Genomic DNA, 202,726 nt, shown 5'->3' on the forward strand with positions numbered 1-202,726 from the left:
TGCTGCGACTTCGCCGCCTTTAAATAACAGCAGGGTAGGAATACCACGAATGCCGTATTTAGGTGCAGTACCTGGGTTTTCATCGATATTCAGTTTCGCGATGGTCAGCTTGCCTTCGAACTCAGTGGCAATTTCATCCAGAATTGGAGCGATCATCTTACATGGTCCGCACCACTCTGCCCAAAAATCGACCAGCACCAGCCCTTCGGCTTTCAATACGTCGTTGTCGAAACTGTCATCGGTCAGGTGAATAATTTTATCGCTCATGTTTACTCCAAAGGATTATCTTTACCTTGTTGATGTAGCATTAACCAACATCAGGTTGACTTTATTTCACCGGATACGCTTTCGTAAAGCAATAGTTAGCTGATATTCTACCACACTATGAGCAAAACACACTTGACCGAACAGAAGTTTTCCGACTTCGCCCTGCACCCGCTGGCAGTAGAAGCCCTTGAAAAGAAAGGCTTCCATTACTGTACTCCTATTCAGGCATTGGCACTGCCAATCACGCTCGCTGGGCGTGATGTTGCAGGTCAGGCGCAAACCGGTACCGGCAAGACGCTGGCTTTTTTAGCGTCTACTTTCCATTATCTGCTTTCTCACCCCGCTGCGGAAGGTCGTCAGACTAACCAGCCGCGTGCCTTGATCATGGCACCTACGCGTGAACTCGCGGTGCAGATCCACTCCGACGCCGAAGCATTATCTGAATCTACCGGGCTGAAATTAGGTCTGGCGTATGGCGGCGACGGTTACGACAAACAGTTAAAAGTACTGGAAAGCGGCGTGGATATCCTGATCGGAACCACTGGCCGTTTAATCGATTACACTAAACAGAACTACATCGACCTGGGCGCGATCCAGGTGGTGGTACTGGATGAAGCAGACCGTATGTTCGATCTGGGCTTCATCAAAGATATCCGCTGGTTGTTCCGCCGGATGCCTCCTGCGAATCAACGCCTGAACATGCTGTTCTCAGCAACGCTTTCCTATCGTGTGAAAGAACTGGCGTTCGAAAACATGAATAATGCCGAGTCGATTGAAATCGAACCGGAACAAAAAACCGGCCACCGCATTAAAGAAGAGCTGTTCTATCCTTCAAATGAAGAAAAAATGCGCCTGTTACAGACGCTGATTGAAGAAGAATGGCCGGATCGCTGCATTATTTTTGCAAACACCAAACACCGTTGTGAAGATGTCTGGGGCCATCTGGCTGCCGACGGACACCGTGTCGGTTTGCTGACCGGTGACGTTCCGCAGAAAAAACGCCTTCGCGTTCTGGAAGACTTCACGAAAGGCACGCTGGATATTCTGGTTGCGACCGACGTTGCTGCCCGTGGTTTGCACATTCCTGCCGTGACGCACGTCTTCAACTATGACCTGCCTGACGACTGTGAAGACTACGTACACCGTATTGGCCGTACCGGCCGCGCGGGTCTGAGTGGTCATTCCATCAGCCTGGCGTGTGAAGAATATGCCCTGAATCTGCCGGCAATTGAAACCTATACCGGCCACAGCATTCCGGTCAGTAAATACAACAGCGATGCGCTGTTAACTGATTTGCCTCCTGCAAAACGTCTTGCCCGCACGCGCACCGGTAACGGCCCGCGTCGCAACAGCAATTCGTCTTCACGTCGCAGCAGTGCACCACGTAGCAACCGTAAACGTCCGGGCTGATAACCTATGTTAAGTTCCACCTCACTGTATGCAGCGATTGATCTGGGCTCTAACAGCTTTCACATGCTGGTTGTTCGTGAGGTGGCAGGCAGTATCCAGACCCTCGCCAGAATTAAGCGCAAAGTGCGACTGGCTGCCGGTCTGGATAAACAAAACCTGCTTTCTCAGGAAGCGATGCAGCGTGGCTGGCAATGCCTGAAGCTGTTTTCTGAAAGATTGCAGGATATCCCGCGTGATCAGATCCGCGTCGTTGCCACCGCAACGTTGCGACTGGCCAGCAATGCCGACGAGTTTCTGGGCAAAGCGCAGGAAATCCTCGGCTGTCCGATTCAGGTCATTACCGGTGAAGAAGAAGCGCGTCTGATTTATCACGGCGTTGCCCACACCACGGGCGGGCCGGATAAACGGCTGGTCGTCGATATAGGCGGCGGCAGCACAGAACTGGTGACCGGCATTGGGGCTCAGGCCACCACGCTTTACAGCCTTTCTATGGGCTGCGTCACCTGGCTGGAGCGCTATTTTGCGGATCGAAATCTGGCAAAAGAAAACTTCGATCAGGCTGAACAGGCTGCGACCGACATGATCCTGCCTGTGGCACCGGAGCTGATTGCCAATGGCTGGCAGATTTGTGTCGGCGCATCGGGTACCGTGCAGGCCTTGCAGGAAATCATGGTTGCTCAGGGCATGGATGAACGCATCACGCTGCCTAAACTTCAGCAGCTCAAACAGCGTGCTATTCAGTGCGGCAAGCTGGAAGAGCTGGAGATTGAAGGACTTACCCTCGAACGTGCGCTGGTTTTCCCGAGCGGACTGTCAATTCTGATCGCCATTTTCAAAACGCTGAACATCGAAATGATGACACTGGCGGGTGGCGCGCTGCGTGAGGGGCTGGTTTACGGCATGCTGCATTTGCCAATTGAGCAGGATATCCGCCAGCGTACGCTGCGAAATCTGCAACGCCGTTACCTGCTGGATAACGAGCAGGCCGAACGTGTGGCGCAACTGGCCGAGAACTTTTCGCTGCAGGTAGCTCAGGAATGGAAGCTGGATGCCCGTGCCCGTGAACTGCTTAACAGTGCCTGCCTGATCCACGAAATTGGTCTGAGTGTCGATTTCAAGAAAGCACCACATCACGCAGCCTATCTGATCCGTCATCTGGATTTACCGGGTTTCACGCCGGCACAGAAAAAACTGCTGGCGACGTTACTGCAAAACCAGAACAACACGCTTGATTTACCCTTGCTCAATGAGCAAAACGCCGTGCCGCCGCGTCAGGCGCAACGTCTTTGTCGTATTCTGCGTCTGGCAATCATATTTGCCAGCCGTCGACGCGACGACACATTGCCTGCAGTGCGTTTACGTGCCAACGATGATGAACTGAGTGTGATTGTGCCGCAGGGCTGGCTGGAACAGCATCCTCTGCGCGCTGAAGAGTTAGAACAGGAAAGCCACTGGCAAAGTTATGTCCACTGGCCACTGTTTGTCGAAGAACAGTGATAAGCAACTGTAAACCGTTATCACGAAAAAATGAAAAGCAGAGACCTGATTAATCAGCCTCTGCTTTTTTAATGGCTCATGTTTAATAGCTAATTGCCGCCTTTCGCTTTCGCCAGTTGCTCGCGGATTTTCTCCAGATGGCTTTGCCCTTTTACCATGCGTTCCTGTGCGCTCACCACTTTACGTTCGCTTTCCCAGGCCAGATCATCCTGCGGTAATTCCAGCAGGAAGCGGCTCGGTTCAGGACGGATCAGTTCGCCGTACTGACGCCGCTCGCGGCAGAGTGTAAACGTCAGCTCTTTCTGTGCCCGGGTGATACCCACATACGCCAGACGCCGTTCTTCATCCACGTTGTCTTCATCGATGCTGCTCTGATGCGGCAACAGACCTTCTTCCATGCCAACCAGATACACATACGGGAACTCCAGCCCCTTCGAGGCATGCAGCGTCATCAGTTGAACCTGGTCCAGTTCTTCGTCGTTTTCGCCGCGTTCCATCATGTCACGCAGCGTGAAGCGGGTGACCACCTGAGTGAGCGTCATGGGTTCATCCAGATCGGTACCTTCCAGCATTTCCGTCATCCAGCTGAACAGCTGATTGACGTTTTTCATGCGCATTTCAGCAGCTTTCGGGCTCGGAGAGGTTTCAAACAACCAGCTTTCGTAATCGACGCCGTGAATCAAATCCCGCACCGCTGCAACCGGTTCACGTTCAGCCAGCGCTGAAATATTACCCATCCAGTGCGTGAAACGTTGCAGGGATTCCAGTCCGCGCCCGGTCAGATACTGGCTCAGTCCCATATCAAAACTGGCTTTGAACAGCCCTTTATTGCGCTGATTCGCCCACTCGCCCAGTTTCTGCAAGGTGGCGGCACCGATTTCACGACGCGGCGTGTTAACGATGCGCAGGAAAGCGCTGTCGTCATCCGGGTTAGTCAGCACACGCAGATAGGCCAGCAGGTCTTTAATTTCGGGGCGGGAAAAGAATGATGTTCCGCCGGAAATCCGGTACGGAATGCGGTTCTGCATCAGCATTTTTTCGAACAAACGTGACTGGTGGTTACCGCGGTAAAGAATTGCGTAATCGCCGTAAGCGGTTTTATTGATGAAGTGATGGGCAATCAGTTCACCGACCACCCGCTCGGATTCATGATCTTCATTGTTCGCCGTCACGACCTTCAGCGATTCCCCGTAAGCCAGTTCAGAGAACAAACGCTTCTCGAACACATGCGGGTTATTGGCAATCAGGATGTTGGCGGCTTTCAGAATACGCTGGGTGGATCGGTAGTTCTGCTCCAGCTTGATGACCTGTAACTGCGGGAAGTCTTCTTTCAGCAGCACCAGATTTTGTGGCCGTGCGCCACGCCAGGAGTAAATCGACTGGTCATCGTCGCCCACCACGGTGAAACGCGCGCGGTTACCGACCAGAAGTTTCACCATCATGTACTGGCTGGTGTTAGTGTCCTGATATTCATCAACCAGCAGATAACGCAATTTGTTCTGCCAGCGTTCACGCACTTCTTCATTACTTTGCAGCAGCAACGTCGGCAACAGGATCAGGTCATCGAAATCGAGAATATTACACGCGCGCATATGGTCATGATAAAGGCTGTAGCAGTGCGCGAAGATTTGATCGCGTTCTGATCGCGCCAGACCGGCGGCATGGGCAGGATCAACCAGATCGTTTTTCCAGTTTGAGATCGTCGATATCAACTGCTGCAATAATGTCTTGTCGTTCTCCAGCCATTTTTCGCTCAGCTCTTTAAGCAGCGCCAGCTGATCCTGATCGTCAAATAAAGAGAAGTTGGATTTCATGCCCAGCGCGGCAAATTCACGTTTGATGATTTCCAGCCCGAGCGTATGAAATGTGGCGATCAGCAAGCCCCGCGCCTCTTTTCGCCCGAGAGTTTGCCCGACACGCTCTTTCATTTCGCGCGCCGCTTTATTGGTAAAGGTTACCGCCGCAATGTGGCGCGCCTGATAGCCACATTCACGGATCAGGTGTGCGATTTTATTGGTAATCACCCTGGTTTTGCCGGAACCGGCCCCCGCCAGAACCAGGCAGGGTCCGGTGACGAATTCGACGGCATGTTGTTGGCTGGGGTTTAATCGCATGGCGTATTTTTTGCTCACCTGATGGACAAGGACGGCGATTGTAGCAGAAACGTCGGCTGAGATTGACTGGCTTTACCGTGCAATTTGTTATCCCGGAACACAGGCCGGATTCCACTCAGGTGGTTGCAGATGTTACATTACCCGCCTGGAAACACTCTCGCAAAAAAGGTCTTATCATGGCAAAAACTGCCGCAGCAATGCACATCCTGGTAAAGGAAGAAGCACAGGCGCTTGATCTTCTGGAACAACTGAAGAACGGTGGCGATTTTGAGAAGCTGGCTAAAAAGCACTCTACCTGCCCGTCAGGGAAGAAAGGTGGCCATTTAGGTGAATTCAAGCAAGGTGCCATGGTGCCGGCTTTCGATAAAGTGGTTTTCTCTGCACCCCTGATCGAGCCACAGGGCCCGTTGCACACTCAGTTCGGTTACCACATCATTAAGATTTTGTACCGCAACTAAGTTCTGCTTCAGCCAGAACCAAAAGAAAGGGCACCGCATTTTCATGCAGTGCCCTTTTGTGTATTTCCTGGAGCCCCGAATAATTCGAGTTACAGGAAGGCGGCAAGCGAGAGAATCCCGATGAGCTTACTCAAGTAAGTGATTCGGGTGACCGAACGCAGCCAACGCATCTGTAACTTGAAGTATGAAGGGGATCAGCTTGCGACGGCGATGCGCTTCATATCGGTCATATAGCCACGCAGAGTGCGGCCGATTGACTCGATTGGATGGTTACGGATCGCTTCGTTAACGTCGCGCAGTTGCGCATTATCAACCTGGGTTTCAGCCACTGATTTGCCCAGATCGCCTGCCTGCAGGGTCGTCATGAACTCTTTCAGCAACGGTACCGCAGCGTTAGCGAACAGGTAATTACCGTATTCAGCCGTATCAGAGATAACCACGTTCATTTCGTACAGACGCTTACGCGCAACGGTGTTGGCGATCAGCGGCAGTTCGTGCAGTGATTCGTAGTAGGCAGATTCTTCGATGATGCCGGAAGCCACCATGGTTTCGAAGGCCAGCTCAACGCCTGCTTTCACCATCGCAATCATCACAACGCCGTGGTCGAAGTATTCCTGCTCGGAGATTTTACCCTCGAACTGTGGTGCGTTCTCGAACGCAGTTGCGCCCGTTTCTTCACGCCAGGTCAGCAGTTTCTTGTCGTCATTCGCCCAGTCAGCCATCATGCCGCTGGAGAATTCACCGGAGATAATATCGTCCATGTGTTTCTGGAACAGTGGCGCCATGATCTCTTTCAGTTGTTCGGACAACGCATAAGCACGCAGTTTCGCCGGGTTGGACAGTCTGTCCATCATCAGCGTGATACCGCCTTGCTTCAGCGCTTCGGTGATGGTTTCCCAGCCGAACTGCAGCAATTTTTCTGCGTAGGCTTCATCAACACCGTCAGCAACCAGTTTGTCGAAGCACAGCAGTGAACCCGCCTGCAACATACCACACAGGATAGTCTGCTCGCCCATCAGGTCAGATTTCACTTCAGCCACGAAGGAAGACTGCAGAACGCCCGCACGGTGACCGCCGGTCGCTGCTGCCCAGGCTTTGGCAATCGCCATGCCTTCACCTTTCGGGTCGTTTTCCGGGTGAACCGCGATCAGTGTAGGTACACCGAAACCACGTTTGTATTCTTCACGCACTTCGGTACCCGGACATTTCGGGGCAACCATCACCACGGTGATGTCTTTACGGATTTGCTCGCCCACTTCAACGATGTTGAAGCCGTGGGAATAACCCAGGGTTGCGCCATCTTTCATCAGAGGCTGAACCGCTTTCACTACAGCGCTGTGCTGTTTATCTGGCGTCAGGTTGATAACCAGATCCGCCTGGGGGATCAGTTCTTCATATGTGCCAACTTTAAAGCCGTTTTCGGTCGCTTTTCGCCAAGAAGCACGCTTTTCAGCAATGGCTTCTGCACGCAGGGTGTAGGACACATCCAGACCGGAATCACGCATGTTCAGACCCTGGTTCAGGCCCTGTGCACCACAGCCTACAATCACCACTTTTTTACCTTTGAGGTAGCTGGCTTCGTCCGCGAATTCATCGCGACCCATGAAGCGGCATTTGCCCAGTTGTGCCAGCTGCTGACGCAGGTTCAGTGTGTTGAAATAGTTAGCCATGTCTTGCTCCGTTCTATCGAGGTAAGTGCTGTTATTTTTTGTTTCACCGGTGAACCGGTGAACGCCGTGAATTCACTATATGTCATGCGACACATTGCTTAAATTGATATATTACGAAGATGATGTTGCAGATTCTGCAATATACTTCGTTTGATTCCTGTGAAACTAAAAAGCCGGGTATTCGATATGGACTTACGTGATCTGAAACTGTTTTTACATCTGGCGGAAAGCCGCCATTTTGGCCGTTCGTCAAAGGCGATGCATGTCAGCCCGTCCACATTGTCACGCCAGATCCAGCGGCTGGAAGAAGAACTCGGCCAGCCGTTATTTCAGCGTGATAACCGCACCGTGCAACTGACCAGTGCAGGTGAACAACTCAAAAACTTTGCTCAGCAAACGCTGCTGCATTATCAGCAACTGCGCAGCGGGCTGGATCAGCATGGCCCGACACTGAGCGGCGAATTGCGACTTTTTTGCTCGGTAACCGCTGCCTACAGCCATTTGCCGCCGATCCTTGACCGTTTCCGTGCACAGCATCCGCTGGTAGAAATCAAACTCACCACCGGTGATGCCGCAGATGCGGTTGAAAAAGTCCAGTCCACCGAAGCGGATCTGGGGATCGCTGGTCGTCCGGAAAGTTTGCCGGGCAGTGTCGATTTCACACAGATCGGCGAAATTCCGATGATCCTGATTTCCCCTTCCCTGCCTTGCGCCGTTCGCACGCAAGTCAGCGAACCGCATCCGGACTGGTCACAAATTCCGTTCATCCTGCCGGAGCATGGCCCGGCGCGAAAACGCATCGACGTCTGGTTTAAACGCAACCGACTGAGCAATCCGCTGATTTATGCCACGGTGTCCGGCCATGAAGCCATTGTGTCGATGGTCGCGCTTGGTTGCGGCATCGCGCTGATCCCGTCCGTGGTGGTCGATAACAGCCCGGAACCGGTGCGCAACCGTATTTCTGTTCTGGATAACGTCACGCTCGGCGCGCCGCTGGAGCTGGGCGTCTGCGTGCAGAAAAAACGCCTGAACGAACCCCTGATCGACGCGTTCTGGCAGTTGCTCTGAACATTTACAGAATAAAAAAGGGGCACTTTTCAGATGCCCCGTTGAGTTTTTAGCCCGCCAGGAAGAAGCGGAACGCCGGATTATCACTTTCGTTGTGACAGTCATAACCCAGCGCCGACAGGTTCTTCTCGAACTCCGGCTCTTCTTCGTTCAGCTCAAAGGCCGCCAGCACACGGCCAAAATCGGTGCCGTGGCTACGGTAATGGAACAACGATATATTCCAGTGCGTACCCAGCGTGTGCAGGAATTTCAGCAACGCGCCCGGCGATTCCGGGAATTCAAAGCTGTAAAGCCGCTCGCGCAGAGGCTTGGTCGGACGCCCGCCCACCATGTAACGCACGTGAAGTTTTGCCATTTCATCGTCGGACAAATCCACGACCTGATAACCGTCATGATTGAGTTCCGCGATAATCTCCTGACGTTCCGCATGGCCGCGTGTCAGACGTACGCCGACAAATATGCAGGCGTTGTCCGCATCGGCATAACGGTAGTTAAACTCCGTCACCGAACGGCCACCCAGCAACTGACAGAATTTCAGGAAGCTGCCTTTACGCTCAGGTATGGTCACCGCCAGCAGTGCTTCGCGTTGCTCGCCCAGCTCGCAGCGTTCTGACACATAACGCAGGCCGTGGAAATTGACGTTCGCGCCGGAAAGCACATGCGCCAGACGTTCACCCTGAATGTTGTGCTGCTGCACGTATTTTTTCAGCCCCGCCAGCGCCAGCGCACCGGAAGGTTCCGCAATCGCGCGCACATCTTCGAACAAATCTTTCACTGCCGCACAAATGGAATCGCTGTCAACGGTGATGACGTCATCAAGATATTCGCGACACAAACGGAACGTTTCGTTGCCGATACGTTTCACTGCCACGCCTTCCGCAAACAAACCCACACGCGCCAGATCCACCGGTTCACCGGCATCCATTGCCGCGCGCAGGCAGGCAGAATCTTCAGCTTCGACGCCGATGACCTGAATCTGTGGCATCAATTGTTTGATCAGTACGGCGACACCGGCGGCCAGACCACCTCCGCCGACAGGCACGAATACGCGGTCGAGATGCGCATCCTGTTGCAGCAGTTCCATCGCCAGCGTGCCCTGTCCGGCGATCACCGCCGGATGGTCGAACGGGGGCACAAACGTCATGCCCTGTTCCTGCGACAGCGTGATCGCTTTGGCTTTCGCCTCATCGAAATTGGCACCATGCAGCAAAATTTCGCCGCCAAAGTTACGCACGGCATCCACTTTGATATCCGCGGTGGCAACCGGCATCACAATCAGCGATTTGATGCCTTTTTTGGTCGCCGACAATGCAACACCCTGCGCGTGATTTCCCGCAGACGCGGTGATGACACCACGCGCAGCCTGTTCTTCCGTCAGGCTGGCGATCATCGAATAGGCGCCGCGCAGTTTAAAACTGTGAACGGCCTGGCGATCCTCCCTCTTCACCAGAATGGTGTTACCCAACCGGGAAGAGATCTTTTCCATGACCTGCAAAGGCGTCACCTGAGCGACTTCATAAACCGGCGCACGCAGCACGGCACGCAGATATTCTGCGCCGCACGGCTGGTCGGGTAGAGGTTGTGATACCGCCATGACTGTCAGCCTCCCAGCTTAGACTTGTCGCGTACTGCGCCTTTGTCCGCGCTGGTTGCCAGCAATGCGTAAGCACGCAGCGCAAGGGAGACCACTCGTTCACGGTTTTTCGGCGTCCAGGCTTTGTCGCCGCGGGCCAGTTCAGCTTCGTGACGCGCCGCCAGTTCTGCCGCGGGCACATCCAGCACCATTTTGCGGTTTGGAATATCGATGTCGATGATGTCGCCATCTTCCACCAGCGCAATCAAACCGCCGCTGCCCGCTTCCGGAGAAACGTGGCCGATGGACAGACCGGAAGTCCCGCCGGAGAAGCGGCCGTCAGTGATCAGCGCACACTCTTTGCCGAGACCCATGGATTTCAGATAGGTGGTCGGATACAGCATTTCCTGCATGCCCGGCCCGCCTTTTGGCCCTTCGTAACGGATAACCACAACGTCGCCGGAAACCACTTTGCCGCCGAGGATCGCGGAAACGGCATCATCCTGGCTTTCGTACACTTTGGCCGGACCCCGGAAGGTCAGGTTGGATTCATCCACGCCTGCGGTTTTCACGATGCTGCCCGCTTGCGCGATGTTGCCGTAAAGCACGGCCAGACCGCCGTCTTTGCTAAACGCATGTTCCAGTGAACGGATACAGCCGTCGGCACGGTCATCATCGAGCGTGTCCCAGCGGCAATCTTGTGAAAATGCCTGGGTGGTACGGATACCCGCCGGACCGGCGCGGAACATTTTTTTCACCGCTTCGTCTTTGGTCAGCATGATGTCGTACTGATCCAGCGTCTGGTTCAGGGTCAGGCCGAGAATGTTTTTCACGTCGCGGTTCAGGAGGTTCGCGCGGTCCAGTTCGCCCAAAATGGCCAGAACGCCACCGGCACGGTGCACGTCTTCCATGTGATATTTCTGGGTACTTGGCGCGACTTTACACAGGTGCGGCACTTTGCGTGACAGACGGTCGATATCGGTCATGTCGAATTCGATTTCGCCTTCCTGCGCCGCAGCCAGCAGGTGCAGAACGGTGTTGGTCGAGCCGCCCATGGCGATATCCAGCGTCATGGCATTTTCGAATGCGGCTTTGCTGGCGATGCTGCGCGGTAAGGCGCTGGCGTCGTCCTGCTCGTAATAACGTTTGGTCAGCTCAACGATGCGACGACCGGCGTTCAGGAACAGGTCTTTACGGTCAGCGTGAGTCGCCAGCAATGAACCGTTACCCGGCTGAGAAAGCCCCAACGCTTCAGTCAGACAGTTCATCGAGTTGGCGGTGAACATCCCGGAACAGGAACCGCAGGTCGGACAGGCAGAACGTTCGATTTGTTCGCTGTCGGCATCGCTGACGTTCGGGTTTGCGCCCTGAATCATCGCATCGACCAGGTCGAGTTTGATGATTTTGTCAGACAGTTTAGTTTTACCGGCTTCCATCGGGCCGCCGGAAACGAAGATCACCGGAATGTTCAGGCGCAGTGACGCCATCAGCATGCCCGGGGTGATTTTGTCGCAGTTGGAGATACACACCATGGCATCGGCGCAGTGTGCGTTCACCATGTATTCCACGGAGTCTGCGATCAGCTCGCGTGAAGGCAGTGAATACAACATGCCGCCATGACCCATGGCGATCCCGTCATCCACGGCGATGGTGTTGAATTCTTTCGCCACGCCGCCGGACGCTTCGATTTGTTCGGCAACCAGCTTACCCAGATCGCGCAGGTGCACGTGACCCGGCACGAACTGGGTAAATGAGTTAACGACAGCAATAATAGGCTTACCGAAATCGTTATCGGTCATGCCGGTGGCGCGCCATAATGCGCGGGCGCCAGCCATGTTACGGCCGTGCGTCGTGGTGTGGGAACGGTACTTAGGCATGCTCTGTTCACTCCAAATCATTTCTGTTTAGCAGGCAGCGATATCGCTACCTGCGCAATTCTTATTCTTTTGATTATTGAGGATTAATGGGATCCAGCCAACCCCATTTATCTTCGGTTTTGCCGGTGAACAGGCCGAAGAACGCATCCTGAATTTGTTTGGTCACCGGACCTCGTTTGCCGATGCCGACCTGAATGCCGTCAACGCTGCGCACCGGGGTGATTTCTGCGGCAGTACCAGACATGAAGACTTCGTCTGCCAGATACAGGGATTCACGGGACAGAACTTGTTCGCGCACTTCCAGACCCATGTCTTTCGCCAGTTTAATAATAGCGTCACGGGTGATACCTGGCAGGGCTGAAGAGGTAAATGGCGGCGTGAACAGAATGCCCTCTTTCACTTCAAACAGGTTTTCGCCTGCGCCTTCAGATACATAACCATGAACGTCCAGCGCGATACCTTCCTGATAACCGTGACGGCGCGCTTCGCTGCCAACCAGTAATGAGGACAGGTAGTTACCCCCGGCTTTCGCGGCCGTTGGAATGGTGTTGGCGGCAACGCGGTTCCAGGAAGACACCATCGCGTCGATACCCTGCTCCAGCGCTTCTTCACCCAGATATGCGCCCCACGGGAAGGCGGCGATGATGACGTCAGTTTCATAGCCCTCCGGCGGGTTAACGCCCATTCCCACATCGCCAACAAATACCAGCGGACGGATATACGCGCTGACCAGATTGTTTTTACGCAGGGTTTCTCGGCAAGCTTCCATCAGCTCATCCACGCTCTGGGAAACAGGCATACGGTAAATTTTTGCGGAATCGCGCAGACGCTGCATGTGTTCACGGTGACGGAATACGACCGGGCCTTTATGGGAGTCGTAGCAACGCACGCCTTCGAAAACGGAAGTGCCGTAATGCAGTGCGTGTGACATGACATGGACTTTCGCTTCTGCCCACGGAACCATCTCGCCGTTGAACCAAATGTAATCAGCTTTCTTCGTCATTCTTCTCGTCCCTTTACTCACGCATTCGCGCGTATTTGTTGTGATGTGTGTTGCTGGATCTCGACACAAGCGACATCCATAAGTTTGCGTAACTGTGAAGACAGTAAATCTACCGGCCGCTGACTGGCAACGGTCAATTCGATATTTATGTTTTCCGCATTGACCATCGGCGTCATGTTCATTGCGCACACCTGAAAACCACGGTGACGGACAACGCGTAATACGCGCTCTAACATTTCGGGGCGGAAGCGAGCCTGAATTGAGACGTTATGTTGCATCATGACATTTTCTCCAGCATGGTTTCGTTGCCTGCGCCCGGTGGAACCAGCGGCCAGACATTCTCATTTTCATCGATGGAAACCTGGAGCAAATACGGACCTTCGCTGTTGAAGAAAGCGTCCAGAGCGGCATCGACTTGATCTTTACGGTGGATACGTTGGCCGGGGATGTTAAATGCGCTGGCCAGCGTGACAAAATCGGGGTTATCGGAGAGGTTGGTTTCACTGAAGCGTCCGTCGAAGAACAGTTCCTGCCACTGTCGGACCATCCCTAACCGCTGGTTATCCAGCAACAGGATTTTGACGGGCAACTGTTTTCGCTTGATGGTGCCCAGTTCCTGAACGTTCATCATGAACGAACCGTCGCCGGAAACGCAGATCACCATATCGTCCGGGCGGGCAACCTGTGCGCCGACGGCGGCAGGAACGCCGAAACCCATGGTGCCCAGGCCGCTGGAAGTGATGAAGTTTTCCGGACGGGTGAACTGCATGTGTTGCGCGGTCCACATCTGATGCTGACCGACGTCGGTGGTCACCACCGTGCTGGCAGATTTACGGTCAGAGATTTGTTTCAGTAACAGCGGCGCATAAATCGCTTCGCCCGGATGATCGTAGCGCCATTCACCCTGCGCTTTCAGCGTCATGACTTCATCACGCCAAGCGTTGATGTTCAGGGGTTGTTGCAGCGCCGGTAACAGCGTATTCAAATCACCCTGTAATGCCACGTGCGCCTGACGTAATTTGTTCAGTTCAGCCGGGTCGATATCCATATGGATAACGGCGGCCTCCGGCGCGAAGGTATTCAGCTTGCCGGTCACGCGGTCATCGAAGCGCGCACCGACGGCAATCAGTAAATCACAAGACTGAACGGCCAGATTCGCCGCTTTGGTACCATGCATGCCCAACATACCCAGATAACACGAGTCGCTGGCATCCGGCGCGCCCAGACCTTTCAGCGTGGCTACCGCTGGCATACCTGTCGCAGAAATAAACTCACGTAACGCAGGAACCGCCTGCGCGATACCGACACCGCCACCGACGTAAACCATCGGCTTTTGCGCGGCGGCAATCATCGCGCGGGCTTGTTGCAATTCAGCGACCGGATGCGGGAAAGTTTCTTCTACCGCGACCAGATGCGGCGGTAATTCGCCGACGGCCAGCTGGATATCTTTCGGGATGTCGATCAGAACCGGGCCCGGACGACCGGAGCTGGCAATGGCAAAGGCTTCAGCCATGATTTCCGGCAACGCTTCCAGCGATTCAACCAGGAAGCTGTGTTTGGTGCAGGCCAGAGACAACCCTAAAACGTCGATTTCCTGGAAAGCATCGGTGCCGATGAAAGCAGAACCGACCTGACCGGTGATGGCAACCAGCGGAACGGAATCTAACAACGCGTCAGCCAGACCGGTGATCAGGTTGGTCGCACCGGGGCCGGAGGTGGCGATACAAACACCGACTTTTCCGGTAGAACGGGCATAGCCGATGGCAGCCATTGCAGCGCCCTGCTCATGCCGGCACAACAGGTGTTCCACGCCGCCGTCATACAATGCATCGTATACCGGCATGATTGCCCCGCCAGGATAACCAAATACTGTATTTACACCCTGCGCACGCAACGCTTGTACTACCCATTGTGCTCCGTTCATCTTTATTCTCCTGCCTTTTTGCGACAAGTGCAGAATATTATGCTGTTGCTCATTTTCCGACCCCGCTTCTCTGTTCTCTGAAATTCCTGACCAAAAAAAAACCCCGGACCTTTCGGTGCGGGGTTTCTTTTCAGGTTCAGGCTTGTTTAATAAGCCTTTCTTCGTCCAAGTGCAGCCCCGCACGGTGGGATAATAATCACCACCACGCTAATCACGACTAGGCTAACTACGAGGAGAAGGGCTTTCATTTTTCGGTTTCTAAAATTCATATTGCGAACGATTGCCTACAGAGTTATCACAGTCAGACGTTTAATGACAACACTTTTCTTACGTTATTATTTGCAGCACGTTGCAGAATTATCGAAAAATCGTCTGCAAAATCAAACCTTAGCGCGATGATCTGCAGTTTGATTATTTATTGCGCCGGTAATCGCTTTTCCGCGGGTATCCCGGCCAAACGCCACCAGAACAGAAATCAGGATGGCGACGGTACCGGCTACTATCGCCATCGCCAGTCCGTAATTGTGTCCATGGCTTTCGGCTATGTAGGCCTGAAGCGTCGCATTCACTGAAGCAATGAGGTTGCCGAGCTGGTAAACGAATCCCGGCAGAACCGCGCGGGTGTTGGCGGGCACCAGCTCTGTCAGATAAGTCGGCACCACGCCCCACGCGCCCTGCACCATAAACTGCATCAGAAACGCCCCGAGCCCCAGCATCCACGAACCGCCGGAAAATGCCCATAAGGGAATGACCGGGAGTGAAAGCAGTGCGGCGATAATAATCGCCTTCTTGCGACCAATCTTTTCAGAAAGTGAACCGAAGAAAATCCCGCCGATAATGGACGCGATATTGTAGCTGATGGCAATCAAACTGACGGTATGTGCATCGAAACCATGCTGAACTTTCAGGAACGTCGGATAGAGATCTTGCGTGCCGTGGCTGAAGAAATTAAAACCTGCCATCAGCACAACCAGATAAACACACAGCTTCCAGTTTTTCTTCAGCACTGGCATCAGCGCAGTACTTTCGTTGCGTTCCCGAGCTGCCAGCCAGACAGGTGACTCCTGCACTTTGAACCAGATAAACGGCAACAGAAAAATGGGTACCGCCCCAATCACAAACATTCCCCGCCAGCCGACCACATCAAACAGCAGGCCATATACCACCGCCGCCAGCAGATAACCAAACGGATAACCCGCCTGGAAAATCCCCGACATCACGCCACGGGAACGGTCAGGTATGGTTTCCATTGCCAGAGAAGAAGCCACGCCCCAGACACCCCCCATCGCAATGCCGTAAATCACGCGAAGGATGAGGAAAACCGTCAGTGAAGGCGCTGCCGCCGTACACAGCTCGAAAAAAGAAAACAGCGCGATATTAACCATCAGCACTGGCTTGCGTCCGTACTTTTCCGCCGCGCGTCCGAACAGCAACGCACCAATCGGTCGCACGGCCAGCGTCAGCAGAATAGCCAGCGTGACTTGTTTGATATCCACCTGAAAAGCCGAAGCGATATCGCTGAGCAGGAAGACCAAAATGAAGAAATCGAAAGCGTCGAGAGTCCAGCTCAGAAAGCTGGCGATGGCAACGTTACGCTGCCGGGAAGTCCAACCAAACATGGGCGAGTCCCTATTCCGGAATAGCTGCAGGCAGTGCACTTATCAGGGCATTCCGAAAAACCCCTGGTCAGGCAGAGAGATGTTAATCAGTGTTTGTATTTGTTTATTTATTGTTAAATACAGCAAGATTAAACACCTCTGCCCGTATTAGCGGCAACTTAATTAGTCCGCTAATTTGTTTCCAGACTCCTTAAACTGTTAAGGAGTGTTGCGGGGATTGCGGCGTGTCTCGCATCTGGCCGGGCTAACCGGCTGACTTACAAAATATTTCTCCGTGATATTACGCATCCTGCCGATCTTCTTTCCGCAAGCGTTTCAGGCTCTGGCATGCTGCCGTCAGGAATTATCACTGCCAAGGAAAAAGCATGTCATTAGCTGTGGTGTTTACCCGCGCATCTCTGGGAGTTCAGGCACCAGGTGTCTCAGTTGAGGTGCATATCAGCAACGGGTTACCGGCCCTGACGCTGGTCGGCTTACCCGAAACCACCGTCAAGGAAGCCAGAGACCGTGTTCGCAGCGCCATTATCAACTGCGGGTTCACTTTTCCGGCAAAACGCATCACCGTCAATCTGGCCCCTGCGGATTTACCCAAAGAGGGTGGCCGGTATGATTTGTCCATCGCACTGGCGATTCTGGTGGCCTCAGAACAACTTCAGGGCGATAAGCTTGAAGAGTACGAGTTTCTGGGTGAGCTTGGACTTTCTGGTGCGTTACGCAGTGTTAATGGTGCGATTCCGGCGGCACTTGAGGCACAAAAAGAAAGCCGGGTGTTAATCCTGCCGCAAAATAATCAAACTGAAATGACGCTGCTGGATCCCGGTGTGGCGATGGTTGCCGGGCACTTGTTGCAGGTCTGCGCGTTCCTGCAGGGAGAGAATAGCCTGCCGCCGATTGAATTTCCGGCGATACCGCCTCCGCTCACGCATCAGCCTGATATCGCCGATATCATCGGACAGGAACAATCAAAGCGCGCGCTCGAAGTGGCCGCAGCGGGAGGGCATAATTTATTGCTGATTGGGCCGCCCGGTACCGGAAAAACCATGCTGGCAAGCCGGTTGCCCGGATTACTGCCGCCAATGAGTAACGAGGAAAAGCTGGAAACCGCCGCCATTGCCAGCCTGGTGTATAATCCGGAAGAAGACGGTGAATTCTCCCGCATTCGCCCTTTCCGCGCGCCGCATCACAGCACGTCAATGAGCGCGCTGGTAGGCGGCGGCTCGTTACCCAGACCGGGAGAAATATCGCTGGCACATAACGGCGTCTTGTTTCTCGACGAACTGCCCGAGTTTCAGCGGCAGGTTCTCGACGCTTTGCGCCAGCCAATGGAATCCGGCGAAATCACCATTTCCCGCGCGAGGGCGAAAGTCCGCTATCCGGCAAGAGCGCAGTTGATTGCAGCAATGAATCCCAGTCCGACAGGACATTATCAGGGTATTCATAACCGCACACCGCCACAGCAGGTTTTACGTTATCTGAGCCGGCTTTCCGGCCCGTTCCTCGACAGATTCGATCTGTCGATTGAAGTCCCGCTCCTGCCGCCCGGCATTTTGAGCCAGCAAAACCATACGCCTGCGCTCAGGGAAAATAGTGTACAAGTGCGGGAACGGGTACTGATCGCCAGAGAAATTCAGTTAAAACGTGCGGGAAAAATCAACGCGCATCTGAGCAGTAGCGAAGTGGAGACATATTGTGTGTTAACCAAAGCAGATGCTGAATTTCTGGAAGAAGTCCTGCATAAACTGGGATTGTCGGTCAGAGCCTGGCACCGCATTCTGAAAGTTGCGAGAACACTGGCAGATCTTGGAGGGATAGAATCGATTGAAAGACGGCATATTGCGGAGGCGCTGAGCTATCGCAGCATGGATAGGCTATTGTTAACTTTGCATAAGAGTCTGGCATAAAAAAACGGGGCATCGCCCCGTTTCATTAGTCATCGCTTTCCGTGTAGTCTTCTACAGCGTCAGCCTGCGGTTTACCGCCAGACAGCGTGTGGAATTTCTTCGGACGACGCGTGCGGACAATGTATTTGTTCCACACTTTTTCTGCATCCGTTACAGGTTCGCGTGTACCACGGCAAACCTCCAGGAACAGTTTTTCTTCGTCGGTAACGGGTTCACGTTTTCCCAGATCCAGCTCGTTAAAAGCAAAGCCGTAACGTTCTAGCATTTGCGCTTCTTTAATGGTGAAATCGCCATGCCGGGAGAACCCGCGAGGGTAATGTTTATTATCAAAAAAACGACTTGTCGTGGTGAAGCTTTCCGCCATCTGACACGCTCCTAATTCTCTCATGGTCGTGCTGTTATGGCGCGGAGTATTAGTTAGGCTTGACATTGTGTAAAACAAAACATTTAAATCTTAACGACAAAAAATATTGGAGATAGTTTTGGACACGGAATTACTGAAAACCTTTTTGGAGGTCAGTAGAACTCGCCACTTTGGTCGGGCGGCGGAATCCCTTTACCTGACGCAATCCGCTGTCAGCTTTCGTATCCGACAACTGGAAACCCAACTTGGCGCCAATTTATTCACACGGCATCGCAATAACATCCGCTTAACGCCCGCAGGAGAACGTCTGCTGCCTTATGCAGAGAATCTGATGTCAACGTGGCAGATGGCAAAAAAAGAGGTTGTACGCTCGTTACAGCACACAGAATTATCGATTGGTGCGACGGCGTCGCTCTGGGAAGCCTATCTGACTCCGTGGCTGCAATCTCTTTACACTCAGCGCGGCGCGCTGAGACTGGAGGCGCGCATTGCCCTGCGTCAGTCGCTGGTGAAGCAATTGCATGAAAGACAACTGGATTTGCTGATTACCACCGAGCCACCGAAGATGGACGAGCTTTCAAGTCAGTTGCTGGGTAATTTCTCGTTACGACTTTTCTCATCGCAGAAAACGACCAGGGGCGAACAATCGCCGTATGTGAAGCTGGAATGGGGCGCTGATTTTCCTCAGCAGGAAAAACTGCAAAACAGCGATCAGGAACCGGTGCTGACCACAACCTCTGCGCATCTGACACGTCAGTTGCTGGAAAATACCGGCGGTTGTGCGTTTCTGCCTGCGCACTGGGCCAAGGAATATCCGCAACTGGCCGCACATGAAGATGTTCCGCCAGTGATCCGCCCGCTTTACGCCGTCTGGCTGCAAACCAGCGATCAGCAGGTCCTGATCCGTCAGTTACTCAAAACGCCGCTGATCACTAATTTATGACACCGTTCTGTTTCAGGACGGTTCTGGCCGCGGATGACGCGCTCTTCTGGCTGTCCAGAAGCTGCCCATCCCTTTTTGCAATCCGATGAAGATAAACAACAAAACACCCATTACGATTTTGGTCCACCACGAACTAAGCGTACCATCGAAGGTGATGTAAGTTTGGATCAACCCCTGAATGAGCACGCCAAACAAGCTGCCTAAAACCGTGCCTACGCCGCCACTCAGTAATGTTCCGCCAATCACGACTGAGGCGATGGCATCCAGTTCTACACCACTCGCAGCGAGTGCATAACCCGCAGAGGTATAGAGCGAGAAAATGATGCCAGATAACACCGCCAGCGTACTGGAGAGCATATAGATGTAAATCGTGGTACGCCGCACAGGCACTCCCATCAGCGCAGCCGACACATTGCTGCCGCCGACAGCATAGACGTTGTTACCGAATCGCGTACGATGCGCCAAAATAATCCCGCCAAGCACCACCAGCAGCATGACCAGAGCCAGTAATGTAAAACGACCACCACCGGGCATTTTCCAGGCATAACTGGCGAGGAAGTCATAAACCGGATGGTTAATCGGCAACGATTCTTCCGAAACAATAAAACTCATACCGCGCACAAAAAACATGCCTGCCAGCGTGATGATGAAAGCAGGCAGTTTCAGCGTATCAATGATCCACCCCATCAGCGCACCAAACGTGGCGCCCATCAACAGGACGATGACAAAAGCATAACCGGGTGCGATACCATAAGCGCCGATGAGTTTCGCCAGCAAAACCCCGGTGAAAGCGATAACAGAGCCCACTGACAGGTCGATACCGCCGGACAAGATGACAAATGTCATCCCCACGGCCACGATGCCAAGGAATGCGTTATCCGTCAGCAAATCAAAAAACACGCGTGTAGATGCAAAACCGGGGAACTGTGTGAAGCAATAGGCGTATCCGGCCAGGAAAACCACGATAGTAATCAGCAGGGGCAGATTTCTTTTGAGCATTATCCTTTCCTCCGGAACAGATTACTGAGAGAGACGCGGGGCGATTGCACCACCAGCACGGCGAGCACCACCAGGGCCTTCAGCACCAGATTGAATTCCGGTTTGAAGCCGGAGAGCAGAATGCCGGTATTCATGCCCTGAATGATCAGTGCACCGACAACAGAGAGGAGCAGGTTAAAACGTCCGCCCAGCAACGAGGCGCCGCCGATGACAACAGCAAGGATGGCATCAAGTTCCAGCCATAATCCGGCATTATTGGCGTCGGCACCGCGAATATCGGCCGTCACGATAACGCCTGCGACGGCAGCGCAAATTCCACAAATGACGTAAGTGGAGATCAGCACTAAACGGGCATTTACGCCGGCGTTATAAGCAGAACGGATGTTGATGCCCACTGATTCGATGAACAGGCCAAGTGCCGTTTTCCGCGTCAGCGCCCAGACAAGAACCAGCATGACGACGGCAATGATTACCGGCATTGGCAGATAGAACAAAGAACCGCTACCAAACTGCGATAGGCCATTATGTTCAAAAGTGACGATTTGCCCTTCCGTAATCAGCTGTGCGATGCCGCGTCCGGCGACCATTAGCATCAGCGTGGCAACAATCGGCTGAATTTGCAGAACAGCGACCAGAAAGCCATTCCACAAACCGCATATTGCCCCCACCCCGACCGAGGCCAGCAGCACGATCATCAGCGGATATCCTTGCACCGTCATGGTCGCCGCTGTCGCACCAGCAATCGCCATGACCGCACCGACGGAAAGGTCGATGCCGCCGGTTGCGATAACCAGCGTCATTCCGAGAGCCAGCAAAGCGACAGGCGCACCACGGTTGAAAATATCAACCAGGCTGCCAAACAAGCGGCCATCCTGAATATGGATAGAGAAAAAGCCCGGAGCAACCAGGCTGTCGATCACTAATATTGCGACGAAAGCGCCGATTTGCGTGGCACCTTTAGGAAATACCCATCTTACTTTTCGCGGTTTTCCCGTCATTGGCAGACTCCTGTTGTTCATCACTATCTCCTCATTGCGCCGCAATGGCTTTCATAATGGCTGGCACGGAGATATCAGCCTGCTCAATTTCGGCAACATGGCGACGGTCACGTAAGACGACAATACGATCGGCATAGCCCGCCAGCTCTTCCAGCTCAGAGGAAATAACCAGCAACGCCAGACCTTCGTCGCAAAGCTTTTCAATCAGACGAATAATTTCTGCATGGGCACCGACGTCAATCCCGCGGGTAGGCTCATCGAGAATGAGGAAACGGGGATGAGTCGCAAGCCAACGGGACAGCAACACTTTTTGCTGATTACCGCCGGAAAGATACTGAATTTCCTGTTCAGTGCCGGGCGTACGGATGCCCAATAGTTTGATAAATTTCTCGGCTATCTGATGCTGTTCCTTCATCGGCAAAGGGCGCAACCAGCCGCGCTGAGCCTGTAAGGCAAGGATGATATTTTCACGCACCGTGGCCGCGCCGATAATGCCATCGGTTTTGCGATCTTCAGGGCAGTAACCAAATCCCAGTTTCGCCGCCTTTCTGGGTGTGCTGATGGTTTCTTCTTTGCCATCGACGTACGCATTGCCGCTGTCATGCCCTTTAATGCCGAAAATCAGCTGAGCGGTTTCTGTTCGTCCGGATCCCAGTAAGCCCGCCAGTCCGACGATTTCACCCCGACGCACTTTCAGATCAAAATTGTCGACCACGCCTCTACGCCCGTAGTCTTTGAAATCCACTAACGGTTCACCTTTCACATTTCTATGTTCAGTACGTTTGAGCAGATTTTCATCAAAACTGTGCCCCAGCATCATCGGCACGAGATCGATGCGCGGTAAATCTACCGTTCGTTCAGACCCGACACGCTTACCATTTCGCAAAACGGTGATCCGGTCACTGATGCGATAAACCTGATCGAGGAAATGGGTGACGAAAATCATCCCTACCCCTTTATCACGCAATTGAACCAGAATATCGAGCAGCATGCTGACTTCTTTGGCATCAAGGCTGGCGGTGGGTTCATCAAGAATTAAAACCTGCGCAGACAGGTCAACAGCGCGGGCAATGGCCACAATTTGCTGAATCGCTATGGAGTAGGTTGAGAGCGGCTGGCTGACATCCAGATGCAGGCCATAACCTTCCAGAAGGACTTCAGCCTGTTGTTCCATCTTGCGCTGATTGACCAGCCCGAAACGAGTTGGCTCGCGCCCGATGAACAGGTTGGCAGCGACGGAGATATTCGGCAGAAGATTGACTTCCTGATATACCGTACCAATTCCCAGCGACTGGGCATCGGCAGTATTGATTGGCTCGATCGGTTTTCCGTTAAGAAAGACCTGGCCCGCAGAACGTTTATAGACACCAGTAAGGGCTTTAATCATCGTTGACTTGCCAGCCCCGTTCTCTCCTAAAAGTGCAACAATTTCACCGCGTTCGAGGGTAAAGTCGACATTTTCCAGCGCTTTTACGCCGGGGAATTCTACTGACAAGCCGCGCACTTCGAGCAGCGTTACTGAACCAGGATTATCCGTCACGTCACTACTCCTGCTGCATTCGCCATAAGCGAAAAGGGAATAATTGCTACCGGCTTGCTCATGAGACAAGCCGGTAAACCGGCTTAATAACCCATGTTTTTCTTCATGTCATATTCTTTCTGAGCCATGTCCGGCAGGATCAACGCGGACTGTGTCTGAATGAATTTCTTAGGTTGTGTGCCATCCTTTTTCATTGCGATCAGCGCATCAAATGCCGGGCCAGCCATGTTCGGTGTCAGTTCAACAGATGCGTTTGCTTCGCCGGCTAACATCGCTTTGTAGATGTCAGGAACACCATCAATTGAAACGATCTTGATCTGCGAACCCGGTTTCAGACCAGCTTCTTTGATAGCCTGAATCGCACCGATCGCCATATCGTCGTTATGGGCGTAAACGGCACAAATATTCTTACCGTTTTGCTCAGCCTTGATAAAGCTTTCCATCACTTCTTTGCCTTTACTGCGAGTAAAGTCGCCGGACTGTGAACGGATAATTTTGACGTTTGGTGCAGCTTTCAGGGCATCGGCAAAACCTTGTTTACGGTTTAACGCGACGCTGGCACCGACGGTTCCTTGTAATTCGACAACATTACATGGTTTTCCAGCAGACTCTTTGACCAGCCAGTCACCTGCCACTTTACCTTCATAAACGCTGTCGGAAGCGACTGCTGCGGTATACAGGGACGGATCACTGACCTCAATGGTGCGGTCTAACAGAAATACCGGGATCTTGGCTTCTTTCGCTTCCGTCAGTACAGGTGCCCAGCCGGTTGCCACAACAGGCGCGATGAAAATGGCATCAACACCTTGCGCGATGAATGAACGTATCGCTTTGATTTGGTTCTCTTGTTTTTGCTGAGCATCAGCGATTTTCAGTGTAATACCGCGTTTTTCCGCTTCTGATTTTGATACTTTTGTTTCCGCAGAACGCCACCCAGACTCAGAGCCGATCTGCGAAAAACCAACAACTAGCGGAGCCGCCTGAGCTGCGCCACAAAGTACTGTTGCTACTGCTGCTGCCACAAATAAGCGTTTGTACATGTTTCTTTCCTCGCGTGTAGTCTGAGCTACTTTTTGTTATGACTCGTAGGGTACGGCCAGGACATTCACCCGACATATGCCCTCATCCGCTACGACCTGGGCCGTAAAAAGGACAAAAACAAGAGTGCCGGGAACTGGTAGTCGTCATAAGACGATGATTAGGTTTAGTACATTGGGAAAAAGCGAGCATGAGCGAGGTCACATACGGGGAGAACAATCAATTCGTGCATGTATTCAGCCAAAACATGACAAAAGACAAGCGACAAAAGCGAAGGATTTGAGCCCAGTGGGTGAAAATACGGTACAGAGTTAGCGAGTTTAAGAGAAGAAGGGTAAAAATGGAGGAATATTTCAGGAAATTAAGACGAAAAAAAACCCCTCGCTTTCGCGAAGGGTTTAAATATGGCAGGGGCGGAGAGACTCGAACTCGCGACACCCGGTTTTGGAGACCGGTGCTCTACCAACTGAGCTACGCCCCTAAATTACGCTTATTATTATGCCTGCTAATTTAGCAGGCATAATTTTTAATAATTGGCGGAACGGACGGGGCTCGAACCCGCGACCCCCTGCGTGACAGGCAGGTATTCTAACCAACTGAACTACCGCTCCACCGGTTCTTTCACATACATCAGAAAGCGTCTGATACATGTTTGTTCCTGTTATTTTCCTTGTCAGGGGAAAAGGAACACGTTCTTTATTATAAAAAATTGATGCCTGGCAGTTCCCTACTCTCGCATGGGGAGACCCCACACTACCATCGGCGCTACGGCGTTTCACTTCTGAGTTCGGCATGGGGTCAGGTGGGACCACCGCGCTACTGCCGCCAGGCAAATTCTGTTTCATTCATACCGCGTCGTGTCATAATTTCTCATCACACGCCGCCATACGAACCAATACCGGAACAATTCGCTGAAAATCTACTCTCTCGAGTCTGTCTCTCAAATCAAAACACCTTCGGTGTTGTAAGGTTAAGCCTCTCGGGTCATTAGTACTGGTTAGCTCAATGCATCGCTGCACTTACACACCCAGCCTATCAACGTCTTAGTCTTAAACGTCCCTTCAGGTGGCTTAAAGCCACAGGGAAGACTCATCTCGAGGCAAGTTTCGCGCTTAGATGCTTTCAGCGCTTATCTTTTCCGCATTTAGCTACCGGGCAATGCCATTGGCATGACAACCCGAACACCAGTGATGCGTCCACTCCGGTCCTCTCGTACTAGGAGCAGCCCCTCTCAATCTTCCAACGCCCACGGCAGATAGGGACCGAACTGTCTCACGACGTTCTAAACCCAGCTCGCGTACCACTTTAAATGGCGAACAGCCATACCCTTGGGACCTACTTCAGCCCCAGGATGTGATGAGCCGACATCGAGGTGCCAAACACCGCCGTCGATATGAACTCTTGGGCGGTATCAGCCTGTTATCCCCGGAGTACCTTTTATCCGTTGAGCGATGGCCCTTCCATTCAGAACCACCGGATCACTATGACCTACTTTCGTACCTGCTCGAGCCGTCACTCTCGCAGTCAAGCTAGCTTATGCCATTGCACTAACCTCACGATGTCCGACCGTGATTAGCTAACCTTCGTGCTCCTCCGTTACTCTTTAGGAGGAGACCGCCCCAGTCAAACTACCCACCAGACACTGTCCTCACCCCGGATTACGGGGCCGAGTTAGAACATCAAACATTAAAGGGTGGTATTTCAAGGTTGGCTCCACGCAGACTGGCGTCCACGCTTCAAAGCCTCCCACCTATCCTACACATCAAGGCTCAATGTTCAGTGTCAAGCTATAGTAAAGGTTCACGGGGTCTTTCCGTCTTGCCGCGGGTACACTGCATCTTCACAGCGAGTTCAATTTCACTGAGTCTCGGGTGGAGACAGCCTGGCCATCATTACGCCATTCGTGCAGGTCGGAACTTACCCGACAAGGAATTTCGCTACCTTAGGACCGTTATAGTTACGGCCGCCGTTTACCGGGGCTTCGATCAAGAGCTTCGCCTTGCGGCTGACCCCATCAATTAACCTTCCGGCACCGGGCAGGCGTCACACCGTATACGTCCACTTTCGTGTTTGCACAGTGCTGTGTTTTTATTAAACAGTTGCAGCCAGCTGGTATCTTCGACTGGCTTCAGCTCCGGGAGCAAGTCCCTTCACCTACGCGCCAGCGTGCCTTCTCCCGAAGTTACGGCACCATTTTGCCTAGTTCCTTCACCCGAGTTCTCTCAAGCGCCTGAGTATTCTCTACCTGACCACCTGTGTCGGTTTGGGGTACGATTTCGTGTTACCTGGAGCTTAGAGGCTTTTCCTGGAAGCATGGCATCAGCTACTTCACCACCGTAGTGGCTCGTTATCACGCCTCAGGGTTGATATGCAACCGGATTTACCAGGTCACACCCCCTACACGCTTGAACCGGGACAACCGTCGCCCGGCCAGCCTAGCCTTCTCCGTCCCCCCTTCGCAGTAACACCAAGTGCAGGAATATTAACCTGCTTCCCATCGACTACGCTTTTCAGCCTCGCCTTAGGGGTCGACTCACCCTGCCCCGATTAACGTTGGACAGGAACCCTTGGTCTTCCGGCGTGCGGGTTTTTCACCCGCATTATCGTTACTTATGTCAGCATTCGCACTTCTGATACCTCCAGCAGACCTCACAGTCCACCTTCGACGGCTTACAGAACGCTCCCCTACCCAACAACGCCTAAGCGTCGCTGCCGCAGCTTCGGTGCATGGTTTAGCCCCGTTACATCTTCCGCGCAGGCCGACTCGACCAGTGAGCTATTACGCTTTCTTTAAATGATGGCTGCTTCTAAGCCAACATCCTGGCTGTCTATGCCTTCCCACATCGTTTCCCACTTAACCATGACTTTGGGACCTTAGCTGGCGGTCTGGGTTGTTTCCCTCTTCACGACGGACGTTAGCACCCGCCGTGTGTCTCCCGTGATAACATTCTTCGGTATTCGTAGTTTGCATCGAGTTGGTAAGCCGGGATGGCCCCCTAGTCGAAACAGTGCTCTACCCCCGAAGATGAGTTCACGAGGCGCTACCTAAATAGCTTTCGGGGAGAACCAGCTATCTCCCGGTTTGATTGGCCTTTCACCCCCAGCCACAAGTCATCCGCTAATTTTTCAACATTAGTCGGTTCGGTCCTCCAGTTAGTGTTACCCAACCTTCAACCTGCCCATGGCTAGATCACCGGGTTTCGGGTCTATACCTTGCAACTTGACGCCCAGTTAAGACTCGGTTTCCCTACGGCTCCCCTATTCGGTTAACCTTGCTACAAAATATAAGTCGCTGACCCATTATACAAAAGGTACGCAGTCACCCAACAAAGTAGGCTCCCACTGCTTGTACGTACACGGTTTCAGGTTCTATTTCACTCCCCTCGCCGGGGTTCTTTTCGCCTTTCCCTCACGGTACTGGTTCACTATCGGTCAGTCAGGAGTATTTAGCCTTGGAGGATGGTCCCCCCATATTCAGACAGGATGTCACGTGTCCCGCCCTACTCATCGAACTCACAGCCTGTGCATTTTTGTGTACGGGACTATCACCCTGTACCGTGCGACTTTCCAGACGCTTCCACTAACACACAAACTGATTCAGGTTCTGGGCTCTTCCCCGTTCGCTCGCCGCTACTGGGGGAATCTCGGTTGATTTCTTTTCCTCGGGGTACTTAGATGTTTCAGTTCCCCCGGTTCGCCTCATTACACTATGTATTCATGTAATGATAATGTGCCGGAGCACACTGGGTTTCCCCATTCGGGTATCGTCGGGTATAACGGTTCATATCACCTTACCGACGCTTTTCGCAGATTAGCACGCCCTTCATCGCCTCTGACTGCCTAGGCATCCACCGTGTACGCTTAGTCGCTTAACCTCACAACCCGAAGGTGTTTCCACCGTCGCATTGCGATTATTTGAGAGACTCTGTTACAGACTAATCCACCACTCAGTACTGCTACGGAGAGTGATGTTCAGCTGTAAACTTTCAATTTTCAGCTTGTTCCGGATTGTTAAAGAGCAAAATACTTCGCAGCATACTGTTTCCAATACGCTCTGAAGTATTATTTAGGGGCTGTACGGTAATGGTGGAGCTAAGCGGGATCGAACCGCTGACCTCCTGCGTGCAAGGCAGGCGCTCTCCCAGCTGAGCTATAGCCCCATACAGTCACTTACAGATACCTTAATCACTCATCAGCAAGATGAGTCAGCCAATTTGTTCTCAGGCAAGGCGGAGTTCATACGACGTTTGCAACCGCAAACGAGTGTGACGACAACGCAGCATGGGGACGAATTGGTAGGCCTGAGTGGACTTGAACCACCGACCTCACCCTTATCAGGGGTGCGCTCTAACCACCTGAGCTACAAGCCTATTAAGGTATTTCTGCTCGTTACTTTCTATCAGACAATCTGTGTGGACACTGCACAATGCGTATCTTGAGGTAAGGAGGTGATCCAACCGCAGGTTCCCCTACGGTTACCTTGTTACGACTTCACCCCAGTCATGAATCACAAAGTGGTAAGCGCCCTCCCGAAGGTTAAGCTACCTACTTCTTTTGCAACCCACTCCCATGGTGTGACGGGCGGTGTGTACAAGGCCCGGGAACGTATTCACCGTAGCATTCTGATCTACGATTACTAGCGATTCCGACTTCATGGAGTCGAGTTGCAGACTCCAATCCGGACTACGACATACTTTATGAGGTCCGCTTGCTCTCGCGAGTTCGCTTCTCTTTGTATATGCCATTGTAGCACGTGTGTAGCCCTACTCGTAAGGGCCATGATGACTTGACGTCATCCCCACCTTCCTCCGGTTTATCACCGGCAGTCTCCTTTGAGTTCCCGACATTACTCGCTGGCAACAAAGGATAAGGGTTGCGCTCGTTGCGGGACTTAACCCAACATTTCACAACACGAGCTGACGACAGCCATGCAGCACCTGTCTCACGGTTCCCGAAGGCACTAAGCCATCTCTGGCGAATTCCGTGGATGTCAAGAGTAGGTAAGGTTCTTCGCGTTGCATCGAATTAAACCACATGCTCCACCGCTTGTGCGGGCCCCCGTCAATTCATTTGAGTTTTAACCTTGCGGCCGTACTCCCCAGGCGGTCGACTTAACGCGTTAGCTCCGGAAGCCACGCCTCAAGGGCACAACCTCCAAGTCGACATCGTTTACAGCGTGGACTACCAGGGTATCTAATCCTGTTTGCTCCCCACGCTTTCGCACCTGAGCGTCAGTCTTTGTCCAGGGGGCCGCCTTCGCCACCGGTATTCCTCCAGATCTCTACGCATTTCACCGCTACACCTGGAATTCTACCCCCCTCTACAAGACTCTAGCTTGCCAGTTTCAAATGCAGTTCCCACGTTAAGCGCGGGGATTTCACATCTGACTTAACAAACCGCCTGCGTGCGCTTTACGCCCAGTAATTCCGATTAACGCTTGCACCCTCCGTATTACCGCGGCTGCTGGCACGGAGTTAGCCGGTGCTTCTTCTGCGAGTAACGTCAATCACCACACGTATTAAGTGTGATGCCTTCCTCCTCGCTGAAAGTGCTTTACAACCCTAAGGCCTTCTTCACACACGCGGCATGGCTGCATCAGGCTTGCGCCCATTGTGCAATATTCCCCACTGCTGCCTCCCGTAGGAGTCTGGACCGTGTCTCAGTTCCAGTGTGGCTGGTCATCCTCTCAGACCAGCTAGGGATCGTCGCCTAGGTGAGCCATTACCTCACCTACTAGCTAATCCCATCTGGGCACATCCGATGGCGTGAGGTCCGAAGATCCCCCACTTTGCTCTTGCGAGGTCATGCGGTATTAGCTACCGTTTCCAGTAGTTATCCCCCTCCATCAGGCAGTTTCCCAGACATTACTCACCCGTCCGCCGCTCGCCGGCAAAGTAGCAAGCTACTTCCCGCTGCCGCTCGACTTGCATGTGTTAGGCCTGCCGCCAGCGTTCAATCTGAGCCATGATCAAACTCTTCAATTAAAAGTTCGATTTGCTTCAACAAGTGAAGCGATGCTCAGAGATTACTTCGTAATAATTCAACTAAATGAATTACTGCTTGGTCACTCTAAGACTTGATATTTTTTGCCACCGAAGTGGCTGATATCGTCTTGTGAGTGCCCACACAGATTGTCTGATAAATTGTTAAAGAGCATGCCGCGGTTCGCAAGGAATCTTATGCGGCGCGGGAGGCGTATATTACGTTTTCCCGCTGAAGAGTCAAGAGATTATTCATTCGAACATTTTTCTTTTCCTCTTCCCGTCCGGGCGACGTATCAGTCGTTGTTCCCGGTCAGTGGAGGCGCATTATAGGGAGTTCTCAGAAGGCCGCAACCCCTAAAATACAAATAATTTACCGACCGCTGAATCTTTCATCAAATGATGTTTAAAGCGGCAATTCCTGGATGCTTCTGAAGCCATATGCTTGTAAAACAGGCAGCAAGCTTTGCGCTTCTGCAGTCATTGCCATGCAGTAGGCGACACACTCTATTTCCATATCGGCCTTTTTTTCAGGGATTGGCACATGGGAAGTTTCAATTAGCCAGTGCGCGCGCCTCGCAATCGCAGAACCCGAGTCGATCATACGCGTGCCATCGGGCAAAACCTGTGAAAGCTCTTGCGAAAGCAACGGGAAATGCGTGCAACCTAATACCACAGTGTCTGGCGGTTCACGTAAACGCAGCCACGGATGTAAGATTTTCTTCAACGCGGCTAACGAAACCACTTCGCCATGCAGCTTCGCTTCTGCCAGTTCCACCAGCTCTGCGGAACCCAGCATCAGAATCTGACAATCCGTCGCAAAGCGTGCAACCAGATCATGAGTATAAGGCCGCTGAACTGTCGCACGGGTCGCCAGCAATCCAACCACGCCATTACGCGTTAATTTGGCCGCGGGTTTAATTGCCGGAACGACCCCGACAACAGGGCAACTGAACTTGGCACGTAATGCAGGGAGAGAAACGGTACTCGCCGTGTTGCAGGCGATGACAATAATAGAAATGGGATGGCGTTTCGCGACTGCGCTGACAATCTCAACCACGCGCTCAACAATAAATTCTTCGGATTTCTCACCGTAGGGGAAAGCCACATTGTCGAAGGCATATATATAGTGCAGGTCCGGCAACATCTGCCGGACCTCATCATAAACCGACAACCCGCCGACGCCGGAATCGAAAACCAGCACCGTCGGACGGTCAGGCACTTGTGTTGTATCAGAAGGTATAGCTTCCAGTAAGGTTGTACTCACGTCCTGGTGTTTCGTAGCCATAAACCGTCTCGTAATCTTTATCAAAGAGGTTGGCAATTCTACCACGAACCGTCAGATGTGACGTTACCGGATATGACACCGCAAGATCCCAAAGACTCACGCCTCCCAGACGTACATTGTCATTGGTGTTGTAATTCTTATCGTATCGTTCACCTAAATACTGATAATTGAGCGACCAGTCAAAATCAGCGACTGTCCAGTCGAGCTGATATTTCGCCTGCTGTTTAGCGCGGCGTAATAAAATCTCGTTGGTTTCAGCATTACGGGGATCTAAATATTCCAGTGTGACCTGATGTCGTAACGGGCCAGTATCGAAAGACCCGGTCCATTCAACCCCCTTGATTGTTGCCTTATCGACATTGTAATAACCGGATTGCTGATTGTCGTAGCTGATCATCTGATCGATGTCATTACGATAAGCGGACAAACGCCAGTTTAATGGCCCGGTCAGGCCTTCCAGCCCACCTTCCCATTCTTTACTTTCTTCAGGCTTAAGATCGGCATTCCCACCAAAACTGCCATATAGCTGCCCCAGATTAGGCGCTTTAAACGCTGTCCCGTAAGACGCAATCAAACGATAGCCGTCAATAAACTCCCATGCAGCACTACTTTGCCAGGTGCCATGTGAACCAAACTGTGAGTTATCGTCATTACGCACTGCGCCTTCAAAAGTGAAATCGCTCACTTTTTGCTGAGCTGTCGCGTACACACCCGTGTTTCGTTGGGTATAGCCATCGGTAATATAGTTGGTGCCTGGCTGAGTGCTGAGTTTCTGCCAGTCAGCGCCAGCGCTGAGGGTTCCCTGCCCTACCTGGAAAGTATTCCCCCATTGCAGGTTGTATTGATCCGAATCATCCAGCGTTGCAGAAGCGGAATAAGGGCCGTATTTCGGATCATAATTATAGTCTTTAGTATTACTGTAGCTTCCGCTGATTTGCGTCGAATAGATCCCTTGCTGGAAACGCAACCCGGTATCGTAAGTCCGGCTGTACAACTGACGCGTGTCTGGCAATGCATCACTGTGTGCCGGGTCTGCGTAACTGTACGTTCCGTCATAGGCCGTGCGGTTATCAAAACCGTATGCGCGGGCAAAACCGCTGAACTGATCATTGAACTGATGCTCAAGACCTGCCCAGAGTGTCTTACTCATAAAACCATCACGATCGGGCTGACGCGGATCACCGTAAGTATCCGGCAGATTCGCCACCACATCGGTCCCTTTTGTATAGGTATAGTTCCCGGCCACCGTCAGAACAGTATTCTCACCGAGTTTCTGCTGCGTTGAGCCGTCATAAGTCTGATAGCCATCTGAGCCGATACCGGCTGTCAAAGTCGTGCCTAATTTATCGCGTGTGGTAATGATGTTAACCACGCCACCAATGGCATCAGAACCATAAACTGCAGAGCGTGGGCCACGAATAAACTCAATCCGCTGAACAAGAGAAATAGGGATCTGACTGATATCCACCGCGCCGGAAATACCCGCCTGGTTAAGACGCACGCCATCCATTAGCACTAATGTGTGGCTGGCATTCGTTCCGCGAACGAATAATGAAGTCTGCTGGCCCATTCCGCCGTTCTGAGCAATATCCACGCCCGGTAAACGACGTAAAACATCAGCCACAGATTTTGACTGCCATCTGTCGATATCTTCACGCGTAACGATGTCCGTCGGCGCTAATACAGAAGAAACGGGTTGTGGAAAACGATTCGCGGTAACGACCAGGTCATCGCGGCTGTTTGTGGAAGTACTGTCTTGCGCCCACCCTGAAAAAGCCGTGACGGATAATGCCGTCAGCAGCACATGCTTTTTAATTGTCATGAATCGAGCATCCAAACTTAATTGGCGGATGCCGCAGAGGATCACCGACGGTATTTCGCGACGACGGTGATTAATGCGACGTAACATCGGCAGGTCTTCGGACTTAGGATTTGCAGACTAATTAATTACGACATAATTAATTGAAAAGTACCTGCACCGGGCGATGACTTCCCATCTCCTCTTTCTCCTTTCCTGTATAAGGAGAGAAGGAAGAAACAGTGTCTGCATAATAAAGAATGCTATCGCCGTGATTTCCCCATACCGCTGCGCGCCAGTTCCGGATTCACACCGGATTCCCTTTTAACTCAGTCAATGAGGCCGAAGCGCAATCCTACGATCAACCTATTTGGAAATCCAGACATCCGTAACGCCAGGTATGTTTTACCGGAAGAAATGCAACAAAGGTGGACATAAGAGTGGCTTTCCCTACAATCCCCCGCAAAGTTTGCCCATTCATCCCCTGTTAGACGAGATAACCGATGACGCCTGAAAAACTGCCCATTGAACACTATGACGACCAGCTGGCGGAAAAGACCGCACGTCTCACGGCGATGATGTCGCCTTTTAATGCGCCGCAGCCTGACGTTTACCGTTCTCCTGTCAGCCATTACCGTATGCGCGCTGAATTCCGCGTCTGGCACGATGAAGGCGATTTGTACCACATCATGTTTGATCAGCAGACCAAAGCCCGCGTGCGTGTGGACCAGTTCCCCATTGCCAGCGAGCTGATTAACCGCCTGATGCCGGTGCTGATCGCCGCCGTGAAGCAAGATCCGGCATTGCGCCGTAAGATCTTCCAGATCGACTATTTATCGACCCGCAGCGGCAAAATCATCGCTTCCCTGCTGTATCACCGTAAGCTTGATGACGAATGGCAGCAGGCCGCCACTGCCCTGCGCGACCAGTTGCGCGCCGACGGTTTTGATATCCAGCTGATTGGTCGTGCGGCGAAAACCAAAATCATGCTCGATCAGGATTATGTCGATGAAGTGCTGCCGGTAGCGGGCCGCGATATGATTTATCGTCAGGTGGAAAACAGTTTCACCCAGCCCAATGCCGAGATGAATATTCAGATGCTGGAATGGGCGCTGAAGGCCACGGAAAACGCGACCGGCGATTTACTGGAACTTTACTGCGGTAACGGCAACTTCTCGCTGGCGCTGGCGCGTAACTTCCGCCGCGTACTGGCCACAGAAATCGCCAAGCCGTCGGTGGCTGCCGCGCAATTTAACATTGCAGCTAACCAGATTGATAATGTGCAGATTATCCGCATGGCGGCAGAAGATTTTACCCAGGCACTGAACGGCGTGCGTGAATTCCGCCGTTTGCAGGATGTCGATTTGAGCGGATACGAATGCAACACCATTTTTGTCGATCCGCCACGCAGCGGGCTGGATGACGAAACCGTAAAAATGGTGGCAGGCTACGACCGTATTTTGTACATCTCCTGCAATCCGGAAACGCTGTGTGCGAATCTGGAAACACTGAGCAAAACACACCGCGTGACACGTCTGGCGTTGTTTGATCAGTTCCCGTACACCCACCATATGGAATCCGGCGTTCTGCTGGAAAAAATCTGACGGGCAAACGCGGAAACAAAAACGGGCACCTTTTAAGTGCCCGTTTTTATTTCAATCTCTTCTCAGCAAAAATACTGCCCGCCTTACAAGTAGACCCGCATATATTCTGACAGACACAGGATTGCCATCGCCTGCCCGTATGGCATTGAGGTCAGCGCGATTTCACGATAGAAATCGAGATCATTGCCCATCGCCGTACCGAATGAGGTTTGCGTCAGTTCTCCTGCCGGATTGATGTGTTTGATCACGCCCTGGATGGCTTTTTCCGCTACCGGTGCATACGATGCGTCAATGTAGCGTTTACGCACGGCTTTCAGAATGCCGTACGCAAAACCGGCTGTCGCTGAGCTTTCAAGATAAGACTGCGGGTCATCAAGCAGCGTATGCCATAAACCGCTGTCGTCCTGACATTTCGCCAGCGCACTGACCTGACTTTCCAGCACCTGCAATAAATAGCGGCGGGTTGCGTTGTTTTCCGGCAAATCCACCAGTTCGAGGAATTCCGGAATAGCAATCGTCAGCCAGCTGTTACCGCGTGCCCAGCGGGCCTGGGCAAAGTTATGATGACCGTCAAATGTCCAGCCGTGGAACCACAGACCGGTCTGGCGATCCATCAGATATTGCACGTGCATCAGGAACTGATACGTCGCTTCTTCGACAAACTCCGGACGATCCAGCAATTTGCCGATTTTCGCCAGCGGCAGCACGCTCATCATCAGCGTATCGTCCCACATTTGCTGATGGTTTTCGTTGTTATAAACAATGTGCTGCATTGCACCTTTGTCAGTGCGCGGCATTTCGTACATTACCCATTCAGCCCAGCGCTCCAGATAAGGACGCCACGCCGCATTGCCGGTTTCTTCGTAGCGATACGCCAGCGTCAGGAACGGGCTCATGGTATTGACGTTTTTGGTCGGCGTGCCTTCGGCCAGACGCGCGGTAAACCAGTCGTCGATCACCGCACGCATTTTTTCGTCGCCGGTCTGCTGATAATACTGATAAATGCCGTAAAGCCCAATGCCGTGTGTCCATTCCCAGCCAGCCCAACCTTTGGTGTCAATCACGCGACCATCATCCAACCGCAGCAGGAATTCACCGGTTTTATCTTCGATATTCACCAGATTGTTGGTCACGTTGTGGATCAGCGATTTCAGTTCCCCGCGAGAAATGAAATGTTCCGGTTGTCGCAGCAAGGCACTGTGTTTAACTTCAAAAACTTTCATGGCGTTCTCCTGTGAATTCAAAATTTATAAACGTCCCTGGACCGGCATGTCGGCGGTATTTTCACGGGTAAGCTTTTCGGGAGGCGGATTATTGCGATGCAGATAACCGATGTTGTTGTTGCCCCACAGAGATTCGTATTTCATTCCTGTCAGCATTTCGACCGTCGCGCGGTCTTCCGGCGTGATTTGCTCTGGCACGATACGGTTAGCATCACGCATTTTCTGCGTTTCGCGGGTCAGCACGCCGTGTGTTTTCTGATTAAGACGGAAGAACAGGGAAATGGTGAAACCGATACTGAGCATCAGCAAGGAACCAATTACCAGCACGCCCAAAATGGTATGGCCGACTGCCGGAACCTGCTGACTTTGCCCGGAAACGAACCCGGCAAGCTGCAAAATAATCCCGACCAGCATTACCGCACCAGCCTGTGAGGCTTTGCGGGTCAGCGTCATCACGCCAGCGAATATCCCTTCCCGGCGCTGACCGGTAATGGTTTCATCAACGTCAGCGATATAGGTGTAAATATTCCACGGCACGTAGTTGATCCCGCCACGGCCCAGACCAGCCAGCGCGGAAATCAGCAGCAGTAATGACATCGAATCATTCATACCGGTGTAATACAGCACGCCGTACGAGATAGCAGCCAGCCCGAACAGAGAAACAGCCAGACGATAAGATGGCGCAGGGCCAAAGCGGATACACAACGGGATCATGCCAATCACCGCCACGAATTGCAGGATGGCCATCATGCCCATCAGGTTGGAGGCAATGGCAGCACTTTGCATCAGCACGAACACCACGTAATAGGTGAACACGGCGTTAAACACATCCTGCGCGATATACCCGCCGAGGTATAACCCCAGATGCTGACGGAAAATCTTGATGCGCAGCGTCGAGGATAATTCCACCTTCAGGCGTTTCAGGCTTTGCGCCAGTGTCAGTTGCTGACGTTCGCGCTCAATTTTCCTGGTGGCTTCAGATTTCAGCTCTTCCGGTCTTTCCCAGGTAAAGAAATACACCAGCGTCAGAACGAATGCGCAAATTACCGCAAAGACCAGGCTCGAATAGAAGAAGGAAATGGCGTTATCTTTGCCGAAATGCTGCAACAAAATACCCGGCAGGAAGGCCGCCAGAATCGCGGACAACTGTGCCAGAGCGATACGGGCGCCGGAGAATTTCGTTTTCTGTTTGAAATCATCGGTCATTTCCGGCACCAGCGTTTCATACGGCACCAGAATCATGGTGTAGACGATATCGAACAGCAGATAGGTCAGCAGATAATAGACATATCCCATGTCGCCCACCCACATGAAGCTGTAGCTGAACACACAAGGAATGCCGAGCAGGATGAAGAACTTACGGCGGCCAAACCGCTTGCCAAGCCAGGTATTACCGAAATTATCGGTGAGATACCCCATCAGCGGGCTCAGCACGGCATCAGCGACACGCGCGGTGGCAAAAATAAATGTCGCTTCAATGGGTGAGAGCCCGCAGAACGTGGTGTAAAAATAGAGCAGCCACGCCGCAGTCAGGGCCGTCGTACCCGCCCCCAGAAAATCGCCTGCCCCGTAGGCGATGTAATTAAAGAATCCGATTTTACGTGTTTTCATTGCCGTGTTGCCTCTGTTAAATCACCTATAGGCGTAGGCTGAATGCGAACGAAAATACTTCGTCCGGCCATGATTCAAATTAACGAGGAGCAGGAATGAAAACCTTTTGGTTTTTGCCACTCAAACGAACTTTATGGCAAAGAAATAAAGAAGTGGGCGATCAATCTCTAAATATTGAACATGGGTTTGATATTAATGAAATGACAGTTCATTAAATGAGGGGGGATAAAAAAGGCAATCCACAGATTGCCTCGTTTGATCATCAGAAGGGGTTACTGAAGGGAAGACTTACGTTTTTTCAGCTTCAGTCCTATCCAGAAGATCAGGGCCACACAAATCAGCGACGGCAGGAAGTTCGAGCCCAGTTCAGGGTATTCGACGCGCATAATGGTGCTGTACAGCAACAGCCCCAGCAGAAAACACGCCGCAGCCAGACCCGGTAACCCTTTCGGCATTTCACCGCGGTGATAACGAACGTGCAGGCAATACACCGCTAACACCAGAGAAATGATCGGGAAGATCGAAAACGTTACGACAGAACTGAATAACGCATCGAAAGTGCCATTAATCGACAGCCCGGCAATCAAAGCCAAAACCAGAGTGCCATTATCCTGGTTCGGTTGTTCGGTCATCTTCTTTACCTCTGGTCTTATTATTAAGGGGAATCACAGCCGTCCGTTCCTGCTGACGGCGATACCAGTAATATGCGCCTTTGGAAATCATCCGCAGCTGCAACACCAGACGTTCCTCCAGCTGGCGGCGCTGTGCAATATCCACATCCAGCGCTTCCGCACCGGCGTTGAAAACGATGATCACCATGGCTTCAGCCTGCGCTTCAGTAAAACTGCGCGGCATATGATTTTCGAGTTGCAGATAGTCGGCAAGTTCCGCAATAAAATGCTGAATTTCGCGGGCCACTGCGGCACGAAACGCCGACGATGTACCGGAGCGTTCACGCAGCAACAGGCGGAATGCGTTGGGATTGTTACCGATGAATTCCATAAACGTGGAGACTGACGTACGGATCACACTGCCACCTTTCGCAATGCGCTGGCGTGCCTGGCGCATCAGCTGACGCAGCATCAGACCACTTTCATCAACCATTGTCAGACCCAGTTCATCCACATCGCGAAAATGCCGGTAAAAGGAGGTTGGTGCAATGCCTGCCTCGCGGGAAACCTCACGCAGACTCAGACTGGCAAAGCTGCGCTCGGCACTGAGCTGGCTGAAAGCCGCCTCAATCAGTGAACGACGCGTACGCTCTTTTTGTTGTGCTCTTACGCCCATAACCTTCATCCGGATAGTTTTCTTCTTTTTGATTATTCGCCCGATATCGCTTCACTATACCAAAATTTTTAACGGTCGGAGCCAAAGATACAACAGCATAAAGTGGGTCAGAATGTTGCTGCATTACCATTAAATGACAACTGCATGTGGGGTAAATAGGTGTAATATGTTACTTTCTCGTTGTGATTTTGTATAAAAATAGGTTTCGAACATGCCACAGCACTCACATTTTGATGCCATCATCATTGGCTCAGGCCCTGGCGGAGAAGGCGCCGCGATGGGACTGGTTAAACAAGGCGCCCGGGTTGCTGTCATCGAACGCTATAACAACGTCGGTGGCGGCTGTACTCACTGGGGAACTATCCCTTCCAAAGCATTGCGCCACGCCGTCAGCAGAATCATCGAATTTAACCAAAACCCGCTCTACAGCGATAACTCCCGGACAATGAGTTCCACTTTTCCGGACATTCTGCGTCATGCCGATTCGGTTATTAATCAGCAAACCCGTATGCGCCAGGGTTTCTACGAAAGAAACCAGTGCCAGCTGTTCTCCGGTGATGCCAGTTTTGTGGATGCCAACACCATCAGCATCCGCTACGCCGATAACACACACGAAGTCATTACCGCTGATAATATCGTCATTGCCTGTGGCTCGCGCCCTTACCGGCCAGCCAATGTAGATTTTGGTCATCCGCGCATTTACGACAGTGATCTGATCCTTGAACTGAGCCACGAGCCACGCCATGTGATTATCTATGGCGCGGGGGTGATCGGCTGCGAATATGCATCCATCTTCCGTGGCCTGAACGTCAAAGTGGACTTAATCAACACCCGTGACCGCCTGCTGTCTTTCCTCGATCAGGAAATGTCAGACGCCCTGTCCTATCACTTCTGGAATAACGGTGTGGTCATCCGCCACAACGAAGAGTTTGAGATGATCGAAGGCGTGGAAGACGGCGTGATCATGCACCTCAAATCCGGCAAAAAAGTGAAAGCTGATGCGCTGTTGTATGCCAACGGACGCACAGGTAACACCGATAAACTGGGCCTGGAGAACATTGGCCTGGAAGCCGACAGCCGCGGGCTGCTGAAAGTGAACAGCATGTATCAGACTGCGCTGTCGCATATTTATGCGGTCGGTGATGTCATTGGCTATCCAAGTCTGGCATCAGCAGCTTACGATCAGGGACGCATTGCCGCGCAGGCCATGATTCAGGGCGAAGCGAAAGTCCACCTTATCGAAAACATTCCGACGGGTATTTACACCATTCCTGAAATCAGTTCCGTGGGTAAAACCGAACAGGAACTGACGGCGATGAAAGTGCCCTATGAAGTGGGCCGCGCACAGTTTAAACATCTGGCGCGCGCACAAATTGCGGGCATGAATGTGGGCAGTCTGAAACTTCTGTTCCACCGGGATACCAAAGAAATTCTGGGAATTCATTGCTTTGGTGAACGCGCCGCCGAGATTATTCACATCGGTCAGGCCATCATGGAACAGAAAGGTGAAGGTAATACTATCGAGTATTTCGTTAATACCACCTTCAACTATCCGACCATGGCAGAAGCCTATCGTGTTGCGGCACTGAACGGATTAAACCGCCTGTTTTAAGACGGCGGTTCGGTCCATGTAAGGCTGCATGTGCTCTTTGATGGCTTCTGCAAGCTGCTCGTAACGCCCGCGCAGTGGCGAACCGGGACGATATACCAGCGCGATTGTGCGTCGCGGTTCCGGTTTGTCACAGGTCAGATACGTCACTCCGTCACGGCTGCGCTCATGGGGCACAGCCAGGGATGGCAGCAAGGTAATTCCGCTGCCTGCCGCCACCATATTCCGCAGTGTTTCAAGGCTGGTTGCCCGGAAATGGGTATCTTCATCGGCACCTGCCTGGAAGCAGAAACCGAGCGCCTGATCCCGCAGGCAATGCCCGTCTTCCAGCATCAGTAACTTTTCACCGGCCAGATCTGCCATCGCCACACGATCGCGCGATGCCCACGGATGATCGTCGTAGATCGCCAGCCTCATCGGCTCATCAAACAGTGGCACTTCAATAAATGCTTCGCTTTCTTTCACCAGCGCCAGAATCGCACAGTCGAGTTTTCCGCTGTCAAGCTGAGACAGTAACTGATGGGTTTGCGCTTCGTGCAGATACATTTCCAGTTTCGGGAAGGTTTTATGCAGCGAAGGAATAATCTGAGGCAACAAATAAGGCCCGACAGTCGGGATCAGCCCGATATGCATCGGCCCGGACATGGCTTCACCTTGTTGGCTCGCCATCTCTTTCAGAACTTTCACTTCACGTAACACCGTGCGCGCCTGATCCACCAGCAGCAAACCGGCTTGTGTAAACAACACCTTGCGACTGGTTCTTTCAAGCAACATAACGCCAAGTTCATCTTCCAGTTTGCGGATCTGACCGCTTAACGTCGGCTGACTGACATGGCATGAATCTGCTGCGCGTCGAAAATGGCGAAACTCTGCCAGTGCCACCAGATACTCTAGATCACGAATGTTCATTTTTCCTCCAGTCCCTAAAAGGCAATGCGATAGTCGTTAACGATAGATAAGATAGCAATCAACGATTATATCTATCAACTATTATCGTGAATAATGCCTCCCAACGAAACGGCAGTGCCGAAAAAACTTTCTATTTTACTGATTAATTAAGGGGTTATTCATGTTTGCAAGCCAGGAAGGTAAACACGTACCGCACGTTACTTTTCACACCCGACAGGGCGATCAGTGGGTAGATCTCTCCAGCGAAAAACTGTTTAAAAATAAAACAGTAATTGTGTTTTCACTGCCGGGCGCATTCACCCCGACCTGCTCTTCAAGCCATCTGCCACGTTACAACGAACTGGCTCCGGTCTTTAAAAATCACGGCGTCGACAGCATTCTGTGCGTTTCAGTTAATGACACCTTTGTGATGAATGCGTGGAAAGCTGAACAAAACGCGTCCAACATTACGTTCATCCCGGACGGTAACGGTGAATTCACCAAAGGCATGGACATGCTGGTTGAGAAAGCGGATTTAGGCTTCGGCCCGCGCTCATGGCGTTATTCCATGCTGGTACGCAACGGTATCGTCGAGAAAATGTTCGTTGAGCCAAATAAGCCGGGCGACCCGTTTGAAGTGTCTGATGCAGACACCATGCTCAAATATCTGGCACCCGAATTTAAAGTGCAGGAATCCGTGTCCGTGTTCACTAAACCGGGCTGTCCGTTCTGTGCGAAAGCCAAACAAATGTTGCAGGAACGCGGTATTCAGTATGAAGAAATTGTATTAGGTAAAGACGCGACCACCGTCAGTCTGCGCGCCGTGACGGGCCGGGCGACAGTGCCGCAAGTCTTTATCGGTGGACGCCACATCGGGGGAAGTGACGACCTGGAGGTTTACCTCCATTCAGAAACCGAAGCGTTGTGTGAAGTCCCACAATAAGTACTGGAAAACACAAACAGTAAAATACGGCGGACTTCGGTCCGCCTTTTTTCTTTTACGCTAAACGCGCTTTCGCATCAGCAATGGCCTGCGCCACCTGCTGCGGAGAAACACCACCTTTAGCGGCTCGTTTATCGAGACAGGATTGCAGTTCGAGAATGGCGTAAACATCGTCGCCAATCACGCTGCTGAATTTCTGCAAATCTGCCAGCGATAATGCCTCCAGCGCTTTGCCCTGATTAATCGCTTCCACTACCGCCTCACCGACAATATGGTGCGCTTCGCGGAACGGAACGCCTTTGGCAACCAGATAATCTGCCAGTTCGGTGGAGTTGGCATAACCCTGCTGCGCGGCTTCTTTTGCACGCGGACGTTTCACCTGAATGCCATCCAGCACCAGTGATGCCATGTTCAGGCAATCCATCCAGGTATCGAGCGCGTCGAACAACCCTTCTTTATCTTCCTGCATGTCTTTGTTGTACGCCAGCGGTAAGCCCTTCATGGTCATCATCATGCCGGTCAGTGCGCCTTGTACGCGGCCACATTTGCCACGGATAAGCTCCAGCGCATCCGGGTTTTTCTTCTGCGGCATCAGGGAAGAACCTGACGTCACGCGGTCAGACAAATCAATAAACGCCGCTTCACCGGTATTGAAGAAAATCAGATCTTCTGCAAAGCGTGAAAGGTGAACCATGCTGATGGCTGCGTTGGAAAGCAGCTCCAGAACATGGTCACGGTCAGAAACGCTGTCGAGGCTGTTACGTGTCGCCGAAGCAAAACCTAACCAGCCTGCCAGTTGTTCGCGATCCATCGGATATGCGGTACCAGCCAGTGCGCCACAGCCCAGCGGACTGACGTCCAGACGGGTCAGGGTATCTTTCAGACGGCTTTCGTCACGCGCCAGCATTTCGACATACGCCATGCACCAGTGCGCAAACGTCACCGGCTGGGCGCGTTGCAGGTGGGTATAACCCGGCATCACAGCGTCCTGATTGGCTTCGGCTGTGGCGACCAGCGCCTGCTGCAAATGATGCAGCGCCTCACCCAGTTCAACCACCTGTGCTTTACACCACAGTTTGATGTCAGTCGCGACCTGATCGTTACGGCTGCGACCGGTGTGCAGTTTCTTACCGAGATTGCCGACTTTGTCGATAAGCTTGCCTTCAACCCAGCTGTGAATATCTTCGGCATCGCTGGCTAAAATAGCGCGCGGATTGGCACGGACTTCTTCCAGCAGCACGGTCAGCGCGTCTTCCAGCTGAAGCTGTTCGTCAACGGTTAATACGTTCACCGTCACCAGCGCTTTGGACCAGGCTACCGAGCCCACAATATCCTGCTCTGCCAGCCGGTAATCAAAACGCAGTGAGTCATTCAGTTCCTTAAACCGCTGATCCGCTGCCTGAGTAAAACGCCCGCCCCAAAGTGCCATTTTCCTGCTCCTGAAATTTTTTATGCAAAAGGGCGCACTGTGCTGCGCCCTGACAAAAGTGTGTACTGAATACGCCGGACGATGCGTTACGCCAGAATGCGTGTGCCGATCGCGACGCCGTTAAACAGTGCCGGTAATTGCTCGGCGTGACGCCAGCTGGCGATATCCACCGGGCGGCCAAGAGAACGTGCGGCATCCAGCGCAGCGTGAACTTTGACAATCATGCCGTCGGTGATGATGCCCTGATCGATAAGCTGTTCGGCTTTCTCCGCACTCATTTCAGGAATGCGCTGGCCTTTGCCATCAAGAATACCGCTGACATCAGACAGCAGGATCAGATCCGCGCCCAGCGTAGCCGCCAGTGCGGTCGCGGCCTGATCGGCGTTAACGTTCATCAGCTCGCCGGTTGCAGTGATACCGATAGAACTGACAATCGGCAGGTAGCCTGCGCCGTGCAGGGTGTTGATCAGTGCCGGATCACCCGCTGCGGCTTTACCGACGAAGCCCAGTGATTCATCCAACTGCGTAACGCTGACCGTGCCGCCGTCGGCAAGAGACAACCCAACGGCATTGATATGATTTTTAACCGCCCACGCCAGCAAGGTTTTGTTTGCGCTGCCGGCGAGTGCGCCGGTAATGATGTCAATCTGATCAGCAGGAGTCACACGCAGACCGGCTTTTTTCACCACAGGCAAATTCAGCTTTTTCATCAGCTCGTCAACCAGGCAGCCGCCACCATGAACAATAACCAGCGGGCGTTGATATTCCTGACGATAAGCCACTACCGCCATGAACAGGCGCTCAAGCGCTTCTTCATTGTCCAGCAACACACCACCTAACTTGATGACTAACGGATTCATAGCTGTTCGCGCCCCGACCGGTTGAGAATGTTAATTAATAACAATACGTTTAATTTAATCTAACACCCCTGCGCGTCTGAATAAACGCTCAGGGACGGTTGTTTTTTGTTTGCTGACAATCTGAGGGATTGTTAAAGCAGTGATTGTGTTTCCGGGAAGCCGAAACGGATATTCATGCACTGAACCGCCTGGGCAGATGCGCCTTTCAGCACGTTATCCTCCGTCGCCACCACAATCAGATGTTCACCTTTCACCGCAAAGCCGATATCGCAAAACGGCAGACCAACCACATCTTTCAGTGCCGGAACGCCTTTGGTGTACAAACGCACCAGCGGTTTATCGTGATAGGCATTATGGAAGGCTTCCGCCACGTCCTGCTCCGTCACACCCGCGCTCAGGCGGCAGGTGATGGTCGCCAGAATACCGCGCGGGAAGTTGCCCAGATGCGGCGTGAAAATCACCGGCACACCAAGATGTTCGGCAATTTCCGGCTGATGACGGTGGCTGAAGAGTTTGTATGGCTGAAGGCTGACTTCGCAGAAACTGTTGCCGAGCGTGGCTTTACGGCCTGCGCCGCTGACACCGCTGGTGGCATTGATGACCGGCCACTGGCTGTCATTGAGCAAACCATTTTCGATAAGCGGTTTAAGCGCCAGCTGTGAAGCGGTCGGGTAACAGCCCGGTACGGCGATCAGCTGGGCATCTTTTAATTTGTCAGCCTGCCATTCGGCCAGGCCGTACACGGCTTTGTCGAGCAGATCGAGATGCTGATGCTCAAAGCCGTAGAATTCGGTATAAAACTCAGGTTTGCTGACGCGGAAGGCACCGGACAGGTCAAACACCACGCAGCCCGCCGCCAGAAACTGCGGGGCTAAATCGTGGCTGACTTCATGCGCGGTCGCCAGAAAAACGACATCGACACCTTTCGCGGCTTCTGCCACGTCGGTCAGTGGCAAAACAGGCAAGTCGACGATGCCTTTTAATTGAGGATGCAAATCAGAAAGCAATTTTCCTGCATCTGCACTTTGCGCTGAAACCGTTAAACCGGTTATGTTCATATGTGGGTGGCGATTCAGGTAAGCAGCGAGCTCGGCTCCGGCATAACCTGTGGCACCAACAATCAGCGTATTCAACATAGGGCTTGTTCACCTTCTCAATTTTTGGGTAGGGGCCGGATGCATTTTTTTCCGGTTTCCTTACGCGCTGGCTTATTGTATTTTTATTCACAATTATTGCATGAATATGAATACTACCCTAACTAAAGGCTGTCAACAGTGAAGATGAAATTACCTCCTTTTATTGAGCTCTACCGGGCGTTAATAGCAACCCCTTCCATCAGCGCAACAGACGCTGCACTGGACCAGAGCAATGAGACGTTAATCAATTTACTGGCAGGCTGGTTCGGTGATTTAGGCTTCAACGTCGAAGTGCAACCCGTGCCGGGCACACGTCATAAATTCAATATGTTAGCCAGTTCTGGTGAAGGTGCTGGCGGTTTACTGCTGGCAGGCCATACGGATACCGTTCCGTTCGATGATGGCCGCTGGACACGCGATCCTTTCACCCTGACCGAGCATGAAAATAAGCTCTATGGTTTAGGGACTGCCGACATGAAAGGTTTCTTCGCCTTTATCCTCGATTCACTGCGTGATGTCGATCTGACCAAACTGACTAAACCACTGTATATTTTGGCGACCGCTGATGAAGAAACCACCATGGCCGGTGCCAGCTATTTCTCCAAAAACGCAAAAATTCGTCCTGACTGCGCGATCATCGGCGAACCTACTTCGCTCAAACCGGTTCGTGCACATAAGGGCCATCTGTCGAATGCTATTCGCATCACCGGTCAGTCCGGCCATTCCAGTGATCCGTCTCGCGGCGTGAACGCTATTGAACTGATGCACGAGTCGATTACCCATTTAATGACGCTGCGCAATACGCTGAAAAGCCGCTACAACCACAGTGGTTTCGTGATCCCGTACCCGACCATGAACTTTGGTTACATCAACGGCGGCGACGCGCCAAACCGTATTTGTGCGTGCTGTGAAATGCATATGGATATCCGCCCGCTGCCGGGTCTGACGCTGACTGACATTGACGGTCTGCTGAATGAAGCGCTGGCCCCGGTCAGTGAACGCTGGCCGGGACGTATTGTGATTGAAGAGCTGCATCCGCCGATCCCGGGTTATGAATGTCCGCCGGATCATCCGCTGGTGCAGGTGGTCGAGAAACTGCTGGGCGTGGAAACGGAAATCGTTAACTACTGCACCGAAGCGCCGTTTATTCAGGAGCTGTGTCCGACGCTGGTTCTCGGACCGGGCTCTATCGATCAGGCGCATCAGCCAGATGAATATATTGATACTGCGTTCATTAAACCGACTCGTGAGCTGATTTCTCAGGTCGTTCATCATTTCTGTTATCACTGATACTGAATGAGGGAGTGATGAAGAAACAATCAGGGCGCTCACGGGCGCCCTTTGGTACTGTACAACTTTGCTATTGTACAAAAACAGGATTAGCCAAACTGATATCGTCGCGGTTGTAATTAAATTTCAGCGACATGGCCAAAAAGACCATTTTTCACGTGAGTGATCCGGGGTTTTTAGGTTAAAACAGGTGCTGCATTTAAAAAGTATGGCCAGGTTGGCAGGGTGAACGGGGCAAGAATGCCTGACGGGTGAAAGTTATTTACAGAATATAAAAATTAAACGAGAGAACGGGTCAGAGGTAATATGAACGAACAATATTCCGCAATGCGAAGTAATGTCAGTACCTTAGGTAAATTGCTGGGCGACACGATCAAAGATACGTTGGGAGAGCATATCCTGGATCGTGTTGAGAAAATCCGTAAGCTGTCGAAATCCTCCCGTGCCGGAAACGACGCGGATCGGCAGGAGTTGCTGTCAACATTGCAAAATCTCTCAAATGATGAGCTGTTGCCTGTTGCCCGTGCTTTTAGTCAGTTTCTGAATTTAGCCAACGTGGCTGAACAATATCACAGCATTTCGCCACACGGCGAAGCGGCCAGTAATCCTGAAGCGCTGGCGCAATTGTTCGATCGACTGAAATCCAAAAATCTCTCAGAACAACAGTTACGCGATGCCGTTGACCAGCTTTCTATTGAACTGGTGCTGACTGCACACCCGACAGAAATCGCCCGCCGCACACTGATCCACAAACTGGTCGAAGTGAATAACTGCCTCAAGCAGCTCGACCATAACGATCTGGCCGATTACGAACGTAAACAAATCATGCGTCGTCTGCGTCAGTTGATCGCACAGTCATGGCATACCGATGAAATCCGTAAGAACCGCCCTTCGCCGGTGGATGAAGCTAAATGGGGCTTTGCGGTGGTCGAAAACAGCCTGTGGGAAGGCGTGCCTGCGTTCCTGCGTGAACTGAACGAACAACTGGAAACCTCACTGGATTACAAAATGCCAGTGGAAGCCGTGCCGGTTCGTTTCACTTCCTGGATGGGTGGCGACCGCGACGGTAACCCGAACGTGACCGCCGATATCACCCGCCACGTACTGTTGCTGAGCCGCTGGAAAGCGACTGACCTGTTCCTGCGCGATATCGCGGTGCTGGTGTCAGAACTGTCGATGACTGAATGTACCCCGGAACTGCGTGAGCTGGCGGGCGGTGCGGACATCATCGAACCTTACCGTGAAATCATGAAACAGCTGCGTTCACAGCTGACCAATACCCAGGTGTATCTGGAAGCCCGTCTGAAAGGCGAACGCGTTGCGCGTCCTCACGATTTGCTGGTGAAAAATGACCAGCTGTGGGCACCGCTTTACGCCTGTTACCAGTCATTGCAGGCCTGCAACATGGGCATTATCGCCAACGGTCAGTTGCTGGATACCCTGCGCCGCGTGCGTTGCTTCGGCGTGCCGCTGGTGCGTATCGATGTGCGTCAGGAAAGCACCCGCCACACCGATGCTATTGCCGAAATCACCCGCTATCTGGGGCTGGGTGATTACGAAAGCTGGTCAGAATCCGACAAACAGGCTTTCCTGATCCGCGAACTCAATTCAAAACGTCCGCTGGTGCCACGCCACTGGGAACCGAGCGCCGACACCAAAGAAGTGCTCGATACCTGTCAGGTGATCGCCGAAGCACCGGAAGGCTCGATTGCGGCGTATGTTATTTCGATGGCGCGCACGCCGTCTGATGTGCTGGCCGTACACCTGCTGCTCAAAGAAGCCGGTTGTCCGTTCCCGATGCCGGTCGCGCCGCTGTTCGAAACCCTCGACGACCTGAACAATGCTGACGATGTGATGAAGCAATTGCTGAGCATCGACTGGTATCGCGGTTTCATTCAGGGCAAACAGATGGTGATGATTGGCTATTCCGACTCCGCAAAAGACGCGGGCGTGATGGCGGCATCCTGGGCGCAATATCGCGCGCAAGATGCCCTGATCAAAACCTGCGAGAAAGCCGGGATTGCCCTCACACTGTTCCACGGACGCGGCGGTTCTATCGGCCGTGGCGGCGCACCGGCGCAAGCTGCGTTGCTGTCTCAGCCTCCGGGCAGCCTGAAAGGCGGCCTGCGCGTTACCGAACAGGGCGAGATGATCCGCTTCAAATTCGGTTTGCCGGAGGTCACCATCAGCAGCCTGGCGCTGTACACCTCTGCGATTCTGGAAGCCAACCTGTTACCACCGCCTGAGCCGAAACAAGCCTGGGTGGATATCATGGAACAGCTGTCTGACGTGTCCTGCAAAATGTACCGGGGTTATATCCGCGAGAATAAAGACTTCGTGCCTTATTTCCGCGCCGCAACACCGGAACAGGAACTGGCGAAACTGCCTCTGGGTTCACGCCCGGCGAAACGTAAAGCCAGCGGCGGCGTTGAAAGCCTGCGAGCTATTCCGTGGATTTTCGCCTGGACGCAAAACCGTCTGATGCTGCCAGCCTGGCTGGGTGCCGGTGCCGGTTTGCAGGCTGTGGTCGATGGCGGGAAACGTGACGAGCTGGAAACCATGTGTCGCGACTGGCCGTTCTTCTCCACCCGAATCGGCATGCTGGAAATGGTGTTTGCGAAAGCGGACCTGTGGCTGGCGGAATACTACGATCATCGTCTGGTAGAGAAAGAGCTGTGGCCGCTCGGTCAGCAGTTGCGCGATCAGCTGGCAAGCGACATCAAAGTGATTCTGGCGATTTCTAACGACGATCACCTGATGGAAGATTTGCCATGGATTGCGGAATCTATCGCCCTGCGTAACGTCTACACTGACCCGCTGAATGTATTGCAGGCTGAACTGCTGCACCGTTCCCGCGAGCTGGAAAAAGACGGCAAGCAGGATGCTAACGTCGAACAGGCGTTGATGGTAACGATTGCTGGCGTGGCAGCAGGTATGCGTAATACCGGCTAGTTTTCGCTGACATCAGCCAAAGAAAAACCCGCGAATTCGCGGGTTTTTTGTATTCAGTGTCGGGCAAAAAGATTAAGCGCGAACCGGCACGGCGATGTCCGGACGCACACCCAGCGTGTGGCAAATCGCGTAACTCATTTCTGCACGGTTCAGGGTGTAGAAATGGAAGTCCTTCACACCTTCGCGGCTGAGGATTTTCACCATGTCCATCGCGATATTGGCACCGACCATTTTGCGGGTTTCAGCGTCGTCATCCAGCCCTTCAAACAGGCTGTTCATCCAGTGCGGCACTCGCACATTCGTCATCGTCGCAAAACGGGTCAGCTGTTTGAAGTTAGACACAGGCAGAATGCCCGGCACGATTTCCACATCAATCCCCTGACCGGCGCAGCGGTCACGAAAACGCAGATAACTTTCCACGTCGAAGAAGAACTGCGTAATAGCGCGGTTCGCACCGGCATCGATTTTGCGTTTCAGGTTAATCAGATCTGATTGCGCGCTTTTGGCTTCAGGGTGCACTTCCGGATAGGCTGCGACGGAAATATCAAAGTCGCCTACCTCTTTCAGCAGATGCACCAGATCAGTGGCATACATTTCCGGCTTACCGCCACCTGCCGGTAAATCGCCACGCAGCGCCACAATGTGACGGATGCCGCTTTCCCAGTAATCCCGTGCAATCTGACGCAGTTCATCGCGGGTGGCATCGATACAGGTCAGGTGCGGTGCCGCTTCCAGACCGGTACGTTCTTTAATGCCTTTGATGATGCTGTGCGTACGGTCGCGCTCGCCGGAGTTCGCGCCGTACGTCACAGAGACGAACTTAGGCTTAAGGCTGCTGAGGCGATCAATAGAGCTCCACAACGTATCTTCCATCTCGCTGGTACGCGGCGGGAAAAATTCAAAAGAAACGTTAATCTGACCCTGTAACTCTGCCAGATTCTGGTTCAGCGCTTCGCGCTGGTTTGCGTGGAAAAAGCTCATAAACACTACCTCATGGATCACTGCGTTTTGATTATGGTTCGTTATGATGGACGTTTGGACGTCTAAACGTATAGATAGAAAATGACGGAAAGCAGCCAAAGTGTCAACGTTAAAATGAGGACAGAGAATGATTAATCTTCACGCAAACTGAAAGAATTTCACGTTGGGGACATTTTGCTGTGGGAATTAAGCTCCTCCCCCTGCGAAGGGGGAGGCTGGGAGGGGGTTTAGCAGACCACTCCGCCCCCCATTCCCATGAGAAGGACAGGAGCAGGGAATTACAGAAGTTGAGTCAGACGGTTAAGGTCAGACTGTAGCGCACCTGCGGTCACGTCACGCCCTGCTCCCGGCCCGCGGATCACCAGCGGGTTATCGCGATACCAGCGGCTTTCGATAGCGAATACGTTATCGCAAGGCAACAACGCCGCCAGAGGGTGGTCGTCACGCACGGCTTCAACACCCACGCGGGCTTTGCCATTCGCATCGAAGCGCGCCACGTAGCGAAGCACCAGACCCATTTCGCGGGCGGCTTCCAGACGTTGCAGCATTTGCTGATTCAGCGCCTCACCGTCTTCAAAGAACTGATCGACAGATCCGGTCGCGCAGCTCTCCGGTACCAGCGATTCCACGCGGACCTGCGTCGGTTCGATGTCATAACCGGCTTCACGCGCCAGGATCACCAGCTTGCGCATGACGTCCTGACCGGATAAATCATCGCGCGGATCCGGCTCAGTCAGCCCCTGCTGCCAGGCTAAATCCACCAGCTCGGTGAACGGCAGCGTGCCGTCAAATTGCAGGAACAGCCACGACAACGTGCCGGAGAAAATCCCGCTGATGGCCAGAATGCTGTCACCGCTTTCGCGTAAATCACGCACCGTATGGTTGACCGGCAAACCGGCGCCCACCGTGGCGTTATACAACCAGTGGCTGCCAGTTTTGGAAAATGCGTCGCGGATCTGACGGTATTTGTTCGTATCCGATGCGCCAGCCTGTTTGTTGGCGCTGATGACATGAAAACCGTAGCTGGCAAAATCCAGATACTGATCCGCCAGTTCGGCGCTGGCGGTGACATCCAGAACCACTAAATCGTCATAAGGGTGCGCGCGCATCCACAGAAACAGCGATTCTTCATCGTGCGCCTGCGATTCATCATCAAAGAAGGCCAGAGCACGGCTGGCGTCCAGTCCTTCGTAATTGAGCAAACTGCGTTTGCTGTCAACCACACCCGCCAGCACAAACTCAAAACCGCTGCGGGCAGAAATATTTTTTTGTTCACGGGCGAACAGTTCCAGCCAGCGTGAACCGATATTGCCTTTACCAAACAGCATCAGACCGATTTGCTTTTCAGCGCGGAACAGCGTTTTGTGCAGTCCCTGGATCAGATGCGCGGTCGGGCCGACACGCAGCACCGCCACCAGACTGATGCCGTCTTCGGCCTGCCAGATAAACTCCACCGGCTGATCTTTCATTTCCTGATAGAAACGGTGACTGTGCAGCGGATTCTTGCACACGCCCGCACCGACCAGGGCTACCAGCGCCAGCCCTTCACGCAGCGTCAGACGCGCCGGAAGTGCCGCCTCTTCGAGAACCTGCAACGCACTGCCCGCCACCTCGGAGGTGTAGCACAGTTGCAGTAAATTACGATCAGGATGAATGCCGGTACACAGCGGCTTGATCTGCGCACGTTTGAGCAGCAGCTCGACATCTTTTTGCGCCAGACCAAAATCGTGGCCGGAAGGGATGACCATTTCGATCAGACAAATATCATCGTGACTGGTGACAATTTTCGCGCCCGTACCGGACGCCAGCACACGTTCAATACGCGTTGAGCCCTGCTCCGGCTGGTAACTGCAACGCAGCTGTAAATCGATATCGCTGCCGGAAACCGGCTGAAGGGTGCGGGTGTGCAGAACCGGTGCGGCCAGACGCGCCAGCTCGCTGGCCTCATCGAGACGCAGCAACGGCAGCAAACAGGCATCTTTCACTTTGCGCGGATCGGCGCTGTAGACACCGGCCACGTCACTCCAGATGGTCACACGGCTGGCATTCGCCAGTGCGCCAATCTGGGTGGCGGAATAGTCACTGCCGTTACGGCCAAGCAGCACGGTTTCACCCGCATCGCTGCGGGCGATAAAGCCGGTCACCACCAGATATTGCTGCGGATGCTGCGCGAGAAGTTGTTGCAGCAGCGGATACGAACGGCCCTCATCAACCTGAGGTTGCGCAGCGCGTTCGGCACGCAGGAATTCACGGGCATCCAACCAGGCGGCCGGTAATTCCAGCTTGCACAGCACCGCAGACATCAGGCGTGCAGACCAGACTTCGCCATGCCCGACCACTTCGGCATAAATGGCATCGGTCACTTTGCCGTCAAGCAAAACTGCCAGACGCTCGAGATCATGAATAAAAGAAGCAATAAGCGGTTCGGCCATTTCCGGCGGCAACAGGCCGGTTATCAAATCACTCTGATAACGGCGCAAAGCCTGCTGAACCTGATGCGCCGAAATTCTGTCTGTCTGGCTGAGCTTCAGCCAGCTGATCAGCTGGTTGGTTGTACTGCCTGCCGCCGACACCACCATCATGTCACCCGGCTTCGCATACTCGGCCATAATGCCGGCGACGCGCAGATAACATTTCACGTCGGCCAGACTGCTACCACCAAATTTGTGCAACTGCCGGCTTCCCGCCGGCGCTGCAACCGCTATTGCATTCATACTTACCTCGTTGCCGCTGACTGGAATGCGTGTTCCAGATCAGCAATCAAATCTTCGCTGTCTTCAAGACCTACAGAAATACGGAGCAAGCTGTCAGAAATCCCGGCGGCTTTGCGCGCTTCCGGCGCCATGCCAGCGTGCGTCATGGTCGCGGTATGAGAAATCAGGCTTTCGACGCCCCCCAGTGATTCTGCGAGGGTAAATAACTTCAATTCTTTCAGGAAATGGCGCAACTGAGCTTCATCTCCGTTAAATTCAAAACTGATCATGGCACCGAAGCCACGTTGCTGACGGCGGGCAATTTCATGTCCCTGGTTTTCCGGCAGCGACGGATGATACAGCTTTTTGACCTGCGATTGTTTCTGTAAATAAGCCACAATCGCCAGAGCATTTTCCTGTTGCTGTTTCACACGGACCGTTAATGTGCGTAAACCGCGCAATAACAGATAGCTGTCAAAGGCTGCAGCGGTCACGCCAATGTTGTTTGCCCACCATGCCAGCTCTGTCGCATGTTCTGCGGTCTTAGATATTACCGTACCGGCGACCACATCAGAATGCCCGTTCAGATATTTAGTACATGAATGGACAACTAAATCCGCACCAAGCTGCAACGGGTTCTGCAGCGCCGGGCTGAGGAAGGTGTTGTCCACCACGGTCAGGGCACCGGCGGCGCGGGACGCATCGCAAATCGCCTGTATATCCACCACACGCAGCAAAGGATTGCTCGGGGTTTCAATCAGCACCAGCTTCGGTTTCTCTTTCAGCGCATCGGCCAGCGCCTGCGGATCACCCTGATCCACAAACAGCACTCGATACGCGCCACGCTTGCTCAGGCTGTCGAACAAACGGTAGCTGCCGCCGTAGCAGTCGTGCGGCGCAACCAGTAAATCGCCAGGTTTCAGAAAGACCGTACACACCAGATGAATGGCTGACATACCGCTGCTGGTCAGAACCGCACCGGCACCACCTTCCAGATCAGCCAGCGCACGCTGGACAACATCACGTGACGGATTGCCGCGACGTGAATAGTCATGGGCTCTTGGCTGGTTGAAATCTTCAAAGTTGTAGGTGCTGGAAAGGTAGATTGGCGGAACTACACAACCATATTGCTGATCATTGTTCAGGCCACTGCCCACGGCAATGGTGGCTTGCTTGTGCGTCATAATCGTTTCTTCCTGACGAATTGCGAAGGATGAGGGTGTAAAGAGTAACGCCCGGAGTTATAGACGTCAATACATCTGGACATCTAAACTTCTTTGCGTATAGATTGAGCAACAGCGCAATACCCGCTAAAATTATGGCGTTAATGAAGATGTCAGGCAGATCTGTCGCGCCGGGAGACTTAAGCGCAAGGTAACAAAATGAACAGTGCCGCAGGGAAAACGTGAGATAACCCTGTTAAATTCCGACATTTACTTAGTGAGAACAGTGAAAATCGGGCATAATCACGCGGTTTTCAGAATTTTATTTTTTGATAAATTTAAGGTGTCCCATGGCTGAGTGGAACGGCGAATATGTCAGCCCTTACGCTGAACACGGTAAGAAAAGCGAACAAGTTAAGAAAATCACGGTATCCATTCCGCTGAAAGTCCTCAAAATTCTCACCGATGAACGCACACGTCGCCAGGTAAACAACCTGCGTCACGCGACCAACAGTGAATTATTGTGTGAGGCTTTTCTGCACGCCTTCACCGGTCAGCCTTTGCCGAATGACGAAGACCTGCGTAAAGAACGCAGTGACGAAATACCGGAAGCGGCGAAGATCCTGATGCGTGAACTGGGTGTGGATCCTGATACCTGGGAATACTGATCGCCGCAACGCGCAGATGTGCTGAAAGACCGTGCGACCCGTCGCGCGTTTTTTCAGTGTCCCTGTGAGAAAGAAGGTTTGTCTGGCAGGCAGTGAAACGGCAGGCAACAAAAAAGGCGCCTAAGGCGCCTTTTTTTGCTCTCAAGCGAAGCTTATTTGCTGCCTGGAACGCTGAAACGCTTGTTGAAGCGGTCAACGCGGCCACCGGTAGCCACTTCACGTTGCTTACCAGTGTAGAACGGGTGGCATTCGCCACAAACGTCCAGGTTCAGATCGTGACCCACAGTTGAGTGAGTTTTGATAACATTACCGCATGAGCAAGTTGCAGTAATTTCTACATATTTAGGGTGAATACCTTGTTTCATGGAAAACCTCTTCTTAAGGCCGCGTCGCTATCCAACCCTGTTCTGTCAGACACCACGCGTAGTGGATGATAGGCTTTGAGTACGAAATGCACCAAAGGCGGCGAATCATACAGAATCTCTGACAACCGCGCAATGATGTTCATGCATTTCGAAGGACACAGTGTACACTATCTCGTCATTTTTTTATAGTCTGGACCCCCAATGCCTGTTGCCCACATTGCTTTACCCGTCCCGCTCGCCCGTACTTTTGACTATCTGTTGCCGCCTGAAATTCAGGTTTCACCGGGTTGCCGGGTCAGTGTGCCTTTCGGAAAACGCGACGCCATTGGCATTGTCACCAGGGTCAGCGACTTCAGCGAATTTGGCCTGGAGAAACTGAAACCAGTGCGGGAAGTCCTCGACGACAACGGCCTCTTTACACCCGATTTATGGCGCATCCTGTTCTGGGCGGCCGACTATTATCATTATCCGATCGGCGAAGTGCTATTTCATGCGCTGCCGGTGTTGTTACGTCAGGGGAAAGCCGCTGAACTTACGCCGCTGTGGCAATGGTTTGCCACCGAGCAGGGTCGCGCCACGCCACTCGACAGCCTGAAACGGGCACCAAAACAACAGCAGGCAATGGCCGCACTGATGCAAAAACCGTTATATCGCCATCAGGTTGCCGATCTTGATCTGACGGACACCGCCCTGCAGGCATTACGTGCCAAAGGGCTGACGGACTTACGCAGTATCGCGCCCGCCACACATGACTGGCGTCAGGATTTTTCGGTGATCGGCGAGCGTTTACGCCTCAATACCGAGCAGGCCACCGCTGTCGGTGCAATACGCAGTGAAGATCAGCAATTCTCCGCCTGGTTGCTGGCGGGTGTCACCAGCTCGGGTAAAACCGAAGTGTATCTGAGCGTGCTGGAAAACATTCTGGCACAGGGCCGGCAGGCGCTGGTGATGGTGCCGGAAATCGGCCTGACGCCGCAAACCATCGCGCGTTTTCGCGAACGTTTCAGTGCGCCGGTGGATGTCCTGCACTCCGGCCTGAACGACAGCGAACGCCTCGCCGTCTGGCTGCGGGCGCGCAATGGCGAAGCAGGCATTGTCATTGGCACCCGTTCGTCACTGTTTACGCCGTTTGCGCGCCTCGGCGTGATCATCATTGATGAAGAACACGACAGTTCTTATAAGCAGCAGGAAGGCTGGCGCTATCACGCCCGTGATCTGGCGGTGTACCGCGCCCACGCTGAAAATATTCCGATTATTATGGGCTCGGCAACCCCGGCTCTGGAAACGCTGCACAATGTTGAGCTGGGGAAATATCGCCAGCTCAAACTGACCAAGCGCGCCGGCAATGCCAGGCTCGCCCGCCAGAATTTGCTGGATTTAAAAGGGTTGCAGCTGAAAGTCGGGCTGTCTCAACCGCTGATCCAGAAGATGCAGGAACATCTGAAAGCCGATAATCAGGTGATGCTGTTCCTGAACCGCCGCGGCTATGCGCCCGCCCTGCTTTGCCATGAGTGCGGCTGGATAGCCGAATGTCAGCGCTGCGATCACTATTACACCCTGCACCAGAATCAGCGCCAGCTACGCTGCCACCATTGTGACAGCCAGCGCGCCGTGCCGCATCAGTGTCCGCATTGCGGCTCAACCCAACTGGTCTCGGTCGGCGTCGGGACGGAACAGCTGGAAAACGAACTGGCTCCGCTGTTCCCGGATACGCCGATCACGCGCATTGACCGCGATACCACCAGCCGGAAAGGTTCGCTGGAACAGCATCTGAATGAAGTCCATCGCGGCGGCGCACGTATTCTTATCGGCACGCAAATGCTGGCAAAAGGGCATCACTTCCCGGACGTCACGCTGGTGTCATTATTAGACGTCGACGGTGCGCTGTTCTCGGCGGATTTCCGTTCTGCCGAACGCTTTGCCCAGCTTTATACGCAGGTTTCAGGCCGTGCCGGACGCGCGGGCAAACAGGGTGAAGTGGTATTGCAGACTCACCATCCCGAACATCCGCTGTTACAGGTGCTGTTGCAGCAGGGCTACGACGAGTTCGCCAGACAGACGCTGGCGGAGCGCAAAAGCGTCTTTCTTCCTCCTTATACCAGTCACATTATGATCCGTTCGGAAGACCACGATAATCAGCAATCTTCGCTGTTCCTTCAGCAGTTACGTAATCTGCTGGAATCCAGTCCGCTGAAAGATGATTCGCTGTGGATCCTGGGGCCGGTTCCTGCCTTACAAGCCAAACGCAGCGGACGCTTCCGCTGGCAGCTTTTATTACAGCATCCTTCACGGCGCGTTTTGCAGCATCTGATCAAAAGCTCTCAGCCGCTGATTTCAAGTCTGCCGCAAGCTAAAAAAGTGAAATGGACGCTGGATGTCGATCCGATTGACAGCTGATCCCCAAAGCGAATCCGCACGAAGAGTCAGGTTTTTTGCGTGATGGATCGAAAAAAGCATCTGCGTCACACTTTTAATGCAAATTAGGTAACAAATCCTACTCACATTCTGTTTAGAATGTGATGAGCTACACATCATGCGTAGCCAGGTGAGGAATGTTGATGTTGTTGTCTCAGTTTGATGCTGTTGCAAGGAGAGAGACGTTGGAGCACAAGAAAGAATTACCCGCCGCAACAATGAAAGATGTGGCTGAACAGGCAGGCGTTTCAACAGCAACCGTATCCCGTGCATTAATGAATCCGGAGAAAGTCTCCGCCGCGACCCGTCAGAAAGTGGATCAGGCCGTCATGGCCGTCGGTTATTCTCCTCATGCCCTGGCCCGCAACCTGAAGCGTAATGAGTCACGCACTATTCTGGTGATCGTCCCCGACATCTGCGATCCGTTTTTCGCCGATCTGATCCAGGGGATCGAGCGCACGGCCGCCGAAAGCGGTTATCTGGTATTGATCGGTGATTGTGCTCAGCAAAATCAGCAAGAGAAAACCTTTATCAATCTGATTATTACCAAGCAAATCGACGGTATGCTCCTGCTCGGCTCTGATTTACCTTTCGATGCCAGCAAAGAAGAACAGCGCAACTTGCCGCCGATGGTGATGGCTAATGAATTTGCGCCGGAACTTGAACTGCCGACAGTCCACATTGATAACCTGACGGCCGCGTTCGAAGCCGTACATTATCTTCTTAAGCTGGGGCATCAGCGTATTGCCTGCATCGCCGGTCCGAAGCATATGCCGTTGTGCCAGTACCGTTCTCAAGGTTATGTTCAGGCGCTGCGCCGCAACGGGCTGAGCGTCGAGAGCAAGCTGACCATTCATGGCGATTTCAGCTATGAATCGGGGGCGCAAGCCGTCACCGAGCTGATGGCGCTGCCCGTGCCGCCGACGGCGATTTTCTGCCACAACGATGTGATGGCAATTGGTGCCATGTTCCAGGCAAAAAAAATGGGTTTGCGCATTCCTCAGGATCTGTCGGTTGTCGGCTTCGATGACATCAAGGCCAGCCAGTATACCGATCCTCCGCTGACGACCGTGGCGCAGCCGAGATTCCAGCTTGGCAGACAGGCCATGTTATTATTACTTGAGCAGTTACAGGGAAACCCGGTACAAAACGGTTCGCTGTTGCTTGATAGTGAGCTGGTGGTGCGTGAAAGCACGGCCGCCCCCAAAGCGTGAGTCAGTTTTTAGTCTGTTATGAAGTTTTAATTTCAGTATATGTTCAGGGTTAAGTAACATGATGCACTTCTTCATTCATTACGACACAGCGAAACGATAGTGGCACAAAGAGACTATGTAAGCCGTGGGCGCTCAGGAGCGCGGCGGAAAAGTACCAGCCGGAGTAAAAAACGCAGTTCCACAACGATCTCCAAAACCATGGTGGTGTTAGCCGTTGCGGTACTGGTGGTGTTTGTCGGTGGCCTCTATTTTATTGCGCACAATAAACATGAAGAAGCGACGGTGTTGCCGACGCATGCTGTCCGTCCGGGTAATGGATTGCCACCTAAGCCAGAAGAACGCTGGCGCTACATTAAAGAACTGGAAAACCGTCAGATGGGCGTCACCACGCCAACAGAACCGACAGCGGGCGGACAGGTCGAATCCAAAACCCAACTGACGCCGGAACAACGCCAGCTTCTCGAACAAATGCAGGCCGATATGCGCCAGACGCCGACACAATTGTCTGAAGTGCCCTATAACGACCCGAATCAGGTGACGCAGGCACCGGCACATACTCAGCGTCAGGTTCAGCAACAGCAGCCGACGTATGCCCAGCAACAACCGGTGCAAACTCAGCCGCGCCAGGTTCAGCCACAGCCAACGTATACGCCGCAAACGCAGCCGGTACGCGCGCCGCAGGCTCAGGTACAAACGCAGCCCGTTCAGCCAAAACCGAAGCCGCAAGTGAAAGAACCGGTGAAAGAAGCACCGAAACCGCAACAGCCCGCCGCCATTACACAGGCTGAGCCGGAAAAACCGAAAGCACAGGAAAAAACCCAGCACTTTGTGGTTCAGTGCGGTTCGTTCAAAGGATCTGAGCAAGCGGAATCCCAGCGCGCCAAGCTGGCATTCGAAGGTTTTGAAGGCCGGATCACCACCGGCGGTGGCTGGAGTCGCGTCGTCATCGGCCCGTACAACAGCCGTTCTGGTGCTGACAGCACACTATCGCGCCTCAAAGGCGCTGGCATCTCCGGTTGCATTCCCGTCGCAACCGGGGGTTGAAAACCCGTAATCCTTCCCCAATCTATACTTTCAATATGCCCCGTAAGTTTGTGAGACACGTTCAGTGTCCCGCAAACTTACGGGGATCTTTTCCGTCTGCAACGAGGAACCGCTCGTGACAACAATTGTAAGTGTACGCCGCAACGGCAAGGTCGTTATTGGTGGTGATGGCCAGGCCACATTGGGAAATACCGTCATGAAGGGCAACGTCAAAAAAGTACGTCGCCTGTATAACGACAAAGTGATTGCGGGCTTTGCTGGCGGCACGGCTGATGCCTTCACGCTGTTTGAGCTGTTCGAACGCAAACTGGAAATGCACCAGGGTCATCTGGTGAAAGCCGCCGTTGAACTGGCAAAAGACTGGCGTACCGACCGCATGCTGCGCCGTCTGGAAGCGCTGCTGGCCGTGGCGGATGAAAACGCCTCGCTTATCATCAGCGGTAACGGTGATGTTATCCAGCCGGAAAACGACCTGATCGCCATCGGTTCCGGTGGCCCGTATGCCCAGGCCGCTGCACGCGCATTACTGGAAAACTCCGAGCTTGAAGCACGCGACATCGTCGAAAAATCGCTGAGCATCGCCGGTGACATCTGCATCTACACCAACCATTTCCACACTATTGAAGAATTATCTTCTAAAGCGTAAGGATCGAAAATTATGTCTGAGATGACCCCGCGCGAGATCGTCAGCGAGTTAGACAGTTACATCATTGGCCAGGATAAAGCGAAACGCGCCGTGGCCATTGCTTTGCGTAACCGCTGGCGCCGCATGCAGCTTGATGAAGCGCTGCGCCACGAAGTCACCCCAAAAAATATTCTGATGATCGGCCCGACCGGTGTCGGTAAAACCGAAATTGCCCGCCGTCTGGCGAAGCTGGCTAACGCGCCGTTCATCAAAGTAGAAGCGACCAAATTCACTGAAGTCGGTTACGTGGGTAAAGAAGTGGATTCCATTATCCGCGACCTGACCGACTCCGCCGTAAAAATGGTGCGCCTGCAATCTATTGAGAAAAACCGTTATCGTGCTGAAGAACTGGCCGAAGAACGTATTCTGGATGTGCTGATCCCACCTGCAAAAAACAACTGGGGACAGGCCGACGAAGCGCACGAACCTTCTGCCGCGCGTCAGAACTTCCGCAAAAAACTGCGTGAAGGCCAGCTCGACGACAAAGAGATTGAAATCAGTCTGGCATCCGGCCCGGTTGGCGTTGAAATCATGTCCCCTCCGGGTATGGAAGAAATGACCAATCAGTTGCAGTCAATGTTCCAGAGCATGGGTGCTCAGAAACAGAAACCGCGCAAACTGAAAATCAAAGAAGCGCTAAAGCTGCTGGTTGAAGAAGAAGCCGCGAAGCTGGTGAATCCGGAAGATCTGAAAGAACAGGCGATCGAAGCCGTTGAACAACACGGCATCGTGTTTATCGATGAGATCGACAAAATCTGTAAACGTGGTGGCCAGAGCTCCGGCCCGGACGTCTCCCGCGAAGGTGTCCAGCGTGACCTGCTGCCGCTGGTGGAAGGCTGTACGGTGTCCACCAAGCACGGCATGGTAAAAACCGATCACATTCTGTTCATCGCGTCAGGCGCATTCCAGACGGCCAGCCCGTCAGACCTCATTCCTGAATTGCAAGGTCGTCTGCCAATTCGTGTGGAACTGCAGGCGCTGTCGACTGAAGACTTCGAACGCATACTGACCGAGCCAAGTGCTTCGCTGACTCATCAGTACAAAGCATTAATGGCCACCGAAGGCGTCACCATTGATTTCACCGCTGACGGTATCCGCCGCATTGCAGAAGCCGCATGGCAGGTGAACGAAACCACCGAGAACATAGGTGCGCGTCGTCTGCACACCGTTCTGGAGCGTCTGATGGAAGATATCTCTTACGACGCCAGCGAAAGCAACGGTATCTCCATAAACATTGATGCAGATTATGTTAGAAGCCACCTTGACCAGCTGGTAGCTGATGAAGATCTGAGCCGTTTTATCTTATAATTTGCTCATACGTTCCGAAAGTGATCTTCAGGGAGGCGTTTGCCTCCCTGATTTTTTTAGATTTCGGACTGATTCTTCACCTGAGAAATCACCTATGAGCATAATCACTCCCTGCACACCGACGACGCCCGCCCGCGCCTGGCTGGAAAGCTTGCGCCCGAAAACCTTGCCACTGGCGTTTGCCTCTATCGTCATGGGTTCTGCCATTGCCAGCCTGCAAGGCGTTTTCCATCCGCTTATCGCGTTGCTGGCACTGCTGACCGCTGGCTGTCTGCAAATCCTGTCGAATCTGGCGAATGACTATGGCGATGCAGAGAAAGGCAGCGACACGCCGGATCGCGTCGGTCCCCTGCGCGGCATGCAAAAGGGGCTGATTACCGCTACACAGATGAAGCGCGCGATTCTCCTGACCATCGTGCTGACCATTATCTGCGGTATCGCGCTTATCGCCGTGGCCTGCCATAAACCCAGTGATGTGGCCGGATTTGTGATCCTCGGCTTGCTGTCAATTGGCGCAGCCATCACGTATACCGTCGGCACACGGCCTTATGGCTACATGGGGCTTGGCGATATTTCCGTGCTGATTTTCTTCGGCTGGATCAGTGTCGCGGGGACGTTTTATCTACAGGCAGGCTATTTCGACTGGATCGTCATGCTTCCGGCGACGGCGACAGGTTTGCTGGCCACCGCCGTACTGAATATCAATAATTTGCGCGATATCGAAACCGACAGCGCCAACGGCAAGAACACGCTGGCGGTTCGCCTCGGGCCGGTTAACGCACGCCGTTATCACGTCATCATTCTGACTGCGGCCGTGCTCTGTCTGGCGATTTTCTCCGCCGTACACCTGCATCACTGGACCGGCTGGCTGTTTATTCTGGCGCTCCCAATGCTGGCAAAACATCTGATACGGGTGATGAAAACAACAACTTCCACTGAAGTCCGCCCGTTGCTGGAGCACATGGTAAAAACCGCGTTGCTGACTAACGTCTTGTTTGCAGTGGGTCTGTTGCTCAATTGAGTAAAGTTGGCCTGATGTGCGTTTATCAGGTCACTTTTCACATTTAACAATTGATGATTTTGCCAACATCCGCCGGAAAGGGATATACTGAACACTCATGCAGCAACCAGATGAAATCCTATGAAATACGATACTTCCGAACTTTGCGACATCTACCATGAAGAAGTGAATGTCGTCGAACCCTTGTTCTCCAACTTTGGCGGCCGTACTTCATTTGGCGGGCAAATCACCACCGTGAAATGCTTCGAAGATAATGGCTTGCTTTATGACCTGCTCGAAGAAAATGGCCGTGGCCGTGTATTAGTGATCGATGGCGGCGGTTCTGTGCGTCGCGCACTACTGGATGCCGGACTGGCACGCCTCGCGTTGCAAAACGAATGGGAAGGCATCGTGATTTATGGTGCGGTTCGTCAGGTGGACGATCTCGAAGAGTTGGATCTGGGCATCCAGGCGATGGCCGCGATCCCGGCTGGCGCAGGCAGTGAAGGGATTGGCGAAAGCGACATTCGTGTCAATTTCGGCGGCGTCACCTTCTTCTCCGGCGACCATCTTTATGCCGACAATACCGGTATCGTACTGTCAGAAGACCCGCTTGATATTGAGTAATGACCTTCTGAGCACAACAAAAAAGGACGCCAAGGCGTCCTTTTTTATGTGGAATATGAAGTAATTAAACTTCTTCCATTTTTCCCAACAGTGCACGCAGACGATCCTGCCATACGTGTTGTTCTTCTTTCAGCTGCGCATTTTCACGCACCAGAGACTCATGGTTGCCGCTGGCTTGCTGAACTTCCTGAGACAGGGTGTTGTTCTGTTCTTTCAGTTCTTCGATTTCCATCTGCAACAAAGTAATGGTATCGATCGCTTGCTGAACTTTAGCTTCTAATTTCTCAAATACTTCAAATGACATTTTTCGGTCCCCTTATGTTCGCAAGGCGCACATCTTATGTTCTGCCGCATCGTCCGGACACGGCTCAAAAATTCCTGCACTCCGTCGATTTTTATAACAAATTCATCAGAAGAATTGCATAAAACCGGCAGGTGTCTTAACGGGTGATTGTATGTAGCCAGCTTTGATCTGTCTACCCGCAACCCCTTTATCCACGCAGTCTGTTGCAATTTAACAGCGCCGGGTATCAGGAAATGCTTAAAAAGCAGCGTCACACACCAGAAATACCGGTTAATGCCGAATAACCTTAGCCACCATGCTGAAAGCGATATCGATGCTCGTTTGTCAGAAACGCGCGCTAAAAATGTTAAATCATGGACTTCTTGCGCTACATCAAGTTCCACCAACACGCGAAATCGCTCATTTTTATGACGCGACACACAAAATTTGATTTCGCTATTTCTCGTTTATGCTCGTTAACGATAAATTCACATTACGTTCTCATTTAATGATGAACGCCAAAATCCGATTACGTTCACAAACGACATAACAGAAAAACTATAACTAACCATTAACATCATCCTTAGCAGGATCAAACTATGAGCCAAACCATGAGTTCCACATTAAAAGGTCAGTGCATCGCTGAGTTTCTGGGTACCGGGCTTATCATTTTCTTTGGTGCGGGCTGTGTCGCAGCAATGAAACTTGCCGGGGCAACCTTTGGCCAGTGGGAAATCAGTATTATCTGGGGGCTGGGTGTGGCAATGGCCATCTACCTGACCGCCGCCATTTCAGGTGCACATCTGAACCCGGCGGTGACCGTCGCACTTTGTCTGTTTGCAAACTTTGAAGGACGCAAAGTTCTGCCTTACGTCATCGCGCAGGTCGCCGGTGCTTTTTGCGCCGCTGCACTGGTCTACGGCCTTTACTACAACCTGTTCTTCGATTTTGAACAAAGCCACAACATGGTGCGCGGCAGCGTCGAAAGTCTGGATCTGGCCGGTATTTTCTCGACCTATCCAAACCCGCACATCAGTGTATTGCAGGCGTTCCTGGTAGAAACGGTGATTACGGCCATTCTGATGGCACTGATCCTCGGCCTGACTGATGATGGCAACGGTATTCCACGTGGCCCGCTGGCACCGCTGCTGATCGGTATCCTGATCGCCGTTATCGGTGCATCGATGGGGCCGCTGACCGGATTCGCCCTTAACCCGGCACGTGACTTCGGTCCGAAAGTGTTCGCCTTCTTCGCTGGCTGGGGCAAAGTTGCCTTCACCGGCGCGCGCGATATCCCTTATTTCCTGGTGCCGATTTTTGGCCCGCTGCTTGGAGCTTCTCTGGGTGCCATCGCATATAAAGCGCTGATCGGTCGCCATTTGCCACATCAGATTAATGAGCCGGCAGAAGAAAAAGCATCTCAGCCATCCAAACAGCGTAAGGCCTGATCGGCTAAACTGTTCCACAGATTACTCATTTGCAGGATGAATATTATGTCAGCAGATACGACTCACGAAAAAAAATACATTGTTGCACTCGACCAGGGTACAACCAGTTCACGCGCCGTAGTTCTGGATCACGATGCCAATATCGTCAGCGTGTCACAACGCGAATTCACCCAGATTTACCCTAAGTCAGGCTGGGTTGAGCACGACCCGATGGAAATCTGGTCATCGCAAAGCTCGGTGCTGGTTGAAGTGCTGGCGAAAGCCGACATTAACTCCGATCAGATTGCCGGTATCGGTATCACCAACCAGCGTGAAACCACTATCGTGTGGGAAAAAGAAACCGGCAAGCCAATCTATAACGCGATTGTCTGGCAATGTCGCCGTACTGCTGACATCTGCGAAAAGCTGAAAAAAGACGGCATGGAAGAATACATCCGTCACAACACCGGCCTGGTGATTGACCCGTACTTCTCCGGCACCAAACTGAAGTGGATCCTTGACCACGTTGAAGGCTCCCGCGAACGGGCTAAACGCGGCGAACTGCTGTTCGGCACCGTCGACACCTGGTTGGTCTGGAAAATGACGCAGGGACGTGTTCACGTGACGGATTACACCAACGCCTCACGTACCATGCTGTTCAACATCCATGATCTGCAATGGGATGACCGCATGCTGGAAGTGCTGGATATTCCGCGTGAAATGCTGCCGGAAGTTCGCCCTTCTTCTGAGATTTACGGCCAGACCAACATTGGTGGTAAAGGCGGTACGCGTATCCCTATCGCCGGTATCGCGGGTGACCAGCAGGCGGCGCTGTATGGCCAGCTGTGTGTGCAACCGGGTATGGCGAAGAATACCTACGGCACTGGCTGCTTCCTGCTGATGAATACCGGTACTGAAGCCGTTGCCTCTAAAAATGGCCTGCTGACCACCATCGCCTGTGGCCCGCGCGGCGAAGTAAACTATGCGCTGGAAGGTGCCGTGTTTGTCGGCGGTGCGTCCATTCAGTGGTTGCGTGATGAACTGAAGCTTATCAGCGACGCAACCGACTCCGAATATTTCGCTATGAAAGTGAAAGACACCAACGGCGTTTACGTGGTGCCCGCCTTCACCGGCCTCGGTGCGCCTTACTGGGACCCGTATGCCCGCGGCGCTATCTTCGGTCTGAGCCGTGGTGCGAACAGCAACCACATTATCCGTGCAACGCTGGAATCTATCGCTTACCAGACCCGCGACGTACTGGATGCGATGCAGGCTGACTCAGGCGCTCGTCTGCAGTCACTGCGCGTTGATGGCGGTGCGGTTGCCAACAACTTCCTGATGCAATTCCAGTCAGACATTCTCGGCACCCGCGTTGAGCGCCCCGAAGTGCTGGAAGTCACCGCACTGGGCTCTGCTTTCCTCGCCGGGCTGGCTGTCGGTTTCTGGAACGATCTGGAAGAAGTGCGCAGCAAAGCCATCATCGAGCGTGAATTCCGCCCAGGTATCGAAACGACGGAACGCAATGTCCGCTATAAAGGCTGGCAAAAAGCAGTGGCACGCGTTCGTTCGTGGGAAGATCACGACGAGTAATCGCCGGATATTATCGCCAACACCACTTTCTGAAACTCCCCGTCCGGGGAGTTTTTTTATACGCCTTTTCCCGTTGTGCTAAAATCTGCGCCACAGATGAGCCTCGCCTCACCGACCTCTTTTTTCTTTCTACAGGCTTTCCAATGAAACGTGAATTAGCAATCGAGTTCTCCCGCGTGACCGAAGCTGCCGCACTGGCCGGTTACAAATGGCTGGGTCGTGGTGACAAAAATCTTGCCGATAATGCTGCCGTTCAGTCCATGCGCATCATGCTCAATAAAGTCGATATCAATGGCACCATCGTCATTGGCGAAGGTGAAATTGATGAAGCGCCGATGCTGTATATCGGTGAAAAAGTCGGTACCGGCAATGGCGATGCGGTGGATATCGCCGTTGATCCGATTGAAGGCACACGCATGACCGCCATGGGGCAATCCAACGCGCTGGCCGTGCTGGCTGTGGGTGACAAAGGTTCTTTCCTCAATGCGCCGGACATGTACATGGAAAAAATTGCCGTCGGGCCGGGCGCGAAAGGGGCAATTGATCTGCAACTCACGCTGGCAGAAAACCTCGCAAATATTGCGAAGGCATTGAATAAGCCGCTGACCGAGCTGACCGTGGCGGTTTTAGCGAAACCCCGTCACGACGATGCGATCCGTGAAATGCTGGCGTCAGGCGTGCGTGTGTTCGCATTCCCGGACGGTGATGTGGCGGCGACGATCCTGACCTGTATGCCGGAAAGCGAAGTGGATGTGCTGTATGGCATCGGCGGCGCACCGGAAGGCGTGATTTCCGCGGCGGTGATCCGTGCGCTGGATGGCGATATGCAGGGCCGTTTGCTGGCGCGTCATGACGTGAAAGGCGATACACCGGAAAACCGTCGTATCGGTGAAGAAGAACTGGCGCGCTGTAAAGTGATGGGTATTGAAGCCGGTAAAGTGCTGCTGCTCGATGATATGGCGCGTAACGATAACGTAATTTTCTCCGCGACCGGTATTACCAAAGGCGACCTGCTGGAAGGCATCAGCCGTCAGGGGAACATGGCGACCACCGAAACGCTGCTGATCCGCGGGAAATCCCGCACTATTCGCCGTATCCGCTCGACCCATTATCTCGACCGCAAGGACGCGGCGCTGCACGAATTTATTATCTGAGCAGCCCCTTCCGGTCATCAAAAATCAGGGCCAACAGCGCCCTGCTTTTTTGCATCCTCAGGCCGTATGCCCTTCATGCTGACTGCGGTTCGACATCGGTAACCAGCACAACAGAATCAGCACCGCCATTGCAAACATCAGTAACCCGAGGCTGAACTGACCGGTTTGCGGCAGCATTGCCGACATCCATGCGACCAGCCCTGACCCCATATTCTGCAATCCACCGACCAGTGCACCGGCCGCACCCGCCAGATACGGGAACGGCTCCATTGCGCCGGTGGTCGCCAGCGGGAACAACATGCCAGCGCCGAAGAAGAACAACGAAGCCGGCACCACCAGCGTCCAGATATTCATGATGCCCAGCCAGCCAGGGATCCACATCGCCAGACCGGCCAGCAGACAACTGATGACCGAATGCCACATCAGTTGCTGGAAACTTTTCTCCGTGCGCCCGGCATACCAGGCACCAAAAAAGGCAGCAGGGATCGGCAGGATAAACAGTACGCTGACCATTACCCCGCTCAGCCCGAGAACGCCACCCATCAGCACTCCGCAACTGGCTTCAAACACCGCCACACCGGCCAGTGCGCCAACCAGCATCACCAGATAACGGCTGAAGTTGGCGTCGGCCAGCAATAAACGCAGGCTGCCAAGCATTTTGCGCGGCGGATGATCGACAGTGAATTCAGGACGTGTTTCCGGCAACCAGCGGTACATCGAAAACGCCACACCCGCGCACAGGATCAGCAGGAAACCAAAACTGGCCCGCCAGCCTAACCAAGCCGACAGTGCGCCACCGATCACTGGCGCCAGCAGCGGACTGACCAGAATGCCCATGTTCAGCAGGCTGTTGGCATGGCGTAACGCACCGCCGCTGTAGAGATCACGCGGCATGGTTCGCGCCATCACACCTGCTACACCGGTGCCCAGCCCCTGAATGGCTGCAAAGGCAATCAGCATGTTCAGGCTCGTTGACATCATCGCGCCCGCCGCACCAATCAGGAAAATTATCAGGCCGGTCAGGATCACCGGCTTACGGCCAATATTATCGGAAAGGGGGCCGTAAACCAGTTGCGAGCCGCCGTATGTCAGCAGATAGGATGCCATGACCCGTTGCACCGCGCCCGGTTTCACCGCCAGGCTGTCAGCCATGTCCGCGATATTAGGCACATAAATGGTTTGTGCCATTTGTCCGACAGCCACCAGCAAAATGAGCATGATAAGCAGGTGAATATTTTCCAGATTTTTCATTTTTCAGTTCATTATCAGATAAGTTTGGAAAGGTGCAGAACAAATAACCAGTAAATTCGGCCAGACTCCAGCGGCGCATAAGTTAACAAATTAAGATGAATAAGCGAGTGTTGCGGAAAACTCTTCTGAACCTTTGCTGGCAGCAGAGGAAGCCACCTCTGTAACGCTGGGTGTACGAAAATCGATACTGGCTAACGGATGATGAACAGGCTGATAACATTTAACCGATACGGGATCCGAAAAATTTGAAATAAAATCAGGCCATAATTTCGTAATTCATATTTCGCACTACATGAAGAAATCAGAAACCACGGGAGTTTTTTATGGCTGATTGGGTGACAGGAAAAGTCAAAAAAGTTGAGCACTGGACCGACAGTTTGTTCAGCATCACGGTCAATGCCCCCGTTGATCCTTTTACTGCCGGCCAGTTCGCCAAACTTTCACTGGATATTGACGGTGAGCGGGTACAGCGCGCTTATTCCTATGTAAATCCGCCATCGAGCGGCGAACTTGAGTTTTATCTGGTGAATGTGCCGGAGGGAAAACTCAGCCCGCATCTGCACGTGATGCAGCCCGGTGACGAAATCAACATCACCAAAGAAGCCGCCGGGTTTTTCGTGATTGAAGAAGTGCCTGAATGCGAGACCCTGTGGATGCTGGCAACCGGTACCGCTATCGGGCCGTATCTGTCTATTTTGCAGGAAGGTATCGGACTGGAGCGGTTCAAGAACATTGTTCTGGTTCACGCCGCACGCTTCGCGGCTGACCTGAGTTATCTGCCACTCATGCAACAGCTTCAGCGTCGCTATGAAGGCAAATTACATATTCAGACCGTGGTCAGCCGCGAGGAAATTTCCGGCTCACTGACCGGTCGTGTTCCGGCTCTGATTGAAAGCGGCGCGCTGGAAGCGGCTGTCGGCCTGAAGATGCTGGCTGAAGACAGCCACATCATGCTGTGCGGCAACCCGCAAATGGTTCGCGATACCCAGCAGGTACTGAAAGACACACGGGGTATGCGCAAACACCTGAAACGTAAACCGGGCCATATGACCAGCGAGCATTACTGGTAAGCCTGTACATAAAAATCAGCGGAATTTCACCTCGTCCGGCTCCGGGCCAAAGCGATTTGTGCCCGGCGTGCCGGTAAAAGCGCCGCAGTCGATCAGCAACATGATAAAAATCACTGAGGGTGACAGCCGCCCCAGAACCCAGCTCCACATCGGCGGCATCGCCGCTGCCCAGTTCCCCGCCACCAGCATCCACGCCAGCACAAACAGCAGCGCCCACCAGGCAGATTTATTGCGGTCATGTAATCTTTTTACCAGCACTGCGGCAGTCGGCCACAGCAAAACCACCAGCGCGAATCCGGCGGTCTGATAGGTAATCCATTCCTGTGCGGCAAAAAAGAAATCAGCCACCATCAGGATCAGCCAGCTGACCATCCAAATCCAGAAATCGCGGCGACCCAGACGGCCGTTAAAAGAAAACAGTGCATGCTGTAGCGTCATTGACAGTCCGTTCCGTAAAATACAATGGGAGTAAATTGTTAAATCAGGCGGAGTGTAACCTGCCGGCAGCGGCGACGAGAATCTTTACGCACTCCTTTTGACATTACCCCCCGTTCCCCGCTTTAATCGGTTTTGTTGAAACAAAATAAGAAACGCCTATGACCGTTGCTCAATCCTTATTACGACTGGCGCTGCCCGCGCTGCTGATGTTCGCTGGTCAGAATATTGCGCTGGCCGATCCGCCAGCCGACCACTCTGGCGTCACAGAAGAGATGCCAAAAGCACCTTATCTGCTTGCAGGCGCGCCAACTTTTGAAACAACGCTGATCAATTTCCGCGCCAAATACAATGAAGCCAATCCGACCCAGCAGATTGGCGAGTTCCGGTCGATCAGTGATAAATCTCCAAACAGTTCCCTGACCCGCGCCGCCAGCAAGATTAATGAAAATCTGTATGCCTCGACCGCACTGGAAAAAGGCACCGGTAAAATCAAAACGCTGCAAATCACCTATTTGCCGATTCAGGGGGCTGAAGAAAAGGCCGCACGCACGCTGGCGATAAGCTATATGGCCAATCTGATGCGTCAGTTCGACGCCACATTATCCACCGAGCAAAGCGTGGCGAGAGTCGCTTCTCTGATCGAAAAAGGAAAAGGTCAGCAGTTTTATAAGCAGGAGATAGGCGCGGTGCGTTTTGTCATTTCAGACAATGGCGAAAAAGGACTGACATTCGCCGTTGAGCCGGTCAAGCTGGCGCTTGCTGAGCCGTGAGATGACGGTTTTTAATGACAAAAAGCAAAGCCTTTATGACCAATGATCTCTATACTGTTGCACAGGTAATCTGCTTATTTGGCAGAAATTTTAATCGACGCTCGCGTCCCCTTTTGGAGGAAAAAACATGCGACATCCATTAGTGATGGGTAACTGGAAGCTTAACGGCAGCACCCACATGGTTAACGAACTGATTGCTGCTCTGCGTACTGAACTGAGCACAGTGGTAGGTTGTGGCGTTGCAATTGCTCCACCAGAAGTTTACCTGTCACAGGCTAAACACGCTCTGGCGGGCAGCCGTATTGCGCTGGGTGCTCAGAACGTTGATGCTAACCTGTCCGGCGCATTCACCGGTGAGATCTCTGCCGACATGCTGAAAGACATCGGTGCGAAATACATCATCATCGGTCACTCAGAACGCCGCACTTACCACAAAGAAAGCGACGAGTTCATCGCGAAAAAATTCGGTGTGCTGAAAGACGCTGGCCTGACTCCTGTTCTGTGCATCGGTGAAACCGAAGCAGAAAACGAAGCAGGCAAAACTGAAGCCGTTTGCGCTAAACAACTGGACGCGGTGCTGAGCACTCTGGGTGCGAAAGCATTCGAAGGCGCAGTCATCGCTTACGAACCTGTTTGGGCGATCGGTACCGGCAAATCAGCCACCCCGGCTCAGGCTCAGGCGGTTCACAAATTCATCCGTGACCACATCGCAAAACAAGATGCTGCGGTTGCTGAACAAGTGATCATCCAGTACGGCGGTTCCGTTAACGCGGCTAACGCTGCTGAGCTGTTCACACAGCCAGATATCGATGGCGCACTGGTTGGCGGCGCATCACTGAAAGCTGATGCTTTCGCAGTGATCGTGAAAGCGGCTGCGGAAGCCAAACAAGCGTAAGCCTGTTTCTTCTGCGCATAAAAAACCCCGGCACGCCGGGGTTTTCTTTTTTGGTTGCAAAGAGAGGTGTTTGCGGAAGACCTTTCTGTAAAACGTTATTAACGTTTAGAGATCTGGTCAAAAATACCGTCTGTTGCGAAATGGTCTTTCTGTGCCTGAGCCCAGGTACCTGCAACCTGATCAATAGTGAACAGTTTCAGTTTCGGGAATTCAGCCGCGAATTTCTTCTCGACTTGCGGATCACGCGGACGGTAATAATTTTCTGCCGCGATAGTCTGGCCTTCCGGCGAGTACAGGTATTTCAGGTAAGCATCCGCCACTGTACGGGTGTCACGCTTATCCACCACTTTATCGACCACAGAAACCGTTGGCTCCGCCAGAATCGATTCGCTTGGCGTGACGATTTCGAACTTGTCTTTGCCGACTTCTTTTGTTGCCAGCAATGCCTCGTTTTCCCAGGCAATCAGCACATCACCGATACCGCGTTCAACGAAGGTGTTGGTTGCGCCACGCGCACCGGAATCCAGTACTTCCACGTTTTTATATAATGCTTTCACGAAATCCTGAGCCTTCGCTTTGTCATTGTTGTTGTGATGCAACGCGTAACCCCAGGCAGCCAGATAGTTCCAGCGTGCACCGCCAGACGTTTTAGGGTTCGGCGTAATCACTGACACGCCCGGTTTGATCAAATCATTCCAGTCATGAATTTGTTTCGGGTTGCCTTTGCGCACCAGAAATACAATGGTGGATGTGTAAGGCGCAGAGTTGTCCGGCAGGCGGGTGATCCAGTTTTTATCGATACGGCCACGTTCTGCAATGGCATCAACGTCATAAGCCAGCGCCAGTGTCACCACATCCGCTTCAATGCCATTAATCACTGACGTAGCCTGTTTGCCTGAGCCGCCATGCGACTGGCGCACAGTAACCGTATCACCGGTTTTGCCCTGCCAGTATTTGCTAAACGCCTTATTGTATTGTTCATAGAACTCACGGGTTGGATCGTATGACACGTTCAGAATCTGAATATCTTTGGCAATGGCTCCCGTTGCTACCAACAGTAATCCCAAACCTGCAGCCCATTTACGCATCGTACTCTCCCGAAATAGTTTCTATGGATTTCATTTATTTGTTCGTTAAACAGAGCGTGCCAGATAAAAATGAAACACATAAAGAATAAAAGGTTTTTTTCTATTACTTTATGGAATAACCAAAAGACTGACGGAAAAAAACCTCCCGCTAAGGAGGTTCTTTTAAACACGCAAAAAATTGAATCAGAAAAGTTTTTTCGCCGTATCGTACCAGTCTTCTTTGAATTTACTTTTCTTGTTCTCTGGCGCGATACAAATCGAGATTAATTCGTGAACCATTTTCTCGTTTTCAACGCCGACACAGAAACCGCCCTGAGAATAGTCGCGGTCTTCTTCCAGCAGCAGATCAACAGCATAAGCGCCCATGCGGGAAGCCAGGATACGATCATAAGCGACCGGTGCTCCGCCACGCTGAATATGGCCTAAGACAGTGCCACGCGTTTCACGACAGGTTTCTTTCTCGATGTATTTAGCCAGTTCTTCGATGTTATCTAACTTCTCGGTGATGGCGACAATCGCGTGTTTTTTACCTTTCGCGATACCGGCTTTGATTTCAGCAACCAGATCATCACGTTTAAATTCTACTTCAGGGATAGCGATAAATTCGCAACCCCCGGCAATCGCTGCCGCTAAAGTTAAATCACCGCAATAGCGGCCCATCACTTCAACAATAGAGATACGCTGGTGTGAGGATGAGGTATCACGTAAACGGTCAATCGCCTCAACCACAGTGCCCAATGCTGTGAAAAAACCGATAGTGTAGTCAGTCCCGGCAACATCGTTATCGATGGTACCTGGCAGGCCGATACAACGGATGCCACCTTCTTTCGTCAGCAGGTCTGCACCCGCATATGAACCGTCACCGCCGATAACCACCAGGCCATCAATACCGCGGTCTTTCATATTCTGCAGGGCAACTTTACGCATTTCTGGATCACGGAATTCCGGAAAACGTGCTGACCCCAGGAAAGTACCACCACGGTTGATCATATCGGAGACGCTGTAACGATCCAGTTTGCGCATGCGGTTTTCATACATGCCGAGGTAGCCATCTTCAATACCGTAGACTTCCAAATCTGCAGACAAAGCGGCGCGGACAACGCCACGGATCGCAGCATTCATGCCTGGGGCATCGCCACCACTTGTCAGTACACCAATTTTTTTGATCATGACTACCTCTGAACTTGTAGATGCAATTTCTTAAGAATCTTGAGCCAGCCTGTTGGGCGAATTTTTCTTGTGCAGCCAAAAGGGCTTATTAGCGTTTGAGCCTATAGTATAACAAAACACCGGTGCTGAATTGATTCAAGTCAGCAAGAATACGCATACACCGCTCGGTACATCGCAATTTACTGATTCATACGGCTTTTACAAGATATTTCCCGTTCGTTACGCGCAGATTTCCACCTTGTTAATTTCCTATTTGCAGATCCCACCCAAATTGAGGGCAAAAAAAACCCCACCTTTCGGTGGGGGAAGACAGGGATGGTGTCTATGGCAAGGAAAAACAGGGATCTTACTCGGTCGTGCTGGTACTACTCGTCTTCTGGGCAGAAGAGGACTGTAATCCAGATAACTGCATTTGCATCTGTTTCATGCGCTGCTCGTGTTTCTGGTTCAATACATCTTTTTGCTCAGGGGTCAGCAGATTAAACATCTGGTTGCGGATACGGGCCATTTCGACCTGCCGATCCACCTGCTCCTGAGCCATTAATTCAGCTTGTGCACGAACGGCGCCCTGATCAAACTTTTGGGCAGTAACCAACCTGTGCATCGTTTCTATCTGTTCTACATTTACATGAGGCAAATCTTTACGAGCCTGGTGCATCAGGTCACGCATTTGCTGGCGCTGTTGCTCAGTAAGATTTACACCATCAAACATGGTGTTGCGTTCCTGAGGCTTATCCAACATCGTGCTATCATGTTCTGCTGGCATCGCCGACACTGGTTTTGCGCCATCTGCTAAAACGACACCTGAACTCAGCGTCAGAAGCGTGGCCAAACCGAATGAAGCTGCCTTAAACATCACATACTCCTAAAGTCTTTATCGCTTCATCGCGAATCATTGAAAAGCAGTCTAAACCTGCTGCTGCAAACAAGCGTCAGTGCTTGTAAAAGTACGTAAAGTCATGGAATAGCGGCAATTGATGACGTATTTTGCGTCTAGAGGTAAATACAATGAATAAAATTTTGTTAGTTGATGACGACCGTGAACTGACTTCACTTTTGAAAGAATTGCTCGAAATGGAAGGCTTTAATGTTGTAGTGGCTTACGACGGTGAGCAGGCATTAGAGAAAATCGATAATACTATCGATCTTCTGTTACTTGACGTAATGATGCCGAAGAAAAACGGCATTGAAACCCTTAAAGAATTACGCCAGCGCCATCAGACGCCAGTGATTATGTTAACCGCTCGTGGCAGTGAATTAGACCGCGTTCTCGGCCTCGAACTGGGTGCCGATGACTATCTGCCAAAACCGTTTAATGACCGGGAGCTGGTGGCACGGATCCGCGCCATGTTGCGTCGTTCTAACTGGAGCGAACAACAGCAAACCAATGAAAACAGCGGCTCACCGACGCTCGAAGTAGACGGTCTGCAACTGAACCCCGGCCGCCAGGAAGCCAGTTTTAACGGTGAGGCGCTGGATTTAACCGGCACTGAATTTACCTTGTTGTACTTACTGGCAAAACATCTTGGACAAGTCGTTTCCCGCGAACATCTGAGTCAGGAAGTGCTGGGTAAACGTCTTACGCCGTTTGACCGTGCTATTGATATGCATATTTCTAATTTGCGCCGCAAATTACCCGATCGTCAGGACGGCCATCCATGGTTTAAAACCCTGCGTGGACGCGGTTATCTGATGGTTTCTGCTTCATGATAAACAGCCTTACGGCACGTATTTTTGCCATTTTCTGGTTCACATTAGCCTTAGTGCTGATGCTGGTATTAATGGTGCCGAAACTCGATTCACGCCAGATTACGCCGTTGCTCGATAACGAACAACGGCAAGGCCTGATGATTGAACAACACGTTGAAGCTGAGCTGGCGACCGACCCTGCCAATGACCTGATGTGGTGGCGCCGGTTGTTCCGTGCCATCGACAAATGGGCACCGCCGGGTCAGCGCCTGTTGTTGGTAACCAGCGAGGGGCGCGTGATTGGCGCTCAGCGCAATGAAATGCAGATCGTGCGTAACTTTATCGGCCAGTCTGATAACTCAGATCGTCCGAAGAAGAAAAAATATGGCCGTGTCGAAATGGTGGGGCCTTTCTCCGTTCGTGACGGCGAAGATAATTACCAGCTTTACCTGATGCGCCCTGCCAGCAGTTCTCAGTCTGATTTTATCAACCTCATGTTCGACCGTCCGTTGCTGCTGTTAATCGTTACCATGCTGATCAGCGCCCCGCTGTTACTCTGGCTGGCGTGGAGCCTGGCGAAACCTGCACGTAAGTTGAAAAACGCCGCAGATGACGTTGCGCGTGGCAATCTCAAGCAGCATCCGGAGCTCGAAGCGGGTCCGCAGGAATTCCTCGCCACCGGTGCCAGTTTCAACCAGATGGTCAGTGCACTCGAACGGATGGTAACGGCACAACAACGGCTGATTTCGGATATCTCACACGAACTGCGTACCCCGCTGACGCGCCTGCAACTGGCCACCGCATTGATGAGACGTCGTCATGGTGAAGGGAAAGAGCTGCAACGCATCGAAAATGAGGCTCAGCGCCTTGACGGCATGATCAATGACCTGCTGGTGTTATCACGTAGTCAGCATAAAAATGAATTATCGCGCGAAACCCTGAAGGCCAACGAATTGTGGGCTGGTGTGATTGACGACGCACAGTTTGAAGCCGAACAGATGGGTAAAACCCTTGAGGTTACGTCGCCGCCTGGCCCGTGGAAACTGATCGGTAATGCTGCGGCGCTCGACAGTGCGCTGGAAAACATCGTGCGTAACGCCCTGCGTTATTCGCATCATCATATTGTGCTTAACTTCGCCCACGACAATGAAGGGATCACCATCACCGTTGATGATGACGGCCCCGGTGTGAGTGAGGAAGATCGTGAACAGATTTTCCGTCCGTTCTACCGCACTGATGAAGCGCGTGACCGGGAATCCGGCGGTACCGGCCTTGGACTGGCTATCGTGGATACCGCGGTTCAGCAACACAGAGGCAAAGTAAAAGCCGAAGACAGCCCGCTGGGCGGCCTTCGTTTGATTATCTGGCTGCCGCTGCACCAGCGTTAAGTTTCTGCTATTCTGCGTCCCTCTATCAGGGGGACGCATGCTTAACATTGTTTTATTTGAACCAGAAATCCCGCCCAACACCGGCAACATTATCCGCCTGTGTGCCAATACCGGATGCCAGCTTCACCTCATCGAACCTCTGGGTTTCGGCTGGGACGATAAACGTCTGCGCCGCGCCGGGCTTGATTACCACGAATTCGCCAATATAAAACATCACGCGAATTATGAGGCCTTTCTCAGCAGTGAAAACCCGCAACGTCTGTTTGCACTGACGACCAAAGGTACGCCTGCCCACAGCGCCGTCAGCTATCAGGATAATGATTTCCTGCTATTCGGCCCTGAAACTCGTGGCCTGCCAGCATCCATTCTGGGTAGCCTGCCTGCACAACAGAAAATCCGCATTCCTATGCGCGCAGAAAGCCGCAGCATGAATTTGTCGAATGCTGTGTCCGTTGTGGTTTATGAAGCCTGGCGTCAGCTGGGATATCCGGGTGCATTGCTGAAAGAATAGTGTATTGGAAGTGAAGAAGATGGCATGCAGATTCATGCCATCAGAAAGCCTGTCAGATACCGTCGCCGAATTCAAAACCCTGCGCAATACCGTTGAAATGCTGATCCATATCCATGGAAGGCCGCTCGCTTTCCGGTCGCCCGACAATTCGCGCCGGCACGCCTGCAGCCGTGGTATGCGGAGGAACTGATTGCAACACGACTGAGCCCGCACCAATTTTCGCGCCAGCGCCCACTTCAATGTTGCCGAGGATTTTCGCACCGGCACCAATCATGACGCCCTCACGAATTTTAGGGTGACGGTCACCGCAGGTTTTGCCGGTACCGCCGAGAGTGACAGATTGCAGAATCGACACATCATTCTCAACCACGGCCGTTTCACCGATGACAATCCCGGTGGCGTGGTCAAACATGATGCCGCAGCCAATACGCGCCGCCGGGTGAATATCGACGCCGAATGACACTGAAATCTGATTCTGGAAATAAATCGCCAGCGCTTTGCGATCCTGCTTCCACAGCCAGTTACCGATACGGTATGCCTGCAGCGCGTGGAACCCTTTCAGATAAAGCAACGGAGTGGAATATTTGTCGACCGCGGCATCACGCTGATGCACAGCCAGAATGTCACGGGCAGCGGACAGGATCATTTGTTCGTCGTTACGATAGGCTTCTTCGACAACTTCACGGATCGCCATCGCAGGCATAATCGGATTGCCCAGTTTGTTGGCCAGAATGTAGCTCAACGCGCCGCCCAGCGTTTCATGTTTTAGCAACGTCGCATGGAAAAAACTGGCCAGCATCGGTTCACACTCAGCCAGCGCTCTCGCCTCTGATTTAATGTTATTCCAGACCAGTTCTAATTCTTCTAACGACATCACTTTTCCTTACGACTTTGCAAGTTCGGGTAATAAAAAGCCGCCCTGTGGGAAATACCAACAAGGTGGCTATTCTGCAAATGCCTTTCAGTGGCTGTGTTTTTCGTCCTTGCTCGCACGGGCAAGCAAACTGATTGCTGCTTCACGCGCATCTTTACCGCAATACAACACCTGGTAAATCTGTTCCGTGATCGGCATTTCAACATTATTTCGCTGTGCCAGAGCCCGTACTTCTTTGGTATTGCGATAGCCTTCAACAACCTGGCCGATGGTGTCCTGAGCGGTCTGAACATCCTTGCCTTGCCCCAGCATAATGCCGAAGCGACGGTTGCGGGACTGGTTATCTGTGCAGGTTAACACTAAATCACCCAAGCCTGCCATGCCCATAAAGGTGGCAGGATCTGCACCTAAAGCGGAACCCAGGCGGGTCATTTCCGCCAGACCACGGGTAATCAGCGCGGTTCTTGCATTAGCCCCAAAGCCGATACCATCAGACATTCCGGCACCAATCGCGATAACGTTCTTAATCGCACCGCCCAGCTGAACACCGATAAAATCCGGGTTGCTGTAAACACGGAAGCTTTTGCCACAGTGCAGCAATTGCTGCAAATCTTCGGCAAAACTGGCATCCGTGGCAGCCAGCGAGATTGCCGTTGGCATGCCTGCCGCCAGTTCTTTGGCGAACGTCGGCCCGGAAACGACGGCTAACGGAATGGCATCGCCGAGTTCTTCGCGCGCGACATCCTGCAACAAACGTCCGGTTTCGGCTTCCAGGCCTTTCGTCGCCCACACCACGCGAGCATCTGGCCGCAAATGCGGTTTCAGCTGGCGCAATACGTCACCAAAAACGTGGCTGGGTACCACAACCAGCACATTACGGCTGGCTGCTAACGCGATAGAAAGGTTGGTCTCAAGCAACAGGTTATCAGGGAAATGGACATCAGGAAGGAACTCCTGATTACAACGGGCGCGTTGTAAGGCATTGATGTGGTCGGGATTGTGTCCCCACAGCACAACGGGATGGCCATTTCTGGCAAGGGTAATCGCTAAAGCGGTGCCGTACGAGCCGGCACCGATCACTGTCATTGACGCATTGACGGTTTTCATCAGGCATCCTGATGCGGTTCAGCACCTTCGCCTTCAGCTTGCTGTTGCAGATAGTTCATGAACAGAGCGTCAAAGTTAACAGGTGCAAGGTTCAGTTGCGGGAAGGTACCGCGGGAAACCAGGCTGGTGATGCACTCACGGGCATACGGGAACAAAATGTTCGGGCAATACGCACCCAGGCAATGTGCCATCTGGTTGCCATCAATACCGGAGATAGTGAAGATACCACCTTGCTGAACTTCGCACAGGAACGCCGTTTCGTCGCCCAGTGAAGAAGTTACAGTCACACGCAAGACAACTTCATATACGCCTTCAGCCAACTGGCTGGAAGCGGTATCAAGATCCAGTTTAACTTCTGGCTGCCAGTCTTGCTGGAAAACCTGAGGCGCATTTGGCGCTTCAAAAGAAATGTCTTTGGTGTAGATACGTTGGATCTGGAAAGCCATCTCGGTGTTATTTTGTTCTGACATGTGAGTAGTACCCTCGGGTTAATAGTCCTTTTAAACACTTAACGAAAAACAGCCGCCGCCTTTATTAACCCAGCATTGGGTCAAGGCCACCGCGTGCATCAAGTGCATGTAAATCATCACAACCGCCTACGTGCTGCCCATCGATAAAAATCTGAGGAACGGTTGAACGACCGCTGCGGGCGATCATTTTTTCACGTTTATCTGCGTCGCCATCGATAGCGATTTCAACAAATGAAGCCCCTTTGCTATTAAGCAGAGCTTTTGCTCGATGGCAGTAAGGGCAGGTTGCCTTGGTGTAGATTTCAATTTTTGCCATGGGTTCCACCTCAGGGTCGTAAAATTTAGTGCCGTAGCAGTTGGCTTAATGTCTTATTTACCGCGCACTAAAGGCAGGTTTTCACCGCTCCAGCCGCTGATACCTTCTTTGAGTGTAAAGACGCGCTCAAAACCGGCGGCAATAAGGCCTTCAGCCGCAGTGCGGGAAGTTTGTCCAGTGGCACAAACCACGATAACAGGCTGTGCTTTATGTTTGGTCAGTTCACCCAGATTGTTGTTCTTGATGTCAGCAGACAACACATTCTGTGATTCAGCGATGTGGCCTTTGCGGAACTCTTCACGCGCGCGAACATCGACAACAATGGCATCTTCTTTGTTAATCAGGCGGGTTGCTTCGCCACGGGTGATCTCTTTCACTTTAGAAAAACGTGTTTTAAAGGTGGTCACAATTACTGCAATCAGTAACGCAACCCACGCCAGGCTGAGAACCGGATGCGCACTGATGAATGGCATAATATCTTGCATGGGGTGTAGCAACTCCCGTCAGTTGGGGGAAAATTCAAGGTTTCAGAGTATACCTGCGCGTCGGAGCAAATACAGCCAGTAAGCGCGGGCGAATGCCACAAACTGCGGCACATCCTGGAAAATTAACACGCCTTTATGCCGAAAGTTAACCCTCACCCCGCCTCATCTTTGATCTCCTCCGGCTATTCACACACGGCGCTGGGGTAAAATCAGCCCGCCTGAGTGCATTTAGCCGCGCCTGTTCATGTCCTTTCAGCTGGCGAGCCTATTGAGCATTTCATCTTTTAAACTGAGGTCAATTGACATGTCGAGCAACAAAAAACCGATGGTTCTGGTGATTCTGGATGGCTACGGGCATCGCGAAGAACAACAAGATAACGCCATTCTGAATGCCAAAACCCCCGTCATGGATAATCTGTGGGCCACTAATCCGCATACCCTCATCGCCGCGTCCGGGCTGGACGTCGGTCTGCCCGATGGTCAGATGGGTAACTCCGAAGTAGGCCATGTCAATTTAGGTGCCGGCCGCATCGTGTATCAGGATCTCACCCGTCTGGACAAAGAAATTAAAGAAGGTGACTTCTTTAATAATAGCGTACTGACTGGCGCTGTTGATCGCGCAGTCGCCGCCGGTAAAGCAGTTCACATTATGGGTCTGCTGTCTGCGGGTGGCGTTCACAGCCACGAAGACCACATCATGGCGATGGTCGAACTTGCGCAACGCCGTGGCGCGAAAGCCATTTATCTGCATGCCTTCCTGGACGGTCGCGACACCCCGCCGCGCAGCGCTGAAGCCGCACTGAAACACTTCTCAGAGAAATTCGCACAAATCGGTACAGGTCGTCTTGCGTCAATCGTGGGCCGTTATTACGCCATGGATCGCGATAACCGCTGGGATCGCGTGCAGCTGGCCTATGATTTGATGTCACAGGCAAAAGGCGCATTCACTGCCGATAACGCCCTCGCAGGTTTGCAGGCCGCTTATGCCCGCGATGAAAATGATGAATTCGTCAAGCCAACCGTATTGCAGGCAGCAGGCGAAGAATCCGCAGCCATCAATGACGGCGATGCACTGATCTTCATGAACTTCCGCGCAGACCGGGCCCGCGAAATCACCCGCGCGTTCATCAGCCCGGACTTTGATGGCTTTGCCCGCGAAAAAGTGGTTAATTTCGGCGATTTCATCATGCTGACCGAATATGCTGCAGACATCAACGCAGCCTGCGCCTATCCGCCGGCATCACTGAAAAATACGTTGGGCGAATGGCTGATGACGCACGGCAAAACACAACTGCGTATCTCTGAAACCGAGAAATATGCCCACGTGACCTTCTTCTTTAACGGCGGCATGGAAGACTCATTTGAAGGCGAAGATCGTATTCTGGTGAAATCACCCAACGTGGCGACCTATGATTTGCAACCAGAAATGAGCTCTGCTGAACTGACGGAAAAACTGCTCGGCGCAATCCGCAGCGGTAAATACGACGCCATCATTTGTAACTATCCGAATGGCGACATGGTAGGCCATACCGGTGTTTACGACGCGGCAGTCAGCGCCGTTGAAGCGCTCGATAAATGTGTTGCTCAGGTCGTGGACGCCGTGAAGGCCGTCGGTGGCCAGTTGCTGATCACAGCCGACCACGGTAACGCGGAACAAATGCGTGATCCGGCGACCGGTCAGGCGCACACCGCGCATACCAGTCTGCCGGTTCCGCTGATTTATATCGGCGGAAATGCACAAGCCGTTGAAGGCGGTAAATTATCTGATATCGCGCCAACCATGCTTTCACTGATGGGTATGGAAATTCCGGCAGAAATGAGCGGCAAACCGCTGTTTATCGCACGCTAATTGCTGTTAAAACTCGTTAAAAAAGGCGTGCTGACACCCGTTGGTACGCCTTTTTTGTTTGTGCATCAGCCGGTTGATTAGTGTTACGATACGATAAGGGACAGCCATATTGTCTATCATCCACGGTCGACAAGCGGAAAAAAGTTTGAGCAAATTCAATCATTTCAGCCTGATGAGAACCCGCCTTTCCGCTCAGGACAAGGCCGTATCTGCCTTCCCATCTCCAGCCTTACTCCTTTGCGTTTCTCTGCTGTCTCTTTCTGTGAGTGTGCATGCTGACGACAACAAAGATCAGCTCAAAACCATTCAGCAAAACATTGCGGAAAAAGAGAAAAGCGTAAAACAGCAGAAACAGCAACGCGGCACGTTATTGCAGCAATTACAGGCGCAGGAAAAAACCATCGCCTCAGCCAGCAGTCAGTTACGCAGCACTCAGTCAACCCTCGCCACGTTGGGAAAAGACATTTCCGGGCTGAATGCATCCATCGAAAAATTACAAAAACAACAAAAGACGCAGGAAGTTATCCTGGCAAAGCAACTCGATGCCGCATTCCGTATCGGGCAGCATAAAGGTCTGCAATTGCTGCTGAGCAGTGAAGAGAGCGAACGCAGCGAGAGGATCCTGGCTTATTTTGGTTATCTGAATGAAGCGCGACAGAAAACCATCGAAGACCTGAAACAGACCCGAACCACGCTGGCTGAACAGCGCCAGTCTTTGCAATCTAAACAAACCCAACAAAAAAGCGTGTTGGATGAACAGCAAACCCAGCAGCAGAAACTCGAACAGGCCCGCGCTGCGCGCAAACAAACGCTGACCGCGCTGGAATCTTCATTGCAAAAAGATGAGCAGAGCCTGACCGAACTGCGTGCCAACGAATCCAGCCTGCAAAACAAAATTGCAGCCGCTGAACGTGCCGCCAAAGCACGCGCAGAAAAAGAAGCACGTGAAGCCGCAGCAGTCAGAGCAAAAGAGCAGCAGGCGAAGAAATCCGGTTCCACCTACAAACCGACCCAAAGCGAGCAATCTCTGATGGCCCGCACCGGCGGCCTGGGCAGACCATCAGGTCAAAATATGTGGCCTGTTAACGGTTCGTTGATACATCGCTTCGGCGAACAGTTGCAGGGTGAACTACGCTGGAAAGGGATTGTTATCTCAGCAAGAGAAGGCAGTGATGTCCGGGCAATTGCTGACGGACGCGTCATTCTGGCGGACTGGTTACAGGGATACGGGCTGGTTGTGGTTATCGATCACGGCAAAGGGGATATGAGTCTGTACGGTTATAACCAGGATGCGCTGGTCAGCGTGGGCGATCAGGTCAGAACCGGTCAGGCCATTGCTAAAGTTGGGAACAGCGGCGGACAAGGCCAGCCATCGCTGTATTTTGAAATTCGTCGTCAGGGCCAGGCCGTTAATCCACAGCCGTGGTTGGGAAGATAGCATTGCGATATAACAAGTCCGTTTTAGCTGCCCTTTGTGGTACTGCGTTTTTTGCTTGTCAGGTTCAGGCAGCGAAATTATCCATCCTGATTGATGACTTTGGTTATCGCCAGCATGAGGAAAACCAGGTACTTCAGATGCCAAAAGCGGTATCCGTCGCGATTTTCCCCAATGCTCCCGATTCAAAGATGATGATGAATAAGGCTCATCAGCAGGGGCGTGAAATTCTGATCCATCTGCCGATGGCACCGCTCAGCAAGCAGCCGCTGGAAAAAGATACGCTGACACCCTCCATGAGCGCCGCAGAAGTGAAACGCATTGTCGATCAGGCGATCAGCAATATCCCTTACGCGATTGGCATCAATAATCATATGGGCAGCGCCATGACCTCCAGCCTGACCGGGATGGAAAATGTCATGCAGGCGATGAATGCCCATAACCTGTTCTTCCTCGACAGCATGACCATCGGTAACACCCAGTCAGTCAACGCGGCGCAGGGCACGCGGGTGAAAGTCATTAAACGCAATGTCTTTTTAGATGATGTACAAAATGAAGCGGAAATCCGTCGTCAGTTTGAACGCGCAATACAGCTCGCGCGCAAGAATGGATATGCTATCGCGATAGGACACCCGCATCCGACGACGGTGAAAGTGCTGCAGCAAATGTTGCCGAATCTCCCTTCCGATATCGTTTTGGTCAGGCCCAGTGATCTGCTGAACGAACCCCAACGCAGCGCGTCAGCCGGTAAGGCCACGGTTACGCCAGTAAAATCATCACGTAAAGGCATCAGCGTCTGCCGCATCAGGCAACCTCTCCCGCAAATTTATGCCGACAGCATGTTCAAAATTCTGGGAGAAAGCCTGAAATCTTTACCCGCTGTGGCATTCGTGAAACGGCAGTATTACGTGATAGTAACATTTACGCAAAATCAGGAACCTCACACATTGACGGCCCCCTGATTATATTGATGGTAAGCATATATTTATTACCATCAACTAACTTATTGATATGAATGGATTTGATAGCCAAACTAAAAAGTAGAGCTTCTGGGTTTTGCCTCATATAATGGGCGCTGTATATTTTTTTGACCGGACTGAGCAAGGGCGCTAACCGATGGGACAAGATCGATCTAAAATTCTGCTGCTCGATAGTGGCAAGGAATGGGGAGGCGGGACTAACAGCATGTTAGAACTGCTGAAAAGAATCGATCGTGAAAAATTTGAAATCAGTTGCTGCTTTTACAACGACTATGCCCGGGACAACGGCGAAACTATCAGTCAGATTTTAAACTCACTGAATATACCGGTATTTTTTATTCCGCAGGTTAAGCAACCTGCCTGGGCGAAAATCGCTAAAGAAGTATTAAGAACACTGTTTTTCTTTAACAGTAATTTACGTCAGAAAGCCATTTACTCTATCGACAAAATCTGGCGTATTGATCCTAATATCCGCAAAATTCACTCCCTGCTTGAACTCGGTCAGTTTGATATTCTCTATATGAATAATCAGCCCAGCTCTAACGTCGAAGGCTATTATTCTACTGCCGGTTTACCCACAGAAATCGTACAGCATTGTCGCATTGAACCCGTGCTCAACCGGGAAGTTGTGCGCATCGTTAACCGCTTCTGCCACAGCATTATCTCTGTATCTCAGGGCGTTCAGGAACAGTTGCTCAAGCGTGGTGTACGCAAAGAGTTATGTTTTACCGTTTTTAATGGCATTGATATTCATCAGCCATTGCCTGAAGGCACAAAAATCCGGGAAGAATTAGCGGCCGATAACGATACATTTATCTTTGGCAGTATCGGTTCTCTGATTAACCGCAAAGCCCATCACTTCACATTACTGGCGCTGGACAAATTTAACCGCGCATTTCCGGAAGCGAAATGGAAAATGGTGTTTGTGGGTGAAGGCCCGAATTTACGCCGTCTCATTCAGCAAACTTCGGCTCTGAATATGATGGATAAAGTGGTATTTACAGGCTTCCAAAGCAATGCGCTGGAATATCTCTCCGCGTTTGATGCCTTTATATTAGGCTCAAAAAGTGAAGGCCTTCCGCGGGTCGTGCTGGAATCAATGCTGCTGAAAACGCCGGTGATTGGCTCGAATGTTACCGGTACAGCCGAACTGATTAAAAATGCAGAAACCGGCATGTTATTTGAGTATGGCGATGTTGAAATGCTCTTTAATCATATGAAAACACTGTATCTTAATGCCCATCTGAGGAATGAAATTGCAGAGCAGGCAAACCTCATTGTTCGCGAAAAGTTTGCAATTGAAAAATATGTATCAGGCGTTGAAACCGTTTTAAGCAGTGTGAAAAAGAAACAAGGCTGAATATGTTCAAATTTCTAAATCCCCAATATCGTCACATTCTTTCGCGCCATAATTTGCCATATGCCGATACCGTCATGTCAGGGAAACCAAAGAACAGCGTTACGTCTGTTGTGATCCCTTCTGCGGGGGCTGACTATATTGAAGAAGCTTGTCTGTGTGCAGAATTTGCCGATAAATTCGCAACCGCATTACAGGAAATCGTGATTGTTACGGATCAGGATGCCAGCCAGTTCCGCCCGTTGCCTGAGAAAGTCCGTATCGTCACGCTTAAGCCTGAAACCAAATCCGGTGATTATCGTTATAAACAAATTTATCTCAGCCGCCTGATCAAACTGATGGCACCTTTGCAGGCCAGAACTGACGGTATTTTGATGATCGATTCCGATCTTAATTTGCTTAAAATGCCGGAAATTCAGCTACATGAAAATCACATTTACTCAAGTTTCCGTCAGGGCAAGATGATTGCCAAACTGGACGGTTGTGATCCAGAAATAATCCCGGCGTATTACAAAAACAGCGTGCGCCCTTATATTGTCGATCACGTGAACGGCGCTTTCTTAGCCGCCACGCGTAAAACCTGGGAGCGTTTGTGTCCGCTGTGGATTATGTTTTTCAGAGATACCTGGAACATTCTGCCCGACAACCAGCCACCGACAGATCAGCTGCCTCTGGCGGCCATGCTGGATACGCTGGACATCAAAAGCGTCAATCTGGGGGACTGGATGAACTGGCCGGTATCGAAAAAAATTGGCGGCACACCGTCGGTTATCCCGAAAGAAGTGATCGGCGCTCATGGCGGTTTCCCGCTGACAGAATGGCAAAAGTATCTGGCTTCACCGGAGAATGAACTGTTGTTCAAAGGACAGGATTACACCCGTAAAGTGCGCTACCTGACGGATGCCGAGAAACAAACGGCCGATCCTGCGGCGTAAAAACCGCGCCCGTTAGCAGTAAAAAGCCCGCTTTTTTCAGCGGGCTTTTACATTTTCAGAGCGCCAGCTTACCAGTTAAGTATCACTTTGCCGGAATGCCCTGAGCGCATCGCATCAAACCCTTTCTGGAATTCATCAATCGGGAAATGGTGCGTAATCAGTGGCGTCAGGTCGAGACCAGACTGAATCAGGGCGGCCATTTTGTACCAGGTTTCGAACATTTCACGTCCGTAAATCCCTTTGATAAACAGCCCTTTGAAAATCACCTGATTCCAGTCGATCGCCATCTCAGTCGAGGGAATGCCCAGCATCGCAATCCGGCCACCGTGGTTCATGGCATTGAGCATGCTGCGAAATGCCGCGGGCGCACCTGACATTTCCAGCCCGACGTCAAACCCCTCAGTCATGCCCAGCTCATCCATCACATTCTGCAAGCTTTGCTGGCTGACATTCACCGCCCGCGTCACGCCCATTTTGCGCGCCAGTTCCAGACGGTATTCGTTCATATCCGTGATCACCACATGGCGGGCGCCGACGTGTTTGCAGATCGCTGCCGCCATGATGCCAATCGGCCCGGCACCGCTGATCAGAACGTCCTCGCCGACCAGGTCAAACGACAAAGCGGTATGCACAGCATTACCAAAGGGATCAAAAATGGCAGCCAGATCATCAGAAATATTGTCCGGGATTTTGAACGCATTAAAAGCTGGCAATACCAGATACTCCGCAAAAGCACCCGGACGGTTTACCCCGACGCCCTGTGCGTTGCGGCACAAATGCGTGCGTCCTCCGCGGCAATTACGACAGTGTCCGCAGGTAATATGTCCTTCGCCCGATACCCGGTCACCGATACTGAAACCTTTAACCTCTTGCCCGATACCCACCACTTCGCCGACATATTCGTGTCCGACCACCATCGGCACGGGAATGGTTTTTTGTGACCATTCGTCCCAGTTGTAGATGTGCACATCGGTTCCGCAAATGGCCGTTTTACGGATTTTGATCAGCAAATCGTTGTGCCCTAATTCGGGTACCGGCGCATCCGTCATCCAGATGCCTTCTTCTCGTTTGAGTTTTGCTAAGGCTTTCATCGACATTCCTCAGGCGATCACGCCAAGTTTTTTGCCAATACGGGTGAAGGCGTCAACGGCCTTTTCGATTTGTTCCGCGCTGTGCGCCGCCGACATTTGAGTACGGATGCGCGCCTGCCCCTGAGGCACTACCGGGTAAAAGAAACCGGTGACGTAAATCCCTTCCTGCTGCAAAAGCGACGCAAATTCCTGAGCCAGACGGGCCTCGCCGAGCATCACCGGGATAATGGCGTGATCGGCACCCGCCAGGGTGAAACCCGCGGCAGTCATTTTTTCACGGAACAATCTGGCGTTATTGAACAAACGCTCACGCAGTTCGCTGCCTTCTTCGAGCATGGAAAGCACTTTAAGAGAGGCAGAGACAATCGACGGGGCCAGGGAATTAGAGAAGAGATAAGGCCGCGAACGCTGACGCAACCAGTCGATCACTTCCTGGCGCGCAGCGGTATAACCGCCGGAAGCCCCGCCCAGCGCTTTGCCAAGCGTGCCAGTGATGATGTCCACGCGGCCCATCACATCGCAATATTCGTGCGTTCCCCGCCCTTCTGCACCGACAAAACCAACTGCATGGGAATCATCGACCATCACCAGCGCATCGAACCGTTCGGCCAGATCGCACACGCCCTTCAGGTTGGCGATCACGCCATCCATTGAAAATACGCCGTCGGTTGCCACCAGAATATGACGGGCACCGTCTTCTTTTGCCTGCTGCAAACGGGTTTCCAGCTCAGACATATCATTGTTGGCATACCGATAGCGTTTCGCTTTGCATAAGCGAACGCCGTCGATTATTGAGGCATGATTCAGCGCATCCGAAATGATGGCGTCTTCTTCACCCAGCAATGTTTCAAATAACCCACCATTGGCATCAAAACAGGAGGAATAGAGGATCGCATCGTCCATGCCGAGAAAATCAGCCAGACGGTGTTCAAGTTCTTTGTGCGTATCTTGTGTACCGCAGATAAAGCGGACCGAAGCCATGCCGAAACCGTGGCTGTCGAGACCGGCTTTCGCGGCCTGGATCAGTTCGGGGTGATTGGCCAGTCCAAGGTAGTTGTTGGCGCAAAAATTGATGACCGGATGGCCGCCAGCGACGGAAACTTCAGCCTGCTGGGGCGAGGTGAGAATGCGTTCTTCTTTAAACAGCCCTTCAACCCGGGCCTGATCCAGCTGATCTTCCAACTGGCGATAAAACGAAACAGACATACAGTATTCTCCTGAAATGACTCATTCACGGAATACCTTACTAATCTGCATATAAAATAACGATGGAAGTGCTCACAATATCTTTGTTTTGCAGCATAGTTCACGCCTTACGCTCTGAAACATAAGAATCCCTGTAATAGGACACCTTCCCAATGTGAGCTTCATAATGAAGTGTTATGATATTACCCAATATACAGGCTGTGCATGGTGCGCAGTTCTTCAAATGATTAAAGGTGAATCCCATGATAATCGTCACTGGCGGCGCTGGTTTTATCGGCAGCAATATTATTAAATCGCTCAATGATATGGGATACCGCGATATTCTGGTGGTGGATAATCTGAAAGATGGCACCAAGTTCGTCAATCTGGTGGATCTGGATATTGCGGATTATTGCGACAAAGAAGACTTTATCGCCAGCATCGTGGCCGGCGACGATCTGGGTGATATCGACGCCATTTTCCACGAAGGCGCATGCTCTTCCACCACCGAGTGGGACGGCAAGTACATGATGGACAACAACTATCAATACTCTAAAGATGTTCTGCATTATTGTTTGGATCGCAGCATTCCCTTCCTTTATGCGTCTTCCGCAGCCACCTATGGTAGCCAGAGCACCAGCTTTGTAGAAGATCGTAAATATGAGCAGCCGCTGAACGTCTATGGTTACTCTAAATTTCTGTTTGACCAGTATGTTCGCGAAATTCTACCGCACGCTGAATCTCAAATTTGTGGTTTCCGCTATTTCAACGTTTACGGACCACGTGAAGGTCATAAAGGCAGCATGGCGAGCGTAGCGTTCCATCTGAATAATCAGATCAACGCCGGGGAGAATCCAAAACTGTTCTCAGGCAGCGAAGGTTTCAAACGCGATTTTATCTATGTGGGTGATGTGGCAGCCGTGAACCTGTGGTTCTGGCAAAACGGTGTATCGGGCATTTTCAACTGCGGTACTGGCCGTTCAGAATCCTTCCAGGCGGTGGCCGATGCTGTCGTGGCGTACCACAAGTCTGGCGATATCGAATACATTCCTTTCCCGGAAAAACTCAAAGGCCGTTACCAGTCCTTCACGCAGGCCGATATGACTGCCCTGCGTAACGCGGGTTACGACAAACCGTTCAAAACGGTTGCCGAAGGTGTTACGGAATACATGAGCTGGCTTAACCGCACAGTTTAAGCCCTGCACATTGAGGAATGGATTAACGGTATGAAAATACTGGTAATTGGGCCGTCATGGGTCGGTGACATGATGATGTCACAAAGTCTTTACCGCACTCTGAAAGCTGCTCACCCCGACGCTCAGATTGACGTGATGGCGCCTGCATGGTGCCGTCCTTTACTTGATCGCATGCCGGAAGTGCATCAGGCGCTGGCAATGCCGCTGGGTCACGGTGCGCTGGAATTGGGCGAACGTCGTCGTCTGGGTATTTCATTACGCAATGAGAAATATCAGCGCGCATACGTTCTGCCTAACTCGTTTAAATCCGCGCTGGTACCTTTCTTTGCCCGTATTCCTCAGCGCACCGGCTGGCGTGGCGAAATGCGCTATGGTCTGCTCAATGATGTGCGGGTACTGGATAAACCCGCATTTCCACTGATGGTCCAGCGTTATGCCGCTCTGGGCTACGATGCCCGACAAATCAAAACTGCTGCTGATCTTCCGCAACCTATTCTGTGGCCGAAATTAGAGGTCAGCAACGCGGAAGTCACTGCGGTTAAAACCGCCTTCTCTGTGGATAATACCCGCCCGCTGATAGGTTTCTGCCCTGGCGCGGAATTTGGTCCGGCAAAACGCTGGCCTCATTATCACTACGCGGTGTTGGCTGAAAAGCTGATCAGTGAAGGCTATCAGGTGGTGCTCTTTGGCTCTGCAAAAGATAACGCTGCAGGTGAACAAATCCGCCTGGCGCTGACAGAAAACGCACAGCCTTTCTGTCTCAATCTGGCAGGCAAAACCTCCCTGGATCAGGCGGTCGTGATGATTGCCGCCTGTCATGCGGTCGTCAGTAATGATTCCGGCCTGATGCATGTTGCCGCCGCGCTGGATAAACCCCTGGTGGCACTTTACGGGCCAAGCAGCCCGGACTTCACGCCGCCACTCAGCCATCAGGCAAAAGTTATACGTCTTATCACCGGCTACCATAAAGTCCGTAAAGGCGATGCGGAAGAAGGCTATCACCAAAGTTTAATTGATATTCAACCCGGGCAGGTTTATCAGGAACTCACCCAGTTGCTGAGCGCAAGGAAGGAGCTTTAATGCGGGTTCTCATCGTCAAAACCTCGTCCATGGGCGACGTTCTGCATACCCTTCCGGCGTTAACGGATGCTATGCAGGCCATTCCCGGGATCCGCTTTGACTGGGTTGTGGAAGAAGGGTTTGCCCAGATCCCCGGCTGGCATCCTGCCGTTGATCGCGTGATACCCGTCGCCATTCGCCGCTGGCGTAAAAACTGGTTCGGTTCGGAAACCCGCCAACAACGCTGCGATTTCAAACGTGAAGTTCAGTCTCACACCTACGATGTAATCATTGATGCTCAGGGTCTGATGAAAAGCGCGGCGCTGATCACCCGCGTCGCCAAAGGCGAAAAACACGGCCAGGATTGTAAAAGTGCCCGCGAGCCCTTCGCCAGCTGGTTCTACAATCAACGCCATGAAATCGATAAAAAACAGCATGCTGTAGAACGCACCCGCGAATTATTCGCCAAGAGTCTGGGGTATCAGAAACCTGAAACTCAGGGGGATTATGCCATCGCGGCACGGTTCCTTTCGCACCTTCCGGCGGATGCGGGACAGTATCTGGTGTTTCTCCATGCCACCACCCGCGCAGATAAACACTGGCCGGAAGAACACTGGCGCGAGCTGATCAGCATGTTCGGCGGGCAAAATATCCGCATTAAACTTCCGTGGGGGGCAGACCATGAATATCAGCGTGCATTACGGCTGGCGGAAGCTTTCCCGTATGTGGAGGTATTGCCTAAGCTGAGCCTGGAAAAAGTTGCGGAGGTTTTAGCGGGTGCGAAAGCGGTCATTTCTGTTGATACCGGGCTGAGCCATCTTACAGCCGCGCTGGATCGTCCAAATATCACGCTTTACGGACCGACCGATCCGGGATTGATTGGCGGGTATGGAAAGAATCAGTTTATCCTCAAAGCCGATAACAACTCACTGGAAAACTTACCCGCAAAACGCGTCTTTGAGCGTCTGAGTGATCTTCTCGCTGCGGAAGAGGAAATAAACTGATCATGAGCTACGTGATTATTTTCATCTTACTGTGGCCGCTCAAAATGCTGATGAAGCCCTTTCATCAGGGCAAAGGACGAAATCTGGTCATACAAACCGCCAAAATTGGCGATTTCGTCAATATCACGCCTTTACTGAAGCATTTAAAAAAATCAGATGTTTTGATCAGTAAAACGGTTTTGCCTTTGGCTTCACATGATTCGACGATCGATTCTATTTATCTCATTGAAGATTACAAAAAGTCTTTAGTCAGTAAAATGGGTCTCGCCTTTCGCCTGCTCAACCGCTATGACAATGTTTATCTGCTGCAACCTAACAGCGTTAACGCCTTCTATGCCGCCTTCTGTAATGCAAAACATAAAGCCTTTCTGATTGCTTATACCCGCAAGTGGTATCACGGAATTTTTTATCAGACGGCCGATGTTGTCCGTGTGCATAAGAAATCTGATTTCACGCTGGAAAGTTACCTGAAGCTGGCAGACTCCAGCCTCAGCGCAGACAGCTATACTAAACATGCCACGCTTCCCTTGTGGATACCCGGAAAAACCTTGCCGGAGCTGGCTGAAAACAAGCAGGTCAAAATTGGTATCAGCATTTCGGCAGGCAATAAAGCTAAAACAATTCCGACAGCGGTATGGATTAAAATCCTTAATGCGCTGGCTGGGCTCCCTTGTCAGTTTTATGTTTTTGGCCCGGAGAATGAGCAGAAATACCTTGATCAGTTGCTGGAAAAACTCAGTCCCTGCGAAAACATCACTAGCCTGATCGGTAAGCTAAATTTGCATGAAGTCCCGCATGCCATTTCTCAGATGGATATGTATATCGCCTCAGACTCTGGCAATGTATATATCGCTGATGCGGTAAATATCCCGGTGGTCTGTTTAGCGGGACCCTGTGACTTAACCGAGCAGCATCCGACCTATGCGCCACTCATCCTGACGCCAGAAGATAAGAAACTCGCGCCTGAATCTTTCATTTTCTCAGCACCTTATCAATTCAGGCACAGTGCTGAAGAACTCTTTTCACTCAGTGATGCTCAACTGGAGAAAATACGTTCATTTGTGATAAGCAAAACAAGTCAGGTACAACATTATGTCTGACCATCAATACCTGAACTATCTCGAGCATAAAGAAGAGCTCGTAAACCATTTAGGGGATTCAGCCTTCCCTGTGGTTCATATCGCATTCGGAATAAATAATGCCTATGCCCGTGGTATGGGGATCACTGTCTTTTCTGTTCTGAAAAACAATCCTGACTTAGCTTTTCATATTCATATATTTGGCAGTGCGCTCGATGAAAAATCAAAATCCCGACTGCTCGAGCTGGCGGAAAATCATCCGCTGGCTATAACCTGTTACACTTTCAAAGAATCTGCTTTCACTGATTTACCGCTGATGGGACGCTATCCTCAGGCTATTTATTATCGTTTATTTACTCCCTACATCCTTTCTGACGTCACATCAAAATTACTCTACCTTGACGCGGACACATTATGTTTAGGCAGTTATAAAGAACTGAACGAGATGGATATCAGTCCCTATACGCTGGCAGCCGTCAATGATACGCAACGGGCAAGAAATAAACTTTGTTCACAGTTAAACCTGGCGAAGGGTAATTATTTTAACTCAGGCTTCTTATACATCAATATCCCTCAATGGCTTGAGAAAAATACAACGGAGCGGATCATCCGGACACTTAGCCTTCAGGGAAATGACTTTAAATTCCCTGACCAGGACGCGCTCAACATTGTTCTTGAGCATGAAGTTCTGCTGCTTCCTAAAAAGTATAATTTTGTGTGCGACATCATTTTAAATAAAGTAGGGAATAAAGTTGACATCCCGAAAGACACTATCCTGATTCATTATACGGGTAAATGTAAACCCTGGCACCTTTGGGGAATGGGAGAACTGGCCGATATTTATGATCAATATTATGCGCAATCCCCCTGGCATGCAGTGCCGCATGATGTGCCGGTTTCCTACAAAGAGATGAAACGCTATGCACAGGCGCTCTGGTATAAGGGCCGTTATCTGACCAGTTTGCGCTGGATGTCCAAGTACATGAACAAGAAGATTTTCAGGAAAAGTCATTTATGATCAACAAGCTCATTGCCGATATAAAAAAATCGTCTTTTGACGATAAGCTGGCGTCTGTATTTTTCTTATTTATTACCATTTCTATTTCTTTCTTTATGTACTCCGGTGAGGTTACTCGTAATTTCTTTTATATCGCAACCTATATCGCAATAATATACTTTATCTATCTTACCTTACGGGTCGAAAAGAAGATTCATTTCTATCCCATTGCCTGCACAATTCTGCTTTTGGGTATCAGTAAGTTACTTTGGGTTATGCTCACCGTTAACCACCAGTATCCACTTATTGCATACCATTACCAAATCAGCGGCAAACGCCTTATACTGGCATCATTTATCCTTTATGCCATTGAGCATAATATTCACAAATGGAAAATCCCCACGCTGACAGTACGCACGGGCATCTCCATCATGACACTTCTTTTTTTAATAATATCCGTCACACGGATCGCTTTTTATTTAAAGACAGGTGATCGCATTCAAATAAACTCTGATGCCCCGACATCCGGCGCCTATACATTCACTATTTTTTCCTTACTGGTCATGTACAGCCTGAAATATCATGCGTTAAAACATTACAGGTTCATTTGCCTGATTGTAATGACCATGACATTTGCCGTGCTCGCGGCAACTGAAACCCGTTCAGCGACGCTGCTCTTTATGCTTATTAGTACAGGCAGCATCATTTACGACTTTGCCAAAAGTTCTCATACTTCCAAAATGATCTACGGTTTTGGCATCGCCGCTTTGATTATTGCCACCGTCCTTTCAGGCCACCCTTATTATAACAAGGTTCTCACCCGCATCGATAATCTCCAGAATGAAGTGGCCTCTTATAATGAAGGGGAGCGCAATACTTCAGTGGGTGCACGTTTCTCGATGTGGCGTGCCGGAGTGGATGCTTTCCAACATCACCCGTTTGGTCAGTCTGCTGACAGCCGCAATGCACTGGCGACGACTTTCATCGATCAGCACGAAGGCGGCAATCCGGAAGCGTTACGTAACCTGCAATTCCATCTGCACAATGACATTATCGATACAATGTCATTACAGGGGATTTTTGGCGCATTGATTATGGTACTTTTCTTCGCTGTATTATTGCTCTATCCCTTCAGACTGGTGCCCAAAGGTTACGAGTTTTTATTGCTGTCAATTCCGGTAATTTACTTCAGTCAGGGCGATACCCAATTTTATAATCGCGAGTCGCCGTATTTTATTGTGCTGGTATTTGCCTACCTGCTGATGCTGAGAATGAGGACGCTGCCCTCTTTAGAAAAACAATGATTTTTTCCGGGCTGTGAGCCTCGCACCGGCCCGGTTGTTTGCCATCCTTATCAGTGGAAATTGTGTGATATGCCCCTTACAACGACATCCGGCAACATTAAGCTTAGCGCGATTATCCCCCTGTATAACGCAGGAGAAATGTTCCGAAACTTTATGGATTCGCTCGTCGCCCAGACGCTGGAAAACCTTGAGATCATTATCGTTAATGATGGTTCAACAGACGGTTCTGAGCGCGTTGCGCAAGAATATGCTGAAAAGTACCCGCATATTCGCGTCATTCATCAGGCTAACGGCGGTGTTTCGCGGGCGCGCAATGCAGGCCTGGATGTCGCCAAAGGTCAGTACGTTACTTTTCCGGATGCCGATGACATCCTCTATCCGGACATGTACCAAACGCTGATTGAACTGTGTGAACAAGATGATCTGGATGCCGCACAATGCAATGGTGAACGTTATTTTGTCGGCTCCGAAAAAGTTAAACCCATCATTCCCACCGATCGTTTAACATCGACTGCCGTGCTGGATGGCCCGCACTGGCTTAAAATGGCGCTGGCAACAAACCGTTATTTGCACGTTGTATGGCTCGGCGTCTACCGGCTCGAACTCATTAAAAAACATAATCTGTATTTTGAACCCGGCCTGCATCATCAGGATATTCCCTGGACAACCGAATTCATGTTCAACGCACGCCGCGTGAAATACACCCAAAAGATCCTTTATCGCTATTACATTCACGGTCAGTCAATCAGTAACCAAAAAAGAACCGGAATGAAAAACGTTGAATATCAAAGGCATTACCTGAAAATTGCCAAAATGCTTGATGAGTTAAATAAACGATATAAAGATCAGGTAAAAATCTATGCAGAGTTTCCGAGGCAGGTCACCCGTGAAGCCCTGACGGTCTGCCATTCTGTTCGCCGCGAGCCTGAGCAGGCCGCTCAGAAAGCCATGATCGACGATATTTACACCTCCGGCACACGCAGGATAATGCTGCGTAACGCACGCGGGCCTAAACAATGGTGGCAACTGTTACTGTGGCTCTATCGCCTCCATAACCTGCGTAAAAAACTCGGTTAAGGTGTTTCAGAAAGAGACGATTCCATTATATGTTTAAGTGGAATCTAACTATTTCATTAAAGAAGTTATTTATCTTTCTATATCAGGAAGATAAATAACTTCACAGCATACGATTCTTCACCTAAAATCAGTTCACTATATTCTACTATCAGATAATAGAATGCCTAATTCAGAAGCCAAATATGCAGCGTTCAGACCTCAAAGAATTCTTCTGGTGAAACTCCGTCATCACGGAGATATGGTGCTGACCACGCCGGTGATAAACAGGCTACGCGAGCATTACCCCGATGCCGAAATTGATGTGCTTCTGTATAAAGAAACCCGCCCTATTCTCAGTGAACATCCTGCCCTTTCTCATATCCATGTCATTGACAGAACGTGGAAAAAACAAGGTGTTCGCTACCAGTTACAGCAGGAATATCAGTTACTGAAAGCGGTTCGTGACCGACATTACGACCTGGTGATTAATCTGGCCGATCAATGGCGCAGTGCGCTGATTTCCCGATTCAGCGGCGCGAAAGTTCGGTTAGGATTTGACTATAAAAAACGACGTTCTGCTTTCTGGCGGGCAGGTCATACGCAGTTAGTGACGACCGAAAATCACAGCATTTTGCATACTGTCGAACAAAATATGTCGATTTTGTCACCGCTTGGCATTTCCACTGATAATGCGCTGACATCAATGCATTATTCAGAAAGTGACAAGTCGTTCTGTCAGCAATTACTTCTGAAAAACCAGGTGTCCGGCGAATATATTGTGATTCAGCCAACGTCCCGCTGGACATTCAAATGCTGGGACGATGACAAATTCGCCACTGTAATTGATGGACTCGCTGAAACCGGCCTGACGATCGTGATGACCTCCGGCCCGGATAAGAAAGAGCTGGATATGGTACGCAAAATCCAGGATCTCACGCACAATCCGCAGGTGATCTCTGTCGCCGGTCAGTTATCACTGACCCAGCTGGCAGCAATGATTGACGGTGCAAAACTCTTTATTGGGGTAGATTCTGCGCCGATGCATATGGCCGCCGCGCTTAATACACCTTGCGTCGCCTTATTCGGCCCGACGAAAATGCAGCACTGGCGTCCATGGGGCAAAAATAATACCACTCTCTGGGCGGGGGACTACGCGCCGCTACCCGCACCCGATTCGATCGATACAAAAACTCAGCAACGTTATCTGCATGCAATCCCTGTCAGTGATGTGATTGATGCCGCCAGGAGTTATCTGCATGACTAATGCCACCAGTGGGAAAAACATCCGTTTAGCGATTGTCAGACAAAAATATCGACCGGATGGCGGCGCGGAACGTTTTATCTCCCGCGCCCTGGAGGCACTGGATGACCAAAATATTGATCTGAATATTATTACCCGCCAGTGGGAAGGCAAGCCAAATCCGAAATGGAAAATTCACCTGTGCAATCCGGCAAAGTATGGCCGCGTTTCGCGTGAGAAGGGTTTTGCCGCTGCCGCTCAACAATGCTGGGAACGGGAGCATTTCGACATTGTGCAAAGCCACGAACGCATTCCGGGTTGCGATATTTTCCGGGCCGGCGACGGTGCACATCGTATCTGGCTGGAACAACGGGCGCGGGTTATTTCACCTCTTCAGCGATTTCTCACGCAAATCAGCCCCTACCACCGCTATGTCCTGCAAGCCGAAGAAGAGATGTTCCACTCCCCCGCATTGAAAAAAATTATCTGCAATTCTGAGATGGTAAAACGCGACATCATCCGCTGTTACGGTGTTGATGAGAGCCGTTTTGACGTGATCTATAACGCCATTGATTCCCAAAAATTCGTCCCGGCGACCATTGCACAGCGCCTCGCTTCACGTGAAAAGCTTTCCATTCCAGCGCAAGCCGTGGCACTGATTTATGTAGGTTCAGGTTTTGAACGCAAAGGGCTGAAGCCTGCCATTGAGGCTATTGCCCGCAGCGATCGCTACCTTATTGTTGTCGGACAAGATAAAGACCAGAAAAAATATGAGTCGCTGGCTCATCAATCAGGATGCGCAGACCGGATACGCTTTGCCGGGGTACAAAACAACGTACTGCCTTATTACCACGCGGCCGATGGCATGATCCTGCCGACATTATACGACCCGTTCCCGAACGTTATTCTTGAAGCGATGGCCTGCGGATTGCCTGTTATCACCAGCGAAACCTGCGGTGGCGCAGAATTTATTATGCAGGGGCGCGAAGGCTTTGTTTGTGATGCGCTGGATGTGGTAAGACTGAGCGAATACGTGAATAAAATTCCTTCCCGTCAGGAAAATGACGAGATGGGAAATGCGGCAAGAGAACGGATTTTACCTTACACCCCAAAAAACCTTTCACAACAGTTAGTTGCTCTTTATCACTCGTTACTGGTCTGAGGACGCAGGCGCTGACATGATGAGTCGATCACACTTATCTGATAACATGTGCCCATCTATCCGCCGGGACTATTTTCGCTCTATGAAATTGACTTTCCCTTATGCAACGCCTGATAAAAGATGAATATTTTTTATAATATAATCATATATTTAATTCAGCCATTGATTTGGATCCGTTTACTTTTGCGCAGCCGCAAGTCGCCGGCTTATCGTAAACGCTGGGCTGAACGTTATGGTTTCTGCAAAGGGAAGGTTGTCTCCGGCGGCATTATGCTGCATTCCGTTTCCGTTGGAGAAACGCTGGCAGCGATCCCTTTGGTCCGCGCATTACGCCACCGTTATCCTTCCTTGCCAATTACTGTCACCACAATGACACCGACAGGCTCAGAGCGTGTTCAGTCCGCTTTTGGCAAGGGTGTGCACCACGTCTATCTGCCTTATGATCTGGCCGGATCCGTAAATCGTTTCCTGGATGAGGTTAACCCCAAGCTGGTGATCATCATGGAAACCGAGCTTTGGCCGAACCTTATCAGCGCATTGCATCGTCGCAAAATTCCACTGGTTATCGCCAATGCCCGCCTTTCTGCCCGTTCAGCAAAGGGATATCAGAAGCTCGGCAAATTCATTCGTACCATTTTGCAACGTATTACCCTGATCGCCGCACAGAATCAGGAAGATGGTGAACGCTTCCTGTCTTTAGGGCTCAAACGTAACCAGCTCGCGGTTACCGGTAGCCTGAAATTCGATATCTCCGTCACACCGGAACTGGCGGCAAAAGCCATTGCGCTGCGCAGCCAGTGGGCATCACGCCGTCAGGTGTGGATCGCTACCAGCACGCATGAGGGTGAAGAAACTCTGCTGCTGGAGGCGCACAAAGAATTACTGAAAGCGCATCCGAACTTGCTGCTTATTCTGGTTCCCCGTCATCCGGAACGTTTCCCCGTAGCGTGTGAGCTGACACGCAAAGCCGGCCTTTCTTTCATTCAGCGCAGCTCAGGCGAAGTCCCTTCTTCCGCCACTCAGGTCGTGATAGGCGATACGATGGGCGAATTAATGTTGCTGTATGGCATTGCTGACCTGGCGTTTGTCGGCGGCAGCCTTGTCGATCGCGGAGGCCATAATCCGCTGGAAGCGGCAGCCCACGCCATTCCGGTGCTGATGGGGCCACATACCTTCAATTTCAAAGATATCTGCGCCAAGCTGACTCAGGACGACGGCCTGATCACGGTCACTGATACTGCATCGCTGGTGAAAGAAATTTCTACGCTGCTAACGGATGAAGATTACCGTTTGTATTACGGCCGCCACGCCGTTGAAGTTCTGCATCAAAATCAGGGGGCGTTACAGCGTCTGCTGCATTTACTGGAGCCTTATCTGCCTGTCCGGAGTCATTAATGGCTGATCAAAAACGTTTATCCGTCGTGCTGATTGCCCGTAATGAAGCGGATTTATTGCCGGATTGCCTTGAGTCAGTGGCCTGGGCAGATGAAATAATTTTGCTCGATTCCGGCAGCAACGATGCGACGCAGGACATTGCCCGCCACTTCGGCGCTAAAGTATTCCGGAACACAGACTGGCCGGGGTTTGGCAAACAGCGCCAGCTGGCGCAAAGCCATGCCACGGGCGACTATATTTTGATGATAGATGCCGACGAGCGTGTCACCCCTGAATTACGCCAGTCGATTGAAAGCGTACTGAATAATCCGCAAGAAAACACCGTTTACAGCCTCGGGCGCAGTAATCTGTTCCTCGGAAAATTCATGCGCCATAGCGGCTGGTATCCCGATCGCGTCAACCGCCTGTACCCTTCCGCCTTTAGCTACAATGACGATCTGGTGCATGAATCACTGAATACAGGCAATGCCACTGTTGTTTCGCTCCAAGGCGATCTGCTGCACCTAACCTGTCGTGACCTTTTCGCTTTCCAGCGTAAACAACTCAGCTATGCGCAGGCATGGGCAGAACAGCGCCATCATCAAGGCCGCCGCTGCAGTTTTTCCGCGATTATTTCGCATACGTTGGGCGCATTCATCAAAACCTGGATCCTGCGGGCCGGTTTTCTGGATGGAAAGCAGGGGTTGATCCTGGCAGGCGTCAATGCACAATATACATTCAATAAATATGCCGCCCTGTGGGCATTCAGCCACCAACTGCAAAAGTGAGCCGTCATGAGCACTAAGGCAATTTATCCCGGCACTTTCGACCCGATGACCAACGGACATCTCGATATCGTCACCCGTGCGGCGCTGATGTTCGACCAGGTCATTCTTGCGATTGCAGCCAGCCCAGGCAAAAAACCGATGTTCACGCTCGATGAGCGCGTGGCGCTGGCGACCCAGGTCACATCCCATCTGGATAATGTTGAAGTCATTGGTTTCAGCGATTTGATGGCGAATTTCGCCAAAGCTCAGGGCGCAAACGTGCTGGTGCGGGGATTGCGTGCGGTGTCTGATTTTGAATATGAAATGCAACTGGCGAACATGAACCGGCATTTGCTGCCAACGCTGGAAAGCGTATTCATGATGCCATCAAAAGAATGGTCGTTTATTTCTTCTTCACTGGTCAAAGAAGTCGCCCGCCATGGCGGGGATATTACGCCTTTCCTGCCGCAGATCATTACTCAGGCACTGATGGAAAAAATCAGCGCCTGAATCACGTATTAGCGCTGGCAGCGCGGGCAGAAAAACGTGGTGCGCTGAGCATGTTTCTTACTCTCAATGGGCGTACCACATGCCCGGCAAGGTTCGCCCGCCCTTCCGTATACCTGTAATTCCTGCGCAAAGTATCCCGGTTTCCCATCCGATTGCAGAAAGTCCTTCAGCGTCGTCCCACCCTGTTCAATAGAGCGCAACAATACCGCTTTAATGGTTCTGACCAGCAACTCCGCCTCATCACGTTTGAGCGAATGTGCAGGTTTGTCAGGTGAAATACCGGCAACAAATAAGGATTCGCTGGCATAGATATTTCCTACGCCGACCACCAGTTTGTTATCCATCAGCCAGGGTTTGATCGGCGATTTTTTCATGCGGGATTTCTCACACAAATAATCTGCCGTGAAATCTTCGCTCAGCGGCTCCGGCCCCAGATGAGCTAAGACATTACTGGCCGCCAGATCAGAAGACCATAGCCAGGCACCAAAACGTCGCGGATCGGTATAACGCAGCACATGGCCGGTGTCCATCACCAGATCAACGTGGTCATGCTTGCCTGCTTCGGTTTCTTCCGGCAATACCCGCAAACTGCCGGACATTCCCAGATGAATAATGATCCATCCGGTTTGCAGCTCAACCAGCAGATATTTTGCCCGACGCTGCACACTCAGAACCGGCTGATCGCTTAATGCTAAGATCTCCGCCGAGACAGGCCAGCGCAGGCGCGAATTGCGAACGATGGCATGCAGTATTGTGTGGCCTTTAAGATAGGGTTCAATCCCTCTGCGGCTGGTTTCAACCTCAGGTAATTCCGGCATAATTTCCCCTTGAGCAAAATCGTGTTCAGAGTTTGTCGCAGACACGGACATCAGGCAAATAAAAGTCGCAATGAATGGAAATCACGAAATTCAGACAATAAAAAACCCGGCCGGAGCCGGGTTTTAGCAATCCACTAAAATTATTTAATTTTAGCTTCTTTGTAGATCACGTGTTGACGGACAACTGGATCGAATTTCTTCAGTTCCAATTTTTCCGGCTTAGTACGCTTGTTCTTCGTGGTGGTATAGAAGTGACCAGTACCAGCAGAAGAAACCAGCTTGATCTTCTCGCGAACACCTTTAGCCATGATGCAGTTCCTTAATACTTCTCACCGCGGGCACGCAGATCGGCCAAGACCGTCTCAATACCCTTCTTATCAATAACACGCATACCTTTAGCAGATACACGCAGAGTTACAAAGCGCTTCTCAGCCTCAACCCAAAAACGGTGGGAGTGCAGGTTCGGCAGAAAACGGCGTTTGGTCGCGTTCATTGCGTGGGAACGGTTGTTACCGCTCACCGGGCGCTTGCCAGTAACTTGGCAGACTCGGGACATGTCTATTCTCCAAAAATCAAATCAGCTCGAGCTTCGTATAGGGTATGGCCGCCTCGTCAGGCTTTTAGAGCCCATCTCAGCAAACTCCACTGAGAACCGACTCACTGTCGTCGGGTAAAAAACCAATTCATCAGGTCAGAAACCTGCTGAGATAGGCTCTTAACGCCAAACCCAAGATTCTCAAAGGTGGCGTAGTATACGCTCTGTAGCGTAAGTGCTCAAGTCCCGAACAGCTAAAGATCCCTAAGGATCTTCAAAAAACGACGCTAAATCCAGCCGCGTTCGGCAAAAGATACCGTTTCTCCGTGGCCTACAACCAAATGGTCAAGGACACGAATTTCCAGCAACTGGCACGCACGAATAATCTGTTCAGTCACTTTTCTGTCCATCAGGCTGGGCTCAGCCCGACCAGATGGGTGATTATGCGCCAGAATTAGGGCTGCCGCATTAACCTTCATCGCACCACGAACAATTTCGCGGGGATACACTTCTACGTGCCCAATAGTACCAGCAAACATCTCCTCATGGCGAATAACGCGATGCTGGTTGTCGAGAAAAAGTACCAGAAAGACCTCTCTTTCCCGAAAAACGAGCAAATTCTGCAAATATTCCCGGATCACCGCAGGGCTGAGCATCGCATTTTCGGCACTCAGATGGCGCAGATAAGCGCGGCGGGATAATTCGGACACGGCAACCAGCTGTGAAAACTTGGCAACTCCCATCCCTTTTATGCGTGCCATGGCGTCAAAATCGGCCATCAGTAATGTAGATAATGAACCGAATTCATCCAGCAGATTCTTTGCCAGATCCATCACATGCAATCCCTGGCATCCCGTGCGCAGGTAAATCGCCAGTAATTCCTGATCCGTCAGCTCTTTCGCCCCTTGCTGCAATAATTTTTCGCGCGGCGGCATCACTCCCGGCCACGGGTCTTGCTGTTTCGTCATCCTGACTCCTTTTTCGCGGCGATTGTGGCACAACATTCTCCCTGTCATAGCGTCCGGTGCGTCAGCCTGCGAGATGTTACGCAGAATTTTTATTCCTCTGCTTTCGAGATATCGCCAATAGCTGTCATCATTCCCCGTTATGCTAAAATGTCGCTTCTTTCAGCTTTCAACCAATCGGACAATCATGATGACGGGACTTTCCGGCAAACATATTGTGCTCGGTATCAGCGGTGGTATCGCTGCCTATAAAGCACCAGAACTGGTACGTCGCTTACGTGAAAGAGGCGCTGAAGTCCGCGTCGTCATGACAGAAGCGGCGAAATCTTTCGTAACTCCGCTGAGCCTGCAGGCTGTTTCCGGCTATCCGGTTTCTGACGACCTGCTTGATCCTGCGGCCGAAGCGGCAATGGGTCATATCGAGTTAGGCAAGTGGGCGGATTTAGTCATTATCGCGCCCGCCACCGCGGATTTGCTGGCTCGCATGAATGCCGGCATGGCAAATGATCTGCTGACGACGGTGTGTCTGGCGACAGCGGCACCGGTCGCGGTACTTCCTGCGATGAACCAGCAAATGTATCGTGCTGCTGTCACGCAGGAAAACCTGCAAAGCCTGGCAGCACGGGGCACGTTGTTATGGGGCCCGGACAGCGGCAGTCAGGCCTGCGGCGATGTTGGCCCGGGACGTATGCTGGATCCGCTGGTGATTGTTGATATGGCGAATGAACATTTTTCTAGGCGCAACGATCTGACGCATCTGAACATTATGGTGACCGCAGGCCCGACCCGCGAACCGCTGGACCCTGTCCGCTTCATCAGTAACCACAGCTCAGGCAAAATGGGGTTTGCGATTGCCAAAGCCGCCGCTGAACGGGGTGCCAAAGTGACACTGATAGCCGGACCGGTGACGCAACCGACGCCTGCTAATGTTCAACGTATTGATGTGGAAAGCGCGCTGGAGATGGAGCAAGCTGTCCAGCTTTCGGCGACATCTCAACATATTTTCATTTCCTGCGCTGCCGTGGCAGATTATCGCGCAGAACGTATTGCTGATGAGAAGATCAAAAAGCAAGGCGATGAAATGATTGTAAAAATGATTAAAAACCCTGACATCGTCGCCGGCGTTGCGGCCATGACAGAAAACCGACCTTACGTCGTGGGGTTTGCCGCTGAAACCCAGAATGTGGAAGAATACGCGCGGCAAAAAAGGATCCGCAAGAATCTGGATCTGATCTGCGCCAACGATGTTTCACTTGCCGGGCAAGGTTTCAACAGTGATTCCAATGCTTTGCATCTTTTTTGGCAGGACGGGGATAAAATCTTACCGCTCAGCGATAAGTCCCTGCTTGGCCAGCGTTTATTAGAAGAGATTGTCAGCCGTTATGATGAAAAAAATCGACATTAAAATTCTCGACCCGCGCATCGGTTCGACTTTCCCTTTACCGGCTTACGCGACACCAGGGTCTGCGGGTCTGGATTTGCGCGCCTGTCTGGACGCTTCAGTAGAACTGAAACCGGGCGAAACCACACTGCTGCCAACCGGTCTGGCTATTCACATTGGTGATGCTAATCTGGCGGCGGTGATTTTGCCGCGCTCCGGTCTGGGCCATAAGCATGGCGTCGTGCTGGGTAACCTTGTTGGTCTTATCGACTCTGATTATCAGGGCCAGCTGATGGTTTCTGTGTGGAACCGCGGTCAGACAACATTCATTATCGAGCCGGGCGAACGTATTGCTCAAATGGTGTTTGTGCCTGTCGTTCAGGCAGAATTCAATCTGGTGGAAGATTTTGACGCCAGTGAACGCGGCGAAGGTGGCTTTGGCCACTCAGGTCGCCAATAAGAACCTGTTCAGCACCGCTGATTTTGACGCGATATTGAACAGATCCTTATCACTATCAGACCGTAACAACGCGAAGGGAACGAAATAAGCCGCAGGATCACAGCGATTCATGCGGCAGTTGTGCGGTTTCTCCATGATTTTAGCCGTTTTTTAGCAAGGGTCTATTCAGACATGGCAGAGAAAGAAACGACAAAAAGGAACAGGCGCGAAGAGATTTTGCAGGCGTTAGCGCAAATGCTTCAGTCCAGCGATGGCAGCCAGCGGATCACGACTGCAAAACTTGCCGCCAGTGTAGGTGTTTCAGAAGCAGCGCTTTACCGTCATTTTCCCAGTAAAACGCGGATGTTTGACAGCTTAATCGAATTTATCGAAGACAGTCTGATTACCCGCATCAATCTCATCCTGCAAGATGAAAAGGATACGCTAAACAGAATACGTCTGATTTTGCTGCTGATTTTGGGTTTTGCCGAACGTAATCCGGGGCTGACCCGTATTATGACCGGTCACGCCCTGATGTTTGAACAGGATCGCCTGCAAGGCCGTATCAATCAGCTTTTCGAGCGAATTGAAGCGCAACTGCGTCAGGTGCTGCGGGAAAAGAAAATGCGTGAAGGCAGCGGATTCGTCAGCGACGAAACTCTGCTCGCCAGCCAGTTACTGGCATTTTGCGAAGGAATGCTGTCGCGTTTTGTACGCTCTGAATTTAAGTACAAACCGACTCAGGATTTCGATACCCGCTGGCCGCTTATCTCTGCTCAGTTGCAATAAACGCGCAGGGACAAACGCCAAATCTGAAAAGGGCCGAAAGGCCCTTTTGTTTTTCGTACTATGGCTGGATCATTGTGCCATTTTCATCCAGCATCGCGGTCAGTAACGCTGTGCCGTCCTCTCCGACCCGAAATGCGCCATAACGCGCGCGGGTGAAACGTTCACCCTGGCCTTCCTGGAAAAAGTAAGCATCAGTCCCCACCCTCAGCGTTCCGGCATTCATATGATAGTTAACCCGTAATTCATTGGGTTTCAAAGGCTCAGCATGATCAAACTGCGCCCGAATAACCTGCCGCTGCTCATTCATTTCCACAACGATTTTGCCGCTCAATGGCAAACAAGAAACAGACGGGACAGAATCACAAACCTGCCGTTGCTGATACAGCTCCTGCTGCAAAGATCGGGTGATGGCATAATCGAGGGCCATATAGTCCCCCTGCATCAGAGAGCGCGGGTCAACCGGGGCAAGTGGCAATACCATCACTGCCCCCTGTTTCAACACCCGCTCTTTTTGCCAGATCCCAAAATTCACCGCTAACAGCCCCAGTAGCACGACAAGCCCTGACATCCATTTTCTCAGATTACGGGTTTGCATAAGCTTTCCCCTTACATGCAGGCATCCACTTTTGGGCTGCAAATGCCAGCACCAGCAACCCCGCTCCTGTGGCAAACAGTAAAAGAGATTTCTGCAACAAACTGACGCCCAGGAAGTAATACCAGTCAATGATATACAGCGTGAGAATACAGCCGCTCGCGGCTAAAACCCCCTGCCTTCCCTGATAACGCGCCATCAGTAATAACCACATCCCCAGGCCAATTCCCGGCGCATAAAAAGCGGCGGTGCCACAAAAAATCGCAGCCACAAACAATAGCGGTACCGGCGGTGTCCTTTTCGTTATCACCTGGTACAAAGAGCCCAATATTAACCCCGCAGCAATACCCGTACCGGTCCCTGACGACAGAACAAAATACCCCGCCGGATGCCAGAACAGATCGTAGAAGAACGGTGCGTTAATGCCGCAAAAACACAGCAGTACCAGTCCAGCCGGGATGCCATAAAGTAAGGGAAAGACAGCGTCAGTCACGGGTCTGGCTTTTAAGTTCAGTTGTTCTCTGATAACCCACAGCCAAAAAATCACCACGCAGGCAACCAGCGTTGAAACCGCGCCTAAACCGGCAATAGGGGATAAAAACAGACCGGCCAATAAGTTACCGGTGAGGATCAGTAAAAAAGTCAGCGCCGTGATCGCCATAAACCGGTAAGCATGATCGCGCATTGCCAGCGCCATCGCCGCAAGAACCGGCAAAGAACAGAGTGAACCGACCAGAACAGACATCTCCCAACCGGGTTCAAAGAGAAGATAGAAACCAAAGCAGAGGCCACAGGTTGCCGCGATTGCCCATGCCAGCCCGATATGGTGCTTACTCACGCCCTGCATACGCAACAGCCCACCCGCGACGGCAGCAAGGAGCAGAGAAGGGATTATCACCGTAGCGGCATTGGGGTCATTGAGCAGGTCGGCGACATACAGCACCAGGATCAGCAGAAATAAAATAATCATCGCCGCAACCCAGCCACCGATACTCAGTGTCAGTCGCAGGTACCAGGGACGATGAGAGGAGTGATCGTACTGCTGGATCTCTTCAATCTGCGACAGATTAAGCAAACCATGCTGACGTAATTGTTCAGTCAGAAGCGCTACCTCGGAGGAGGAAACTTCGACTGGCTGGCGCTCATAGAGTTTGCGCCGCCAGTGCAACATGACGGCGCCACATCCCGCCAGCCACAAGGCCATCAGGCAGCCCAGCATAAACAGGCCACCAATATCGTAAGCGCTGTCGAACATCTGCATGATCAATACACACCCTGCTGCTGCCGCACTGGCGGTTCCCAGGGTCAGCATGCAGAGATCAGGATGACGATAGCGATAAAAGAAGTACCCCACCAACAAGACTGTCAGCCATAAAGCCGTCACAAACGGATGATGGGTACCGTAGCCCCACCCGGATATATTTCCGGCGACAAAGCAGGTCAGCATTAATAACAGGAAGCCGACCATCACCCGGGAAAACCAGCGACTGGCAAGCCAGGACGGAGGATTAGTTTTTATTGCACGCAGCGCAAGGACTTCACGTGTGACCAGGCATAACACCTGCACAATCAGGTAACCGTAGAGCGCAGTCGTGGGGAAGTCGTCCAGGCTGTCAAACAAACCACTGTCAGCCAGACTCACAGAAATCGTGGCGTAATAGAGCTGAAACGTAAGATTGGCAAGCAGCCAGGTACAAAACCACAGGCTGTTCTGTCGGGCGATTAAGGCTAAAGGCAGGAAAATAAACAGCCAGGCTCTGAACAATTCCCAACTGTCGGCCCCCGTCTGATAAATCTGTCCATACAGGGCAAACAGAGCACCAAAGCTGAGACCAGTCGCCAGCAAGGCACTGCGCGCAAACCCGTCATACCAGCGCCACCAGACCAGAACGGCCAGAGCCAGGATCAGCAACTCAGCCAGCGCAAACTTTGCCATCTTCGGCATATCTGCCCAGTTCCAGGCCACAAAAAATACGGCACCGGCCACCAGCGACAACAGGCCCAGCAGGGAGAGTAAGGGAACCAAAAATTTCCGCCATTCGGGATAACCCGGCCGGACACCACAAAAGTCATAAATACGCTGACATCCGGCTGGCGTCAGGCTGCCGCTTTTGACCAGACACTCCGTCTGGCGGCAGAGAAATTCTGCCGCCCCTGAAGGCATCCATTCTTTGCTGTCTGCTTCAGTTTCTGTCATGACATCCCTGCCTTAGGAAGTTTTATGCGACATTAAACGCCATATTCCTGCTGGTAAGCCCGAACAGCCGCCAGATGGTCAGCCATTTCCGCTTTCTCTTCCAGGTATTCGATCAAGTCAGCCAGCGTAATAATTGAAATCACTTTGCAATGATAGTCGCGCTCAACCTCCTGAATAGCGGAGATATCTGCGCGCCCGCGTTCCTGACGGTCCAGGGAAATCAATACACCGGCCAGAGTGGCTTTATTCGCGTTGATGATTTCCATCGATTCACGGATCGCGGTACCGGCGGTGATCACATCATCGACCAGCATCACACGCCCCTGCAACGGGCTGCCGACCAGCAAACCGCCTTCACCATGGTCTTTGGCCTCTTTGCGGTTAAAGCAGTATGGCACATCGCGCTCATGATGCTCAGCCAGGGCAACTGCGGTGGTCGTCGCGATTGGGATACCTTTATAAGCCGGGCCAAACACTAAATCGAAATCAATTTTGGAATCCACCAATGCTTCGGCATAAAAACGTCCCAGTAACGCCAGATCACGGCCAGTATTAAATAAACCGGCATTGAAGAAGTAGGGACTGATGCGCCCGGACTTCAGGGTAAACTCGCCGAATTTCAAAACCTGTTTGTTCAGTGCGAACTCAATAAACTGGCGCTGATAGGCTTTCATTGATGGTCTCCTCGATAATGTCTTATTTCTCATTGTCAGCCCGCAGGCCATAAAAAAGGCGACTTCTCAGTCGCCTTAAAAAATTATTTCGCCAGCGCCGCTTTCTGCGCCTGGAAGATAGTGTCGATGCCCCCTCTGGCGAGGGCAAGTAAACCGAGCAACTCCTCATGACTGAACGGCTCACCTTCTGCGGTGCCCTGCACCTCAATCATGCGACCATCTTCCATCATCACAACGTTCATGTCGGTTTCTGCCGCTGAGTCTTCGACATACTCGAGATCACACAGCGCTTCGCCTTTCACGATACCGACGGAAACCGCTGCGACCATGCCTTTCATCGGGTTAGCTTTCAGTTTACCTGCCGCTACCAGCGCATTCAGCGCATCGGCCAGAGCAACGCAAGCACCGGAAATGGACGCAGTGCGCGTGCCGCCGTCCGCCTGCAACACATCACAGTCGAGAGTAATGGTGAATTCACCCAGTTTTTTCAGATCGACCGCAGCACGCAGGGAACGGGCAATCAGACGCTGGATTTCCAGAGTACGGCCGCCTTGCTTACCTTTTGCGGCTTCACGCGCGTTACGCGTATGGGTGGAACGCGGCAACATGCCGTACTCTGCGGTGATCCAACCTTGTCCCTGACCTTTCAGAAAACGCGGAACACCTTCCTCCACCGTCGCGGTACACAGCACTTTGGTATCACCAAACTCCACCAGCACGGAACCTTCAGCGTGTTTAGTGTAATGGCGGGTCAGTGTTACGGGGCGCACTTGTTGTGCATTTCGGCCTGCTGGACGCATGGATACTTCTCCGGGTCACGAATCATGTTTGGCTGCGCATTATACGGACTTCGCGAGGTAATGCCTATCATGACCCGAGCGTGGAGGCTATAATCGCTGCATCTTTACATTAACAGGTACGCATACATGATCCGTAGTATGACCGCTTATGCCCGACGCGAAATTAAGGGTGACTGGGGCAGCGCAGCGTGGGAACTCCGCTCGGTAAACCAACGTTATCTCGAAACCTACATCCGTCTGCCAGAGCAATTCCGCAGCCTGGAACCGGTTGTCCGTGAGCGCATTCGCGCCCGGCTGACCCGCGGTAAAGTCGAATGTAATCTGCGTTTTGATCTCGATCCGGGCGCACAAAGCACGTTGCAGCTCAATGAAAAACTGGCGAAGCAGCTGGTTGAAGCCGCGCAATGGGTGAAAATGCAAAGTGATGAAGGCGAAATTAATCCGCTGGAAGTCCTGCGCTGGCCGGGCGTGATGCTGGCTGAAGAACAGGATCTGGACGCCATCAGCACCGAATTGCTGCTGGCGCTGGAAACAGCACTGGATGATTTCATCAGCGCCCGTGAAAGTGAAGGTGCCGCACTGAAGACGATGATCGAACAGCGTCTCGATGGCGTGAGCGCAGAAGTGGTGAAAGTCCGCGCCCAGATGCCAAATATTCTGCAATGGCAGCGCGAGCGCCTGGTCAGCAAACTGGAAGATGCGCAGGTTCAGCTGGAAAATACCCGTCTGGAGCAGGAACTGGTGCTGATGGCGCAACGTATTGATGTGGCGGAAGAGCTGGACCGGCTTGAGGCGCACGTCAAAGAAACACATAAAATCATGAAGAAAGAAGAAGCCGTGGGCCGTCGTCTTGACTTCATGATGCAGGAATTTAACCGCGAGTCGAACACGCTGGCGTCTAAATCGATCAACGCCGACGTCACGACATCAGCCATCGAGCTGAAAGTGCTGATCGAACAGATGCGTGAGCAGATTCAGAATATCGAGTAAATCCTCTCCCCCGCCTAATAAAAAACGCCTCAGACCATAAAAGTCCGAGGCGTTTTTTTATGCGTCAGCGAAAAAGGAAATTAGTCTTCCCAGCGTTTCAGCAGTACGCAGGCGTTCACGCCACCGAAACCGAAGCCGTTTGACAGGGCATAGGTGATGTCATGTTTCTGCGCGGTATTCCCGATGATGTTCAGACCCGCAGCCGCTTCGTCTTTATTTTCCAGATTCAGTGTCGGGGGAACGATTTGGTCGCGTACAGCCAGAATGGTGAAGATGGTTTCCAGTCCGCCAGCCGCGCCCAGCAAGTGCCCGGTCGCTGATTTGGTAGAGGTAACAGCCAGCTTACCGTCAGTGCCAAACAGGGTTTTGATCGCATTGATTTCACCCAGATCGCCCACCGGCGTAGAGGTTGCGTGAGCATTCAGGTGCTGCACGTCTGAAGGCTGAATACCCGCCTGGCGCAGAGCGATTTTCATCGCGCGCCCCGCACCGTTGCCATCTTCCGCACCGGACGTCATGTGGTAGGCGTCACCGCTGGTGCCGTAACCGACAATCTCAGCCAGAATTTTGGCGCCACGTGCTTTCGCATGTTCCAGCTCTTCGATCACCAGCATGCCCGCGCCTTCGCCCATGACGAAACCATCACGCGCACTGTCGAACGGACGGGAAGCTTTTTCAGGATGATCTTCATGGCCGGTAGACATGGCTTTTGCCGCCGCGAAACCTCCCAGGCTTACAGTATCGATAGCCGCTTCAGCACCACCGCAAAGTGCAACATCCGCTTCATCGTTGCGAATTAAACGAACGGCATCACCGATGGCCTGAACACCCGCCGCACAAGCCGTGACCGGTGCACCAATCGGGCCTTTGAACTGATGTTTGATAGAAACCTGACCCGCCGCCAGATTCACCAGGAATGAAGGAATGGTGAAAGGCGACAAACGTTTGGCACCACGGCTGTCGTTGGTACGCACCGCATGGGCAATCGCCGGGAAGCCACCGATACCGGAACCGATGACCGTTGCAGTACGTTCCTGTTGTTCAGGGGTTTCCGCTTTCCAGCCTGCGTCAGCAACGGCCATATCGGCAGCAGCCATTGCGAACAGAATGAAACGATCCATTTTTTTCTGGTCTTTCGGTACCACGAACTGATCCGGATCGAAACCTGATTCAGGGTCCTGTTCTTTAGTTTGTACCTGACCACCAATTTTCACGGTCAGCGTTTCAACAATCTCTTCCGGTAAAACTCGGATACCAGACTGACCGGCCAGCAGACGCTTCCAGATAGTTTCGATATCACAGCCCAGAGGACTCACAGCCCCCATGCCGGTAATAACCACTCGACGATGAGTCATAAAACATTCCTCTCTGTCTGTATAAGACGTAAGTTTCTGCAGGCGATAACATAAACCGGCAAGAAACGGGTTTCTGATAATAAAGGTTGACAGTATGTGACGAATTACGTTTTTGTAAACCCGTAACCCCAAATTTTGTTGTATCTACTTTGCGAGGCTACGCAAAACCAGGCTGGTGATTGCCTGAACGCGTTCTTCGAGCTGTTCAGGTGTTTTTTGTTCCAGCAATAACGGGTGCGAGAAGGGTGTCGTCACCGTGGTGATCGCCATGCACACCTCATCCAGCGGCGTTTTACGCTCAAACTCACCGGATTCCCGGCCGTCAGCAACCACTTTTTCAACAATGCTATATATCATAGCCCGATGATTTAATGTCGATTTCCATTGCTGAGTCGAAGCTATTGCGGCCAGATCATGGAGTTTCCTGTCCTGGAAGAAGAGATCCAGACTACGTGTCAGCAGCGTTTTAAAAATAGATCTCAGGCGCAGGGTCGCACTTTGGTCATTTTGCGCAATAGCCATGAGCGCTGCGTCTATCTGCCCCACACGCTGCGAGCATATAGCTTCGCCAATTGCCTGTTTAGACTCAAAAAATTTATAAATATAAGCGCTTGAAACGCCGATTGATTTGGCAAGATCCGCTACTGACGTTTTGGCGTAACCATAAAGACGAAAGTGCCCGAATGCCGCATCTATAATTTGTTCACGCCGCTCGTGCTCGGCAGGCCCACGCTGTGTTAACGCAACCGGAATATCGGGCTTCATACACTCCTCCGGGCAGATTAAATCATTAAGTCGTGCGTCAATGAGTGACGATTTTAATTAATCGTAACCTATAAACGGAGAAAATTCACTTACGATGAAAAAAACAGCCCTAATGGATAAATGTAAAAGCCATGCCAAAACAAGCGAGCAATCCCTATTTTTCTAATCTAAAATAATCCGGCATTCCTCATCATCCTTTAATACTGGCTGATGTAAGGGGCATTCGCATGAGATTTAGTAATTCAAAAATCAATGCAAAAGAAAAACTCAGTCGAGAGCTAATGGGAAACTCATTACTCTACGCGGCTACTGTTTTCTCATTTACTGATTTGTCTGGCGCACATCCATGTTACTCACCGTTCTTTATATTATTGGGATCACCGCAGAAGCCATGACCGGTGCCCTGGCTGCCGGACGTCGGAAAATGGACTCCTTTGGTGTCATTATTATTGCCGCAGCAACCGCCATTGGCGGCGGCTCTGTTCGCGACATGTTGTTAGGGCATTATCCATTGGGATGGGTTAAGCACCCGGAGTACATCGTGATTGTGGCTGTCGCCGCGCTGATGACCACCTGGCTGGCCCCTTTAATGCAACATCTGCGAAAGCTCTTTTTAGTGCTTGATGCCGTAGGGCTGGTGGTGTTTTCCATTATCGGCACACAAGTGGCACTCGATATGGGACATGGCGCTATCATTGCTTCCGTTTGTGCCGTTATTACCGGTGTTTTTGGTGGCGTGCTGCGGGACATGATGTGCAATCAGATCCCGCTGGTGTTTCAGAAAGAAATTTATGCCGGGGTATCTTTTGCCTCAGCCTGGGTATACATCGGACTGCAATATTTCTCACTACCCCATAATCTGATCGTTATCATCACGCTGCTGATCGGCTTTACCGCACGTCTTATCGCGCTGCGTTTTCGCCTAGGATTACCTGTATTTAATTACCCGCATTCGGACCACTAATGCGTCCTTCCGTGTAGCCCGTTAGCGGAATGCAGGCAATTGCACCTGCTTCAGAGTTTCGGTCAAAATCTCAACGTCCGGATGATGAATAAAATCAAAAACCTGAGCGGCCCGCTTTCTCCCGATCCCCTCAGTCATTTCCCAGTCGCGAGACGTCAGTTGTTTCAACCTGTTCCAGCTTTGCTGGCGTTCTGCAAATCCCAGGGCAAAAGAAGGAAATCCTATTGCTGACAGCCAGCGCCGGAAGCTCCTTTCGCGTGCAAGATGAATTTGCGCCATCAGCTTTTGCGCCTGTTTAACACCGATACCCGGAACCGCAGCCAGCTCTTTTTCGTTAAAGCTTAACCAACTGATCAGAGAATCCGCCGGGGAAGCATCCAGTAACTTTTGCCATGTGGCCCCGCCGAACCCCGCCATATCTAACGCTTCCGGCCCGCTAAGCCAGATCAGACGTGAGAGAAACTGCTGCATGCAGCCCGGTTCAGGCGTAAAGCAGGAAAGTGGGTTATAGCGCGTTGGATCAGGCAAAGGCATCTCCATACGCTCACTTACCCGCCATGTCACTTCATCCAGGCGCGGGATCCCCTGTCCGGCCAGCGCGATAGCGACCTGATCACCGGGAAGAACATCCCATTGCCTGAAGCGGCTGACCGATCCCAAACTCACCTTACTGATTAACTTATCGTCCAGCCTCAGGGGTTTCAGTTGTAGGATAACGGTCACTTTCCCGCTTCGCCCTGTGGTGGTGGTGATACCCGTGACATCGGTGAGCTGTCTGGCGGGTGGATATTTCCAGGCGACCGCCCAGATTGCAGGTTTATTTTGCCAATATTTCCCCGCAGGCTCTTCTTGCTGACGAATAACCACGCCATCCGTCGCAAAAGGCAGAGGCTGATGAAACCAGTCTTCACGCCATTTTGCGACATCTTCGACAGAGCTCACCGCAAGCGTGAACTGAGCCACAACCGGAAAACCGAACTGTCTGAGTTTCTCCAGATGATCAGTCATAAGCGTGGGTCCGTCCGGCCATGACCAAATAAAAATACCTGTCTGCTTCAACAGGTCAGAAGCAGAGGCACGCATCATTGCACCTGCAACTTTCGATCTTGCATTCATCCCGCCCTCAGCACGTTGTTGATGACCGGTCATCTTCAGATAAAGCTCGCCCTGTAATATCAACTCAGGGCTCATGTCCGGAATGCTGAGCGGGATCGCCGGAATTGAAGCGGCTTTTACCGTCCAGTTTTGTCCTTTCTCACCGTCGCCACGACTTACCAGTGCGGCCAACTGCCCATAACGGTAAATCAGCGACACCGCCACGCCATCGATTTTGGGCTGAACCCACAGATTCTTTCGCCCCTGCATCCAGTTTGCGACAGCGTGTTTATCTTTCATTTTATGCAGGCCGGTATGCGCTACCGGATGCGTAAATTCAGCATCATCACTGACTGGCACTGTCAGTTCAGGCACCGGCTGGCTGGCACACTGTAGCCAGAGGCGTTGTTTCTGACGCAAATGATCATAGACCGAGTCTTCTATCGGGCTGCTGCCGGACTGATGGTAGGCTGCATCCCATTGAGTCAGTTGAGCAGTGAGGTGACGGATTTCCTGTGTCAGTCGTTCTGACGGCCAGACAGGACATTCCGGCGACGGCATATTTTTACCGGAAGCAGAGAAAGTAAAAGGGAACAGGCAGATAAGAAAAATAAACTGGCGCATTAGCACCTCCTTGTGAAGGCCAGTAAACGCCGGTGTAATTTATCCTGCCAGTGGCATAACCGCTTCTTGCGAGATGCCTTCCTGATTATTTCATCAGTTGCTGCAACGAAGAGAAAATTTGGAATGCGGTACGTAAATCTGTCAGGAAAGACTATTTTCTCTGGCAAAGTTGCGATGAAATACGTCTGGGCACTGCACCGAATGCGGCGAGCGTGTATACTGTGCGAGAGATCACTCTTCGCATACTTCCTATCAACCCATTCAGTTGAAACATCATCATGGTTCAAGGCACGCTATATATTGTCTCCGCCCCTAGTGGAGCAGGCAAATCAAGTCTGATTCAGGCTTTACTTAAAACACAACCGCTCTACGACACACAGGTTTCTATTTCTCATACGACCCGTGCTATACGTCCGGGCGAGAAAGATGGCGAGCATTACTTCTTTGTCGATAAAGAAGCGTTTCGCGAGATGATTGAACATGATGCCTTTTTAGAACACGCCGAAGTTTTTGGTAATTATTACGGGACTTCGCGTGAAACCATTGAGCAGATTTTAGCGTCGGGTGTGGATGTTTTTCTGGATATTGACTGGCAGGGCGCGCAGCAAATCCGAAAAAAAATGCCGCAGGCTCGCAGTATCTTTGTCTTGCCGCCATCGAAAGATGAGCTAGACCGCCGCCTGCGTGGCCGCGGGCAAGACAGCGAAGAAGTTATCGCCAAACGTATGGCACAAGCTGTGGCTGAAATGACACACTTTGCCGAATACGACTATTTAATCGTGAATGATGATTTTGATCTGGCTTTATCGGATTTAAAAACCATTATTCGCGCTGAACGTCTGCGTCTGAGCCGTCAGCGGCTCCGTCATGACGGATTAATCACCAAACTATTGGCAGACTGAAGTCACTTTCAGTATTATGCCCAGTCTTTCGTCACCCTGTGGAGTAGCACATATATGGCACGCGTAACTGTTCAAGACGCTGTTGAAAAAATTGGTAACCGTTTTGACCTGGTGTTGGTGGCTGCTCGTCGCGCACGCCAGCTGCAATCTGGTGGTAAAGATCCACTGGTCGCTGAAGAAAACGATAAATTCACTGTCATTGCCCTGCGCGAAATCGAAGAAGGCCTGATCACCAATCAGATCCTCGACGTTCGTGACCGTCAGGAGCAACAAGAGCAGGAAGCCGCAGAGATTCAGGCAGTGACTGCCATCGCTGAAGGCCGTCGTTAATTAACGAAACGGATCTCACTTGTATATCTTTGAAAGCCTGAATCAACTGATTCAAAAATACCTGCCGGAGGAGCAAATTAAGCGCCTCGTGCAGGCTTACCTCGTGGCGCGGGATGCGCACGAGGGGCAGACACGTTCCAGCGGTGAGCCGTATATTACTCACCCGGTGGCCGTGGCATGTATTTTGGCTGAAATGAGGCTCGATCACGAGACTCTGATGGCGGCGTTATTACACGACGTTATCGAAGACACGCCTGCAACTTACCAGGATATGGAACAACTGTTTGGCAAAAGCGTTGCTGAGCTGGTTGAAGGCGTTTCAAAGTTAGACAAGCTGAAATTCCGCGATAAGAAAGAAGCGCAGGCGGAAAACTTCCGCAAAATGGTCATGGCAATGGTGCAAGACATCCGCGTCATCCTGATCAAACTCGCTGACCGTACCCATAACATGCGCACACTGGGCTCTTTGCGCCCGGATAAACGTCGCCGCATTGCCCGCGAAACGCTGGAAATTTACAGCCCGCTGGCGCACCGTTTGGGTATTCATCACCTGAAAACCGAGCTCGAAGAGCTAGGCTTCGAAGCCCTCTATCCAAACCGTTATCGCGTCATCAAAGAAGTGGTGAAAGCCGCACGTGGTAATCGTAAAGAGATGATTCAGAAAATCCTCTCTGAGATAGAAGGCCGTTTGACCGAAGCGGGTATTCAGTGCCGTGTCAGTGGTCGCGAAAAACACCTGTATTCTATCTATTGCAAAATGCACCTGAAGGAACAGCGTTTCCATTCCATTATGGATATCTACGCCTTCCGGGTGATCGTTAAAGAACTCGATACCTGTTATCGCGTGTTAGGACAGGCACATAGCTTGTACAAACCGCGTCCGGGTCGGGTTAAAGATTACATTGCCATCCCCAAAGCCAACGGCTATCAATCTTTGCATACTTCGCTAATCGGCCCGCATGGTGTGCCGGTTGAAGTGCAGATCCGTACTGAAGATATGGATCAGATGGCGGAAATGGGGGTTGCGGCGCACTGGGCTTATAAAGAGAACAGTGAAACCAGCACCACGGCGCAGATCCGCGCTCAACGTTGGTTACAGAGTCTGCTCGAACTGCAACAAAGTGCGGGTAACTCCTTTGAATTTATTGAGAGCGTAAAATCGGATCTGTTTCCGGACGAGATTTACGTCTTTACGCCGGAAGGTCGTATTGTCGAATTGCCTGCGGGCGCGACACCGGTCGACTTTGCTTACGCCGTGCATACCGATATCGGCCATGCCTGTGTCGGCGCGCGCGTAGACCGACAGCCTTATCCGCTCTCGCAACCGCTGACCAGCGGACAGACCATCGAAATCATTACCGCACCGGGCGCCCGTCCGAATGCCGCCTGGCTGAACTTTGTCGTCAGCTCGCGCGCTCGTGCAAAAATTCGCCAGATGCTTAAAAACCTGAAACGTGATGATTCCGTTTCACTAGGCCGTCGCCTGCTGAATCATGCGCTGGGTGCCGGTAAAAAGCTCTCCGATATTCCGCCGGAAAATATCAAAAACGAGCTGGATCGCATGAAGCTCGCCGCGATGGATGACCTGCTGGCTGAAATCGGCCTCGGCAATGCCATGAGCGTGGTAGTTGCCAAAAATCTGATGGGTGACCAGTCTTCAATGGCCTCGTCAGGTACCCGTAATCTGCCGATTAAAGGCGCAGATGGCGTGCTGATTACGTTCGCGAAATGCTGCCGTCCGATCCCCGGCGACCCGATTATTGCGCACGTCAGTCCGGGAAAAGGACTGGTGATCCACCATGAATCCTGCCGTAATATTCGCGGTTATCAGAAAGAACCTGAGAAATTCATGGCCGTTGACTGGGATGACCATCAGGAAACTGATCAGGAATTTATCGCTGAAATCAAAGTCGATATGTTCAACCATCAGGGCGCTCTGGCGAACCTGACCGCTGCGATCAATGCCGCACAATCGAACATTCAGAGTCTGAGCACCGAAGAAAAAGACGGTCGCGTCTACAGCGCCTTTATCCGCCTGACGACCCGCGATCGCGTTCATCTGGCGAACATCATGCGTAAAATTCGTATCATGCCGGACGTCATCAAAGTTACCCGCAACCGAAACTGATTGTTATGACCCCAGAACGTTATGCACGCATCCGCGAAATGCTTGCGGCCCGACAACCAGACCTGACGGTCTGCATGGAGCAGGTGCATAAGCCGCATAACGTTTCTGCCGTCATCCGCACGGCAGACGCCGTCGGCGTTCATGAAATTCATGCTGTCTGGCCAACCACCCGGATGAAGACGCTGGTTTCTTCGGCGGCGGGCAGCAACAGCTGGGTTCAGGTCCGAACGCACAAAACTATTCAGGATGCCGTCGCCAAAATGAAAGCGAAAGGCATGCAAATCCTGGCAACAAACTTGTCAGAGAAAGCCGTCGACTTCCGCGCGATTGATTACACCCGTCCGACCTGTATTTTGCTGGGTCAGGAAAAAACCGGGATCACGCCTGAAGCGTTAGCACTGGCAGACAGCGATATCATCATTCCAATGATCGGTATGGTGCAATCACTGAACGTCTCTGTTGCCTCGGCACTTATCCTTTACGAAGCCCAGCGCCAGCGCGAAAATGCAGGTATGTATCGCCGTGACAGCAGCCTGCTGAGCGAGAAAGAACAGCAGCGACTACTGTTTGAAGGGGGTTATCCGGTTCTGTCGAATGTGGCGAAGCGAAAGAAGCTTCCCCGCCCTTTCATTGACGATCACGGGCAAATCATTGCCAATGATGAATGGTGGTCGGCAATGCAAATGACGGTTAAAAAAAGATGAAAGGCCGCCTGCTCGACGCCATCCCGCTGACGTCGCTTTCCGGCGTCGGAGCCAGTCAGGCAGATAAACTCACCAAACTCGGCCTTGAAACTATTCAGGATTTACTGCTTCATCTTCCTTTACGCTATGAAGATCGTACCCGCCTTTACACCATCAATGATTTGCAGCCCGGTATTTTCGCCACCATAGAAGGCGAAGTCCTGCGCAGCGATATCAGTTTTGGTCGCCGCAGAATGCTGACCTGTCAGATAAGCGACGGTACCGGCATGGTGACATTACGCTTCTTCAACTTTAACGCCGCGATGAAAAACAGTCTGGCCGCAGGCCGTCGTGTCACTGCTTATGGTGAAATCAAACGCGGCACAATCGGCGCAGAAATCATTCATCCGGAATACCGCATTCAGGGTGAAAACAGCGAAGTGGTTTTGCAGGAATCGCTGACACCGGTTTACCCGACAACAGAAGGCATTCGTCAGGCAACGCTGCGTAAACTGACCGATCAGGCACTTGAACTGCTCGACACCGTACCTATCGCCGAACTGTTGCCAGAGGAACTGAGCCGGTCGCTGATCCCGCTTCCTCAGGCGCTGCATTTGCTACACCGTCCGCCGCCAGATATCCAGCTTGCAGACCTTGAAAAAGGTCATCATCCGGCTCAGCGTCGCCTGATTATGGAAGAGTTGCTGGCACACAATCTTAGTATGCTGGCCGTCCGTGCCGGTACACAAAGTTATAAAGCCCTGCCGTTGCATCATGATGATCGGTTGAAAAATCAGTTTCTCGCGTCCCTTCCTTTCAGTCCGACCGGTGCACAACAGCGCGTGGTAGCTGAAATCGAGCAGGACTTAGCGAAAAGTTATCCGATGATGCGCCTGGTTCAGGGCGACGTCGGTTCAGGTAAAACACTGGTGGCAGCCCTTGCCGCACTTTGCGCTATCGCACAGGGGCAGCAGGTCGGATTAATGGCACCGACAGAATTGCTGGCCGAACAGCATGCGAATAATTTCCGTCAGTGGTTTGAACCGCTGGGCATTCAGGTCGGCTGGCTGGCGGGTAAACAAAAGGGTAAAGCCCGGCAGGCGCAGCAGGATGCGATCGCCAGCGGACAGGTTTCGATGGTGGTGGGGACGCACGCTATCTTTCAGGAACAGGTTTTGTTCTCCTCACTGTCGCTGGTCATTATCGATGAACAACACCGTTTCGGTGTGCACCAGCGTCTGGCGTTGTGGGAAAAAGGTTTGCAACAGGGCTTCCACCCGCATCAGCTGATCATGACCGCCACGCCGATCCCACGCACACTGGCAATGACCGCTTACGCTGATCTCGATACCTCAGTGATCGACGAACTCCCGCCAGGCCGCACGCCGGTGACCACTGTTGCCATTCCGGACACCCGTCGCAGCGACATTATCAGCCGCGTCAAAAGTGCCTGCGAGCAGGAAAATCGTCAGGCTTATTGGGTTTGTACACTGATTGAAGAATCAGAAATGCTGGAGGCTCAGGCCGCTGAAGCCACATGGGAAGGCCTGAAAGAGGCGCTTCCGGCGCTGAATATCGGGCTGGTTCATGGTCGCATGAAAGCCCAGGAAAAGCAGGCCGTTATGCAGGCGTTCAAACAAGGGGAAGTGCAGCTTCTGGTGGCAACGACTGTCATTGAAGTCGGTGTTGACGTCCCGAATGCCAGCCTGATGATTATCGAAAACCCGGAGCGTTTAGGGTTGGCGCAGTTGCATCAGTTACGCGGACGCGTTGGCCGTGGCGCCGTTGCTTCTCACTGTGTGTTGCTCTACAAAACGCCGCTCAGCAAAACAGCGCAGAAACGTTTGCAGGTTTTACGCGACAGCAACGACGGCTTCGTTATTGCTCAGCAGGATTTAGAAATCCGCGGGCCGGGCGAGCTGCTGGGTACGCGCCAGACAGGCAGTGCCGAGTTTAAAGTCGCTGACTTATTACGTGATCAGGCGATGATCCCGGATGTACAGCGCATCGCCCGTTATCTGCAGCAACAATTCCCTGACCATGCCAAAGCCCTGATTGAGCGCTGGCTGCCAGAACGCGTCCGCTATACCAACGCCTGAGTCTCCCTTTCCTGCTCGTATACTCTCGAAACATTATTGAAAATGATGTGTTACCCCCAACACATTGTTGCCATTTTTCCTTATCTCCCCCTCAACCCCGCTTTACACACAGGTTATTTGATAACCTTCACAGAGTGAGGTAAAGCCGGTAACCGGTTCCACATCCCGCCACTACACTGATGATAATTAAGGCAACCCTGTCTGATGTCCTCAACATAAGGTCAAATCATCATGAGTATCAGCCAATCCCTCTTTACCTTTATAGAACAGAAAATCAGCCCCTTTGCCGCCCGGCTGTCCTCTCAGCGACATGTCATGGCGGTGCGCGACGGCTTTATTTCAGCAATGCCGTTTATGATTGTTGGATCATTTTTATTGGTTTTCGTGCATCCACCCTTTTCGCCTGAATCATCATGGGGTTTCGCAAGAAGCTGGCTGGCGCTCTCGGCAAAATATGAAGTGCAGATCCTGACGCCGTTCAATATGACGATGGGTATCATGTCTATCTATATCTCGGCATCGATCGCCTACAATCTGGCAAGAAGTTACAAACTTGACCCGTTCATGACCGCCATGCTGGCGCTGATGTCTTTCCTGCTGGTCGCAGCACCGCAGATTGATGAAAAGATGTCGACAGCAGCGCTGGGCGGCGTGGGGATCTTTACCGCCATTCTGGTGGCAATTTATGTCACCGAGCTGACGCGATTACTGAAAAAATACAATATTGGTATCCGTTTACCCGAACAGGTGCCTTCAAACATCAAGCATTCGTTTGATTTGCTGATCCCGATTGTTGCCGTGGTGGTGACACTTTTCCCGCTGAGCCTGCTGATACAATCAGGGTTTGATATGTTGTTGCCACAGGCGATTATGGCGCTGTTCGAACCACTGATTTCTGCCGCCGACTCGCTGCCTGCTGTACTTCTCGCCGTGCTGATTTGCCATCTGCTGTGGTTTGCCGGTATTCATGGCTCGGCCATTGTTTCCGGCATGCTGCAGGCTTTTTGGTTAACCAATCTCGGCCTGAATCAGACAGATCTCGCCGCCGGTTTACCGATGACACACATCATGACCGAGGCATTCTGGAATTTTCTGATTGTGATTGGCGGGTCCGGTGCAACCATAGGGCTGGTGCTGCTGTTTTGTCGCAGCAAGTCAGCACACCTGCGCACGATGGGAAAACTCAGCCTGGTGCCAAGCTGTTTCAATATCAATGAACCGGTGATTTTCGGCACGCCTATCGTGATGAACCCGGTCTTTTTCATCCCCTTCCTGCTGGCACCGATGGTCAACGCCGTCATCGCCTATTTAGCCGTTTCGACGGATATTCTTCCGCACATGATTTCACTGGTTCCGTGGACATCTCCGGCGCCGATTGGTGCGGCATGGGCAATGGGCTGGGATTTCAAAGTGTCGGTTCTGGTCATCCTGCTGATGGCGTTGTCGATGGTAATTTATTATCCATTCTTCAAAGTCTACGAGAAGCAGTTACTGACCCAGGAGAAAGCCGCTGAGGCCGAACAGATGTTCACTGAAAAGGCGGATGCGGCACAATAAACCTGGCGGGAAGGAATAAATCAGGCACAGAAATGATATTTCTGTGCCTTTTTTTAGCTGATGGCCGGGAATATCGGCAGCATCAGATAGAGTTTAATCACAATCGCATTGGCAATATCGATGAAGAATGCGCCCACCATCGGCACCACCAGAAACGCAAGATGCGAAGGCCCGAACTGGTTGGTGATCGCCTGCATATTGGCAATGGCCGTCGGGGTGGCACCCAGCCCGAAACCACAGTGCCCTGCCGCCAGCACCGCCGCGTCGTAGTTTTTCCCCATCACGCGATAAGTCACGAAAATCGCGTAAAGTGCCATTGCAAGGGTTTGTACGATAAGAATCGCCATCATCGGCACCGCGAGTGACGCCATCTCCCACAACTTAAGGCTCATCAATGCCATGGCGAGGAACAGCGATAAACTGACGTTGCCCAGCACGGATACTGCACGGTCGAAGACACGGTAAAAACCGAGCCATGCCAGCATATTACTCAGGATCACACCGACAAAGAGCACGCAGACAAAGGTTGGAATTTCAAATGCCGAGCCTTGCAACAGGCCGGAGATGTGCGTCCCCGCCATCAGGCAGATCGCAATCAGCGCGATGGTTTCCACCATCACCAGTGGCGTGATCATCCTGCCAATCGACGGTTTCTCAAATGCGCTCGGATCGACCGTATCTTCAGGTGTGCCTTGAGGTGTGGAAGAATGGCTCACCAGATAGCGCGCTACCGGGCCGCCAATAATGCCGCCGAGCACCAGACCAAAGGTCGCGCAAGCCATCGCGACTTCCGTCGCATTTTCAAAACCATAACGCTCGATAAACAGCTTGCTCCATGCCGCGCCGGTGCCGTGGCCGCCTGAAAGGGTAATCGACCCCGCCAGCAAACCCATCAGCGGGTCCAGCCCCAGCATTTTCGCCATACCGATACCAATGGCATTTTGTAAAAGCAGTAAACCCACGACAATAAACACCAGCAGAAACAGGGATTTTCCGCCTGCCCGCAGGCTTGCAAGATTGGCATTAAGGCCAATGGTTGCGAAGAAGGCCAGCATCAGTGGCTCTTTTAAAGACATGTCGAAACCGACTTCCCAGCCGAACATCTGATTGGCGATCAGCAACAGCAAAGCGACCAGCAAACCACCGGCAACGGGTTCAGGAATGGTGTATTTTTTGAGGAATTTGACCGACTGAACGCATTTCCGTCCTAAAAGGAGTACCAGTGTGGCGGCAACCAGTGTGCCGTAGGTATCGAGTTGAATCATTCACGAACTCCATTTTAAAATAAATACAATAAAATTAATTGCTTATAAAATTTTCACTGACATGTTTTTTCCCAGAAGCTGAATTAGAAGTCATTCACGCTGCATCAGGCAAGAAAAACAGGCTATAAATCCCGCCCAATCCCAAACCAGCCGTGGAATATTGCCGTTAGCAAACGATTGCTTTTATCGTTAATTTCAATAAAAATGCCCGCTTTGCCGCTTATTGGAATGCCACAGCATGAGTTCGCAACCCGCAGAACAAGAAACACAGCAACCCGATCTCTCCCGCCAGCAAAAAAGTGAACTGATTTACCGGCTCGAGGACCGCCCGCCTTTACCTCAGACGTTATTCGCCGCCTGTCAGCACCTGCTGGCGATGTTTGTTGCGGTAATCACACCGGCATTACTGATTTGTCAGGCGCTGGGTTTACCTGCGCAGGACACGCAGCACATCATCAGCATGTCGCTGTTCGCCTCTGGCCTGGCGTCTATTTTGCAGATTAAAACCTGGGGGCCGGTCGGCTCAGGTTTACTTTCGATTCAGGGCACCAGCTTTAACTTTGTCGCTCCGCTTATCATGGGCGGGATGGCGCTGAAAAATGGCGGTGCGGATGTGCCGACCATGATGGCGGCGCTGTTCGGCACGCTGATGCTGGCTTCCTGTACCGAAATCATTCTTTCCCGTTTCCTGCATCTCGCGCGCCGCATTATTACGCCGCTGGTTTCCGGCATCGTGGTAATGATTATCGGGCTGTCACTGATTCAGGTCGGGCTGACATCTATCGGCGGCGGATATGCAGCCATGAGCGATCACACTTTCGGCGCACCGAAAAATCTGCTGCTGGCCGCCGTCGTGCTGGTGGTGATTGTTCTGCTAAACCGTCAACGTAATCCTTACCTGCGCGTGGCATCTCTGGTTATCGCGATGGCTGTGGGTTATCTGGTGGCCTGGATGACGGGCATGTTGCCAACCGTCGCGCCAGCCGCGCAAGGTAACTGGATAACATTACCGACGCCGCTGTATTACGGGCTGGGTTTTGACTGGAATCTGCTGATCCCGCTGATGCTGATTTTCATGGTGACATCGCTGGAAACCATCGGTGATATTACGGCCACTTCAGACGTTTCTGAGCAGCCAGTCAGCGGCCCGCTTTACATGAAGCGCATCAAAGGCGGCGTGCTGGCCAATGGCCTGAACTCGATGCTTTCTGCGGTATTTAACACCTTCCCGAATTCCTGCTTCGGACAAAACAACGGCGTCATTCAGCTGACCGGCGTTGCCAGCCGTTATGTCGGTTTTGTGGTCGCGCTGATGCTGATTCTCCTCGGGCTGTTCCCTGCCGTTGCAGGCTTTGTGCAGCATATTCCTGAACCGGTGCTGGGTGGCGCCACCATCGTGATGTTCGGTACCATTGCCGCTTCGGGTGTGCGTATTGTTTCCCGCGAGCGTCTGAACCGCCGCGCGATTATGATCATGGCGCTTTCTCTCGCTGTCGGTATGGGTGTTTCCCAGCAACCGCTGATCCTGCAATTCGCGCCAGACTGGCTGAAAACCCTTCTCTCTTCTGGCATTGCGGCAGGCGGCATTACTGCGATTGTTCTGAATCTGGTTTTCCCTCACGAAAAGTAATCACCGGATGTAATCCGCGTGCAACAGCGGCAGAAGGTCTGGAACCCCTGCCGCTTTTTATTGCCTCCATTCGGCTAACCTGTTGAGAAAAGTCGCTGTTTGCGGCATAAACAAAGAATCTTTTTCCATTTTCCCGTTACAGGGCTCCAGACGATGAGATTTATCGGTAAAATTTTGCTGACGTTCGCCTTACTTCTGGTGCTGGCGATCGTGCTGGTGTACGTCCTGTTGCAAACCCGCTGGGCGGCTGGCTGGGTCAGTCGCTGGGTCAGCAATAACAGCGAGTACCGTCTCTCCGTGGAGAAACTCGACCATAACTGGTCGTCGCCGGGTCGGGTGACGTTAAACAATGTTGTCTTCGGGCAAAAGAATCACCCGGAAATTCTCAGTGCCGGGGAAGTCGATCTGGATTTAAGCTGGCGTCAGATCACCGAACCGCGCTTTTTCGATCGCGTCGTGCTGGTCAGCGGACGTCTCAATGTCAGCCCTTCGTCAATGAATTTGCCATTGCAGGCCAATACCCTGCAACTGAGTAAAATGGCGCTCACCGGCAATACCGCTGGCTTAGACATTCAGGGTCAGCAGATTAACGCCGGTATTTCACCGTGGCAGCCTAAACCCAATCAGCTTTTAGGCGATAAAGCCGACTTCCAGTTAAGCGCCGCCAGCCTGACCGTCAACGGCCTGCCAGCCGAAAATGTGCTGATTCAGGGCAACATCAATAATAAAAATCTGACGCTGAGTAATTTTGGCGGCGATCTGGCGCGCGGTCAGCTAACGGGCAAAGCCACACAGGCCGCCGACGGTAGCTGGAACATTGAAAACCTGCGTCTGAGCAATGTGCGTCTGCAAACTTCAAAACCGCTTTCAGCTTTCTTCGACGACTTCCAGTCCCTGCCCAAAGTGACTATTCAGCGCTTTGATCTGATCGACGCCCGTTTACAGGGAACGGATTGGGCATTCAGCGACGTTGATTTGTCCGTGCAAGATCTGACGCTTGAAAAAGGTGACTGGCAAAGCGATGACGGCGAAATCACGCTGAATGCGACCGACATGATTGACGGTAATCTGCATATTCAGGATCCGATCATCAGCCTCGACCTTTCGCCGCAGGGCATTGCGATCAAACAAGCGACGGCACGCTGGGAGCGCAGTTTACTGCGCATGACCGGCAACTGGCTGCGCGCCAACAAACGCCTTCAGCTTGATGAAGTGTCTGTTGCGGGACTGGAATACACCTTGCCGGAAAACTGGAAACAACTCTGGAATCAGGCACTGCCGGATTCGCTGTCTGAAGTCTTTATCAGCCGGTTCATTGCTAACCGGAACCTGATTATTGATATCAATCCGCAGTTCCCCTTCCAGCTGACCGCGCTTGATGGACTCGGCAGTAACCTGCTGCTGGCGCGTAATCATCAGTGGGGGATCTGGAACGGTAAGCTGAATCTGAATGCCAGCGAAGCGACGTTCAACCGCAATGACGTGCGCCGTCCTTCCATCACGCTGGAGGCGAACGATCGTCAGGTAAATATTGCAGAGCTGAGTGCCTTTACCAAAGAAGGATTGCTGGAAGCCAGTGCGACAGTTGATCAACAGCCGCAGCGTCATTTCTCTGTGAAGATGACCGGTCGCTCGGTACCGGCAAATCAGCTGGAAAACTGGGGATGGCCACATGTGGCAATGGAAGGTAACGCCAATATGCAACTGAATCTGCAAGGGCAGATGCCAGCAAACGTGGATTACAAACCCACGCTCAGCGGTACCTTACAGATAAACGGCAGCCAGAGCATTGACCAGACAATGGTGAACGGACTGGTTTCCGGTGCGCAAGCGCCCGCTGTTCCCTAAATCAGTTCAGCGGCCATAATGCAAAAGGCACCGCCATTGCGGTGCCTTTTGTTTGGGATTAACACAAATCAGTTAATTTCAGGTTCCAGCGGTGCGCCTGGCGCGGCGGGCAACACCAGATAAGTGCCTTCAAATACCGCGCCGTCTATCTCATCGCCGTACAAATTCACTTCGAGTTGCACGCGCGCTTTACGCCCGCGGGCCAGACGGTCGAGATCACCACGGACAGAGCCCAGATCGGCAACAGCACGAGGTCTTCCGGTCACCGGCATGCTGTAACGGATATGTGCATCCGCCAGCACAATGGTGCCACCCAGATGACGTTCACGTAGCAACAGCCAGATCAGCCCCCAGCCGGTCAGCGTTGCCAGCGAAAACAAACTGCCAGCGAATAACGTATGGTGAGGATTCTGGTTGCCCGTTTCCGGCATCGTGGTGACAAATCGCTGCCCGGTGTACTGACTGATACGCACGCCCATTTTTTCGCTGAGCGGGATATGGTCATACCAGGCCTGTTGCAGCTGACCGCACCAGTCGGGACGATGCAGAATATCATCCAGCGTTTCGATGGGTTTGATCATCAGGAAATGGCGAACCGGCGTGGTTTGCGGTGTGGTGATTTCACCCTGATTTACAAAGCCCAGTTTGGCAAAGAAATCCACGGCATCTTCGCGGGCGCTACAGACCACACGTTTTACCCCTTCCTGACGCGCCACAGACTCCAGGGTCATCGCGACCAGCGTCCCCAGCCCTTTGTCCTGGACATTCGGATCAACCGCCAGAAAGCGGATAGAGGCTTCGTTATCGGCATTGATGTATAAACGACCAACCGCCACCGGTTCGCCATTTTCATCAACCACCATCTGATGATGGGCGATGGAATCGTAGGCATCACGCTCTGAACCCTCCGGCTGATGCAACGGTTTACGCAGCATTTCCCAGCGGAATCGGTAATAGGCGGCCAGTTCTTTTTCGGTCGTCGGTACTCTCAGATGATACATAGATGCTTTCTCTCCGGCGTTATGCCTTATGGATCAGACTTGTAGCCAGAAGGTCACCGGCCCGTCGTTCACCAGTGCCACTTTCATATCCGCTGCAAAGCGTCCGGTTTCGGTAGCAATGCCTTTTTCCCGGCACTGCCCGCAAAAATACTGATATAACCGATCCGCTTCCTGTGGCTCAGCCCCGCGCGAGAACCCGGGACGCATGCCTTTTTGTGTGTCCGCCGCAAGCGTGAACTGCGACACCACCAGCAGGCTGCCACCGGCCTGCTGCACGTTCAGATTCATCTTGTCATTTTCGTCACCGAAGATTCGGTACCCGATCACCCGTTCACACAGGCGTTTGGCTTTTTGTTCGTCATCGCCCTGTTCAACGCCCAGTAAAACCAGTAACCCCGGTCCTATCTGGCCACAGATTTCGCCATCGATCGTAACGCTGGCATTCAATACCCGCTGAATTAACGCAATCATACAAATCCTTCGGACTGATTATTCTTCTGCCACATGTTGAGCAGATTGCAATTTTCTCAGAGAACGATACTCGCCCAGCGTGACGGTAATTTCCGCACCGAGAAGCACGATACACCAGCTGACATAAACCCAGAGAAATAAAATAGGGATCACAGCCAGTACACCGTAAATCAACTGATACGACGGGAAAAGCTGGATGTATAAGGTGAAGATTTTTTTACTCAACTCGAATAATACGCCGGAGACCAGCGCGCCCACCAGCGCATCTTTCGCCGGCACTCTGACTGTCGGTACCACCTGATAAAGCAGCCAGAATGTCACCCAGGAAATCAGCAAAGGCAGGATGCGCAGGGCGTGGTCGATCACCGAATGCACGCCGCTGATATTCAGCCAGTTCAGGGAGAGCAGATACGAGCTGACCGCCACACTGGCGACCAGCAAAATAGGCCCGAGCGTTAAAACCATCCAGTAGACGGCAAAGGAGAAGACGATCGGACGTTTGGTTTTGCTGTCCCAGATTTTGTTCAGCACGCTGTCTACTGAGGCGATCAGAAGCAATGCGGTAACGATTAATCCGCAGGTACCCACGGCCGTCATTTTGCTGGAGTTGGCAACAAACTGTTCCAGATAACGCTGGATTGTATTACCGGTCGCAGGCATGAAGTTGGAAAAGATGAAGGTTTTCAGCTGCATGCTGATTTCTGAAAAAACAGGGAATAAGGCAAAAAGTGAAAATACCACCGCAATCAGCGGCACGAGAGAAAGCAAAGAGACATAGGCCAGATGGCCCGCAAGAAGCGTCAGGCCATCTTTATCCGAACGCTTTAAGAGCAGGCGCGTAAATTTCCACAACGATTTTAGGGAGTGGCTCAGTGCCCTTTTCTGCATCCTTACATCCTTCAGGAAAAGTATTTCGGTACCGTCTGGTTATCTTCCACCCATACAGCCTCAATGCCAGCCGCCCGGGCGGCTTCGATATTTTCAGCAACATCATCAAAGAACACGGCCTGATCGGCAGTGAATCCTTCTTTCTCCAGAACGTGCAGGAAGATTTCGGGCTCCGGTTTGCGCATCCCCAGATTTTGTGAGAGATACATCGCGTCGGTATTGGCTTCGATTTCCGGATAATGATGAGGCCAGAAATCCAGATGCAAGCGGTTGGTATTCGAAAGCACGACGACACGATGGCCTTCTTCGCGCAGTTTCTGGAACAGGGCGATAACCTCAGGACGCAGACCAACAAACACCGCATGCCAGCCCGCACTGAATTGTTCAAAGCTTAGCGCGATACCCATTTCATGACACAAATCGGCAGCAAACTGTTCGTCGCTGATTTCACCACGCTCGTGTTTCTGGAACACCTCGCCCATTGAAAACCGCTCGGTCAGCGTCGCCAGCGGGGTACCACTCAGATGGCTCCACACCCCCAGCACTCGTTTGAAATCAATATCAATAATGACGTTTCCCATATCAAAAATGTACAGCATTGCACGCTCCTGATTTCAAAGATGACAGTTAACTTTAGCGGTAAAACGTACAAGTGAACAGGGGGAACGCGACGAGGTTTAATCAACAGAGGAGAAAAAAACATAAAAAAAACAGGGTACCCGAAGGCACCCTGTTTCTGTGTAACGGCAAACGTTAAAGAAGATTAACCTTCTTTAGGACCACGCATTGCACGTTTACGATCGTTCTCGGTCAGGTGACGTTTACGGATACGCACAGACAGAGGAGTCACTTCGACCAGTTCGTCATCATCGATGAATTCCAGAGCTTGCTCCAGAGACATTTTGATAGCAGGAACCAGTGTCGTTGCTTCGTCAGTACCGGACGCACGCATGTTGGTCAGTTTCTTACCGGTCAGGCAGTTCACGGTCAGGTCGTTAGAACGTGAGTGAATACCGATGATCTGGCCCTCATACACTTCTGCGCCGTGGCCCAGGAACAGTTTACCGCGGTCTTGCAGGCTGAACAGTGCGAACGCAACCGCTTTACCCTGACCGTTGGAGATCAGCACGCCGTTCTGACGCTGGCCGATTTCGCCCGGACGAACGTCATCGTAGTGGCTGAACGTGGAGTACAGCAGACCGGTACCCGAAGTCATGGTCATGAATTCGGTACGGAAGCCGATCAGGCCACGTGCAGGGATCAGGTAATCAAGACGGATACGACCTTTGCCGTCTGGGATCATGTCTTTGACATCGCCTTTACGCTCACCCATGGCCTGCATTACAGAACCCTGGTGTTGCTCTTCGATATCCAGTGTCACGTTCTCGAATGGCTCTTGCATGCGGCCATCAATTTTACGGTTGATAACTTTAGGACGGGAAACCGCCAGCTCGAAACCTTCACGACGCATGTTTTCGATCAGAACCGACAGGTGAAGTTCGCCACGGCCTGAAACGCGGAATGCATCAGCATCTTCAGTTTCTTCAACACGCAATGCAACGTTGTGCACCAGTTCTTTGTTCAGACGGTCGAGGATCTGACGCGAAGTCACATACTTACCTTCTTTACCACAGAACGGAGAGGTGTTTACGTTGAAGTACATGGTTACAGTTGGTTCATCAACGCTCAGCGCTGGCAGAGCTTCAACATTCGCCGGATCACAGATGGTGTCGGAGATGTTCAGTTCGCCCAGGCCGGTGATGGCGATGATGTCGCCGGCTTCAGCAACAGTCGCTTCGATGCGCTCAAGACCCATGTGGGTCAGCACTTTACCGACTTTACCGTTACGGGTTTTGCCTTCGCTGTCGATGACAGTGACTTGCTGGTTAGGCTTAACGGTACCGCGTTTGATACGGCCGATGCCGATGACGCCAACATAGTTGTTGTAGTCCAGCTGAGAGATTTGCATCTGGAAAGGTGCTTCCATCTCAACTTGTGGCGGAGATACGTGGTCAACGATCGCCTGATACAGCGGGGTCATGTCTTCGGCCATATCGTTATGGTCGTTACCCGCAATACCCATCAGTGCTGATGCATAGATGATTGGGAAATCGAGTTGTTCGTCGGTTGCGTCCAGGTTTACGAACAGGTCGAAGACCTGATCAACAACCCAGTCAGGACGCGCGCCAGGGCGGTCAACCTTGTTGATTACCACGATCGGTTTCAGACCATTAGCGAAGGCTTTTTTGGTCACGAAACGGGTTTGCGGCATTGGGCCATCCATTGCATCCACAACCAGCAGCACCGAGTCGACCATTGACATCACACGCTCTACCTCACCGCCGAAGTCGGCGTGTCCCGGGGTATCCACGATGTTGATGCGGTAGTCTTTCCAATTAATGGCGGTGTTTTTTGCGAGGATGGTAATCCCACGCTCTTTCTCCAAATCGTTGGAGTCCATTACGCGTTCAGTGGCTTCTACACGTTCTCCGAAAGTACCGGATTGTTGCAGCAGCTTGTCGACCAGGGTGGTTTTACCATGGTCAACGTGGGCAATAATGGCGATGTTACGCAAATTTTCGATCACAGCTTTGCCTCAGGCATTAGAAATAGCGCGCTATTGTACACGTATTAAGCGAGGTTCTAAACAAGATCACAAGGATCTTGTTGAAACAACTTATGGATGGTTACTTTGTGATCCCTTTCACGGTGCAAAAAGACCACTGAACCATTATTACGCACCTTTTTGGTGCCTTGCATCTCACCACCAGCACCATTTTAGTGCAGTAATTCCGTTATGGTGCATACTTGTCGAGTGCAAAAGCCCTGTAAAATGGCGTTGTTTGCATTTTCTCAAAGTTGGCACAGTTTTCGCTAATAGTTTTTAGAGTAAAAGTTTTTTAGGGTAAAAAATTTTTTACAGAGTGAAGAGCCTGACCAGACAAATAATAGCGCTGTTCAGTCTGCACGCCAGTTCCAGTAAGGCTGTTATTTCCAACTAAAGACCAAAAATGGTTATTCGTTCCACGACGATAATGAGAAATTCGGGAGAACTAGTATGTCCGCTGAACACGTTTTGACGATGCTGAATGAGCATGAAGTGAAATTCGTAGATTTACGCTTCACTGATACCAAAGGCAAAGAGCAGCACGTCACCATTCCTGCGCACCAGGTTAGCGCTGACTTCTTCGAAGAAGGCAAAATGTTTGATGGCTCTTCAATCGGTGGCTGGAAAGGCATTAACGAATCTGACATGGTCCTGATGCCAGATGCGAGCACTGCTGTTCTTGACCCGTTCTACGAAGAAACCACCCTGATCATTCGTTGCGACATCCTTGAGCCAACCACGCTGCAAGGTTATGACCGCGACCCACGTTCTACCGCAAAACGTGCAGAAGATTTCCTGCGTTCTTCCGGTATCGCGGACACCGTGCTGTTCGGGCCAGAGCCAGAGTTCTTCCTGTTTGATGATGTGCGCTTCGGCAGCAGCATCTCCGGTTCTCACGTCGCTATCGATGATATCGAAGGCGCATGGAACTCAAGCACCAAATACGAAGGCGGCAACAAAGGCCATCGTCCTGCAGTAAAAGGCGGTTACTTCCCGGTTCCTCCGGTCGACTCCTCCCAGGATCTGCGTTCAACCATGTGTCTGACCATGGAAGAAATGGGTCTGGTGGTTGAAGCTCATCACCACGAAGTGGCAACCGCTGGCCAGAACGAAGTGGCAACCCGCTTCAACACCCTGACTAAAAAAGCTGACGAAATCCAAATTTACAAATACGTGGTTCACAACGTGGCTCACGCATTTGGCAAAACGGCGACCTTCATGCCAAAACCTATGTTTGGCGATAACGGTTCAGGTATGCACTGCCACATGTCTCTGTCCAAGAACGGTAACAACCTGTTCGCTGGCGACAAATACGGCGGCCTGTCTGAAATGGCACTGTTCTACATCGGCGGTATCATTAAGCACGCTAAAGCGATCAACGCCTACGCAAACCCGACCACCAACTCCTACAAACGTTTGGTCCCGGGCTACGAAGCGCCAGTCATGCTGGCTTACTCTGCGCGTAACCGTTCTGCATCCATCCGTATTCCTCACGTATCAACGCCTAAAGCGATGCGTATTGAAGCACGCTTCCCTGATCCAGCGGCTAACCCATACCTGGCGTTTGCGGCACTGATGATGGCTGGCCTGGACGGTATCATCAACAAGATCCACCCTGGCGATGCGATGGACAAAAACCTGTATGACCTGCCACCGGAAGAAGAAGCAGAAATTCCAAAAGTTGCAGGTTCACTGGAAGAAGCACTGAACGCACTGAACGAAGACCGCGAGTTCCTGACCCGTGGTGGCGTGTTCACTGACGACGCTATCGATGCTTATATCGGTCTGCGTAAAGAAGAAATGGACCGCGTGCGTATGACTCCGCATCCGGTTGAGTTCGAACTGTATTACAGCGTTTAATAAAAACAGTGTCTGATTTTCGAATCAGGCACTGAGCGTAATACCCGACTGAAGGCCTGTATTAACAAATCCTTCAGCGTCAAAATTAAGTTAGACGATTTATATTTGTTGCCGTGGAAACTTTCAGCCCATCTCCGGATGGGCTTTTTTCTCCACACTCTTTCCTGCTTAACCCCTCTGGCCCGTGATTTCACCGGGTAACGAGATAAAATGCACCAATCAGGTGCGGGAGACTGCGGTATGGCAACTGGCAAGCTGCCCGATGCTGGGCAGATCCTGAATTCCCTAATCAACAGCGTTCTGCTGTTAGACGACGAATTGGCTGTGCATTATGCCAATCCGGCAGCTCAGCAGTTACTGGCGCAAAGTTCCCGAAAGCTTTTTGGCACCCCTTTGCCAGAACTAGTGGGATATTTTTCGCTGAACATCGAATTAATGCGGGAAAGTCTGACAGCCGGACAGGGCTTTACAGACAGTGAAGTGACGCTGGTCGTAGACGGCCGCGCGCATGTGTTGTCGCTGACCGCACAGATGCTGCCGGAAGGCTTCATTCTGGTGGAACTGGCGCCAATGGATAATCAGCGCCGCCTGAGCCAGGAACAATTACAGCACGCTCAACAGGTTGCCGCGCGTGATTTGATCCGCGGGCTGGCGCATGAAATTAAGAATCCGCTCGGCGGATTGCGTGGCGCCGCACAATTATTATCCAGAGCGCTGCCTGATCCGGCCTTGCTGGAATATACGAAAGTCATTATTGAGCAGGCTGACCGTCTGCGTAATCTGGTCGACAGACTGCTGGGCCCGCAACGTCCGAGCCAGCATGTGACGCAAAGTATCCATCAGGTGGCGGAACGGGTGTGTCAACTGGTCTCGATGGAGAAGCCGGATAACGTTCAGTTGGTGCGGGACTATGACCCGAGTCTGCCGGAACTGGCGCACGACCCTGATCAGATAGAACAAATTTTATTAAACATCACCCGCAACGCCTTGCAGGCGCTGGGGCAGGAAGGCGGCACAATTACATTACGCACCCGTACAGCTTTCCAGATTACGTTACACGGCGTGCGTTATCGTCTGGTGGCCCGTATCGATATTGAAGACGATGGCCCCGGCGTACCGGCGCATTTGCAGGACACCCTTTTTTACCCCATGGTCAGTGGCCGCGAAGGGGGCACCGGTTTGGGCCTGTCCATCGCGCGCAGTTTGATTGATCAGCATTCGGGTAAAGTTGAATTTAACAGTTGGCCAGGACATACCGAATTCTCGGTATTCCTGCCTATTCGCCAGTGAGGTTCTTATGCAACGAGGGATAGTCTGGATCGTCGATGACGATAGCTCCATCCGCTGGGTACTTGAACGTGCGCTCACTGGAGCCGGTTTAACGTGCACCACCTTTGACAGCGGCAATGAAGTGCTTGATGCCATTGCGACTCAAACCCCTGACGTTTTGTTATCAGATATCCGTATGCCGGGAATGGACGGTTTAGCGCTGTTAAAGCAAATTAAACAACGCCACCCGATGCTTCCGGTCATCATAATGACAGCGCACTCCGATCTGGATGCTGCAGTCAGCGCCTATCAGCAAGGTGCGTTTGATTATCTGCCAAAACCATTCGACATTGACGAAGCCGTTGCACTGGTTGAACGTGCTATCAGTCATTATCAGGAACAACAGCAACCGGCACGCAGCCAGCCTGCAAGTGGCCCGACCGCAGACATTATTGGCGAAGCGCCCGCTATGCAGGACGTATTCCGCATCATCGGCCGTTTGTCCCGTTCTTCAATCAGCGTGCTGATTAACGGGGAATCCGGTACCGGTAAAGAGCTGGTCGCTCATGCCTTACATCGCCACAGCCCGCGCGCTAAATCGCCCTTTATCGCGCTGAATATGGCCGCTATCCCGAAAGACCTGATCGAGTCCGAATTATTTGGCCACGAGAAAGGGGCGTTTACCGGCGCCAACACCGTCCGTCAGGGACGTTTTGAGCAGGCCGATAACGGCACGCTCTTCCTCGATGAAATCGGTGATATGCCGCTCGATGTGCAAACCCGTCTTCTGCGCGTGCTGGCAGATGGTCAGTTTTATCGTGTGGGGGGTTATGCGCCGGTGAAAGTGGACGTGCGTATTATCGCCGCGACTCACCAGAATCTGGAGTTACGGGTTCAGGAAGGGAAATTCCGCGAGGATTTATTTCACCGCCTGAACGTTATCCGCGTCCATCTGCCGCCACTGCGTGAACGTCGTGAAGACATTCCGCGTCTGGCGCGTTATTTCCTGCAAGTGGCGGCCAAAGAGCTGGGTGTGGAAGCGAAAAATCTGCATCCGGAAACGGAAACGGCACTGACGCGATTGCCATGGCAGGGCAACGTGCGACAACTGGAAAACACCTGCCGCTGGCTCACCGTCATGGCGGCGGGTCAGGAAGTGCTGATCCAGGATTTACCCAGCGAACTGTTTGAAACCTCTGCCCCGGAAACCGCGGGTCAAAGTCTGCCCGACAGCTGGGCGACATTGCTGGCACAATGGGCGGACCGCGCGCTGCGTTCCGGTCATCAAAACCTGCTGTCAGAAGCGCAACCTGAAATGGAACGTACGTTACTGACCACGGCGCTGCGCCATACTCAGGGGCATAAACAGGAAGCTGCACGGTTGCTGGGCTGGGGACGAAATACCCTGACCCGCAAACTGAAAGAACTGGGCATGGAATAAAAGTCCCTGCACCAGACAGCAAAACAGCCGCTCATGCGGCTGTTTTGCTTTACTGCGAATAGATTTTTGCAGCGCAGGCTGTCAGATAACGCGGGAGAATTGTTGCTGGCGCACCTGACGGCGCAGATAAATATCAAAGCACATGCAGATATTACGGATCAGCAAACGCCCGCGCGGCGTCACCTGAATATGCGCGTCGCTCACCTCAACCAGCCCGTCTTCAACCAGCGGCTTCAGCAGCACCAGATCATCAGCAAAATAGTCGGTAAAACGGATGTCGTAACGCTGTTCGATATCGGCAAAATTCAGCTCAAAATGGCAGATCAGCGATTTAATGACGTCACGACGCAGGCAGTCATCATTGGTCATTTCCAGACCGCGCCATAACGCATGTCCCTGCCCTTTCACCCGATCGTAATAGGTTTTGAGATCTTTCTCGTTCTGCGCATAGGTATCGCCAAGCATGCTGATGGCCGAAACACCCATGCCGAGCAAATCGCTGTCGCCCTGCGTGGTGTAGCCCTGGAAATTACGGTGCAGTTTGCCTTCGCGCTGGGCAATTGCCAGTTCATCATCAGGGCGGGCAAAGTGGTCCATCCCGATAAAGCGATAGCCGGAACCGGTCAGCGAAGCGATGGTTTCCTGCAGAATTTTCAGTTTCTCTTCTGCGCCAGGCAAATCGGCATCTTTGATTTTGCGCTGAGCAGCGAACAATTTTGGCATATGCGCATAATTGAACACACTCAGACGATCAGGATTCAGCTCTGCCACACGCTGCAGCGTGTAGGCAAAACTTTCTGCCGTCTGTTTCGGCAGACCGTAAATCAGGTCGATATTGGTCGAGTTGAAACCCAGCGCACGGGCGCGTTCAATCAGGGCAAAGATGAAGTCTTCATCCTGCTCACGGTTAACCAGACGCTGCACTTCTTTGTTGAAATCCTGCACACCCATACTCAGGCGGTTAAAACCTTCGCTACGCAGATGATCGAGCACATTAAGCTCGATTTCACGTGGATCCACCTCCAGAGACATTTCTGCGTCGGGCAGGATATCAAAGTGTGCCCGCAGAAGGCCCATCAGACGGCTTATCTGGGCTTTATTCAGGTAAGTCGGCGTACCACCGCCCCAATGCAGCTGACTGACCTGACGGCCTTTAAAGAGCGGTGCACGGTGGCTGATCTCTTTTTCAAGCACGGTGAGGTATTCTTCGGCTTTATGCTGCTGGCGGGTCACCAGTTTATTGCAGCCGCAGAAGTAGCAGAGCTTATGGCAGAAAGGAATGTGCACATACAATGAGAGCGAGCGGGCCGGATAACGGGCGGCCGCCTTTTCGAAAGCGGTATTGTCGTAGCTTTCACTGAACTCAAGTGCTGTTGGATAGGATGTGTATCGCGGACCCGAATAATTGTATTTCTGGATCAGCGCTAAATCCCAGACGGTAGTCTGTTCTGACATGGGTGACTTACTCCTTCCGGCGTCGGATGCTGCCGGTTCGCCTTACAGGCAGGCTTTTGGCCTGCCGTGCAAAGGTCGCTCTGCGCAAACGTGCTCTGGTTTTCGATAACCGGCGTAGTTTACCGAATAACCAAAGCAGATAACATGCAAAGAGTAAGGCTATTGCCGGGATGACCCAGCGCATGGCTTAGAAACCGTCTTTTGGGTTTCCGCGCTTAAGCAGCTGCATCATGTCTTCGTTCTTCACTTCTTCTTCGTCATCTTCATCTTCGCCGAGTTCAATGCCAAGGATTTCCATCAGCACGTCAATGCGATCCAACGTCTGATCAACATAAGCCTGATCTTCTGCGCTCAATGCTTTGCCATCGTCGATGAGATCCAGCAAGGAATCCAGACGCTCATCATTTTCGAGTAACGTCAGCTCTTCTTCCGGTGTCATCTTCGGTTTTGCATCTTGCTTAGGCTGTGCGGCTTTCTTCGCTTTCGCTGCATTGTTCGTGACGGTCTCAACGATCAATGGCACGGCTTTTTTGCTGCCGATACGCGGATCGGCTTTTTTCGCGCCTGCGCCACTTTGGTTCTGAGCCGCATCAGGATTTGCGCGTGAGCCTGCTTTATGGCCACGGCGCTTGTTATCACGCTTGCGTTCGCGCGCTTCGATATCAAGCTCGACACGACTTTTCTTCTTCGTTTTAGCTGTCGCGGTATTGGCGCGCGGTGCTTTCGCTGGCTGTTTCATGGCATCTGCTCTTAGGTGTGTACATTTAGTATAGATTTGCGGCGGAATCTAGCAGAAAGCGGACAAAGAAAAAAGGCAGCAAGGTAACCTTGCTGCCTTTTTCTTTCCTTCCTCAGAAGGATATTCATTAAACACTTTCCCTGTATAGCATCAACTTCCCGGTTTTTCCTTTGCCTTTCAGGGCCTCCGGCTCCGTTCATCCTTAAATCGCGATGCATTTCCCGTGATCCGTGAATGCAATTTTTGTCCGTATTTCCCTTCTTGCCTTCATCGCGTAAGAATCACTTTACCCGACTGACACAAAGGCTCAAGATATCCACCAGCCGTATTAAGGGTTCAAAGAACGCATTAATTTTATCTTGTTGAAATGTAATAGAATTAAAAAATACGGCCAGAAAACAAGCGAAATAACCCGCATCATGAATAGCAAATGTCTTACATCATGAAGGCAATTTTCCCCCGCCTTCATCTCTGTGGTCCCTTCGCCTCATCATTCGGATTTTAAAAACACGAACACATCCCGGCTCAGTTGCAGTTATAATCGCCAGCCAGATACTCATGCCTCACGGAGACGCACGTTTTGACCAGCCAAATTTACAACTATCATATGACCCATTTCGTCATGAGCGCCCCGGATATCCGGCATCTGCCATCTGACGCAGGCATTGAAGTCGCATTTGCTGGTCGTTCAAACGCCGGCAAATCCAGTGCGCTGAATACCCTCACTCAGCAGAAAAGCCTCGCACGTACCAGTAAAACACCGGGACGTACCCAGCTTATCAATCTGTTCGAAGTGAAACCGGGCATCCGTCTGGTCGACTTACCGGGCTATGGCTACGCAGAAGTGCCGGAAGAAATGAAGCGTAAATGGCAGCGCGCTCTGGGCGAATATCTGCAAATGCGCAACTCCCTGAAAGGTCTGGTTGTGCTGATGGATATTCGCCATCCGCTTAAAGATCTCGATCACCAGATGATTCAATGGGCCGTTGATGTGGGTACGCCGGTCATGTTGCTGCTGACTAAAGCAGACAAACTGGCTTCAGGCGCACGTCAGGCGCAAATCAAAATGGTCCGTGAAGCGGTGAAAGAATTCATGGGTGATATTCAGGTAGAAGCGTTTTCCTCCCCGAAGAAAATGGGCGTGGATAAACTGAGTGACAAACTGAACACCTGGTTCAGCGAAATCCCACCGGAAGTGCTGGAAGAAGAGCTTTCTGACGAAGGCGAATAATAGCGCTCCCGTAACGGGAAGTGTAAGTAAAGAACAGAAAGGGGTGACCGTCAGGTCGCCCTTTTTTATGGGTATATTTTATGGACATAACCCTATGAAAAACGCAATAAAAAACGCCCCAGACATAAATGCCTGGGGCGGCTAAAATATTCAGCCAAATCCGATTACGTGAAGTAAAAGGTCTGAAAGATAGAACATCTTACCTCTGTACCCTACGAGAGAAACTTTACCCTATTTTCTGACGGGGAAAAAGAACTTTTTGTAGTTTACTTACACAAAAATCGCGGATTATGCGATCACTCTCATGGTATGAGCCCATGATCCTGTAGCTTAATTACAAAAAAAGCTTAATAACTATTCACTTAGTGTGCCTGATCCCAGTTTTCGCCGGTACCCACATCCACTTTCAGCGGAACAGCCAGCTTCATGCTTGCTTCCATCAGAGTGCGGATTTTCTCGCTTGCTGCTTCAACGTCATCTTTATGCACTTCAAACACCAGTTCATCGTGTACCTGCATGATAATGCGGACACGCGGCGCATCCGGTTGTTTCAGCCAGTCAGCGACGCTGATCATTGCTCGCTTGATGATATCCGCTGCCGTTCCCTGCATCGGGGCGTTGATTGCTGCACGCTCAGCACCTTTGCGGCGCATGGCATTGCTGGATTTAATGTCCGGCAGATACAGACGGCGACCGTCCAGCGTTTCAACATAACCCTGTTCAGAAGCCTGAGCACGGGTACGCTCCATGTATTCCAGCACGCCCGGATAGCGCTCAAAATACAAATCCATATAACGCTGGGATTCTTTGCGCGGGATATTCAACTGGCGTGATAAACCAAAGGCACTCATGCCGTAAATCAGGCCAAAGTTAATCGCTTTTGCGCTACGGCGCTGTTCGCCAGTCACGCTGTCGAGTGGCGTACCGAAGACTTCAGAGGCTGTCGCACGGTGGATATCTTTACCCTCAGCAAACGCTTTCAGCAAACCTTCATCTTTCGATAAATGCGCCATAATACGCAGTTCAATTTGTGAGTAATCCGCAGCCAGAATGAGGTAATCTTTTGGTGCAATAAACGCCTGGCGGATACGGCGGCCTTCGTCATTACGCACCGGAATGTTTTGCAGGTTTGGATCGCTGGAAGACAGACGCCCGGTGGCCGTCACAGCCTGGTGATAAGACGTATGAACGCGCCCGGACTGCGGATTGATCATCAATGGCAGTTTGTCGGTATAAGTCGATTTCAGTTTTGCCAGACCACGATATTCAAGAATGACTTTTGGCAGCGGATAATCCAGAGCCAGCTCAGCCAAAACTTCTTCATTGGTTGACGGGGCGCCACCCGGCGTTTTCTTCAGGATCGGTAATTTCTGTTTTTCATACAGAATGGCCTGCAACTGTTTGGTCGAAGACAGGTTGAAAGGCTCTTCTGCCAGTTCATGCGCTTTGTTTTCGAGCTCATTCAGACGAATAGCCAGTTCTTTCGAATGGGCAGCGAGGATGTTCTGATCAATCAGAACACCGGTGCGTTCAATATGAGACAACACAGGCACCAGAGGCATTTCGATGTCCGTGAATACCGTCTTCAGGGATTCGCTTTGCGCAATACGAGGCCAAAGTGCCTGATGCAACTGCAACGTGACATCAGCATCTTCCGCCGCATACGGTGCCGCTTGCTCAAGTCCGATTTGATTGAAGGTCAGCTGGTTTTTACCTTTACCCGCGATCTCTTCAAAGCTGACGGTTTTATGGCCAAGATAACGATCGGCCAGGCTGTCCATATCATGTCGGCCAGATACGCTGTCAAGCACATAGGATTCAAGCATGGTATCGAAGGCGATACCTTTTAATTCTATGTCATAACGCAGTAACACGCCCCGGTCGAACTTCAGGTTCTGACCGACTTTCCGCTGCTTTTCATCTTCGAGTAAAGGCTTCAGTTGTTTCAACACTTCATCGCGATCCAACTGTACCGGCGCATCCAGGTAATCATGCGCAACAGGCAGATACGCCGCTTTACCCGCTTCCGTGGCGAAAGATAAACCGATGAGATTGGCAGTCAGCGTATCCAGACCATCCGTTTCTGTATCGAATGCAAACACATCCGACGCTTTCAGATAACCGATCCATTCATCAAGCGTCTCCTGATCCAAAATGGTGACGTAACCGTCCTGAGAAAGCTGGTTAGGTTCAACAGGCGCAGTGGTGGCCGATTCCTGAGCGGTAGCGCCTTTTTTCGCTTTACCCGAGGATTTTTTACCGCTCAGCCAGGTCCCGGATTCAACATCAGCCAGCCAGCGTTTGAATTCATAGCGACCAAATAACTGGTGAAGTTCATCCGCATTCGGTTCTGAAACTGTCAGCTCTGCGCAGGTCAGATCCAGCTTAACGTCCGTTTTAATAGTCGCCAGCTGGTAAGAGAGATAAGCGACGTCTTTATTCTCAGCGAGTTTAGCCGCCATGGTTTTGGAACCACGAAAACTGAGCGTCGACACTTTATCAAGATCAGCATACAGAGCATCAAGACCGCCAATGCCCTGTAACAAAGCCTGTGCAGTTTTCTCGCCTACACCCGGCACGCCCGGGATGTTATCCGAGGAATCGCCCATCAAAGCGAGGAAATCAATGATCAGTGAAGGCGGAACACCGTATTTCTCGACAACTTCATCTGGCCCCAGAATCGTATTGTTCATGGTATTAATCAATGTCACGCCTGGGGTCACGAGCTGTGCCATATCCTTATCACCAGTGCTGATCAAAACAGCATGACCCGCCTGTTCAGCTTCAAGTGCCAGCGTACCAATCACGTCGTCCGCTTCTACACCAGAGACCACCAGCAAAGGCAGCCCCATTGCTTTGACCATTTGGTGAAGAGGTTCAATTTGAGAGCGCAGGTCGTCCGGCATCGGAGGACGGTGTGATTTGTACTGTTCGAAAAGTTCGTCACGGAAGGTTTTGCCTTTCGCGTCAAAAACCACAGCAACATGGCTTGGTGCGTATTGCAGCAATAAACTGCGCAACATGTTAAGCACACCGTACATCGCGCCGGTCGGTTCTCCCGCAGAGTTGGTCAGCGGAGGGAACGCATGATAAGCGCGATAAAGGTAAGACGAACCGTCTACCAGGATTAAGGGGTTTTCTGCTATCTGGGCCATAACTCTTCTTTATTCGTGATCAGACATGCTCTAAGGATGCCATAGCCAGCGGGAAAGACGAACCTTGAGAGGGAAATTCATTGCGAAGTTGCGAGGGATCTCGAAGGATCATCCTGTGGATAACTTTGTGAATAGTTTTTATAGTAAATTATTATCTGACCATACCCAGCAAATACTTTACAATTTTAACTACTGGTTTCATCAGGTTAACAGAGAGTCCTATGAAATAATCGTGTAATAGAAGCTTAATAGCTATTGTGGATAGTAATATTTACAGGAAATATTTCAGCCATGAATTATTTATATTTCCCGAGTTAATCCCGAACTTTGTTAATTTTTTCAGAAAATATAACGCCAGCCTGAAGGCTGGCGCTGAGATCAGGGATTCTTATTTTTTCGTGGCTAAGAAATTGATCACATCAGAATATTGTTTGGCATAGATATCCTGTGAGCTGGTATCAAGCCCGTCATTTTTAACCATATATTTGCCGTTCACAAATACAGAAGGAACGCCTTGCAGACCCAAATCAGCAGCTGCTTTTTCCTGCTGAACAACCAGTGATTTCACGACGAAGCTGTTAAGTGCAGCATCATAATCCTCGCCCTTCACGCCAGCCTGAATAAAGACTTTACGGATATCATCAGCATTTTGTACAGACTGTTGTTTTTGTACGGCATCAAACATCAACGGGCTGACTTTATCTTCAACACCCAGAGCAATAGCCACAGCCCACGCCTGTGTTAGTTGTTTACCTAACGGGCCCAGAAATTCAACGTGGTATTTAGTATATTTCACATCTTTTGGCAGGTTCTTACGGATGCTGTCAGAAACATGCCAGACTTGTTCGAACTGATAGCAGTGCGGGCAATAAAATGAGAAAAACTCGAGTACCTGTGGCTCATTAGCTACGGTTTTATCTAGAGTAACGTATTGCGCGCCATCAGAAAATTGCGCAGCAGATACACTGAAGGCCATAACCATACCAACCAGTGCCAGGAATATCTTTTTCATATAAAGCCTATCTCCATTAATTAAATTTCGAACGTTAATCGTGACTCAATACATTGGCATCAGCCGTAAAGGAGGTGCCTGTAATTTCTTCATTTGCTCAGTAAAAGCCGCTATCTGGCCACGCCAAAAATCTTCGTCCTGCATCCAGGGGAAGCTCTTAGGAAATGCAGGATCATCCCAGCGACGGGCAACCCAGGCCAGATAATAAACCATGCGCATAGCACGCAGCGGTTCAATCAAAGACAGTTCACTGGTATCTAAATCAGCAAACTCTCCATAAGCTTCCAGCAAGATATCTAACTGGAGCCTTTGCTCATTTTGGTCGCCATGTAACAACATCCAGAGATCCTGGATTGCCGGACCATTACGGGCATCATCCATATCCACAAACAGCGGTCCGTCTCGCCAGAGAATATTTCCCGGATGGCAATCCCCATGTAAGCGCAAAGGCTGCCAGTCGGTATGCCAGAACTCCTGTGTCGTCGTGATCAGTTTATCTGTCGCAGATAAAAAAGGCTCTCGCAGGCTTTTGGGGATCAGAGGACACTGCGCCAGGACATCACGCGCTCGGGAGAGGTATTCATCAAGGCCAATTGTCGGACGGGCAATGAAGAGACTCTCACTACCAACCTGATGAATACGCCCGAGGAAACGCCCCACCCATTCCAGTTGATCGAGATTATCTATTTCATACTGACGGCCACCGACGCTCGGAAACACGGTGAACATATAACCCTGATAGTGATGAAGTGTATTTTCATTAATAGAAAGAGGGGCAACAGCAGGGATTTCAGCATCAGCCATATCACGAGAAAACCGATGCTCTTCGTGGATTTGTTCTTCACTCCAGCGCTCAGGCCGGTAGAACTTCACCACATAACGTTTTCTGTCTTCTCCCAGAAACTGGTAGACACGATTTTCATAGCTGTTTAAGGCAGTGAGACCGGACTCAGCAATCAGACTGACACTTTCTAACGCATCAAGGATGAGGTCCGGCGACAATGCCTGAAAATTAAAAGCTGAATTGTTCATAACTTCATTCGGGTTAGCCGCGCAGAAAAGTGACAATGGGAAATAGTATCATCTATTTTTGGCGGTTCGCATGAAGTTCACATAAGTTTACATCAATCTTTAATCACACCGCGAGCGCGTAAAATTGCAGTTTTGAAGTCATCTTCATAGTCTTTCTTCAGGCCAGGAATTTCCGTTGTGCTGTCAGTTCCACGCATTTTCAGATGATAAATCAACGTATCATCACTCAGTTCTCCCAAAGGTCCCTGATAGCCACATTCTGTCGCCAGCTTCTGAATAAACTCCAACAGGTTAAGATCACAATCTTCTTTCCATGCAGGATGAAGCAGTTCAATCAACTCATTTACGCGATGTTCTTTCATGATATTCCCTTTCAACTTAGTTACAGACCCTAAAAATAACAGGGTTATTTCTTCAGGGAAAGGACAAGCTGAGCAGGTATCAGTTAAACCTGCCTGGCTGCAAGGTAAGGCGTTACAATGAAAGGTATATAGTCATTTTTACAGGTAAATATTATGGGGCAGGATAACATTACCGGCGTTATTTTAGCGGGTGGTCGTTCGAGCAGGATGGGTGAAGATAAAGGGCTGATCGAAATTAATGGCAAGCCCTTATTTGAACATATTGCCGAAAGATTACGCCCGCAAGTCGGAGATATTCTCATCAGCTGTAACCGGAATACTGAACGATATGGCCGAAATTTCCAGACAGTCCCTGATATTACTCAGGATTTCTCCGGCCCCCTTGCGGGTATGCTTGCCGCATTGTCTGTCAGTAGAACCAAATGGGTACTGTTCGTTCCCTGTGATGTTCCAGCCTTCCCGACAAATCTCGCCGAAGCTTTTTTAGAAAATACGGCCGGACAACAGGCAGTTTATGCCTGTGACGCTGAACGCGAGCATCCGACGCTTTGTCTTCTCAACCGTAATCTGATCCCGGCGCTGAAAACCTATCTCGGTAAGGGAGACCGAAAGTTAATGATTTTCTTACATAAAATCGGTGCAAAATCAGTACTATTCAACGAATCCACAGCCTTTTCTAATCTCAACTCACCAGAAGATGTTGCACTTTGGAAAACCAACAACCAAGACCTATCAAGATGATAAAAAAACAAGTTCCATTGCTTGGAATAGTCGCTTACAGCGGGACAGGGAAAACCACATTGCTAAAGCAGCTTATCCCCTATCTGCGTCAACGTGGCATTCGAACCGGTCTGATAAAGCATACCCATCATGATGTGGACGTAGATACGCCCGGGAAAGACAGCTTTGAGCTACGCAAAGCGGGTGCAAACCAGACTATGGTTGCCAGCAGCAGTCGATGGGCATTAATGACAGAAACTCCTGAGCAGGATCATCTAGACCTTGATTACCTTACAACGCGTTTTGACCACAATAAATTGGATATGATCCTCGTTGAAGGATTTAAACATGAAAATATCGATAAAATTATGCTGCACAGGGAAGGAACAGAGAGAGCATTAGAGCAGTTAATTGACATGCATGTTGTTGCGTTGGCCAGCGATTGTCTATCAGATACTATTTCATCGACAATTAGCGTCTTGAATATAAATGACATAGAAGAAGTTGGTAAATTTGTTATCACGTGGCTGAAAAATAAGCAAAAATAATAGGCTTAGATTTTCTGTTTACTCAAACTCCCGACAGCAAAAAGCCCCGCACTTGCGTGCGGGGCTTTCCACTTATTTGATGCCTGGCAGTTCCCTACTCTCGCATGGGGAGACCCCACACTACCATCGGCGCTACGGCGTTTCACTTCTGAGTTCGGCATGGGGTCAGGTGGGACCACCGCGCTACTGCCGCCAGGCAAATTCTGTTTCATTCATACCGCGTCGTGTCATAATTTCTCATCACACGCCGCCATACGAACCAATACCGGAACATTTCGCTGAAAATCTACTCTCTCGAGTCTGTCTCTCAAATCAAAAACACCTTCGGTGTTGTAAGGTTAAGCCTCTCGGGTCATTAGTACTGGTTAGCTCAATGCATCGCTGCACTTACACACCCAGCCTATCAACGTCTTAGTCTTAAACGTCCCTTCAGGTGGCTTAAAGCCACAGGGAAGACTCATCTCGAGGCAAGTTTCGCGCTTAGATGCTTTCAGCGCTTATCTTTTCCGCATTTAGCTACCGGGCAATGCCATTGGCATGACAACCCGAACACCAGTGATGCGTCCACTCCGGTCCTCTCGTACTAGGAGCAGCCCCTCTCAATCTTCCAACGCCCACGGCAGATAGGGACCGAACTGTCTCACGACGTTCTAAACCCAGCTCGCGTACCACTTTAAATGGCGAACAGCCATACCCTTGGGACCTACTTCAGCCCCAGGATGTGATGAGCCGACATCGAGGTGCCAAACACCGCCGTCGATATGAACTCTTGGGCGGTATCAGCCTGTTATCCCCGGAGTACCTTTTATCCGTTGAGCGATGGCCCTTCCATTCAGAACCACCGGATCACTATGACCTACTTTCGTACCTGCTCGAGCCGTCACTCTCGCAGTCAAGCTAGCTTATGCCATTGCACTAACCTCACGATGTCCGACCGTGATTAGCTAACCTTCGTGCTCCTCCGTTACTCTTTAGGAGGAGACCGCCCCAGTCAAACTACCCACCAGACACTGTCCTCACCCCGGATTACGGGGCCGAGTTAGAACATCAAACATTAAAGGGTGGTATTTCAAGGTTGGCTCCACGCAGACTGGCGTCCACGCTTCAAAGCCTCCCACCTATCCTACACATCAAGGCTCAATGTTCAGTGTCAAGCTATAGTAAAGGTTCACGGGGTCTTTCCGTCTTGCCGCGGGTACACTGCATCTTCACAGCGAGTTCAATTTCACTGAGTCTCGGGTGGAGACAGCCTGGCCATCATTACGCCATTCGTGCAGGTCGGAACTTACCCGACAAGGAATTTCGCTACCTTAGGACCGTTATAGTTACGGCCGCCGTTTACCGGGGCTTCGATCAAGAGCTTCGCCTTGCGGCTGACCCCATCAATTAACCTTCCGGCACCGGGCAGGCGTCACACCGTATACGTCCACTTTCGTGTTTGCACAGTGCTGTGTTTTTATTAAACAGTTGCAGCCAGCTGGTATCTTCGACTGGCTTCAGCTCCGGGAGCAAGTCCCTTCACCTACGCGCCAGCGTGCCTTCTCCCGAAGTTACGGCACCATTTTGCCTAGTTCCTTCACCCGAGTTCTCTCAAGCGCCTGAGTATTCTCTACCTGACCACCTGTGTCGGTTTGGGGTACGATTTCGTGTTACCTGGAGCTTAGAGGCTTTTCCTGGAAGCATGGCATCAGCTACTTCACCACCGTAGTGGCTCGTTATCACGCCTCAGGGTTGATATGCAACCGGATTTACCAGGTCACACCCCCTACACGCTTGAACCGGGACAACCGTCGCCCGGCCAGCCTAGCCTTCTCCGTCCCCCCTTCGCAGTAACACCAAGTGCAGGAATATTAACCTGCTTCCCATCGACTACGCTTTTCAGCCTCGCCTTAGGGGTCGACTCACCCTGCCCCGATTAACGTTGGACAGGAACCCTTGGTCTTCCGGCGTGCGGGTTTTTCACCCGCATTATCGTTACTTATGTCAGCATTCGCACTTCTGATACCTCCAGCAGACCTCACAGTCCACCTTCGACGGCTTACAGAACGCTCCCCTACCCAACAACGCATAAGCGTCGCTGCCGCAGCTTCGGTGCATGGTTTAGCCCCGTTACATCTTCCGCGCAGGCCGACTCGACCAGTGAGCTATTACGCTTTCTTTAAATGATGGCTGCTTCTAAGCCAACATCCTGGCTGTCTATGCCTTCCCACATCGTTTCCCACTTAACCATGACTTTGGGACCTTAGCTGGCGGTCTGGGTTGTTTCCCTCTTCACGACGGACGTTAGCACCCGCCGTGTGTCTCCCGTGATAACATTCTTCGGTATTCGTAGTTTGCATCGAGTTGGTAAGCCGGGATGGCCCCCTAGTCGAAACAGTGCTCTACCCCCGAAGATGAGTTCACGAGGCGCTACCTAAATAGCTTTCGGGGAGAACCAGCTATCTCCCGGTTTGATTGGCCTTTCACCCCCAGCCACAAGTCATCCGCTAATTTTTCAACATTAGTCGGTTCGGTCCTCCAGTTAGTGTTACCCAACCTTCAACCTGCCCATGGCTAGATCACCGGGTTTCGGGTCTATACCTTGCAACTTGACGCCCAGTTAAGACTCGGTTTCCCTACGGCTCCCCTATTCGGTTAACCTTGCTACAAAATATAAGTCGCTGACCCATTATACAAAAGGTACGCAGTCACCCAACAAAGTAGGCTCCCACTGCTTGTACGTACACGGTTTCAGGTTCTATTTCACTCCCCTCGCCGGGGTTCTTTTCGCCTTTCCCTCACGGTACTGGTTCACTATCGGTCAGTCAGGAGTATTTAGCCTTGGAGGATGGTCCCCCCATATTCAGACAGGATGTCACGTGTCCCGCCCTACTCATCGAACTCACAGCCTGTGCATTTTTGTGTACGGGACTATCACCCTGTACCGTGCGACTTTCCAGACGCTTCCACTAACACACAAACTGATTCAGGTTCTGGGCTCTTCCCCGTTCGCTCGCCGCTACTGGGGGAATCTCGGTTGATTTCTTTTCCTCGGGGTACTTAGATGTTTCAGTTCCCCCGGTTCGCCTCATTACACTATGTATTCATGTAATGATAATGTGCCGGAGCACACTGGGTTTCCCCATTCGGGTATCGTCGGGTATAACGGTTCATATCACCTTACCGACGCTTTTCGCAGATTAGCACGCCCTTCATCGCCTCTGACTGCCTAGGCATCCACCGTGTACGCTTAGTCGCTTAACCTCACAACCCGAAGGTGTTTCCACCGTCGCATTGCGATTATTTGAGAGACTCTGTTACAGACTAATCCACCACTCAGTACTGCTACGGAGAGTGATGTTCAGCTGTAAACTTTCAATTTTCAGCTTGTTCCGGATTGTTAAAGAGCAATATCTTAAACACGACTCGTTAAAGTCATCTTTAAGTTATTTTCTGTTCATAAAGAACAGGTGATAATGTCTTTCACACATTATCGGATTGGCGTCCCCAAGGGGATTCGAACCCCTGTTACAGCCGTGAAAGGGCAGTGTCCTAGGCCTCTAGACGATGGGGACACGAAAAATCCGTACCAGACCACATACATGGTTTGGCACTTTTCGTATCAGCGTAAGGTTGCCCTCACCGCATCAACAGGTGCTCTTGCTCATTAATTTCATCAGACAATCTGTGTGGACACTGCACAATGCGTATCTTGAGGTAAGGAGGTGATCCAACCGCAGGTTCCCCTACGGTTACCTTGTTACGACTTCACCCCAGTCATGAATCACAAAGTGGTAAGCGCCCTCCCGAAGGTTAAGCTACCTACTTCTTTTGCAACCCACTCCCATGGTGTGACGGGCGGTGTGTACAAGGCCCGGGAACGTATTCACCGTAGCATTCTGATCTACGATTACTAGCGATTCCGACTTCATGGAGTCGAGTTGCAGACTCCAATCCGGACTACGACATACTTTATGAGGTCCGCTTGCTCTCGCGAGTTCGCTTCTCTTTGTATATGCCATTGTAGCACGTGTGTAGCCCTACTCGTAAGGGCCATGATGACTTGACGTCATCCCCACCTTCCTCCGGTTTATCACCGGCAGTCTCCTTTGAGTTCCCGACATTACTCGCTGGCAACAAAGGATAAGGGTTGCGCTCGTTGCGGGACTTAACCCAACATTTCACAACACGAGCTGACGACAGCCATGCAGCACCTGTCTCACGGTTCCCGAAGGCACTAAGCCATCTCTGGCGAATTCCGTGGATGTCAAGAGTAGGTAAGGTTCTTCGCGTTGCATCGAATTAAACCACATGCTCCACCGCTTGTGCGGGCCCCCGTCAATTCATTTGAGTTTTAACCTTGCGGCCGTACTCCCCAGGCGGTCGACTTAACGCGTTAGCTCCGGAAGCCACGCCTCAAGGGCACAACCTCCAAGTCGACATCGTTTACAGCGTGGACTACCAGGGTATCTAATCCTGTTTGCTCCCCACGCTTTCGCACCTGAGCGTCAGTCTTTGTCCAGGGGGCCGCCTTCGCCACCGGTATTCCTCCAGATCTCTACGCATTTCACCGCTACACCTGGAATTCTACCCCCCTCTACAAGACTCTAGCTTGCCAGTTTCAAATGCAGTTCCCACGTTAAGCGCGGGGATTTCACATCTGACTTAACAAACCGCCTGCGTGCGCTTTACGCCCAGTAATTCCGATTAACGCTTGCACCCTCCGTATTACCGCGGCTGCTGGCACGGAGTTAGCCGGTGCTTCTTCTGCGAGTAACGTCAATCACCACACGTATTAAGTATGATGCCTTCCTCCTCGCTGAAAGTGCTTTACAACCCTAAGGCCTTCTTCACACACGCGGCATGGCTGCATCAGGCTTGCGCCCATTGTGCAATATTCCCCACTGCTGCCTCCCGTAGGAGTCTGGACCGTGTCTCAGTTCCAGTGTGGCTGGTCATCCTCTCAGACCAGCTAGGGATCGTCGCCTAGGTGAGCCATTACCTCACCTACTAGCTAATCCCATCTGGGCACATCCGATGGCGTGAGGTCCGAAGATCCCCCACTTTGCTCTTTCGAGGTCATGCGGTATTAGCTACCGTTTCCAGTAGTTATCCCCCTCCATCAGGCAGTTTCCCAGACATTACTCACCCGTCCGCCGCTCGCCGGCAAAGTAGCAAGCTACTTCCCGCTGCCGCTCGACTTGCATGTGTTAGGCCTGCCGCCAGCGTTCAATCTGAGCCATGATCAAACTCTTCAATTAAAAGTTCGATTTGCTTCAACAAGTGAAGCGGTGCTCAGAGATTACTTCGTAATAATTCAACTAAATGAATTACTGCTTGGTCACTCTAAGACTTGATATTTTTTTGCCACCGAGATGGCTGATATCGTCTTGTGAGTGCCCACACAGATTGTCTGATAAATTGTTAAAGAGCATGCCGCGGTTCGCAAGGAATCTTATGCGGCGCGGGAGGCGTATATTACGTTTTCCCGCTGAAGAGTCAAGAGATTATTCATTCGAACATTCTTCTTTTTCTCTTCCCGTCCGGGCGACGTATCAGTCGTTGTTCCCGGTCAGTGGAGGCGCATTATAGGGAGTTCTCAGAAGGCCGCAACCCTTAAATTCACTTTTTTCGCCAACCGTTCATTATTCCGTCAATTTCGCCCAAAATGGATAAATACCGATCGTTTTTCGTTAAAAACATACCAGTTCCAAGCCAGAGGCTAGAGTAAACTCTCCTTTATAATAAGAGAAAGACATTCAGGAATACCTTACATGCTACTAAATGCGCATCAACAGGCGGCTCAGCGTAACCTTTCTTACCTGCTGGCGGAGAAAATTGCACAGCGCATTTTGTCTGGCGAGTATCCGGAAGGGTCTATTCTTCCTGGCGAGAATGAGTTAGGAGAGATTTTTGGTGTCAGCCGGACGGCCGTGCGTGAAGCAGTAAAAACGCTGGCGGCCAAGGGAATGCTTTTACCCCGTCCGCGTATTGGTACCCGGGTGATGCCGCAATCGAACTGGAACTTTCTCGATCAGGAATTGCTAAACTGGTGGATGACCCGTGAAAACTTCGATCAGGTGATGGCACATTTCATTGTTTTGCGCAGAGCGCTCGAACCTCAGGCCTGCGCCTTAGCGGCACTCTCTGCCAGTAAAGAGCAAAAACATCAGCTCTCTCTTTATATGTATGAAATGCGCCGGTTGCATGACAGCTTTGATCGGGAACGCTGGATAACGGTAGATACACAGTTTCACCAGCTAATCTATGAAGCGGGGAAAAATCCTTTCCTGACTTCTTTCTCGAATTTATTCAGTTCAGTGTATCAGAGTTATTTTCGGGCAATTACAGGCAATGAAGTCATCAAGCTGGAACATCACCAACGGCTGACGGATGCCATTCTGGCCAGCAATGCTTCTGCAGCTTTGCTGGAATGTCAGAGTCTGTTAATTGCCGATGAATGAACCCACAGACTGACGCACTACCAGTTCCGGCGTTAATACTAAGACCTGCGGTTCTGAATCCGGCTCCTGCAACCGATGCAGTAATGCATCAACGGCCAATTCTCCCAGTGAGTCTTTAGGTTGATGAATAGTTGTCAGCGGCGGCATCATATATTGTGCCAGCTCTATGTCATCGTAACCTATCACGGCAACATCCTCTGGGACGCGCAACCCACACTGATAAAGCGTCTGATATACGCCAACGGCCATCGCGTCGTTGCCGGCAAAAACGGCATGAGGCGGTTCGGGCAGCGCCAGCAACTTTTGCATTGCGGCTAATCCGCCTTCAAATTCAAAATCAGCACTCACTTCATAACCGGGAAAAATCGTTAAACCGTTTTTTTCCATGGCCTGACGATATCCACTCAGCCGTTCCTGTGCAGTCGTTTTATCCAACGGGCCGGTAATGCAGGCGATGCGATGATAACCGCGGCGGATTAAAAATTCCGTCGCCATTTCGCCGCCCAACAGCGCGTTATCCTGAATAATATCTATCGCGCCATCAAAAGGTGACCAGTCCATCATCACAATGGGTAGTGAAGGATAACGGCTAATAGCGTCTTTCGATGGCCGGTGGTTTTCCGTACACATGATCAGCAGCCCGTCGACCCGCTTTTGCAACAATGTTTCCAGGCTGCGGTTCATACGTTCAGCATCATTATCGGTATTACATAAAATAAGGCTGTAGCCGCGTTCATAACAACTACGCTCAACGCCACGCACGACTTCAGAATAGAAAGGGTTACTGCTGGCGGTCAGCAACATGCCGAGGGTGCGTGTCTGGTTCAGCTTAAGACTGCGGGCCAGGGCGGAAGGCGCATAGTTGAGTTGTTCAACAGCAGCATTCACTTTGTTAGCGATAGATTCACTGACAAAACGATTCTTGTTGATCACATGGGAAACAGTTGAGGTTGAAACGCCCGCGAGACGGGCGACATCTTTCATGGTGGCCAATCAGGCCTCCTGTTGTGCGAGGAAATCGTCTATTTCTTTGCGCCACGGGACAGAAGGTTGCGCACCAGGGCGCGTCACGGCAATCGCCGCCGCCGCATGCGCGAATCGTATCGCACAGTCCATCATTTTACCTTCAAGCAACGCGGTGACTAATGCACCGTTAAAGGTATCACCTGCGGCTATCGTATCGACGGCTTTAACGCAGAACCCCGCAACCAACTTTCCTTCGCCGTTCTGGCTCAGCCAGACACCTTTACTGCCCAATGTAATGATGACGGTTGCGATGCCTTTGTCATGCAAAACTTTCGCGGCGCGATCGGCATCTTCATTATTATCGACTTTAATCCCCGTCAGCTTTTCGGCTTCTGTTTCATTCGGGGTGATCATATCCACCCGCGCAAGCAGTTCATCGGGCAATTCACACGCCGGAGCCGGATTGAGGATAACCTGCGTGTCGTTGTCTTTGGCGATTTTCGCCGCCGCAATCACCGTCTCAAGCGGCGATTCCAGCTGCATTAATAAAGCAGACGCGCTGATGATCTGCTGTTTATAGCGATCAAGGTATTCCGGCGTCACAGCTTTATTCGCCCCCGCATCGATACCGATAACGTTCTCACCTTCCGCATTCACGAAAATCAGTGCAACGCCGGTGGTTGAGTCTTTGATGGCCTCGATGGGTTGCGTATCAATACGGTCACTGGCCAGCTGTTTACGAACGCGCTCGCCAATATCGTCATCTCCCACACAGGCAATAAAAGAAATATCAGCACCACTGCGACCGGCTGCAACGGCCTGATTCGCCCCTTTGCCGCCAAAGGCTACAGTGTATTGCTTTCCAATAACCGTTTCGCCCGGTTGCGGGAAGTGGTTGATATTCAAAATGTGGTCAGCGTTGATACTGCCGAGTACCACCAGTTTGCCGGTTTTCATGTGGAGATCCCTGAGTCAGATAGCGCCTCCCTCAGGAGGCGCAGTTACAGCATAGATAAAAAGAGTATTACGGCTGAGCAACCAGTTTCAAATCAACAGGAATAACAGCTGGCACTTTCTCGCCTTTCAGCACTTTATCCGCAGTCTGAATGCCGATCACACCGATTTGTTCAGGACGCTGTGCCACAGTCGCACCCATTTTGCCGCTGTTAACCGCTTTGATACCGTCTTCGGTGCCGTCAAAGCCAACGACCAGCACATCCGTTTTACCGGCAGTCTGCAGGGCGCGCAAAGCACCGAGCGCCATTTCGTCATTCTGAGCGAACACAGCCTGTACATCCTGATGTGCGGTCAGAAGATTCTGCATAACGTTCAGGCCCTTGGTGCGGTCGAAGTCAGCAGGCTGGCTGGCGAGGATCTGGAAATGGTGTTTTTCAGCGGCCTGAGCGAAACCTTTACCGCGTTCACGGGCAACAGACGTCCCGGCGATACCTTCGAGTTCAATGACTTTAGCGTTTTCGCCCAGTTTCTTGGCGATGTAATCACCGGCCATTTTACCGCCGAAGGCGTTATCGGACGCGACATGGCTGGCGACAACGCCTTTAGTTGCCTGACGGTCAAGGGTGATCACCGGGATTTTCGCCTGATTTGCCATCGCCACGGCATTACCTACCGCATCAGAATCCGTCGGGTTGATCAGCATCAGCTTGGTGCCACGAACCGTCAGGTCCTGTACGTTTGCCAGCTCTTTCGCCGGGTTGTTCTGAGAATCAAGAACCACCAGGTTATAACCCAGTTTGTCCGCTTCTTTTTGCGCGCCGTCTTTCATGGAGACGAAGAACGGATTGTTCAGCGTGGAAACGACCAGCGCAATGGTGTCTTTCGCCAGAACGTTAGCACTGAAAGAAGCGGTGATCGCTGCGGCGGAAACCCAGACAGCCAGTTTTTTCATATTCATGGTCATAAGTCCTGTAGGAGAGTTTATTTGTTGCTTTTGTTATCCACCAGAACCGCCAGCAGAATGACAACTGCTTTTACGATCATCTGGTAGTAGGAAGAAACACCTAATAAGTTCAAACCGTTATTCAGGAAGCCAAGGATCAATGCACCGATCAGCGTTCCAACAATGCGTCCTTTACCCCCGGACAGGCTGGTTCCCCCTAATACCACTGCGGCAATAGCATCCAGCTCATAACCTGTACCTGCGTTAGGCTGCGCAGAAGATAAGCGCGCCACTTCGATGATACTGGCCAGAGCGGCTAACAAACCACACAGGGAGTAGACGATAATTTTGACTTTATCGACGCTGATACCTGACAGACGCGTAGCGGATTCGTTACCACCCAGCGCGTAGATATAGCGCCCCAGCCGGGTGTGATGCAGCATGTACCACGCCGCAATAAACACCACAGCCATCAGCCAGACTGGCGTCGGGATACCCAGCGGGCGACCGATACCAAACCAGCCAAATACATCAGCGACATCATTAAAACCGGTACTGATCGGACTGCCGTTGGTGTACACCATCGTGATGCCACGCAGCAACAACATCATGACCAGCGTAGCGATGAACGCCTGAACTTTACCTTTGGCCACAATCATTCCTGTGACGCCACCGACAGCAGCACCCAGCGCCAGTGCGGCACCCACGGCGACAAATGCGTTCACTTCCAGGCCGACAATCGAGGCAGCGACGGCACCGGTCAGCGCCAGCAAAGAGCCGACGGACAAATCGATACCGGACGTCAGGATCACCAGCGTCATCCCGACCGCCATAATGGCGTTGACGGACGTCTGCTGAAGGATGTTAAACAGGTTATTGACCGTAAAGAAATTCGGGCTCATGGAAGAGACCACGGCAATCAACACCAGCAGCGCAATCAGAGACTTTTGCTCCAGCAACCACTCTTTACTGATCCAGCGCTTTTTAGCTGGCAATGTCTGAGAACTCATATCTGATTACTCCTGCGTCACGCCATATTGCTTGCCGACAGCGGCTGCCATCAACACTTCTTGCGTAGCCTGTTCTATCGGGAATTCACCGCTTAAATGACCTTCATGCATCACCAAAACCCGGTCACTCATACCGATCACTTCCGGCATTTCTGAGGAAACCAAAATGATGCTCAGCCCTTCGCGCTTGAACTGGTTTATAAGCTGGTAAATCTCTTTTTTGGCACCGACGTCAACGCCGCGCGTCGGTTCGTCGAGGATCAGGACTTTCGGCCGTGTCATTAAACCGCGGGCAATCGCCACTTTTTGCTGATTACCGCCGGATAGCAGACCGATGGTCTGCATCATCGACGGCGTTTTGATATTGAAGAGGCGGATGAAATCACCGACAGCCTGCTGTTCTTCGGCATGTTTAAGGCGCCCGCCGCGGTGGCTGAAATAGCGCAAGGCGGTCAGCGACATGTTTTCTTTCACGGACATGCCGAGCACTAAACCGTCGCGCTTACGGTCTTCAGAGATGTAAACAATGCCGTTTGCCAGTCCGTCTTGCGGAGAGTGAGTTACGACTTCGCGGCCATCAAGCGCCACATAACCACTTTTACGCGGTAAGGCACCGTAGAGAATTTTCATCAGTTCGGTACGGCCCGCACCCATCAAACCGGAAATGCCCAGAATTTCGCCGCTGTGCAAATCAAAGCTGACGTTATCTACGCCGGGTCCGCTGACATCGCGCACCTGCAAACGCAGCGCACCACGTTCATGATAAATACGCGGATATTGTTCTTCCAGACGGCGACCCACCATCATTTCAATCAGCGTGTCTTCTTCAAGCGAACTGACCGGACGCTCTGCGATGAACTGCCCGTCACGAAATACCGTCACGTCGTCGCAGATTTCGAAGATTTCTTTCATGCGGTGAGATATGTAAACCACACCACAGCCAGCGGCTTTCAGTTCACGGATCACGCTAAATAAAGAGGCGGTTTCGGTATCGGTCAGGGCATCCGTCGGCTCATCCATAATAATGACTTTGGATTCAAAGCTGAGCACTTTGGCAATCTCGACCATCTGTTGGTCGCCGATGGATAAGTCACCCACCAGCCGATCGCTTTTGTAACGCAGATTCAGGCGCGCCAGCAGTTTATCGGCTTCGGCATACATCTTTTTCCAGTTGATGCGGCCAAAACCGTTCACAAACTCACGGCCAAGGAAGATGTTTTCAGCAATGGTCAGTTGGGGGATCAGATTTAATTCCTGATGGATAATACCGATCCCAGCTTCCTGCGACGCTTTCGGACCGTTGAACGTCGCTTCCTTACCCAGAAAATGTACTGAGCCGGCATCTTTTTGGTAGATGCCGGTCAGCACTTTCATCATGGTGGACTTGCCCGCGCCGTTTTCTCCCACTAACGCCATCACACGTCCCGGATAGACGCTAAGCGCCGCGCCGGAAAGTGCTTTTACGCCGGGAAAGGCTTTATCAATGCCTGTCAGTTGCAGCAAAGGTTGCATAAAAGCCTCAGAAGGTTACGCCGGCACACAGAATAACGTTCGCGTAAGGCGAACATTCCCCGCTGCGGATCACAGCCCGACTTTTTTCGGTTTGTGCTTTGAATGCCTCATGACTGACGTAATCCAAAGCAATGGTATTTCCCTGGTGTTGTTCGAGTTGTGTCAATTGGGTGAGCAACGCTTCATGGAGTTGAGGATTTTTAGTGAGGATTTCCTCTGCGAGGATAGCCCGCTCAACCTGCATCTCATGTGTCACTACCTCTAAGACTTGTAAAAAGGTGGGGACTCCCTGGGTTAGCGCCAGATCGATGCGTTGGCAAGCTGCTGGCACCGGAAGACCGGCATCGCCAATAACCAGCTGATCGGTGTGACCTAACCTGGCAATAACATGTGAGACTTCGGCATTTAACAGCGATGACTTCTTCATTATGAACTCCTACAGCGAAACGTTTCGCTCGCTGATGAGTTTATAAAGATTAACGGACATGGCAATGAAGTTATGGTGGAATTGTGATCAGCATCGAAACGTTTCGCTGAAGGATTCAAAAACAGCGGAGGAATTTGAGTTAATCGTTTCGTAAAAGCAGAAGCAGAAATAAAACAGGGTACCCGAAGGTACCCTGTGAGCAGCGGAAATGAGGATCAGATTTCGACCTGCGTGCCGAGTTCAATTACCCGGTTCGGCGGAATTTCAAACTGATCCGGCGCACGCAGGGCATTGCGGCTGAGTGCCATAAAGAGTTTTCCCCGGAAGTAGAGATACCACGGACGCTTGGTCAGGATCAGCGATTCATGCGACATAAAGAATGACGTTTCCATCATCCGGCACGGCAAGCCTTCCAGACCACAACGGTGGAACACTTCTTCCACATTCGGCGTCTCTTTAAACCCGTAACTGGCCACAACACGCCAGAACGTCGGCGAAAGCTGCTCGATAGTGACTCGCCGGACGTTATGCACATAAGGCGCATCTTCCGTGCGCAGCGTCAGCAGTACCACGCGCTCATGCAATACTTTGTTGTGTTTAAGGTTGTGCAACAACGCAAACGGAATGACGTTGATGGCACGCGACATATACACAGCCGTTCCCGGAACACGCACCGGCGGGGATTTCTCCAGAGAGGCGATCATCGCCTCCAGGGAATTCCCGTGCTCGTTCATACGACGCATAAGGCGGAAGCGCTCGCTTTTCCAGGTGGTCATAACAATGAACATGCACAGACCCAGCGTCAGCGGCAACCAGCCACCGGAGAACAGTTTAGTGGCGTTCGCCGCGAACAGCGGAATATCCATAAACAGCAGTCCGATCGCCAAAAGTCCAACCAGGAACGGTTTCCAGTGCCAGTTTTTGAGCGCAACCGTACAGGAAAGAATACTGGTCAGCACCATCGTACCGGTTACGGCAATACCGTATGCCGCTGCCAGATTACTCGAATGCTCGAAGCTGGCGATAACAATAACTACTGCAAAATACAGCAACCAGTTGATGGCCGGGATGTAAATCTGTCCCGCTTCCATTTCTGAGGTGTGGATGATGCGCATCGGTGGTAAATAGCCCAAACGCACAGCCTGACGCGTCAGGGAGAACACACCGGAAATAACCGCCTGAGAGGCGATAATGGTGGCGAGCGTTGCCAGAATCAGTAACGGGATTAATGCCCAGTCAGGTGCCAGCAGGAAGAACGGGTTCTTAATCGACTCCGGATCTTTGAGCAGCAATGCGCCCTGACCGAAATAGTTTAGCACCAGAGAAGGCAACACCACGGTGAACCAGGCAAGACGGATAGGGAATTTCCCGAAGTGCCCCATATCGGCATATAACGCTTCAACACCGGTAATCGACAGAACCACCGCGCCAAGTGCCAGGAAGGAAAACGACTTATGCTCAATAAAGAAGTTAACTGCCCACATCGGGTTCATGGCGCGCAGCACTTCAGGGTTCTGCATGATGCTGTTCACACCGAGAACAGCCAGCGTCAGGAACCACAGCAACATCACCGGCGCAAAGAGTTTGCCGACAATACCGGTGCCGTGTTTCTGAATAATGAAAAGCAGCGTCAGGACAGTGATAGAAAGTGGGACGATATAAGGATCGAGTGAAGGTGCTGCGATTTCGAGACCTTCCATCGCGGAAAGCACTGAAATAGCCGGTGTGATCACCACTTCACCATAGAAGAAACTTCCGCCGATCAGGCCAAGGATGACCAGAACCGCAGTGGTGCGTGCCGACGTGTTTCTGCCTGCCAGAGACATCAGCGTCAAAATACCGCCTTCGCCTGCATTGTCCGCCCGCATCACGTAAGTGAGGTACTTGAGCGAAACAATAAGGATTAACATCCAGAAAATCAGAGAAAGAAAACCAAAAACGACGCTGGGTTCAACGTTAAAACCATAGTGACCAGAAAAACACTCTCTCAAGGTATAGAGAGGGCTGGTACCAATGTCGCCATAGACCACACCAATGGCGGCCAGGGTTACTGCTGGGAGTGACCGTTTATGTTCAGTGCTCATATTTCGTTTCTTTTTTGCTCGAACATCCGTAAGCGATGTGTGCGCTCAGACTAATGATGCCCACTAAAAGGCGCACAGTATGCACGAATAAATCAGATTGCCTACCCTTAAATGTGCAGTTAAACCGGCGTTCCTATGAACGAGGTCACATTTCAGATAATAGAAAATTTTTAGTAATCAACAAGCTATAACGATAAAAATAAACGTGGCATATCGTTACCAGCCAGTACACTATTCAATAACTCAATGGAAACCGGAAGAGACAGTATGGCGCAATCCCCCCTTCTGGCAGAACGGATCGCCCGTCTTGCTAACGCATTAGAACATGGCCTGTACGAGCGGCAGGATGCCATAAGACTTTGCCTGCTGGCAGCCCTGTGCGGCGAAAGCGTTTTTCTGCTCGGCCCGCCGGGCATTGCAAAAAGCCTGATTGCCCGACGCCTGAAATTTGCGTTCCGCCATGCCCGCGCTTTTGAATATCTTATGACGCGCTTTTCCACGCCGGAAGAAGTCTTTGGTCCGCTGTCGATTCAGGCCCTGAAAGATGAAGGCCGCTATCTGCGTCTGACCGAAGGTTACTTGCCGGAAGCTGAAATTGTCTTCCTTGATGAAATCTGGAAGGCAGGCCCGGCCATCCTCAATACGTTGCTGACCGCCATCAACGAACGCCGATTCCGTAATGGAGAACGCGAAGAGCCCATTCCTATGCGTCTGCTGGTCAGTGCTTCCAACGAATTACCTGAAGCCGACGGTGGCCTGGAAGCACTCTACGACCGCATGCTGATCCGTCTGTGGCTGGATAAAGTGCAGGATAAGCAAAATTTCCGCTCACTGCTGACCAGCCGGAACAATGAAAGCGCCAATCCGGTGGCAGAGTCCCTGAGTATCAGCGATGAAGAATACCAACAATGGCAGCCGGAGATCGACAAAGTCAATCTTTCAGACAGTTGCTTTGAACTGATCTTCCAGTTGCGTCAGCGCCTTGATGCCCTGGATACCGCACCTTATGTTTCTGACCGTCGCTGGAAAAAGGCTCTGCGCCTGTTGCAGGCCTGCGCATTTTTCAGTGGCAGAAAAGCGATCACACAGGTGGATCTGATCCTGCTGAAAGACTGTTTATGGCATGATCTCAATACGTATAACCTGTTGCAAACCCAGATTGAGCAACTGATCACCGAACAGGCTTATCAGCAGCAGACTCTGTTGATGAAAATCCAGCAGCTAAATCAGCAATGGATGCAACATCAGCAGCAACAGAGCTCGCGTCAGTCAGTCAAACTGGGCAAGAAAGCCGGCATTTTCAGCCGTAAGCCACAATACAGCCTGCCTGAATCACTCAATACCCCCAACCTGACTTTATTATTGCAAACGCCTTTGCATCTGCATGAAATAAAAGTCACACACCTGCTCTTCGAACGCAGCATCCTGGAAGAGTGGCTAAATAAAGGAGGCGTACTGAAAGCCAAACTCAACGGGATTGGTTTTGTACAAACCGTGGATTTGGAAATCGATGATAAACAGCAAATTCTGGTGCTGGATGTCAGCCGTCAGAGCACACCGCTGACGCTGCCGGGCCACGAACATATTGCCGTTCCCGACGAAATGAAAAATACGCTGAGTGACCTGACCGCAAAACTGGCGCAGCAGAGGCATGAATTCAGCCAGCAGCAAAACTGTCTGTTTGTTCCGGCAGAATGGATGGCAAAAATAGAAGCCAGTCTGCTGCAGGTTGCTGAACAGTTGCGTCATCAGCAACAGACATTCAGCGGTCACTGATCATGTTCAGTCTGGAGTCCCTGGACCTTCTGCTGGCCATCAGTGAAGCCGAATTGATTGAAGAACTGATCGTTGGCTTGCTGGCAGCGCCTGCACTGACGGTTTTCTTCGAGAAATTTCCACGTCTCAGGCGTGCACTGACCAAAGATCTCCCCGAATGGAAATTGCGCCTGCGCCAGAGGATCCACGAAACACCTGTTCCTCATGAGCTGGCGAAAGAGTTCTATCTTTTTCAGCATTGCCAGCAGCTCGACGCCACGACTTTTCAGTCCGGGCTGGCTTCTCTTATCGATGAACTGGTGCAACTCAGCTCCCCTTTTGCCACTGAAGCCCGCACCCTGCAGGAAAATAATGAAACCTCGCGTACAGCGAAAACCGGCAACAGCTTTCATACCTTATTTCTCCAGCGCTGGCGCCTGAACCTGACCTTCCAGACGGTGAACGTTCATCATCAGTTACTCGAACAGGAACAGGAGCAGTTGCAGGAAGAATTACTGCAACGCCTGCAACTCAGCAGCGAGTTGTCTCCTTTATTAGCCGAGAACGACACAGCCGCCGGGCGTTTATGGGATATGAGTAAAGGGAAGCGTCTGCGGGGTGATATTCAGTCGCTGGCGCGGTTTGGCGCATTCCTTCAGCAGCAGCCTGAACTGATGCATCTGGCCGAACAACTGGGCCGCAGCCAGACGGTTAAAACCAGTCCGCATGAAGATGCAAAAATGGAAACGCACCGGCTGATGGTGCGCGAACCCGCGACAGTGCCGGAAGAAGTGAACGGCATTCATCAGAGCGATGATATTTTGCGCCTGATGCCAACGGAGCTGGTGACGCTGGGACTGCCTGAGCTTGAATACGAATTTTACCGCCGCTTGCTGGAAAAGCGTCTGATGACATATCGCCTGCAAGGGGACGTCTGGCGCGAGAAAGTGGTCAAACGTCCGGTGGTCTATCAGCAACAGGAACCGCAACCGCGCGGGCCTTTTGTCGTCTGCGTCGATACGTCCGGTTCAATGGGTGGCTTTAACGAACAGTGCGCCAAAGCATTCTGCCTGGCATTACTGAAGATCGCACTGGCGGATAACCGCCGATGTTACATCATGTTGTTCGCCAGTGAAGTGATCCATTATGAGCTGACCTCAAATGGCGGCCTCGATCAGGCGCTGCGCTTTCTGGGGCAACATTTTCGCGGCGGTACCGATCTGGCAGCCTGTCTGAATGCCACACTGGATAAACTCGCTTCTCCGCAGTGGGAGGATGCTGATGCTGTGGTGATCTCGGACTTTATCGCCCAACGGCTGCCAGATGAAGTACAAAAGAAAGTCAGGGTGCTGCAACGGGAAAAACATCACCGCTTTCATGCCCTGGCAATGTCACACTATGGCAAGCCCGGCATTCTGCGTATCTTCGATCACATCTGGCGCTTTGACACCGGGGTCAAAAGCCGCGTACAGCGACGCTGGCAGAGAAATTAAGCCTAAAGGGAAAGATAACCATGACTGAAATTTATCAGCTCGATGAGCTGGATCGCGGGATCCTCAACGCCCTGATGGATAACGCCCGTACACCTTATGCCGAACTGGCAAAAGTATTCACCGTCAGCCCGGGGACGATCCACGTCCGCGTCGAGAAAATGAAACAGGCGGGCATCATTACCGGCGCGCATATCACCGTCAATCCTAAACAACTGGGTTATGACGTATGCTGTTTTATTGGCATCATTTTAAAAAGTGCCAAAGACTATCCGTCGGCCCTGAAAAAGCTCGAGAGTATAGAAGAAGTGGTTGAAGCCTATTACACCACCGGGCATTACAGTATTTTTATTAAGATCATGTGCCGCTCAATTGATTCCCTTCAGCACGTACTTATCAACAAGATCCAGACGATTGATGAGATCCAGTCAACCGAGACCTTGATCTCCCTGCAGAACCCCATTACACGCACCATCCAGCCCTGAAGCCAAATTTCTATACCCCTATTATCCACAGGTAGATCCCAGCTCATTCACAGCGTACAATAGTCTCCTTTTCTCGGGTGAGAGCATTATGTCTGACATTACCCTGATTAGTGGCAGTACGCTTGGCAGCGCCGAATATGTCGCGGAACACGTGGCAGAGAAACTGGAAGAAGCCGGTTTTTCCACTCAGTTGTTTCATGGCCCGGAGCTGTATGAAGTCCCGCAGGAAGGGATCTGGCTGGTTGTGTGTTCAACCCACGGTGCAGGTGAACTGCCCGATAATCTGCAACCTTTTATGGAGCAGCTGGAAGATCAGCAACCGGATCTGTCTAAAGTTCGCTTTGGTGCCTTAGGTTTAGGCAGCAGTGAATATGACACTTTCTGTGGCGCGATCAGTTCTCTGGATAAGAAACTGACGTCACTCGGGGCAAAAAGGATCGGTGATCGTCTTGAGATCGACGTGACCCAATACGAAATTCCTGAAGATCCCGCAGAGGTTTGGGTGATCAACTGGATTAATTTGATCAAATAAGTGTAAATTTCAGGCGATCAGATGTGGATAACTAGGCTTAAAAGCAGGGTAAAACCGGTAGTTATCCCTCTAACAACACCTGTACGCTTTTCATGCTGTGCATAACTCTCCATTCTGATCCCAGCTTATACTGGCCAGGATCACCGATCATTCACAGCATTCGATCCTTCTTAGCATACTGATCTTCATAAACAAAAAAGACTTATGCACAGAGGATCGCGATCCTAATAGAAGTATTAATAAGAGATCTTTAAATAAAAAAGATCTTCTTTTAATTAGTGAAGATCCCCGGGGACTTGTGGAAGCTCAAAACTTGAGTAGAATCCCTCCTCCCAACGCCATACAAAGAAAGTTCGCTTGAACGCCGAGGTGCAGTCGCATGTTTTATCCGGATCAATTTGACGTCATCATCATAGGTGGTGGTCATGCAGGTACTGAAGCCGCAATGGCTTCTGCACGCATGGGACGTCAGACCTTATTATTAACCCACAATATCGACACGCTGGGACAGATGTCGTGTAACCCTGCTATTGGCGGGATCGGGAAAGGACATCTGGTTAAAGAAGTGGACGCACTGGGCGGTCTGATGGCAACAGCTATCGATCATGCGGGCATTCAGTTTAGGATACTAAACGCAAGCAAAGGTCCTGCTGTCAGGGCGACCCGGGCTCAGGCTGACCGCGTACTGTACCGACAGGCCGTCCGTACCGCCCTGGAAAACCAGCCAAATCTGATGATCTTCCAACAACCTGTGGAAGACCTGATCGTAGAAAACGATCGTGTCGTCGGTGCTGTGACCAAAATGGGGCTGAAATTCCGCGCTAAAGCGGTTGTACTGACCGTAGGCACCTTCCTTGACGGAAAGATCCACATCGGTCTGGAAAACTACAGCGGTGGCCGTGCTGGCGATCCTCCGGCGATCTCTTTGTCTCAGAGACTGCGAGAATTACCTTTACGTGTTAACCGCCTTAAAACCGGTACACCACCGCGTATCGATGCACGCACCATTGATTTCAGCGTGCTGGCACAACAACACGGTGATAATCCGGCACCGGTATTCTCATTCATGGGCAATGTGTCGCAACATCCGCGCCAGATCCCGTGTTACATGACCTATACCAACGAAAAAACCCATGACGTGATCCGCAATAATCTGGATCGCAGCCCGATGTATGCCGGGATCATCGAAGGGATCGGCCCGCGTTACTGCCCGTCAATCGAAGATAAAGTCATGCGTTTTGCCGATCGCAATTCTCATCAGATCTTCCTGGAACCTGAAGGCCTGACCAGCAACGAAGTTTATCCGAACGGGATTTCAACCAGCCTGCCATTCGATGTGCAGATGCAGATCGTCCGCTCAATGCAGGGGATGGAAAATGCGGTGATCGTTCGCCCTGGTTATGCCATCGAATACGATTTCTTCGATCCACGTGATTTAAAACCGACGCTGGAAAGCAAATTTATCGCGGGTCTGTTCTTTGCAGGACAAATTAACGGTACAACGGGTTACGAAGAAGCCGCTGCACAGGGCTTACTCGCCGGTCTGAATGCTGCCCGTAGCGCAAGCGAAGAAGAAGGTTGGGCGCCACGTCGCGATCAGGCTTATCTCGGTGTGCTGGTTGATGACCTGTGTACGCTTGGCACCAAAGAACCGTACCGCATGTTTACGTCACGTGCTGAATACCGGCTGATGCTGCGTGAAGATAATGCTGATTTACGTCTGACAGAAAAAGGCCGTGAGTTAGGTCTGGTTGACGATGCCCGTTGGGCACGTTTCAACGAAAAGCTGGAAATGATCGAGCTGGAACGCCAGCGCCTGCGTGGTATCTGGGTGAACCCCCATCACGCCCAGGTTGACGAAATCAACGCGCATCTTTCTGCACCGCTGTCTAAAGAAGCCAGTGCGGAAGAGCTGCTGCGCCGCCCTGAAATGACGTATGAGTTAATCACTCGTCTTTCCCCGTTCGCGCCTTCTGTTCCCGATGTGCAGGCAGCAGAACAGGTAGAAATTCAGATCAAATATGAAGGTTATATCGCCCGTCAGCAGGAAGAGATCGAAAAACAGCAGCGTAACGAAAACACTGTGCTGCCTGTCGATCTTGATTACCGTCAGGTGAATGGCCTTTCAAATGAAGTGATCGCTAAACTTAACGATCACAAGCCGACCTCCATTGGCCAGGCATCACGCATCTCCGGTATTACTCCGGCTGCGATATCAATTTTGCTGATCTGGCTTAAAAAACAAGGTTTGCTGCGACGCAGCGCGTAAACCACTTCTCTGATGACCGCCCTTTGCATCCCGAAGCGGCGGTCGATTCTTACTTTTCCCGTCTTTCTATGTGTTTTATCATTTCTCAACCGGGCTGTTCCCGGCATATCGACTCTGTCTGAGGATTCACTGTGCAAAAGAAACTGGACTCGCTGCTTGCTGCGGCAGGAATAGCGTTACCCGATCAGCAAAAACAGCAACTGATTGGCTATGTTGAACTGCTGCATAAGTGGAACAAAGCCTACAACCTGACGTCTGTCCGTGACCCGATGCAGATGCTGGTACGCCATATTATGGACAGCATCGTGGTGAATGAGCATTTGCAAGGCAGTCGTTTCATCGACGTAGGCACAGGCCCGGGGTTACCGGGAATTCCTCTCGCCATTGTCCGCCCTGATTCCCACTTCACGTTGCTGGACAGCCTGGGTAAGCGCGTACGCTTTCTGCGTCAGGTTCAGCATGAGCTTGGGCTGAAAAATGTTGAGCCGGTACAAAGCCGTGTGGAAGAGTTTGAGGCGCAACCGCCTTTTGATGGCGTGATCAGCCGTGCTTTTGCCTCAATGCAGGACATGCTTTCGTGGTGTCACCATCTGCCTCAGAAAGGGGAGGGGCGTTTTTATGCCTTAAAGGGTATGCGTCCTGATGATGAACTGGCCGCGCTGCCGGAAGGTATTACTCTGGAATCAGTCATTAAGCTGCAGGTACCCGAACTTGACGGGGAACGTCATCTGATAATTCTTAGCGCAAACTAAAGTTGCGATTTATCAAAAAATATTTAAAAAATGCATGTGTTAACTTAGTTAAAATGAGCAGGCTAATTATATAGCAGTGACGAGTACTCAAACACTGCTTTTTTACAGACTGATAGCATTTTTGAGATGTTTTTATTTTAATCCGGCGCGTAATAGTCACTTTTGAAACTGAACGGCTATCAGGTTGATGATATTCAATTTGTAATGAAAATGTTGTTATTTGTTGGGTTGTTGTGTAAATAAATCGAACCTATTTTTAAATAAGTTTGTTATTCGAGCAATGTTCCATTAACAATTTGATTTATATAGCTTTTAAAAGGCCTGATTAGCTAAAGACATTCAAGCTACGCTGGGTATATAAAAGGACTGGCGTTAATTATGTGATCCAGTGCACGCTTCTTTGTCGGGTGATGAAATAACCGAACCAAAGTAAAAAGGGCAAATTCAGCTATAGTTTGGTTGTCAAAATAGTGATGAAGAGGAAAATTTAAATAATTGTTCACCTTTTCGCTACTTATCCATTGAATTCGTTCCTGTGCCCCGTATAATTTGCTCGGTTTTTGCTGCTTGACTCAAAACAGTAAAGGCAGTGATATACGGCATTCAGTATACCTCCAGCTAGGTACTTGATACGGAGAGAACAAACGTCATGTCTGTATCCGGTATTTTACACAGTACACATAGTGTGAAGGTTGCCAGAAAGCTGTTGATACTGCAGTTATTGACCTTTGTTCTGCTCAGTGCAGTATTTGGCTTCAAAAGCCTGGAATGGACCACATCGGCTCTTATGGGTGGGTTGGCCGCCTGGGTGCCAAATGTACTGTTCATGCTGTTTGCATGGCGCCATCAGGCGCAAACAACGGTCTCTGGACGGGTTGCCTGGTCCTTTGCAATCGGAGAAGCGCTGAAGGTGCTGGCTACGGTGATCTTAATGGTTATCGCACTTGGCCTGTTTAAGGCGGCTTTTGCTCCGTTGGGGTTGGCCTATTTATCGGTGTTGATGACTCAGATTTTGGCACCGGCCGTCATTAACAGTTACCGTACTTAACTACTAAAGGGTAAGAGGCATCATGTCTGCATCAGGAGAAATCTCTACTCCACAAGAGTATATCAGTCACCATCTGACCCAGCTTCAGATCGGGACGGGATTCTGGTCGATTAACATCGATTCGATGTTTTTCTCCGTGTTCCTCGGAGTACTCTTTCTGGTTATTTTCCATCGCGTAGCCAAAAACGCCACCAGCGGTGTCCCGGGTAAACTGCAAACTGCAGTTGAGCTGGTCGTTGGTTTCGTCGACAGCAACGTGCGTGATATGTATCACGGCAAAAGCAAAGTGATTGCACCTCTCGCGCTGACCGTCTTCGTCTGGGTGTTTATGATGAACCTGATGGATTTGCTGCCAATCGATTTGTTGCCGACTATCGGTGAAAAATTGCTTGGTCTGCCTGAGTTGCGTGTGGTTCCTACGGCTGACGTGAACATCACGTTGTCCATGGCACTTGGCGTATTCATTCTGATTCTTTTCTATAGCATTAAGATGAAAGGCTTTGGCGGTTTCATTAAAGAACTGACAATGCAGCCATTCAATCATCCGGTTTTCATTCCGATTAACCTGATTCTTGAAGGTGTCAGCCTGCTGTCTAAACCAGTTTCACTGGGTCTGCGACTGTTTGGCAATATGTATGCGGGTGAGTTGATCTTCATCCTTATTGCTGGCCTGTTGCCGTGGTGGTCACAGTGGATCCTGAATGTGCCTTGGGCCATTTTCCACATCCTGATCATTACGCTACAAGCCTTTATCTTCATGGTTCTGACGATCGTCTATCTCTCGATGGCATCTGAAAAACACTGATTTTCTTTCAACACTACTGCGTTTTAACTGAAACAAACTGGAGACTGTCATGGAAAACCTGAGTATGGATCTGCTGTACATGGCTGCCGCTGTGATGATGGGCCTGGCGGCAATCGGTGCTGCAATCGGTATCGGCATCTTGGGTGGTAAATTCTTGGAAGGTGCTGCACGTCAGCCTGACCTGATCCCTCTGTTGCGTACACAGTTCTTTATCGTTATGGGTCTGGTCGATGCAATCCCAATGATTGCGGTTGGTCTGGGTCTGTACGTGATGTTTGCTGTCGCCTAACACTGAGCTCGCTCACTGTTAATCGAACTACATCAAATAATTCACTTTGAAAGAGGCATTGTGCTGTGAATCTTAACGCAACAATCCTCGGCCAGGCTATCGCGTTCGTCCTGTTTGTCTTGTTCTGCATGAAGTACGTATGGCCGCCAATTATGGCTGCCATCGAAAAACGTCAGAAAGAAATTTCTGAAGGTTTATCTTCCGCAGAACGTGCAAAAAAAGAGCTGGACTTAGCGCAAGCCGATGCGACCGACCAACTGAAGAAAGCCAAAGCTGAAGCTCAGGTAATCATCGATCAGGCGAATAAGCGTAAAGCTCAAATCGTCGACGAAGCAAAAGCTGAAGCCGAGCAGGAACGCAACAAGATCGTGACGCAAGCCAAGGCAGAGATCGACGCCGAACGCCAACGCGCCCGTGAAGAGTTGCGTAAGCAAGTCGGAATTTTGGCCATTGCTGGCGCCGAGAAGATCATCGAACGTTCCGTGGATGAAGCTGCTAACAGCGACATCGTTGATAAACTGGTCGCTGAACTGTAAGGAGGGAGGGGCTGATGTCTGAATTTGTAACTGTAGCTCGCCCCTACGCCAAAGCAGCTTTTGACTTTGCCGTTGAGCACCAAAGCTTAGACCGCTGGCAGTCCATGTTAGCGTTCACGGCTGAAGTCACGCGCAATGAACAAATTGAAGAACTGCTTTCCGGTGCTAGCGCGCCTGAAACTTTGTCTAAAACGTTTATTGCCGTATGTGGTGACGAACTCGACGACGCAGGCCAAAACCTGATTAAGGTAATGGCTGAAAATGGACGTTTACGCGTTCTTCCGCAAGTACTGGAGCAGTTTATTGAACTGCGCGCCTCTCTCGAGGCTGTTGCTGAAGTTGAAGTGACTTCGGCAAATCCGCTTACGGAAGAACAGCAGGCAAAAATTGCTGCTGCGATGGAAAAACGTCTGTCTCGCAAAGTTAAGCTGAATTGCAAAATTGACAAGTCTGTTCTTGCCGGTGTCGTAATCCGTGCAGGTGATATGGTGATTGATGGCAGCGTTCGCAGTCGTCTTGAACGCCTGGCAGACGTCTTGCAGTCTTAAGGGGACTGGAGCATGCAACTGAATTCCACCGAAATCAGCGAACTGATCAAGCAGCGCATTGCTCAGTTCAATGTGGTGAGCGAAGCTCACAATGAAGGTACTATCGTTTCCGTCAGTGACGGGATCATCCGCGTGCACGGCTTAGCCGATGTCATGCAAGGCGAAATGATTGCGTTGCCGGGTAACCGCTACGCTATCGCCCTGAACCTGGAGCGCGACTCTGTAGGTGCCGTTGTCATGGGCCCTTACGCTGACCTCGCCGAAGGTATGAAAGTAAAATGTACTGGCCGTATCCTGGAAGTTCCCGTTGGCCGTGGCCTGCTGGGCCGCGTTGTTAACACCCTGGGTGCGCCAATTGACGGTAAAGGTCCGGTAGAGCACGACGGCTTCTCAGCTGTTGAAGCAATCGCACCTGGTGTTATCGAACGTCAGTCGGTAGATGAACCTGTGCAGACAGGTTATAAGTCTGTTGATGCCATGATCCCAATCGGTCGTGGTCAACGTGAACTGGTTATCGGCGACCGTCAAACCGGTAAAACAGCTCTGGCGATCGATGCGATCATCAACCAGCGCGATTCCGGCATCAAATGTATCTATGTGGCTATCGGCCAGAAAGCGTCCACCATTTCTAATGTGGTTCGTAAACTGGAAGAGCACGGCGCACTGGCAAACACCATCGTTGTTGTTGCAACTGCATCAGAATCTGCTGCACTGCAATATCTGGCACCGTACTCCGGTTGCGCAATGGGTGAATACTTCCGTGACCGCGGTGAAGACGCACTGATCGTTTATGATGACCTGTCTAAACAGGCTGTTGCTTACCGTCAGATTTCCCTGCTGCTTCGTCGTCCACCAGGTCGTGAAGCTTACCCAGGCGACGTTTTCTATCTCCACTCCCGTCTGCTGGAACGTGCTGCGCGTGTTAACGCTGAGTATGTTGAAGCATTCACTAAGGGTGAAGTGAAAGGCAAAACCGGTTCCCTGACTGCGCTTCCAATTATCGAAACGCAAGCGGGCGACGTTTCCGCGTTCGTTCCGACCAACGTAATCTCGATTACTGATGGTCAGATCTTCCTGGAATCCAACCTGTTCAACGCCGGTATTCGTCCTGCGGTTAACCCGGGTATTTCGGTATCCCGTGTTGGTGGTGCTGCTCAGACTAAGATCATGAAGAAACTGTCCGGTGGTATTCGTACTGCTCTGGCACAGTATCGTGAGCTGGCTGCGTTCTCGCAGTTTGCTTCTGATCTGGATGAGGCAACCCGTAAACAGCTGAACCACGGTCAGAAAGTGACTGAGCTGCTGAAACAGAAACAATACGCTCCGATGTCAATCGTTGCGCAGTCTCTGATCATCTTCGCGGCAGAACGTGGTTATCTGGAAGACGTTGAGTTGTCCAAAGTCGGTAGCTTCGAAGCGGCACTGTTGGCTTACGCCGACCGTGAGCACGGCGAGCTTCTGCAGCAAATCAACCAAACTGGTGCGTATAACGATGAGATCGAGGGTAAATTCAAAAATATCCTCGATACCTTCAAAGCAACCCAGTCCTGGTAACACCTTGCGGCCTTGCTGCCCTGCCTCTGGCAGATAAGCAGCAGGCCGTTTGGTAATGAGGAGAAGCAGAGATGGCCGGCGGAAAAGAGATACGTAGTAAGATCAGCAGCGTGCAAAACACGCAAAAGATCACTAAAGCGATGGAAATGGTCGCCGCCTCCAAAATGCGTAAAACGCAGGATCGCATGGCGGCCAGCCGTCCTTATGCAGAAACCATTCGTGAAGTGATTGGTCACCTTGCGCTTGGGAATCTGGAATACAAGCACCCGTACCTGGATGAGCGTGAAATTAAGCGCGTCGGGTATCTGGTGGTGTCTACCGACCGTGGTCTTTGTGGTGGTCTGAACATTAACCTGTTCAAAAAACTGCTGTCAGAGATGAAAGGCTGGTCCGAAAAAGGTGTTGAAGTTGATCTCGCCCTGATCGGTTCCAAAGCAGCCTCTTTCTTCGGCTCCGTTGGGGGCAACGTTGTTGCTCAGGTGACTGGCATGGGGGATAACCCTTCTCTGTCAGAACTGATCGGGCCGGTGAAAGTGATGTTGCAGGCTTTCGACGAAGGTCGTTTAGACAAGTTATGCGTTGTTAGCAATAAATTCGTCAATACCATGTCTCAGGAACCACGCATCGTTCAGTTGTTGCCTTTGCCACCCGCGGAAGACGGCGAACTGGCGAAAAAATCCTGGGATTACCTGTATGAGCCGGACCCTAAAGCACTGCTGGATACTCTCCTGCGTCGCTATGTGGAATCCCAGGTTTATCAGGGCGTCGTAGAAAACCTGGCCAGCGAACAGGCCGCGCGAATGGTAGCGATGAAAGCCGCAACCGATAACGGCGGCAGCCTGATCAAAGAGCTGCAGTTGGTATACAACAAAGCTCGTCAGGCCAGCATCACTCAGGAACTCACCGAGATCGTCGGGGGAGCCTCCGCGGTTTAAGCTAGGTTTACGAATTACGTAGAGGATTCAAGATGGCTACTGGAAAGATTATCCAGGTAATCGGCGCCGTGGTGGACGTCGAGTTCCCTCAGGATGCAGTACCGAACGTGTACAATGCTCTTGAGGTAGAAAACGGTACCTCCAAACTGGTGCTGGAAGTTCAGCAACAGTTAGGCGGCGGCGTTGTTCGTTGTATCGCAATGGGTACCTCAGACGGCCTGCGTCGCGGTCTGAAAGTGAACAACCTGGAACACCCAATTGAAGTACCGGTAGGTAAAGCGACTCTGGGTCGTATCATGAACGTATTGGGTGAACCAATCGACATGAAAGGTGAAATCGGCGAAGAAGAACGTCGTGCTATTCACCGTGCTGCGCCTTCTTATGAAGAGCTGGCAAACTCCCAGGAATTGCTGGAAACCGGTATCAAAGTTATGGACCTGATGTGTCCGTTCGCTAAGGGCGGTAAAGTTGGTCTGTTCGGTGGTGCGGGTGTAGGTAAAACTGTGAACATGATGGAGCTGATCCGTAACATTGCGATCGAGCACTCCGGTTATTCTGTGTTTGCAGGCGTGGGTGAACGTACTCGTGAGGGTAACGACTTCTACCACGAAATGACTGATTCCAACGTTATCGACAAAGTTTCCCTGGTGTATGGCCAGATGAATGAGCCACCAGGTAACCGTCTGCGCGTTGCACTGACCGGCCTGACCATGGCGGAAAAATTCCGTGATGAAGGTCGTGACGTACTGCTGTTCGTTGACAACATTTACCGTTACACCCTGGCCGGTACCGAAGTGTCCGCACTTCTGGGCCGTATGCCATCGGCGGTAGGTTATCAGCCAACGCTGGCGGAAGAGATGGGCGCTCTGCAAGAACGTATCACCTCGACCAAAAGTGGTTCTATCACCTCCGTACAGGCCGTTTACGTTCCTGCGGATGACTTGACTGACCCATCTCCAGCGACCACCTTCGCTCACTTAGATGCGACCGTGGTTCTGAGCCGTCAGATCGCGTCACTGGGTATTTACCCGGCGGTTGACCCACTGGATTCCACCAGCCGTCAGCTGGATCCGCTGGTTGTTGGTCAGGAACACTACGATGTGGCTCGTGGCGTGCAGTCTATTCTGCAACGTTACCAGGAACTGAAAGATATCATCGCAATCCTGGGTATGGACGAGTTGTCAGAAGATGACAAACTGGTCGTATCCCGTGCGCGTAAAATTCAGCGCTTCCTGTCCCAGCCATTCTTCGTGGCCGAAGTCTTCACCGGTTCTCCGGGCAAGTTCGTATCGCTGAAAGATACCATTCGTGGTTTCAAAGGCATTATGGACGGCGACTACGATCACCTGCCGGAACAAGCGTTCTACATGGTTGGCACCATTGATGAAGCAGTGGAAAAAGCCAAGAAACTGTAACGCTAGCTTGTTGTGAGAGAGGATGACATGGCTGAAAAAGCTTACCATCTGGATGTTGTCAGTGCGGAAAAACGTATGTTTTCCGGCATGGTACAAAAAATCCAGGTGACGGGTAGCGAAGGCGAACTGGGTATTTTCCCGGGGCATGCTCCGCTGCTCACCGCCATCAAGCCTGGCATGGTGCGCATTGTTAAAGAACACGGTGAGGAAGAGTATATCTATCTTTCCGGCGGCATCCTTGAGGTGCAACCGAATGCAACGACCGTGTTGGCTGATACTGCAATCCGTGGGCAAGACCTCGACGAAGCGCGCGCGCTTGAAGCTAAGCGCAAAGCGGAAGAACACATTAGTGGTTCTCACGGCGACGTTGATTACGCTCAGGCGTCAGCGGAACTGGCTAAGGCGATCGCGAAACTTCGCGTTATCGAACTGACCAGAAAAGCGATGTAACGAAATCAGTTTAAAAGCGACCTCCGGGTCGCTTTTTTTTTGCTTTTAAAAAAGCGCATTTTCAGGGATTTTCCCAAGGTAAATTTTCGATTTTAGTGGAATACTTGGATGATTAGTGGACGCTTTACCCTCAGTTTTTTTGGTGTAGTCTATGTCGCGTTCAACCCTTGCTGGCTAAGGCTGTCGGCGGTTTTTGACGCGAAATATGTAGTAATCCGTGCACTGAACGGGTTACTTTTGTCACTCAAATTGGATTTGTCAGGTTACCTATGTCGAACAGCACACTGAGTGTGGTGATCCTTGCCGCGGGCAAGGGAACACGCATGTATTCCAACCTTCCTAAAGTTCTTCATTCCTTGGCAGGCAAGCCAATGGTTCAACACGTTATTGATGCGGCCACGCAGGTCGGGGCCAGCAACGTGCATCTGGTCTATGGACACGGTGGCGATTTACTGAAGAAAAATCTGGCGGGCAGTGATCTGAACTGGGTATTGCAGGCAGAGCAACTGGGGACCGGTCATGCGATGCAGCAGGCGGCGCCTTACTTTGCCGATGACGAAGATGTCCTGATGCTGTACGGCGATGTTCCGCTGATTTCCGTCGATACGCTGAATAATTTACTGCAAGCCAGGCCGGAAGGTGGCATTGGTTTACTGACGGTCGTGCTGGATGATCCCACCGGTTATGGCCGTATTGTTCGTGAGAACGGCATTGTCACCGGCATCATTGAGCAAAAAGATGCCAGTGAAGAGCAACTGAAAATCCGTGAAATTAACACCGGCATTCTGGTTGCCAATGGTGCGTCATTAAAACGCTGGCTTGGCCAGTTGAACAATAATAATGCGCAGGGTGAATACTATATCACTGACATTATTGCGATGGCGCACGCCGAAGGGCATGTCATCGCCACGGTTCATCCGGCGCGTAACAGTGAAGTGGATGGTGTGAATAACCGTTTGCAACTGTCCCGGCTTGAGCGCGTATACCAGAGTGAACAGGCAGAGCGTCTGTTGCTCGAAGGCGTCATGCTGATGGATCCGGCGCGGTTTGATCTGCGCGGTAAACTCTCTCACGGCATCGACGTACTGATCGACACCAATGTCATTATCGAAGGCCATGTAACACTGGGTGACCGCGTCAAAATCGGCGCGGGCTGCGTGCTGAAAAACTGCGTGATTGGTGATGACTGCGAAATCAGCCCTTACAGCGTGTTCGAAGATGCGGTGCTGGAAAGCGGCTGTACGGTCGGGCCTTTCGCCCGTCTGCGCCCCGGCGCTGAACTGGCTGAAGGCGCACATGTCGGCAATTTCGTCGAAATCAAAAAAGCGCGTCTCGGCAAAGGGTCTAAAGCTGGCCATCTCTCCTACCTTGGTGATGCTGATATAGGGGATAACGTTAATATCGGCGCGGGTACCATCACCTGTAACTACGACGGTGTAAACAAGCATAAGACCATCATCGGTAACGATGTCTTTGTGGGTTCAGATTCTCAACTGGTAGCGCCCGTCACTGTGGGGAACAACGTGACGATCGCCGCCGGTACAACGGTCACGCGCGACGTGCCGGACAACGGTTTACTGTTAAGCCGGGTGCCACAGTTACATAAACCCGACTGGCAGAAACCGGTGAAGAAAAAATAAGCTGTTCATAATAATCCCCAACTCTCTACAAGGCTCGGGGAACCGCAAGTACACCGGAAAACGGGGCTTACGGATAAATCAGGTCAGGCATCAAAAAAGGTCCCGAAAAGACCTTCAATAGGAATAAAACTGATGTGTGGAATTGTAGGCGCAGTAGCGCAACGCGATATTGCTGAAATTTTGTTGGAAGGTTTACGCCGTCTCGAATACCGCGGTTATGACTCAGCCGGTCTGGCTGTCATTGATGCTGAGGGAAAAATGGGGCGCTTGCGTCGTCTGGGTAAAGTCCAGATGCTGGCTGATGCACTGGATGAACATCCTTTGCATGGCGGCACCGGTATTGCTCATACGCGATGGGCGACCCATGGCGAACCTTCTGAAGTGAATGCTCACCCGCATGTGTCTGATTACATTGCCGTGGTGCATAACGGCATTATCGAAAACCACGAACCTCTGCGTGAATTGCTGATTGAACGCGGCTACCGTTTTGATTCTGAAACAGATACCGAAGTGATCGCGCATCTGGTGCATTGGGAACAACTTCAGGGCGGTACGCTGCTGGAAGTGGTACAGCGTGTCATCCCGCAACTGCGTGGCGCTTATGGTGCTGTGGTGATGGACAGACGTGATCCATCCGTCCTGGTCGCCGCCCGTTCCGGCAGCCCGCTGGTGATTGGCCGCGGCGTTGGGGAAAACTTCATTGCTTCCGATCAGCTGGCGCTGTTGCCTGTAACCCGTCGCTTTTTGTTCCTTGAAGAAGGCGATGTGGCTGAAATCAAACGCCGTTCGGTCAGCGTTTATGACAAAAACGGTCATGCCGTCGAGCGTGAAGAAATCGAATCTAAAGTGCAGTATGACGCCGGTGATAAAGGTGTTTACCGTCACTACATGCAAAAAGAAATCTACGAACAGCCGCTGGCAATCAAAAACACCCTGGAAGGACGTTTCAGTCATGGTGAAGTGAATCTGAGCGAACTGGGCGAAAAAGCGGACGAAATCTTATCGCGTGTTCAGCACGTGCAGATTATCGCCTGCGGCACGTCATACAATTCCGGCATGGTGGCGCGTTACTGGTTTGAGTCGCTGGCGGGCATGCCGTGCGATGTCGAGATCGCCTCAGAATTCCGCTATCGCAAATCCGCTGTTCGTCCGGGCAGCCTGATCATCACGCTTTCTCAGTCTGGTGAAACGGCAGATACGCTGGCAGCGTTGCGTTTGTCAAAAGAGCTGGGTTATCTCGGTTCGCTGGCGGTGTGTAACGTAGCCGGTTCTTCCCTGGTGCGTGAATCCGATATGGCGCTGATGACCAAAGCGGGCACCGAAATCGGTGTAGCCTCAACCAAAGCGTTCACCACACAACTGACCGTTCTGCTGATGCTGGTGGCGCGTATGGGCCGCCTGAAAGGGATGCGTCCGCAAGTTGAGCACGACATTGTTCACGCGCTTCAGGCGTTGCCTGCGCGTATCGAGCAAATGCTGTCGCTGGATAAAACCATCGAAACGCTGGCGGAAGGTTTCTCTGATAAACATCACGCCCTGTTCCTTGGCCGTGGCGATCAATACCCGATCGCAATGGAAGGTGCGCTGAAGCTGAAAGAGATTTCTTATATTCACGCGGAAGCCTATGCGGCGGGCGAGCTGAAACATGGCCCGCTGGCATTGATTGATGCGGATATGCCGGTGATCGTGGTAGCGCCAAACAACGAACTGCTGGAAAAACTGAAATCGAATATCGAAGAGGTGCGCGCCCGTGGCGGCCTGCTGTATGTCTTTGCCGATCAGGACGCGGGTTTTATCGACAGCGAAGGCATGAAGATTATTCAACTGCCACACGTTGAAGAAATTGTCGCTCCGATTTTCTACACCGTTCCGCTCCAGTTGCTGTCCTACTACGTTGCCCTGATTAAAGGCACCGACGTCGACCAGCCACGTAATCTGGCGAAATCTGTGACTGTCGAATAAGACTGTCCGGTTTTAGCTATGCGATATAGAAGCGCCTCCCGGGGCGCTTTTCTATTTCCAGAATGTTGTTGCCTGATCCCCTCTTTGCCAGTAGCCGGTCACGATTCTCTTCTCTCAGGCTTCGTAACCCGCCCCGGATAAGGTATAGTTCGCGTTTTTCTGAAGGTACCCCGCTGAATGCTGACCAACTCCTCCATTCGTCTCAACAAATACATTAGCGAGAGCGGTATCTGCTCGCGCCGTGATGCCGATCGTTACATCGAACAGGGAAATGTTTTTATCAACGGCAGGCGTGCTGCGGTGGGGGCTCAGGTGTTTGCCGGCGATGTGGTGAAAGTGAATGGTCAGCTTATCGAGCCGCGTGATGAAGAAGATCTGGTGCTCATTGCGCTGAACAAGCCTGTAGGCATTATCACGACGATGGAGGAAGGTGAGCGCGACAACATCCGTGATTTCGTTAATCACAGTAAACGCGTCTTCCCGATTGGCCGTCTGGATAAAGATTCGCAGGGTCTGATTTTACTGACCAATCATGGCGATCTGGTCAACAAAATCCTGCGTGCCGGTAACGACCACGAAAAAGAATATATTGTGACTGTCAATAAACCGATTACTGACGAGTTTATTGCCGGTATGGGCGCGGGTGTACCGATGCTCGGCACCGTGACCAAAAAATGCAAAGTGAAGAAAGAAGCACCGATGGTGTTTCGCATTACGCTGGTGCAGGGGCTTAACCGCCAGATCCGCCGCATGACTAAGCATTTTGGTTTCGAAGTCACTAAGCTTGAACGTGTGCGTATTATGAACATCAATCTGAAAGGATTACCGCTGGGTGAATGGCGTGATCTGACCGATGATGAACTGATCGAATTATTTAAGCTGATTGAAAACTCGTCGTCTGAAGACAAGCCGGCGAAAAAAGTGCAATCAAAACCTGTTCAGGCTAAAAAACCGGCTGTCACTAAAACGAAAAACAGCGAAAAACCTGACGCTAATTCCGCATCCCGTAAGCGTTTTGCCCAGCCTGGCCGTAAGAAGAAGGGGCGTTAATTTCCCCGCTTTTCATTACCCGCCGGTGTAATAACCGGCATTTTTTGCTTAAAACCCCCGCATTTTGCCCGTATAGCTTGAATTGTGACCGGTGTCATAAAACTGTCATATTACGTACATTTTACTGTCACTAAACTGTCCTATTTTCCTCCTGTGCCAAACACTTTAATTAACGTCGACATCAGTCGGGAAGTTTAAAACCACCAGGAGTGGAACATGAAATTGATGCGTAACACCGTCGCCGGTCTTGTAGCAGCGACTTTCTCCCTCACAGCAATGTCTGCTTTCGCTGCCACTAGCCTGACTGGCGCTGGCGGTACCTTCCCAGCACCTGTCTACGCTAAGTGGGCTGATGCCTACCAGAAAGCAACCGGTACTCAGGTTAACTATCAGGGCATCGGTTCTTCCGGCGGCGTAAAACAGATCATCGCCAAAACTGTTGACTTCGGCGCATCTGATGCACCGATGAAAGAAGAAGATCTGAATAAAAACGGTCTGTTCCAGTTTCCTACCGTGATCGGCGGCGTGGTTCTGGCGGTGAATATCCCGGGCATCAAATCAGGTCAGCTGACTCTGGATGGCGCAACGCTGGGTGACATTTATCTCGGTAAAATCAAAAAGTGGAACGACGCGGCGATCACTAAGCTGAACCCGGGCGTGAAACTGCCAGACACCAACATCGCGGTGGTTCGCCGTGCTGACGGTTCCGGTACTTCCTTCGTATTCACCAGCTATCTGGCGAAAGTGAACAGCGAGTGGAAAGACAAAATCGGTGCGGGTTCTACTGTGAACTGGCCAACGGGTCTCGGCGGCAAAGGCAATGACGGCGTGGCCGCATTCGTACAGCGTCTGCCAGGTTCAATCGGTTACGTAGAATATGCTTATGCTAAGCAAAACAATCTGGCTTACACCAAGCTGGTAGATGCAGACGGCAAAGCCATCAGCCCGACGGAAGAATCTTTCAGTGCAGCCGCTAAAGGCGCTGACTGGAGCAAAACTTTTGCTCAGGATCTGACCAATCAGAAAGGTGATAATGCGTGGCCAATCAGCTCCACCACCTTCATCCTGATTTATAAAGACCAGCAAGATGCAGCGAAGGGCACTGAAGTGCTGAAGTTCTTCGACTGGGCTTACAAAAACGGCAACAAACTGACGACTGATTTGGATTACGCCGCGCTGCCAGCTTCTGTTGTAGAACAGATCCGTGCAGCCTGGAAAACCAATATCAAAGACAGCAGCGGCAAAGCACTGTACTAGGAATACCCGTCATACCTGAAGCTGCACCGGCGTTAGCTGCGCTCGTTCACCCGAATCACTGACTTAAGTCAGTGATTCGGGATTCACTTGCTTGCTGCCTTGGTGCAACTCCAGTTATTTTGGGTATAGTAACTCTGCTTCATTCCCTCTCCGGCCGGGGAGGGAATTAAATCTGAATTAAAAGAGAGTGGTATGGCTGAATACAAGCCGGCTATCAAGGCACCTGGCAAAAACGGTGACATCCTCTTCGGCGCGCTGGTTAAACTGGCAGCGCTGATAGTGCTATTTATGCTGGGCGGCATTATCGTCTCGCTGTTTATTGCTTCCCTGCCGAGCATTGAAAAGTTCGGATTGTCCTTCCTGTGGACGAAAACCTGGGATGCCCCGAATCAGCAATTTGGTGCACTGGTACCGATTTACGGGACGGTGGTCACTTCCATTATTGCCTTGCTGATTGCTGTTCCCGTCAGCTTTGGTATCGCACTATTCCTCACCGAGCTGGCACCGAACTGGATGAAACGCCCGCTGGGGATTGCTATTGAACTGCTGGCGGCGATCCCCAGTATTGTTTATGGCATGTGGGGTCTGTTCGTTTTCGCCCCGCTGTTCGCGCAGTATTTCCAGACGCCATTGGGCGACGTGCTTTCCGGCATCCCGATTGTTGGCGCGCTGTTCGCCGGGCCGGGGTTCGGTATCGGTATTCTGGCAGCAGGCGTCATTCTCGCCATTATGATCATCCCGTACATCGCTTCCGTCATGCGTGATGTATTCGAGCAAACGCCGGTGATGATGAAAGAATCTGCTTACGGCATTGGCTGTACTACGTGGGAAGTGATCTGGCGCATCGTGCTGCCGTTCACCAAAAACGGGGTGATTGGCGGCGTGATGCTAGGTCTGGGACGCGCACTTGGCGAAACCATGGCGGTGACCTTCATTATCGGTAACACCTACCAGCTCGACAGCGCATCGCTGTACGCGCCGGGCAACAGTATTACCTCCGCACTGGCGAACGAATTTGCCGAAGCGGAAGCCGGTCTCCACACTTCTGCGTTGATGGAACTGGGGCTGATCCTGTTCGTCATCACCTTTATTGTTCTGGCGCTGTCGAAAGTGATGATCCTGCGTCTGGCTAAGAAAGAGGGCCGTTAAGATGACGACACTCGAAATGCAAAGTAACCCAGCATTACTGGAATCGCGTCGAAAACGTCAGGCGTGGCGCCGTCAGAAAAACCGTCTGGCACTGATGGTCTCCATGCTGACCATGGCGTTTGGCCTGTTCTGGCTGGTGTGGATCCTGTTCACCACTATCGTTAAAGGTGTTGACGGGATGTCGCTGGCGCTGTTCACAGAAAACACCCCACCACCGAATACGGCGGGCGGCGGTCTGGCGAATGCCATTGCGGGCAGCGGATTACTGATTTTATGGGCCACGGTGATTGGTACGCCACTGGGCGTGATGGCAGGGATTTATCTCGCTGAATATGGACGTAAATCCTGGCTGGCTGAATTCATTCGTTTCATTAACGACATTCTGCTCTCCGCGCCATCCATCGTTGTGGGCTTGTTTGTGTACACCATCATGGTGGCAAAAATGGGTCATTTTTCCGGCTGGGCGGGTGTGCTGGCGCTGGCGCTGTTACAGATCCCCATTGTTATCCGTACCACGGAAAATATGCTCAAACTGGTGCCGGACAGCCTGCGTGAAGCGGCTTACGCGCTGGGTACGCCGAAGTGGAAAATGATTTCGGCCATCACACTGAAAGCTTCGGTTTCCGGCATTATCACCGGGATCCTGCTGGCAATTGCCCGTATTGCCGGTGAAACTGCGCCGCTGCTGTTTACGTCGCTCTCCAACCAGTTCTGGAGCACCGACATGATGCAGCCTATTGCTAACCTGCCTGTCACTATCTTTAAGTTTGCGATGAGCCCGTTCGGTGAATGGCAACAACTGGCCTGGGCAGGCGTGCTGCTGATTACGGTTTGCGTACTGCTGCTTAACATTCTGGCGCGTGTGATTTTCGCCCCGAAAAAGCAATAAGTTAATTCATTATTGATGGCAGACGATAGCGGCTGTTGTCACTGTTTACCCGGCGTCGCCCTGCGGCGCGCGAAAAAGAGAGATGTCTTAATGAGTCGAATGACTGACGCATCCAACAGCAAAATTCAGGTTCGCGATCTGAACTTTTATTACGGCAAATTCCACGCGCTGAAAAATATTTCCCTGGATATTGCTAAGAACGAGGTCACGGCATTCATCGGCCCTTCAGGTTGTGGTAAATCCACGCTGCTGCGTACGTTTAACAAAATGTACCAGCTGTATCCGGAACAGCACGCTGAGGGTGAAATCCTGCTTGATGGTGAAAACATTCTGGTTGATAAGCAGGATATCGCGCTGTTACGCGCTAAAGTTGGCATGGTCTTCCAGAAACCAACGCCATTCCCGATGTCGATTTACGACAATATCGCGTTCGGTGTCCGTCTGTTTGAAAAGCTGTCCCGCACGGATATGGACGAGCGTGTGCAATGGGCGCTGACCAAAGCCGCACTGTGGAATGAATCCAAAGACAAGCTGCACCAGAGTGGTTACAGCTTGTCCGGCGGCCAGCAACAGCGTTTGTGCATCGCACGCGGTATCGCCATCCGCCCTGACGTTCTGCTGCTCGATGAACCTTGCTCCGCACTCGATCCGATTTCTACCGGCCGTATCGAAGAGCTGATCACCGAGCTAAAATCTGATTACACCGTGGTGATCGTGACCCACAACATGCAGCAGGCTGCGCGTTGTTCAGATCGCACTGCATTTATGTATCTGGGCGAACTGATCGAATACAGCGACACTGACTCGCTGTTCACTTCACCAGCGCGCAAACAGACTGAAGATTACATTACTGGCCGCTACGGTTGAGGTACAAAGAATGGACAACCTGAACTTAAACAAACACATTTCCGGCCAGTTCAATGCCGAGCTTGAACACATCCGTACGCAGGTTCTGGCGATGGGTGGTCTGGTTGAGCAACAACTGACTGATGCCATCACGGCGATGCATAATCAGGATGCCGATCTGGCACAACGCGTCATCAAAGGTGATGATAAAGTTAACCTGATGGAAGTGGCGATCGACGAAGCTTGTGTGCGCATCATTGCCAAGCGCCAGCCAACCGCCAGCGATTTACGTCTGGTGATGGCGATTATTAAAACCATTTCTGAACTTGAGCGTATCGGTGATGTGGCCGATAAAATCTGCCGCACGGCGCTGGAAAAATTCTCACATTTGCACCAGCCGTTGCTGGTCAGCCTGGAATCGCTGGGGCGTCATACCGTCGAAATGCTGCATGATGTGCTGGATGCTTTTGCACGTATGGATCTCGACGAAGCGGTGCGTATTTACCGTGAAGACAAAAAAGTGGATCAGGAATATGAAGGCATTGTGCGCCAGCTGATGACCTACATGATGGAAGATCCACGCACGATTCCAAGCGTGCTGACTGCACTGTTCTGCGCCCGTTCTATCGAGCGTATCGGTGATCGTTGCCAGAACATTTGCGAATTCATCTTCTATTTTGTGAAAGGTCAGGATTTCCGTCACGTAGGTGGCGATGCGCTGGATAAATTGCTGACAGACGGTAAAGATGTGCCGAAAGAATAATGGTTTACTGACATCGCCCCACAAAAAAGGCCTCTGACGAGGCCTTTTTGCTTTCTACCCGATACCCGCGTCCGGTCAGCGCAATTATTTCATCACATAGCGCAGCGCGACCTGTACGGCCAACAGCCGGTAATGGGCGGTTTGTAAATCCATCTCATCCGGATTTTCAAACAGCGCGCCGAACGTATATTGGTTGGCGACCTGGTGTACACACAGGCTGCTGATGAGGCGGTGAACGTCGCGCGCCTGCGCATCTTCCTTAAACAGATGGCTTTGTTTACCGCGTTCGAGGATATCTTCCAGCAGCGTTAATGCCGTTTTGTTAATTTCACGGATGCTGGTGGACTGGCGGATAAACCGGCCGCGCAGCATGTTTTCCGTGGACACAATACGGATGAATTCCGGGTGCGAGACGTGGAAATCGAAGCTGGCTTCCACCAGTTTGACGATCGCTTCCGCAGGTGGCAGGGAAGATAAATCCAGTTCCAGCTCATGCTGGCGAATACCGCGATAAACGTGTTCCAGCACCAGCATATACAAGGCTTCTTTGGTCTTATAGTGATAGACCACCATACGTTTTGTGGTACGGGCATTGGAGGCGATGTTTTCCATGCGCGCGCCCATCAGACCGGATTCAGCAAATTCAGCCAGAGCGCTGTCGAAAATGCGCTGTTTGAGTCCTATCGGATCATTTTTACGTCCCGGCGCCGGGGAACTTTGGCTGCTCAGCGTCTTATCCTCTTCATTAACCCCATTCTTGCCACAGAGATTAACCATTGCTTCGCTCAGTTACAATCTGTGCGTTCATACGACTTCGCCGCACTTGACGAACGTGGCATGAGGGTCCACTACTGTAAGTATCGAAGCCTGACTAAAAGGACGCTATTTTGCCTGCAACGACCCGGTTACATTCTATTGCGACAGTTTCAGTACCAGGAACCTTGCCTGAAAAACTCACTGCCATTGCAGCGGCGGGATTTGATGGTGTGGAAATATTTGAAGATGATTTGCTTAAAAGTCCGGTCAAACCGGCGGCTATCCGTAACCTTGCCGATTCCCTCGGCTTGCAAATTTTCCTGCTGCAACCTTTCCGCGATTTCGAAGGGGTACAGGCGGAAAAGCGGGTTGAAAAACTCGCCAGCGCACGCCGCCAGTTCGACCTGATGAGCGAACTGGGCTGCGACCACTTGCTGGTGTGCAGCAATACCGATCCCGACAGTTCGCCGGAGCGCGAGGTGCAGATTGCCGATCTCGCTGCGCTGGCTGAGATGGCTCAGCCGTATGATATCCGCATTGGTTATGAAGCGATGGCCTGGGGGAAACACGTCAACCGCTACCGTCAGGCGTGGGATCGCGTGCGTGAGGTGGATAGCCCGGCACTGGGTATTGTGCTCGACAGCTTTCATATTCTGGCAGTGGGTGACAACCTTGACCGTCTGGATGAAGTGCCGCTGGAAAAAATCAGCTTCCTGCAACTGGCCGATGCGCCGTTCAAGGACATGAACGTGCAGCAATGGAGTCGCAGCTACCGCTGTTATCCGGGGCAGGGTGATTTACCGCTGGTGGATTTCGTCAGCACGCTGAACCGTAAAGGCTTTACCGGCCCGTGGTCACTGGAAATCTTCAACGATAAAACCCTGCCACTGGCAGACGGCCTGCGATCCCTGACGGAGCTGGAAAAGCGGATGCAGGCTTACGAAAAATCCCTTAACCCGTGAGCTGATAACCCTTCTCACGCCAGATCGCTGGCAGTTCGTGCATGTCGTGGAAAGTGGTTACCAGCGGATGATCGAGGGGAGGATTATGCGGGTCGGCGCAGTAGTAAAATACCGGGATGCCTGCGGTGATCCCGGCTTGTGCGCCTGCCACGGAATCCTCCACCAGCGTACCGTCGCAATCAAAAAAGACACATTCAACCTGTGACATACTTTCTCCCTGTGCGTGTTTCATCTATTGGCGTGCATTATGGCACTGTACCCGAACGATAGATTTAATCCCATACATCCAGTGCTGGCGCTTTGGGGCTAAAATCCTTAGGATACCCCCCGATTGTTTTTCCCCCATTTTGGAACTCACCCATGAGCACACCACAGAGCAATGCGACTGCGGGTAAAGGTCTGGCTGAACGTCTGTTTAAACTGACGCAGCACGGCACCACCGTACGCACCGAAACTATCGCCGGTTTAACCACCTTCCTGACCATGGTCTACATCGTTTTCGTGAACCCGCAAATCCTCGGTGTCGCGGGCATGGATAAACAGGCCGTCTTTGTGACCACCTGCCTGATTGCCGCGTTCGGCAGTATCCTGATGGGCATTATCGCCAACCTGCCGGTGGCGCTGGCACCGGCGATGGGCCTGAATGCGTTCTTTGCTTTTGTCGTGGTGGGCGCGATGGGTGTTTCCTGGCAGATCGGCATGGGCGCGATTTTCTGGGGTGCCGTCGGTTTGCTGCTGCTGACTATTTTCCGCATCCGTTACTGGATGATTGCTAACATTCCGGTCAGTCTGCGCGTGGGCATCACCGCCGGTATCGGGCTGTTTATCGGCATGATGGGGCTGAAAAACGCCGGCATTATCGTCCCGAATCCTGACACCATCGTGACCATCGGTAACCTGACCTCGCACAACGTGCTGCTCGGTGTGCTGGGTTTCTTCATCATTGCCGTGCTGGCGTCGCGTAATTTCCACGCTTCGGTACTGGTATCGATTATTGTCACGACAGTCATTGGCCTGATGATTGGTGACGTGCATTACACCGGTTTCTGGTCGATGCCGCCAAGCATCACCACGGTTGTCGGTCAGGTGGATCTGAAAGGCGCGCTGAACATCGGTCTGGCGGGCGTCATCTTCTCCTTCATGCTGGTGAACCTGTTTGACTCCTCCGGCACGCTCATTGGTGTAACCGACAAAGCCGGTCTGGCAGATGCGCAGGGTAAATTCCCGCAGATGAAGCAGGCGCTGTACGTTGACAGCATCTCGTCTGTCGCAGGCGCTTTTATCGGCACTTCTTCGGTGGGTGCCTATATCGAAAGTACCTCCGGCGTGTCTGTCGGTGGTCGTACCGGGCTGACGGCAGTAGTGACAGGTTTGCTGTTCCTGCTGGTGATCTTCATTTCCCCGCTGGCGGGGATGGTGCCGGAATACGCGGCCGCCGGTGCCCTGATTTATGTCGGCGTGCTGATGACGTCCAGCCTGGCGCGCGTTTCTTGGGATGACCTGACCGAAGCGGTTCCGGCATTCGTGACAGCGGTGATGATGCCGTTCAGCTTCTCGATCACCGAAGGTATCGCGCTGGGCTTTATCTCTTACGTGGTGATGAAACTGGGTACCGGCCGCTGGAAGGAAATCAGCCCGTGTGTCGTCGTTGTCGCCCTGCTGTTTGTACTGAAAATCGCGTTTGTCGACGGACACTGATTTTCTTTATGACAAAAAAACAGCCCGGATTGCGGGCTGTTTGCATTTCTAAGGCTGTGGATTATTTGCTGACGCGACGCGTATAGTCGGCAAATGCTGTCAGCTGGCCGCGCAGGAAGTCGAGCGTGCCCTGGTCGATGACTTCGCCTATTTGCTCATCCACTTTGCTCTGAATAACGCCACCCATAAATTCAGGTTTATTCATCACCATCGCATCCAGGAACACCAGAATCTGACGCAGATGATACTGGCAACGTGCACCGCCGACCGGGCCCATGGAACTGGTCTGGATCAGTACCGGTTTACCGGCCAGTGGCTGATTCGGCAGGCGGGAAATCCAGTCGATGGCATTTTTCAGACCGCCGGGAACAGAATAATTATATTCCGGTGTCACAATGATCACGCCATCCGCCTGACGGATTTGCTCCGCAATGGCTTCGATATCGGCCGGGAAACCTTCTTCCTGCTGAATATCTGCATCATAAAGTGGCAGTGTACCGATGGAAGGCAACGCCTCAATGCTGATGCCTTCTGGCGCCACTTTCGGCAAGGTACGGGCGACCATCCCGTTATAAGACGCTTTACGAAGACTGCCTAACAGCGTAACAAACTTCAGTGGTTGAGCTGACATGGGTAACTCCTGTTATGGATGACTTTTCGAAAGGAACTGCCTGTAACCATAAATGAAAAACGTTAAAACTGGCGTAAACAAAAGTGAAGTTTTATTTAGCGGGTGGCAGGCTGATGAACTTCATGAAGTGTGGCGATTCAGATTGCTGGTCGATTGACAGGGTTTGCGTGCGGGTAAAACCGTTTTCAGGTTCATAACGCCAGCACTGCAAACGGATAATCGAGGGCGACTGTGCACAGGACCAGGTAATCGAGCCTTCAATGTCGCTCATCACTTGCGCCTCAGGCGTTACGGTAGACCGTAAACGACCAGAAGCAGGATTCAGGCTGAGCGTAAGCGGGCTCTGATCGTTCAGACCGGACATTTTCAGCATGCTCTGGCGGATACACCACAGTTGCAGCGAGGATTCCACCGGATCCGATTGCATGGCAATCCAGGTTTTTTCTACCGCAGAAAGCTGTAATTGCTGTTGCGGATTCACCAGCGCACTGCGGGCATGAATGATTTCAAGATCGAGGCCGACTTTTCCTTCGCTGCTGATTAAAACACCGACGGTGCTTCCGGCATACGCCAGACTGAAATCAGGCAGATCAGGGGATTCAAAACTCGGACGACCGCTGGGGAGCGTAATGATGTTGGGAAGTTCAGCGATTCCGTAAAGGTAGAAAATCATTTCTGCCAGCAGAACACGGCCGTTTAAGAAGCGTTTGCGCTGTTTTTCGGAAAGGCGTCTTGCGAATAATACGATCTCCTGGGGCAACCGGTGTGTATCCGGTTCTGCATCCGTCATTGCCCATCTTGCAAAATGGCACGCCATTGTTCACTCCATGATTAATGGTTCGACCGCATTTTCTCAATTGTTCTAAAGAATAACATTAAGAGAAATCATTAAAAACCGCTTAAAACCCACCGCGCCGCACACTTATTTCACTCTTCAGACAGTTTTTCATAATCATAAAGTTAAAGTAATCACAGATTTACTCTCTTATTGGGAAAGTATCTCATTGGAATGATGTTCTGGTTTTTCACTCGTCCGATTCTTACACCAGATATATCTACTATAGCAACATAAAGAAACGTCAGAAAATGCCGTTACTAATTAAGCAGCGATCTCGCTGCTTTGCCTGTGAGTACCCTAAAATGTTAAAAACAACGCAATCCCGCTTTATCGCATTGATCAGCTTGTTTTTTATTGTGCTGATCATCGTTACGCTTATCGTGATCCAGGTGTATATCGCTCCCCAACTGAAACAAACAGAAAGCAATCTGGTGGCTAATCAGGTGGATGATGTCGCGGTGGCCATTAATGATCGCCTGAATAAAGTTGAGTCTCAGGTACGCACCATTACCCAGACTGTCGCACAAATGGACAGCGACAGTATCGATCGTTTACTGCCGGCACTGGTTGATCAGTACGGTGATGCCGCCGTGTTTGGTGGCGGGATCTGGCCGCTGCCTAACCAGCGCGATCCGGCCAAAATCAAATTCAGCACTTTCTTTGCCCGTAATAATAATAACCAACTGACGGTCAATACTTTCTGGAACAGTGCCGAATCCCCAAACTATTTCGATCAGTCATGGTATCTGGCGGCATCAAAAGGTGAAAAGGGCCAGTGTGTCTGGGCGCCTGCTTATTTTGATGACGCCAGCACCCAGCCGCGGACTAACTGCGCGATGCCGATTTATAAAGGTGATAAACAATGGGGCGTCGCCACCATTGACGTCACGCTGGGTTTCTTTAACCAGCTGGTGGCAGAGATGGAGAAAAAGATCCACGCGAAGATTTATATCGTGGAAAAAGACGGCACCATCGTCGGTACCAGCCATTCCACAGATGAAAAGCTGCCGAAACTGGCCTCCCTGGGTGAAACTTCACCGCTGGCGATGCAGATCCGTAAAAGTCTGGATCAGATCAACGGGCAGGCGAGTCTGGTCGCTGACTACGATAACGACGGCACATCCCATACGATGTTTATGAGCAACATTCAGGGGCCATGGTTTATCGCTACAGACATGCCAACCAGCCAGTTGCTGGCGCGCAGTCACAATATTCTGACGAGCCTTGGTCTGGTTCAGATCCCGATGGTTTTGCTGCTGCTGATCGTTCTGATCGCCGCGATTAAAATTTTTATGCGCCAGCTGGCGGCACTGAACAAAAATATCGCCCGGCTTTCCGCAGGCGGGGCCGACTTAACCCAGCGTTTACCAGAAAGCCGCAGCCCTGAGCTCAATCAGATCAACCAGAGCTTCAACAGTTTCCTGTCTTTCCTGCAATCGATTCTGCGTCAGGTTGGCGACAGTAGTCTGGCGATCACTTCGGCTTCACGTCAGATTGCCAGCGGTAACCTGGACTTGTCAGCACGAACCGAGGAACAGGCCAGCTCGATTGTCGAAACGGCAGCCTCAATGGAACAACTGACCAGCACCGTGAAACAGAACGCTGCCAATGCTGAAGGGGCTAACCAGTTGGCACGTGATGCCTCGGCTGTTGCCGGGAGGGGCTCGGAAGTGGTGAAGCAGGTTGTCGACACCATGGGTTCCATTACCCGTTCTTCACATAAAATCGTCGATATCATCAGCGTGATCGACGGCATCGCTTTCCAGACCAACATTCTGGCGCTGAATGCGGCAGTTGAAGCGGCGCGTGCCGGTGAACAGGGCCGCGGTTTCGCCGTTGTGGCATCCGAAGTGCGCAGCCTGGCACAGCGCTCAGCCACCTCCGCGCGTGAAATCAAAAAGTTGATCGAGGATTCTGTGGCGGATATCGCCACCGGCAGCGAACTGGTGGCGACCGCCGGGACGACGATGGATGAAGTTATGGGGGGCGTGAATAATGTTGCGACACTGATGAACGAAATCATGTCTTCCAGTCAGGAGCAAAGTCTGGGCATTGAGCAGGTTAACGTCGCGATCACTCAGCTGGATAATGCAACGCAGCAGAATGCCGCGCTGGTTGAGCAGGTTTCTGCCGCCGCACAGGCAATGCAGGATCAGACTGTTCAGCTGGAGACCGTGGTCGCGGGCTTTAAGCTTTAATCGCATATATTTATAGCGTTGAAACTGAGCGGTAAGTGAGCAATCACTTACCGCTTTTCATTCTGTGCGGTGGTTCAGTAAAAGACGTGTTCAGTCATGAAGTTAATCAGGCTGGTGAGTTTGGCGCGCGGTCTGAAATCGGGCAGATAAACCAGATGCACCGCACGTGGCCTGGGGATAAAAGACTCCAGCACCGGGATCAGTTTTCCGCTGGCGATATCGTCAGCCAGCAGGACTTTGGGCTGCAATAGCAAACCGGCACCTTCCAGTGCAGCGGCACGTAATGCATGGCCATCGTTTGATACATAGCGGCTGTTGACCGGCCACGCTGACGTGGTGCGCTCTGCATTCGCCAGATGCCAGCCTTCGCTCTGATTCCAGACGGTATGCACCAGGCACGGGTGCGTTTTCAAATCTTCCGGCGAAGCGGGTATGCCGAAACGCTGCAAATAATCCGCAGAGGCGCAAATCACCATTTCATAGGGGTTCAGAGGCTTCGCGACCAGCCGGTCATCGCCAATGTCGCCAATACGGATCGCCGCGTCAAAACCTTCGCCGATCAAATCGACCCGGGCGTTACTCAGGATCAGTTCAACGTTCACTTGTGGGTGTTTTTGCAGATAGCGGGCCAGCATGGGGGCCACTACGCTGGAGCCCAGTGAGACAGGGGCGCTGACCCGCAGCAGCCCCGTCGGTACGCTTTGCAGGCTTTCCATCGCGCTTTCGGTGAATTTCATCTGCTCCAGCACCCGTTTTCCGTTCTCGTAAAACACTTCACCGGCATCCGTCAGGCTTTGCCTGCGTGTGGTGCGCTGCAACAGACGGGCATTCAGATGCTTTTCCAACTGCTGAATGTGCTTGCCGACCATCACTGCTGAAATACCCAGTTTTTCTGCTGCTGTACTGAAATTCCCGGTTTCTACCACACTGATAAAGACCTCAATATTCCGCAGTTTATCCATATTACAAACCCTGAGTTAGAACAGAACGAATAATATGAGTCTATATCTAACCGGGAGTTTGGTGAAAGATGATCCCACCAACAACGTTGAGGAATGTCTGATGAAAATTTTAGTGATTGGCGGAACGGGTACATTGGGTAAAGCTGTAATTAAGGAATTTGGCGCAGACCATAAAATTGTCACTGCTGGCAAAACGCACGGTGATTTTCAGGTGGATATCACCGACGAAAACAGCGTAAAAACACTTTTCCACAGTACAGGGAAAGTCGATGCAATTATTGCCACTACCGGCAGCCTGCACTTTGGCCCGCTGGTGGAGATGACCGCAGAACAGTTCAATATTGGTTTGCAGAATAAGCTTTTGGGACAGGTGCGCATTGCGCTGATCGGTCAGTCATTCCTTAATGATGGCGGTTCCATCACGCTGACCAGCGGGATCATTGCTGATGAACCTATCCGTCAGGGGGCAAACGCCACCACGGTGAATGCCGCCGTCGAAGGCTTTGTCCGGGGCGCGGCGATTGAATTGCCACGGGGTATTCGCATCAATGTGGTCAGCCCGACCGTAGTAGAAGAGTCGCTGAAAGCTTACGGCCCGTTCTTCCCGGGCTTTGAGGCTGCACCGGCAGCGCGTGTGGCAAAAGCCTATCGTCGCAGCGTGGAAGGGGCACAGACCGGACGCGTTTATAAAGTCTGGTAAGGCGCAATCTGTTGAATAAAATAAAAAACCCACATTTTTCAATGTGGGTTTTGTTTGCTGCGAAGAGTGGCTTATTTACCGATACAGAAACTCGAGAAAATACGCCCCAGCAAATCATCCGAGGTAAATTCACCGGTGATTTCGCTCAGCGATTGCTGGGCCAGACGCAGTTCTTCCGCCAGCAGTTCACCCGCCCATGCACCGAGCAGTTGATCTTTACCCTGAACCAGATGCTGTGCGGCCTGTTCCAGCGCCTGCAGGTGACGGCGACGGGCAAGGAATCCGCCTTCCATATTATGGTTGAAGCCCATCACCTGTTTCAGATGATCGCGCAGCAGATCAACGCCATCACCCGTGCGGGCAGAAAGGCGAATAAGTGAGTGACCATTCACTTCGGTTTGTCCCAGCGCTTCGCCGGTGATATCCGCTTTATTGCGTACAACGACAATCGGTAAAGTCGCCGGCAGACGTGCCATAAATTCAGGCCAGATGTCCGCAGGCTCGGTTGCTGCCGTTGTGGTACCGTCCACCATAAACAGCACTAAATCCGCCAGTTCGATCTCATTCCACGCACGTTCGATACCTATACGCTCAACTTCGTCGCTGGCTTCACGTAAACCGGCGGTGTCGATGATGTGCAACGGCATGCCATCAAGGTGGATATGTTCGCGTAAAACGTCACGTGTGGTGCCCGCGATATCGGTCACGATCGCCGCTTCACGCCCGGCCAGTGCGTTCAGCAGGCTGGATTTACCGGCATTCGGACGTCCCGCAATGACCACTTTCATCCCTTCACGCAGCAGGCTGCCCTGACGTGCTTCGGCCCGCACGGCATCGAGATCGCCCATCACCGTATTGAGTTTGGCTTCGATTTTACCGTCGGACAGGAAGTCGATTTCTTCATCGGGGAAGTCGATAGCCGCTTCGACAAAGATCCGCAGGTGAGTGAGTGCTTCCACCAGATGATGAATACGGTTCGAGAAAGCGCCCTGCAGGGAGTTGACCGCCGAGCGTGCGGCCTGCTCGGAGCTGGCATCGATCAGATCAGCAATGGCTTCGGCCTGCGCCAGGTCGAGTTTATCGTTGAGGAAAGCCCGTTCAGAGAATTCGCCCGGACGCGCAATTCGCACGTTTTCCAGCGCGATAATGCGTTTAAGCAGCAAATCCAGGATCACCGGCCCGCCGTGGCCTTGCAGCTCCAGAACATCTTCACCGGTAAAGGAATTCGGGCCGGGGAACCACAGCGCGATGCCCTGATCCAGCGTACTGCCGTCGGCATCCTGAAACGGCAGATAATCGGCATAACGCGGCTTGGGCAGCTTACCTAAGACAGCCTGTGCCACATCACGCGCCGCACGGCCGGAAATGCGCAATATGCCCACGCCACCGCGGCCGGGTGGGGTTGCCTGGGCAATAATGGTATCTGAGGTGCTCATAGCAATGATCTCTGTTGGTCTTTTTACGGATATGCAAAAGGCGATCAAATGATCGCCTTTGTTTTTAATCATCAAGTTTAGCGGTCAGGACGAAACCCGTCCTGACTTTCACTTATGACTTTTTCTTGTCGCGGCTGTGCAGACCACGTTTTTCCAGCCCGCGATAAATCAGCTGCTGCTGGAGAATGGTGACCAGGTTACTGACGATGTAGTACACCACCAGACCGGACGGGAACCACAGGAAGAACACGGTGAAGATGACCGGCATGAAGGTCATGATCTTCTGCTGCATCGGGTCAGTGACGGTGGTCGGCGACATCTTCTGGATGAAGAACATCGTGATACCCATCAGAACCGGCAGAATGTAGTACGGGTCTTGCGCTGACAGGTCATGGATCCACAGGATGAATGGCGCATGACGCAATTCAATGGAACCAGACAGCATGTAATACAGTGCCAGGAAGATTGGCATCTGAATAACCAGCGGCAGACAGCCACCCAGCGGGTTCACTTTCTCAGACTTATACAGCGCCATCATTTCCTGACTCATGCGCTGTTTGTCATCACCGATACGTTCACGCATGGCGGCCAGTTTCGGCTGCAACATACGCATTTTCGCCATCGACGTGTACTGTGCGCGGGTCAGTGGATACATGATACCGCGGACAATAAAGGTGATAACGATGATCGAGAAGCCCCAGTTACCGATAAACCCTTGAATGAATTTCAACAGTTTGAACAGTGGCTGAGAGATGAACCACAACCAACCGTAGTCAACCGTCAGGTCAAGGTGTGGCGCGATTGCAGCCATCTTGTCCTGAATTTCCGGGCCAACCCACAGGATAGAAGCAACTTGTTGCTGCGCACCCGGTGCAACGGTAAACGGTGTGCCTTTAAAGCCAATCGTTGAGATACCGTTATTGGTGGTCGTGAAGAATGTGTTGGTGTCTTTTGCTGACGGGATCCACGCCGTTGCAAAGTACTGCTGCAACATCGCAACCCAACCGCCCTGAGTGGTGACATTCAGGGCTTCGCTCTTATCGAACGCATACTTCTGATATTTATCATCACTTGAGGAATATGCCGCGCCGCGGAACGTGTGCAGAGCAAAGTTATTGCTGCCGGTATCACGGTGCTTAGGCAATTCGGTGGTTTGTTTCAGCTGACCGAACATGGTCAGTTCAAGCGGGGTTGCCGTGGTGTTGTTGATATTGTATTCAACGTTCACCGCGTAAGAGCCACGTTTGATCACGAAGGTTTTGGTGTAAATCGCACCGTTTGCCGCCGTGTAAGTCATCGGAATGCGCAGTTCAGACTGGCCTTCAGCCATCGTGAAGGTATCGGAGCTCGCCTGGAACAGAGGGCGTTCGCCGTTAGCCGGATTGTCTGGACCGTTTTTGCCTGTCAGGCCACTTTGTGCCTGATAGAGGAAATTAGGAGTCGTTTCCAGTAACTGGAAAGGCTGGTCAGAGCCCAAAGTCGTTGGGTAAGCCTTCAGCAGAGCCTGCTCAATGTCGCCACCACGGGTGTTGATCGTTAATGACAGCACATCACTGTTAACTGTAATTAATTTGCCCTGTCCGCTATCAGGAACAGCCTGATTAGCAGCATCACCGTTTGCAGTGTTCGCAGTCTGTTGCGTGGTCTGGTTGGCCGGTTGCGGAGCGTGGTCCGTTTGCCATGCCTGCCAGATCATGAAAGACACGAACAGCAGAGCGATGAGGAAAAGATTGCGTTGCGAATCCATCGTTAGTGTTCTCTGTTATTGTCGGTTTTCGGCGGTACGGGGTCATCACCACCTGGGTTCAAAGGATGGCATTTTAATACGCGTTTCAAAGTCAACCAACTGCCTTTTAACACGCCAAAACGACCAATTGCTTCAATACCGTATTGAGAGCAGGTTGGTCGAAAGCGGCAATGCGGCCCGAGCAACGGACTGATGAATAACTGATAACCACGTATCAGCTTTATCAGGATGCGGGAGCCTGTCGGCAATGTCGACGCCATAATTTCTCCAACGCTTCCGTCAGCGCGCGATTATCTAAATCGGCGACACCCTTCTTGGCAACCACCACAAAATCCATCGACGGCAGCGTATGCTGATTCAACCGGAAACTTTCGCGGGTAAGGCGTTTGATCCGATTGCGTTCATGTGCGCGTTTGACGTGTTTTTTTGCGACGGTGAGACCGATGCGGGGATGCCCCAGCTCGTTCAGGCGGCCGAGTATCGTGATTTGCGGCGTGCCAGCCCGTTGTGGCTGCTGGAAGACGAAAGTGAAATGACGGGGAGTTAACAAACGTAACTCCCTGGGAAAAGCGAGCTTAACCACTAAATAGGTTAGCTTTTATTACTTAGAAGCTGACAGACGGGTACGGCCTTTCGCACGACGGCGAGCCAGAACCTGACGACCATTTTTGGTGGCCATACGAGCACGGAAGCCGTGGCTACGGTTGCGCTTCAATACGGACGGTTGGAAAGTGCGTTTCATGGCGATTTCTACCTAAACTTAAATTATTACTGATCAGTAAACGCGAAGACATTTCGGCGAAAAAACGACCGGTGCCTTTGTCGCAACATATAAAGAAGCGGGATTGTAATAACTGTACAGTCCTGAGTCAATTTACATTGCCAGAAATGGTTCAAGTGTTTACCAGAATTGCCCGTGGTCACACCGCAATATCCATC

173 protein-coding genes, 5 tRNA genes, 6 rRNA genes, 2 pseudogenes and 1 riboswitch (1 of these 187 running past the window's edge) are annotated in these 202,726 nt (G+C 51.6%); of the genes and pseudogenes, 92 read left to right on the forward strand and 94 right to left on the reverse strand.

The annotated features are described in order from the left end of the window. A protein-coding gene (gene trxA, locus RAHAQ2_RS21080) for a thioredoxin TrxA (RefSeq protein WP_013577537.1) crosses the window boundary here: on the reverse strand, window positions 1-267 show its 5' portion. The gene continues 60 nt to the left of window position 1, outside the view; 267 of the gene's 327 nt are visible here — the first part of the coding sequence; it begins with the start codon at window positions 265-267; the stop codon falls past the left edge of the window. Window positions 268-384: 117 nt separating this feature from the next. On the opposite strand from trxA, the gene rhlB reads away from it, so the two are divergent. Together rhlB and gppA are read left to right on the forward strand one after the other, a co-directional pair. After that, entirely contained in the window at window positions 385-1,677 is a 1,293-nt protein-coding gene (gene rhlB, locus RAHAQ2_RS21085; RefSeq protein WP_015699145.1) for an ATP-dependent RNA helicase RhlB, read from the forward strand. 6 nt (window positions 1,678-1,683) lie between these two features. After that, complete coding sequence (gppA, locus tag RAHAQ2_RS21090; RefSeq protein WP_015699146.1) at window positions 1,684-3,174, forward strand: guanosine-5'-triphosphate,3'-diphosphate diphosphatase; 1,491 nt, start codon at window positions 1,684-1,686, stop codon at window positions 3,172-3,174. Between the two features lie 89 nt (window positions 3,175-3,263). On the opposite strand, the gene rep is transcribed toward gppA, so the two are convergent. Next, window positions 3,264-5,288, reverse strand: coding sequence for a DNA helicase Rep (rep, locus tag RAHAQ2_RS21095; protein WP_015699147.1), 2,025 nt, complete (start codon window positions 5,286-5,288; stop codon window positions 3,264-3,266). 176 nt (window positions 5,289-5,464) lie between these two features. Here rep and ppiC point away from each other — a divergent pair, with 176 nt between their 5' ends. Beyond that, window positions 5,465-5,746 carry a peptidylprolyl isomerase PpiC gene (gene ppiC / locus RAHAQ2_RS21100; protein ID WP_015690589.1) on the forward strand — a complete coding sequence of 94 codons (282 nt, stop codon included), beginning with the start codon at window positions 5,465-5,467 and terminating at the stop codon, window positions 5,744-5,746. A gap of 194 nt (window positions 5,747-5,940) precedes the next feature. Here ppiC and ilvC read toward each other — a convergent pair whose 3' ends face one another. Beyond that, window positions 5,941-7,416 carry a ketol-acid reductoisomerase gene (ilvC, locus tag RAHAQ2_RS21105; RefSeq protein ID WP_013577542.1) on the reverse strand — a complete coding sequence of 492 codons (1,476 nt, stop codon included), beginning with the start codon at window positions 7,414-7,416 and terminating at the stop codon, window positions 5,941-5,943. A gap of 186 nt (window positions 7,417-7,602) precedes the next feature. On the opposite strand from ilvC, the gene ilvY reads away from it, so the two are divergent. Further along, complete coding sequence (gene ilvY, locus RAHAQ2_RS21110; protein WP_015699148.1) at window positions 7,603-8,484, forward strand: HTH-type transcriptional activator IlvY; 882 nt, start codon at window positions 7,603-7,605, stop codon at window positions 8,482-8,484. A gap of 49 nt (window positions 8,485-8,533) precedes the next feature. On the opposite strand, the gene ilvA is transcribed toward ilvY, so the two are convergent. From ilvA to RAHAQ2_RS21140, 7 genes are all read right to left on the reverse strand, one after another. Continuing rightward, entirely contained in the window at window positions 8,534-10,078 is a 1,545-nt protein-coding gene (gene ilvA, locus RAHAQ2_RS21115) for a threonine ammonia-lyase, biosynthetic (protein ID WP_015699149.1), read from the reverse strand. Between the two features lie 5 nt (window positions 10,079-10,083). Next, window positions 10,084-11,934 (reverse strand): dihydroxy-acid dehydratase, encoded by a 1,851-nt coding sequence (gene ilvD, locus RAHAQ2_RS21120; RefSeq protein ID WP_015699150.1) that lies wholly within the window; start codon window positions 11,932-11,934, stop codon window positions 10,084-10,086. Between the two features lie 73 nt (window positions 11,935-12,007). Next, window positions 12,008-12,937 carry a branched-chain amino acid transaminase gene (locus tag RAHAQ2_RS21125; protein ID WP_015699151.1) on the reverse strand — a complete coding sequence of 310 codons (930 nt, stop codon included), beginning with the start codon at window positions 12,935-12,937 and terminating at the stop codon, window positions 12,008-12,010. Window positions 12,938-12,954: 17 nt separating this feature from the next. Next, entirely contained in the window at window positions 12,955-13,218 is a 264-nt protein-coding gene (gene ilvM / locus RAHAQ2_RS21130) for an acetolactate synthase 2 small subunit (RefSeq protein ID WP_013577547.1), read from the reverse strand. Next, window positions 13,215-14,861 (reverse strand): acetolactate synthase 2 catalytic subunit, encoded by a 1,647-nt coding sequence (gene ilvG / locus RAHAQ2_RS21135; protein WP_015699152.1) that lies wholly within the window; start codon window positions 14,859-14,861, stop codon window positions 13,215-13,217. The genes ilvM and ilvG overlap by 4 nt, the downstream gene beginning before the upstream one ends. Before the next feature lie 146 nt (window positions 14,862-15,007). Continuing rightward, window positions 15,008-15,109 (reverse strand): ilv operon leader peptide, encoded by a 102-nt coding sequence (gene ilvL / locus RAHAQ2_RS25225; protein ID WP_015699153.1) that lies wholly within the window; start codon window positions 15,107-15,109, stop codon window positions 15,008-15,010. A 132-nt stretch (window positions 15,110-15,241) separates the two neighbouring features. Beyond that, window positions 15,242-16,480, reverse strand: coding sequence for an MFS transporter (locus RAHAQ2_RS21140; protein ID WP_015699154.1), 1,239 nt, complete (start codon window positions 16,478-16,480; stop codon window positions 15,242-15,244). A 365-nt stretch (window positions 16,481-16,845) separates the two neighbouring features. On the opposite strand from RAHAQ2_RS21140, the gene RAHAQ2_RS21145 reads away from it, so the two are divergent. Next, window positions 16,846-18,381 carry a YifB family Mg chelatase-like AAA ATPase gene (locus RAHAQ2_RS21145; RefSeq protein ID WP_015699155.1) on the forward strand — a complete coding sequence of 512 codons (1,536 nt, stop codon included), beginning with the start codon at window positions 16,846-16,848 and terminating at the stop codon, window positions 18,379-18,381. 25 nt (window positions 18,382-18,406) lie between these two features. Here the strand turns inward: RAHAQ2_RS21145 and RAHAQ2_RS21150 are convergent, their stop codons facing one another. Further along, complete coding sequence (locus tag RAHAQ2_RS21150) at window positions 18,407-18,745, reverse strand: MaoP family protein (RefSeq protein ID WP_013577551.1); 339 nt, start codon at window positions 18,743-18,745, stop codon at window positions 18,407-18,409. A 118-nt stretch (window positions 18,746-18,863) separates the two neighbouring features. Here RAHAQ2_RS21150 and hdfR point away from each other — a divergent pair, with 118 nt between their 5' ends. Further along, entirely contained in the window at window positions 18,864-19,688 is an 825-nt protein-coding gene (gene hdfR / locus RAHAQ2_RS21155) for an HTH-type transcriptional regulator HdfR (protein ID WP_015699156.1), read from the forward strand. Window positions 19,689-19,700: 12 nt separating this feature from the next. On the opposite strand, the gene yjfF is transcribed toward hdfR, so the two are convergent. The 13 genes from yjfF to btuB form a co-directional block, all read right to left on the reverse strand. Beyond that, window positions 19,701-20,687 (reverse strand): galactofuranose ABC transporter, permease protein YjfF, encoded by a 987-nt coding sequence (gene yjfF / locus RAHAQ2_RS21160; RefSeq protein WP_015699157.1) that lies wholly within the window; start codon window positions 20,685-20,687, stop codon window positions 19,701-19,703. Continuing rightward, on the reverse strand, window positions 20,687-21,706 hold the full coding sequence (gene ytfT, locus RAHAQ2_RS21165) for a galactofuranose ABC transporter, ATP-binding protein YtfT (RefSeq protein ID WP_086935287.1): 1,020 nt from the start codon (window positions 21,704-21,706) through the stop codon (window positions 20,687-20,689). The genes yjfF and ytfT overlap by 1 nt, the downstream gene beginning before the upstream one ends. 10 nt (window positions 21,707-21,716) lie before the next feature. Further along, on the reverse strand, window positions 21,717-23,198 hold the full coding sequence (ytfR, locus tag RAHAQ2_RS21170) for a galactofuranose ABC transporter, ATP-binding protein YtfR (protein WP_193785536.1): 1,482 nt from the start codon (window positions 23,196-23,198) through the stop codon (window positions 21,717-21,719). Between the two features lie 110 nt (window positions 23,199-23,308). After that, the gene (ytfQ, locus tag RAHAQ2_RS21175) at window positions 23,309-24,265 is read right to left on the reverse strand and encodes a galactofuranose ABC transporter, galactofuranose-binding protein YtfQ (protein WP_015699160.1); all 957 of its coding nucleotides are present in this window, start codon (window positions 24,263-24,265) and stop codon (window positions 23,309-23,311) included. Window positions 24,266-24,668: 403 nt separating this feature from the next. Beyond that, a tRNA-Trp gene (locus RAHAQ2_RS21180) sits at window positions 24,669-24,744 on the reverse strand. A gap of 53 nt (window positions 24,745-24,797) precedes the next feature. Continuing rightward, window positions 24,798-24,874 (reverse strand) — tRNA-Asp (locus RAHAQ2_RS21185). Between the two features lie 103 nt (window positions 24,875-24,977). Next, a 5S ribosomal RNA gene (gene rrf / locus RAHAQ2_RS21190) occupies window positions 24,978-25,093 on the reverse strand. Window positions 25,094-25,229: 136 nt separating this feature from the next. Beyond that, window positions 25,230-28,138, reverse strand: a 23S ribosomal RNA gene (locus RAHAQ2_RS21195). Between the two features lie 209 nt (window positions 28,139-28,347). Then, window positions 28,348-28,423 (reverse strand) — tRNA-Ala (locus tag RAHAQ2_RS21200). Window positions 28,424-28,556: 133 nt separating this feature from the next. Beyond that, window positions 28,557-28,633, reverse strand: a tRNA-Ile gene (locus RAHAQ2_RS21205). Window positions 28,634-28,704: 71 nt separating this feature from the next. Then, window positions 28,705-30,247: ribosomal RNA gene (locus tag RAHAQ2_RS21210) — 16S ribosomal RNA — on the reverse strand. The 16S, 23S and 5S rRNA genes sit together here with 4 tRNA genes alongside, the layout of an rRNA operon. Before the next feature lie 403 nt (window positions 30,248-30,650). After that, window positions 30,651-31,532: a glutamate racemase gene (murI, locus tag RAHAQ2_RS21215; protein ID WP_015699161.1), complete on the reverse strand. Its 882-nt coding sequence runs from the start codon at window positions 31,530-31,532 to the stop codon at window positions 30,651-30,653. After that, a complete protein-coding gene (btuB, locus tag RAHAQ2_RS21220; RefSeq protein WP_015699162.1) occupies window positions 31,477-33,354 on the reverse strand; it encodes a TonB-dependent vitamin B12 receptor BtuB in 1,878 nt (625 codons plus the stop codon). The genes murI and btuB overlap by 56 nt, the downstream gene beginning before the upstream one ends. Before the next feature lie 71 nt (window positions 33,355-33,425). Then, window positions 33,426-33,692: riboswitch (cobalamin riboswitch) on the reverse strand. A 141-nt stretch (window positions 33,693-33,833) separates the two neighbouring features. On the opposite strand from btuB, the gene trmA reads away from it, so the two are divergent. Further along, entirely contained in the window at window positions 33,834-34,934 is a 1,101-nt protein-coding gene (trmA, locus tag RAHAQ2_RS21225; protein WP_015699163.1) for a tRNA (uridine(54)-C5)-methyltransferase TrmA, read from the forward strand. 83 nt (window positions 34,935-35,017) lie between these two features. Here the strand turns inward: trmA and bglB are convergent, their stop codons facing one another. From bglB to fabR, 4 genes are all read right to left on the reverse strand, one after another. Continuing rightward, complete coding sequence (gene bglB, locus RAHAQ2_RS21230) at window positions 35,018-36,157, reverse strand: beta-galactosidase BglB (RefSeq protein WP_015699164.1); 1,140 nt, start codon at window positions 36,155-36,157, stop codon at window positions 35,018-35,020. A gap of 24 nt (window positions 36,158-36,181) precedes the next feature. Further along, complete coding sequence (locus tag RAHAQ2_RS21235; RefSeq protein ID WP_015699165.1) at window positions 36,182-37,768, reverse strand: MFS transporter; 1,587 nt, start codon at window positions 37,766-37,768, stop codon at window positions 36,182-36,184. A 272-nt stretch (window positions 37,769-38,040) separates the two neighbouring features. Then, entirely contained in the window at window positions 38,041-38,400 is a 360-nt protein-coding gene (locus tag RAHAQ2_RS21240; RefSeq protein WP_015699167.1) for a YijD family membrane protein, read from the reverse strand. Further along, entirely contained in the window at window positions 38,375-39,055 is a 681-nt protein-coding gene (gene fabR / locus RAHAQ2_RS21245; RefSeq protein WP_015699168.1) for an HTH-type transcriptional repressor FabR, read from the reverse strand. Before fabR ends, RAHAQ2_RS21240 begins: the two co-directional genes overlap by 26 nt. Window positions 39,056-39,266: 211 nt before the next feature. Here fabR and sthA point away from each other — a divergent pair, with 211 nt between their 5' ends. Then, window positions 39,267-40,667 carry a Si-specific NAD(P)(+) transhydrogenase gene (gene sthA, locus RAHAQ2_RS21250; protein ID WP_015699169.1) on the forward strand — a complete coding sequence of 467 codons (1,401 nt, stop codon included), beginning with the start codon at window positions 39,267-39,269 and terminating at the stop codon, window positions 40,665-40,667. Here sthA and oxyR read toward each other — a convergent pair. Then, entirely contained in the window at window positions 40,650-41,573 is a 924-nt protein-coding gene (oxyR, locus tag RAHAQ2_RS21255; protein ID WP_015699170.1) for a DNA-binding transcriptional regulator OxyR, read from the reverse strand. The two genes, sthA and oxyR, sit on opposite strands and share 18 nt — an antisense overlap. Before the next feature lie 160 nt (window positions 41,574-41,733). On the opposite strand from oxyR, the gene RAHAQ2_RS21260 reads away from it, so the two are divergent. After that, the gene (locus RAHAQ2_RS21260) at window positions 41,734-42,495 is read left to right on the forward strand and encodes a glutathione peroxidase (RefSeq protein ID WP_015699171.1); all 762 of its coding nucleotides are present in this window, start codon (window positions 41,734-41,736) and stop codon (window positions 42,493-42,495) included. Window positions 42,496-42,550: 55 nt separating this feature from the next. Here RAHAQ2_RS21260 and argH read toward each other — a convergent pair whose 3' ends face one another. The 3 genes from argH to argC form a co-directional block, all read right to left on the reverse strand. Further along, window positions 42,551-43,924 (reverse strand): argininosuccinate lyase, encoded by a 1,374-nt coding sequence (gene argH / locus RAHAQ2_RS21265; protein WP_015699172.1) that lies wholly within the window; start codon window positions 43,922-43,924, stop codon window positions 42,551-42,553. Between the two features lie 86 nt (window positions 43,925-44,010). Then, window positions 44,011-44,784, reverse strand: a complete 774-nt coding sequence (gene argB, locus RAHAQ2_RS21270) for an acetylglutamate kinase (RefSeq protein WP_015699173.1) — start codon at window positions 44,782-44,784, stop codon at window positions 44,011-44,013. Between the two features lie 131 nt (window positions 44,785-44,915). Next, window positions 44,916-45,920: an N-acetyl-gamma-glutamyl-phosphate reductase gene (gene argC, locus RAHAQ2_RS21275; RefSeq protein WP_015699174.1), complete on the reverse strand. Its 1,005-nt coding sequence runs from the start codon at window positions 45,918-45,920 to the stop codon at window positions 44,916-44,918. 138 nt (window positions 45,921-46,058) lie between these two features. Between argC and argE the strand changes: the two genes are divergently transcribed. Together argE and ppc are read left to right on the forward strand one after the other, a co-directional pair. Further along, window positions 46,059-47,210, forward strand: a complete 1,152-nt coding sequence (gene argE / locus RAHAQ2_RS21280; protein WP_037040845.1) for an acetylornithine deacetylase — start codon at window positions 46,059-46,061, stop codon at window positions 47,208-47,210. Between the two features lie 306 nt (window positions 47,211-47,516). Next, window positions 47,517-50,162 (forward strand): phosphoenolpyruvate carboxylase, encoded by a 2,646-nt coding sequence (gene ppc / locus RAHAQ2_RS21285; RefSeq protein ID WP_015699176.1) that lies wholly within the window; start codon window positions 47,517-47,519, stop codon window positions 50,160-50,162. Between the two features lie 72 nt (window positions 50,163-50,234). On the opposite strand, the gene metF is transcribed toward ppc, so the two are convergent. The 3 genes from metF to metB all read right to left on the reverse strand — a co-directional run bounded on the left by metF (window position 50,235) and on the right by metB (window position 55,020). Next, window positions 50,235-51,143, reverse strand: coding sequence for a methylenetetrahydrofolate reductase (metF, locus tag RAHAQ2_RS21290; protein ID WP_015699177.1), 909 nt, complete (start codon window positions 51,141-51,143; stop codon window positions 50,235-50,237). A 278-nt stretch (window positions 51,144-51,421) separates the two neighbouring features. Next, window positions 51,422-53,857 carry a bifunctional aspartate kinase/homoserine dehydrogenase II gene (locus RAHAQ2_RS21295; protein ID WP_015699178.1) on the reverse strand — a complete coding sequence of 812 codons (2,436 nt, stop codon included), beginning with the start codon at window positions 53,855-53,857 and terminating at the stop codon, window positions 51,422-51,424. Between the two features lie 2 nt (window positions 53,858-53,859). After that, window positions 53,860-55,020: a cystathionine gamma-synthase gene (gene metB / locus RAHAQ2_RS21300; protein ID WP_015699179.1), complete on the reverse strand. Its 1,161-nt coding sequence runs from the start codon at window positions 55,018-55,020 to the stop codon at window positions 53,860-53,862. A gap of 329 nt (window positions 55,021-55,349) precedes the next feature. On the opposite strand from metB, the gene metJ reads away from it, so the two are divergent. After that, on the forward strand, window positions 55,350-55,667 hold the full coding sequence (gene metJ, locus RAHAQ2_RS21305) for a met regulon transcriptional regulator MetJ (protein WP_004392248.1): 318 nt from the start codon (window positions 55,350-55,352) through the stop codon (window positions 55,665-55,667). A gap of 152 nt (window positions 55,668-55,819) precedes the next feature. Here metJ and rpmE read toward each other — a convergent pair whose 3' ends face one another. After that, entirely contained in the window at window positions 55,820-56,032 is a 213-nt protein-coding gene (rpmE, locus tag RAHAQ2_RS25230) for a 50S ribosomal protein L31 (RefSeq protein WP_015699180.1), read from the reverse strand. A 201-nt stretch (window positions 56,033-56,233) separates the two neighbouring features. Between rpmE and priA the strand changes: the two genes are divergently transcribed. The 7 genes from priA to rraA all read left to right on the forward strand — a co-directional run bounded on the left by priA (window position 56,234) and on the right by rraA (window position 64,325). Next, on the forward strand, window positions 56,234-58,429 hold the full coding sequence (gene priA, locus RAHAQ2_RS21315; RefSeq protein WP_015699181.1) for a primosomal protein N': 2,196 nt from the start codon (window positions 56,234-56,236) through the stop codon (window positions 58,427-58,429). 203 nt (window positions 58,430-58,632) lie between these two features. Continuing rightward, window positions 58,633-59,661, forward strand: coding sequence for a DNA-binding transcriptional regulator CytR (gene cytR / locus RAHAQ2_RS21320; protein ID WP_015690598.1), 1,029 nt, complete (start codon window positions 58,633-58,635; stop codon window positions 59,659-59,661). A gap of 99 nt (window positions 59,662-59,760) precedes the next feature. Continuing rightward, the gene (ftsN, locus tag RAHAQ2_RS21325; protein ID WP_015699183.1) at window positions 59,761-60,705 is read left to right on the forward strand and encodes a cell division protein FtsN; all 945 of its coding nucleotides are present in this window, start codon (window positions 59,761-59,763) and stop codon (window positions 60,703-60,705) included. A gap of 115 nt (window positions 60,706-60,820) precedes the next feature. Next, the gene (gene hslV / locus RAHAQ2_RS21330) at window positions 60,821-61,351 is read left to right on the forward strand and encodes an ATP-dependent protease subunit HslV (protein WP_015699184.1); all 531 of its coding nucleotides are present in this window, start codon (window positions 60,821-60,823) and stop codon (window positions 61,349-61,351) included. 12 nt (window positions 61,352-61,363) lie between these two features. Next, window positions 61,364-62,698, forward strand: a complete 1,335-nt coding sequence (gene hslU, locus RAHAQ2_RS21335; protein WP_015699185.1) for an HslU--HslV peptidase ATPase subunit — start codon at window positions 61,364-61,366, stop codon at window positions 62,696-62,698. 94 nt (window positions 62,699-62,792) lie between these two features. Further along, window positions 62,793-63,719: a 1,4-dihydroxy-2-naphthoate polyprenyltransferase gene (locus RAHAQ2_RS21340; RefSeq protein ID WP_015699186.1), complete on the forward strand. Its 927-nt coding sequence runs from the start codon at window positions 62,793-62,795 to the stop codon at window positions 63,717-63,719. 120 nt (window positions 63,720-63,839) lie between these two features. Further along, on the forward strand, window positions 63,840-64,325 hold the full coding sequence (gene rraA / locus RAHAQ2_RS21345) for a ribonuclease E activity regulator RraA (RefSeq protein WP_013577584.1): 486 nt from the start codon (window positions 63,840-63,842) through the stop codon (window positions 64,323-64,325). A 64-nt stretch (window positions 64,326-64,389) separates the two neighbouring features. Here rraA and zapB read toward each other — a convergent pair whose 3' ends face one another. Beyond that, window positions 64,390-64,629 carry a septal ring assembly protein ZapB gene (zapB, locus tag RAHAQ2_RS21350; protein WP_013577585.1) on the reverse strand — a complete coding sequence of 80 codons (240 nt, stop codon included), beginning with the start codon at window positions 64,627-64,629 and terminating at the stop codon, window positions 64,390-64,392. 578 nt (window positions 64,630-65,207) lie between these two features. Here zapB and RAHAQ2_RS21355 point away from each other — a divergent pair. From RAHAQ2_RS21355 to glpX, 3 genes are all read left to right on the forward strand, one after another. Next, window positions 65,208-66,056, forward strand: a complete 849-nt coding sequence (locus tag RAHAQ2_RS21355; protein WP_015699187.1) for an MIP/aquaporin family protein — start codon at window positions 65,208-65,210, stop codon at window positions 66,054-66,056. A 45-nt stretch (window positions 66,057-66,101) separates the two neighbouring features. Next, entirely contained in the window at window positions 66,102-67,625 is a 1,524-nt protein-coding gene (glpK, locus tag RAHAQ2_RS21360; protein WP_015699188.1) for a glycerol kinase GlpK, read from the forward strand. A 143-nt stretch (window positions 67,626-67,768) separates the two neighbouring features. After that, entirely contained in the window at window positions 67,769-68,779 is a 1,011-nt protein-coding gene (gene glpX, locus RAHAQ2_RS21365; protein WP_015699189.1) for a class II fructose-bisphosphatase, read from the forward strand. 57 nt (window positions 68,780-68,836) lie between these two features. On the opposite strand, the gene emrD is transcribed toward glpX, so the two are convergent. Next, the gene (emrD, locus tag RAHAQ2_RS21370; RefSeq protein WP_015699190.1) at window positions 68,837-70,030 is read right to left on the reverse strand and encodes a multidrug efflux MFS transporter EmrD; all 1,194 of its coding nucleotides are present in this window, start codon (window positions 70,028-70,030) and stop codon (window positions 68,837-68,839) included. A 323-nt stretch (window positions 70,031-70,353) separates the two neighbouring features. Here emrD and fpr point away from each other — a divergent pair, with 323 nt between their 5' ends. Continuing rightward, window positions 70,354-71,100 (forward strand): ferredoxin--NADP(+) reductase, encoded by a 747-nt coding sequence (gene fpr / locus RAHAQ2_RS21375; protein WP_015699191.1) that lies wholly within the window; start codon window positions 70,354-70,356, stop codon window positions 71,098-71,100. Between the two features lie 15 nt (window positions 71,101-71,115). Here the strand turns inward: fpr and RAHAQ2_RS21380 are convergent, their stop codons facing one another. Then, on the reverse strand, window positions 71,116-71,538 hold the full coding sequence (locus RAHAQ2_RS21380) for a DUF805 domain-containing protein (protein ID WP_015699192.1): 423 nt from the start codon (window positions 71,536-71,538) through the stop codon (window positions 71,116-71,118). A gap of 158 nt (window positions 71,539-71,696) precedes the next feature. On the opposite strand from RAHAQ2_RS21380, the gene RAHAQ2_RS21385 reads away from it, so the two are divergent. Continuing rightward, a complete protein-coding gene (locus tag RAHAQ2_RS21385; RefSeq protein WP_015699193.1) occupies window positions 71,697-72,308 on the forward strand; it encodes a DUF1454 family protein in 612 nt (203 codons plus the stop codon). A 127-nt stretch (window positions 72,309-72,435) separates the two neighbouring features. Then, the gene (gene tpiA / locus RAHAQ2_RS21390) at window positions 72,436-73,203 is read left to right on the forward strand and encodes a triose-phosphate isomerase (RefSeq protein WP_015699194.1); all 768 of its coding nucleotides are present in this window, start codon (window positions 72,436-72,438) and stop codon (window positions 73,201-73,203) included. Window positions 73,204-73,301: 98 nt separating this feature from the next. Here the strand turns inward: tpiA and RAHAQ2_RS21395 are convergent, their stop codons facing one another. The 3 genes from RAHAQ2_RS21395 to cpxP form a co-directional block, all read right to left on the reverse strand. Further along, a complete protein-coding gene (locus RAHAQ2_RS21395; protein ID WP_015699195.1) occupies window positions 73,302-74,291 on the reverse strand; it encodes a sulfate ABC transporter substrate-binding protein in 990 nt (329 codons plus the stop codon). A 183-nt stretch (window positions 74,292-74,474) separates the two neighbouring features. Continuing rightward, on the reverse strand, window positions 74,475-75,461 hold the full coding sequence (pfkA, locus tag RAHAQ2_RS21400; protein WP_015699196.1) for a 6-phosphofructokinase: 987 nt from the start codon (window positions 75,459-75,461) through the stop codon (window positions 74,475-74,477). A gap of 346 nt (window positions 75,462-75,807) precedes the next feature. Then, a complete protein-coding gene (gene cpxP, locus RAHAQ2_RS21405; RefSeq protein ID WP_015699197.1) occupies window positions 75,808-76,317 on the reverse strand; it encodes a cell-envelope stress modulator CpxP in 510 nt (169 codons plus the stop codon). Between the two features lie 152 nt (window positions 76,318-76,469). Between cpxP and cpxR the strand changes: the two genes are divergently transcribed. Genes cpxR through trmL form a run of 3 tightly spaced genes read left to right on the forward strand, consistent with a single transcriptional unit; the run spans window position 76,470 to window position 79,049 of the window. Beyond that, a complete protein-coding gene (cpxR, locus tag RAHAQ2_RS21410) occupies window positions 76,470-77,171 on the forward strand; it encodes an envelope stress response regulator transcription factor CpxR (protein ID WP_015699198.1) in 702 nt (233 codons plus the stop codon). Then, on the forward strand, window positions 77,168-78,538 hold the full coding sequence (gene cpxA, locus RAHAQ2_RS21415; RefSeq protein ID WP_015699199.1) for an envelope stress sensor histidine kinase CpxA: 1,371 nt from the start codon (window positions 77,168-77,170) through the stop codon (window positions 78,536-78,538). The genes cpxR and cpxA overlap by 4 nt, the downstream gene beginning before the upstream one ends. Window positions 78,539-78,575: 37 nt before the next feature. After that, complete coding sequence (trmL, locus tag RAHAQ2_RS21420) at window positions 78,576-79,049, forward strand: tRNA (uridine(34)/cytosine(34)/5-carboxymethylaminomethyluridine(34)-2'-O)-methyltransferase TrmL (protein ID WP_015699200.1); 474 nt, start codon at window positions 78,576-78,578, stop codon at window positions 79,047-79,049. A gap of 52 nt (window positions 79,050-79,101) precedes the next feature. Here the strand turns inward: trmL and cysE are convergent, their stop codons facing one another. The 5 genes from cysE to RAHAQ2_RS21445 all read right to left on the reverse strand — a co-directional run bounded on the left by cysE (window position 79,102) and on the right by RAHAQ2_RS21445 (window position 82,301). Continuing rightward, window positions 79,102-79,923 (reverse strand): serine O-acetyltransferase, encoded by an 822-nt coding sequence (gene cysE, locus RAHAQ2_RS21425; RefSeq protein WP_013577600.1) that lies wholly within the window; start codon window positions 79,921-79,923, stop codon window positions 79,102-79,104. Window positions 79,924-80,010: 87 nt separating this feature from the next. Continuing rightward, window positions 80,011-81,030, reverse strand: coding sequence for an NAD(P)H-dependent glycerol-3-phosphate dehydrogenase (gpsA, locus tag RAHAQ2_RS21430; RefSeq protein ID WP_015699201.1), 1,020 nt, complete (start codon window positions 81,028-81,030; stop codon window positions 80,011-80,013). Continuing rightward, a complete protein-coding gene (gene secB, locus RAHAQ2_RS21435) occupies window positions 81,030-81,500 on the reverse strand; it encodes a protein-export chaperone SecB (RefSeq protein ID WP_013577602.1) in 471 nt (156 codons plus the stop codon). The genes gpsA and secB overlap by 1 nt, the downstream gene beginning before the upstream one ends. Window positions 81,501-81,564: 64 nt before the next feature. Then, window positions 81,565-81,816, reverse strand: coding sequence for a glutaredoxin 3 (gene grxC, locus RAHAQ2_RS21440; RefSeq protein ID WP_015699202.1), 252 nt, complete (start codon window positions 81,814-81,816; stop codon window positions 81,565-81,567). Window positions 81,817-81,869: 53 nt separating this feature from the next. Beyond that, the gene (locus RAHAQ2_RS21445; RefSeq protein WP_015699203.1) at window positions 81,870-82,301 is read right to left on the reverse strand and encodes a rhodanese-like domain-containing protein; all 432 of its coding nucleotides are present in this window, start codon (window positions 82,299-82,301) and stop codon (window positions 81,870-81,872) included. A gap of 304 nt (window positions 82,302-82,605) precedes the next feature. Here RAHAQ2_RS21445 and gpmM point away from each other — a divergent pair, with 304 nt between their 5' ends. From gpmM to RAHAQ2_RS21470, 5 genes are all read left to right on the forward strand, one after another. Then, entirely contained in the window at window positions 82,606-84,150 is a 1,545-nt protein-coding gene (gene gpmM / locus RAHAQ2_RS21450; RefSeq protein ID WP_015699204.1) for a 2,3-bisphosphoglycerate-independent phosphoglycerate mutase, read from the forward strand. Between the two features lie 172 nt (window positions 84,151-84,322). After that, the gene (envC, locus tag RAHAQ2_RS21455) at window positions 84,323-85,588 is read left to right on the forward strand and encodes a murein hydrolase activator EnvC (RefSeq protein ID WP_015699205.1); all 1,266 of its coding nucleotides are present in this window, start codon (window positions 84,323-84,325) and stop codon (window positions 85,586-85,588) included. 2 nt (window positions 85,589-85,590) lie between these two features. Beyond that, on the forward strand, window positions 85,591-86,547 hold the full coding sequence (locus tag RAHAQ2_RS21460; RefSeq protein WP_015699206.1) for a divergent polysaccharide deacetylase family protein: 957 nt from the start codon (window positions 85,591-85,593) through the stop codon (window positions 86,545-86,547). A 154-nt stretch (window positions 86,548-86,701) separates the two neighbouring features. After that, complete coding sequence (locus RAHAQ2_RS21465; RefSeq protein ID WP_015699207.1) at window positions 86,702-87,925, forward strand: glycosyltransferase; 1,224 nt, start codon at window positions 86,702-86,704, stop codon at window positions 87,923-87,925. A gap of 2 nt (window positions 87,926-87,927) precedes the next feature. Continuing rightward, a complete protein-coding gene (locus RAHAQ2_RS21470; RefSeq protein ID WP_015699208.1) occupies window positions 87,928-88,857 on the forward strand; it encodes a hypothetical protein in 930 nt (309 codons plus the stop codon). 68 nt (window positions 88,858-88,925) lie between these two features. Here the strand turns inward: RAHAQ2_RS21470 and tdh are convergent, their stop codons facing one another. Further along, complete coding sequence (gene tdh, locus RAHAQ2_RS21475; protein WP_015699209.1) at window positions 88,926-89,948, reverse strand: L-threonine 3-dehydrogenase; 1,023 nt, start codon at window positions 89,946-89,948, stop codon at window positions 88,926-88,928. Between the two features lie 9 nt (window positions 89,949-89,957). After that, window positions 89,958-91,154: a glycine C-acetyltransferase gene (gene kbl / locus RAHAQ2_RS21480; protein ID WP_015699210.1), complete on the reverse strand. Its 1,197-nt coding sequence runs from the start codon at window positions 91,152-91,154 to the stop codon at window positions 89,958-89,960. A gap of 242 nt (window positions 91,155-91,396) precedes the next feature. Here kbl and rfaD point away from each other — a divergent pair, with 242 nt between their 5' ends. The 12 genes from rfaD to coaD all read left to right on the forward strand — a co-directional run bounded on the left by rfaD (window position 91,397) and on the right by coaD (window position 103,881). Continuing rightward, a complete protein-coding gene (gene rfaD / locus RAHAQ2_RS21485) occupies window positions 91,397-92,329 on the forward strand; it encodes an ADP-glyceromanno-heptose 6-epimerase (RefSeq protein WP_015699211.1) in 933 nt (310 codons plus the stop codon). Window positions 92,330-92,359: 30 nt separating this feature from the next. After that, a complete protein-coding gene (gene rfaF, locus RAHAQ2_RS21490; RefSeq protein WP_015699212.1) occupies window positions 92,360-93,409 on the forward strand; it encodes an ADP-heptose--LPS heptosyltransferase RfaF in 1,050 nt (349 codons plus the stop codon). Next, window positions 93,409-94,392, forward strand: coding sequence for a lipopolysaccharide heptosyltransferase RfaC (gene rfaC, locus RAHAQ2_RS21495; protein ID WP_015699213.1), 984 nt, complete (start codon window positions 93,409-93,411; stop codon window positions 94,390-94,392). Before rfaF ends, rfaC begins: the two co-directional genes overlap by 1 nt. 2 nt (window positions 94,393-94,394) lie before the next feature. After that, window positions 94,395-95,492: a glycosyltransferase family 9 protein gene (locus tag RAHAQ2_RS21500; RefSeq protein WP_015699214.1), complete on the forward strand. Its 1,098-nt coding sequence runs from the start codon at window positions 94,395-94,397 to the stop codon at window positions 95,490-95,492. Then, a complete protein-coding gene (locus RAHAQ2_RS21505; RefSeq protein WP_015699215.1) occupies window positions 95,485-96,489 on the forward strand; it encodes a glycosyltransferase family 8 protein in 1,005 nt (334 codons plus the stop codon). The genes RAHAQ2_RS21500 and RAHAQ2_RS21505 overlap by 8 nt, the downstream gene beginning before the upstream one ends. Then, complete coding sequence (locus RAHAQ2_RS21510) at window positions 96,486-97,772, forward strand: O-antigen ligase family protein (RefSeq protein WP_015699216.1); 1,287 nt, start codon at window positions 96,486-96,488, stop codon at window positions 97,770-97,772. Before RAHAQ2_RS21505 ends, RAHAQ2_RS21510 begins: the two co-directional genes overlap by 4 nt. Window positions 97,773-97,841: 69 nt before the next feature. Beyond that, window positions 97,842-98,849: a glycosyltransferase gene (locus tag RAHAQ2_RS21515; protein WP_015699217.1), complete on the forward strand. Its 1,008-nt coding sequence runs from the start codon at window positions 97,842-97,844 to the stop codon at window positions 98,847-98,849. Between the two features lie 160 nt (window positions 98,850-99,009). Further along, entirely contained in the window at window positions 99,010-100,092 is a 1,083-nt protein-coding gene (gene rfaQ / locus RAHAQ2_RS21520) for a putative lipopolysaccharide heptosyltransferase III (RefSeq protein WP_015699218.1), read from the forward strand. Then, complete coding sequence (locus RAHAQ2_RS21525) at window positions 100,085-101,230, forward strand: glycosyltransferase family 4 protein (RefSeq protein ID WP_015699219.1); 1,146 nt, start codon at window positions 100,085-100,087, stop codon at window positions 101,228-101,230. Before rfaQ ends, RAHAQ2_RS21525 begins: the two co-directional genes overlap by 8 nt. 120 nt (window positions 101,231-101,350) lie before the next feature. Further along, window positions 101,351-102,625, forward strand: coding sequence for a lipid IV(A) 3-deoxy-D-manno-octulosonic acid transferase (gene waaA / locus RAHAQ2_RS21530; protein ID WP_015699220.1), 1,275 nt, complete (start codon window positions 101,351-101,353; stop codon window positions 102,623-102,625). Further along, on the forward strand, window positions 102,625-103,392 hold the full coding sequence (locus RAHAQ2_RS21535) for a glycosyltransferase family 2 protein (protein WP_015699221.1): 768 nt from the start codon (window positions 102,625-102,627) through the stop codon (window positions 103,390-103,392). The genes waaA and RAHAQ2_RS21535 overlap by 1 nt, the downstream gene beginning before the upstream one ends. 6 nt (window positions 103,393-103,398) lie before the next feature. After that, a complete protein-coding gene (coaD, locus tag RAHAQ2_RS21540) occupies window positions 103,399-103,881 on the forward strand; it encodes a pantetheine-phosphate adenylyltransferase (RefSeq protein WP_015699222.1) in 483 nt (160 codons plus the stop codon). An 8-nt stretch (window positions 103,882-103,889) separates the two neighbouring features. Here coaD and mutM read toward each other — a convergent pair whose 3' ends face one another. The 4 genes from mutM to radC all read right to left on the reverse strand — a co-directional run bounded on the left by mutM (window position 103,890) and on the right by radC (window position 106,202). After that, on the reverse strand, window positions 103,890-104,699 hold the full coding sequence (gene mutM, locus RAHAQ2_RS21545) for a bifunctional DNA-formamidopyrimidine glycosylase/DNA-(apurinic or apyrimidinic site) lyase (protein WP_015699223.1): 810 nt from the start codon (window positions 104,697-104,699) through the stop codon (window positions 103,890-103,892). A 140-nt stretch (window positions 104,700-104,839) separates the two neighbouring features. Next, window positions 104,840-105,007, reverse strand: coding sequence for a 50S ribosomal protein L33 (gene rpmG / locus RAHAQ2_RS21550; protein WP_004392084.1), 168 nt, complete (start codon window positions 105,005-105,007; stop codon window positions 104,840-104,842). An 11-nt stretch (window positions 105,008-105,018) separates the two neighbouring features. Further along, window positions 105,019-105,255, reverse strand: a complete 237-nt coding sequence (gene rpmB, locus RAHAQ2_RS21555; RefSeq protein WP_004931195.1) for a 50S ribosomal protein L28 — start codon at window positions 105,253-105,255, stop codon at window positions 105,019-105,021. A gap of 266 nt (window positions 105,256-105,521) precedes the next feature. After that, entirely contained in the window at window positions 105,522-106,202 is a 681-nt protein-coding gene (radC, locus tag RAHAQ2_RS21560; RefSeq protein ID WP_015699224.1) for a RadC family protein, read from the reverse strand. A 184-nt stretch (window positions 106,203-106,386) separates the two neighbouring features. Between radC and coaBC the strand changes: the two genes are divergently transcribed. From coaBC to slmA, 3 genes are all read left to right on the forward strand, one after another. Next, entirely contained in the window at window positions 106,387-107,604 is a 1,218-nt protein-coding gene (coaBC, locus tag RAHAQ2_RS21565) for a bifunctional phosphopantothenoylcysteine decarboxylase/phosphopantothenate--cysteine ligase CoaBC (RefSeq protein WP_015699225.1), read from the forward strand. Beyond that, window positions 107,582-108,040, forward strand: coding sequence for a dUTP diphosphatase (gene dut, locus RAHAQ2_RS21570; RefSeq protein ID WP_015699226.1), 459 nt, complete (start codon window positions 107,582-107,584; stop codon window positions 108,038-108,040). Before coaBC ends, dut begins: the two co-directional genes overlap by 23 nt. Before the next feature lie 171 nt (window positions 108,041-108,211). Next, entirely contained in the window at window positions 108,212-108,808 is a 597-nt protein-coding gene (gene slmA, locus RAHAQ2_RS21575) for a nucleoid occlusion factor SlmA (protein WP_015699227.1), read from the forward strand. Between the two features lie 58 nt (window positions 108,809-108,866). On the opposite strand, the gene RAHAQ2_RS21580 is transcribed toward slmA, so the two are convergent. From RAHAQ2_RS21580 to rph, 4 genes are all read right to left on the reverse strand, one after another. Beyond that, on the reverse strand, window positions 108,867-109,403 hold the full coding sequence (locus RAHAQ2_RS21580; RefSeq protein WP_015699228.1) for a GDYXXLXY domain-containing protein: 537 nt from the start codon (window positions 109,401-109,403) through the stop codon (window positions 108,867-108,869). After that, window positions 109,390-111,597, reverse strand: coding sequence for a DUF2157 domain-containing protein (locus RAHAQ2_RS21585; protein WP_015699229.1), 2,208 nt, complete (start codon window positions 111,595-111,597; stop codon window positions 109,390-109,392). Before RAHAQ2_RS21585 ends, RAHAQ2_RS21580 begins: the two co-directional genes overlap by 14 nt. 32 nt (window positions 111,598-111,629) lie before the next feature. Further along, window positions 111,630-112,271 carry an orotate phosphoribosyltransferase gene (gene pyrE, locus RAHAQ2_RS21590; RefSeq protein ID WP_015699230.1) on the reverse strand — a complete coding sequence of 214 codons (642 nt, stop codon included), beginning with the start codon at window positions 112,269-112,271 and terminating at the stop codon, window positions 111,630-111,632. An 83-nt stretch (window positions 112,272-112,354) separates the two neighbouring features. Continuing rightward, a complete protein-coding gene (gene rph / locus RAHAQ2_RS21595) occupies window positions 112,355-113,071 on the reverse strand; it encodes a ribonuclease PH (RefSeq protein ID WP_015699231.1) in 717 nt (238 codons plus the stop codon). Window positions 113,072-113,197: 126 nt separating this feature from the next. Between rph and RAHAQ2_RS21600 the strand changes: the two genes are divergently transcribed. Then, entirely contained in the window at window positions 113,198-114,061 is an 864-nt protein-coding gene (locus RAHAQ2_RS21600; protein WP_015699232.1) for a YicC/YloC family endoribonuclease, read from the forward strand. A gap of 80 nt (window positions 114,062-114,141) precedes the next feature. Here RAHAQ2_RS21600 and fabF read toward each other — a convergent pair whose 3' ends face one another. After that, window positions 114,142-115,416 (reverse strand): beta-ketoacyl-ACP synthase II, encoded by a 1,275-nt coding sequence (gene fabF / locus RAHAQ2_RS21605; protein ID WP_015699233.1) that lies wholly within the window; start codon window positions 115,414-115,416, stop codon window positions 114,142-114,144. A 144-nt stretch (window positions 115,417-115,560) separates the two neighbouring features. After that, window positions 115,561-116,181: a TetR/AcrR family transcriptional regulator gene (locus RAHAQ2_RS21610; RefSeq protein ID WP_015699234.1), complete on the reverse strand. Its 621-nt coding sequence runs from the start codon at window positions 116,179-116,181 to the stop codon at window positions 115,561-115,563. 346 nt (window positions 116,182-116,527) lie between these two features. On the opposite strand from RAHAQ2_RS21610, the gene RAHAQ2_RS21615 reads away from it, so the two are divergent. Then, the gene (locus tag RAHAQ2_RS21615) at window positions 116,528-117,145 is read left to right on the forward strand and encodes a trimeric intracellular cation channel family protein (RefSeq protein ID WP_015699235.1); all 618 of its coding nucleotides are present in this window, start codon (window positions 116,528-116,530) and stop codon (window positions 117,143-117,145) included. Window positions 117,146-117,166: 21 nt separating this feature from the next. On the opposite strand, the gene ligB is transcribed toward RAHAQ2_RS21615, so the two are convergent. Continuing rightward, on the reverse strand, window positions 117,167-118,864 hold the full coding sequence (gene ligB, locus RAHAQ2_RS21620; RefSeq protein ID WP_015699236.1) for an NAD-dependent DNA ligase LigB: 1,698 nt from the start codon (window positions 118,862-118,864) through the stop codon (window positions 117,167-117,169). A gap of 278 nt (window positions 118,865-119,142) precedes the next feature. On the opposite strand from ligB, the gene gmk reads away from it, so the two are divergent. From gmk to RAHAQ2_RS21650, 6 genes are all read left to right on the forward strand, one after another. Then, on the forward strand, window positions 119,143-119,766 hold the full coding sequence (gmk, locus tag RAHAQ2_RS21625) for a guanylate kinase (protein WP_015699237.1): 624 nt from the start codon (window positions 119,143-119,145) through the stop codon (window positions 119,764-119,766). A 54-nt stretch (window positions 119,767-119,820) separates the two neighbouring features. After that, a complete protein-coding gene (gene rpoZ / locus RAHAQ2_RS21630) occupies window positions 119,821-120,096 on the forward strand; it encodes a DNA-directed RNA polymerase subunit omega (RefSeq protein WP_015699238.1) in 276 nt (91 codons plus the stop codon). 19 nt (window positions 120,097-120,115) lie between these two features. After that, a complete protein-coding gene (spoT, locus tag RAHAQ2_RS21635; RefSeq protein WP_015699239.1) occupies window positions 120,116-122,224 on the forward strand; it encodes a bifunctional GTP diphosphokinase/guanosine-3',5'-bis pyrophosphate 3'-pyrophosphohydrolase in 2,109 nt (702 codons plus the stop codon). A gap of 5 nt (window positions 122,225-122,229) precedes the next feature. Then, window positions 122,230-122,928, forward strand: a complete 699-nt coding sequence (gene trmH, locus RAHAQ2_RS21640; RefSeq protein ID WP_015699240.1) for a tRNA (guanosine(18)-2'-O)-methyltransferase TrmH — start codon at window positions 122,230-122,232, stop codon at window positions 122,926-122,928. Then, window positions 122,925-125,006, forward strand: coding sequence for an ATP-dependent DNA helicase RecG (gene recG, locus RAHAQ2_RS21645; RefSeq protein ID WP_015699241.1), 2,082 nt, complete (start codon window positions 122,925-122,927; stop codon window positions 125,004-125,006). Before trmH ends, recG begins: the two co-directional genes overlap by 4 nt. A gap of 231 nt (window positions 125,007-125,237) precedes the next feature. Beyond that, on the forward strand, window positions 125,238-126,563 hold the full coding sequence (locus tag RAHAQ2_RS21650; protein ID WP_015699242.1) for a PTS cellobiose transporter subunit IIC: 1,326 nt from the start codon (window positions 125,238-125,240) through the stop codon (window positions 126,561-126,563). A 53-nt stretch (window positions 126,564-126,616) separates the two neighbouring features. On the opposite strand, the gene gltS is transcribed toward RAHAQ2_RS21650, so the two are convergent. Then, window positions 126,617-127,828: a sodium/glutamate symporter gene (gene gltS, locus RAHAQ2_RS21655; RefSeq protein ID WP_015699243.1), complete on the reverse strand. Its 1,212-nt coding sequence runs from the start codon at window positions 127,826-127,828 to the stop codon at window positions 126,617-126,619. Between the two features lie 238 nt (window positions 127,829-128,066). Here gltS and RAHAQ2_RS21660 point away from each other — a divergent pair, with 238 nt between their 5' ends. Together RAHAQ2_RS21660 and RAHAQ2_RS21665 are read left to right on the forward strand one after the other, a co-directional pair. After that, complete coding sequence (locus RAHAQ2_RS21660) at window positions 128,067-129,458, forward strand: nucleobase:cation symporter-2 family protein (RefSeq protein ID WP_015699244.1); 1,392 nt, start codon at window positions 128,067-128,069, stop codon at window positions 129,456-129,458. A 153-nt stretch (window positions 129,459-129,611) separates the two neighbouring features. Then, on the forward strand, window positions 129,612-131,306 hold the full coding sequence (locus RAHAQ2_RS21665; protein ID WP_015699245.1) for an AsmA family protein: 1,695 nt from the start codon (window positions 129,612-129,614) through the stop codon (window positions 131,304-131,306). 68 nt (window positions 131,307-131,374) lie between these two features. Here RAHAQ2_RS21665 and fabY read toward each other — a convergent pair whose 3' ends face one another. The 5 genes from fabY to typA all read right to left on the reverse strand — a co-directional run bounded on the left by fabY (window position 131,375) and on the right by typA (window position 136,253). Continuing rightward, entirely contained in the window at window positions 131,375-132,307 is a 933-nt protein-coding gene (gene fabY / locus RAHAQ2_RS21670) for a fatty acid biosynthesis protein FabY (protein WP_015699246.1), read from the reverse strand. Between the two features lie 33 nt (window positions 132,308-132,340). Further along, window positions 132,341-132,778, reverse strand: a complete 438-nt coding sequence (gene dtd, locus RAHAQ2_RS21675; RefSeq protein WP_015699247.1) for a D-aminoacyl-tRNA deacylase — start codon at window positions 132,776-132,778, stop codon at window positions 132,341-132,343. Window positions 132,779-132,796: 18 nt separating this feature from the next. Beyond that, window positions 132,797-133,666, reverse strand: coding sequence for a virulence factor BrkB family protein (locus RAHAQ2_RS21680; RefSeq protein ID WP_015699248.1), 870 nt, complete (start codon window positions 133,664-133,666; stop codon window positions 132,797-132,799). Between the two features lie 11 nt (window positions 133,667-133,677). After that, a complete protein-coding gene (gene yihX / locus RAHAQ2_RS21685) occupies window positions 133,678-134,265 on the reverse strand; it encodes a glucose-1-phosphatase (RefSeq protein WP_015699249.1) in 588 nt (195 codons plus the stop codon). 164 nt (window positions 134,266-134,429) lie between these two features. After that, window positions 134,430-136,253 (reverse strand): ribosome-dependent GTPase TypA, encoded by a 1,824-nt coding sequence (gene typA / locus RAHAQ2_RS21690; RefSeq protein WP_015699250.1) that lies wholly within the window; start codon window positions 136,251-136,253, stop codon window positions 134,430-134,432. 471 nt (window positions 136,254-136,724) lie between these two features. Here typA and glnA point away from each other — a divergent pair, with 471 nt between their 5' ends. The 3 genes from glnA to glnG all read left to right on the forward strand — a co-directional run bounded on the left by glnA (window position 136,725) and on the right by glnG (window position 140,844). Beyond that, the gene (glnA, locus tag RAHAQ2_RS21695) at window positions 136,725-138,134 is read left to right on the forward strand and encodes a glutamate--ammonia ligase (RefSeq protein ID WP_013577652.1); all 1,410 of its coding nucleotides are present in this window, start codon (window positions 136,725-136,727) and stop codon (window positions 138,132-138,134) included. Between the two features lie 240 nt (window positions 138,135-138,374). Beyond that, window positions 138,375-139,424: a nitrogen regulation protein NR(II) gene (gene glnL, locus RAHAQ2_RS21700; RefSeq protein WP_015699251.1), complete on the forward strand. Its 1,050-nt coding sequence runs from the start codon at window positions 138,375-138,377 to the stop codon at window positions 139,422-139,424. Window positions 139,425-139,431: 7 nt separating this feature from the next. Continuing rightward, window positions 139,432-140,844, forward strand: coding sequence for a nitrogen regulation protein NR(I) (glnG, locus tag RAHAQ2_RS21705; protein WP_015699252.1), 1,413 nt, complete (start codon window positions 139,432-139,434; stop codon window positions 140,842-140,844). An 81-nt stretch (window positions 140,845-140,925) separates the two neighbouring features. Here the strand turns inward: glnG and hemN are convergent, their stop codons facing one another. Continuing rightward, window positions 140,926-142,299: an oxygen-independent coproporphyrinogen III oxidase gene (gene hemN, locus RAHAQ2_RS21710; protein ID WP_015699253.1), complete on the reverse strand. Its 1,374-nt coding sequence runs from the start codon at window positions 142,297-142,299 to the stop codon at window positions 140,926-140,928. A gap of 187 nt (window positions 142,300-142,486) precedes the next feature. Further along, complete coding sequence (gene yihI, locus RAHAQ2_RS21715) at window positions 142,487-143,038, reverse strand: Der GTPase-activating protein YihI (protein WP_015699254.1); 552 nt, start codon at window positions 143,036-143,038, stop codon at window positions 142,487-142,489. A gap of 580 nt (window positions 143,039-143,618) precedes the next feature. On the opposite strand from yihI, the gene yihA reads away from it, so the two are divergent. Further along, window positions 143,619-144,269: a ribosome biogenesis GTP-binding protein YihA/YsxC gene (yihA, locus tag RAHAQ2_RS21720; protein WP_015699255.1), complete on the forward strand. Its 651-nt coding sequence runs from the start codon at window positions 143,619-143,621 to the stop codon at window positions 144,267-144,269. Window positions 144,270-144,419: 150 nt separating this feature from the next. Here the strand turns inward: yihA and spfP are convergent, their stop codons facing one another. The 5 genes from spfP to RAHAQ2_RS21740 all read right to left on the reverse strand — a co-directional run bounded on the left by spfP (window position 144,420) and on the right by RAHAQ2_RS21740 (window position 149,830). Then, window positions 144,420-144,467, reverse strand: coding sequence for a small protein SpfP (gene spfP / locus RAHAQ2_RS26320; RefSeq protein ID WP_071892919.1), 48 nt, complete (start codon window positions 144,465-144,467; stop codon window positions 144,420-144,422). Window positions 144,468-144,631: 164 nt separating this feature from the next. Further along, window positions 144,632-147,424 carry a DNA polymerase I gene (gene polA / locus RAHAQ2_RS21725; RefSeq protein WP_015699256.1) on the reverse strand — a complete coding sequence of 931 codons (2,793 nt, stop codon included), beginning with the start codon at window positions 147,422-147,424 and terminating at the stop codon, window positions 144,632-144,634. A 388-nt stretch (window positions 147,425-147,812) separates the two neighbouring features. Continuing rightward, the gene (dsbA, locus tag RAHAQ2_RS21730) at window positions 147,813-148,436 is read right to left on the reverse strand and encodes a thiol:disulfide interchange protein DsbA (RefSeq protein ID WP_015699257.1); all 624 of its coding nucleotides are present in this window, start codon (window positions 148,434-148,436) and stop codon (window positions 147,813-147,815) included. A 45-nt stretch (window positions 148,437-148,481) separates the two neighbouring features. After that, complete coding sequence (locus RAHAQ2_RS21735; protein WP_015699258.1) at window positions 148,482-149,468, reverse strand: serine/threonine protein kinase; 987 nt, start codon at window positions 149,466-149,468, stop codon at window positions 148,482-148,484. A gap of 92 nt (window positions 149,469-149,560) precedes the next feature. Further along, on the reverse strand, window positions 149,561-149,830 hold the full coding sequence (locus RAHAQ2_RS21740; protein ID WP_015699259.1) for a YihD family protein: 270 nt from the start codon (window positions 149,828-149,830) through the stop codon (window positions 149,561-149,563). Between the two features lie 153 nt (window positions 149,831-149,983). Between RAHAQ2_RS21740 and mobA the strand changes: the two genes are divergently transcribed. Both mobA and mobB read left to right on the forward strand, forming a co-directional pair. Continuing rightward, window positions 149,984-150,571, forward strand: coding sequence for a molybdenum cofactor guanylyltransferase MobA (mobA, locus tag RAHAQ2_RS21745; protein WP_015699260.1), 588 nt, complete (start codon window positions 149,984-149,986; stop codon window positions 150,569-150,571). Next, window positions 150,568-151,098, forward strand: coding sequence for a molybdopterin-guanine dinucleotide biosynthesis protein MobB (gene mobB / locus RAHAQ2_RS21750; protein WP_015699261.1), 531 nt, complete (start codon window positions 150,568-150,570; stop codon window positions 151,096-151,098). Before mobA ends, mobB begins: the two co-directional genes overlap by 4 nt. Window positions 151,099-151,179: 81 nt before the next feature. On the opposite strand, the gene rrf (RAHAQ2_RS21755) is transcribed toward mobB, so the two are convergent. The 4 genes from rrf (RAHAQ2_RS21755) to RAHAQ2_RS21770 form a co-directional block, all read right to left on the reverse strand. Continuing rightward, window positions 151,180-151,295 (reverse strand): 5S ribosomal RNA (rrf, locus tag RAHAQ2_RS21755). 137 nt (window positions 151,296-151,432) lie between these two features. Next, window positions 151,433-154,341: ribosomal RNA gene (locus RAHAQ2_RS21760) — 23S ribosomal RNA — on the reverse strand. Window positions 154,342-154,576: 235 nt separating this feature from the next. Then, window positions 154,577-154,652: transfer RNA gene (locus RAHAQ2_RS21765), tRNA-Glu, on the reverse strand. A 143-nt stretch (window positions 154,653-154,795) separates the two neighbouring features. After that, window positions 154,796-156,338 (reverse strand): 16S ribosomal RNA (locus tag RAHAQ2_RS21770). A 513-nt stretch (window positions 156,339-156,851) separates the two neighbouring features. Between RAHAQ2_RS21770 and RAHAQ2_RS21775 the strand changes: the two genes are divergently transcribed. Then, window positions 156,852-157,541 (forward strand): FadR/GntR family transcriptional regulator, encoded by a 690-nt coding sequence (locus RAHAQ2_RS21775; RefSeq protein ID WP_015699262.1) that lies wholly within the window; start codon window positions 156,852-156,854, stop codon window positions 157,539-157,541. On the opposite strand, the gene rbsR is transcribed toward RAHAQ2_RS21775, so the two are convergent. The 7 genes from rbsR to kup all read right to left on the reverse strand — a co-directional run bounded on the left by rbsR (window position 157,524) and on the right by kup (window position 165,440). Then, entirely contained in the window at window positions 157,524-158,534 is a 1,011-nt protein-coding gene (rbsR, locus tag RAHAQ2_RS21780) for a ribose operon transcriptional repressor RbsR (protein WP_015699263.1), read from the reverse strand. The two genes, RAHAQ2_RS21775 and rbsR, sit on opposite strands and share 18 nt — an antisense overlap. Continuing rightward, window positions 158,535-159,464, reverse strand: coding sequence for a ribokinase (gene rbsK, locus RAHAQ2_RS21785; RefSeq protein ID WP_015699264.1), 930 nt, complete (start codon window positions 159,462-159,464; stop codon window positions 158,535-158,537). A gap of 67 nt (window positions 159,465-159,531) precedes the next feature. Next, entirely contained in the window at window positions 159,532-160,422 is an 891-nt protein-coding gene (gene rbsB, locus RAHAQ2_RS21790; protein WP_015699265.1) for a ribose ABC transporter substrate-binding protein RbsB, read from the reverse strand. Window positions 160,423-160,445: 23 nt separating this feature from the next. Then, window positions 160,446-161,417, reverse strand: a complete 972-nt coding sequence (rbsC, locus tag RAHAQ2_RS21795) for a ribose ABC transporter permease (RefSeq protein WP_013577668.1) — start codon at window positions 161,415-161,417, stop codon at window positions 160,446-160,448. Between the two features lie 6 nt (window positions 161,418-161,423). Then, complete coding sequence (rbsA, locus tag RAHAQ2_RS21800; protein WP_015699266.1) at window positions 161,424-162,929, reverse strand: ribose ABC transporter ATP-binding protein RbsA; 1,506 nt, start codon at window positions 162,927-162,929, stop codon at window positions 161,424-161,426. A 7-nt stretch (window positions 162,930-162,936) separates the two neighbouring features. Then, window positions 162,937-163,356 (reverse strand): D-ribose pyranase, encoded by a 420-nt coding sequence (gene rbsD / locus RAHAQ2_RS21805; RefSeq protein WP_015699267.1) that lies wholly within the window; start codon window positions 163,354-163,356, stop codon window positions 162,937-162,939. Between the two features lie 215 nt (window positions 163,357-163,571). Further along, window positions 163,572-165,440: a low affinity potassium transporter Kup gene (kup, locus tag RAHAQ2_RS21810; protein ID WP_015699268.1), complete on the reverse strand. Its 1,869-nt coding sequence runs from the start codon at window positions 165,438-165,440 to the stop codon at window positions 163,572-163,574. Between the two features lie 267 nt (window positions 165,441-165,707). Between kup and ravA the strand changes: the two genes are divergently transcribed. The 23 genes from ravA to phoU all read left to right on the forward strand — a co-directional run bounded on the left by ravA (window position 165,708) and on the right by phoU (window position 189,859). Further along, window positions 165,708-167,216 (forward strand): ATPase RavA, encoded by a 1,509-nt coding sequence (ravA, locus tag RAHAQ2_RS21815; protein ID WP_015699269.1) that lies wholly within the window; start codon window positions 165,708-165,710, stop codon window positions 167,214-167,216. Between the two features lie 2 nt (window positions 167,217-167,218). After that, entirely contained in the window at window positions 167,219-168,688 is a 1,470-nt protein-coding gene (gene viaA, locus RAHAQ2_RS21820; protein WP_015699270.1) for an ATPase RavA stimulator ViaA, read from the forward strand. A 20-nt stretch (window positions 168,689-168,708) separates the two neighbouring features. After that, window positions 168,709-169,170, forward strand: coding sequence for a transcriptional regulator AsnC (asnC, locus tag RAHAQ2_RS21825; protein ID WP_013577674.1), 462 nt, complete (start codon window positions 168,709-168,711; stop codon window positions 169,168-169,170). 88 nt (window positions 169,171-169,258) lie between these two features. Then, complete coding sequence (gene mioC, locus RAHAQ2_RS21830; protein WP_015699271.1) at window positions 169,259-169,702, forward strand: FMN-binding protein MioC; 444 nt, start codon at window positions 169,259-169,261, stop codon at window positions 169,700-169,702. A gap of 379 nt (window positions 169,703-170,081) precedes the next feature. Then, complete coding sequence (mnmG, locus tag RAHAQ2_RS21835; protein ID WP_015699272.1) at window positions 170,082-171,971, forward strand: tRNA uridine-5-carboxymethylaminomethyl(34) synthesis enzyme MnmG; 1,890 nt, start codon at window positions 170,082-170,084, stop codon at window positions 171,969-171,971. A 131-nt stretch (window positions 171,972-172,102) separates the two neighbouring features. Beyond that, a complete protein-coding gene (rsmG, locus tag RAHAQ2_RS21840; RefSeq protein ID WP_015699273.1) occupies window positions 172,103-172,723 on the forward strand; it encodes a 16S rRNA (guanine(527)-N(7))-methyltransferase RsmG in 621 nt (206 codons plus the stop codon). A 649-nt stretch (window positions 172,724-173,372) separates the two neighbouring features. Further along, window positions 173,373-173,771, forward strand: a complete 399-nt coding sequence (gene atpI, locus RAHAQ2_RS21845; protein ID WP_015699274.1) for a F0F1 ATP synthase subunit I — start codon at window positions 173,373-173,375, stop codon at window positions 173,769-173,771. Window positions 173,772-173,793: 22 nt separating this feature from the next. Continuing rightward, window positions 173,794-174,576 (forward strand): F0F1 ATP synthase subunit A, encoded by a 783-nt coding sequence (atpB, locus tag RAHAQ2_RS21850; protein ID WP_015699275.1) that lies wholly within the window; start codon window positions 173,794-173,796, stop codon window positions 174,574-174,576. A gap of 49 nt (window positions 174,577-174,625) precedes the next feature. Further along, window positions 174,626-174,865, forward strand: coding sequence for a F0F1 ATP synthase subunit C (gene atpE, locus RAHAQ2_RS21855; protein ID WP_004093904.1), 240 nt, complete (start codon window positions 174,626-174,628; stop codon window positions 174,863-174,865). A 65-nt stretch (window positions 174,866-174,930) separates the two neighbouring features. Then, window positions 174,931-175,401: a F0F1 ATP synthase subunit B gene (atpF, locus tag RAHAQ2_RS21860; RefSeq protein WP_015699276.1), complete on the forward strand. Its 471-nt coding sequence runs from the start codon at window positions 174,931-174,933 to the stop codon at window positions 175,399-175,401. Between the two features lie 14 nt (window positions 175,402-175,415). Further along, on the forward strand, window positions 175,416-175,949 hold the full coding sequence (gene atpH, locus RAHAQ2_RS21865) for a F0F1 ATP synthase subunit delta (RefSeq protein WP_015699277.1): 534 nt from the start codon (window positions 175,416-175,418) through the stop codon (window positions 175,947-175,949). Window positions 175,950-175,961: 12 nt separating this feature from the next. Further along, entirely contained in the window at window positions 175,962-177,503 is a 1,542-nt protein-coding gene (atpA, locus tag RAHAQ2_RS21870; RefSeq protein WP_013577682.1) for a F0F1 ATP synthase subunit alpha, read from the forward strand. Between the two features lie 71 nt (window positions 177,504-177,574). Continuing rightward, the gene (gene atpG / locus RAHAQ2_RS21875; protein ID WP_013577683.1) at window positions 177,575-178,438 is read left to right on the forward strand and encodes a F0F1 ATP synthase subunit gamma; all 864 of its coding nucleotides are present in this window, start codon (window positions 177,575-177,577) and stop codon (window positions 178,436-178,438) included. Window positions 178,439-178,470: 32 nt separating this feature from the next. Beyond that, a complete protein-coding gene (atpD, locus tag RAHAQ2_RS21880) occupies window positions 178,471-179,853 on the forward strand; it encodes a F0F1 ATP synthase subunit beta (RefSeq protein WP_015699278.1) in 1,383 nt (460 codons plus the stop codon). Window positions 179,854-179,880: 27 nt separating this feature from the next. After that, window positions 179,881-180,303 carry a F0F1 ATP synthase subunit epsilon gene (locus RAHAQ2_RS21885; RefSeq protein WP_015699279.1) on the forward strand — a complete coding sequence of 141 codons (423 nt, stop codon included), beginning with the start codon at window positions 179,881-179,883 and terminating at the stop codon, window positions 180,301-180,303. A gap of 269 nt (window positions 180,304-180,572) precedes the next feature. Further along, complete coding sequence (glmU, locus tag RAHAQ2_RS21890) at window positions 180,573-181,943, forward strand: bifunctional UDP-N-acetylglucosamine diphosphorylase/glucosamine-1-phosphate N-acetyltransferase GlmU (protein WP_015699281.1); 1,371 nt, start codon at window positions 180,573-180,575, stop codon at window positions 181,941-181,943. A gap of 132 nt (window positions 181,944-182,075) precedes the next feature. Then, complete coding sequence (glmS, locus tag RAHAQ2_RS21895) at window positions 182,076-183,905, forward strand: glutamine--fructose-6-phosphate transaminase (isomerizing) (protein ID WP_015699282.1); 1,830 nt, start codon at window positions 182,076-182,078, stop codon at window positions 183,903-183,905. Window positions 183,906-184,082: 177 nt separating this feature from the next. Further along, window positions 184,083-184,955, forward strand: a complete 873-nt coding sequence (gene rluF / locus RAHAQ2_RS21900) for a 23S rRNA pseudouridine(2604) synthase RluF (protein ID WP_015699283.1) — start codon at window positions 184,083-184,085, stop codon at window positions 184,953-184,955. Window positions 184,956-185,171: 216 nt separating this feature from the next. Then, window positions 185,172-186,212 carry a phosphate ABC transporter substrate-binding protein PstS gene (gene pstS / locus RAHAQ2_RS21905; RefSeq protein ID WP_015699284.1) on the forward strand — a complete coding sequence of 347 codons (1,041 nt, stop codon included), beginning with the start codon at window positions 185,172-185,174 and terminating at the stop codon, window positions 186,210-186,212. Between the two features lie 192 nt (window positions 186,213-186,404). After that, complete coding sequence (pstC, locus tag RAHAQ2_RS21910) at window positions 186,405-187,361, forward strand: phosphate ABC transporter permease PstC (protein WP_015699285.1); 957 nt, start codon at window positions 186,405-186,407, stop codon at window positions 187,359-187,361. A 1-nt stretch (window position 187,362) separates the two neighbouring features. Beyond that, complete coding sequence (pstA, locus tag RAHAQ2_RS21915) at window positions 187,363-188,250, forward strand: phosphate ABC transporter permease PstA (RefSeq protein ID WP_015699286.1); 888 nt, start codon at window positions 187,363-187,365, stop codon at window positions 188,248-188,250. Window positions 188,251-188,349: 99 nt separating this feature from the next. Continuing rightward, a complete protein-coding gene (pstB, locus tag RAHAQ2_RS21920) occupies window positions 188,350-189,117 on the forward strand; it encodes a phosphate ABC transporter ATP-binding protein PstB (protein ID WP_013577692.1) in 768 nt (255 codons plus the stop codon). A gap of 10 nt (window positions 189,118-189,127) precedes the next feature. Beyond that, window positions 189,128-189,859, forward strand: a complete 732-nt coding sequence (phoU, locus tag RAHAQ2_RS21925; protein WP_015699288.1) for a phosphate signaling complex protein PhoU — start codon at window positions 189,128-189,130, stop codon at window positions 189,857-189,859. A gap of 84 nt (window positions 189,860-189,943) precedes the next feature. Here phoU and RAHAQ2_RS21930 read toward each other — a convergent pair whose 3' ends face one another. Then, complete coding sequence (locus RAHAQ2_RS21930) at window positions 189,944-190,636, reverse strand: TetR/AcrR family transcriptional regulator (protein ID WP_015699289.1); 693 nt, start codon at window positions 190,634-190,636, stop codon at window positions 189,944-189,946. A gap of 110 nt (window positions 190,637-190,746) precedes the next feature. On the opposite strand from RAHAQ2_RS21930, the pseudogene RAHAQ2_RS21935 reads away from it, so the two are divergent. After that, a pseudogene (locus RAHAQ2_RS21935) lies at window positions 190,747-191,544 on the forward strand (sugar phosphate isomerase/epimerase family protein); the annotation flags it as partial. A 22-nt stretch (window positions 191,545-191,566) separates the two neighbouring features. Here RAHAQ2_RS21935 and RAHAQ2_RS21940 read toward each other — a convergent pair. After that, window positions 191,567-191,743: pseudogene (locus RAHAQ2_RS21940) on the reverse strand (phosphatase YieH); the annotation flags it as partial. A 194-nt stretch (window positions 191,744-191,937) separates the two neighbouring features. Here RAHAQ2_RS21940 and RAHAQ2_RS21945 point away from each other — a divergent pair. Next, window positions 191,938-193,275, forward strand: a complete 1,338-nt coding sequence (locus RAHAQ2_RS21945) for an NCS2 family permease (protein WP_015699292.1) — start codon at window positions 191,938-191,940, stop codon at window positions 193,273-193,275. Window positions 193,276-193,336: 61 nt separating this feature from the next. Here the strand turns inward: RAHAQ2_RS21945 and RAHAQ2_RS21950 are convergent, their stop codons facing one another. Together RAHAQ2_RS21950 and RAHAQ2_RS21955 are read right to left on the reverse strand one after the other, a co-directional pair. Beyond that, window positions 193,337-193,906, reverse strand: coding sequence for an NADPH-dependent FMN reductase (locus tag RAHAQ2_RS21950; RefSeq protein WP_015699293.1), 570 nt, complete (start codon window positions 193,904-193,906; stop codon window positions 193,337-193,339). A gap of 91 nt (window positions 193,907-193,997) precedes the next feature. Then, on the reverse strand, window positions 193,998-194,723 hold the full coding sequence (locus RAHAQ2_RS21955) for a 4'-phosphopantetheinyl transferase family protein (RefSeq protein ID WP_015699294.1): 726 nt from the start codon (window positions 194,721-194,723) through the stop codon (window positions 193,998-194,000). Window positions 194,724-195,046: 323 nt separating this feature from the next. On the opposite strand from RAHAQ2_RS21955, the gene RAHAQ2_RS21960 reads away from it, so the two are divergent. After that, window positions 195,047-196,942 carry a methyl-accepting chemotaxis protein gene (locus RAHAQ2_RS21960; protein WP_015699295.1) on the forward strand — a complete coding sequence of 632 codons (1,896 nt, stop codon included), beginning with the start codon at window positions 195,047-195,049 and terminating at the stop codon, window positions 196,940-196,942. 74 nt (window positions 196,943-197,016) lie between these two features. Here RAHAQ2_RS21960 and RAHAQ2_RS21965 read toward each other — a convergent pair whose 3' ends face one another. Further along, window positions 197,017-197,904, reverse strand: a complete 888-nt coding sequence (locus tag RAHAQ2_RS21965) for a LysR substrate-binding domain-containing protein (RefSeq protein WP_015699296.1) — start codon at window positions 197,902-197,904, stop codon at window positions 197,017-197,019. A 100-nt stretch (window positions 197,905-198,004) separates the two neighbouring features. On the opposite strand from RAHAQ2_RS21965, the gene RAHAQ2_RS21970 reads away from it, so the two are divergent. Continuing rightward, window positions 198,005-198,604: a short chain dehydrogenase gene (locus tag RAHAQ2_RS21970; RefSeq protein WP_015699297.1), complete on the forward strand. Its 600-nt coding sequence runs from the start codon at window positions 198,005-198,007 to the stop codon at window positions 198,602-198,604. Between the two features lie 71 nt (window positions 198,605-198,675). Here the strand turns inward: RAHAQ2_RS21970 and mnmE are convergent, their stop codons facing one another. The 5 genes from mnmE to rpmH all read right to left on the reverse strand — a co-directional run bounded on the left by mnmE (window position 198,676) and on the right by rpmH (window position 202,529). Further along, window positions 198,676-200,040, reverse strand: a complete 1,365-nt coding sequence (mnmE, locus tag RAHAQ2_RS21975; RefSeq protein WP_015699298.1) for a tRNA uridine-5-carboxymethylaminomethyl(34) synthesis GTPase MnmE — start codon at window positions 200,038-200,040, stop codon at window positions 198,676-198,678. Window positions 200,041-200,152: 112 nt separating this feature from the next. Next, on the reverse strand, window positions 200,153-201,787 hold the full coding sequence (gene yidC / locus RAHAQ2_RS21980; RefSeq protein WP_015699299.1) for a membrane protein insertase YidC: 1,635 nt from the start codon (window positions 201,785-201,787) through the stop codon (window positions 200,153-200,155). A 2-nt stretch (window positions 201,788-201,789) separates the two neighbouring features. Next, complete coding sequence (gene yidD, locus RAHAQ2_RS25250) at window positions 201,790-202,047, reverse strand: membrane protein insertion efficiency factor YidD (RefSeq protein WP_015699300.1); 258 nt, start codon at window positions 202,045-202,047, stop codon at window positions 201,790-201,792. Then, window positions 202,011-202,370: a ribonuclease P protein component gene (rnpA, locus tag RAHAQ2_RS25255; RefSeq protein WP_071823635.1), complete on the reverse strand. Its 360-nt coding sequence runs from the start codon at window positions 202,368-202,370 to the stop codon at window positions 202,011-202,013. Before rnpA ends, yidD begins: the two co-directional genes overlap by 37 nt. A gap of 18 nt (window positions 202,371-202,388) precedes the next feature. Next, window positions 202,389-202,529, reverse strand: a complete 141-nt coding sequence (rpmH, locus tag RAHAQ2_RS25260; protein ID WP_009637487.1) for a 50S ribosomal protein L34 — start codon at window positions 202,527-202,529, stop codon at window positions 202,389-202,391. Window positions 202,530-202,726: the final 197 nt, after the last annotated feature.

Source organism: Rahnella aquatilis CIP 78.65 = ATCC 33071 (assembly GCF_000241955.1).
Lineage (GTDB): Bacteria > Pseudomonadota > Gammaproteobacteria > Enterobacterales > Enterobacteriaceae > Rahnella > Rahnella aquatilis.

What these genes read in the sequence shown, in the direction of transcription:
- metF (WP_015699177.1), bottom strand. Translation starts at nt 51,143, where the DNA reads ATGAGCTTTTTCCACGCAAACCAGCGCGAAGCGCTGAACCAGAATCTG.
- ligB (WP_015699236.1), bottom strand. Translation starts at nt 118,864, where the DNA reads ATGCGCCAGTTTATTTTTCTTATCTGCCTGTTCCCTTTTACTTTCTCT.
- kup (WP_015699268.1), bottom strand. Translation starts at nt 165,440, where the DNA reads ATGAGCACTGAACATAAACGGTCACTCCCAGCAGTAACCCTGGCCGCC.
- cpxA (WP_015699199.1), top strand. Translation starts at nt 77,168, where the DNA reads ATGATAAACAGCCTTACGGCACGTATTTTTGCCATTTTCTGGTTCACA.
- slmA (WP_015699227.1), top strand. Translation starts at nt 108,212, where the DNA reads ATGGCAGAGAAAGAAACGACAAAAAGGAACAGGCGCGAAGAGATTTTG.
- RAHAQ2_RS21660 (WP_015699244.1), top strand. Translation starts at nt 128,067, where the DNA reads ATGAGTTCGCAACCCGCAGAACAAGAAACACAGCAACCCGATCTCTCC.
- ilvL (WP_015699153.1), bottom strand. Translation starts at nt 15,109, where the DNA reads ATGAAAGCCCTTCTCCTCGTAGTTAGCCTAGTCGTGATTAGCGTGGTG.
- trmL (WP_015699200.1), top strand. Translation starts at nt 78,576, where the DNA reads ATGCTTAACATTGTTTTATTTGAACCAGAAATCCCGCCCAACACCGGC.
- rpoZ (WP_015699238.1), top strand. Translation starts at nt 119,821, where the DNA reads ATGGCACGCGTAACTGTTCAAGACGCTGTTGAAAAAATTGGTAACCGT.
- RAHAQ2_RS21505 (WP_015699215.1), top strand. Translation starts at nt 95,485, where the DNA reads ATGTCTGACCATCAATACCTGAACTATCTCGAGCATAAAGAAGAGCTC.
- RAHAQ2_RS21380 (WP_015699192.1), bottom strand. Translation starts at nt 71,538, where the DNA reads ATGACGCTACAGCATGCACTGTTTTCTTTTAACGGCCGTCTGGGTCGC.
- mobA (WP_015699260.1), top strand. Translation starts at nt 149,984, where the DNA reads ATGGGGCAGGATAACATTACCGGCGTTATTTTAGCGGGTGGTCGTTCG.
- radC (WP_015699224.1), bottom strand. Translation starts at nt 106,202, where the DNA reads ATGACGAAACAGCAAGACCCGTGGCCGGGAGTGATGCCGCCGCGCGAA.
- cpxR (WP_015699198.1), top strand. Translation starts at nt 76,470, where the DNA reads ATGAATAAAATTTTGTTAGTTGATGACGACCGTGAACTGACTTCACTT.
- RAHAQ2_RS21355 (WP_015699187.1), top strand. Translation starts at nt 65,208, where the DNA reads ATGAGCCAAACCATGAGTTCCACATTAAAAGGTCAGTGCATCGCTGAG.
- RAHAQ2_RS21775 (WP_015699262.1), top strand. Translation starts at nt 156,852, where the DNA reads ATGCTACTAAATGCGCATCAACAGGCGGCTCAGCGTAACCTTTCTTAC.
- rluF (WP_015699283.1), top strand. Translation starts at nt 184,083, where the DNA reads ATGCTGACCAACTCCTCCATTCGTCTCAACAAATACATTAGCGAGAGC.
- polA (WP_015699256.1), bottom strand. Translation starts at nt 147,424, where the DNA reads ATGGCCCAGATAGCAGAAAACCCCTTAATCCTGGTAGACGGTTCGTCT.
- rfaQ (WP_015699218.1), top strand. Translation starts at nt 99,010, where the DNA reads ATGCCTAATTCAGAAGCCAAATATGCAGCGTTCAGACCTCAAAGAATT.
- gltS (WP_015699243.1), bottom strand. Translation starts at nt 127,828, where the DNA reads ATGATTCAACTCGATACCTACGGCACACTGGTTGCCGCCACACTGGTA.
- RAHAQ2_RS21955 (WP_015699294.1), bottom strand. Translation starts at nt 194,723, where the DNA reads ATGGCGTGCCATTTTGCAAGATGGGCAATGACGGATGCAGAACCGGAT.
- glnL (WP_015699251.1), top strand. Translation starts at nt 138,375, where the DNA reads ATGGCAACTGGCAAGCTGCCCGATGCTGGGCAGATCCTGAATTCCCTA.
- yidC (WP_015699299.1), bottom strand. Translation starts at nt 201,787, where the DNA reads ATGGATTCGCAACGCAATCTTTTCCTCATCGCTCTGCTGTTCGTGTCT.
- RAHAQ2_RS21465 (WP_015699207.1), top strand. Translation starts at nt 86,702, where the DNA reads ATGGGACAAGATCGATCTAAAATTCTGCTGCTCGATAGTGGCAAGGAA.
- RAHAQ2_RS21680 (WP_015699248.1), bottom strand. Translation starts at nt 133,666, where the DNA reads ATGCAGAAAAGGGCACTGAGCCACTCCCTAAAATCGTTGTGGAAATTT.
- ilvY (WP_015699148.1), top strand. Translation starts at nt 7,603, where the DNA reads ATGGACTTACGTGATCTGAAACTGTTTTTACATCTGGCGGAAAGCCGC.
- gmk (WP_015699237.1), top strand. Translation starts at nt 119,143, where the DNA reads ATGGTTCAAGGCACGCTATATATTGTCTCCGCCCCTAGTGGAGCAGGC.
- fabF (WP_015699233.1), bottom strand. Translation starts at nt 115,416, where the DNA reads ATGACTCATCGTCGAGTGGTTATTACCGGCATGGGGGCTGTGAGTCCT.
- RAHAQ2_RS21515 (WP_015699217.1), top strand. Translation starts at nt 97,842, where the DNA reads ATGCCCCTTACAACGACATCCGGCAACATTAAGCTTAGCGCGATTATC.
- atpB (WP_015699275.1), top strand. Translation starts at nt 173,794, where the DNA reads ATGTCTGCATCAGGAGAAATCTCTACTCCACAAGAGTATATCAGTCAC.
- RAHAQ2_RS21735 (WP_015699258.1), bottom strand. Translation starts at nt 149,468, where the DNA reads ATGAACAATTCAGCTTTTAATTTTCAGGCATTGTCGCCGGACCTCATC.
- mobB (WP_015699261.1), top strand. Translation starts at nt 150,568, where the DNA reads ATGATAAAAAAACAAGTTCCATTGCTTGGAATAGTCGCTTACAGCGGG.
- fabR (WP_015699168.1), bottom strand. Translation starts at nt 39,055, where the DNA reads ATGGGCGTAAGAGCACAACAAAAAGAGCGTACGCGTCGTTCACTGATT.
- rbsB (WP_015699265.1), bottom strand. Translation starts at nt 160,422, where the DNA reads ATGAATATGAAAAAACTGGCTGTCTGGGTTTCCGCCGCAGCGATCACC.
- kbl (WP_015699210.1), bottom strand. Translation starts at nt 91,154, where the DNA reads ATGTCTGTTTCGTTTTATCGCCAGTTGGAAGATCAGCTGGATCAGGCC.
- rbsK (WP_015699264.1), bottom strand. Translation starts at nt 159,464, where the DNA reads ATGAAAACCGGCAAACTGGTGGTACTCGGCAGTATCAACGCTGACCAC.
- rpmB (WP_004931195.1), bottom strand. Translation starts at nt 105,255, where the DNA reads ATGTCCCGAGTCTGCCAAGTTACTGGCAAGCGCCCGGTGAGCGGTAAC.
- RAHAQ2_RS21445 (WP_015699203.1), bottom strand. Translation starts at nt 82,301, where the DNA reads ATGCAAGATATTATGCCATTCATCAGTGCGCATCCGGTTCTCAGCCTG.
- RAHAQ2_RS21950 (WP_015699293.1), bottom strand. Translation starts at nt 193,906, where the DNA reads ATGTCAGCTCAACCACTGAAGTTTGTTACGCTGTTAGGCAGTCTTCGT.
- RAHAQ2_RS21340 (WP_015699186.1), top strand. Translation starts at nt 62,793, where the DNA reads ATGAGCATAATCACTCCCTGCACACCGACGACGCCCGCCCGCGCCTGG.
- metB (WP_015699179.1), bottom strand. Translation starts at nt 55,020, where the DNA reads ATGACGCACAAGCAAGCCACCATTGCCGTGGGCAGTGGCCTGAACAAT.
- rbsC (WP_013577668.1), bottom strand. Translation starts at nt 161,417, where the DNA reads ATGAGTTCTCAGACATTGCCAGCTAAAAAGCGCTGGATCAGTAAAGAG.
- phoU (WP_015699288.1), top strand. Translation starts at nt 189,128, where the DNA reads ATGGACAACCTGAACTTAAACAAACACATTTCCGGCCAGTTCAATGCC.
- metJ (WP_004392248.1), top strand. Translation starts at nt 55,350, where the DNA reads ATGGCTGAGTGGAACGGCGAATATGTCAGCCCTTACGCTGAACACGGT.
- mioC (WP_015699271.1), top strand. Translation starts at nt 169,259, where the DNA reads ATGTCTGACATTACCCTGATTAGTGGCAGTACGCTTGGCAGCGCCGAA.
- rfaD (WP_015699211.1), top strand. Translation starts at nt 91,397, where the DNA reads ATGATAATCGTCACTGGCGGCGCTGGTTTTATCGGCAGCAATATTATT.
- RAHAQ2_RS21740 (WP_015699259.1), bottom strand. Translation starts at nt 149,830, where the DNA reads ATGAAAGAACATCGCGTAAATGAGTTGATTGAACTGCTTCATCCTGCA.
- ppiC (WP_015690589.1), top strand. Translation starts at nt 5,465, where the DNA reads ATGGCAAAAACTGCCGCAGCAATGCACATCCTGGTAAAGGAAGAAGCA.
- trmA (WP_015699163.1), top strand. Translation starts at nt 33,834, where the DNA reads ATGACGCCTGAAAAACTGCCCATTGAACACTATGACGACCAGCTGGCG.
- atpE (WP_004093904.1), top strand. Translation starts at nt 174,626, where the DNA reads ATGGAAAACCTGAGTATGGATCTGCTGTACATGGCTGCCGCTGTGATG.
- cysE (WP_013577600.1), bottom strand. Translation starts at nt 79,923, where the DNA reads ATGTCGTTAGAAGAATTAGAACTGGTCTGGAATAACATTAAATCAGAG.
- RAHAQ2_RS21260 (WP_015699171.1), top strand. Translation starts at nt 41,734, where the DNA reads ATGTTTGCAAGCCAGGAAGGTAAACACGTACCGCACGTTACTTTTCAC.
- dtd (WP_015699247.1), bottom strand. Translation starts at nt 132,778, where the DNA reads ATGATTGCGTTAATTCAGCGGGTATTGAATGCCAGCGTTACGATCGAT.
- hslU (WP_015699185.1), top strand. Translation starts at nt 61,364, where the DNA reads ATGTCTGAGATGACCCCGCGCGAGATCGTCAGCGAGTTAGACAGTTAC.
- RAHAQ2_RS21960 (WP_015699295.1), top strand. Translation starts at nt 195,047, where the DNA reads ATGTTAAAAACAACGCAATCCCGCTTTATCGCATTGATCAGCTTGTTT.
- pyrE (WP_015699230.1), bottom strand. Translation starts at nt 112,271, where the DNA reads ATGAAAGCCTATCAGCGCCAGTTTATTGAGTTCGCACTGAACAAACAG.
- RAHAQ2_RS21385 (WP_015699193.1), top strand. Translation starts at nt 71,697, where the DNA reads ATGACCGTTGCTCAATCCTTATTACGACTGGCGCTGCCCGCGCTGCTG.
- atpI (WP_015699274.1), top strand. Translation starts at nt 173,373, where the DNA reads ATGTCTGTATCCGGTATTTTACACAGTACACATAGTGTGAAGGTTGCC.
- rfaC (WP_015699213.1), top strand. Translation starts at nt 93,409, where the DNA reads ATGCGGGTTCTCATCGTCAAAACCTCGTCCATGGGCGACGTTCTGCAT.
- RAHAQ2_RS21140 (WP_015699154.1), bottom strand. Translation starts at nt 16,480, where the DNA reads ATGTTTGGTTGGACTTCCCGGCAGCGTAACGTTGCCATCGCCAGCTTT.
- rph (WP_015699231.1), bottom strand. Translation starts at nt 113,071, where the DNA reads ATGCGTCCAGCAGGCCGAAATGCACAACAAGTGCGCCCCGTAACACTG.
- RAHAQ2_RS21525 (WP_015699219.1), top strand. Translation starts at nt 100,085, where the DNA reads ATGACTAATGCCACCAGTGGGAAAAACATCCGTTTAGCGATTGTCAGA.
- fabY (WP_015699246.1), bottom strand. Translation starts at nt 132,307, where the DNA reads ATGTATCATCTGAGAGTACCGACGACCGAAAAAGAACTGGCCGCCTAT.
- RAHAQ2_RS21395 (WP_015699195.1), bottom strand. Translation starts at nt 74,291, where the DNA reads ATGCGTAAATGGGCTGCAGGTTTGGGATTACTGTTGGTAGCAACGGGA.
- pstC (WP_015699285.1), top strand. Translation starts at nt 186,405, where the DNA reads ATGGCTGAATACAAGCCGGCTATCAAGGCACCTGGCAAAAACGGTGAC.
- grxC (WP_015699202.1), bottom strand. Translation starts at nt 81,816, where the DNA reads ATGGCAAAAATTGAAATCTACACCAAGGCAACCTGCCCTTACTGCCAT.
- RAHAQ2_RS21125 (WP_015699151.1), bottom strand. Translation starts at nt 12,937, where the DNA reads ATGACGAAGAAAGCTGATTACATTTGGTTCAACGGCGAGATGGTTCCG.
- cpxP (WP_015699197.1), bottom strand. Translation starts at nt 76,317, where the DNA reads ATGTTTAAGGCAGCTTCATTCGGTTTGGCCACGCTTCTGACGCTGAGT.
- tpiA (WP_015699194.1), top strand. Translation starts at nt 72,436, where the DNA reads ATGCGACATCCATTAGTGATGGGTAACTGGAAGCTTAACGGCAGCACC.
- coaBC (WP_015699225.1), top strand. Translation starts at nt 106,387, where the DNA reads ATGATGACGGGACTTTCCGGCAAACATATTGTGCTCGGTATCAGCGGT.
- argB (WP_015699173.1), bottom strand. Translation starts at nt 44,784, where the DNA reads ATGAATCCGTTAGTCATCAAGTTAGGTGGTGTGTTGCTGGACAATGAA.
- ilvG (WP_015699152.1), bottom strand. Translation starts at nt 14,861, where the DNA reads ATGAACGGAGCACAATGGGTAGTACAAGCGTTGCGTGCGCAGGGTGTA.
- RAHAQ2_RS21970 (WP_015699297.1), top strand. Translation starts at nt 198,005, where the DNA reads ATGAAAATTTTAGTGATTGGCGGAACGGGTACATTGGGTAAAGCTGTA.
- recG (WP_015699241.1), top strand. Translation starts at nt 122,925, where the DNA reads ATGAAAGGCCGCCTGCTCGACGCCATCCCGCTGACGTCGCTTTCCGGC.
- glpX (WP_015699189.1), top strand. Translation starts at nt 67,769, where the DNA reads ATGAAACGTGAATTAGCAATCGAGTTCTCCCGCGTGACCGAAGCTGCC.
- ilvA (WP_015699149.1), bottom strand. Translation starts at nt 10,078, where the DNA reads ATGGCGGTATCACAACCTCTACCCGACCAGCCGTGCGGCGCAGAATAT.
- bglB (WP_015699164.1), bottom strand. Translation starts at nt 36,157, where the DNA reads ATGAAAGTTTTTGAAGTTAAACACAGTGCCTTGCTGCGACAACCGGAA.
- mnmG (WP_015699272.1), top strand. Translation starts at nt 170,082, where the DNA reads ATGTTTTATCCGGATCAATTTGACGTCATCATCATAGGTGGTGGTCAT.
- RAHAQ2_RS21500 (WP_015699214.1), top strand. Translation starts at nt 94,395, where the DNA reads ATGAGCTACGTGATTATTTTCATCTTACTGTGGCCGCTCAAAATGCTG.
- glnA (WP_013577652.1), top strand. Translation starts at nt 136,725, where the DNA reads ATGTCCGCTGAACACGTTTTGACGATGCTGAATGAGCATGAAGTGAAA.
- rpmE (WP_015699180.1), bottom strand. Translation starts at nt 56,032, where the DNA reads ATGAAACAAGGTATTCACCCTAAATATGTAGAAATTACTGCAACTTGC.
- RAHAQ2_RS21600 (WP_015699232.1), top strand. Translation starts at nt 113,198, where the DNA reads ATGATCCGTAGTATGACCGCTTATGCCCGACGCGAAATTAAGGGTGAC.
- glpK (WP_015699188.1), top strand. Translation starts at nt 66,102, where the DNA reads ATGTCAGCAGATACGACTCACGAAAAAAAATACATTGTTGCACTCGAC.
- coaD (WP_015699222.1), top strand. Translation starts at nt 103,399, where the DNA reads ATGAGCACTAAGGCAATTTATCCCGGCACTTTCGACCCGATGACCAAC.
- RAHAQ2_RS21585 (WP_015699229.1), bottom strand. Translation starts at nt 111,597, where the DNA reads ATGACAGAAACTGAAGCAGACAGCAAAGAATGGATGCCTTCAGGGGCG.
- rpmG (WP_004392084.1), bottom strand. Translation starts at nt 105,007, where the DNA reads ATGGCTAAAGGTGTTCGCGAGAAGATCAAGCTGGTTTCTTCTGCTGGT.
- ilvC (WP_013577542.1), bottom strand. Translation starts at nt 7,416, where the DNA reads ATGGCTAACTATTTCAACACACTGAACCTGCGTCAGCAGCTGGCACAA.
- ilvD (WP_015699150.1), bottom strand. Translation starts at nt 11,934, where the DNA reads ATGCCTAAGTACCGTTCCCACACCACGACGCACGGCCGTAACATGGCT.
- rraA (WP_013577584.1), top strand. Translation starts at nt 63,840, where the DNA reads ATGAAATACGATACTTCCGAACTTTGCGACATCTACCATGAAGAAGTG.
- btuB (WP_015699162.1), bottom strand. Translation starts at nt 33,354, where the DNA reads ATGACAATTAAAAAGCATGTGCTGCTGACGGCATTATCCGTCACGGCT.
- rhlB (WP_015699145.1), top strand. Translation starts at nt 385, where the DNA reads ATGAGCAAAACACACTTGACCGAACAGAAGTTTTCCGACTTCGCCCTG.
- argC (WP_015699174.1), bottom strand. Translation starts at nt 45,920, where the DNA reads ATGTTGAATACGCTGATTGTTGGTGCCACAGGTTATGCCGGAGCCGAG.
- RAHAQ2_RS21240 (WP_015699167.1), bottom strand. Translation starts at nt 38,400, where the DNA reads ATGACCGAACAACCGAACCAGGATAATGGCACTCTGGTTTTGGCTTTG.
- RAHAQ2_RS21580 (WP_015699228.1), bottom strand. Translation starts at nt 109,403, where the DNA reads ATGCAAACCCGTAATCTGAGAAAATGGATGTCAGGGCTTGTCGTGCTA.
- argH (WP_015699172.1), bottom strand. Translation starts at nt 43,924, where the DNA reads ATGGCACTTTGGGGCGGGCGTTTTACTCAGGCAGCGGATCAGCGGTTT.
- RAHAQ2_RS21945 (WP_015699292.1), top strand. Translation starts at nt 191,938, where the DNA reads ATGAGCACACCACAGAGCAATGCGACTGCGGGTAAAGGTCTGGCTGAA.
- hemN (WP_015699253.1), bottom strand. Translation starts at nt 142,299, where the DNA reads ATGTCAGAACAGACTACCGTCTGGGATTTAGCGCTGATCCAGAAATAC.
- envC (WP_015699205.1), top strand. Translation starts at nt 84,323, where the DNA reads ATGAGAACCCGCCTTTCCGCTCAGGACAAGGCCGTATCTGCCTTCCCA.
- RAHAQ2_RS21885 (WP_015699279.1), top strand. Translation starts at nt 179,881, where the DNA reads ATGGCTGAAAAAGCTTACCATCTGGATGTTGTCAGTGCGGAAAAACGT.
- gpsA (WP_015699201.1), bottom strand. Translation starts at nt 81,030, where the DNA reads ATGAAAACCGTCAATGCGTCAATGACAGTGATCGGTGCCGGCTCGTAC.
- waaA (WP_015699220.1), top strand. Translation starts at nt 101,351, where the DNA reads ATGAATATTTTTTATAATATAATCATATATTTAATTCAGCCATTGATT.
- gpmM (WP_015699204.1), top strand. Translation starts at nt 82,606, where the DNA reads ATGTCGAGCAACAAAAAACCGATGGTTCTGGTGATTCTGGATGGCTAC.
- RAHAQ2_RS21965 (WP_015699296.1), bottom strand. Translation starts at nt 197,904, where the DNA reads ATGGATAAACTGCGGAATATTGAGGTCTTTATCAGTGTGGTAGAAACC.
- rbsA (WP_015699266.1), bottom strand. Translation starts at nt 162,929, where the DNA reads ATGCAACCTTTGCTGCAACTGACAGGCATTGATAAAGCCTTTCCCGGC.
- RAHAQ2_RS21610 (WP_015699234.1), bottom strand. Translation starts at nt 116,181, where the DNA reads ATGAAGCCCGATATTCCGGTTGCGTTAACACAGCGTGGGCCTGCCGAG.
- emrD (WP_015699190.1), bottom strand. Translation starts at nt 70,030, where the DNA reads ATGAAAAATCTGGAAAATATTCACCTGCTTATCATGCTCATTTTGCTG.
- zapB (WP_013577585.1), bottom strand. Translation starts at nt 64,629, where the DNA reads ATGTCATTTGAAGTATTTGAGAAATTAGAAGCTAAAGTTCAGCAAGCG.
- RAHAQ2_RS21615 (WP_015699235.1), top strand. Translation starts at nt 116,528, where the DNA reads ATGTTACTCACCGTTCTTTATATTATTGGGATCACCGCAGAAGCCATG.
- yihX (WP_015699249.1), bottom strand. Translation starts at nt 134,265, where the DNA reads ATGCTGTACATTTTTGATATGGGAAACGTCATTATTGATATTGATTTC.
- RAHAQ2_RS21150 (WP_013577551.1), bottom strand. Translation starts at nt 18,745, where the DNA reads ATGGCGGAAAGCTTCACCACGACAAGTCGTTTTTTTGATAATAAACAT.
- rbsD (WP_015699267.1), bottom strand. Translation starts at nt 163,356, where the DNA reads ATGAAGAAGTCATCGCTGTTAAATGCCGAAGTCTCACATGTTATTGCC.
- tdh (WP_015699209.1), bottom strand. Translation starts at nt 89,948, where the DNA reads ATGAAAGCCTTAGCAAAACTCAAACGAGAAGAAGGCATCTGGATGACG.
- priA (WP_015699181.1), top strand. Translation starts at nt 56,234, where the DNA reads ATGCCTGTTGCCCACATTGCTTTACCCGTCCCGCTCGCCCGTACTTTT.
- glmU (WP_015699281.1), top strand. Translation starts at nt 180,573, where the DNA reads ATGTCGAACAGCACACTGAGTGTGGTGATCCTTGCCGCGGGCAAGGGA.
- ilvM (WP_013577547.1), bottom strand. Translation starts at nt 13,218, where the DNA reads ATGATGCAACATAACGTCTCAATTCAGGCTCGCTTCCGCCCCGAAATG.
- atpG (WP_013577683.1), top strand. Translation starts at nt 177,575, where the DNA reads ATGGCCGGCGGAAAAGAGATACGTAGTAAGATCAGCAGCGTGCAAAAC.
- RAHAQ2_RS21665 (WP_015699245.1), top strand. Translation starts at nt 129,612, where the DNA reads ATGAGATTTATCGGTAAAATTTTGCTGACGTTCGCCTTACTTCTGGTG.
- pstB (WP_013577692.1), top strand. Translation starts at nt 188,350, where the DNA reads ATGACTGACGCATCCAACAGCAAAATTCAGGTTCGCGATCTGAACTTT.
- dsbA (WP_015699257.1), bottom strand. Translation starts at nt 148,436, where the DNA reads ATGAAAAAGATATTCCTGGCACTGGTTGGTATGGTTATGGCCTTCAGT.
- RAHAQ2_RS21295 (WP_015699178.1), bottom strand. Translation starts at nt 53,857, where the DNA reads ATGAATGCAATAGCGGTTGCAGCGCCGGCGGGAAGCCGGCAGTTGCAC.
- RAHAQ2_RS21510 (WP_015699216.1), top strand. Translation starts at nt 96,486, where the DNA reads ATGATCAACAAGCTCATTGCCGATATAAAAAAATCGTCTTTTGACGAT.
- RAHAQ2_RS21235 (WP_015699165.1), bottom strand. Translation starts at nt 37,768, where the DNA reads ATGAAAACACGTAAAATCGGATTCTTTAATTACATCGCCTACGGGGCA.
- glnG (WP_015699252.1), top strand. Translation starts at nt 139,432, where the DNA reads ATGCAACGAGGGATAGTCTGGATCGTCGATGACGATAGCTCCATCCGC.
- RAHAQ2_RS21145 (WP_015699155.1), top strand. Translation starts at nt 16,846, where the DNA reads ATGTCATTAGCTGTGGTGTTTACCCGCGCATCTCTGGGAGTTCAGGCA.
- atpD (WP_015699278.1), top strand. Translation starts at nt 178,471, where the DNA reads ATGGCTACTGGAAAGATTATCCAGGTAATCGGCGCCGTGGTGGACGTC.
- RAHAQ2_RS21470 (WP_015699208.1), top strand. Translation starts at nt 87,928, where the DNA reads ATGTTCAAATTTCTAAATCCCCAATATCGTCACATTCTTTCGCGCCAT.
- yjfF (WP_015699157.1), bottom strand. Translation starts at nt 20,687, where the DNA reads ATGCTCAAAAGAAATCTGCCCCTGCTGATTACTATCGTGGTTTTCCTG.
- RAHAQ2_RS21650 (WP_015699242.1), top strand. Translation starts at nt 125,238, where the DNA reads ATGAGTATCAGCCAATCCCTCTTTACCTTTATAGAACAGAAAATCAGC.
- yihI (WP_015699254.1), bottom strand. Translation starts at nt 143,038, where the DNA reads ATGAAACAGCCAGCGAAAGCACCGCGCGCCAATACCGCGACAGCTAAA.
- pfkA (WP_015699196.1), bottom strand. Translation starts at nt 75,461, where the DNA reads ATGATCAAAAAAATTGGTGTACTGACAAGTGGTGGCGATGCCCCAGGC.
- atpH (WP_015699277.1), top strand. Translation starts at nt 175,416, where the DNA reads ATGTCTGAATTTGTAACTGTAGCTCGCCCCTACGCCAAAGCAGCTTTT.
- ytfT (WP_086935287.1), bottom strand. Translation starts at nt 21,706, where the DNA reads ATGAACAACAGGAGTCTGCCAATGACGGGAAAACCGCGAAAAGTAAGA.
- trmH (WP_015699240.1), top strand. Translation starts at nt 122,230, where the DNA reads ATGACCCCAGAACGTTATGCACGCATCCGCGAAATGCTTGCGGCCCGA.
- ytfQ (WP_015699160.1), bottom strand. Translation starts at nt 24,265, where the DNA reads ATGTACAAACGCTTATTTGTGGCAGCAGCAGTAGCAACAGTACTTTGT.
- pstS (WP_015699284.1), top strand. Translation starts at nt 185,172, where the DNA reads ATGAAATTGATGCGTAACACCGTCGCCGGTCTTGTAGCAGCGACTTTC.
- RAHAQ2_RS21535 (WP_015699221.1), top strand. Translation starts at nt 102,625, where the DNA reads ATGGCTGATCAAAAACGTTTATCCGTCGTGCTGATTGCCCGTAATGAA.
- secB (WP_013577602.1), bottom strand. Translation starts at nt 81,500, where the DNA reads ATGTCAGAACAAAATAACACCGAGATGGCTTTCCAGATCCAACGTATC.
- glmS (WP_015699282.1), top strand. Translation starts at nt 182,076, where the DNA reads ATGTGTGGAATTGTAGGCGCAGTAGCGCAACGCGATATTGCTGAAATT.
- oxyR (WP_015699170.1), bottom strand. Translation starts at nt 41,573, where the DNA reads ATGAACATTCGTGATCTAGAGTATCTGGTGGCACTGGCAGAGTTTCGC.
- atpA (WP_013577682.1), top strand. Translation starts at nt 175,962, where the DNA reads ATGCAACTGAATTCCACCGAAATCAGCGAACTGATCAAGCAGCGCATT.
- sthA (WP_015699169.1), top strand. Translation starts at nt 39,267, where the DNA reads ATGCCACAGCACTCACATTTTGATGCCATCATCATTGGCTCAGGCCCT.
- mnmE (WP_015699298.1), bottom strand. Translation starts at nt 200,040, where the DNA reads ATGAGCACCTCAGATACCATTATTGCCCAGGCAACCCCACCCGGCCGC.
- mutM (WP_015699223.1), bottom strand. Translation starts at nt 104,699, where the DNA reads ATGCCGGAATTACCTGAGGTTGAAACCAGCCGCAGAGGGATTGAACCC.
- pstA (WP_015699286.1), top strand. Translation starts at nt 187,363, where the DNA reads ATGACGACACTCGAAATGCAAAGTAACCCAGCATTACTGGAATCGCGT.
- ravA (WP_015699269.1), top strand. Translation starts at nt 165,708, where the DNA reads ATGGCGCAATCCCCCCTTCTGGCAGAACGGATCGCCCGTCTTGCTAAC.
- RAHAQ2_RS21930 (WP_015699289.1), bottom strand. Translation starts at nt 190,636, where the DNA reads ATGGTTAATCTCTGTGGCAAGAATGGGGTTAATGAAGAGGATAAGACG.
- dut (WP_015699226.1), top strand. Translation starts at nt 107,582, where the DNA reads ATGATGAAAAAAATCGACATTAAAATTCTCGACCCGCGCATCGGTTCG.
- gppA (WP_015699146.1), top strand. Translation starts at nt 1,684, where the DNA reads ATGTTAAGTTCCACCTCACTGTATGCAGCGATTGATCTGGGCTCTAAC.
- fpr (WP_015699191.1), top strand. Translation starts at nt 70,354, where the DNA reads ATGGCTGATTGGGTGACAGGAAAAGTCAAAAAAGTTGAGCACTGGACC.
- rep (WP_015699147.1), bottom strand. Translation starts at nt 5,288, where the DNA reads ATGCGATTAAACCCCAGCCAACAACATGCCGTCGAATTCGTCACCGGA.
- murI (WP_015699161.1), bottom strand. Translation starts at nt 31,532, where the DNA reads ATGGCTACGAAACACCAGGACGTGAGTACAACCTTACTGGAAGCTATA.
- rpmH (WP_009637487.1), bottom strand. Translation starts at nt 202,529, where the DNA reads ATGAAACGCACTTTCCAACCGTCCGTATTGAAGCGCAACCGTAGCCAC.
- asnC (WP_013577674.1), top strand. Translation starts at nt 168,709, where the DNA reads ATGACTGAAATTTATCAGCTCGATGAGCTGGATCGCGGGATCCTCAAC.
- yidD (WP_015699300.1), bottom strand. Translation starts at nt 202,047, where the DNA reads ATGGCGTCGACATTGCCGACAGGCTCCCGCATCCTGATAAAGCTGATA.
- viaA (WP_015699270.1), top strand. Translation starts at nt 167,219, where the DNA reads ATGTTCAGTCTGGAGTCCCTGGACCTTCTGCTGGCCATCAGTGAAGCC.
- ppc (WP_015699176.1), top strand. Translation starts at nt 47,517, where the DNA reads ATGAACGAACAATATTCCGCAATGCGAAGTAATGTCAGTACCTTAGGT.
- rfaF (WP_015699212.1), top strand. Translation starts at nt 92,360, where the DNA reads ATGAAAATACTGGTAATTGGGCCGTCATGGGTCGGTGACATGATGATG.